This window comes from Arthrobacter sp. 754 (genome assembly GCF_040548695.1).
Taxonomy (GTDB): domain Bacteria; phylum Actinomycetota; class Actinomycetes; order Actinomycetales; family Micrococcaceae; genus Arthrobacter.
This window is the reverse complement of the sequence record NZ_JBEPSC010000002.1, coordinates 57277-286287: the sequence shown is the minus strand read 5'-3', so window position 1 is coordinate 286287 and position 229011 is coordinate 57277. Positions and strand designations below refer to the sequence as shown.

General features: G+C 65.8%; 214 protein-coding genes, 1 tRNA gene, 3 pseudogenes and 2 riboswitches (2 of these 220 cut by a window edge). Of the genes and pseudogenes, 94 read left to right on the top strand and 124 right to left on the bottom strand.

Going from position 1 to position 229011, the window contains the following annotated elements:
- Positions 1-414, top strand: the 3' portion of a protein-coding gene (locus ABIA70_RS06895) for a thiamine pyrophosphate-binding protein (RefSeq protein ID WP_354146850.1). 1257 nt of this gene lie to the left of the window's left edge; only the last 414 of its 1671 coding nucleotides appear in the window; the start codon falls outside the window, past its left edge; it ends in the stop codon at positions 412-414.
- Positions 415-437: 23 nt separating this feature from the next.
- Here ABIA70_RS06895 and ABIA70_RS06890 read toward each other — a convergent pair whose 3' ends face one another.
- Positions 438-1181: a hypothetical protein gene (locus ABIA70_RS06890; protein ID WP_354146849.1), complete on the bottom strand. Its 744-nt coding sequence runs from the start codon at positions 1179-1181 to the stop codon at positions 438-440.
- A gap of 211 nt (positions 1182-1392) precedes the next feature.
- Between ABIA70_RS06890 and ABIA70_RS06885 the strand changes: the two genes are divergently transcribed.
- The 5 genes from ABIA70_RS06885 to ABIA70_RS06865 all read left to right on the top strand — a co-directional run bounded on the left by ABIA70_RS06885 (position 1393) and on the right by ABIA70_RS06865 (position 5924).
- The gene (locus ABIA70_RS06885; RefSeq protein ID WP_354146848.1) at positions 1393-2520 is read left to right on the top strand and encodes an NAD(+)--rifampin ADP-ribosyltransferase; all 1128 of its coding nucleotides are present in this window, start codon (positions 1393-1395) and stop codon (positions 2518-2520) included.
- Between the two features lie 235 nt (positions 2521-2755).
- On the top strand, positions 2756-3442 hold the full coding sequence (locus ABIA70_RS06880; protein WP_354146847.1) for a helix-turn-helix domain-containing protein: 687 nt from the start codon (positions 2756-2758) through the stop codon (positions 3440-3442).
- The gene (locus ABIA70_RS06875) at positions 3432-4154 is read left to right on the top strand and encodes a hypothetical protein (protein ID WP_354146846.1); all 723 of its coding nucleotides are present in this window, start codon (positions 3432-3434) and stop codon (positions 4152-4154) included. Before ABIA70_RS06880 ends, ABIA70_RS06875 begins: the two co-directional genes overlap by 11 nt.
- A gap of 258 nt (positions 4155-4412) precedes the next feature.
- Complete coding sequence (locus ABIA70_RS06870; RefSeq protein ID WP_354146845.1) at positions 4413-4949, top strand: DM13 domain-containing protein; 537 nt, start codon at positions 4413-4415, stop codon at positions 4947-4949.
- Positions 4950-5027: 78 nt separating this feature from the next.
- A complete protein-coding gene (locus ABIA70_RS06865) occupies positions 5028-5924 on the top strand; it encodes a ketopantoate reductase family protein (protein WP_354146844.1) in 897 nt (298 codons plus the stop codon).
- 57 nt (positions 5925-5981) lie between these two features.
- Here the strand turns inward: ABIA70_RS06865 and ABIA70_RS06860 are convergent, their stop codons facing one another.
- The 3 genes from ABIA70_RS06860 to ABIA70_RS06850 form a co-directional block, all read right to left on the bottom strand.
- On the bottom strand, positions 5982-7496 hold the full coding sequence (locus ABIA70_RS06860) for an MFS transporter (protein WP_354146843.1): 1515 nt from the start codon (positions 7494-7496) through the stop codon (positions 5982-5984).
- Positions 7497-7663: 167 nt separating this feature from the next.
- Positions 7664-8095, bottom strand: a complete 432-nt coding sequence (locus tag ABIA70_RS06855; RefSeq protein ID WP_354146842.1) for a hypothetical protein — start codon at positions 8093-8095, stop codon at positions 7664-7666.
- 121 nt (positions 8096-8216) lie between these two features.
- Complete coding sequence (locus tag ABIA70_RS06850; RefSeq protein WP_354146841.1) at positions 8217-8900, bottom strand: hypothetical protein; 684 nt, start codon at positions 8898-8900, stop codon at positions 8217-8219.
- Positions 8901-9474: 574 nt separating this feature from the next.
- On the opposite strand from ABIA70_RS06850, the gene ABIA70_RS06845 reads away from it, so the two are divergent.
- The 5 genes from ABIA70_RS06845 to ABIA70_RS06825 all read left to right on the top strand — a co-directional run bounded on the left by ABIA70_RS06845 (position 9475) and on the right by ABIA70_RS06825 (position 13486).
- Positions 9475-10227 carry a response regulator transcription factor gene (locus ABIA70_RS06845; protein WP_354146840.1) on the top strand — a complete coding sequence of 251 codons (753 nt, stop codon included), beginning with the start codon at positions 9475-9477 and terminating at the stop codon, positions 10225-10227.
- A 199-nt stretch (positions 10228-10426) separates the two neighbouring features.
- Positions 10427-11596 (top strand): sensor histidine kinase, encoded by a 1170-nt coding sequence (locus tag ABIA70_RS06840; protein ID WP_354146839.1) that lies wholly within the window; start codon positions 10427-10429, stop codon positions 11594-11596.
- A gap of 262 nt (positions 11597-11858) precedes the next feature.
- Complete coding sequence (locus ABIA70_RS06835) at positions 11859-12275, top strand: hypothetical protein (protein ID WP_354146838.1); 417 nt, start codon at positions 11859-11861, stop codon at positions 12273-12275.
- Between the two features lie 81 nt (positions 12276-12356).
- On the top strand, positions 12357-12923 hold the full coding sequence (locus ABIA70_RS06830; protein ID WP_354146837.1) for a hypothetical protein: 567 nt from the start codon (positions 12357-12359) through the stop codon (positions 12921-12923).
- Entirely contained in the window at positions 12920-13486 is a 567-nt protein-coding gene (locus tag ABIA70_RS06825; RefSeq protein ID WP_354146836.1) for a hypothetical protein, read from the top strand. The genes ABIA70_RS06830 and ABIA70_RS06825 overlap by 4 nt, the downstream gene beginning before the upstream one ends.
- Before the next feature lie 68 nt (positions 13487-13554).
- Here ABIA70_RS06825 and ABIA70_RS06820 read toward each other — a convergent pair whose 3' ends face one another.
- Positions 13555-13986 (bottom strand): ester cyclase, encoded by a 432-nt coding sequence (locus ABIA70_RS06820; RefSeq protein WP_354146835.1) that lies wholly within the window; start codon positions 13984-13986, stop codon positions 13555-13557.
- A 132-nt stretch (positions 13987-14118) separates the two neighbouring features.
- A pseudogene (locus ABIA70_RS06815) lies at positions 14119-15153 on the bottom strand (endonuclease/exonuclease/phosphatase family protein); the annotation flags it as partial.
- 308 nt (positions 15154-15461) lie between these two features.
- On the opposite strand from ABIA70_RS06815, the gene ABIA70_RS06810 reads away from it, so the two are divergent.
- The 5 genes from ABIA70_RS06810 to ABIA70_RS06790 all read left to right on the top strand — a co-directional run bounded on the left by ABIA70_RS06810 (position 15462) and on the right by ABIA70_RS06790 (position 20747).
- Positions 15462-16418 (top strand): lipid kinase, encoded by a 957-nt coding sequence (locus ABIA70_RS06810; protein WP_354146834.1) that lies wholly within the window; start codon positions 15462-15464, stop codon positions 16416-16418.
- Positions 16419-16647: 229 nt separating this feature from the next.
- Positions 16648-17751, top strand: a complete 1104-nt coding sequence (locus ABIA70_RS06805) for a TerC family protein (RefSeq protein ID WP_354146833.1) — start codon at positions 16648-16650, stop codon at positions 17749-17751.
- A gap of 165 nt (positions 17752-17916) precedes the next feature.
- Entirely contained in the window at positions 17917-18255 is a 339-nt protein-coding gene (locus ABIA70_RS06800; protein WP_354147328.1) for a helix-turn-helix domain-containing protein, read from the top strand.
- A gap of 121 nt (positions 18256-18376) precedes the next feature.
- A complete protein-coding gene (locus tag ABIA70_RS06795) occupies positions 18377-19132 on the top strand; it encodes a hypothetical protein (RefSeq protein WP_354146832.1) in 756 nt (251 codons plus the stop codon).
- Positions 19133-19184: 52 nt separating this feature from the next.
- On the top strand, positions 19185-20747 hold the full coding sequence (locus ABIA70_RS06790; protein ID WP_354146831.1) for an HD domain-containing phosphohydrolase: 1563 nt from the start codon (positions 19185-19187) through the stop codon (positions 20745-20747).
- Between the two features lie 54 nt (positions 20748-20801).
- On the opposite strand, the gene ABIA70_RS06785 is transcribed toward ABIA70_RS06790, so the two are convergent.
- Positions 20802-21902: a methyltransferase gene (locus tag ABIA70_RS06785; RefSeq protein ID WP_354146830.1), complete on the bottom strand. Its 1101-nt coding sequence runs from the start codon at positions 21900-21902 to the stop codon at positions 20802-20804.
- 203 nt (positions 21903-22105) lie between these two features.
- Between ABIA70_RS06785 and ABIA70_RS06780 the strand changes: the two genes are divergently transcribed.
- Positions 22106-22942, top strand: coding sequence for a class I SAM-dependent methyltransferase (locus ABIA70_RS06780; protein ID WP_354146829.1), 837 nt, complete (start codon positions 22106-22108; stop codon positions 22940-22942).
- A 57-nt stretch (positions 22943-22999) separates the two neighbouring features.
- Here the strand turns inward: ABIA70_RS06780 and ppsA are convergent, their stop codons facing one another.
- Positions 23000-25411 (bottom strand): phosphoenolpyruvate synthase, encoded by a 2412-nt coding sequence (ppsA, locus tag ABIA70_RS06775; RefSeq protein WP_354146828.1) that lies wholly within the window; start codon positions 25409-25411, stop codon positions 23000-23002.
- A 144-nt stretch (positions 25412-25555) separates the two neighbouring features.
- On the bottom strand, positions 25556-26374 hold the full coding sequence (locus tag ABIA70_RS06770; RefSeq protein ID WP_354146827.1) for a pyruvate, water dikinase regulatory protein: 819 nt from the start codon (positions 26372-26374) through the stop codon (positions 25556-25558).
- A gap of 109 nt (positions 26375-26483) precedes the next feature.
- Between ABIA70_RS06770 and ABIA70_RS06765 the strand changes: the two genes are divergently transcribed.
- Positions 26484-27518 (top strand): AAA family ATPase, encoded by a 1035-nt coding sequence (locus ABIA70_RS06765; protein WP_354146826.1) that lies wholly within the window; start codon positions 26484-26486, stop codon positions 27516-27518.
- A gap of 113 nt (positions 27519-27631) precedes the next feature.
- On the opposite strand, the gene ABIA70_RS06760 is transcribed toward ABIA70_RS06765, so the two are convergent.
- Entirely contained in the window at positions 27632-27775 is a 144-nt protein-coding gene (locus ABIA70_RS06760) for an MFS transporter small subunit (protein ID WP_354146825.1), read from the bottom strand.
- A gap of 1 nt (position 27776) precedes the next feature.
- Positions 27777-29168, bottom strand: coding sequence for an OFA family MFS transporter (locus ABIA70_RS06755; RefSeq protein WP_354146824.1), 1392 nt, complete (start codon positions 29166-29168; stop codon positions 27777-27779).
- Between the two features lie 294 nt (positions 29169-29462).
- Here ABIA70_RS06755 and ABIA70_RS06750 point away from each other — a divergent pair, with 294 nt between their 5' ends.
- A complete protein-coding gene (locus ABIA70_RS06750; RefSeq protein ID WP_354146823.1) occupies positions 29463-30701 on the top strand; it encodes an MFS transporter in 1239 nt (412 codons plus the stop codon).
- A 28-nt stretch (positions 30702-30729) separates the two neighbouring features.
- Here ABIA70_RS06750 and ABIA70_RS06745 read toward each other — a convergent pair whose 3' ends face one another.
- The 3 genes from ABIA70_RS06745 to ABIA70_RS06735 all read right to left on the bottom strand — a co-directional run bounded on the left by ABIA70_RS06745 (position 30730) and on the right by ABIA70_RS06735 (position 32860).
- Positions 30730-31728 (bottom strand): prenyltransferase/squalene oxidase repeat-containing protein, encoded by a 999-nt coding sequence (locus ABIA70_RS06745; RefSeq protein ID WP_354146822.1) that lies wholly within the window; start codon positions 31726-31728, stop codon positions 30730-30732.
- 105 nt (positions 31729-31833) lie between these two features.
- Positions 31834-32421, bottom strand: coding sequence for an SOUL family heme-binding protein (locus tag ABIA70_RS06740; protein ID WP_354146821.1), 588 nt, complete (start codon positions 32419-32421; stop codon positions 31834-31836).
- A gap of 118 nt (positions 32422-32539) precedes the next feature.
- Positions 32540-32860, bottom strand: coding sequence for a GYD domain-containing protein (locus tag ABIA70_RS06735; RefSeq protein WP_354146820.1), 321 nt, complete (start codon positions 32858-32860; stop codon positions 32540-32542).
- Between the two features lie 205 nt (positions 32861-33065).
- Here ABIA70_RS06735 and ABIA70_RS06730 point away from each other — a divergent pair, with 205 nt between their 5' ends.
- The gene (locus tag ABIA70_RS06730; RefSeq protein WP_354146819.1) at positions 33066-33818 is read left to right on the top strand and encodes an ArsR/SmtB family transcription factor; all 753 of its coding nucleotides are present in this window, start codon (positions 33066-33068) and stop codon (positions 33816-33818) included.
- A 16-nt stretch (positions 33819-33834) separates the two neighbouring features.
- Here the strand turns inward: ABIA70_RS06730 and ABIA70_RS06725 are convergent, their stop codons facing one another.
- On the bottom strand, positions 33835-34506 hold the full coding sequence (locus ABIA70_RS06725; RefSeq protein WP_354146818.1) for a hypothetical protein: 672 nt from the start codon (positions 34504-34506) through the stop codon (positions 33835-33837).
- Positions 34507-34709: 203 nt separating this feature from the next.
- Between ABIA70_RS06725 and ABIA70_RS06720 the strand changes: the two genes are divergently transcribed.
- Positions 34710-35390, top strand: a complete 681-nt coding sequence (locus ABIA70_RS06720) for a DUF998 domain-containing protein (protein WP_354146817.1) — start codon at positions 34710-34712, stop codon at positions 35388-35390.
- Here ABIA70_RS06720 and ABIA70_RS06715 read toward each other — a convergent pair.
- Entirely contained in the window at positions 35387-36751 is a 1365-nt protein-coding gene (locus ABIA70_RS06715) for an aminotransferase class I/II-fold pyridoxal phosphate-dependent enzyme (RefSeq protein WP_354146816.1), read from the bottom strand. The two genes, ABIA70_RS06720 and ABIA70_RS06715, sit on opposite strands and share 4 nt — an antisense overlap.
- Positions 36752-36881: 130 nt before the next feature.
- Here ABIA70_RS06715 and ABIA70_RS06710 point away from each other — a divergent pair, with 130 nt between their 5' ends.
- The 6 genes from ABIA70_RS06710 (at position 36882) to ABIA70_RS06685 (ending at position 43664) form a co-directional block, all read left to right on the top strand.
- Positions 36882-37841 (top strand): substrate-binding domain-containing protein, encoded by a 960-nt coding sequence (locus ABIA70_RS06710; protein ID WP_354146815.1) that lies wholly within the window; start codon positions 36882-36884, stop codon positions 37839-37841.
- A 69-nt stretch (positions 37842-37910) separates the two neighbouring features.
- Positions 37911-38846, top strand: coding sequence for an ABC transporter substrate-binding protein (locus ABIA70_RS06705; RefSeq protein WP_354146814.1), 936 nt, complete (start codon positions 37911-37913; stop codon positions 38844-38846).
- Positions 38847-38872: 26 nt separating this feature from the next.
- A complete protein-coding gene (locus ABIA70_RS06700; RefSeq protein WP_354146813.1) occupies positions 38873-39835 on the top strand; it encodes an amino acid ABC transporter permease in 963 nt (320 codons plus the stop codon).
- The gene (locus ABIA70_RS06695) at positions 39832-40638 is read left to right on the top strand and encodes an amino acid ABC transporter ATP-binding protein (protein ID WP_354146812.1); all 807 of its coding nucleotides are present in this window, start codon (positions 39832-39834) and stop codon (positions 40636-40638) included. The genes ABIA70_RS06700 and ABIA70_RS06695 overlap by 4 nt, the downstream gene beginning before the upstream one ends.
- Before the next feature lie 37 nt (positions 40639-40675).
- Positions 40676-41926 carry a M20 metallopeptidase family protein gene (locus tag ABIA70_RS06690; RefSeq protein WP_354146811.1) on the top strand — a complete coding sequence of 417 codons (1251 nt, stop codon included), beginning with the start codon at positions 40676-40678 and terminating at the stop codon, positions 41924-41926.
- Positions 41927-42020: 94 nt separating this feature from the next.
- Positions 42021-43664, top strand: a complete 1644-nt coding sequence (locus ABIA70_RS06685) for a serine hydrolase domain-containing protein (protein ID WP_354146810.1) — start codon at positions 42021-42023, stop codon at positions 43662-43664.
- On the opposite strand, the gene ABIA70_RS06680 is transcribed toward ABIA70_RS06685, so the two are convergent.
- The 3 genes from ABIA70_RS06680 to ABIA70_RS06670 all read right to left on the bottom strand — a co-directional run bounded on the left by ABIA70_RS06680 (position 43665) and on the right by ABIA70_RS06670 (position 46019).
- Complete coding sequence (locus tag ABIA70_RS06680; protein WP_354146809.1) at positions 43665-44330, bottom strand: excalibur calcium-binding domain-containing protein; 666 nt, start codon at positions 44328-44330, stop codon at positions 43665-43667.
- Positions 44331-44375: 45 nt separating this feature from the next.
- Positions 44376-45476 carry a GmrSD restriction endonuclease domain-containing protein gene (locus ABIA70_RS06675; RefSeq protein WP_354146808.1) on the bottom strand — a complete coding sequence of 367 codons (1101 nt, stop codon included), beginning with the start codon at positions 45474-45476 and terminating at the stop codon, positions 44376-44378.
- A gap of 399 nt (positions 45477-45875) precedes the next feature.
- Entirely contained in the window at positions 45876-46019 is a 144-nt protein-coding gene (locus ABIA70_RS06670) for a hypothetical protein (RefSeq protein ID WP_354146807.1), read from the bottom strand.
- Positions 46020-46157: 138 nt separating this feature from the next.
- On the opposite strand from ABIA70_RS06670, the gene ABIA70_RS06665 reads away from it, so the two are divergent.
- The 3 genes from ABIA70_RS06665 (at position 46158) to ABIA70_RS06655 (ending at position 50240) form a co-directional block, all read left to right on the top strand.
- Positions 46158-48836: a PEP/pyruvate-binding domain-containing protein gene (locus tag ABIA70_RS06665; RefSeq protein WP_354146806.1), complete on the top strand. Its 2679-nt coding sequence runs from the start codon at positions 46158-46160 to the stop codon at positions 48834-48836.
- A gap of 7 nt (positions 48837-48843) precedes the next feature.
- Complete coding sequence (locus ABIA70_RS06660; RefSeq protein WP_354146805.1) at positions 48844-49440, top strand: dihydrofolate reductase family protein; 597 nt, start codon at positions 48844-48846, stop codon at positions 49438-49440.
- Positions 49441-49586: 146 nt separating this feature from the next.
- Entirely contained in the window at positions 49587-50240 is a 654-nt protein-coding gene (locus tag ABIA70_RS06655) for an alpha/beta fold hydrolase (RefSeq protein ID WP_354147327.1), read from the top strand.
- A 4-nt stretch (positions 50241-50244) separates the two neighbouring features.
- Here the strand turns inward: ABIA70_RS06655 and ABIA70_RS06650 are convergent, their stop codons facing one another.
- Positions 50245-51192, bottom strand: coding sequence for a 2-hydroxyacid dehydrogenase (locus tag ABIA70_RS06650; protein ID WP_354146804.1), 948 nt, complete (start codon positions 51190-51192; stop codon positions 50245-50247).
- Positions 51193-51276: 84 nt separating this feature from the next.
- Between ABIA70_RS06650 and ABIA70_RS06645 the strand changes: the two genes are divergently transcribed.
- Complete coding sequence (locus ABIA70_RS06645) at positions 51277-51726, top strand: SRPBCC family protein (protein WP_354146803.1); 450 nt, start codon at positions 51277-51279, stop codon at positions 51724-51726.
- Here the strand turns inward: ABIA70_RS06645 and ABIA70_RS06640 are convergent.
- Together ABIA70_RS06640 and ABIA70_RS06635 are read right to left on the bottom strand one after the other, a co-directional pair.
- Positions 51710-52963, bottom strand: a complete 1254-nt coding sequence (locus ABIA70_RS06640) for a Vgb family protein (protein WP_354146802.1) — start codon at positions 52961-52963, stop codon at positions 51710-51712. The genes ABIA70_RS06645 and ABIA70_RS06640 overlap by 17 nt on opposite strands.
- A 46-nt stretch (positions 52964-53009) precedes the next feature.
- Complete coding sequence (locus ABIA70_RS06635) at positions 53010-53513, bottom strand: GNAT family N-acetyltransferase (protein WP_354146801.1); 504 nt, start codon at positions 53511-53513, stop codon at positions 53010-53012.
- A 245-nt stretch (positions 53514-53758) separates the two neighbouring features.
- Between ABIA70_RS06635 and ABIA70_RS06630 the strand changes: the two genes are divergently transcribed.
- Positions 53759-54208 carry an ester cyclase gene (locus ABIA70_RS06630; RefSeq protein ID WP_354146800.1) on the top strand — a complete coding sequence of 150 codons (450 nt, stop codon included), beginning with the start codon at positions 53759-53761 and terminating at the stop codon, positions 54206-54208.
- A 66-nt stretch (positions 54209-54274) separates the two neighbouring features.
- Here ABIA70_RS06630 and ABIA70_RS06625 read toward each other — a convergent pair whose 3' ends face one another.
- The gene (locus ABIA70_RS06625; protein ID WP_354146799.1) at positions 54275-54943 is read right to left on the bottom strand and encodes a hypothetical protein; all 669 of its coding nucleotides are present in this window, start codon (positions 54941-54943) and stop codon (positions 54275-54277) included.
- A gap of 247 nt (positions 54944-55190) precedes the next feature.
- Between ABIA70_RS06625 and ABIA70_RS06620 the strand changes: the two genes are divergently transcribed.
- On the top strand, positions 55191-56078 hold the full coding sequence (locus tag ABIA70_RS06620; RefSeq protein WP_354146798.1) for a potassium channel family protein: 888 nt from the start codon (positions 55191-55193) through the stop codon (positions 56076-56078).
- A gap of 897 nt (positions 56079-56975) precedes the next feature.
- Here ABIA70_RS06620 and ABIA70_RS06615 read toward each other — a convergent pair.
- The 5 genes and pseudogenes from ABIA70_RS06615 to ABIA70_RS06595 form a co-directional block, all read right to left on the bottom strand.
- A pseudogene (locus tag ABIA70_RS06615) lies at positions 56976-57470 on the bottom strand (mycothiol transferase); the annotation flags it as partial.
- Positions 57471-57562: 92 nt separating this feature from the next.
- Positions 57563-58024, bottom strand: a complete 462-nt coding sequence (locus tag ABIA70_RS06610; RefSeq protein WP_354146797.1) for an SRPBCC family protein — start codon at positions 58022-58024, stop codon at positions 57563-57565.
- A 64-nt stretch (positions 58025-58088) separates the two neighbouring features.
- A complete protein-coding gene (locus tag ABIA70_RS06605; protein ID WP_354146796.1) occupies positions 58089-58466 on the bottom strand; it encodes a VOC family protein in 378 nt (125 codons plus the stop codon).
- A 253-nt stretch (positions 58467-58719) separates the two neighbouring features.
- A complete protein-coding gene (locus ABIA70_RS06600) occupies positions 58720-59064 on the bottom strand; it encodes an iron chaperone (RefSeq protein WP_354146795.1) in 345 nt (114 codons plus the stop codon).
- 86 nt (positions 59065-59150) lie between these two features.
- On the bottom strand, positions 59151-59486 hold the full coding sequence (locus tag ABIA70_RS06595) for a cupin domain-containing protein (RefSeq protein ID WP_354146794.1): 336 nt from the start codon (positions 59484-59486) through the stop codon (positions 59151-59153).
- Between the two features lie 105 nt (positions 59487-59591).
- On the opposite strand from ABIA70_RS06595, the gene ABIA70_RS06590 reads away from it, so the two are divergent.
- A complete protein-coding gene (locus ABIA70_RS06590; RefSeq protein WP_354147326.1) occupies positions 59592-61268 on the top strand; it encodes an FAD-binding dehydrogenase in 1677 nt (558 codons plus the stop codon).
- Between the two features lie 48 nt (positions 61269-61316).
- Here ABIA70_RS06590 and ABIA70_RS06585 read toward each other — a convergent pair whose 3' ends face one another.
- A complete protein-coding gene (locus tag ABIA70_RS06585; RefSeq protein ID WP_354146793.1) occupies positions 61317-61733 on the bottom strand; it encodes an SRPBCC family protein in 417 nt (138 codons plus the stop codon).
- A gap of 115 nt (positions 61734-61848) precedes the next feature.
- Between ABIA70_RS06585 and ABIA70_RS06580 the strand changes: the two genes are divergently transcribed.
- The gene (locus ABIA70_RS06580) at positions 61849-62172 is read left to right on the top strand and encodes a hypothetical protein (protein ID WP_354146792.1); all 324 of its coding nucleotides are present in this window, start codon (positions 61849-61851) and stop codon (positions 62170-62172) included.
- 42 nt (positions 62173-62214) lie between these two features.
- Here ABIA70_RS06580 and ABIA70_RS06575 read toward each other — a convergent pair whose 3' ends face one another.
- Positions 62215-62838, bottom strand: a complete 624-nt coding sequence (locus tag ABIA70_RS06575; RefSeq protein ID WP_354146791.1) for a dihydrofolate reductase family protein — start codon at positions 62836-62838, stop codon at positions 62215-62217.
- A 25-nt stretch (positions 62839-62863) separates the two neighbouring features.
- The gene (locus ABIA70_RS06570; RefSeq protein ID WP_354146790.1) at positions 62864-63187 is read right to left on the bottom strand and encodes a hypothetical protein; all 324 of its coding nucleotides are present in this window, start codon (positions 63185-63187) and stop codon (positions 62864-62866) included.
- A gap of 50 nt (positions 63188-63237) precedes the next feature.
- Between ABIA70_RS06570 and ABIA70_RS06565 the strand changes: the two genes are divergently transcribed.
- Complete coding sequence (locus tag ABIA70_RS06565; RefSeq protein ID WP_354146789.1) at positions 63238-63735, top strand: DinB family protein; 498 nt, start codon at positions 63238-63240, stop codon at positions 63733-63735.
- 30 nt (positions 63736-63765) lie between these two features.
- On the opposite strand, the gene ABIA70_RS06560 is transcribed toward ABIA70_RS06565, so the two are convergent.
- Positions 63766-64233: an SRPBCC family protein gene (locus tag ABIA70_RS06560; RefSeq protein ID WP_354146788.1), complete on the bottom strand. Its 468-nt coding sequence runs from the start codon at positions 64231-64233 to the stop codon at positions 63766-63768.
- A 144-nt stretch (positions 64234-64377) separates the two neighbouring features.
- Between ABIA70_RS06560 and ABIA70_RS06555 the strand changes: the two genes are divergently transcribed.
- The gene (locus ABIA70_RS06555) at positions 64378-64968 is read left to right on the top strand and encodes a metallophosphoesterase (RefSeq protein WP_354146787.1); all 591 of its coding nucleotides are present in this window, start codon (positions 64378-64380) and stop codon (positions 64966-64968) included.
- Positions 64953-65414, top strand: a complete 462-nt coding sequence (locus tag ABIA70_RS06550) for a metallophosphoesterase family protein (RefSeq protein ID WP_354146786.1) — start codon at positions 64953-64955, stop codon at positions 65412-65414. Before ABIA70_RS06555 ends, ABIA70_RS06550 begins: the two co-directional genes overlap by 16 nt.
- Positions 65415-65453: 39 nt before the next feature.
- Here ABIA70_RS06550 and ABIA70_RS06545 read toward each other — a convergent pair whose 3' ends face one another.
- The 6 genes from ABIA70_RS06545 to ABIA70_RS06520 are packed head-to-tail and all read right to left on the bottom strand — an operon-like array spanning position 65454 to position 72396.
- Entirely contained in the window at positions 65454-66815 is a 1362-nt protein-coding gene (locus ABIA70_RS06545; protein WP_354146785.1) for an MFS transporter, read from the bottom strand.
- Positions 66816-66872: 57 nt separating this feature from the next.
- Positions 66873-67229, bottom strand: coding sequence for a GNAT family N-acetyltransferase (locus ABIA70_RS06540; protein ID WP_354146784.1), 357 nt, complete (start codon positions 67227-67229; stop codon positions 66873-66875).
- 43 nt (positions 67230-67272) lie between these two features.
- On the bottom strand, positions 67273-69189 hold the full coding sequence (locus ABIA70_RS06535) for a glycogen debranching N-terminal domain-containing protein (protein WP_354146783.1): 1917 nt from the start codon (positions 69187-69189) through the stop codon (positions 67273-67275).
- The gene (locus tag ABIA70_RS06530) at positions 69186-70514 is read right to left on the bottom strand and encodes an MGH1-like glycoside hydrolase domain-containing protein (protein WP_354146782.1); all 1329 of its coding nucleotides are present in this window, start codon (positions 70512-70514) and stop codon (positions 69186-69188) included. The genes ABIA70_RS06535 and ABIA70_RS06530 overlap by 4 nt, the downstream gene beginning before the upstream one ends.
- Positions 70511-71308 carry a sugar phosphate isomerase/epimerase family protein gene (locus ABIA70_RS06525; protein ID WP_354146781.1) on the bottom strand — a complete coding sequence of 266 codons (798 nt, stop codon included), beginning with the start codon at positions 71306-71308 and terminating at the stop codon, positions 70511-70513. Before ABIA70_RS06525 ends, ABIA70_RS06530 begins: the two co-directional genes overlap by 4 nt.
- Positions 71305-72396 carry a zinc-dependent alcohol dehydrogenase gene (locus ABIA70_RS06520; RefSeq protein WP_354146780.1) on the bottom strand — a complete coding sequence of 364 codons (1092 nt, stop codon included), beginning with the start codon at positions 72394-72396 and terminating at the stop codon, positions 71305-71307. Before ABIA70_RS06520 ends, ABIA70_RS06525 begins: the two co-directional genes overlap by 4 nt.
- Before the next feature lie 127 nt (positions 72397-72523).
- Between ABIA70_RS06520 and ABIA70_RS06515 the strand changes: the two genes are divergently transcribed.
- Positions 72524-73561 (top strand): Gfo/Idh/MocA family protein, encoded by a 1038-nt coding sequence (locus ABIA70_RS06515; RefSeq protein ID WP_354146779.1) that lies wholly within the window; start codon positions 72524-72526, stop codon positions 73559-73561.
- Between the two features lie 2 nt (positions 73562-73563).
- On the top strand, positions 73564-74604 hold the full coding sequence (locus tag ABIA70_RS06510) for an ROK family protein (protein ID WP_354146778.1): 1041 nt from the start codon (positions 73564-73566) through the stop codon (positions 74602-74604).
- On the opposite strand, the gene ABIA70_RS06505 is transcribed toward ABIA70_RS06510, so the two are convergent.
- Positions 74601-76409: a class I mannose-6-phosphate isomerase gene (locus ABIA70_RS06505; RefSeq protein ID WP_354146777.1), complete on the bottom strand. Its 1809-nt coding sequence runs from the start codon at positions 76407-76409 to the stop codon at positions 74601-74603. The two genes, ABIA70_RS06510 and ABIA70_RS06505, sit on opposite strands and share 4 nt — an antisense overlap.
- Before the next feature lie 113 nt (positions 76410-76522).
- Between ABIA70_RS06505 and ABIA70_RS06500 the strand changes: the two genes are divergently transcribed.
- Positions 76523-77086: an SGNH/GDSL hydrolase family protein gene (locus ABIA70_RS06500; RefSeq protein ID WP_354146776.1), complete on the top strand. Its 564-nt coding sequence runs from the start codon at positions 76523-76525 to the stop codon at positions 77084-77086.
- On the opposite strand, the gene ABIA70_RS06495 is transcribed toward ABIA70_RS06500, so the two are convergent.
- The 4 genes from ABIA70_RS06495 to ABIA70_RS06480 are packed head-to-tail and all read right to left on the bottom strand — an operon-like array spanning position 77067 to position 81584.
- Positions 77067-78242 (bottom strand): MGH1-like glycoside hydrolase domain-containing protein, encoded by a 1176-nt coding sequence (locus ABIA70_RS06495; RefSeq protein ID WP_354146775.1) that lies wholly within the window; start codon positions 78240-78242, stop codon positions 77067-77069. The genes ABIA70_RS06500 and ABIA70_RS06495 overlap by 20 nt on opposite strands.
- Positions 78242-79171: a carbohydrate ABC transporter permease gene (locus ABIA70_RS06490; protein WP_354146774.1), complete on the bottom strand. Its 930-nt coding sequence runs from the start codon at positions 79169-79171 to the stop codon at positions 78242-78244. The genes ABIA70_RS06495 and ABIA70_RS06490 overlap by 1 nt, the downstream gene beginning before the upstream one ends.
- Positions 79171-80172 (bottom strand): carbohydrate ABC transporter permease, encoded by a 1002-nt coding sequence (locus ABIA70_RS06485; RefSeq protein ID WP_354146773.1) that lies wholly within the window; start codon positions 80170-80172, stop codon positions 79171-79173. Before ABIA70_RS06485 ends, ABIA70_RS06490 begins: the two co-directional genes overlap by 1 nt.
- Positions 80169-81584 (bottom strand): ABC transporter substrate-binding protein, encoded by a 1416-nt coding sequence (locus ABIA70_RS06480; protein WP_354146772.1) that lies wholly within the window; start codon positions 81582-81584, stop codon positions 80169-80171. The genes ABIA70_RS06485 and ABIA70_RS06480 overlap by 4 nt, the downstream gene beginning before the upstream one ends.
- Before the next feature lie 297 nt (positions 81585-81881).
- On the opposite strand from ABIA70_RS06480, the gene ABIA70_RS06475 reads away from it, so the two are divergent.
- The gene (locus ABIA70_RS06475) at positions 81882-83030 is read left to right on the top strand and encodes an ROK family protein (RefSeq protein ID WP_354146771.1); all 1149 of its coding nucleotides are present in this window, start codon (positions 81882-81884) and stop codon (positions 83028-83030) included.
- Between the two features lie 101 nt (positions 83031-83131).
- The gene (locus ABIA70_RS06470; protein WP_354146770.1) at positions 83132-83461 is read left to right on the top strand and encodes a DUF6457 domain-containing protein; all 330 of its coding nucleotides are present in this window, start codon (positions 83132-83134) and stop codon (positions 83459-83461) included.
- 14 nt (positions 83462-83475) lie between these two features.
- Here the strand turns inward: ABIA70_RS06470 and ABIA70_RS06465 are convergent, their stop codons facing one another.
- Both ABIA70_RS06465 and ABIA70_RS06460 read right to left on the bottom strand, forming a co-directional pair.
- The gene (locus tag ABIA70_RS06465; RefSeq protein WP_354146769.1) at positions 83476-83871 is read right to left on the bottom strand and encodes a hypothetical protein; all 396 of its coding nucleotides are present in this window, start codon (positions 83869-83871) and stop codon (positions 83476-83478) included.
- Positions 83872-83944: 73 nt separating this feature from the next.
- Positions 83945-86245 carry an FdhF/YdeP family oxidoreductase gene (locus ABIA70_RS06460; protein WP_354146768.1) on the bottom strand — a complete coding sequence of 767 codons (2301 nt, stop codon included), beginning with the start codon at positions 86243-86245 and terminating at the stop codon, positions 83945-83947.
- A 230-nt stretch (positions 86246-86475) separates the two neighbouring features.
- On the opposite strand from ABIA70_RS06460, the gene ABIA70_RS06455 reads away from it, so the two are divergent.
- From ABIA70_RS06455 to ABIA70_RS06440, 4 genes are all read left to right on the top strand, one after another.
- Entirely contained in the window at positions 86476-88167 is a 1692-nt protein-coding gene (locus tag ABIA70_RS06455; protein WP_354146767.1) for a RecQ family ATP-dependent DNA helicase, read from the top strand.
- Positions 88164-89195: an NAD(P)H-dependent flavin oxidoreductase gene (locus tag ABIA70_RS06450; protein WP_354146766.1), complete on the top strand. Its 1032-nt coding sequence runs from the start codon at positions 88164-88166 to the stop codon at positions 89193-89195. The genes ABIA70_RS06455 and ABIA70_RS06450 overlap by 4 nt, the downstream gene beginning before the upstream one ends.
- A gap of 71 nt (positions 89196-89266) precedes the next feature.
- Positions 89267-90463 (top strand): TerC family protein, encoded by a 1197-nt coding sequence (locus ABIA70_RS06445; protein ID WP_354146765.1) that lies wholly within the window; start codon positions 89267-89269, stop codon positions 90461-90463.
- Positions 90464-90634: 171 nt separating this feature from the next.
- Positions 90635-94321, top strand: coding sequence for a TM0106 family RecB-like putative nuclease (locus ABIA70_RS06440; RefSeq protein WP_354146764.1), 3687 nt, complete (start codon positions 90635-90637; stop codon positions 94319-94321).
- On the opposite strand, the gene ABIA70_RS06435 is transcribed toward ABIA70_RS06440, so the two are convergent.
- From ABIA70_RS06435 to ABIA70_RS06420, 4 genes are all read right to left on the bottom strand, one after another.
- Positions 94308-94604, bottom strand: a complete 297-nt coding sequence (locus ABIA70_RS06435) for an acylphosphatase (RefSeq protein WP_354146763.1) — start codon at positions 94602-94604, stop codon at positions 94308-94310. The genes ABIA70_RS06440 and ABIA70_RS06435 overlap by 14 nt on opposite strands.
- A 14-nt stretch (positions 94605-94618) precedes the next feature.
- A complete protein-coding gene (locus tag ABIA70_RS06430) occupies positions 94619-95164 on the bottom strand; it encodes a YceI family protein (RefSeq protein WP_354146762.1) in 546 nt (181 codons plus the stop codon).
- Positions 95165-95252: 88 nt separating this feature from the next.
- Positions 95253-96311: a pullulanase X25 domain-containing protein gene (locus ABIA70_RS06425; protein ID WP_354146761.1), complete on the bottom strand. Its 1059-nt coding sequence runs from the start codon at positions 96309-96311 to the stop codon at positions 95253-95255.
- A gap of 240 nt (positions 96312-96551) precedes the next feature.
- The gene (locus tag ABIA70_RS06420; protein WP_354146760.1) at positions 96552-97661 is read right to left on the bottom strand and encodes an adenosine deaminase; all 1110 of its coding nucleotides are present in this window, start codon (positions 97659-97661) and stop codon (positions 96552-96554) included.
- A gap of 48 nt (positions 97662-97709) precedes the next feature.
- Between ABIA70_RS06420 and ABIA70_RS06415 the strand changes: the two genes are divergently transcribed.
- Complete coding sequence (locus ABIA70_RS06415; RefSeq protein WP_354146759.1) at positions 97710-100358, top strand: excinuclease ABC subunit UvrA; 2649 nt, start codon at positions 97710-97712, stop codon at positions 100356-100358.
- A 189-nt stretch (positions 100359-100547) separates the two neighbouring features.
- Complete coding sequence (locus ABIA70_RS06410) at positions 100548-101195, top strand: transglycosylase family protein (RefSeq protein ID WP_354146758.1); 648 nt, start codon at positions 100548-100550, stop codon at positions 101193-101195.
- 147 nt (positions 101196-101342) lie between these two features.
- On the opposite strand, the gene ABIA70_RS06405 is transcribed toward ABIA70_RS06410, so the two are convergent.
- Positions 101343-101933, bottom strand: a complete 591-nt coding sequence (locus ABIA70_RS06405) for a hypothetical protein (protein ID WP_354146757.1) — start codon at positions 101931-101933, stop codon at positions 101343-101345.
- A 167-nt stretch (positions 101934-102100) separates the two neighbouring features.
- Between ABIA70_RS06405 and ABIA70_RS06400 the strand changes: the two genes are divergently transcribed.
- The 5 genes from ABIA70_RS06400 to ABIA70_RS06380 all read left to right on the top strand — a co-directional run bounded on the left by ABIA70_RS06400 (position 102101) and on the right by ABIA70_RS06380 (position 106887).
- Complete coding sequence (locus tag ABIA70_RS06400) at positions 102101-103015, top strand: MSMEG_6728 family protein (protein ID WP_354146756.1); 915 nt, start codon at positions 102101-102103, stop codon at positions 103013-103015.
- A 4-nt stretch (positions 103016-103019) separates the two neighbouring features.
- Entirely contained in the window at positions 103020-103880 is an 861-nt protein-coding gene (locus tag ABIA70_RS06395) for an SDR family oxidoreductase (RefSeq protein ID WP_354146755.1), read from the top strand.
- 44 nt (positions 103881-103924) lie between these two features.
- Positions 103925-104308 carry a DUF1622 domain-containing protein gene (locus ABIA70_RS06390; RefSeq protein WP_354146754.1) on the top strand — a complete coding sequence of 128 codons (384 nt, stop codon included), beginning with the start codon at positions 103925-103927 and terminating at the stop codon, positions 104306-104308.
- 85 nt (positions 104309-104393) lie between these two features.
- A complete protein-coding gene (locus tag ABIA70_RS06385; protein ID WP_354146753.1) occupies positions 104394-106166 on the top strand; it encodes an HNH endonuclease signature motif containing protein in 1773 nt (590 codons plus the stop codon).
- Positions 106147-106887 carry a YqjF family protein gene (locus ABIA70_RS06380; protein WP_354146752.1) on the top strand — a complete coding sequence of 247 codons (741 nt, stop codon included), beginning with the start codon at positions 106147-106149 and terminating at the stop codon, positions 106885-106887. Before ABIA70_RS06385 ends, ABIA70_RS06380 begins: the two co-directional genes overlap by 20 nt.
- A gap of 58 nt (positions 106888-106945) precedes the next feature.
- Here the strand turns inward: ABIA70_RS06380 and ABIA70_RS06375 are convergent, their stop codons facing one another.
- The gene (locus ABIA70_RS06375; protein WP_354146751.1) at positions 106946-107266 is read right to left on the bottom strand and encodes a hypothetical protein; all 321 of its coding nucleotides are present in this window, start codon (positions 107264-107266) and stop codon (positions 106946-106948) included.
- 101 nt (positions 107267-107367) lie between these two features.
- Here ABIA70_RS06375 and ABIA70_RS06370 point away from each other — a divergent pair, with 101 nt between their 5' ends.
- The gene (locus tag ABIA70_RS06370) at positions 107368-108159 is read left to right on the top strand and encodes a ZIP family metal transporter (protein WP_354146750.1); all 792 of its coding nucleotides are present in this window, start codon (positions 107368-107370) and stop codon (positions 108157-108159) included.
- Between the two features lie 47 nt (positions 108160-108206).
- Here ABIA70_RS06370 and ABIA70_RS06365 read toward each other — a convergent pair whose 3' ends face one another.
- On the bottom strand, positions 108207-110744 hold the full coding sequence (locus ABIA70_RS06365; RefSeq protein ID WP_354146749.1) for a Tex-like N-terminal domain-containing protein: 2538 nt from the start codon (positions 110742-110744) through the stop codon (positions 108207-108209).
- A 241-nt stretch (positions 110745-110985) separates the two neighbouring features.
- On the opposite strand from ABIA70_RS06365, the gene ABIA70_RS06360 reads away from it, so the two are divergent.
- Entirely contained in the window at positions 110986-111282 is a 297-nt protein-coding gene (locus tag ABIA70_RS06360; protein WP_354146748.1) for a hypothetical protein, read from the top strand.
- A 243-nt stretch (positions 111283-111525) separates the two neighbouring features.
- Here ABIA70_RS06360 and ABIA70_RS06355 read toward each other — a convergent pair whose 3' ends face one another.
- The gene (locus tag ABIA70_RS06355; protein WP_354146747.1) at positions 111526-112596 is read right to left on the bottom strand and encodes an alkene reductase; all 1071 of its coding nucleotides are present in this window, start codon (positions 112594-112596) and stop codon (positions 111526-111528) included.
- A 181-nt stretch (positions 112597-112777) separates the two neighbouring features.
- Between ABIA70_RS06355 and ABIA70_RS06350 the strand changes: the two genes are divergently transcribed.
- The 3 genes from ABIA70_RS06350 (at position 112778) to ABIA70_RS06340 (ending at position 114336) form a co-directional block, all read left to right on the top strand.
- Positions 112778-113212 (top strand): pyridoxamine 5'-phosphate oxidase family protein, encoded by a 435-nt coding sequence (locus tag ABIA70_RS06350; protein WP_354146746.1) that lies wholly within the window; start codon positions 112778-112780, stop codon positions 113210-113212.
- Positions 113213-113247: 35 nt separating this feature from the next.
- Positions 113248-113715: a very short patch repair endonuclease gene (locus tag ABIA70_RS06345; RefSeq protein WP_354146745.1), complete on the top strand. Its 468-nt coding sequence runs from the start codon at positions 113248-113250 to the stop codon at positions 113713-113715.
- Between the two features lie 210 nt (positions 113716-113925).
- On the top strand, positions 113926-114336 hold the full coding sequence (locus ABIA70_RS06340) for an Hpt domain-containing protein (RefSeq protein ID WP_354146744.1): 411 nt from the start codon (positions 113926-113928) through the stop codon (positions 114334-114336).
- On the opposite strand, the gene ABIA70_RS06335 is transcribed toward ABIA70_RS06340, so the two are convergent.
- The gene (locus ABIA70_RS06335) at positions 114309-115076 is read right to left on the bottom strand and encodes a response regulator transcription factor (protein WP_354146743.1); all 768 of its coding nucleotides are present in this window, start codon (positions 115074-115076) and stop codon (positions 114309-114311) included. The two genes, ABIA70_RS06340 and ABIA70_RS06335, sit on opposite strands and share 28 nt — an antisense overlap.
- Before the next feature lie 100 nt (positions 115077-115176).
- Between ABIA70_RS06335 and ABIA70_RS06330 the strand changes: the two genes are divergently transcribed.
- Positions 115177-116835: a sensor histidine kinase gene (locus tag ABIA70_RS06330; protein ID WP_354146742.1), complete on the top strand. Its 1659-nt coding sequence runs from the start codon at positions 115177-115179 to the stop codon at positions 116833-116835.
- A gap of 11 nt (positions 116836-116846) precedes the next feature.
- On the opposite strand, the gene ABIA70_RS06325 is transcribed toward ABIA70_RS06330, so the two are convergent.
- The 4 genes from ABIA70_RS06325 to ABIA70_RS06310 all read right to left on the bottom strand — a co-directional run bounded on the left by ABIA70_RS06325 (position 116847) and on the right by ABIA70_RS06310 (position 122007).
- Positions 116847-118043: an McrC family protein gene (locus tag ABIA70_RS06325; RefSeq protein ID WP_354147325.1), complete on the bottom strand. Its 1197-nt coding sequence runs from the start codon at positions 118041-118043 to the stop codon at positions 116847-116849.
- Positions 118044-118242: 199 nt separating this feature from the next.
- Positions 118243-120474 carry an McrB family protein gene (locus tag ABIA70_RS06320; RefSeq protein WP_354146741.1) on the bottom strand — a complete coding sequence of 744 codons (2232 nt, stop codon included), beginning with the start codon at positions 120472-120474 and terminating at the stop codon, positions 118243-118245.
- Positions 120475-120547: 73 nt separating this feature from the next.
- Positions 120548-120814 (bottom strand): PLDc N-terminal domain-containing protein, encoded by a 267-nt coding sequence (locus ABIA70_RS06315; protein ID WP_354146740.1) that lies wholly within the window; start codon positions 120812-120814, stop codon positions 120548-120550.
- A 326-nt stretch (positions 120815-121140) separates the two neighbouring features.
- Positions 121141-122007: a GntR family transcriptional regulator gene (locus ABIA70_RS06310; protein ID WP_354146739.1), complete on the bottom strand. Its 867-nt coding sequence runs from the start codon at positions 122005-122007 to the stop codon at positions 121141-121143.
- A 268-nt stretch (positions 122008-122275) separates the two neighbouring features.
- Between ABIA70_RS06310 and ABIA70_RS06305 the strand changes: the two genes are divergently transcribed.
- The 5 genes from ABIA70_RS06305 to ABIA70_RS06285 all read left to right on the top strand — a co-directional run bounded on the left by ABIA70_RS06305 (position 122276) and on the right by ABIA70_RS06285 (position 128175).
- Complete coding sequence (locus ABIA70_RS06305) at positions 122276-123541, top strand: RuBisCO large subunit C-terminal-like domain-containing protein (RefSeq protein WP_354146738.1); 1266 nt, start codon at positions 122276-122278, stop codon at positions 123539-123541.
- Position 123542: 1 nt separating this feature from the next.
- Positions 123543-124841 carry a four-carbon acid sugar kinase family protein gene (locus ABIA70_RS06300; protein ID WP_354146737.1) on the top strand — a complete coding sequence of 433 codons (1299 nt, stop codon included), beginning with the start codon at positions 123543-123545 and terminating at the stop codon, positions 124839-124841.
- 54 nt (positions 124842-124895) lie between these two features.
- Complete coding sequence (locus ABIA70_RS06295; protein ID WP_354146736.1) at positions 124896-125939, top strand: zinc-dependent alcohol dehydrogenase; 1044 nt, start codon at positions 124896-124898, stop codon at positions 125937-125939.
- Between the two features lie 74 nt (positions 125940-126013).
- A complete protein-coding gene (locus tag ABIA70_RS06290) occupies positions 126014-127051 on the top strand; it encodes a 2-keto-3-deoxygluconate permease (protein WP_354146735.1) in 1038 nt (345 codons plus the stop codon).
- A gap of 545 nt (positions 127052-127596) precedes the next feature.
- Positions 127597-128175, top strand: a complete 579-nt coding sequence (locus tag ABIA70_RS06285; protein WP_354146734.1) for a recombinase family protein — start codon at positions 127597-127599, stop codon at positions 128173-128175.
- 153 nt (positions 128176-128328) lie between these two features.
- Here the strand turns inward: ABIA70_RS06285 and ABIA70_RS06280 are convergent, their stop codons facing one another.
- From ABIA70_RS06280 to ABIA70_RS06245, 8 genes are all read right to left on the bottom strand, one after another.
- A complete protein-coding gene (locus ABIA70_RS06280) occupies positions 128329-128745 on the bottom strand; it encodes an acyl-CoA thioesterase (RefSeq protein WP_354147324.1) in 417 nt (138 codons plus the stop codon).
- 110 nt (positions 128746-128855) lie between these two features.
- Complete coding sequence (locus tag ABIA70_RS06275) at positions 128856-130925, bottom strand: ABC transporter ATP-binding protein (protein ID WP_502917179.1); 2070 nt, start codon at positions 130923-130925, stop codon at positions 128856-128858.
- Positions 130922-132655, bottom strand: coding sequence for an ABC transporter ATP-binding protein (locus tag ABIA70_RS06270; RefSeq protein WP_354146733.1), 1734 nt, complete (start codon positions 132653-132655; stop codon positions 130922-130924). The genes ABIA70_RS06275 and ABIA70_RS06270 overlap by 4 nt, the downstream gene beginning before the upstream one ends.
- Before the next feature lie 222 nt (positions 132656-132877).
- Positions 132878-134524: an MDR family MFS transporter gene (locus ABIA70_RS06265; RefSeq protein ID WP_354146732.1), complete on the bottom strand. Its 1647-nt coding sequence runs from the start codon at positions 134522-134524 to the stop codon at positions 132878-132880.
- Position 134525: 1 nt separating this feature from the next.
- A complete protein-coding gene (locus ABIA70_RS06260; protein WP_354146731.1) occupies positions 134526-135014 on the bottom strand; it encodes a MarR family winged helix-turn-helix transcriptional regulator in 489 nt (162 codons plus the stop codon).
- 181 nt (positions 135015-135195) lie between these two features.
- Complete coding sequence (locus tag ABIA70_RS06255) at positions 135196-136890, bottom strand: thiamine pyrophosphate-binding protein (protein WP_354146730.1); 1695 nt, start codon at positions 136888-136890, stop codon at positions 135196-135198.
- A 5-nt stretch (positions 136891-136895) separates the two neighbouring features.
- Positions 136896-137960 (bottom strand): agmatinase, encoded by a 1065-nt coding sequence (gene speB / locus ABIA70_RS06250; RefSeq protein WP_354146729.1) that lies wholly within the window; start codon positions 137958-137960, stop codon positions 136896-136898.
- A gap of 143 nt (positions 137961-138103) precedes the next feature.
- Positions 138104-138679 (bottom strand): helix-turn-helix domain-containing protein, encoded by a 576-nt coding sequence (locus ABIA70_RS06245; protein ID WP_354146728.1) that lies wholly within the window; start codon positions 138677-138679, stop codon positions 138104-138106.
- 283 nt (positions 138680-138962) lie between these two features.
- Between ABIA70_RS06245 and ABIA70_RS06240 the strand changes: the two genes are divergently transcribed.
- On the top strand, positions 138963-140486 hold the full coding sequence (locus ABIA70_RS06240; protein ID WP_354146727.1) for a sodium:solute symporter family protein: 1524 nt from the start codon (positions 138963-138965) through the stop codon (positions 140484-140486).
- A gap of 112 nt (positions 140487-140598) precedes the next feature.
- Here the strand turns inward: ABIA70_RS06240 and ABIA70_RS06235 are convergent, their stop codons facing one another.
- On the bottom strand, positions 140599-140823 hold the full coding sequence (locus ABIA70_RS06235) for a hypothetical protein (RefSeq protein WP_354146726.1): 225 nt from the start codon (positions 140821-140823) through the stop codon (positions 140599-140601).
- Between the two features lie 259 nt (positions 140824-141082).
- On the opposite strand from ABIA70_RS06235, the gene ABIA70_RS06230 reads away from it, so the two are divergent.
- Together ABIA70_RS06230 and ABIA70_RS06225 are read left to right on the top strand one after the other, a co-directional pair.
- On the top strand, positions 141083-142225 hold the full coding sequence (locus ABIA70_RS06230; RefSeq protein ID WP_354146725.1) for a VIT1/CCC1 transporter family protein: 1143 nt from the start codon (positions 141083-141085) through the stop codon (positions 142223-142225).
- Complete coding sequence (locus ABIA70_RS06225; protein WP_502917178.1) at positions 142225-143148, top strand: matrixin family metalloprotease; 924 nt, start codon at positions 142225-142227, stop codon at positions 143146-143148. Before ABIA70_RS06230 ends, ABIA70_RS06225 begins: the two co-directional genes overlap by 1 nt.
- A gap of 58 nt (positions 143149-143206) precedes the next feature.
- Here the strand turns inward: ABIA70_RS06225 and ABIA70_RS06220 are convergent, their stop codons facing one another.
- Together ABIA70_RS06220 and ABIA70_RS06215 are read right to left on the bottom strand one after the other, a co-directional pair.
- Positions 143207-144343 carry an LOG family protein gene (locus tag ABIA70_RS06220; RefSeq protein ID WP_354146724.1) on the bottom strand — a complete coding sequence of 379 codons (1137 nt, stop codon included), beginning with the start codon at positions 144341-144343 and terminating at the stop codon, positions 143207-143209.
- Between the two features lie 6 nt (positions 144344-144349).
- On the bottom strand, positions 144350-144820 hold the full coding sequence (locus tag ABIA70_RS06215; RefSeq protein ID WP_354146723.1) for an SRPBCC family protein: 471 nt from the start codon (positions 144818-144820) through the stop codon (positions 144350-144352).
- Between the two features lie 241 nt (positions 144821-145061).
- On the opposite strand from ABIA70_RS06215, the gene ABIA70_RS06210 reads away from it, so the two are divergent.
- Positions 145062-145802, top strand: coding sequence for a GntR family transcriptional regulator (locus ABIA70_RS06210; RefSeq protein WP_354146722.1), 741 nt, complete (start codon positions 145062-145064; stop codon positions 145800-145802).
- A 16-nt stretch (positions 145803-145818) separates the two neighbouring features.
- Complete coding sequence (iolB, locus tag ABIA70_RS06205) at positions 145819-146712, top strand: 5-deoxy-glucuronate isomerase (protein ID WP_354146721.1); 894 nt, start codon at positions 145819-145821, stop codon at positions 146710-146712.
- Positions 146713-146797: 85 nt separating this feature from the next.
- On the opposite strand, the gene ABIA70_RS06200 is transcribed toward iolB, so the two are convergent.
- The 10 genes from ABIA70_RS06200 to ABIA70_RS06155 form a co-directional block, all read right to left on the bottom strand.
- Entirely contained in the window at positions 146798-147838 is a 1041-nt protein-coding gene (locus ABIA70_RS06200; RefSeq protein WP_354146720.1) for a Gfo/Idh/MocA family oxidoreductase, read from the bottom strand.
- Entirely contained in the window at positions 147835-148620 is a 786-nt protein-coding gene (locus ABIA70_RS06195; protein ID WP_354146719.1) for a TIM barrel protein, read from the bottom strand. Before ABIA70_RS06195 ends, ABIA70_RS06200 begins: the two co-directional genes overlap by 4 nt.
- A complete protein-coding gene (locus ABIA70_RS06190) occupies positions 148620-149708 on the bottom strand; it encodes a Gfo/Idh/MocA family oxidoreductase (RefSeq protein WP_354146718.1) in 1089 nt (362 codons plus the stop codon). Before ABIA70_RS06190 ends, ABIA70_RS06195 begins: the two co-directional genes overlap by 1 nt.
- 35 nt (positions 149709-149743) lie before the next feature.
- Positions 149744-150343, bottom strand: a complete 600-nt coding sequence (locus tag ABIA70_RS06185; protein ID WP_354146717.1) for a Gfo/Idh/MocA family protein — start codon at positions 150341-150343, stop codon at positions 149744-149746.
- The gene (locus tag ABIA70_RS06180) at positions 150340-150774 is read right to left on the bottom strand and encodes a Gfo/Idh/MocA family protein (protein WP_354146716.1); all 435 of its coding nucleotides are present in this window, start codon (positions 150772-150774) and stop codon (positions 150340-150342) included. The genes ABIA70_RS06185 and ABIA70_RS06180 overlap by 4 nt, the downstream gene beginning before the upstream one ends.
- On the bottom strand, positions 150774-151769 hold the full coding sequence (locus tag ABIA70_RS06175; protein WP_354146715.1) for a Gfo/Idh/MocA family oxidoreductase: 996 nt from the start codon (positions 151767-151769) through the stop codon (positions 150774-150776). The genes ABIA70_RS06180 and ABIA70_RS06175 overlap by 1 nt, the downstream gene beginning before the upstream one ends.
- Before the next feature lie 109 nt (positions 151770-151878).
- Positions 151879-152814: an ATP-binding cassette domain-containing protein gene (locus tag ABIA70_RS06170; protein WP_354146714.1), complete on the bottom strand. Its 936-nt coding sequence runs from the start codon at positions 152812-152814 to the stop codon at positions 151879-151881.
- A gap of 12 nt (positions 152815-152826) precedes the next feature.
- Positions 152827-153882 (bottom strand): ABC transporter permease, encoded by a 1056-nt coding sequence (locus ABIA70_RS06165; RefSeq protein ID WP_354146713.1) that lies wholly within the window; start codon positions 153880-153882, stop codon positions 152827-152829.
- 52 nt (positions 153883-153934) lie between these two features.
- Complete coding sequence (locus ABIA70_RS06160) at positions 153935-154930, bottom strand: substrate-binding domain-containing protein (protein ID WP_354146712.1); 996 nt, start codon at positions 154928-154930, stop codon at positions 153935-153937.
- 149 nt (positions 154931-155079) lie between these two features.
- Positions 155080-156093 (bottom strand): LacI family DNA-binding transcriptional regulator, encoded by a 1014-nt coding sequence (locus ABIA70_RS06155; protein WP_354146711.1) that lies wholly within the window; start codon positions 156091-156093, stop codon positions 155080-155082.
- 153 nt (positions 156094-156246) lie between these two features.
- Here ABIA70_RS06155 and ABIA70_RS06150 point away from each other — a divergent pair, with 153 nt between their 5' ends.
- The 3 genes from ABIA70_RS06150 (at position 156247) to ABIA70_RS06140 (ending at position 158791) form a co-directional block, all read left to right on the top strand.
- Positions 156247-157425 (top strand): Gfo/Idh/MocA family protein, encoded by a 1179-nt coding sequence (locus ABIA70_RS06150; protein WP_354146710.1) that lies wholly within the window; start codon positions 156247-156249, stop codon positions 157423-157425.
- Positions 157422-158441 carry a sugar phosphate isomerase/epimerase family protein gene (locus ABIA70_RS06145; protein ID WP_354146709.1) on the top strand — a complete coding sequence of 340 codons (1020 nt, stop codon included), beginning with the start codon at positions 157422-157424 and terminating at the stop codon, positions 158439-158441. Before ABIA70_RS06150 ends, ABIA70_RS06145 begins: the two co-directional genes overlap by 4 nt.
- Positions 158442-158542: 101 nt before the next feature.
- Positions 158543-158791 carry a hypothetical protein gene (locus tag ABIA70_RS06140; RefSeq protein WP_354146708.1) on the top strand — a complete coding sequence of 83 codons (249 nt, stop codon included), beginning with the start codon at positions 158543-158545 and terminating at the stop codon, positions 158789-158791.
- 67 nt (positions 158792-158858) lie between these two features.
- Here ABIA70_RS06140 and ABIA70_RS06135 read toward each other — a convergent pair whose 3' ends face one another.
- The 10 genes and pseudogenes from ABIA70_RS06135 to ABIA70_RS06090 all read right to left on the bottom strand — a co-directional run bounded on the left by ABIA70_RS06135 (position 158859) and on the right by ABIA70_RS06090 (position 170932).
- Positions 158859-160307, bottom strand: coding sequence for a sugar porter family MFS transporter (locus ABIA70_RS06135; RefSeq protein WP_502917177.1), 1449 nt, complete (start codon positions 160305-160307; stop codon positions 158859-158861).
- Positions 160304-161179: a sugar phosphate isomerase/epimerase family protein gene (locus ABIA70_RS06130; RefSeq protein ID WP_354146707.1), complete on the bottom strand. Its 876-nt coding sequence runs from the start codon at positions 161177-161179 to the stop codon at positions 160304-160306. The genes ABIA70_RS06135 and ABIA70_RS06130 overlap by 4 nt, the downstream gene beginning before the upstream one ends.
- Positions 161180-161231: 52 nt before the next feature.
- Positions 161232-162245 carry a Gfo/Idh/MocA family protein gene (locus ABIA70_RS06125; protein ID WP_354146706.1) on the bottom strand — a complete coding sequence of 338 codons (1014 nt, stop codon included), beginning with the start codon at positions 162243-162245 and terminating at the stop codon, positions 161232-161234.
- Positions 162246-162290: 45 nt separating this feature from the next.
- Positions 162291-163202, bottom strand: a complete 912-nt coding sequence (locus ABIA70_RS06120; RefSeq protein WP_354146705.1) for a sugar phosphate isomerase/epimerase family protein — start codon at positions 163200-163202, stop codon at positions 162291-162293.
- Between the two features lie 184 nt (positions 163203-163386).
- Positions 163387-164898 (bottom strand): annotated as a pseudogene (locus ABIA70_RS06115) (CoA-acylating methylmalonate-semialdehyde dehydrogenase); the annotation flags it as partial.
- Positions 164899-164945: 47 nt separating this feature from the next.
- On the bottom strand, positions 164946-166874 hold the full coding sequence (iolD, locus tag ABIA70_RS06110; RefSeq protein WP_354147320.1) for a 3D-(3,5/4)-trihydroxycyclohexane-1,2-dione acylhydrolase (decyclizing): 1929 nt from the start codon (positions 166872-166874) through the stop codon (positions 164946-164948).
- Positions 166875-166913: 39 nt separating this feature from the next.
- A complete protein-coding gene (locus tag ABIA70_RS06105; RefSeq protein WP_502917176.1) occupies positions 166914-167894 on the bottom strand; it encodes a Cgl0159 family (beta/alpha)8-fold protein in 981 nt (326 codons plus the stop codon).
- Entirely contained in the window at positions 167891-168907 is a 1017-nt protein-coding gene (gene iolC, locus ABIA70_RS06100; protein WP_354146704.1) for a 5-dehydro-2-deoxygluconokinase, read from the bottom strand. Before iolC ends, ABIA70_RS06105 begins: the two co-directional genes overlap by 4 nt.
- A 200-nt stretch (positions 168908-169107) precedes the next feature.
- Entirely contained in the window at positions 169108-169512 is a 405-nt protein-coding gene (locus ABIA70_RS06095) for a tautomerase family protein (protein WP_354146703.1), read from the bottom strand.
- 187 nt (positions 169513-169699) lie between these two features.
- Positions 169700-170932 carry an MFS transporter gene (locus ABIA70_RS06090; protein ID WP_354146702.1) on the bottom strand — a complete coding sequence of 411 codons (1233 nt, stop codon included), beginning with the start codon at positions 170930-170932 and terminating at the stop codon, positions 169700-169702.
- Between the two features lie 170 nt (positions 170933-171102).
- Here ABIA70_RS06090 and ABIA70_RS06085 point away from each other — a divergent pair, with 170 nt between their 5' ends.
- From ABIA70_RS06085 to ABIA70_RS06075, 3 genes are all read left to right on the top strand, one after another.
- The gene (locus tag ABIA70_RS06085) at positions 171103-171552 is read left to right on the top strand and encodes a MarR family winged helix-turn-helix transcriptional regulator (RefSeq protein WP_354146701.1); all 450 of its coding nucleotides are present in this window, start codon (positions 171103-171105) and stop codon (positions 171550-171552) included.
- Between the two features lie 118 nt (positions 171553-171670).
- Positions 171671-172030 (top strand): ArsR/SmtB family transcription factor, encoded by a 360-nt coding sequence (locus ABIA70_RS06080; protein ID WP_354146700.1) that lies wholly within the window; start codon positions 171671-171673, stop codon positions 172028-172030.
- Entirely contained in the window at positions 172027-172509 is a 483-nt protein-coding gene (locus ABIA70_RS06075; RefSeq protein WP_354146699.1) for an SRPBCC family protein, read from the top strand. The genes ABIA70_RS06080 and ABIA70_RS06075 overlap by 4 nt, the downstream gene beginning before the upstream one ends.
- Before the next feature lie 94 nt (positions 172510-172603).
- On the opposite strand, the gene ABIA70_RS06070 is transcribed toward ABIA70_RS06075, so the two are convergent.
- The 12 genes from ABIA70_RS06070 to ABIA70_RS06015 form a co-directional block, all read right to left on the bottom strand.
- Positions 172604-173395 (bottom strand): triose-phosphate isomerase family protein, encoded by a 792-nt coding sequence (locus ABIA70_RS06070; RefSeq protein ID WP_354146698.1) that lies wholly within the window; start codon positions 173393-173395, stop codon positions 172604-172606.
- Between the two features lie 11 nt (positions 173396-173406).
- Complete coding sequence (locus tag ABIA70_RS06065) at positions 173407-174360, bottom strand: 3-hydroxyacyl-CoA dehydrogenase family protein (RefSeq protein ID WP_354146697.1); 954 nt, start codon at positions 174358-174360, stop codon at positions 173407-173409.
- Positions 174357-174851, bottom strand: coding sequence for a ribose-5-phosphate isomerase (locus ABIA70_RS06060; RefSeq protein WP_354146696.1), 495 nt, complete (start codon positions 174849-174851; stop codon positions 174357-174359). Before ABIA70_RS06060 ends, ABIA70_RS06065 begins: the two co-directional genes overlap by 4 nt.
- Positions 174852-174861: 10 nt before the next feature.
- Positions 174862-176586, bottom strand: a complete 1725-nt coding sequence (locus ABIA70_RS06055; RefSeq protein WP_354146695.1) for a dihydroxyacetone kinase family protein — start codon at positions 176584-176586, stop codon at positions 174862-174864.
- 49 nt (positions 176587-176635) lie between these two features.
- Positions 176636-177634: a sugar phosphate isomerase/epimerase family protein gene (locus ABIA70_RS06050; RefSeq protein ID WP_354146694.1), complete on the bottom strand. Its 999-nt coding sequence runs from the start codon at positions 177632-177634 to the stop codon at positions 176636-176638.
- Positions 177635-177763: 129 nt separating this feature from the next.
- On the bottom strand, positions 177764-178453 hold the full coding sequence (locus ABIA70_RS06045; RefSeq protein ID WP_354146693.1) for a GntR family transcriptional regulator: 690 nt from the start codon (positions 178451-178453) through the stop codon (positions 177764-177766).
- Between the two features lie 102 nt (positions 178454-178555).
- Positions 178556-179332 carry an SDR family NAD(P)-dependent oxidoreductase gene (locus ABIA70_RS06040; RefSeq protein WP_354146692.1) on the bottom strand — a complete coding sequence of 259 codons (777 nt, stop codon included), beginning with the start codon at positions 179330-179332 and terminating at the stop codon, positions 178556-178558.
- A gap of 9 nt (positions 179333-179341) precedes the next feature.
- On the bottom strand, positions 179342-180691 hold the full coding sequence (locus tag ABIA70_RS06035) for an MFS transporter (RefSeq protein ID WP_354146691.1): 1350 nt from the start codon (positions 180689-180691) through the stop codon (positions 179342-179344).
- A gap of 241 nt (positions 180692-180932) precedes the next feature.
- Positions 180933-181688 (bottom strand): FadR/GntR family transcriptional regulator, encoded by a 756-nt coding sequence (locus ABIA70_RS06030; RefSeq protein ID WP_354146690.1) that lies wholly within the window; start codon positions 181686-181688, stop codon positions 180933-180935.
- Between the two features lie 173 nt (positions 181689-181861).
- Positions 181862-182764 (bottom strand): succinate--CoA ligase subunit alpha, encoded by a 903-nt coding sequence (gene sucD, locus ABIA70_RS06025; RefSeq protein ID WP_354146689.1) that lies wholly within the window; start codon positions 182762-182764, stop codon positions 181862-181864.
- A gap of 11 nt (positions 182765-182775) precedes the next feature.
- A complete protein-coding gene (sucC, locus tag ABIA70_RS06020) occupies positions 182776-183945 on the bottom strand; it encodes an ADP-forming succinate--CoA ligase subunit beta (protein WP_354146688.1) in 1170 nt (389 codons plus the stop codon).
- Between the two features lie 221 nt (positions 183946-184166).
- Positions 184167-184874 carry a hypothetical protein gene (locus tag ABIA70_RS06015; RefSeq protein WP_354146687.1) on the bottom strand — a complete coding sequence of 236 codons (708 nt, stop codon included), beginning with the start codon at positions 184872-184874 and terminating at the stop codon, positions 184167-184169.
- Positions 184875-185077: 203 nt separating this feature from the next.
- On the opposite strand from ABIA70_RS06015, the gene ABIA70_RS06010 reads away from it, so the two are divergent.
- The 3 genes from ABIA70_RS06010 (at position 185078) to ABIA70_RS06000 (ending at position 188343) form a co-directional block, all read left to right on the top strand.
- A complete protein-coding gene (locus ABIA70_RS06010) occupies positions 185078-186463 on the top strand; it encodes an MBL fold metallo-hydrolase RNA specificity domain-containing protein (protein ID WP_354146686.1) in 1386 nt (461 codons plus the stop codon).
- 150 nt (positions 186464-186613) lie between these two features.
- Positions 186614-186946 carry a CU044_2847 family protein gene (locus ABIA70_RS06005; protein ID WP_354146685.1) on the top strand — a complete coding sequence of 111 codons (333 nt, stop codon included), beginning with the start codon at positions 186614-186616 and terminating at the stop codon, positions 186944-186946.
- 47 nt (positions 186947-186993) lie between these two features.
- Positions 186994-188343 carry a phosphoribosyltransferase family protein gene (locus ABIA70_RS06000; RefSeq protein ID WP_354146684.1) on the top strand — a complete coding sequence of 450 codons (1350 nt, stop codon included), beginning with the start codon at positions 186994-186996 and terminating at the stop codon, positions 188341-188343.
- A 67-nt stretch (positions 188344-188410) separates the two neighbouring features.
- Here ABIA70_RS06000 and pcrA read toward each other — a convergent pair whose 3' ends face one another.
- Positions 188411-191020, bottom strand: coding sequence for a DNA helicase PcrA (pcrA, locus tag ABIA70_RS05995; protein ID WP_502917175.1), 2610 nt, complete (start codon positions 191018-191020; stop codon positions 188411-188413).
- Between the two features lie 101 nt (positions 191021-191121).
- Positions 191122-191952: an inositol monophosphatase family protein gene (locus tag ABIA70_RS05990; RefSeq protein ID WP_354146683.1), complete on the bottom strand. Its 831-nt coding sequence runs from the start codon at positions 191950-191952 to the stop codon at positions 191122-191124.
- A gap of 32 nt (positions 191953-191984) precedes the next feature.
- Between ABIA70_RS05990 and ABIA70_RS05985 the strand changes: the two genes are divergently transcribed.
- A complete protein-coding gene (locus ABIA70_RS05985; RefSeq protein ID WP_354146682.1) occupies positions 191985-192629 on the top strand; it encodes a hypothetical protein in 645 nt (214 codons plus the stop codon).
- On the opposite strand, the gene ABIA70_RS05980 is transcribed toward ABIA70_RS05985, so the two are convergent.
- Positions 192550-193368, bottom strand: coding sequence for a DUF998 domain-containing protein (locus tag ABIA70_RS05980; protein WP_354146681.1), 819 nt, complete (start codon positions 193366-193368; stop codon positions 192550-192552). The genes ABIA70_RS05985 and ABIA70_RS05980 overlap by 80 nt on opposite strands.
- 84 nt (positions 193369-193452) lie before the next feature.
- On the opposite strand from ABIA70_RS05980, the gene ABIA70_RS05975 reads away from it, so the two are divergent.
- From ABIA70_RS05975 to ABIA70_RS05965, 3 genes are all read left to right on the top strand, one after another.
- Positions 193453-193525: transfer RNA gene (locus tag ABIA70_RS05975), tRNA-Arg, on the top strand.
- A 1-nt stretch (position 193526) separates the two neighbouring features.
- Positions 193527-194021, top strand: a complete 495-nt coding sequence (locus ABIA70_RS05970) for a DUF6314 family protein (protein WP_354146680.1) — start codon at positions 193527-193529, stop codon at positions 194019-194021.
- Positions 194018-194470, top strand: coding sequence for an NUDIX hydrolase (locus ABIA70_RS05965; RefSeq protein ID WP_354146679.1), 453 nt, complete (start codon positions 194018-194020; stop codon positions 194468-194470). The genes ABIA70_RS05970 and ABIA70_RS05965 overlap by 4 nt, the downstream gene beginning before the upstream one ends.
- Positions 194471-194498: 28 nt before the next feature.
- On the opposite strand, the gene ABIA70_RS05960 is transcribed toward ABIA70_RS05965, so the two are convergent.
- Both ABIA70_RS05960 and ABIA70_RS05955 read right to left on the bottom strand, forming a co-directional pair.
- Positions 194499-196412 carry an ABC transporter ATP-binding protein gene (locus ABIA70_RS05960; protein ID WP_354146678.1) on the bottom strand — a complete coding sequence of 638 codons (1914 nt, stop codon included), beginning with the start codon at positions 196410-196412 and terminating at the stop codon, positions 194499-194501.
- Positions 196409-198073 carry an ABC-F family ATP-binding cassette domain-containing protein gene (locus ABIA70_RS05955; protein ID WP_354146677.1) on the bottom strand — a complete coding sequence of 555 codons (1665 nt, stop codon included), beginning with the start codon at positions 198071-198073 and terminating at the stop codon, positions 196409-196411. The genes ABIA70_RS05960 and ABIA70_RS05955 overlap by 4 nt, the downstream gene beginning before the upstream one ends.
- A gap of 250 nt (positions 198074-198323) precedes the next feature.
- Between ABIA70_RS05955 and ABIA70_RS05950 the strand changes: the two genes are divergently transcribed.
- Positions 198324-199091, top strand: a complete 768-nt coding sequence (locus ABIA70_RS05950; protein ID WP_354146676.1) for a CsbD family protein — start codon at positions 198324-198326, stop codon at positions 199089-199091.
- The gene (locus tag ABIA70_RS05945; RefSeq protein ID WP_354146675.1) at positions 199088-199825 is read left to right on the top strand and encodes a hypothetical protein; all 738 of its coding nucleotides are present in this window, start codon (positions 199088-199090) and stop codon (positions 199823-199825) included. The genes ABIA70_RS05950 and ABIA70_RS05945 overlap by 4 nt, the downstream gene beginning before the upstream one ends.
- Positions 199826-200027: 202 nt before the next feature.
- Here ABIA70_RS05945 and ABIA70_RS05940 read toward each other — a convergent pair whose 3' ends face one another.
- From ABIA70_RS05940 to ABIA70_RS05895, 10 genes are all read right to left on the bottom strand, one after another.
- Positions 200028-203075 (bottom strand): alpha-mannosidase, encoded by a 3048-nt coding sequence (locus ABIA70_RS05940; protein WP_354146674.1) that lies wholly within the window; start codon positions 203073-203075, stop codon positions 200028-200030.
- Positions 203076-203208: 133 nt separating this feature from the next.
- Positions 203209-204096: a formate dehydrogenase accessory sulfurtransferase FdhD gene (gene fdhD / locus ABIA70_RS05935; protein WP_354146673.1), complete on the bottom strand. Its 888-nt coding sequence runs from the start codon at positions 204094-204096 to the stop codon at positions 203209-203211.
- Between the two features lie 129 nt (positions 204097-204225).
- Positions 204226-205698: a molybdopterin molybdotransferase MoeA gene (locus ABIA70_RS05930; RefSeq protein WP_354146672.1), complete on the bottom strand. Its 1473-nt coding sequence runs from the start codon at positions 205696-205698 to the stop codon at positions 204226-204228.
- A gap of 10 nt (positions 205699-205708) precedes the next feature.
- On the bottom strand, positions 205709-206002 hold the full coding sequence (locus tag ABIA70_RS05925) for a DUF6457 domain-containing protein (RefSeq protein ID WP_354146671.1): 294 nt from the start codon (positions 206000-206002) through the stop codon (positions 205709-205711).
- Complete coding sequence (mobA, locus tag ABIA70_RS05920; RefSeq protein WP_354146670.1) at positions 205999-206676, bottom strand: molybdenum cofactor guanylyltransferase; 678 nt, start codon at positions 206674-206676, stop codon at positions 205999-206001. The genes ABIA70_RS05925 and mobA overlap by 4 nt, the downstream gene beginning before the upstream one ends.
- A 53-nt stretch (positions 206677-206729) precedes the next feature.
- Positions 206730-207230 (bottom strand): HNH endonuclease, encoded by a 501-nt coding sequence (locus ABIA70_RS05915; protein WP_354146669.1) that lies wholly within the window; start codon positions 207228-207230, stop codon positions 206730-206732.
- Positions 207231-207477: 247 nt separating this feature from the next.
- Positions 207478-208260 carry an NlpC/P60 family protein gene (locus ABIA70_RS05910; RefSeq protein WP_354146668.1) on the bottom strand — a complete coding sequence of 261 codons (783 nt, stop codon included), beginning with the start codon at positions 208258-208260 and terminating at the stop codon, positions 207478-207480.
- A 186-nt stretch (positions 208261-208446) separates the two neighbouring features.
- Complete coding sequence (locus ABIA70_RS05905; RefSeq protein ID WP_354147317.1) at positions 208447-209127, bottom strand: C40 family peptidase; 681 nt, start codon at positions 209125-209127, stop codon at positions 208447-208449.
- Between the two features lie 70 nt (positions 209128-209197).
- Positions 209198-209363: riboswitch (cyclic di-AMP (ydaO/yuaA leader) on the bottom strand.
- A 144-nt stretch (positions 209364-209507) separates the two neighbouring features.
- Entirely contained in the window at positions 209508-210332 is an 825-nt protein-coding gene (locus ABIA70_RS05900) for a M23 family metallopeptidase (RefSeq protein ID WP_354146667.1), read from the bottom strand.
- A 3-nt stretch (positions 210333-210335) separates the two neighbouring features.
- Positions 210336-210555, bottom strand: a riboswitch (cyclic di-AMP (ydaO/yuaA leader).
- Between the two features lie 194 nt (positions 210556-210749).
- Positions 210750-211445, bottom strand: coding sequence for an iron-dependent transcriptional repressor DtxR (locus ABIA70_RS05895; RefSeq protein ID WP_354146666.1), 696 nt, complete (start codon positions 211443-211445; stop codon positions 210750-210752).
- Positions 211446-211729: 284 nt separating this feature from the next.
- Between ABIA70_RS05895 and serC the strand changes: the two genes are divergently transcribed.
- On the top strand, positions 211730-212860 hold the full coding sequence (gene serC / locus ABIA70_RS05890) for a phosphoserine transaminase (protein ID WP_354146665.1): 1131 nt from the start codon (positions 211730-211732) through the stop codon (positions 212858-212860).
- Positions 212861-212923: 63 nt separating this feature from the next.
- On the opposite strand, the gene ABIA70_RS05885 is transcribed toward serC, so the two are convergent.
- Together ABIA70_RS05885 and ABIA70_RS05880 are read right to left on the bottom strand one after the other, a co-directional pair.
- Positions 212924-213466 (bottom strand): DUF3027 domain-containing protein, encoded by a 543-nt coding sequence (locus ABIA70_RS05885; protein ID WP_354146664.1) that lies wholly within the window; start codon positions 213464-213466, stop codon positions 212924-212926.
- Between the two features lie 9 nt (positions 213467-213475).
- Positions 213476-213859 carry a cold-shock protein gene (locus tag ABIA70_RS05880; RefSeq protein ID WP_108597270.1) on the bottom strand — a complete coding sequence of 128 codons (384 nt, stop codon included), beginning with the start codon at positions 213857-213859 and terminating at the stop codon, positions 213476-213478.
- A 243-nt stretch (positions 213860-214102) separates the two neighbouring features.
- On the opposite strand from ABIA70_RS05880, the gene ABIA70_RS05875 reads away from it, so the two are divergent.
- The 6 genes from ABIA70_RS05875 to ABIA70_RS05850 all read left to right on the top strand — a co-directional run bounded on the left by ABIA70_RS05875 (position 214103) and on the right by ABIA70_RS05850 (position 221231).
- Positions 214103-214336, top strand: coding sequence for a hypothetical protein (locus tag ABIA70_RS05875; RefSeq protein WP_354146663.1), 234 nt, complete (start codon positions 214103-214105; stop codon positions 214334-214336).
- Positions 214337-214346: 10 nt separating this feature from the next.
- Entirely contained in the window at positions 214347-216833 is a 2487-nt protein-coding gene (locus ABIA70_RS05870) for a helicase-associated domain-containing protein (RefSeq protein WP_354146662.1), read from the top strand.
- Between the two features lie 13 nt (positions 216834-216846).
- Positions 216847-218493: a DNA repair helicase XPB gene (locus tag ABIA70_RS05865; protein ID WP_354146661.1), complete on the top strand. Its 1647-nt coding sequence runs from the start codon at positions 216847-216849 to the stop codon at positions 218491-218493.
- A 117-nt stretch (positions 218494-218610) separates the two neighbouring features.
- Positions 218611-219321, top strand: a complete 711-nt coding sequence (locus tag ABIA70_RS05860) for a response regulator transcription factor (protein WP_354146660.1) — start codon at positions 218611-218613, stop codon at positions 219319-219321.
- A gap of 2 nt (positions 219322-219323) precedes the next feature.
- The gene (locus ABIA70_RS05855) at positions 219324-220835 is read left to right on the top strand and encodes a sensor histidine kinase (RefSeq protein WP_354146659.1); all 1512 of its coding nucleotides are present in this window, start codon (positions 219324-219326) and stop codon (positions 220833-220835) included.
- Positions 220836-220943: 108 nt separating this feature from the next.
- Positions 220944-221231 (top strand): WXG100 family type VII secretion target, encoded by a 288-nt coding sequence (locus ABIA70_RS05850; RefSeq protein ID WP_354146658.1) that lies wholly within the window; start codon positions 220944-220946, stop codon positions 221229-221231.
- 100 nt (positions 221232-221331) lie between these two features.
- On the opposite strand, the gene ABIA70_RS05845 is transcribed toward ABIA70_RS05850, so the two are convergent.
- Positions 221332-222390, bottom strand: coding sequence for an RNase H family protein (locus tag ABIA70_RS05845; protein ID WP_354146657.1), 1059 nt, complete (start codon positions 222388-222390; stop codon positions 221332-221334).
- Positions 222391-222620: 230 nt separating this feature from the next.
- Here ABIA70_RS05845 and ABIA70_RS05840 point away from each other — a divergent pair, with 230 nt between their 5' ends.
- Positions 222621-223943 carry an ABC transporter substrate-binding protein gene (locus tag ABIA70_RS05840; protein ID WP_354146656.1) on the top strand — a complete coding sequence of 441 codons (1323 nt, stop codon included), beginning with the start codon at positions 222621-222623 and terminating at the stop codon, positions 223941-223943.
- A 116-nt stretch (positions 223944-224059) separates the two neighbouring features.
- On the opposite strand, the gene groL is transcribed toward ABIA70_RS05840, so the two are convergent.
- The 5 genes from groL to ABIA70_RS05815 all read right to left on the bottom strand — a co-directional run bounded on the left by groL (position 224060) and on the right by ABIA70_RS05815 (position 228609).
- Positions 224060-225688: a chaperonin GroEL gene (groL, locus tag ABIA70_RS05835; protein WP_108600340.1), complete on the bottom strand. Its 1629-nt coding sequence runs from the start codon at positions 225686-225688 to the stop codon at positions 224060-224062.
- Between the two features lie 292 nt (positions 225689-225980).
- The gene (locus ABIA70_RS05830) at positions 225981-227264 is read right to left on the bottom strand and encodes an ABC transporter substrate-binding protein (RefSeq protein ID WP_354146655.1); all 1284 of its coding nucleotides are present in this window, start codon (positions 227262-227264) and stop codon (positions 225981-225983) included.
- Positions 227261-227467 carry a cold-shock protein gene (locus ABIA70_RS05825; RefSeq protein ID WP_354146654.1) on the bottom strand — a complete coding sequence of 69 codons (207 nt, stop codon included), beginning with the start codon at positions 227465-227467 and terminating at the stop codon, positions 227261-227263. The genes ABIA70_RS05830 and ABIA70_RS05825 overlap by 4 nt, the downstream gene beginning before the upstream one ends.
- 95 nt (positions 227468-227562) lie before the next feature.
- Positions 227563-228228, bottom strand: coding sequence for a LytR C-terminal domain-containing protein (locus ABIA70_RS05820; protein WP_354146653.1), 666 nt, complete (start codon positions 228226-228228; stop codon positions 227563-227565).
- A gap of 51 nt (positions 228229-228279) precedes the next feature.
- Positions 228280-228609, bottom strand: coding sequence for a DUF3263 domain-containing protein (locus tag ABIA70_RS05815; protein ID WP_354146652.1), 330 nt, complete (start codon positions 228607-228609; stop codon positions 228280-228282).
- 114 nt (positions 228610-228723) lie between these two features.
- Between ABIA70_RS05815 and ABIA70_RS05810 the strand changes: the two genes are divergently transcribed.
- Positions 228724-229011: the beginning of a uracil-DNA glycosylase gene (locus ABIA70_RS05810; RefSeq protein ID WP_354146651.1), read on the top strand. Its footprint extends 483 nt past the window's final position; only the first 288 of its 771 coding nucleotides appear in the window; its start codon is at positions 228724-228726; its stop codon lies beyond the right edge, outside the window.

The window sequence follows — 229011 nt, the reverse complement described above, 5'->3', positions numbered from 1 at the left end:
GTGGCCCGCGCCGTGGAGGACGGCCGCACCCTGGTGCTGGCCTCCGGCGACGGCGGTTTCCTGATGGGCCTGTCAGACCTCGAATCGCTGATCGGGGCGGCGAGCAGCGCCATCGTGGTGATTTACAACGATGCCGCCTATGGAGCCGAAATCCACCAGTACGGCTCCCAGGGCCTGACCGAAAAGCCCATGCTGATACCGGAGGTGGACTTCAGCGGCGTGGCCCGCGCGCTTGGTGCCGAGTCGGCGATCATCCGCTCACTGGCAGACCTTTCCGCGCTCACGGACTGGATCGACGCCGGAGCCAAGGGAACCTTCGTGGCCGACTGCCGCATCACCTCGAGCGTCCGGGCCCCGTGGCTGAGCGAGTGGATGGCGGCCTCGCGGGCGGCGAAGGCAGCGGTGGCGGGGTAACTACTCCGGCGAGCCGGAAGGAATCAGGCATGCCAGGCGACCGCGTTCTGGATAAAGGAAGAAATGCGCCGGACGGAAGCATCTCCAGAATCATGGCCACTGACGTACGTGTTGGCTGCTTCGCGGACACATTGGTCCAAGTCCGGCCAAGACAGCCAGCAGAAGACTTCCGGGATGCGTTCCATAAGCTCGGACTCAGATGGAAAAGTTTGGTCGCCCACCCGATCCAAAACCGGGCCGAGGAAACGTCCCACAGCTTCCGCAATTCCCAGTTGGCCGTTGCCTTTGACCCGAACGGGCGGGGTAACACCCAAGAGGAAGAGAATTGGCGTGGCCGTACCGGCTTTGGACATAAGGGTGACGTATTCCCGGGCCAGTTGCTCGGGCTGAAAACTGCCATATCTTATGCGTTTGGCCTCAACCAGCGTGTAGGTCCTGGGGGTCTCAAGGATGGCGTCGGGCTGGACCACCAATTTGGCCTTGTGACCTTCTGGCCCGGGGCTGAAATCCCCCGGTAGAAAGTTCATCCGCAATTCTTCGGCCTCTGAAGCAAGTATTTTCCGGGCGTCATCGGCACCCTGTGCCGCTTCGATGACAGCTCCGAGGAAGTGGGTCCGGGGCAGGAAGTCCAGACCGACAAGTACCTCCGCGGTTAGGACATTTTCGCGCCCCTGCCCGCCGGCCCTGTAGTCCCTGGCCTTCTCCCACGAGATTTCCTCAAGGAGCTTTCCAACAATTGAACTGGACGCGGTGATTGACGGTTCCAAGTGAGTTCCCCTCATCAGGACATGGCTAGCTTGCCGCGACACTAACCCAATTACCGGGCGATAACTACAACTGGACGGGGTGTACTTCCGGATCTTCGCATTGACGGGGGTACCGGAATAAAGATCAGCGCAAAATTGCCTCAAGAACGAATCATTGCAACGTTTGGAGAACTAGCATCACGGCAATAGCCGCACAATGAATGGGGAAAAGATGAATGCAATTGGTCTCACGGAGGCAACCCACGGTCCCGCCGATTCAGGGCCGTTCTACCACGGCACCAGGGCGAACCTGCGGGCCGGAAACCTGTTGGTCCCCGGCGACGGCTCAGGCTTCGAGGCACGGGAAGCGGCCACCCAAATCTTCGTCACAGCTTCCCTCGATGCGGCCAGGCGGCATGCTGAATTCTGCGCAGGCGAGGGACGAGGCAGGATCTACCGGGTGGAACCCACCGGCCCCTTCGAGAACCATCCCCACCTGAGCGACGAGGGGCTTTCGGGAAATCATGCCCGGTCCTATCGCACGCACGAACCCATCCGGGTGCTGGACGAAGTCCGGGGCTGGCAGACTCACTGCACCGAGGTGCGGGGCTTCGATCCATCCTTCGACTTCATGACCGACCAGCCAGCGAGGCGCAGCCAAGACCCGGACAGTGTCAGTCCGAAGCTCCGGTCGCTCCATCAGGTCCTGTGGACAAAGCGGCTGAACTCAGGTGTGCTTTTCGCCCCCACCATGCCGCCGAATCGGGGCGACGGCTACCTGATCTTCACCGACGCTTCCGGGGCCAGGCATTGGTACGGCAGCGACGCCATCACGAACTCCTACACCCGCTGGTTGCGCCCGAAGGCTCTCGTCGGCGCTATCGCCGGTCTCAACCAGGAGCAACGGGCCCGTTACCTTAACCCGCCGTACACCATCGGCAGTGCGATGATCTGGCCCGTCAGGGCGAAGGACCGGCCCACCATAAACCAGGCACGTGGGATCAGGCCGCTGATCGCCGACCGGATGGACTTCACCCTGGAATGCATCCGGCGCCACTACGCAGGAGAGCCAGAAAGCCCCCTCGCCGATGTCCTCACCGCCTACGCGGACTTCTTCGCGCTCTTCGACGGATTCAAGGAGTTCGTGGACTTTTTCCACTTCCAAGACCTCGTGACGCCCGACTACAGCGAGGTTCTGTTCTTCCTGCCGTTCGACAACTTCAAGCATCGCGGGACACCGGCCACAACCGATGAATACGTGATGTATCGCGAGGCCACGCTGGAGTTCATCGCGAAACGGGGGCAGCGGATAGCAAGGTGGCTTGAGGACAACGACAACAACACCGACGACGGCGAGTAGCGCCGACGAGAACGGCGACGGCGGCGCTCACGCAAGTGCCGCCGTCGTCCGTCCATGCGTCGCATCACCGTCGGCTTCCCGGGCCGTCCCTTGTGCTCCGCCCGTGCGCCCGTGGCAGAGCGAGTGGATGGAGGCCTCCCACGGCGCGAAGGCGGCGGTGGCAGGCTAGATACCTCCCGGCCCCCGCGACCCCACGCACATTTCATATTCATAGCGATACCGCTACAATTTTGATATGCCGCTGAGTATCCCCGAATTGGCGAAACGCCTCAATCTGAACGACAGCCGCGCCCGGCACCTTGTCCAAACCGGCCGCATCCGGGGGCAGAGAATCGGCGGACGATGGCTGGTTGATGAAGCGGACGTATCCCAATATCGGCCCGGGGCACCTGCTGGGCGGCCCCTTTCGCAGCGTAACGCGTGGCTGTTCGCCATGGCCGCCGGCAATCCCCGGGAAGGCGCGGAGTCCGACTTCCTTTTGCCCGTTTCGCCCGTTGAGAGGTACCGCCTCAGACAGCGGTTGCAGCGGTGGGAGGACGCAGCCTTCTCTTTCCCACTCCTCCTGTCCCTGCTCGCCAACCGGGCCGACAGACTTGAGTTCTCCGCCGGCCCGGGCGACATCCCAGAGTTGAAGCAGGATCCTCGTCTACGGCCATCCGGGGTTTCCCATCCCGAATCGGGCCTGCTCGCAAACTCCGAGCTCGAGGCCTATGTCAGCCGGCGTGACGTGGATGCGCTGGTGAGGGATTGGTTCCTGGTCGAGGCCAAGCCCGGGCAGCGGGCCAACGTTGTTCTGCACGCGGCTGATGACGTCCCCGAGGAGCTTCCGCTACTGGTGGTAGCTGCGGATCTGGCTGAACGCCCAGGCGCCCGGGAACAGGAAGCCGCTCGAGAACTTGTCAGGAGCATCCGTGCCGATTGAATTCCCGGCAATGCCTGCCGAGCAGCAGGAAGCCCGGCAGGCGGTGCTCGAAATCCATTCGCGCATGTCACAAGGCTGGGTCCTGGTGGGCGGACAGGCCGTCTACCTGCACGCAGTTGAACGAAGTGCGCCGATTGTCAGGGCAACAACTGATGCCGATTTTGCCCTCGACATCCGCGCCTACCCTAGGATGCTCCACGATTTCACCTCGCTCTTGAAAAAGCTTGACTTCGAATCGGCGGGCGAGTCTCTGGAAGGCCACCAGCACCGATGGCTCCGGGGAAATGCCGTTGTGGATGTCCTCATCCCACGTCATCTGGGGGAACGTGCAGCCGGCCGCATTGGCGTGACAGGCGGGACTACGATCGCGGCTCCTGCCACCCAGCATGCCCTGGACAGGGCGGAAACGGTCGATGTCATAGCAGGGGCGGTCACAGGTCAGGTGAACCGCCCGTCACTACTCGGCAGCCTGATCGGAAAAGCCGCCGCCCTGAAGATTGTGAATGATGAATTCCGAGAACGGCACATCACTGATTTCCTGACGCTGGCCGCCGTCGTGGGTGCGGGTGACCTGCGGGGCGTCACCTATCAGCCTGCAGAACGCGATCACCTCGCACACATGCTCGGCTACCTGAAAAACACCCCCGAGCATATGGACCTTGTGCCCGAAGGTGCAGACGGCGTGCAGCGCCTCCGGATGTCCCTGGGCTGATTCCGGCATACCCTCTCGAGTCGGCGATCATCCGCACACTGTCGGACCTTTCCGCGCTCACGGATTGGATCGATGCCGGCGCCAAGGGAACCTTCGTGGCCGACTGCCGGATCACGTCGAGCGTCCGGGCCCCGTGGCTGAGCGAGTGGATGGCGGCCTCGCGGGCGGCGAAGGCGGCGGTGGCGGGGTAGATAACCGGTGGCAGGGTAGCTTAGCGCCGGCGCGGAACATCAGCGCCGGTCCTCGCGTTGAGGTGGTATGAACAAACGCGTCCTCATGCCGGCCGTGCTGCTTGTGGCCGCCATGGTGGTGGCCGTGGGACTCTACCTGTTCCAGCCGTGGCGGATCTTCACGAGTTCCACTGTGACCGAGGACGTTCCGGCCGCTGCGCAGTCCACCACCCCGTCGCCGGGATCCTCGGCTGAGCCTTCCACTGTGGCTGTTCCCCGCGAGGTGGCAACAGGCCTACTCATCAGCCATGAACATGCAAGCAAGGGAAGTGTGAAGATCATCGAACTCGCCGACGGGACCCACATCCTCCGGTTCGAAGGCCTTGATACCTCCGATGGCCCGGACCTGCGGGTATGGCTCACCGATGCCCCGGTGATTGAGGGAATAGCAGGCTGGCACGTCTTCGACGACGGTGGACACCTGGATCTGGGCGCACTCAAAGCCAACAAGGGCGATCAGAACTACGCGATCCCTGCCGGTACGAATCTTGCTGACTATACGTCGGTCAGTATCTGGTGCGCGCGCTTCGCAGTATCGTTTGCCGCAGCAGAGCTAACTGCCTGAGTAGTACTGTCAAGGAACTTGGACCAGTACGGCTCCCCGGTCAACATCTTGAGCACCACCCCTGAAAGGTATGCACCCATGCGGATCCTCGTCGTCGGAGCCGGAGCCACAGGCGGGGCGTTCGGTACTCTCCTGCAGGAAGCCGGACGGGATGTCACGTATCTTGTGCGGCCGCGCAAGCAGGCGGTCCTCCGCCGCGACGGATTGCGCTTCATCTCCCCCACCGCTGACCGGACGCACGCGGTGCAAACCATTACCGCCTCGGATGGGTCGGAGCCCTTCGATCTGATCCTCGTCACGGTCAAAGCCACCGCGTTCGAGGGCGTACTCGGCGAGCTGGGCGCTTTCGTCGGACCTGGAACCAGCATCGTTCCCATCCTCAACGGCATGGCCCATGTGGACCGGCTTGAGCAGTTGTACCCGGGCCAGGTGATCGGCGGCCTGGCCCGGATCGTGGCCACACTCGACGGCGATGTGGTCCGCCAGCAGGTTCCCCTCACTTCGCTCATGGTTGGCGGACTGAATGGAAACCCTGTCCCCACGGATGTCTCCACGGCCCTGAACGTGCCCGGCGTCGATTTCTCGGTAGTCGACGACGTGTTGGGCGCTCTGTGGGATAAATGGGCATTCATCGCTGCCGCGGGGATCGTCAATTGTTTGTTCCGGGCGCCGGTGGGACCGATCATCGAGGCCGGCGGTGAGTCCAGGATTCTGGAGGCCATCAGTGAAACCGAAGCGGTTGCGGCTGCGGCAGGACATCCCGTTTCCGACGCCGCTCATGCGCAAGCCATCGGCATACTCACCGAGCGGGGGTCGGCCTTCACGTCCTCCCTGTACCGGGACTTAAGCGCGGGACTGCCGTCGGAAGCTGAGCACATCCTTGGCGACCTCGCGCGCAGGGCCCGGGAGCTCAACGTTCCCACACCGCTGCTGGACCTCACCCTCGTCCAGATCAGGGCAGGCCTGCCGCACTAACCCCCACCAACGTTTACGGCGGCACTCCCCCAAGTGCCGCCGTCGTACGTCCCCGCTTCACATCACCGTCGGCTTCCCGGGCCGTCCCTTGTGCTCCGCCCGAGCGATCTCGAAGCTGCTTTCGAACGGCAGCGAGTCCAGGTCCAGCAGCGGGTTCGTATCCTGGGTCTCCACCAGCTTGCGGGCGGCTTCCTCCGAGTCCACGCTGGGCATGGACCCGGGGAGGTGCCGCCGAGCTGATTCGGGCAGGAACCAGATAGCCGCGGCGGCAACCGCGGCCACGGCCATGAGGTAGTACGCAATCGCCATGTCGTCGCCGGTCAGTTCGATGAGGGACGCAATGATGAACGGGGCCGTCCCGCCGAAGATGGCCACCGCCAGGTTGTAGGCGATCCCCATGGCCGAATAGCGGTGCTCGGTGGGGAACAGCGCCGGCAGCGCCGAGGCCAGGTTCGGCACCGAGAACGCCACCGGGAAGGCAATCAGGGCCAGGCCCAGCAATGTCATCGGGACGCTGCCCGCCGCTATCGCCAGGAACGCCGGAACCGCGAGCACCAACGTGCTGGCGGCCCCGATCCACAGCACGGGACGGCGGCCGATCCGGTCCGAGAGCAGCCCCGTGAACGGGATGCACAACGCCATGGCCACCAGGACCGGGATGGTCAGCAGCGTCCCCTCCACCTCGCTGTACCCCTTGTTGCTGGTCAGGTACGTGGGCATGTAGGACGTGAGGGCGTAGGCCACCGTGTTGGCGGCCGCCGCCAGGATCATGGCCAGCAGGATCGGCCGCCAGTGCGCCTTCAGGATCCCGACCGGTCCCACCGGCCGGAGCTCCTCCCCGGTTTCGGGGTGCTTGGCCGCCACGGCTTCGGCTTCCAGCGTGGCCTTGAAAGCGGCCGACTCCTCGATCTTCATCCGGAAGTACACGGCAACGGCGCCCAGCGGGCCGGCCACCAGGAACGGGATCCGCCAGCCCCACGCCTCCATCTGCTCCTGGCCCAGGGTCAGCTGAAGCACGGACACCACGGCCGCGCCCGCCGCAAAGCCGAGGTAGCTTCCCATGTCCAGGAAACTGACGTAGAAGCCCCGGCGGCGGTCCGGCGAATGCTCGCACACGAACGTGGTGGCACCCGAGTATTCGCCGCCGGTCGAAAAGCCCTGTACCAGCTTCAGGACCACCAGCAGCACCGCCGCCCAGATGCCCAGCACCGCGTACCCCGGAAGCAGGCCGACGGCGAACGTTGCCACGGCCATGAGCATCAGCGTCATGGCCAGCACCTTCTGTCGGCCGATCTTGTCGCCGAGCCAACCGAAGAAGACACCACCCAGCGGCCGGGCGATGAACGTGGCGCCGAAGGTTCCCAAGAGGAACAGGTTCTGCACGGCCCGGTCCGCTTCGGGCAGGAACACCGGCCCCATCGTGGTGATGAGGTAACCAAACACGCCGACGTCGTACCACTCCATCGTGTTGCCCACGATGGTCCCGCCCAGCGCCTTCCGCAGCGTGCGCTTGTTCACGACGTTGATGTCCGATACCCGCAGCCGCCGCTGCTGCCGGTTGTGCTCTGTCATGGCCCGCTCACCGCCGCCTCAGTCCTTGGCTGGGCACTCGCCGTCGTTCCTCCGGCCCGCCTGACCGGCAGCAGCCCAACACTCCGATCATCCTGCCGCTGCCGCACGGTGGCAACAGTGGAATCAGGAGTGGCCACCGGAGCCTCCCCCATGTGCGTTCACATGGGTCAGAGACGCGCATCCAGTAGGCGGATCTGTTCGCGCAGCTTGCGCTCCACGGCGTCAATGTTCGTCAGCCGGACCGCTGAGATTGCAAACACCGCAACACCCAATATTGCGGTGGCCACGGCGCAGCAGAGGAAAAAGAGGGACCCAGCGGGATCACGGAGGATCCCGTAGCCATCGATGACGATGACCAGCGCTGTCCCGGCCGGCAGGGCCCGGATGGCCAGCGAGTACGCCCTCCGGCGTTGTGCGAGTTCATCGCGCCAGTCACTGAACAGACTGGCCAGTGGCAGGACTCCCGAGCGGAGCGCATACTTCACATGCTCTCGGTGTTCCTCCGGCAGGGTGGAGGGCAGCGCCCGGGCAGGTAATGGTTTCAAAACCAGAAGGGTTCCCGCAGCGAAAAGGCCGACGGCCGAGGACACGTGATCCATGCAGGTGGTGCCTGGATAAAGATCCAGGCACAGCACCATGCAGCAAGGCAGAAGACTGACGAAACATGCTGCGGGAGGCCATGGCAGCCCGCTGCTGGCTCCCTTGGACATGTCACTGGTCCTAGTTGGTGACGGGGTTTGCCGGGCTGAGTGCGGCGGCCCGCACCCTTGGGTGGTTGCGGGCGAAGCCCCAGCGCAGGCTGATCACAGCCATCCACAGCACCACGAGCAGGAAGGGCCAGACGAAGAAATCCTCGTTGGCGGGAAGGCCGGTTGCGGCGAGCACGGCAATGCTCGTCGTGCCGATCGCCATGCCGGCCCAACTCAGCACCCGTCCGAGCGCGCCGGTCACCAGAGCCGCGGCGGAAGCGAACAGCGCAAATACACCCAAGGGCAGAAGTTGCACCAGGTGCCCGGCTCCATCAACGTCCATCAGGGCTCTGGCCAGCTCTGGTGACATGTCTTCCCGGAGGACGAACACGGCAATCACCATCGTTAGGGAGACGAGATACGCCATGATCGCGGCGATCCCTCCAACGAGCGCAGTGGCCGCAAGCCAGCCGGCGTTCCGCAGCCGCGTGTACAGGTAGCCAACGAACATTATCAAGGCCAGCTGAGCCAGGATCAACATGGCAAACGCCACGCGAGCCCACGGGTTCTCGGCGATTCTCTGTTGCTCATCCAGTATCAGCTGTCCGGGCGATTCCCCACGGGCAGAACCCTCACCCACCAGCGCGCTTCCGATGTTAGCCAGCAGCACGTAGGCTGCTCCGCTGAAGGCTCCGACCCGGTCCACGGCGGTCATGGCCCGTCGCGGCCCCGGCTGCACCGAGCCTCCGTGGCCCCCGGATTGGATTCCATTTGCTGGGTCTGGACGGTTCTTCATGATGGTTCCTTTCTTTTGGTGTGGATGGGCCGGACCTATGCCGGCTCACCTGTCGATGATGAAACGGAACTTCCAGAGTTCCGGTGAGCCTTTCAGCGGTATGACCGCAGCATTCTGTTGACCTGGGTGGTTCCGCCAGCACGTTGACGTTGGAGGTACTGCGCTTTCCCGTGCGCTCCCGGAGGACGCCGTCCCCATGAGGCCAAGGCTGAAGATGATGGTGATGGTCAGCCATGCTGTTCGTTGTCTGGATTTCCGGGCCATCGGTGGCTCCTTGGTTTTTCTCGTCCATGACCTGCTTTTTCATGGAGTTGATAGCCATCAGTGTTGATCCCGGAACGTATGTGGCGCGTCGGCCCCCGGTAGCCATTCCCGTGTACATCGGCAGGGGGTTCTGCGCGCTCACCAGCTACATCCCACGACGTAGCACGCCCGGTCCCCCGGGCTCATTTTGGCCGTGGCTTTTCAGCGCGGGGATGGATATTGTCCACTCATGGATGGCACACGAAGCGGTGAGCCCGGGGCGGCAGGCGTGCCGGCTGTGACGGCCGGTGAGACCGACGGCCGCGTCCGTGTGGTCCTTGTCGATGACGAAGCGCTGATCAGGGCAGGCCTGGCTCTGCTGCTGGAGTCCGAGCCGGACATGGTGGTCGTCGGGGAGGCCGGTGACGGCCGCGCCGGCGTTGAAGTGGTCGCCGGGCTGCAGCCCGACGTCGTGGTGATGGATATCCGGATGCCAGTCATGGACGGCGTCGCGGCCACCCGCATCCTGACGTCCGAAGACTTCAACGCCGGCCGCAGGGAAGCGATACCGGTGCTCATCCTGACTACCTTCAACGAAGACGAGGCTGTCCACGCCGCCCTGCGTGCCGGCGCCTCCGGCTTCATCCTCAAGAACTCGGCGCCACGCATCCTGGCATCCGCCATCCGCGCCCTAGCCGAGGGAGCGGGCTGGCTTGACCCGAATGTCACCCGCAAGCTCCTCGAGGAATTTTCCAACAGACCGGAGCCTTTTCTCCCCACCCCTGCAGAGTTGGATGAGCTGACACGCCGTGAACGTGAAGTGCTCGCCTCGATTGCCCGCGGAATGAGTAACTCCGATGTCGCCGCAGCCCTTTTTCTCAGTGAGGCGACCGTGAAAACGCACGTGCACCGGATCCTCATGAAACTTGGGGTGGCGGACCGGGCGCAGGCTGTGGCGGCGGCCTACCGTCTGGGCCTCGTCAGGCCGGACGGGCGTGGCTGAGCATTCCGGCCTGGGACCCCCGCCTACCGCAATAGTCCACCCGGGGATGTATGCCATCACTCAAACGAAGGATGGATGACGGTAGCCGTGCCCGGGCGCACACTAGGGACATAGGCACAGCCTTTGACTGGTAACCCGTGTGAGGTGCGCAGTGGTCCAAAAATATTCCATGATCAAGGTGCCACACTCTGGGCCTGAGGTGAAAAGGTCACACCGCTTCACCAGGGCAGATTTCACCGTCGTGCTGCTGGCATTTGCCCTCGAGCTCGCCAGCTTCTTTCCGGCTACCTCCGGCTCGCTCTCGGGAGTCCTGGCCGTGGCGGCTATTGTTTACGTGGCGGCGGGGTTTGTTCCACTGCTGTGGAGGCACCGCGCCCCCATGATGGTTTTCGCCGGACTCTTGCTGCATCAGGCGATCTTCGTAGTCTTCCTCACTCCGAACTACTTCACCTTCTCGGAGGTTTACCGCGTCCCTTACATGCCAATAACGGCTGTCCTGGTGGCGCTGGCGGCGGTGGCATCCGATCAGCCGCTGCGGCAGTCCCTGACAGCCTGCATCACCGCCATCGCCCTTCCTGTCCTGGTTACTTCGCCCGGCAGGCCCTTGGATGAGGATCTGTGGTTCATCGGGACCGGAGCCGTGTGGCTGGGCGGGGCCTGGGCATTCGGCCGCTTTGTGGCACGAAACCGTCTTCGCATCAGCTCGCTGGAAGAGGAGCGGCGCAAAGCTGAAGCGGCCGTGGCCCGGGAACGCGCCCACATCGCCGCCGAACTGCACGACATCGTCTCCCACGCCGTCACCGTGATGACGCTGCACGCCGCCGGTGGACGCAAAGTGATAGATTCCGATCCCCGGCGGGCCGCCCAGGCTCTGGAGGTCATCGAGTCCGTTGGCACTGAGGCGGCGCAGGAACTTGCCCGCCTTCTGGGCCTGCTGAAGCCTCACGGTGGAACGGCGGACGAAGAACAGCAAAGCCCGCTGCCGACGCTGGGCGACATTCATGGGCTGATCGAGCCTGTCCGTTCAGCGGGAGTGCAGGTGGACGTGAGGGCATCCGGGCAGGCTGGAAAGCTTGACCCCAGCGTAGGCCACGCTGCGTACCGCGTTGTGCAGGAGTCCCTGACCAACATCTCCAAGCACGCCGGATCCGGAACGAACGCGCTCATCGATCTTCGTTGGGAACCCCGTACGCTGACCCTCAACATTTCCGACGACGGCGGCGGCAGGCCCGAGAACCATCTTGACGGTACGTCGGGCTACGGGCTCCTGGGGCTCAAGGAGAGGGTGGAAGTCGCCGGGGGAAGCATCGAATGGGGGCCCAGGAACCGGGGGTTCTTCCTAAGCGCCCGGCTCCCTTCGTCGCCATAGTGCCGCCGTTCCTGACGCACCTGAGCGCGGTGAGGCCGCGTGATCGTCCCCCTTACCGTTGGTAATTATGATGCTGCGGCGGTACTGCGGAATATAGCCGTCTCGCAGATCTAATCAAGACCTGCTCAAGGTCGACGCAAATTTCACCGAGCATTCGGAAAATGCACTTGTACGCACGTTGTCCACGTGAAGAATTGGTTCATCAGGCAGGCTCGATAAAGCATTCAGCCTTGCTGACGTGAATTCACCGGGGGGAAATAGCTTGAAGCTCACAACAACTCTTATCAGCGGCGCACTCGTGTGTCTGACCCTTTCGAGCTGTGCTGCAGGATCGCCGCAATCAGTTCCGGCTGTTACACAGACCGTCACGCAGACAGCCACCGCCACCGTGACGGCCATCGCGACAGTCACAGCAGAGCCTATTGCGCCCGTTGTGGTGGCAGCCCCGACGCCAGTTGCTGCTGTTCCAACGACGGCGGTGATTCCCGGCAACGTTGTCGGAATGAACGCCGAGGCACTCGACGACGACCTCTCGGCTCTAGGCTTCAAGAAAGTCGTCTACAACTCCGACACCGGCAAGACCGTTCTGCTGCTCAGCAACTGGACGGTCACCGGGATAGACAATGCCGGGGTGGAGCAGGCCGTCGACAAGGCGGTAGTAGTTCACGTAACGAAGTAGTTGCCGCCCTCACCAAGGTAGAGACCGCGCAGTACTTTGATGACCAATGCTCTGGATGCACGGAAAGGAGGCTTTCGCCTCATGAAACGGAGCAATCAAGCACCGGAACTCACGGACAATTATGTGCAATTTATCAGGCAACTCAGTGCCGCCTCGACCAATCTGCAGGCCCGCCGCGACGTACTGAACCGAACACTTGAATTAGTCACCGTGCTGTTCAACCAGAACGTGCACGGCCTGAAACTCTGGGAAGAACGACGCATCAAACTTAGCGGGTTAGTTGCAAGCGAAACGATTTCTCCGGACAAGGCAAACTCGCTGCGGGAGCTCCATGAAATTGCCCTCGAGATGAAATCCATGTTCCTGCTCCGCAGTCAACGCGTCGAAGAGAAAAAATCTACCGTCAATGGTCACATAGCTGAAATCAACAAGTCGCTTCTCGATTTGGACAGAAGCAAGATCAAACTCCATTCGTCCCGCATGATGATGCGTGATCGCGAGAATCTCGGCAAGGCAATGGCAGGTGTTACCGGGACACCCCAAGGAGCGAGCGCCGCATCATCCGACCCGGGCCTTCGCGATGACCTCAACGAAGCCCGTCGGGCCATTGTCCTGGCCGAAGCGCTCCTTGAGCTGAAGGGGAAATGACGGTGACACAGACCCATTCCAACAAGGTCGTCATCAGGAGTTTCACTTCTGCCCAATGGGATGGGAGAAGCAATCCCAAACCCGTGAACGCCTTTGCCCCATTCCGTGGGAAGCGGCTGTGGGCTGCCATTATCGCCTTCGTCCTCCTCTGCTTCCTCGGATTTTTCCTGAGGGTGGTGATGGTACTGGCGTTTATCGGCTTAGTCATAGTGCTGATCAGGTTTGCGCGACGGCCTCGGCCCCAACACGCGTTTGTGAGTGACCTCATGGCAGATGTGAACGACGTGATGAGTGAGCTCACGGACAACTCGAATACAGGGCTGTCGGTGAAAGATCTGGCGGCTCTGCGGGATAACGAAGTGGAAATTCCATTGCCCGTCAACGGCGTATCAGGCCTAAATTTAGGCGTAGTCAGCGACAGCCGGGGTGGGGAGCGCATAGCAGCGATCGCTCGAACGGATGACAGGGTCGGGACAACAAGAATCATTGTCACGGCCACTGCACCCGATTATGGAACCGCCAGTTTCGACCGGCTTCTTCAGGCCACACTCAACGCAGAGTGACGGGGCCCCGCGTCTGCCAGCATCGACTAATCTGCAAGATACTCTGGCTTGGGCGTGCTGAGGCCGCGTCACATCCCGGGCATCAGCCCCAGCTGTCCCATCAGCGCGGCGGCGTCCGGATGGGCGCGGAACGAGGTGATCTTCCCGTCGCTGATGGACGCGAAATAGGTCCCTGTTCCCACCACGGATTTGCCCGTGGCCGGAATTTCCTGGTCCCCCATCCTCATCGGCCCCGTGTTGGTGCCGGTGAACTCCACTTCCGCAGCCACCTCATCATCACTGACCACCCGTCGAGTGGCCTTGATGCGCATGTCCGGAAAGGCCATGAACCAGGTGTCCATGTAGGCCTGGACCTGTTCCCGGGTGCGGAACGGTTCGGGGGCCATCACATCGGTAAAGGTGAAATCATCGGCCAGCAGGTCGGCGAAAGCCGCCGTATCATGCTGGTCCCAGGCCGCCATCCCACGGTCATCAAGCTGCTCTACTTCGGCACGTGACATCACACATCTCCTCCTTGAAATGTCCTGATGCGCATCATGCTAGACCCATGGAATCGACAGTCAATGGTTCGCTGCCACCTGGGGATGAAGGCCCGCACCCCACATCTGAACTGGTCCAAACACAGGGGTTGGTCAGCCGCGTACCTGCATGTCCACCCAGACGAGACGGTGGTCGCTGCTGGGGAACGGATAGACGCCCGTCAGCCGGGAGAGAGTGTCAGCCTGGGTCGGCCAGAACACCCCGGAACCGAGCACCGGAGTCCCGCGGGAGGGCAACACGTAGTCAGCCCTCAGGTTTCCCGGCGCGGTGTCGCCGAAGTCGGCGGTGTCGTACCGGGGATCACCTTCATGGGTGGCGTTGGCTCCGCCCTGCAGGGCAGCCGCTTCCACGGCACCCTCGGAGGCCGGCAATGGGTCGGTAATCCGCTTAGAGTCCAGGAGCTGGTTGACCGCGGCCTCCACGGAGTCGCCGTCGAACGGATCGGCGTTCTGGTCACCGACGATGACGAACGGTTCGCTCGGCCGGAGCCCGCGCTCCGTGCCCTCATCGTCCACGATGTACGTAGATTTATCCGGGGTGACGTAGTCGGCCCAGAACCGGATCTCATCGTGGTTGCGGCGTCCATTCCGGTCCTCAGGGCCATCAAAGGTTGGCGGCGTGGGGTGCGAGGCGAGCACGTGCAACGTTTCGCCGCCCACCTTCACCGGCACATCCCAGTGCGACTTGCTCGACAGGCGCACCACCTCGAGCTCCTCCGGGGAAAACCAGTCGGCCGGTTCGGGCGTCGCCGGGTTGTCCGGCAGAAGCGCCCCTGGCATGTCTTTCCACAGGAAGTTCTGGAACGTCCTCACGTTCTCCGTGTCGATGGGGTACTTCGACAGGATGGCCATGCCGTATTGGCCCTCGAATGCGCCGAAGCCGAAGGCATCGTCGCCGCCGGCGACGATGCCGTTGTTGTTGAGGTCGAATCCGCTGGGGATCCCGGTATTCGACGGCGCTACGTAGGCGTAGGGGTAGTCAACGGGCTCAGCCCCGCCCTGCCCGATCGCCAGGTAGTTCTCGCGGAACAGGTCAGCGGCACGCATGTTCGGCACATAGTCGAACTCATTGAGCAGGATGACGTCGGGGTCCGCGCGCTGGATGACCTCGGCAACGGTCCGCGCCTCCTGGCGACCCGCAGGTCAACAGTGTGGTCCTTTCGGGGCTCGGCGGCTGCCGGAGCCCCGCCGAAACCAATGGCGAGGCTGCCGAGAACGGCAGCAGTGGCAGCAGCGGTGAATGGGCGTCTCGTAAACATGTGACTCCTTGGCAGCAAAAATATGGCGTACTGCCGACGGTGCGTTCAACCTATGCCGCCAAGGTGACCAACAGACATACCTCAGACGAACGACGATGGCACGGAGCAGGACGAACGGAACGGATCTTGAGCCGGCGCCATAGGTAACCCACAGGTCCGCCGCCTAACATGGCCCACATGAAAGCTGCCCGCGACGCCCGCTCCGCCGCCGTTGTGATCAACGCCGGATCACGCCGAGGCGCGGCGCACCAACTTGCGGTAGACACCCTGCGAAAGGCGGGCGTGCCTATCGCCGCCGTGCACCACGTGTTGTCAGGGGCAGACTTGGCCGGGACGCTGGATCGGGTGATTGCAGACGGGCACGACCTCGTGGTTGTCGGCGGTGGCGACGGGACGGTGTCCTACGCCGCCGGCCGGGTAGCCGGCACCGACGTCGTTCTCGGCGTTCTTCCGCTGGGCACCGCCAACGACTTCGCCCGCACGCTGGAGATCCCGAGCGATCTTGCCGAAGCGTGCGCAGCGATCTCAGACGGGAAGGTGGTGGACATCGACCTCGGCCGGGCCAACGGTCAGCCCTTCCTCAACGTTGCGTCCGTGGGCCTCTCGGTGGCTGTGACGGAGGCCCTGAGCCCCCGCCTGAAGCGGTACATCGGCCCATTGGCGTACAGCCTTGCTACAGTGCGCGCTTATGCCCGGCACAAGCCGTTCCGGGCCCGTCTCGAGTTCCCGGACGGCGACCACGAGGCACTGGAGCTTGAGGACCTGCTTCAGGTGGCCGTCGGCAATGGCCGGCACTACGGCGGCGGCAACACGGTCTCCCCCACAGCAGGGATCGACGATCACACTCTCGACATCTATGCCATTGTGGCGGGGCCGCTCCGGGAGCACGTGAGTATCGCACGGCTGCTCAAGGACGGAAGCTTCATCAAACACGATCGGGTCTACCACCTGACCAGCCGAAGCGTCCGGGTAGTTACCGAGCCACCGCTGCCGGTGAACCTCGACGGCGAGATCGCCACCACCACCCCGACCGATTTCACCATCCAGCGCAACGCCGTCCACGTGGTGGTGCCCCAGAGCAGCACCAGCGCATTGTTCGACGGACCGGGCGCCGCGAACTGGCCGGCCGTTTGAAAGCTGTTTAGCTCACCGGCCCGGTGTCTCAATGATGTTGTCACCCACCAGTCGGAAGCACCCGTTGCCACAATAGGTGAAGTATGTTTCACTAATTGTGCGGAGGGGAGTATCCCCTGAATGTCCCGTCGTCACTACGGCCGACCCTGTGCGGCCCGGCGGGACAGGTCCTTCGGGACCGGGAAAGACCTCCAGTTGGTTTGAACTGACTGGAAGCGGGTGCTCCCTGATGAATGTTCCTTTCTGGGCCTGGTTGGCCGTTCTAGCCGTCATTGTCCTGATGCTGGCTGTTGACCTTTTTGCCCACCGCAAGGCCCACGTGATCGGTGTGCGGGAAGCGGCACTGTGGTCTGCAGTCTGGCTCGCCTTCGGTGTCGGCTTCGGCGTCCTGATATGGCAGGTCTATGGAGCGGAGTTTGGCCAGCAATACTTCGCTGGCTACCTGATCGAGAAATCCCTGGCCGTGGACAACGTGTTCATCTGGGCGATCATCTTCACGTACTTCGCCGTCCCCCGCGAATACCAGCACCGGGTGCTGTTCTTCGGGGTCTTGGGCGCCCTGATCTTCCGAGGCGTCTTTATCGCTGCGGGCTCCGCCATCATCGCCGGCGCCGGGTGGGTGCTGTACATCTTCGCGGCGTTCCTGCTCATCACCGGCTACCGGATGATCCGCCACCGAAACGACATGCTTGACCCGGAAAAGTCCCGGGCGCTGAAACTCTTCCGCCAACGCGTGCCCATGACGGACGACTTCCACGGCCAGCATTTCCTGATCCGCAAAAACGGTGTCTTGCTTGCCACCCCGTTGCTCGCGGTACTGGTCCTCATCGAGGTCACGGACATCATCTTCGCCGTGGACTCCATCCCGGCGATCTTCGCCGTCACCGACGAAGTGTTCCTGGTCTTCACCGCCAACGCCTTCGCCATCCTGGGCCTGCGGGCGATGTACTTCCTGCTCGCTGACATGATCCACCGCTTCATTTACCTCAAGATCGGACTGGCGCTCGTGCTGATCTGGGTCGGCATCAAAATGCTCCTCAAAATCGATATCTACTACATCCCCACCCCACTGTCTCTGGCCGTCATCGCCACCATCCTCGGGGCGTCCATCGGCCTCAGCCTCTGGGCCACCCGCGGCCAAGAACGCAGGGCTCCCGAGGGCCCGGCGCACTCCCCCTTCGGAACCGCAACACCTGCGGAAATCGCGGCCCTGGAACCACTATGGTGCAGACGCCGTGGGACGAAAGCCACCTCAACACCCCAACAGGGCGATGCCGGGAAATCAGACGCGGATCCGCACTCACCTACAAAGAGTGACGCACGTGAAAGATGAAGCGGTCCGCCCGGTGGCGGCACTGATACTTGACGGGGCGGGGGCGCCTGCTCCCGTCAGGAATGATGCCGCTACCATCGCAGCCATCAGCAAGGAGAAACCATGACAATCCCACCACCCGGTTCGGCAGAGGGACCGAGGCCACCGCATCCTCCAGCACCGCCAATACCTTCACGCCCAACCTGGACGTTTCTCACGAATCACGGGCATGTCCTGCTGGCGGTGGCAGCAGACCCTGACGCCCGCGTGAACGACATCGCCGCGAAGGTCGGGATCACTCCACGCGCAACCCTGCAGATTCTCAAGGATCTCGATGACGGCGGATATGTGCACCGCAGCCGGGACGGACGACGGACCCGCTATGCCATTGAACCCCACCAGCATTTCCGGCACCCGGCCGCAGCAACGAGGGAAGTGGACGGACTGATCGGCCTCTTCGCAGACCCCCGGCCCTCAACCGCGGAGGAGCCACCCCCGGACATTCGTTCATCCCCGACCGCATGACCGCACCGGAAACGGGCCTGCACCAGCTGCCGCCCGGCCAGCCGAGAAAAATGGGGCAGTTGCCTCATGCCCTTGCTGCGGCCCGGTCATAGGCTCGGGTCATCGAGAAAAGGAGGCGGCCATGACCATCTACCAGCCGCAGTCATCAGCAGAGGCAACACCGAAACTTGCCGACCTTCCCGAGGACGCTGCCGAGCATTTCGCCGGCTACGCCGTCTTGGGCCTGCCTTTTACCAGCGGCCATTACCTGGCCTTCCGGGATTTCCCGGTGAACTCCGTTGGCCCCGGCTACCGCTCCGTCTGGCACCGCACGCCCGGCGGCGAGTGGACCATCTATGCCAACGCTGCGCCCGAGTTCAGCTGCGCCCGCTACTTCGGGACAGCCGTCCACCACACGGTAGAGACCGACGTCGACATCCAGTGGAGCGGGCCGTTCACCGCCGTGATCACGGTTCCGGGCGTTGTGGACTGGCGTCTGCAGCTGGGCGCATCCGCGGCCACAACGATGCTGACCGCGATGGCAGTGCGGATGCCGGAGAGCCTGTGGCGAAACGAGCTGGTGCTCCGGGCCATGGGAGCATTCGCCGGTCCGCTGCTCGGCGCGGGCAGGATGAAGGTCTCGGGTGTGGTGCCCAACGGCCAGACGTTCCAGGCCCAGCCGCGGCAGTTGTGGCTCGTGACCGATTCCCAGGCCACCATCAGGGGTGAGGACGCGGGGGTTCCGGGTGCACTGCCGGTACAGGACCACCTGGCGGACTTCTGGCTTCCGCAACGTGGACTGTTCGGAGCGCAGGTGGGCGTCAGGTTCCCGTCCACGGCCCATGCCGCCGGGCCAGATCTTGTCCAGGCACGGACCGGGAAGAACCAGGCGGCATAACGGCCGGCGCGGTCCCTACTGCCTTGGCTGGCGGCTTCCTAGAATGGCAGGTGTGAAGCAGTCATCGGCTGACCCCCGCCGCAGCGAAGTCCTGGCCGCAATCTCGCTCGCCATTGACCTGGGACTGGGGCAGCCGATGGAGCACATGCTGCGTGCGTCCCTGCTGGCGTTACGGATCGCCGGGGCCGCGGGCGTTGACGCCGCCGGCCAGGGCAGGATCTACTACGCCAACCAGCTGGCCTGGATCGGCTGCCACGCGGATTCCTTTGAACTCGCCGCGCTGTTCACGGACGATATCGCCTTCCGCGCCGACTACTACAACCGCGACCAGCACGGCCTGCCCATGTACGCCGGCATGTTCAGCCACGCCGGCGCCGGCCTCCCGCCGCTGGCCCGTGTTGCCCAGTGGACGCGTTTCGCGGCGACGGGCAGCGGGGCGGTGCGGACCATGATTGCCTCGCACTGCGTCTCCGCCGGGGTCCTGGCCAGCAGTGTAGGGCTCGACGACGGCGTGGCAGGACTGCTCACCCACACCTTCGAGCGGTGGGACGGCAAGGGCCTGCCGGAGGGTGTGGCGGGGCCGGAAATTCCGCTGGAGATGCGGATCATGCATCTCGCGGACACGGCGGAGGTCTTCCTGCGGAGGGAAGGCGTGGCCGGTGCGGTGGCCATGGTGCGGGCGCGCCGCGGCAGCCAGTTCGATCCGGCACTGGCCGGGCTGTTCATCGACCAGGCCGAGGCACTCACCGAGGGCCTCCTCGACGTTGACTGCTGGCAGGCGGCCCTTGACCTGGCCCCCACTGACGCTCCCCTGACAGGCGGCCAGCTGGATGCGGTGCTGCGCGCGATCGGCGACTTCGCAGACCTGAAGTCTCCCTACACGGCAGGACACTCCCGCGCAGTAGCGGCCCTTGCAGCCGCCGCGGGCGAGGAGCATGGGCTGCCGGCCGACGACGTCACGGAGCTCCGCCGCGCAGGCTGGGTTCACGATCTGGGCCGGCTGGGCGTGTCCAACCAGGTGTGGGACAAGAAGGAACCCCTCTCCGGGCTGGAGCTGGAACGTATCCGCATGCATCCGTTCCTGGGAGAGCGGATCCTCAGCCGCGTTCCCGGACTCAAGGGCGAGGCCGCCCTCGCCGGCTCACACCACGAGCGGCTCGACGGGTCCGGCTACCCACGAGGGATCGGCGGAACGGAGCTGGGGATAAAGCAGCGGATCCTGGCGGCCGCGGACTCCTACCATGTCTCCCTGGAGCCGCGCCCGCACCGGCCAGCGCTCACCCCGGCTGATGCGGCCGCCAGGCTCCGGCAGGAGGTTTCGGCCGGGAGGCTCGGCACCGAAGCCGTGGAGGCCGTGCTCGTGGCCGCCGGCCAGCAGCCCCGCCGTCCGCATGCTGCCGCGGCGGGACTCACCCCGCGGGAAGTGGAAATCCTCGGCATGCTGTGCCGCGGAATGACTCCGGCCGAGATCGCCGCCAGTCTGTTTCTTGCCCGGAAGACCGTCCGCAACCACGTGGAGCACATCTACACCAAGATCGGTGCAACCAACCGCGTGGGTGCCACCTTGTTCGCGATCAGGAACGGCCTGACCGAGTACGGGGTCGCCCCCAAGTAGCGGTCCCGTCCCTGGCCCCGCAGCCGGGCCTGGTGTGGCACATCTCTCTTGTGTCTATCGGGGCACAAGCCGCCACAACGACGTGACCTCGGCCGTGCGCGCCGCGAACAGAGGATCCTCTCGGTCCGATGCCTTCGGATGCGTTGGCTTGGTGTCGAGCCGTTCCACCACCTTCAGCCCGGCCGCCTCAATGGCGGCCAGCAGGTCCTCACGCGACCGCAGGCCAAGGTGCTCGGCGAGGTCCGAAAGGACAAGCCAGCCCTCACCGCCAGGCTCCAGATGGTCTGGGAGTTCGTTCAGGAAGCGGAACAGCATCCTGCTCCCGGGGTCGTAGACGGCGTTGTCCAGGCTGGAATGGGGCGTGGCCGGAATCCAGGGCGGGTTGCACACGATCAGCGGCGCCCGTCCGGGCGGGAACATGTCGGTCAGGACAGCCTCAGCACGGTCCTGGACACCGAGGTTCCGGAAATTTTCAGCGGCGCAGGCGATGGCACGCGGTTCATTGTCAGTCGCGATCACGCGGCGGACGCCACGGCGGGCGAGGACGGCAGCGAGCACCCCGGTGCCGGTTCCGACGTCGAACGCCAGCGTGTCAGAGGGCAGCGCAGCGGCCGCCACGAGATCCACATACTCGCTCCTGGTGGGGAAGAACGTGCCGTAATGCGGATGGATGCGGCCCTGGAGGGCATCGACGTAGACGCCGTTCCGCCGCCACTCGTGGGCCCCGATTGCCCCGACAAGCTCAAGCAGGGACACCACGGAGGATTCGCCGATGTCACCGTACGCTTCGGCGGCGGCTTCCCGGATATCCGGTGCGCGGCGCAGTGGCACCACCGGTCCCGGATCAAGCGGAATCAGCAGCAGGCCGAGAATACGTGCACGGTGCGAGCGCGACTGGCGGTGCCGGTAAAACTTCTCGGCCGGAGTTCCTGCAATCTTCTTTCCGGCGCCCACCCGGCGGTCCAGCGCGTTGAGGATCTGCCGCGCGTTGTGGAAGTCACCGTGCCAGAGCATCGCGATCCCCTGTGACGCCATCCGGTACGCTTCATCGGCCGTGAGGGAGTCGGAGACCACTTCGACGCGTGTCGGGGCAGGCCTGCCGTTCGCCGAACGCCACCGCGCGGCCCGGCTCTCGCCACCCTCGATCCAGGTCACGACGGCGGGCCCGTCCACCGCAGCGGTGCTCGGGGCCTTGGGGTCCGGCGTCGGGATTCCCGCGGGGGCTGGTGATTCGCTGCTGATAGAGGTTCCGTTCCAAGATATTGGGGCTCGGATACGGGCCGCTGGAGCCCTTGAACCTACCTTGTCAGGATACAGGGGTGCTTCCGATGGCATGGATCGGCGTATAACGTGATGGCGTGATCGTCCCCAACATTTCCCAGAACGCCGTAGCGGTTGCGGATCACTACGACGAGCTCGATCCGATTTACCGGCGGGTGTGGGGCGAGCATGTCCATCACGGGCTATGGACGACGGGCCGCGAGACGCCCGCCGAAGCCGTCGAGGCGCTGGTGGACACGGTCGACGACCGGCTTCGCCTGATGCCCGGCGAGGCGTGCGTGGACATCGGCTGCGGCTATGGCTCCACCGCAAGGCAGCTCGCACTGACACGCGGGGTCAGCGTCACCGGCTTCACGCTTTCCGCTGAGCAGGCCCGCTACGCCGCAGCGCACCCCGCACCCGGCGTGGACATCCATCTCCGCGACTGGCTCGTCAACGGGCTGCCCGACGCCTCGGCCAGTGCTGCATGGGCGATCGAGTCCAGCGAGCACATGGTGGACAAGCCCAGGTTCTTCGCCGAGGCGCATCGAGTCCTCGCGCCCGGCGGCCGCTTCGTGGTCTGCGCGTGGCTGGCCGAGACTGATGCCAGCGGCTGGAAGGTCCGCCACCTGCTCGAGCCGATCTGCCGCGAAGGGCGCCTGCCCTCGATGGGCACGCGCGAGGAGTATGAGGCGATGGCCAGGGCGGCGGGCTTTACGGTCAATGGCTATGAGGATGTCAGCCACCGCGTCGCGCGGACATGGACCATCTGCGCCCGTCTGCTGGTGAAGGCCCTGCTCGCCGACCGGCAGACCCGCCGCCTCGCCCTTGGCGCACGCAACCGCATCTTCGTTCTGAGCATTCCCCGCCTGATCCTGGCCTACCGCACCGGTGCGATGCGCTACGGGATATTGACGCTGTCGAAGGCGCAGTAAAGCGTGCCGCCGTCGGGATTCCCGACGGCGGCACGCAGCTCAGCGGGTCAAAGGCGCTTAGTGCGCCACAGCAGCGGCCTGGCCTTCAGCCTCAGCCGCAACACCCGCGAGCCGCAGCCAGGTGTCCACCACGGTGTCCGGGTTCAGGGAGACCGACTCGATGCCTTCCTCCACCAGCCACTCGGCGAGGTCCGGGTGGTCGCTGGGGCCCTGGCCGCAGATGCCCACGTACTTGCCGCGCGCCTTGCAGGCCTTGATGGCCATGCTGAGGAGTTTCTTGACCGCGGGGTCGCGCTCATCGAACCCTGCGGACACGATCGCCGAGTCCCGATCCAGGCCGAGCGCCAGCTGGGTCATGTCGTTGGAGCCGATGGAGAACCCGTCAAAGTGGTCCAGGAACTCGTTGGCCAGCAGCGCGTTGGACGGCAGCTCGCACATCATGATCACTTCCAGGCCGTTCTCGCCGCGCCGAAGCCCGTTCTCGGCCAGCAGCTCGATGACGCCGCGGGCCTCGTCCAGGGTCCGCACGAACGGGATCATCAGCTTGACGTTGGTCAGGCCCATCTCGTTGCGGACGAAGGACAGGGCCTCGCACTCAAGGTCGAAGCAGTCCCGGAAGGACGGCTCCAGGTAGCGTGACGCGCCGCGGAAGCCCAGCATCGGGTTCTCCTCGTGCGGCTCGTACGCCGGTCCGCCCAGGAGGTTGGCGTACTCGTTGGACTTGAAGTCGGACATGCGCACAATCACCGGCTCGGGCGCGAACGCGGCGGCGATGGTGGACACCCCTTCGGCCAGGCGCTTGATGTAGTAGTCCCGCGGGCTGGCGTAGGCGGCGATCCGCTCCCGGATCTGCGCCTGGACGTTCGCGGGTTCGGTGTCCAGGTTCAGCAGGGCCTTGGGGTGGATGCCGATCTGCCGGTTGATGATGAACTCGAGCCGGGCCAGCCCCACACCGTGGTTGGGCAGCTGGGCGAACGTGAACGCCTGCTCCGGGGTGCCCACGTTCATCATCACTTTGACCGGCGCATCGGGCATCTTGGTGATCCCGGTTTCCTCCACGGTGAAGTCCAGCAGGCCCGCGTAAATGGTTCCTGTCTCGCCGTCGGCGCAGGAGACGGTGACCTCAACTCCGTCGGACAGTGAGTCCGTGGCGGAACCGGTACCGACGACGGCGGGGATCCCCAGTTCGCGGGCGATGATGGCCGCGTGGCAGGTCCGGCCGCCGCGGTTGGTGACGATGGCGGAGGCGCGCTTCATGATCGGTTCCCAGTCCGGGTCCGTCATGTCGGCCACCAGGACGTCGCCGGTCTGGAACGCGGCCATCTGGTCGATGGCGGTGAGGATGCGGACGCTGCCGGCGCCGATGCGCTGGCCGATCGCGCGGCCCTCGGCCAGGACCGGGCCGGTCTCGTTGAGGCGGAAGCGGCTCTGGCTGCCGGGAGCGCGGCGGGACTGCACCGTCTCCGGGCGTGCCTGCAGGATGTACAGGCCGCCGTCGATCCCGTCCTTGCCCCATTCGATGTCCATGGGACGGCCGTAATGGTTCTCGATGGCCACGGCGTGCCGGGCCAGCTGCTCCACGTCCTCGTCGCTGAGGCTGAAGCGGTTCCGCAGGGACGCCTCCACCGGGACGAAGTCGATCGTGCGGCCGATCTCCTGGTTGTCCGTGTAGGTCATCTGCAGGGCCTTCTCCCCCAGGCCCCGCTTGAGGATGGCGGGGCGGCCGGCCTGCAGCGCCGGCTTGTAGACATAGAACTCATCCGGGTTCACGGCGCCCTGGACCACGGCCTCGCCGAGGCCGTAGGAGGAGGTGACGAACACGGCGTCCTGGAACCCCGATTCGGTGTCCATGGTGAACATGACACCGGAGGCCCCGACGTCGGAGCGCACCATCCGCTGGATGCCGGCGGAGAGTGCCACGTCGGCGTGCTCGAACTTGTGGTGGACCCGGTAGGCGATGGCGCGGTCGTTGTAGAGCGACGCGAACACATCCTTGATGGCGGCCAGGATGTTCTCGATCCCGCGGACGTTCAGGAAGGTTTCCTGCTGCCCGGCGAAGGAGGCGTCCGGGAGGTCTTCCGCCGTCGCGCTCGAGCGCACGGCCCAGGAGAGGTCGTCGGTGCCGCCGTGCTTTTCCACCAGTTCCCGGTAGGCGTCCCGGAGCTGCGCTTCGAAGTCCGGCAGGAAGGGCGTCTCGCGGATCAGGGTCCGGATCTCCTGGCCGGCAGCGGCCAGGGCCGTCACGTCGTCGGTGTCCAGGCCCACCAGCCTGTCGACGATCCGCTGGTCCAGGCCGGAATCGGCCAGGAAGCTGCGGTAGGCATCCGCGGTGGTGGCGAACCCGTCCGGCACCTGGACGCCGGCGGAGGTCAGGTTCTGCACCATCTCCCCGAGCGAGGCGTTCTTGCCGCCCACGCGGTCCAGGTCCTTGAGTCCGAGTTCCGAGAACCACAGGATGTCTGTTGCCATAGTTACTGCTCCTTTGCAGAGGGTGCGTGCAGGGGCCCTGCTCACGGCGGTGACCGCGTGAGGACACAAATCCCCTCCACATTGACAGGCCGGGGGGAGGCGCGCCACATGAGATGCGCCACACCCAGTTTGTGAAAGTTTTCCCTAATGCTTGAGGTTCATCCTCTGCAGGATGGTGGCCGCCATCTCCTCAACGGACACGCTGGCCGAGTTCAGGTAGGGAATCCCGTGTAATTCGTAGAGCCGCTCCGCGCTGCGCAGCTCGAATCCGCACTGCCGCAGCGAGGCGTAGGGTGAGCCCCGGCGCCGCTCGGTCCGGACCTGGCTCAGCCGCAGCGGGTTGGTGGTCAGGCCGAAACATTTCGACACGAACGGCTTCAGCGACTTGGGCAGCCCTTCCCGTTCGAAGTCCTCCTCCACCAGCGGGAAGTTCGCGGCGAAGATCCCGTGCTGCAGCGCCAGGTACATGGTGGTTGGGGTCTTCCCGCAGCGGGACGGGGCCACCAGGATGACCTGCGCCTTCTCCAGGGCACGCAGGCTCTGGCCGTCGTCGTGCTCCATGGCATACTCGACGGCGGCCATCCGGGACTGGTAGCGCTCGGCGTTCCCCAGGCCGTGCGCCCGCCCGGGTTCCCCGCTGGCGTGGCTGCCCAGCGCCTGCTCCAGCTGGTCCACGTACGTCCCGATGAGGTCAACGATGATCCCCTGGCAGGCCGAGAGGGTCTGCCGGATCTCGCTGCTGACCGCCGTCGAAAAGACAAGCGGCGTGGGGCCGGTGGCTGCGACGCCGTCGATGATCCCCACAACGGACCGGGCCTGCTCAACGGTGGTGATGAACGGGATGGTGATGCGGTCGAAATTGTTCCCGGGGAACTGCGTCAGCAACGTGTTGCCCAGCGTTTCCGCCGTGATGCCGGTGCTGTCCGAGAGGAAATAGACAGGCCGAAGAGCGTCAGTGGTCATTTCATGACTTTAGCGGGCGGTTGCCAGATGCCGCCGCCTGAGGGCCTGTACCGCGGAAATGGTGAGGCCAGCCCCATCCCGGTCGGGAATCGAGTACTACAGTGGATGCATGGCTGCCAGCCGCAATCCGCTCGAGGAGCTGCGCGAAACCATCGGCCGTCTGGCCGATCAGATCAAGCTGCCCGGTTCGGAGCGCGTGGACGACCTGGTGGGCGATCTCGTTGCTGCGAGGCCCGGGCCGGCCCGGCCGCTATCCGAGGTGCAGGCCGAGCTCGACGCGCTGGTCGGACTGGAGACAGTAAAGGAACAGGTGCGGGCGCTCGTCGCACTGCTCCAGGTCCAGGCCCGCCGTAAGGCGCACGGCCTGCCGGAGGTGGCCACATCACAGCATCTGGTGTTCCTCGGAAACCCGGGCACGGGCAAGACCACCGTGGCGCGGCTCCTGGCCGAGATGTACCGCGCGGTCGGTCTGCTGCAAAAAGGCCACCTGGTGGAGGTGGACCGTTCGGGCCTGGTGGGGCAGTACGTCGGCACGACCGCCATCAAGACGGACAGGGTGATCCGGCGTGCGCTGGACGGCGTCCTGTTCATCGACGAGGCCTACGCGCTGGCCCCGGAGGACGGCCGGATGGACTTCGGCCCCGAGGCGATCGAGGTCCTGCTCAAGCGGATGGAGGACCACCGCCACCGCCTGGTGGTGATCGTGGCCGGGTACCCGCGGCTGATGGAGTCCTTCTTGCTCTCGAACCCCGGGCTGCGCTCCCGGTTCGCCCGCGAGATCACGTTCCCGGACTACTCCGTCGACGCACTCCAGATGATCTTCCACCGGATGCTGGCCCAGCACGAGTACATTCTGGAGCCGGGTGCGGACCAGATGCTGCGCCGCATCTTCACCGGGCTCCACGCGGGCGAGGACTCCGGCAACGCGCGGTTCGCCCGCACGCTGTTCGAGCAGGCGCTCAACCGTCAGGCGCTGCGGCTGTCGCGCGACGAGGAACAAAGCCTCGACGCGCTCGATCGTGAGGCCGTCATGACGCTCACCGGGGACGACATCGTCGAGGCCGCGCTGGCCCTGGGCGAGGAGCCTGAGCCTGAACCGACGCCGGAACCGGAGCGGCCACGCTGGTGGCGCTGGATGGTCTGACCGGATCAGCCGCGGTTGTCGGGCGACTGCCCCGTCCCGGCCCGGAGCGGGAAAAGTGCGTGCCGCCGTCGTGAATTCACGACGGCGGCACGCGGCCGTTCGGGCGTATTGGCTCAGCCGAACAGCGCCGCCACCCGGGTCAGGGTTTCGTAGACGCCGTAGGCCAGCGGCACTCCTACGAGGGCCCAGGCCACGCCGAGCCTGCCGGTGGACGGTTTCACCGGCGTATGCGCGCCGGGGGTGTGTGCTGTGCTCATCTCAGGCCTCCATGGCTGGTTCGTACCGACCACGGTCGGTACGGGGTTCGTGGAATCGTGCGTCGACGGGCTTGACCAGCAGGTTGGCTACGAAGCCGATTACCAGCAGCCCCACCATGGTCAGCAGTGCCGGCTGGTAGGACGCGGCGTCCAGCTGTCCGGGTTTGCCCTGGGCGTCCAGGAAGGCGTTGACGATCAGCGGTCCGGCGATGCCGGCGGCGGACCAGGCGGTCAGGAGCCGGCCGTGGATAGCGCCCACCTGGAACGTGCCGAAGAGGTCGCGCAGGTAGGCCGGGACGGTCGAGAAGCCGCCGCCGTAGAAGGAGATGATAACGAAGGCAAGCGCCACGTAGAGGACCGTGCTGGTGGAACCGGCCAGGGCCAGCACGGTGTAGAGCACGGCGCCGACACCGAGGTACACCATGTAGATACGCTTGCGGCCGGTGACGTCGGAGGTGGCGGACCAGGCGAACCGCCCGGACATATTGCCGATCGAAAGCAGTCCCACGAAGCCGGAGGCCACCGCGGCACTGACGAGGGAAACGCCGTCGGACTGGCGGAAGAAGTCCTGGATCATCGGCGCGGCCTGTTCCAGGATGCCGATGCCCGCGGTGACGTTGCAGAACAGGGCGATCCAGACAAGCCAGAACTGTTTGGTTTTGATGGCGTTCTTGGCGGAGACGTTCTCCGTGGTGACGAGGGTGGCGGCCTTGACCTTGGACTGGTCAAACCCGGCCGGCTTCCAGCCCTCGGCGGGAACCCTGATGGTGAAGGCGCCGAAGAGCATGTATGCGAGGTAGACGGCGGCGAGGGTCAGGAAGAGCTTGCCCACGGAGTCCCCGCTGGCCACCCAGCCCTTGGCACCGGAGTTGGGATCGTACATCTTCAGCAGTGCGGTGGAGACGGGGCTGGCGATCAGGGCGCCGCCGCCGAAGCCCATGATGGCCATGCCGGTGGCCAGGCCCGGCCGGTCCGGGAACCACTTGATCAGGGTGGAAACCGGTGAGATGTAGCCGATGCCCAGGCCGATGCCGCCCACAAACCCGTAGCCAAGGTAGACGAGCCACAGCTGGTTGGTGAAGATGCCGAGCGAGCCGATCAGGAAGCCGCTGGCCCAGAACACGGCCGAGGTGAACATCGCCTTGCGCGGCCCGTTCTTGTCCACCCAGGTGCCCATGATCGCGGCCGAAAGGCCGAGCATCACGATGGCGATGGAGAAGATGACGCCGATCTCGGTCAGGCTGGCCCCGAAGTGCTTGACCAGTGCCGTCTTGTACACGCTCGTGGCGTAGGCCTGGCCGATGCAGAGGTGGACGGCGAGCGCCGCGGGCGGCACCAGCCAGCGGTTGAATCCCGGCGGGGCAACAGTTCGTTCACGGTCCAGCCAGCCCATATTTGCTCCTCTTGCCTGTCAAAGACGTCGGTGTCCAGCGATCTGGAGGCGAAAGACCCTGTAATGGACCAATGCCTCCGGCAATCATGGTGCAGATACTAAGCAAACGTACGGTTAATGCGTTGAACGGTAGGAGATTCACGGCGAACGGTTGAGGGCGGGCCGCTGCCGCCCGGTTGTCGCAAAGCACGCCCCGCACGTTAACAATTCGTTTATCGGGTAAATTTAAGGGAGGAATCGACGGGCGAGCGGCCCCGGTTCCATCCCCCTCCTCCTTGAATGGACCCCTTCCCCATGTCCTCCGCGACGCCCATGCCCGCGCCCCAGCGATTCCCGGTGGCAGCCATGATGGTCCTGGCCACCATCGCCTTCACCGCCATTACCACTGAACTGCTCCCCTCCGGCCTGCTCCCCCAGATCAGCACCGGCCTGAACGTCTCCGAACCGGTGGCCGGCTACCTGGCGGCCGCGTACGCCGCCGTCATCGTCGTCACCGTGGTGCCCGCCGCCCGGCTGCTCGGCAAAGTCCCCCGGCGGCCACTGCTCGTGGCGCTCGTCCTGACGTTCACCATCAGCAACGCCCTGGTGGGCCTGGCCCCCGACTTCACCGCCGCGATGATCGCGCGGCTGGTGGGCGGCCTGGCGCACGGCCTGCTCTGGACCACCATGGCACCGTACGTCGCACGTGTGGTCCCGGCCGACAAGGTGGGCAAGGCCCTGGCCATCGTCTTCAGCGGCAACAGCCTGGGCCTGGCCATCGGCGCACCCATCGGCACCGCCCTGGGCAGCTTCCTCGGCTGGCGCGCGGCATTCCTCTCACTCGCCGGCTTCGGGCTGCTCCTGGCCGTACTAGGGTTCTTCCTCCTGCCGTCGGTCCGGCGCGTCGCCGGCGAGGCCCGGCCTTCACTCCGCGCGGCCATCGCCCAGCCCGGCGTCAAACCCGTTGCCATCGCCTGGCCGCTGCTGGTCCTGGCCCACTTCGCGCTCTTCACCTACATCGCCCCGTACATCCGCGAGGCCGGCCTCCCCGACTACGCCATCACCCTCTCCCTCACCGTGCTGGGCGTCTCCGGCCTGCTCGGCATCTGGATCGCCGGACTCACCGTCGACTCCCACCCCCGCCGCTCGCTCCTGATCACGACGGCGGCAATTGCCGCCTCGATGCTCGCGTTGCCGTTCGTGGGCGGCAGCCTCGCCTTCGCCCTGGTGCTGATGACGGTCTGGGGCGCCGGACTGGGAGCGATCGGCATCTACAACCAGTCAGCCATCCTCCGTGCCGGCCGTGAAAACAAGGACGCCGCCAACGGCCTCACCGTCCTGACCATCCAGCTGGGCATCACCATCGGGGCCCTCTACGGCTCCGCCGCCCTGGTGGTGGCAGGTCCGCTGCTGGTCCCGGCCGCCGCGGCCCTCCCGGTCATTGCCGCCCTGGTGATCGCCTACGCGGGAAAGACGGCCGCCTACCCGCCCGGCCCCCGCGAGTCCGTCTGGAAGCAGCCGAGGCCGATCAAGGAACGCGAAGGCACACGCTAAAGGTGCGGCCGGGGTGGCGGTCGCCGCCTCAGTCACCCCACCGGGCTGAGGAGGGAACAGCGCTGTCCCACCACTCCAGCACGCGTGTCCCGTGGAAGGTGAGCCATTTGGACGGTTCGCCGGGGGCCGCGTCCACCTCGAACCAGACCCGCCCGGGATGGCGCCGCTCCTGCAGCCACGTCCCGTCCGCCTCCCGGCCGGACCGCACCACCTCGATGGCCGCGGCCAGCCGCGGGTCCGGCCCGCCGCCGTCGTGCAGGGCCGCTGCCCGGAAGTAGTCCGCCGCATTGAGCGCGCTGTAGAACCAGCGGAACGGGTACACGAACCGGGTCACCCACGGGCCCACGAACTCCCCCGTGGACCGGGTGTAAAGCAGCTGGCGTTTCAGCAGGTACTCCTCGCCGATGCGCCGGGCGGCATGGAGCTCACTGCTGCCACCGGTCACGGCCTCGTAGTAGAGCAGCCCCTTCAGCGCATTAATTGTGGAATGGAATGAGGACCGCCTGGACCCCTCCACCCACTCGCAGTTCCAGCCGCCGTCGGCCATCTGATGGTCCAGGAACCACCGGGCTATGCCGGTTACATCCGCGCCCAGCCATACGCCGTTGGCCAGCGTGAAGGCGTTGATGCAGCAGTCCACCTCGCCGCCCCAGTAGGGCAGGTCCTCATACTCCCAGCGGCTGTTGGCGTCGAGGAGTTCGGCGGTACCGGTGAGGGCTGCGGCGTCCAGGCCCCAGTCGCGGAGAGCGTTCAGGGACCAGGTGGTGGCGGTGTAGGGCTGCCCGGCGTCGTCCGCAGCTTCCGGGCCGTTGAAGTCGAAGTCCTTGGGGAAATAAGCCCCGCCGGCCCACTGACCGTCGGGTTCCTGCAGCGCGAGCAGCCTCGCGCCGAACCCTTCGATCGCAACGCGGGCCCGCGTGGCTTCCCACACCTCCGGGGGCTCGCCGGCGACATCGCGTTCGACCTGCCAGCGCAGCGCGGGGTCGGAGTCAAGCATCCAGTCAAGAAGGGCGGGATCCACGGCCATAGCGGGGAGATTAGCACGCCCCGCGAGACAATGCCCGCCCTAGTCGGTGCTGCAGAGGGGGCACCCCGACCGCGTTGCACGCTTGGACGGTGAATCACCTGCCGTTCAGGACTCGGAAGGTTCCTGCACGTCCTGGACTACCTCGTTGTGCCGCAGGAACCACGGCTTGAACGGCGGATCGAAGCGGGCAAACCGCGGCGGCCCTACGGCGGTCAGTCCGGCGAGGGTCAGCGCGACCTGCAGCCCCGTATTATGCCGGGCGAACGCCTTCTCCGAGCCAGTGCCGGAGAAGCGGACAGCTGCTGCGAGGGAGCCGGGTACGTCCCGGATTTTGACGTCGGGGTTGATCGGGGCCGGCGCCGTTTCGGCGGTCAGGCCGGCGGGGAGCACAAAGGCGACCACAAAATCAGCCGGCCCGTCGCTTCCTGCCAGCGGACCGCTCTGGATCACCGGGGCGGTCATCGCCAGCTTCCGCGACTGTGCCGCCTCCTGGACAACCGGGGCCGTCATGGCCAGCTTCTGCCGGGCGGTATTGCTGCCGCTGATGTAATTGAAAAGGTGCCGGAACGCAGCGTTGCCGGCACGGTCAAAGGTCGCGTTGACGTGGACCTCCGCGACAACATGCGCGGGATAGCGCCGCAGCTCGAAGTGCGGGTAGCTGCGCACCAGTTCGTACGGTTGCTGCTCAGTCATGGTCCTGTTGACCCTACGCCGCTCCGGAGGGAGAGGCCAGACCCAACCTGCGGCACCCGGGCCGCGCGCCGCCGTCGTACTTCCCGACGGCGGCCGCTGGCCAGGTGCCGCAGCCGGCCTACTGTCCCGGCGCCCGATAGGACGGTGTCTTCTTGGCTGCCTCGTCGATGTCCTCGACGGTCATGAGCGGCTTCAGGCGGACGTCGACGTTGCCTGTGGAGTTGATCATCAGGGAAAGGGCGGCGGCGTCCGCGGCGGTGGGAATATCAAAGACTCCGAGGACGTCGATGTCCCCGAAGGCATAGTAGAAACTGTCCAGCGTTCCCCCGACGGACTTGAGGGCCTCGACAACCGCGTCGCGGCGCCTGGTGCCGCCTTCCTGCATGAGTCCCTTGATTCCGTCACCCACATAGTTGGCTTCGAACAGATACTTGGTCATGGTTTTTCCTGTCCCGTGTTGTCCAGGACACGGGCATCCCAGCTTGCCTGGCGACCGGTGAGGGAGGGTCCTGGCCGGTCCCAAAGCGGGGCCGTGGCCATAGCCTAGGCCCCTGTCCTGTGCACTGACAACAGCTTCCGCAAAGTCCCGGACGGCCTGCCGGAAACGCTGGACATGTGACCAATCAGTCACCTATTCTGAAGGTGTGGACGCCGTATTCAAGGCCCTCGCCGACCCCACCCGCAGGGAGCTCCTCGATGAGCTTTTCCGGGAAGACGGGCAGACCCTCCATGCACTCGAGGTGCGCTTCGAGATGACCCGCTACGGGGTCATGAAGCACCTCAGGCAGCTGGAGGACGCCGGCCTGGTGGTCACCCGCCGCCGGGGCCGGGAGAAACTCCACTTCCTGAATCCGGTGCCCATCCGGCTCGTCCACGACCGCTGGGTGAGCAAATACGCCGAACCATGGGCCGCTGGCCTCAGCGACCTCAAAACCAGATTGGAAAGTCCCATGGAAAAGATCTTCGAAATCTATATCAAGACCACTCCGGAGCGGCTCTGGGAAGCCATCACGGACAGCGAGATCCGCAGCAAATACCACTTTGGCAACTCCATCAATTCCGAATGGAAGCCGGGCGGAAGGTTCGAGATGGGCAACCCCAAAGCCGGCGCGCTGCTGGGCGAGGGCGAGAACATCGAAGTCGACCCGCCGCGGAAGCTCGTCCAGACCATGACCGCGCTCTGGGGCGAGGACGTCAAAGCCGAAGGCACCTCACGCATCACCTGGGAAATCGAGCCGGTGGGCGACTCCTGCCACCTCACCGTCACCCACGACCAGCTCCGCGAAGGCGCCAACGACCAGCTCTACGGCGGCTGGCCGATGATCCTCTCCGGCCTGAAGACCTGGCTGGAAACCGGCGAACTGCTCACCACCCCGGGGTCCCTGATGTACACCTGAGCCGGAAGCGCTGCGGTCAGTCCGTGGCGTGCGGTGCGTTCAGTTCGCCTGCAATCTTCGCTTCCAGCGCCGCCACCGTGGCTTCGGGCAGGACGATGAGACCGTCCAGTTCCCGCCGGGCGCGCTTGTACGCGGTTTGCCGTTCGGCAGGTGTGGCCGCGTTGTCGGAGGCGATGTTGAGCAGCTTCCTGGCCCTCGCCAGGCGCTGGCGTTCCGGCTCAGTGAAGTTGTGGTCCTTGATGCGTTTGGCTTCGCGCTCCGCAACGTCGAAGGCCAGCTCAAAGCCGTGAACGGCAGTCCGGTACTCCGCCAGCCGGGCCGGCGTCGTCATGTCGGCCGGGGCGGCCGGGCGCAAACCGTCCGCGGCTTTCTTGGCCCGGAGGAAGGCGACAGTCAGGGGTTCGCGTACATCCGTCATAACCGGGAAATCGATGAGTTTCCCGACGTCGAGCTCGTAGTCCAGCCACCGCCGGTTCACGGCGTCGTGCGATGCCATCAGGGCGGCAACCTCGGCCTGGCTGGCCCGTTCCGCCTGCACCGTCTGGTTCTTAAGTTTGTAGAGCTCCACGCGGCGGCGGTGCCGGCGTTCGCTGGCTCTGGACCACTGCCGTGCCCACCCGCCGGCCAGTCCGCTGAGGGGGAAGGCGAGCCACCAGTAGTGGCGAAGGAAGTCGAAGAACTGGTCCACGGATTCATCCTCCCACCGCCCCGCCGCACCCGAAAGCTTCCCCAAAGACAACTCTGGGGCCGGCAGGCCAAGGCCGTTTGCCCCTAGCGGCACCCGGCGACGCGGGGCAGGTTGAACGGGTAGGACGCACACGCGTGGGGCGGACGCCCGCGGGCCCCGGCGCCAATCTCCTGTCAGGCCGCGGGCTCTGAGGACATCCGGAAATGTCAATCGATAAGCACCGGCTTCCGCAGCTCAGGCGGGCAGCCCAGCCCGGAAGCCGACGTCAGGACGTGCTCCGCAAGGGGCTGCTGGCCGCGGGGGCGCTGTCCTCCCTGTCCTACGTGGTTGCCACGGACGTACTGGCGGCATCCCGGTGGGAGGGTTACCGCGGCACCGAACAGATGGTGAGCGAACTGTTCGCCGTCGGCTCCCCCGGCCGCGACGTCCTGGTCCCGTTCACATGGCTGTACACGCTGCTGTTCACAGTTTTCGGCGTCGGCGTCTGGATTTCCGCGCGCGGCAACCGCGCCCTGCGGACCGGCGGCGGCCTGCTCATCGCCTACGGGCTGTGGAACATCGTGGGGGGCTTCTATCCGCTGACGCTCGGTGAGGAAGCTTCCGTTCCCATGCATATCGTGGCCACCAACGTGCAGCTTGCCCTCATGGTCGCGGCAATGTCCTTTGTGGCTGCCGGGTTCCACGGCCGGATGCGTTGGTACTCGATCGCCTCGCTGGCCGTTTCCGCGGTGATGGGCATGGTCGCGTTCATGGCGGCCCCGGGACCTAACCTCGTCCTGGGCATCGGCGAGAGAATCAGCATCGGCGTGTTTCTGCTCTGGGTCGCGGTCCTCGCCGTGGCGCTGTGGAAGCGGCCTGCAACGGGCGGGGAAGCGAACGCCTAAAGCGCCCGGGACGCCATGGCGTACAGGTCGGCAACCTCGTCCGGCCGTTCCAGCTGCCTGCCGATCGCCAGGCGGATGCTTTGCCGGTGGCCGCCGCGGATCGCCCCGCCCGAGGCACCGCCGGCCGCGACACCGTGCGATGCGAGCACCAACAGTGCCTGCTGCTCGTTGAGCACCGGCACCCACAGCCCCAGCCCGTCGTCGTGGCTTTCGACCATCACCCCGCGGTCGGCGAGAAGTTTCGCCATCTGGGTCCGGCGCTTGGCGTATTCCGTGCGCGCATGTTGTACCTGCGCCTTGACGGCGTCGTCGGTCAGCATCCATGCCAGCGCATTCTGCAGCGTCCGGCTGGTCCAGCCTGCCCCAAACTGCCTGTAGAGCCTGGCCCTTTCCATCGGCTCGGCCGGACCGCCCACGACAGCAAGCCGGAGGTCCGGGCCGTGGGATTTGGAGTAGCTGCGGACCAGCACGGTCTGTGATGGAAGGAGCGCGCCCAGGCCCGCATACGGACCGAGCGCGAGGTCCCCCAGACCGTCATCCTCAATGATCAGAACCCGCGTGTCCCGCAGGACGTCAGCAATCAGATCACGACGCGCGGGCGTCATGTTGGTCCCCGACCGGGAGTTTGCGCACGGTTCGTAGATGAATGCGACGGGCTGCTTGGTGAGCGCCTGCTTCAGGGAGTCAGGGACAGGACCGTCCGCGTCGGTGGCGACCGGAACAACCACGACGCCGGCCAGCTCAAGGATGTCCAGCAGCCGCGGGGTTGCCGGGTCCGCCACCGCAACATGCTGCCCCGGCAGGATGCTCGACGACACAAGCAGCAGGATGCCTTCATACCCGCCGTTCACTGCGAGCCAGCTGTCCGGTTCCCATCCCCACGTGGGCGCCACGGCTTTCATCAGGGCAGGCGTGATTCCCGGCCGGCGGTAGGAATTCTGGTCAGGATCCGGGGCCGCGTTGGCAACAGCATGCGCCAGATCTGGCAACAGCAGCGGATCGGGCGCGGCCAGCGTCAGGTCCAGCACGTCGCCCTGCCAGTACCTGGAGACATTTTCAAACCTCTGCGGGGCCAGCAGGGCTGGACGCTCGAGGACGCGGATCCCCTGCCGTCCTGACCCTTCGATCACCCGCTGTTTCCGCAGAATGTTCCACGCCGCAGAGACCGTTCCGGGGCTCACGGCCAGCCGGGCGGCAAGGGCCCTGACCGTGGGCAGCTGGACTCCGGCTGCTACCTCGCCCGCCCGGATCAGCTGCGTGACGGTGCTGGCAATTCCCGTGGCCGACGCCTCCGAAATTTGGGCGCTGAGCCACGCCGCCGACAGGTGTGTTCCTTCGGCGGTCACCTCTACAGATTCCATTCAAACCCCTTTAGTTATGTTCAGTAACATATACCCTCTTGTGCCAGTTGCGCAACTGAACATACGGTGTTGTCCATAACCCACATCGCATCGGTCTGGTGGCAACAGAGATCGCAGTTAGGAAACTCCAGTGAAACGAATTCAGTTGGCCACCCGGAATTGGGACCACATGATCCCATTGGCCTTGGGCGACGTGCCCCAGGAACGTTACGCATTTGAGCGCCGGGAGATCACCCCGGACCTCTGGTCCGAGCCGGGGCTCGACGGCGGCGAGACCTCGTTCAGCCGCTACATCAGGGCCCGCGCTGCCGGCGATTACTCGGTCACCGCGCTGCCCGTCTTCATCATGCGGGGCTTCCGGCACCGGTGCATCATCACCCGAACCGAATCGCCGTTCGAGACGGCCGCGGACCTCCGCGGCGCACTGATAGGGCTCACCGGATGGGTGGACACCGGCAACACGTGGACCCGCGCCGTCCTCCGCAGGGCCGGCGTGGGCATCGCGGACGCCGAATGGCGCGTTGGCCGGCTCACCGCCGGTCACCCGATCCAGGACAGGATCGGCACCGCGGTGCCGGACAACGTGCAGCCGTGTGAAAACGAAGAGCCCATGGTGGACATGCTCCTCCGCGGGGCACTGGACGCCGTGATGACGCCATTCATGCCGGCAGGATTCTACGAACCGGGCTCTCCCTTGCGAACGCTCTTCCGGGACTCCCGCGCCGCCGAAGAGGACTACTACCGGTCAACGGGCTACGTGCCCGGGATCCACTTGCTGGCAGTACAGACCCGGGTGCTCGAGGAAAACCCGTTGGCCGCCCAGGAGCTGGTGGACCTTTTTGAGTCCTCCCGGATCCTGAGCGACAGCCGCCGCGGGAAACTCCAGGACATCACGCCGTGGCAGAACGAGGCCCTTGCCGAGACCACCCGGGTGTTTGGTTCTAACTGGATGGCAACCGGTTGGAAACACAACGAATCTATGATCAATGACCTCCAGACCGAGATGATCGCCCAGGGTCTGCTGGCAAGCCCCTTGGCCGACGACGCCCTCTTCCCCTTCAAGCCCGAACCGTCCGAAGTTTTGTCCTGACTCACCCCGGCGGCGACCCCCCACGCCGCCTCTTCGCCCATGAATCCCCAAGGCAGACAGGTATTGAAAATGAAAACCGTGAACATGATGACATCAAGCAAACTCGGTGCCGCAGCGGCCGTCATCGCCCTTGCCCTGACAGGATGTGCGGTCGACGCCAGCCCCGCAGGCTCCACCACCGGAACCGCCGCAAGCTCGGCCGCACCCCAGGCCTTCAGCCAGGAACTGCATGATGCCCTGCCCGACAAGATCAAAACGGCCAAGAAGATTGTGGCCGTCAACAACGGCTCCTTCCCCCCGTACACAATCGTCGGTGCCAACGGCGAAATGGACGGCGCAACAGCGGACATTTCCAACGCCATGGGAGAACTCCTGGGCGTCGAGATCGAACACGTCACCGTCGATGGGCTGGCCAGCGTCCTCGGCGGCATGGCGGCCAACCGGTATGACGTGGACCTCGGCCCAGTCGGCGATTTCAAAGAGCGCCAGAAACAGGGAACGTTCGTCGACTGGGTCCAGGAATTCGTGGTCTTCGCCGTCCGGAAGGGAAACCCCGCCGGCATCTCGAATCTCGAATCGACGTGTGGAAAGAAAGTCTCCGTCATGGCCAGCGGCTCCGCCGAAAAGGTCATCAAGGCCCAGTCGGAGAAATGCACGGCGGCCGGCAACCCCGCCATTGATGTGCAGTCCTACAAGGACCAGCCGACGGCGATCCTCTCCGTCCAGTCAAGCCGCGCTGATGCCTTCTTCTCTTCACAGGCACCCCTGACGTACTTCGTGGAACAGTCCAACGGCGCTCTGGAACTGACAGGCACCGGCGAGAAGAACGGCTTCGACGACCTCTTCCAGGGCGCCGTGGTCCCCGTTGACTCGCCGATGGCGGACGTCCTGCTCAAGGCGTTCAACATTCTGTACGAAAACGGAACCTACGAAAAGATCATGAAAGACCACAAGCTTGACGGCAACATGATTGACGAACCCGGACTGAATCTGGGTGTCTCCTGATGGCAACACTGACAGGAACGACCCCCGTGACTGAATCCCAGCTCGACGTCTCCAACGCCTCCCGCCGCAAGCACCCCTGGCGACTCGTTGCCGTCGGCGTCATAGCAGTACTCGCGGCGCAACTGCTCCAGCTCTTCATCACCAACGAGCGGTTCGCGTGGGGAACAGTCGCCAAGTACCTCTTTTCCGACGTCATCTTCAAGGGCCTGCTGATGACCCTTGGACTCACCGTAGTGGCGATGCTCCTGGGCACCGTCCTGGGCGTCCTGCTGGCCATCTGCCGCATTTCCAAGAACCCGGTCCTGAGCGGCTTCGCGGCAGGGTACATCTGGTTCTTCCGCGGAACACCGCTCCTGGTCCAGCTCATCTTCTTCTACAACCTTTCGGCCCTGGTTCCCCAGCTCTCCTTCGGCATCCCGTTCGCACCGCCGATGTGGTCCACGGAAACAAACTCCGTGGTCACTCCGATGCTTGTGGCCATCCTGGGCCTGGGACTCCACGAGGCCGCCTACATGGCGGAGATTGTGCGCGGCGGGCTGCTCTCGGTCGACCCGGGCCAGCGCGAAGCCGGCTATTCGGTGGGAATGACGAACTACCGCGTCATGCGGCGCGTGATCCTCCCCCAGGCAATGCGGTTCATCATTCCGCCCACGGGCAACCAGGTCATCAGCATGCTGAAGGCAACCTCCCTGGTGAGCGTGATCGCCATGGCGGACCTCTTCTACACCGCGCAGTCCATCTACAACCGGACCTTCGAAACCATTCCGTTGCTGCTCGTGTCCGTGATCTGGTACCTCGTCCTGACCACACTGCTCAACATCGGCCAGTCCTTTATTGAACGGCACTATTCCCGCAGTTCCAAGCGGGACGAACCTGGATTCTTCCAGTTCCTGACCGGCGGGTTCAAGCGTCCCGCAAAGCCTGCAGCCGCACCCGCCGCGTCCCAAAGCGCGCAGGTTCCCGCCAAAGACAACGGAGAAATACTGTGAGCCAGACAGTGACAGCGCCCAGCCAAACACCAGCCCTGACCAACCCTCCCGTCCTCGTGGCGAAAGCAGTACGGAAGAGCTTCGGCCACACCGAGGTCCTGTCCGGCATCGATCTGGAAGTCACCCAGGGTGAAACCGTGGTCATCCTTGGGCCCTCAGGGTCCGGCAAGTCCACCTTCCTGCGGTGCATCAACCTCCTGGAGGACCTGAACGGCGGCCGGATCCTGGTCGACGGGAAAGACGTGGGCTTCGAGGAGAAGCACGGCCGGCTCCATGAACTGGCCCCGAGCCAGGTGGCCCGCCGGCGCCAGGACATCGGAATGGTGTTCCAGCAGTTCAACCTCTTCGCCCACATGACCGTCCTGCAGAACATCATTGAAGCCCCTGTGGGCATCAAGAGGGAATCCCGGGCCGAGGCGACACTTCGGGCCAGGAAACTGCTGGCCCAGGTCAACCTTGAGGGGAAAGAAGACGCCTATCCCCGCCAGCTCTCCGGCGGACAGCAGCAGCGTGTGGCCATCGCCCGCGCTCTGGCCATGCGCCCCAAGCTCATGCTGTTCGATGAGCCAACCTCGGCCCTGGACCCGGAGCTTGTTGGCGAGGTCCTGGCAACCATGCGCGAGCTGTCAGCCACCGGCCTGACCATGGTGGTGGTCACCCACGAGATCAGCTTTGCCCGCGAGGCAGCCGACCGCGTGGTCTTCATGGACGGCGGCGTTGTGGTAGAGCAGGGCACGCCTGAGCAGGTCATCGGCAACCCGCAGCACGAACGGACGCGCAGCTTCCTGGCGCGCTTCCTCTAGATCGACAAGCGTCAACATCAGACCGGAGAAATTCCCCATGACCAGCACGATTACTGCAAGCACGCCCACAGACGTCATCGGAGAGGCATTAGGGAAAGACACATCGCTGGCCGGCGACTTGGTTGCGTTCCGGCGGGAAATGCACGCCGATCCAGAACTGGGTTTGGAACTGCCCCGCACCCAGGGCCGCGTGCTGGAAGCCCTGCGCGGCCTGGACCTGGAGATCACCCTCGGCACGAACTCCACCTCGGTAGTGGCGGTACTGCGCGGCGGCCTGCCGTCCGCACCCAGCGTCGGGCGTTCCTCTGTTCTCCTGCGGGCCGACATGGACGGCCTTCCCATCACGGAGAAAACCGGTGTGTCCTTCGCCTCCGCCAACGGGGCCATGCACGCCTGCGGGCACGACCTCCATACCGCCGGACTCATCGGGGCCGCCAAACTGCTGCATTCCGTCCGTGACCAGCTCCCCGGCGACGTCATCTTCATGTTCCAGCCGGGCGAGGAAGGGCACGGCGGCGCCGAGATCATGATCGCCGAAGGTGTCCTCGACGCTGCGGGGCCGCATCCCATCGCGGCCTACGGAGTCCACATGGCCTCCGACGCCCCGGCCGGCCTGTTCACCACACGCCCGGGTCCGTACATGGCAGCCATGGGCGAACTGCAGGTGGAGGTCCTGGGACGGGGCGGACACGGATCTCGTCCCTTCCAGACGCTGGATCCCGTGCAGGTTGCCGCCGAGATGGTGGGTGCCCTGCAGACGTTCGTGACGCGCCGGTTCAACGTTTTCGATCCAGTCATCCTCACGGTGGGAAAGTTCAACGGTGGAACTGCGGCCAACATCATTCCGGATACAGCTGCCTTCACGGCAGGGGTGCGGTCCTTCAGCCCGGGGGTGGGAGCGCGCCTGCATAAGGAACTTCCGGATATGCTGCGCGGGCTGGCCGAGGCACACCAGCTCACGGCGAATGTCTCCTTCACGCCGAAGCTGCCCGCCACCATCAACAACAACGACGAAGCCCTGTTCTGGGAGCAGACGGCCACCGCGCTTTACGGGCAGGACCGATTTGAACTCCTCGCCCACCCGAAGGCAGGCTCCGAGGACTTCTCCTGCGTCCTCCTTCAGGTCCCGGGGGCCTTCGGCCACCTTGGGGCAGGCTCACCCGACATGGACCCGAAGGACTGGGCACCGATCCATTCGGCACGGGCAGTATTTGACGACAGTGTGCTGCCGGACCAGGCACGGTTCCTGGCAACCCTGGCGCTGAACAGGCTTCGCGCCGAGGTGTGAGGGAGGCGGGCTCGTCCCAGGGCCTGAACGCATTGTGTTCCACCTGCCGAGGCCCTACCGTGTAGGGACGGTCGGCTGAAGTGCAGGTGCGGGCATGCGAGCGAATTCCTGGTCATCGCGCTGCTTCCTGATGTGCCTCATGGCTGTGGGAATTCTTGGTGGCTCCGCCATCCCGACGTCGGCACCGGCTACTGGTGTTCCGCCGTCGACGGAAGCCGCGGACCCGGAGCAGACCTATCCTGCAGTGGACGCGTTCCTGCGGGAGCAGCTGGAGGTGCTCGGGGTCCCGGGCGCCGCTGTCGCCGTCGTCCGGGATGGGGTCCAGGTGCACTCCGCGGCGTTCGGCCGCGCCGATGACGCCGGGCGGCCGATGACAGCGCAGACGCCGGTGCTGCTGGCCTCCACCAGCAAATCCCTGACGTCGATCGCCGTGATGCAGCAGGTGGAGGCCGGCAGGCTGCGGCTGGATGAGCCGGTGCAGACCTACCTGCCCTGGTTCACGTTGGACGACAAGCGCTCGTGGGCGATCACGGTGCGCCACCTGCTCCACCAGGCCAGCGGCATGTCGTCCCGCGACACGGCCTTCGAAGCTTCCCTCGCCCAGGATCCGGAGGCACTCGAAGAAGGGGTCCGCGCCCTGTCAGATTCGCCTCTGGCCGGAGCACCGGGCCAGGGTTTCCGCTACGCGAGCGCCAACTTCAACGTCCTGGGGCTCCTGGTGCAGACCGTCTCCGGCCAGCCCTTCGCGGAGTACATGGAGCAGAACGTCCTCGGGCCGCTGCAGATGTCCCACAGCCACCCGGCGCGGGTTGACGCACGGGCGGACGGCGCGGCCGCCGGTTACTCCCGCTGGTTCGGCTCGTTCTGGCAGCAGACGGAGGTTCCGGCGCCCACCACGGGTATGCCGTCCAGCACCATGTACGCCTCGGCCGAGGACCTGGGCCATGTGCTGATGGCACTGCTCGACGGCGGCCGGTACGGTGACGAGCGAATCCTCCAGGCCGAGAGCGTTGCGGCGATGTTCGAGCCCCGGGTGCGGGTAGAGGGCACCAAGCAGTATGCCATGGGCTGGTTCACGCGGCCGCTGGTGGAGTCGGTGGATCCTGCAGCGGCGTCCGATTCCGCTGCACTGCCGCTGCTGCTTGAGCACCAGGGCGAATGGGGCAACAGCCACACGTATCTGGGCCTGGTTCCATCCTCAGGTTTAGGCATCGCCCTGGTCATCAACGGCAACGACGCTGCCGCCCCATCACGGCTAAAGGCCATCGACACCAACCTGCTGCGGATCCTCCACGGGCACTCCCCCATACCGGCTGTGGTGCACGAGGACTGGCTGCAGCAGTACAGCTGGGCTGTGTCGCTGGCCCTGCTGCTCGCGGAACTGCTGAGCCTGTGGTTGGCGCTGCGGTTCCTGCTGCGCGAACCTTCTGCTGCGGGGCGTCTTGGGGCTCCCCTCGCATTCGGAGCCGCGGCCCTCGCCCTCGACGCGTTCGCCCTGTGGCTGTGCCTCATCTACGCCCCGGCACGTTTCGACACCCACCTGACCGTGATCATCCGCCAGTTTCCCGACGTCGGCGTTTCGATAGTGCCGGTTCTCGCGCTCGCCATCATCTGGCCGGTTCCGCGGACGGTGTGGATGCTTACCGAAATGTGTTCAGGCCCGCGGAGGCCTGCCATCCCGAACTTTCAGCGGCAGGGCTGGTTTCGCCCAGCCCTGCCGCTGAAAGTCACGTCGTGACTACTTATCGCAGCCGATGCCGTCGCGGTCCCGGTCGAGGTGCGTCCCGTAGCCGGGCGTACCTGCGTAAACCGGAGCTGCGCCGGCAGCCTTGGCCGCAGTGCAGTTCGCGTAGTAAACCTCGGCCGGTGCTTGGACTACGGGTGCCGGCTTCACAGCAGCTTGCTGGGCAGCCTGCTGTGCGGCCGCTTCGGCGGCCTTCTGGGCGGCCATCTGCTGCGCGGCTGCCTGATCTGCCGCGGCCTTGGCGACCGACGCCTTTGCTGCAGCAGCAGCCTCAGCTGCCACCTTGTCTGCGGCGGCCTTATCCGCCGCAGCCTTTTCCGCAGCGGCCTTGTCATCAAGGTTCGTCACGCCGAGGTGCACGGCGGAACGCTTCGCCACCTGCGCGCCTGCAGCGCCGTCTTGGGAGGTCACCTGCCAATTTTTCTTGATGATGATGGACTTGCCTTTGGCGGTGTCCACGGCTTTTACCTCGAACCCGAGATCTTCCAGCTGATCCGTCGCTTTATCCAGCGTCAGGCCCATCACGTCTGGAACCGTGACCGTCTCTGCAACAGCTGCAACAGCAGTTGGGGTGGCTGTTGGCTGCGTTGCCGACTGCTTGCCACCGCATCCCGTCAGCATGAGGCCGGTCAGCACAAGCACTGTGAGAGTCTTCTTCATTTTTCCCCCTTGGAAAGTTTGGAACATTGGAGTGATGGAATTGGTCTAGCTCTCGCAGGCCACGCCGTCGGCGTCGCGGTCCAGCGCAGTCCGGTAGCCGGCCTGCCCGGCAAAGATCGGCGCCGCGCCTGCGGCCTTGGCCGCCGTGCAGTTGGCGTAGTAGACGGCGGCGGGCGCTGCCGGAGCAGGTGCCGGCACAACCGGCGCCGGAGCAACAGGTGCGGGTGCCACAGCCGCCGGCGCGGGAACTGCCGGGGCCGCCGCCACGAACGGCGCCTTCTCAGTCGCGGGTGCCGGCGACGGAGCAGCCGGTGCCTGCCCGTTTGTGGGTGCGAGCTGGCCGGAACAGTCGGCCAGGATCCTGGCCATCGCGTCATGCTCCGCCTGCGTGACCCACAGGCTGTACGTTGCCTTCACCGAGATCTGCCGCGCCACGTATTCGCACCGGAAGCCCTTGTTCGGCGGCAACCAGGTGGCTGCATCGCCGTCGCCCTTTTTCATGTTGGTGGGGCCGTCCGTCGCCTGCAGGTTCAGCGGGTCATTGGCGAACGCGGTCCGCTGCTCCGTGGTCAGCTGCTGCGCGCCTTTCTGCCAGGCGTCGCTGAGGGCAACAACGTGGTCGATCTGGACGGCGCTGCTGGTTGCGTTGCCCCGCAGGAAGCTGATGGTGGCGCCCGTGTAGGGGTCCGCCAGCGTCCCGGACTGCACTTTGCAGGGGACGCTGTTGGTGTAAGTAATCCCGGTCAGGTCGCGCTTGAGGGTGTCATTCCGGGTGTCGCAGCCGTTGCGGTCAACGTCCGCCCAGGCCTGCCCAAAGAGCGAGCGGTCATATCCGGTCTTCGGTGCCCGGCCCTTGATGGGAAGGGCAACCAGCAGGTCGATCGCTGTGGTGACAAAGGCGGGCTGCGACTTCGGAGCCGCTGCGCCGTTCCCAACCAGGGAAGGGTTCTCCGGGTCGAGCGGGGCGCCCGTCGCCTGGCCCGTTGGAGCGGACGACGGCGAGGCCGTCACCTCCGCGGAAACCGCTGCGCTGTCCGGCGAGCCTGTCTGGAAAGTTCCCGTAGTGGCCTCCGGCTGCGCGAGGCAGCCAGCTAACGGGAGGGCAAGGGACAGAGCAAGGGCAATGGTCCCTGCTGCGCGCTTCACCGGGAACCACGCTGTGGAAACATGCGGCCTGCCTGGTGGCACTGGCCTGGAACCGGCAAGTCCCAGAGCACTTGGAACCTCATTGTTCGACATTATTTTCCCCAATAATAAAGCCCGACAATTTGCCGGGCTCTATTACCCTGTCGAAAGCTGCGTCAAAAAGGATCCTATTTCTCCCGCGGCGGGGAACAGCGGTTCTTGGCTGATCCTGGCACAACATTGATTGAGACTTGAGCTGATCTTGAGGTAATAAGTCATCCAGGAATTCACGGCTTTAATTATTGGAAAATAGTTGCCAGAAAGCGCTAAGGCGACCGGCGCTGCCACCCGTGCGCCGCCGTCGTAATTCCGACGGCGGCTGTTGCCTGCGTGCCCCGACCCGCCAGACGCTCCGAGGCGTCAGGAGACGCGGCGGAATTCGCCCGGCCGGAGCTGGACGTGGAGGGGCAGCACCAGCTGGATATGGGTGTCGCCGATGGGCTTGTCGAGCAGCTCGTTGATGGAGGTCTGCCCTTCCAACTCGCTGCACTGTTCCTTGCCCATGGATTGACCCTATGCGCCACGGCGGGACTGAATCCTCAGACACGCTGGGCTATGGCCTCCTTCAGGCGGCAGTGCCAGTATGTGGAGAATCAGGTTCGCTCAAACGCCCCAAAGGCGGGGCAGTGAGGACGCGGAATCATGACCTACGTCAACAACCTGGGCGAAGTAGGACCTGGCGACATCGCCGCGGCAGGCGGCAAGGCCGTGGGGCTCGGCGGCCTCATCCGGGCCGGGCTGCCGGTGCCCCCGGGGTTTGTGCTGAACACCGACGCCTATTCGGCTTTCGTGGAGGAAAACCACCTCGAATCCGGCATCCAGGAGTTCGCCGCGCTCCCAAAGGATGCGGCGCCGCAGGACTACGCGGACGCCTCGGAGCGGATCCGGAATCTGTTCGAAGGCGGCACCATGCCGGCCGACATGGCAGCGCAACTCGGCGCCGCCTACGAGGCTCTCGACGGCGGGGACACGGCCGTTGCGGTGCGCTCCTCCGCCACGGCCGAGGACCTCGCCGCGGCCAGCTTCGCCGGGCAGCAGGAGACCTACCTGAACGTCCGCGGGGCCGGGGCATTGTCCACGGCCGTCATCGGCTGCTGGGCTTCCTTGTGGACGGCGCGGGCCATGGCCTACCGCGCCCGGGAAGGCATCGCGCCGGACACGGTGCGCCTCGCCGCCGTGGTCCAGCAGATGATAGATGCCGAAGCCGCCGGGGTGATGTTCACGGCCAATCCGGCCAACGGGCGCCGCGACCAGATTTCGATCAGCGCCGCCTGGGGCCTCGGCGAGTCCGTGGTCAGCGGAACTGTCACCACCGATGACCTGGTTGTCGAAGCCGGGACCGGCAATGTGCTGTCGCGGCAAACGGCGGACAAGGCAATCATGACTGTCCCTTCAGAGCACGGCACCCGGGAGCAGCCCGTGCCGGCGGACCGCCGTCGTTCGCCTGTCCTTGATGACCGCGCCGCCGCCGAACTGGCCGGCTATGGACAACGGATTGGAGATCATTTCGGGGCGCCGCAGGACATCGAGTGGGCGCGGGCAGGCGGCAGGTTCTTTATACTGCAGTCCCGGCCCATCACCGCGCTCCCGGAGCCGGCGCCCGAGACTCCGGACACCTGGCCCGTGCCCTATCCGAAGGGTCTCTACTTCCGGGCGAGCATCGTCGAACAGCTGCCCGACCCGCTCTCGCCGCTCTTTGCGGACCTCATTGCCGGCTCGGTGCCCCGCTCACTGCGAGCCCTGCTGGCCGGCGCCCTGGGCAAGAACATCATCCGCGAGGACGACGTCAAAATGCCCACCATCAATGGGTACGCCTATTACTACTACCGCACCGCGGGAATGTTCCGCATGCTGGGCATGACGCCGACGGCGGTCCGCGCGCTTGCCCGCGGCCAGGCACACATGGGCGTGGCTGGCTGGCGCGAATACTCGCACCCCAAGTACGAACGGGAGATTACGGACTGGCAGGCGAAGCCCGTCGCGGAGCTCTCCGGTGAGGAGCTGCTCGAGGGGGTGCAGGCGCTGCTGGATGCCGGCACCGTTTACTACACGGCCGTGCAGTCGGTCATTCCGCTCGCCGCCAGCAGCGAACTGTCCTTCCGGGCGTTCTATGACAGGTTCGTCCGGCGCGATGGGGACCCCCCGGCCCTGACGTTCATCCTCGGTTACGACAGCGAACCCATCCGGGCGGAAAAGTCGCTGTACGACCTCGCAAGCTGGGCCCGCGGCGTTCCCGGGCTGGCGGCGTCGCTCCTCGATGAACCAACGACGGCGCTGGCCGGGTCCCAGCGCACCGGCGCCCCGCCTGCGGGGTTCGATCCGGCGTTGTGGCAGCAGTGGCATCCCCGCTTCCAGGACCATCCGGACCGGTTCGGCCATGCCGTCTACAACCTGGACTTCGCCACCCCGGTGCCGGCCGACGATCCGTCGGCGCTGCTGGGGACGGTGAAGTTCTATCTGCGCGGGCAGGGCACTGACCCCTACGAGCGGCAGCGGCGCTCCGCCGAACGCAGGGAGAACCAAACCCGGCTGGTCAGCACCCGCCTCGGGCCCCGCCGCCGGGCCGCGTTCCTCCGGCTGCTCCATTGGGCGCAGACCACCGCCCCGATCCGAGAGGATGCACTGGCCGACGTCGGGCTGGCGTGGCCGCTGCTGCGGCGCATGCTGCTCGAACTCGGCCGGCGGCTGGCGGACTCCGCTGTCATCGCCGAGCCCGCGGACGTGTTCTGGCTGCGGCACCATGAGCTGCGCAGCGCCGTCGAGTTCGGCCTGGCCGCACCGGGGGCAACTGCAGCCGTGGCGATTACCGGAGCGGACCGGCCCGTCCGCGCCGCCGCCGTCGAGGACCGCAAAATGCTCTGGCGGGGCCAGCTGAAGGCCGCTGCCCCCCAGATGCTCCCCGAGAACCGGTGGATGGACAAGGCGTTCGGATCGATGATGCCTGCGGGCCCGCAGCAGAAGCCGGGCGACGTGATCAAAGGCACGGGCGCGAGCTCAGGCCGGGTGACTGCTCCGGCCCGCGTCCTGAGGGGGCCGGAAGATTTCGCCCTGATGCTGCCCGGTGAGGTCCTGGTGGCCCGCATCACCACCCCCGCGTGGACCTCGCTGTTCGCGATGGCCTCCGCTGTGGTGACCGATGTGGGCGGGCCGTTGAGCCACAGCTCCATCGTGGCCCGCGAGTACGGCATCCCCGCGGTGCTCGGCACCGGCGTGGCCACCCAGCGTCTCACCAGCGGCCGGCAGATCCGCGTGGACGGCGACGCCGGCACCGTCACGATCGAGCATCCGGGCCCTACTCAGGGCCATGAACGGGTGGCATGATGAGCCCATGAGCCGAGTCACGTGCGATCTGACCATCTCCCTCGACGGCTTCCTCGCCGGCCCGAACCAAAGCATGGCCGAACCGCTGGGCGAGGGCGGAGAGCGCCTGCACAGGTGGCAGTTCGAAGAAGCCGAGGCCAACGCGGCCGCACGCGCAGGCATCCTCGAGGCGGGCGCCTTCATCATGGGCCGGAACATGTACGCCGGGCCGGGACCCGGACCGTGGGCTGAAGACTGGCGGGGATGGTGGGGCGAGGAGCCGCCCTATCACGCACCCGTGTTCGTCCTCACCCATCATGCGCGGGCGCCCCTGGAGATGGAGGGCGGCACTACGTTCAACTTCGTGACGGACGGGATTGATTCGGCGCTTGCCCAGGCCCGGGACGCGGCTGGCGGCAAGGACGTGGCGGTTGCCGGCGGGGCGCAGACCGCCCGGCAATTCCTTTCGGCCGGGCTGATCGACGAGCTGCGGCTCCACATCGCGCCCATGCTCCTGGGGGCAGGCGAGCGGCTGCTCGACGGCGTCGGGAACCTCACGCTTGAGCCGACGGAAGTGAGCGGCACCGGCCTGGTCACCCACATCCGCTATCAGATCACCCGCTGAGCGGCCATGGAGTCCGAGGTCCGTGGCCTCACGCTCCGCACCGGCATCTCCGTGCCCTGCCGCACCGACGGCGATGCCGGCGCGGAACCGGTGCTGCTGCTTCACGCGTGGGGCGAATCCCGCGGCAGCTTTGACCGCCTGATCCCCTGCTGACCGGCTTCAGGGTCTACGCGCCGGATCTCCGCGGGCAGGGCGACGCGGACAAACCGGAGGGCGGCTATTCCCTGGCTGAACAGGCCGAGGACGCCGCCGCGGTCCTGGACGCCCTCCACGTGCCGCGGGCCGCCGTCGTCGGCTCCTCCAGCGGAGGCTACGTCGCCCAGCAGCTGGCCGTTACTCATCCCGGAAAGGTAACGGCAATGGTGCTGGTCGGCTGTCCGCTGAGCCTCCAGGGGCGGCCCGGTTTCGCCGACGAAGTGGACCGCCTGACGGACCCGCTGGACGAGGACTGGGTACGGGATTCCCTGTCCTGGTTTCCCATGCACCACGAGGTCCCGGCGTGGTACATCCAGGACCGCGTGCGCGACGGCCTCAGGATGCCCGCCCACGCCTGGAAGGGCATCCTGAACGGACTGTGCAACGCAGCGCCGCCAACGGAAGCGGGAACCATCAGTGCGCCAACGCTGATTCTCTGGGGCGCCCGGGACACCCTGCTGCCACTGAGCGGCCAGGAAACCCTTGCCGCTCGGATCCCCAGCTCAGTGCTGAAGGTTTATCCCGATGTGGGGCACCTGATGCTGTGGGAGTGCCCGGAGCAGGTGGCAGCGGATACGACGGCGTTCCTTGCGTCCCTCGGCTGATCAACTACCGCCCGGCAGCCCCGCCCAGCACCACGTTCACCGGTTCCTGTCCGGACTGCAGCAGCCCGATCTGCTTCCGGATCAGCCGTGCCACCCGCGGCAGCATGGCCGAACTCGCACCGCCGACGTGCGGGGTGATCAGCACGCCCGGCACGTTCCACAGCGGGTGGTCCTGCGGCAGCGGCTCCGGATCCGTCACGTCCAAAGCCGCACGGAGCCTGCCGGAAGAAGTCTCCCGCAGCAGGGCTTCGGTGTCCGCCACGGGCCCGCGGGCCACGTTCACCAGCAACGCGCCGTCAGCCATCGCCGCCAGGAACCGGCCATCTACCAGATGCCGGGTCTGCTCGCTCAGGGGAACGCTGACCACCACAATCTCGTGCAGCGGCAACTGCTCGTACAGGGACTCAAGACCGTAGATCCTGCCGCGCTCATCGTCGCGGCCGCGGCTGGCCAGCCGGGTCACCTCGGTCTCGAACGGCAGCAGCCTGGCCTCAATCGCCTTCCCCACTCCCCCGTAACCCACCAGCAGCACGCGCCTGTCGGCCAGGCTGGGCCGCATGCGGTTGTCCCACGTCCCGGCGGCCTGGTTGCGCGCAAACTCGGCCATGCCGCGCTGGCTGGCGATCATCATGCCCACGGCGAGTTCCGCCGTCGACGTCTCATGCACTCCGGCCGCGTTCGCGAAAACGCACCCTTCGGGCAGGACGTCCGCCACGCCGTCGTACCCAATGGACTGGCTCTGCACCAGCCCCACATCGACGCCCTTCAGCGCGGCCAGCCCGTCCGGCTTGCCCATGTACGGCGGCACCAGCAGATCGATCCTGCCCTCCGGGGCGGGACCGCTGAGGTCCCACAGGAAAAGTTCGACGCCGGACGGCGGCTCGAGTGCCGCCAGCAGGTTCTGATCGGGCAGGCTGACCCGCAGTTTCCGTGACTTGGCCAGATCGGGCATGGGTGGCTCCTTCTCTCAGTTCACCTGACAGTTAACCAGCCTTGCGGCCTTCCGTCCCTGTCCGGCGGATGCCACAGTTGGACAATGACTGAGCAAACCGGCGGGCTGGTCCTTAATCTGGAGTACATGCTCGCCGCTCCCCCGGACCGCACCTTCAGGATGCTCACGGAATCAGCCGAACTGGTGAAGTGGTGGGGGCCGCACGGCTTCATCATCCCCGCAGCCGATGTGAACCTCGTGGTGGGCGGCCGCTACCGGTTCCGGATGACGCCGCCGGACGGCGAGCCCTTCCACTTGTCCGGCGAGTACCTGGAGATCGACCCGCCCTGGCGCCTCGTCTACACGTTCAACTGGGAGGAGCCCACTCCGGACGACGCCGAAACCGTGGTGGACCTCTCGCTCGGGAGCGCCGGAACCGGCACCCGGCTGGTGCTCTCGCAGGGGCCGTTCCGGACCGAGGAGCGGCTTGCGCTGCACCGGGACGGCTGGACAGAATCCTTCGAGAAGCTGCGTTCGGTCACGGACCCTGGCTGAGAGTCCACGCCGGAACCTCCGGCCGGTCCTTCCGCCGGCGCCGTGCCACCGCTACCAGGGCAGCGGCACCGCCGAGGAACACCACCGCTGCCGCGGCGGCAACTGCCGGAAGTCCCGGTGAGGCGACGGCGCCCGAAGCACCAACGTCGCCCGAGGCACCAACGTCAGCCGCAACGCCGCCGGCCGGCACCCCTGCGGTAGCCGGGGCGGACCCGTCCGGCGTCGGGCCAATCACGGTCAGGGACCTGCCGCCCCTGTTGACCACCACCACTGATCCGTCGGCCCGGACTGCCATCCGCCCCGGGTCCTCCCCGGTGGGGATGGTTTCCGCGGCGGCCGCAGCGCCGGCCGGGATGACCGAGACCGTGTTGTCCGTGCTGTTTGACACGTAGACCGTGCCGTCCGGGGCGGCAACCACCTCCTGCGGTGCGCCGCCCACGGGGATCCGCCGGGCCACTGCAGTGCCGCCGGGTTCGATGACCGCGACGTCGTTCGTCAGGATGTTTGCCACATAGACGGTTCCGTCCGGCGCGGCCGCGATGCCGTGCGGGTGCGCTTTCGCCCCCACGCTGATGGTGTGGGACGGGCTGGGCGATCCCGCGGGGATTACCGTGACTGTGCCCTCATACTCGTTGGCGGTGTAGAGTGTCCCGTCTTTGGCCACCGTCACCTGGACCGGGTACGGCCCCGCCTGGATGGTGCGCTCTGTCCAGGACGCACCCGGCGGGACCACGGAGACGCTCCCCTCCGCCGGATTGGCCACATACAGTGATCCGTCGGGTCCCGCCGTGAGCCAGTGCATGCCCGCGCTCACGGCGATGGCAAAGTCCGTTGTGGCTGCTCCGGCAGGAACCACGCCGATCTCCGCCTGTCCCGAGTCGGTTGTCTGCCGCACGTACAGCGTCCCGTCCGGCGTCACCGCCAGCGACGACGGGAAGCGCCCCACGGTGACGGTGCGCAATGCCCGGGTCTCGCCGGGTTTGAACACGGCGACGCCGCCCGCCCAGTGGTAGTCGCTGACGTACAGCGTGCCGTCGGGCGCGGACACCACCCCCAGGGGCTGGAGTCCGGCGTCGACCAGAGTTGATTCGGTGGCCGTTGATTCGGTGGCCGTGGCGTCGTCGGCCGACGCTGGTAGTGCGACGACGGCGGGAGCCAGCAGGAGCCCCGCGGCGACCAGCAGCGCGGTCCCGGCGCGCAAGGTGCGGAGCGCACGGTGCAGCAGCAAATTGTTCATCAGTTTCCCCCAAAACCGCTGCCGACCTGCGGCAACGCTTCCGATCCTACCTGTCGGCCGCGGGCCGGACCATCCGCAATTCGGACAGTTCCTCCCATTCGGGCGGCAGCAGCCCGCGCTTCCCGTCGGGGCGGAAGCCGTGCTTGCGGTAGAAGGCGAGCGCCCGCGGATTGTCCTCCAGCACCCAGAGATAGGCCGGGCTGTCGCCGATGGCGGCACGCAGCAAGGCGGCACCCAGCCCGCTGCCGTGCGTCCGCCGAAGGGTGTACAGCGAGTACAGCTCCAGCGCCTCGGGTCCGTCCTCATCCCGTCCCGGCCCGGCGTCGGCGAACCCCACCAGTTCACCGTCCGCGTCGAAGGCGATGATCCTTGGGTCGGAGCCTGCCAGGGAGGGCCGACGGCGTTCCACCCGTTCGGGAATGCTGGCACGCCGGCTGCGGAAGAACTCCGCCGACAACATGTCTCCGTAGCACTCCTCGTGAACCAGGGTGTGCATGAGCACCAAAGCCTCTGCGTCCTCGGGAGTGGCTTGCCGGATGCGATAGTCCATCAGCCCAGCCTAGCCAGCATCTTCACCCGGCCCGGGCAGGGCATTCAGGCCCCCAGACACCCTCGGCGCGGGGGTCCCTGCCCTGCCGGCCCTGATCGCCCTGCCGTTCTGAGGGAGGGTAGCCCGGTTCGTTGACACCCCGGGGCGGCGGGCATGTACTTAAATTGGCTCGCCAAGTAGAGCCAAAAAACCACGAAGCGGCCCACGCTTCCGTGCGGCCGCCTTTAACCACATGGAGGTCGAAAATGGGACAGGCACGCGAGGTCATGGACCGGTTTACCGCGTCCATGGACACTCAGGACAGGGATGCGTTGGCTCGAACCTACGCCGATGAGGCCGTGCTCTTCACCCCGGATGAAGGGCAGATCACCGGGCGTGACAAGATCACCAGCTACCTTGACCACTTCTGGGAGGCATTCCCGGACATCAAGTATGAGTACACGGCCAAGTACGATGCCGGGGACGTGGCAATCGATGAGGGCTACGTTGTGGCAACGAACACCGGCCCCATCAGGTTGCCGTCCGGAGAGACCCTGCCGCCTACCGGCAAGAAGGTCAGGGTCCGGAGCTGCGACATCGCCCAGGTGGAAGCGGGACAGATCAAATCGCACCACTTCTACTTTGACCAGCTGGATTACATGGCACAGCTCGGACTCCTTCCTGAGTCCCTGACCAGGCAACTGTCCAGCCACTAAGAAGTGCTCTGTTGGCGGCTGGCGGGCAACGAGGCGTTGTCCGCCGGCCGCCGCTTCACCGGGGTGCTAGCCGTGGGTGATTGCCGCCCCCAGGAGCCCGAACAGCGTCCCGGCCGCTACAGCAATCAGGGCCCGTGTCCGGGCGGGATACAGCCAGCGCACGGCGAACACAGCCACCGCGAGGATGAAGCCGTTCACCACGCTCAGGAGGATCGCCACCCATTCGCTTCCGGTGGAGACCCCGAAACCTCCGCCGCTGCACCCGCTGATCCCGCACCAGGAAAAGCGCGCCACGAGCCACTGCGGAAGGCTGAGCCCCACAGCCAGGGGCACCGCCCACAGAAGGTTTTTCGTGTTTTGGTTGACCCCGCGGGGCCTAGCCACCTGATCGGCGGCTGATTCTGGCGGCGTGGCCGGAGCAGCGGTGACGGCGGCCCTGGCGCGAGCAGGCGCGCGCTTCCGGGTACTGAGGACCACCCACCGGAACACCGCTGCGTTGACCGCCGCAAGGGCAAGGTATCCCAGATAGTAGAGCAGCGCCGTCGGGGTTAACCCGCCGAAGCTGAACTCGCGGGGCCACGGCGGACGCAGGAGATCCAGCAGGATGCCGACCACCAGGTATGCGGCCGAAACGGGCAGCGTCAGCAGCATCAGCGCCCGCAGCAGCCACAGCTGGTCCAGCCCCAGGATGAACGCGCTGTTCAGGAGCGCAACGGCACCAACGGCAGCTGTCACTGACAAATAAGTTACGACGGCGGTGTTCGCCCAGCGGGGCATTGATCTTTTGTCCGGCCGAGATTCCCTGCGCACAACGTTCCCCCTGATCGCCGTTGCCGGCTGGTGCAAACTGCGCCGGCACTCTGATGGTCGCACGCTGGGCGCCATGAGTCCCGCAAGCCGGGCTCCGCCGATGGACTACCGGACCAGCACTGTGGGCTTTTACTTGGTCCTGGTGGCCCCGCCGCCGCCCTTAAGATGAGGCATGGACTTCGTGGGTACGCTCTGGACGATTGTGGGGGCGGCGCTGATTCTGCTGATGATCGCCGACGTCTTCCAAACCCTCCTGTATCCGCACGGCTCCGGCCCGGTGGGACGGGCGATCATGCGCGGGTTCTGGCTGCTGTCCCGGGAACTGCGCGGCCGCGGACCCTTCATCGCAGCCCCTTTGGCCATGGCCGCCGTGATCGCCGCATGGGCCGCCCTGGCAGCCATCGGTTGGGCCCTGCTGTACCTGCCCCACCTGCCGGACGGTTTTGTTTTCGGGGCCGGCGTTCCGCAACGGGGCGACTTTGCCGAAGCCCTCTACATTTCCCTGGTGACCCTGTCCACCGTGGGCTTCGGGGAGATTGTCCCGGCACATCCGCTGCTCAGGCTGGTCGCCGCCCTGCAGGCGGTAACAGGATTCGGGCTGCTGACCGCAACAGTCACCTGGATCCTGCAGACCTACCCGGCCCTGAACCGCCGCCGTGCCCTGGCCCACCAGCTGAACCTGTTCAAGGAGGCGGCAGGGCCCGACGGCCTGGCTTCGCTGGAACCCCGGCATGCCGCCGGGCTGCTGGAGTCGATGGCCGGAAGCGTGGCGGCGGTGAGCATCGACCTGCTCGCGTTCCACGAAAGCTATTACTTCCGCGAAGTGGAGCAGCGGGGTTCCCTGCCGGCAACCATTGCCTACGCCCAGCAACTCTCATCCCAGGCCCAGCACAGCGAAAACCCCGAACTCCAGTTCGCCGGGCGGATGCTGCACGCAGCGCTGGAAGGGCTCGCGGACGTCCTCCGCGGCAGGTTCGGCCATGCCGGAACAACGTCCGCCGACGTGTTCGACAGCTACGAACTCCACCACCGGCACCGCAAGTCCGGGCCCGCGGAATAGTCAGGTTAAGTACAGCTACTTCACCCAGCCCGCCTTCTGCAGCCAATCCCTGAGGATGGGCAGGACGACGGCGCTGTGCATCGCACCCAGATGGTCCAGGCCGGGGAGGACACGGACGTCCCACCCTGCTTTGGTCAGCGTGCCCCGGTGCCGTGCCAGCGGCTCTCCGATTTTCACCTGGACTCCGCCCCAGACGGGTTTGTAGTCAATGCTGTCCTCGGCGCCGGCGAAAGCGAGCCGCGGCAGGTCAGCGGGAAGCACTGCGGCAATGTCATCAAAGTCCTGCAGCGCCTCGTACAGGGTGACGAACTGCTGCGTCTGGTCCTCGGTGGTCTGAACGGACACCGAGTCCCAGTCCCCCGGCTCGGGTTTAGGGACCTGCGCGGCAGGTTCGCCGGCGGCCTGGACCGACATCACATGCGCTGCCCGGGTGACCGTCAGCATGGTCTGGTACGGGCCGTCAAGCGGCGGGAAGCCGCCCATGGCGAGCGCCCGTAGACGGTCTGTGCGGAGTGCAAGCTGCAGGCCGCTCAGTGCCAGCCAGGAGTAGCCGTAGTAGGCGAAGGTTTCGGCACCGGCGGCGTCGGCAATGGCCAGCAGGTCAGCTGCGATGTTTTCAGGGGTGAGCGTATCCGGCGCCGGGTGCGCCATCCGGTGGGCTTCGTAGTCGGCCGCGATCACCAGGTTCGTCCCGGCCAATCCCTCGATGAGGTTGGGCCCCAGGTCGGGGTCCCCGCCCCACTGGCGCAGCGTCTCCGCCTCCGCCGCGGTGTGCGGGGCGAGGCTGACCGGCAGGAGGATGGCCGGGCCGTCTCCTCTGATGGTGAGCGGAATGGTGGTCCCGTCATGCAGGACCGCCTCGGCCTTGCCGGTCAAAGGTTTGCCGCTTCTTTCCGGCTTCAGGCCCTTGGCATACGCGGCCTGCCCCACGTGCTGGAGGCAGTCAGCAAGAGTGCTGACCAGGCGCACACCGAGGGTCACCGGCGGGTCCCAGCTTTCGTCAACGACGCGGTCCAGATCAGCGTCCGCAACAGTCTCCAGAAAGCCGGCGGTCTGCCGGTGGACGGCATTGTAGTACTCCACCAGCAGCTCCGGACGGGCCCGGACCGAGTCCACCTGGTCCGCCGTGTGGCCGTAGCCGGTGTCACGCCTGGACAGCGGCAGGTCGAACCGCCCCACAAAGTCCTGGGCGGTCCACACCTGTTCCAGGCCGGCGGCGGAGGCCACCTGCGCGTCCTCTACCCGGCTGAGATGCCAGACCAGCCACGTGATCGAATTTCCGGTGCCGCCCGGCCGGCGGACCATCGCGTCGTCGTCGACCCCTTCCAGCACGGCTTCCACGGTCTCGCGGATCCGGCCGAAGGCATCCAGCAGCAGTTCGTTGGATTTCATCGGGTCCCCTCGCTGTGCGGTGCTAGGCGTTGTCGGTGAGCCCCATGCTAGCCCCGGCCCGCATGTATTGCGCCTGCTGCTGCACAACCTTGTCAGTGCAAAGGGTGGACGGGAGGCTCCCCGGCCTCCCGCTCCACGAGGGCTTTGAAGTTGGCGAGTTCCTTCCGGGCCTCCGATCCGCTGAGGATGGCGCGCTCCACCAGCCTGCCCACCAGGCCGAGCCCGCGGGGCCAGTGCGTCTCGGCCCGGACGCGCAGCAAAGTGCCGTCCTGTTCGGGCTGAAGCCTGCTGTCGACGTCGAACTTCAGCCCAAAGTAGGCCACGGTACTGGTGACAATCCGGTGCGGAGGATCTGCCGACAGCACCGTGGTGCGGGCGGTCCCGGGCTTGCGGGTCGAGGTGTAGGTGGAGCCCGGCCGGTCTGCGGGACCCTGAATATCTGCGATGACAGGCGAGCCGGTCTGCCACTCGGGCAGGCGGGACGGGTCGACGTAGGCCCGCCAGACATCCTCCGGCGGGGCCTTGATCCACTCTGAATATTCAAAGGCGCCCATGCGTCCCCTACCCCGGGTTAACCCCGTGCGGGCACGTTGCCCGCACGGGCGTATCGGCCGGAGGCTAGGTCCGCTGCGAGAGGCTGAGGATGTTCCCCTCGCTGTCCAGGAACCAGGCTCCCTTGCCCCAGGTGTTGTCGACGACGCCGTTCTCCGTCTTCAGGCCGGGCAGGTCGTACTCCTCAAAAGTGACTCCTTTTGCCCTCAATTCCTCCATCTCGCGTTCAAGGTTGTCGGTGAGCCAGCCCATCTGGGTGTTCTTGGCGGTCCCTGCATTCTCTGTCTCGTAAATCAGGAAGCCCGTTCCGTCGCTGCCGCGGTAGAGGAGGCCGTCCTCCATGGATTCGGAGGGTTCCAGGCCCAGCTTGTCCCGGTAGAAATCCTTTGCCCTGTTGATGTCCTTCGCGGGAAGGACAGCCATAAGCGCTGAATCCTTGAGCATGTTGATTTCCTTCTGTGCATTGCTTTCGCATTGATGGCGGTGCTCTCCCCCTGGTGCGGTCCGGAACTTCCCTGCGCGGCCCGCGTGGCCGTCCCATGCGCCAAGTGCCGGGGCGGCTACCTGGGACTCTGCGACGCCCCGCCAGCCATCATTGGCGCGAGGGTCCCCGAAGCTTATGTGGCCATTATGGAACGATCCGGGGCAGACCGAAATAGGGGATTCCTTGCGCCGTCCAGCGGGCATTCCGGGAGCCCTACTTCAGGATCTCGGCCCGGCGCAGCCTGACTATTTCTTCGAGCACGTCCTCGGGCAGGGGATGCTCCGGGGTGAAGCGGATGGTCCCCTTGGACAGCGAATACCCCTCCAGCCGGTCCGCGACGGCGTCAATCACCGCGGGCGAAAACGGAAAGACCGAGAGGTGCTTGGCTGCTGCCGTGACGCCGAGCAGGGGCTTGCCCTCAAACCTCAGGGCAGGCATCCCGTAGCTCATGCCCTCCTCAGCCTCAGGCACCACCGTCCGGGCGATCTGGATCACCCGTTGCAGGCAGCCGCGGTTCGGTTCAGGCAGTCCGGCCAGGGAATCGTCAACGGCACCCATGCAGCGATTGTATTCCTGCAGGTCCCGCCGGGGTAGGCGCACAGTCCGGTCGGAAATCACGACGGCGGCATCCGGCAGAGTGACCGCTACCGGTCGGTCTTGACCACAGTGAAAAGGACAGCAGAATCCTCGTCAGCTTTGAGGCTGTGCAGCCCGTTCGGCACGATCAGCAGATCCCCCGCCTTGCCCTGCCAGGCTTCGGTGCCGGCCTTCAGCCAGACGGTGCCCTTCAGTACCAGGACCGTGGCTTCGCCGGGGTTCTGGTGTTCGCTCAGCTGCGTCCCTGCCCGGAAGGCCATCACAGTCTGGCGGAGCTTCTTTTCGTGCCCGCCGAAGGCTGTGTCTGCGGCGCGTCCGCTGGGCGCGGCCACAGCGGCCGCGATCTGCTGGCGGGCGAGGGCTTCGATCGATATTTTCTGCATGTGGCTACCGTACCCACGATTGCCCGCGGTGCCGAGGGCCATTCGCCCCGAGCCATGTTTATGTTGATACTTCACCGGGGGCACAAACTGACTGGCAGGTACGGGATGGACGCGGACGTCATCATCATCGGCGGCGGGCTGGCCGGGCTGGTGGCATGCAACGAGCTGGTCCGGGCCGGCAAGCGGGTGGCCGTCATTGACCAAGAGAACCCGGCCAACCTGGGCGGCCAGGCGTTCTGGTCCCTCGGCGGCATGTTCCTGGTCAACAGCCCCATGCAGCGCAGGCTGGGGGTCCGTGATTCGTTTGACCTTGCCTGGCAGGACTGGCAGGGCTCCGCGCAATGGGACCGGCTCACGGGTGAGCATCCGGAGGACGAGTGGGCCCGCCAGTGGGGCCGGGCCTATGTCGAGTTCGCGGCGGGCGAGAAACGCTCCTGGCTGCAGGAACAGGGCATCAGATTCACCCCGCTGGTGGGCTGGGCGGAACGCGGCGACGGCAGGGCGGGCGGTCACGGCAACTCCGTGCCCCGGTTCCACGTCCCGTGGGGCACCGGCACCGGGATCTCCGAACCGTTCGCCAACAAGGCCCGTGCGGCGGCTGAAACCGGCCAGGTCCGGTTCTACTTCCGCCACCAGGCGGACGGATTAACGGTCGACGGCGGCACCGTCACCGGCGTGCGCGGCACGGTCCTCGCAGCGGATCCGTCGCCGCGCGGAGTGTCCTCGAACCGGGATGCTGTTGGGGAGTTTGAGCTGCGTGCCCAGGCTGTGATCATCGCCAGCGGCGGGATCGGCGGCAACCACGAACAGGTGCGCAGGTGGTGGCCGGAGCGTCTTGGCACAGCCCCGAACACCATGATCACGGGGGTCCCCCGGCACGTCGACGGCCGCATGCTGGACATAGCCGACGGTTCCGGCGTCCGGCTGGTGAACCGCGACCGCATGTGGCACTACACCGAGGGAATCAAGAACTGGAACCCCATCTGGCCGGACCACGCCATCCGGATCCTGCCCGGGCCGTCGTCGATGTGGTTCGACGCCCTGGGCCGCCGGCTTCCCACCCCAGCCCTGCCCGGTTACGACACCCTGGGCACCCTGAGTCTGCTGCGGAGCACGCGTGACCTCCAGCGCCATGACCACTCCTGGTTCATCCTCAACCAGAGGATCATCGAGAAGGAGTTCGCGCTCTCGGGCTCGGAGCAGAACCCCGACATCACCAACCGGGACATGAAACTGCTGCTCCGGACCCGGCTGGGCCGCGGTGCAGCGGCTCCCATCGAGGCGTTCAAGGAACACGGCGCCGACTTCGTTGTGGCAGACAACCTGGCGGATCTGGTGCGCGGGATGAACGGCCTCACCGCGGAACCGCTGCTCGACGTCGCGGAAATCCACCGGCAGGTCACCGAACGCGATGCGGAAATCAGGAACCCCTACACCAAAGACGTGCAGGTCATGGGCATCCGCAACAGCCGCCGCTTCCTCGGGGACAGGCTCTTCCGAACCGTGAAGCCGCACAGGATCCTGGACCCCGCTGCCGGACCGCTGATCGCCGTGAAACTGCACATCGTCACCCGCAAAACGCTGGGCGGCATCCAGACCGACCTCACGGGGCAGGCCTTCGCCAAGGACGGTTCCCGCATCCCCGGCCTCTACGCGGCCGGCGAGGCAGCAGGGTTCGGCGGAGGCGGGGCGCACGGCTACAACGCCCTCGAAGGCACCTTCCTGGGCGGCTGTATTTTCACCGGCCGGACCGCCGGGCGGTCCCTCGCACGCTTGCTCTAGCCTGCGAGGCGGCGGCCGCTCCTGCCTTAAGCAGCCTCGAGGACGGCCTTAAGCTTCGCGAGCTGCGCCACTTCGGCCTCCATGGTGCGGGAGATGAGGGGACCCACTATCTATCTTCATCAGGCCCTTGGGCTCAAGGTCCAGGCTGAAGCGGACCCTCGTCCCGCCGTCGACCTGGCTAAGGAAGTACTCACCCTTGGGCCGCGCCGGACCGGCCACCACCTGGAAGGCGAGCCGCCTGCCGGGCTCGGCTGCGGTGATCTCGTAGTCGCCCGCGAGTGGCCGGCCGCCCGGACCGGACAGGGTCTGGCTGTAGACGGCACCAAGGGCCCCTGCTGAACCGCTTTTCAGGGAGATGGCCTGCACCCCTGAACGCCATGCCGGGTTGTTCAAACCGTCCGCGAGGAAGGCGTAAACGTCCTCAGCCGTGCGGTTGATGGTTGTTTCATTTTCGGCGTGAGCCATGGCTGCCCCTTAGCAGGTCCTGTGTCCCGGCCGATTCTTCGCGACGGGTCATGCTGTCCACACTCTATGCGCCGGAACCATCAGTGGGGCGGCCCCACAGCGGGATAATGGAACCATGACCTATCAGGATCAGGACCGGGACCCGTGGGAGGAGTTCGACCGGCTCAAGCCCGCAGCTCCGGACCGTGTTGAGGGCTACCCGGGCGGGGAGCCAGTGGGCTTCGGCTTCCGGACCGGCGTGCGCAGCGCGAAAGTTGCCATCGGGTTCGCCGTCTACGCACTGGTCCTGGGAACAACGCTTGTCATCACCGGTGCCGTGGTGTTTATTGCCCAGGGCGAGTGGCTGCTCCTCGCCCTCATGGCCGTGATCGAGGCCATCTTCATCTTTGCGTTCATCCGGCTGGTGCGGCAGGCCCGCACCCGCCGCCACTCAAGCTAGGAACCGTTTCGAACAGGGCGGGCGCCGAGCGGTAAGGAAGCCCTAGCCCTGCTGGTCGACGGCTGACATGTCGCCGACGCCGGGCGTGCCCTCGGCGAGCGCATAGCGCTGCAGAACCGCTCCCTTCGGTGAGGCGATGACCGGCTCGATTAGCCTCAGGTTGGTCGGGACCACCCCTCCGGCGAAGACCTTCTTTCCGCTGCCGAGGAGGATCGGATGCACCCATAAGGTGAGCCGGTCGAAGAGCCGCTCCGCAAAGAGGGTCTGCACGAAGTCGAGGCTGCCGATGACATGGATGTTCTCGTGCCGTTCACGCAGTTCGCGGACGGAAGCGATGACATCAGGACCGAGCAGCGTGGACCCTGCCCACTCGAGGGTGGGCGTCCGGCGCGAGGCAACGTATTTCGGGAGCCGGTTGAACAGCTCTGCGATGTCCCCGCGGGCGTGCGGCCAGTATCCGGCAAAGATGTCGTAGGTCCGGCGGCCCAGCAGCAGCGCGTCCATCCCCGCCATCCCGGCGTCGATCTGCTCGCCCACCACCTCGTCTATGAGCGGCGCCTGCCAGCCGCCAAACGTGAACCCGCCTTCAGGATCCTCGTCCGGACCGCCGGGCGCCTGCGCGACGCCGTCGAGCGTGGTGAACAGGTCAATGTGGATCAGTCCCATGCCAGGTTCCTTCCTTTGAATGCCGCTAGGACCGGGCTGCACGGATTGAACGGCGGACAGCGGAGCCGATCACCGAGATGACCGGCACCAGGCACGCCAGCATGACGATGGTGTTGGGCCGGAACACCGCGTGCCCGCCGGCGTCGCGGTAGACACCCAGCGGCAGCACCATGCCGCCTCCCCCTCCGCCGGATGAACCGCCCTCGGCATCATTGCCGCCACCAAAACCGAAGGAAACGAGGGCAACCGGAATGACTTCTTCCCCGCCCACCTGCCGGGGTTGGCCGTAGGCCTTGGACACGCCGACGTTCTTCATTGCTTCCACCAGGAACGAAAAAGTATCAGCCATGGATCCACCATAGGCTCGGGCCGCGGCGATGGCCATGGAATACTTCGTCCATGCCTGCCCACCCCGCCCCGCTGGCCGAAACCGTCATCCATGAGCCTGCCCGCGCCCAGTTCGAGGCCTTCCTCGATGACCACCGGAACATGCTTAACGCCTGCCTGGACGGCCTGACCGAGGACCAGGCGCGGCGGCAGCTGGTGCCATCCCGGACCACGCTTCTGGGCCTGGTCAAACACGCCATTTTCGTGGAAAAGGTCTGGTTCAATGAGGCCATCACCTGCCGGTCCCGCGCCGAGATCGGCATCCCGGCCACCCCCGATGAGTCGTTCATCCTCACGGACGGTGACACCATCGCGACCGTCCAGGCGGCACACGAGCGGGCCTGCGACGCGTCCCGCAGGGCCACGTCCCAGCTGATGCTCGACGACGAGCTGCCCGGCAACCGCCGCGGCCCGCTTCCCCTGCGCTGGGTGTACCTTCACATGCTGCGCGAACTGGCCCAGCACTGCGGGCACGCGGACATCCTGCGCGAGCAGATCCTCAGCAGCTAAGCTCCGGACGCGCCGTCCCGCGCGGGGGGGTCAGGCTTTGTTCGCCTTCGCAGCGGATGACAGGGAGGCAAGCCCGCGCTCGAAGTCTGTTCCGACCATCTTGTCCATGTTCATGAACAGGGCGAAGACCTTCGCGAGTCCCTTATTTTCGCCGGTCATCCGCCACGTCACCCGTGTGCCGCCGTCGGCCGGTGTAAACGTGAATGTGGTGGGATTGACGGCTTTGAAGGGCTTGGTGAATTCGAGCCGCACACTGATGCTCCGCGGAAAATCAGACTCGACAATCTCCATGTTGCCGCTGCCTGCCTTGCGGTTGCCGCTCCAGGCGTACTTTGCCCCGATGCCGGCGTCGTTGCCGGAATAGGTGCGGTCCATGGTGGGGTCGACGGCCTCCCACGGGGACCACTTGGTCCACTCGTGAAAGCTGTTGACCAGCGGAAAGACTGCTTCCGCCGGTGCGGGAATGAGGGCGCTGCGCGTTACTTCGTAAGGTGACATGCGGCCATCATAGGCTCGCCCGGGTTCAAACAACATGTCCCGCATCCGCCGTTCACCGGCTGTTTCAAGGAGGGACGCTTCGCTCTTCTACGCTCGCCTGAGCGGCGGCCTGAACCACGGCCGCCAGAGCGACGAGAGGCAGCAATGACTACCGGAATCCACCAGACCAAACTGAGCAGGCGGGCGGCCCTCGCCGCGGCCGGAACCCTTGGAGCGCTCGGGCTCACCGTTGCCTCCGGCGTGGCGGGCAATGCAGCCCCGGGAACAAAGGTACCCAAGCCCACCCTCGCCTTTCGTCCGGACGGCGGATTCAAGGTGGTCCAGTTCAACGACACCCAGGACGACGAGCAGACCGATCGCCGCACCATCGAACTCATGGACAAGACCCTGGACGCGGAAAAGCCCGACTTCGTGGTGATCAACGGTGACGTGATCAACGGCGGCTGCGACTCAGAGCTGGAGGTCAAGCAGGCGCTGAACCACGTGGTCCAGCCGATGGAAAGCCGGAAGATCCCCTGGGCGGTCACGTTCGGCAACCACGACGAGGATTCGGTGGCCCGGACCGGCATGACCGAGGCCCGGATGCTCCGGACACCATCGACGGACAGGACTTCCAGGGCTACCCCGACTGGGACTGGGTACGCATGGACCAGGTCACCTGGTACCGCAACACGTCCATTGCTACGGAGCAGAAGTACGGCAAGAAGATCCCGTCCCTCATGTGGGGCCATATAGCGCTCCACGAGCACCGCAACATGTGGTTCGCCAGCCTCGACTCTCGGACGGATGCCGACCACGCCCGTGCCCTCACGAAGCACAGCATCGTGGGCGAACGGAACGAGGACGAGTGCCCCGGCCCCATCAACTCAGGCCTGTTCAGCGCCTTCCTTGAGCGGGGCGACGTCCGCGGCTACTTCGTGGGCCACGACCACGTGAACACCTATGTGGGCAACTACTACGGCGTGCAGCTCGGCTACGCACCCGGCACCGGATTCGGCGCCTACGGGCTGTCCGGTCCTGAGCGCAACCGCCTTCGCGGTGCGCGTGTCTTTGAACTGGATGAGAACCGCCCCGGCATCTACAAGGACACACGGCTCGTCTTCGCCAAGGACCTGGGCATCGACCTGACGGCCAACGACCAGCCGATTGTTCCCCGGCCGCTAAACCCCGCGCAGCTGTAGCTTTCAGCACGCGCGGGAGGCGGGGGAGGCGGAGGAACGCTAGTCCGCCCGCTCCCGCCACAGCAAGGTCACGCCGAACACCACCGCGCTGAGCACCAGCATGGCCAGCACCATCAGCCCCCAGCTCTCCTGGTCCACGCCGCTGCCGGCGAACACGCCGATCAGGACGGTGGCGGTGATCGCACCCACATAGCGGCAGGTCTGGAAGATGCCCGCGGCCACGCCGCGTTCCTGAGGCAGCGTGGAGACGTACATGCCCTGGTTCGACGCGATGCTCACCACCCCGTACGGGATGCCGATCAGCGCCGTAAGGGCCAGGACCAGCGGGATGGCCAGTGAGGCGGTGAGGAGCCACATGAGGGCGGCCGCCCCCGTGAGAAGTACGACGCCGGCAATCATCACCCGCCGCACGCCGAACCGGCCCATGGCCCGGACAGCCCACGGCGTCGCCAGAACGGACAGGGTCGCCATGGGCAGCATCAGCAGGCCCACCAGGCCGGGATCGTAGCCGCCGGCTTCCTGCAGCAGCTGCGGCAGGCCAAAGAACACGAAGTAGTAGACGCCGTTGAACACGGCGAATCCCACGTACACGAGCATGAGCGGCCGGTTGCGGCCCAGGAGGCGCAGGTCCAGGAACGGCGGGCTGAAGCGGAGCTCCCGCCAGGCGAACAGCGCGGCCACCACGGTTCCTGCCCCCAGCAGGTACCAGCGGTAGCCCGGCGCGACGTCCAGCAGGGCCATCATCACCAGCAGCAGGGAACTGACGAAAGCCAGGATGCCGGGGATGTCCGAGTCGCGCAGCAGCTCGGCGAAACGTCCGCGTTCCCTGGCCTCATCCGCGGGCGCTGTCTGCCTGACGATCAGCAGCGCCGCCAGGGACAGCGGGACGTTGACCAGGAACAGCGCCTCCCAGCCCACGAAACCCACCAGCAGCCCGCCGAGCACCGGCCCCACCGCTGCCGCGGAGGTGTTGGCCATCTGGATCCTGCCCAGCGGCCGGGCCGACTCCAGCCTGGACCGGTGAACTATGGCACCCACCATCACCACCGCACTGGGGTAGGCCGTGGCAGTGCCAAGCGCCATCACGGCACGAGCCACGCACAGCAACGCGAAGTTCGGCGAAAACGGCGCCAGCGCACAGGTCACGGCCACCAGCGCCATCCCGAGCATGAACATCCGCCGCGGCCCGAACCGGTCAGCGAGCCGGCCCATCAGCGGCTGGCCGGCGGCGGAGCTCAGATAGAAGGACGTGACCACCCAGGTGACCGTGGCGACGTCGAGCCCGAAATCCGCGCGCAGCACCACCAGCGCCACGGCGATCATGGACGAATTCAGCGGGTTCAGTGCCGTGCCCAGGCTGAGGCCGGCCACTGCCAGGCCGGTCCGTGGATTGTTGCTCACGGAAACAGTCTGGTGCACACGGCCGCCCGACTGCGACTTCGTGAACCCCCGAGGCCCTTAGGCTTTGGAAGCCCGGGCAGCCAACGCGTCCTCCAGGAACTGCAGATGCGCCGGAGTGACGGCCGCTGTGCTGGCCGCGTACTCCGGGTGCTTGGCCAGGTACTTCTTGATGTACGGGCACACCGGCACAATCCCCAGGCCTGCTGCCACGGTGTCGTCCAAGGCCGCCGCGGCGAGCTTCCCGGCAAGGCCCTGGCCGCCGTATTCCTCGTTGATCACCGTGTGGTAGAAAATCCGCTGGGGTGAGCCGCCGCCGTCGTACGACTTGTACGCCGCCTTGCCAATTGCGTTTCCGGCCACGAGCACGTCGAAGCGCTCGCGCGCCGGGTTGTGGCGGACTGTGATTTCAGTCATCGGGAATCTCCTGGGTAGCTGCTCATGCCAGCGTAACCCGGGACTACGAGAGGCGGCCGGCGGTCAGGCCGGCGGCAGCTGCCCACGCCTGCGGGGATCCCGCGTGGTGGTACCTGACCGGAACCGGGAAATCCGTCCGGGAGAATCCGCCGAACAGCTCCGGCAGGGTGTTGCCGAAGTGGGCGGCGGCGTCGCGGATGGCCTCGGCAACGGTCCGGGCCTGGTCCGTCAGCCCGTACGCTGCCATTCCTTCGGCGGCGAGCATGGTGTCATGCGGCCACACCGAGCCGTTGTGATAGGACATCGGGTGGTAATAGTGCTGGCCTTCGGCGAGGGTGCGGATCCCCCAGCCGGTGAAAAAGTCGTCCTGGAGCAGCCGGGTGGCCACTGCACGGGCGTCGGCCGGGTCGAGGATCCCGGCCCACAGCAGGTGCCCGGCATTGGAGGCGAGCGCTTCAACCTGGCGTCCTGCGCCATCCACAGCAAGGGCGGGGAAGTTCCGGTCCGCCATCCAGAAAGCATCCCGGAAGCGGGTTTTCAGTCCGTCCGCAAGCCCGTAAAGCGTGTCGGCCCAGGCCTGGTCGCCCCAATGCTCCTCTGCCAGGCGGGCACATTCCCGCAGGCCGCGCCAAGCGTAGCCCTGCACTTCCGCGAGGGCAATTGCACCCTCCGGCTGGCTTCCGTCGGCCCCCGCCACGGCATCGAACGAATCCTTCCAGCCCTGGTGGAGGAGCCCGGCGGGATCCGGTGTGTAGCGCAGGAAACCGGTGTCCCGCAGGCCGCCGTCGCCGAGAATCCACCCGACGGCGGCGCGGGCCGGCTGCTCCATATCCTTGATGAGCGTGGCGTCCTCCACGTGTCCCAGCGCCATCAGGAACAGCGGCGTGGAATCAACCGTGCCGTAGTAGCGTCCGTAGGGAACGGCGCCCAGCTGGGCGAGTTCGCTGATCCGCACCTCGTGGACGATCTTCCCGGGCTGCTCAACGCGGGCCGGGTCATCCACGGTGCCCTGGGTTGCGGCCAGTGCGCGGAGGACGTCGCCCAGCAGCTGCGGGCTCTCCTTCCGCGTCAGCATGCACGTCAGGAGGGAATCGCGGCCGAACAGCGTCAGGAACCAGGGCAGGCCCGCCGCGGGAATGATCAGCTCGGGCTTGACGGGGCAGGGCATCAGCAGCGAATCGAGGTCCTTGAGGCTCTGGCGCGCCAGGGCCGTCAGCCCGTCATCGGTCGAACCATTGCCTGAACGCACGACGGCGGCGGGAACCGGCTGCTGTGCCTGCGCACTGGTGGAAACGGCTGAGATGGTCAGGGCCTGCGTCTCCCCCGGCCTCACCGGCAGTTCCCAGGACAGCACGGCGCCGACGAAGCGCCCGTCGTCGGATTCGCGGTTGGCCGGTTCGCGGCGTACCACCGGCGGGATGCTCGCCGAAAGGCGGACGCCGGCCTCATAGGTGCGGCCCCGGAAAGTGTGCGTGTAGTGGAACGCCTGCGAGCCGTCGTCGAGCACGTCCAGGCTGCTGGCGGCGCCGCTGAGATCGAAGACCCGGCCGTCGGTGCGGACGGTGAACTGGTCCGCGAAGTCGGTGCCGGCACGCAGCACCAGCCGGGCGCTGATGGTCTCCAGCCCGAGGTTCCGGATGCGCAGGGTTTCGGTGAGGCCGGCGGCGTCGAGCTCCTGGGTACGGAACACGAACAGATCGTGCGTCTGGTTCCGCCGGGCGGCCGGGCTGAGGGCGGTGTTGCGGCGGCCCGGTTCGCGGACGCTGCCCACGTCCCAGAACGTGGAGTCGTTGATCTCCAGGATCCAGCGCGACAGGAGCCGGGTGTCCGCCACGTAAAGGCCTTCGGTGCCCTGGGCGGGTGCGTCGGTGCGGCCGACGCTGCCGTCGGCGGCACCGCGCATCATCGCCCCATGGGCCACCAGGACCGAGACTGCTGACGGGGGTGCGATCGCGGTCATGGTGTGCTCCGGTGGTAGGTGGTTTCGAGGGCGAGGGCGGCGGTCCAGCTGAAGCTGCGTGTGCCGTGCGCCGTTCCGGTCCAGGGGTCAACGTATTCGGGGAAGCCGTGCCGCGCCGCGAGCCTGCCGATGTTGCCGCGGAGGAACTCCGCCTGCGCAGTGCGGCCCAGCCGCTCCAGCGCCTCGGACACCATCCAGGACATGTTGAACCAGGCCGGGCCGCGCCAGTAGAGGGCCGGGTTGTGGTCCTCCGCCGTGGCGTCGTAACTGGGCACCATCAGGGCCCGGCCGTCCATGAAGCGGGGACCGTTGAGGGTTTCCAGCAGCTCGGCGGTGTGGGCCTGTTCCGGCAGCAGCAACGGGATAAGGCCGTTGATGGTTGCTTTCCGGACCACGGTTCCGTCGGTGACGTCCCGGGCCGAGTAGCAGCCCAGTTCCGGCACGTACAGGGCCTCCAAGGCTTTGGTGACCCGCGCCGCCCGCTCCCGGTGCGCTTCATGGGGCAGCCCCAGTTCGGCGGCAATCTCCGCCAGCGCCAGCTCGGAGACCGCGAGGAGGGTGTTGAACATGGGGTCTTCCAGCAGGAAGGGGTAATCGGGGTCGGAGTCGTCGCAGCCGTGGTCCCGGTAGCGTTCAGCCATCCAGAAGTACTTGCCATACTCCTTCTGGCTGGGCCGCTCCCCCGCGTCGGCATGCTGGAGGTCCGGGCGGTCCAGGACCGTCTTGCAGTCTGCCGGGATCCGCGTCATCACGGTGTCCCACAGCGGCGAATTGTCCGTGCCGGACTCCCACGGGTGCACGATGCAGGCCAGCCCGGAGCCGCCGCGGTCCCGGCGGCCGGAGAGGTATTCGTGCCAGTGCACGAGCTTGGGATAGTTCCGCTCCAGGAAGGACCGGCGACGGGATTCGGCGGGGTCGGCCTGGTGGATTTTCCAGACGGCCCAGGCGTGGTTGGGCGGCTGCACCAGGCCGGCGGTTTCCGCATGCTTCGGTGATCCGGGAATGCCCGGCGACTGCCAGAACGACGCTCCGGGTGAATAGTCCTGGTCCCGGTGCGGATCGAAGATGATCTGCGGCAGCCTGCCGTCATCCCACTGCCCGGCGAAGAGCGCGTCCATTTCCTGGCCGGCGCGGCGGGGCGAGATCCGGCGCAGCCCCATGGCGATGAAGGACGAATCCCAGCTCCACTGGTGCGGGTACAGGCCGGCAGCGGGGACAGTGTGGGTCTTGCGCCAGTTGGCCTCAAGAACCGCCGTGGAACGTGCGGCGATCTGCGCCGCCGTCACGGGAGTGCCGCCGTCCGGAGTGCCGCCGTCGGGAGTCACAGGTACCGCCCCAGGAGGGACGGCACCCGCGGAAGGACGTCCTCGGCCGGACCTGACAGCCGGGACTCGAGGGCGACGGTCCCCTGGTAGCCGATGGATTTCAGGGTGGCGCCGAACAGTGCCCAGTCGATGTTTCCGGCACCGGGTTCCAGGCGGTTCGAATCGCTGGCCTGGACGTGGCCGATGTAGCCGGCGGCGTCCTGGATGGCCGCGGCAGGATCACTTTCCTCGATGTTCATGTGATACGTGTCCGGCGCCAGGCGCACTGAATCCAGGCCCACAAGTTTGAGCAGCCGCACGCCGTCGGCGAGGGTGTTGATCATGTGGTCCTCGTACCGGTTCAGCGGCTCCAGGTAGATTTCCAGGCCTTCTGCGGCAGCGTGCTCGCCAAGTTCGGTGAACGCTTCAACCAGGACGGCGGTGTCCTCCTCACCGGTGCGGGGCGGGATGAAGGGCGGCAGCCGCTTGGAGAACATGCCGTAGGAGGCAGGTGTCATCACGCCACTGCCGTCGATTTCGGCCATTACGCTCAGCTGCGACTTCAGTTGGACGACGGCGTCCTTCCGCAGTGCGTCATCGAACGCACCGACGAAGTGCGGCATGTCCACGCACGCGGTGGGCATCACGACGCCGGCGTTCCGGGCCCGGCGGAGTTCGGGCAGGCGCGCCTTGAACTGCAGGTCGCCGGCGGAACGCAGTTCGATTCCGTCGAAGCCCCAGGCCAGGGCGTGTTCGAATTTTTCTTCCAGGCTGGTGCCCGGCAGGTGCTGCTCCTGGACGGTAATGAGGGTCATGGGAACTCCAATACAACCTGGAGCGCGGACTCCGGGTCCGTGTCCAGGAGTTCATAGGCTTTGGCAGCATCTGCCAGGGAAAAGGTGTGGGTCACCAGCGCGGGCGCGTTCACGCGTCCGTCGGCGAGGTGGTCGACGACGGTCTGCTGCAGCCGCGGCACGGTCCAGCGGGAGCGGAGCCGGTTGGGGACGGAACCGATCTGGGAGGCGAGGACCTGCACGCGGTTGTGGTGGAACTCCTCGCCGAACCGGACACCGGCTGCCTCGCCCTGGTAGAAGCCGGCGGCGATGACAGTCCCGTCGGCGCCCACCGCGCGGGTGGCTTCGTGGAGCGCCTTGTAGTTGCCGCTGAGTTCGATGGCCACGTCAACGCCGGCGCCGCCGGTGATCCGGCGGATGTCCCCGGCCAGTTGAGGAGCCGGAGTGAGGGCGTGGAGGGCGCCCCATTCGAGCGCACGACGGCGGCGGGACGGGATCCCGTCCACGGCGATCACCTTCGCACCGTTAAGCACCGCGAAGCGGGTGGCGAGCAGGCCGATGACGCCCTGGCCGAAGATGGCGACGGTGGAGCCGGGACCAAGGTCTGCGGCCAGCACGGCGCTGAGGGCGATCGCGCCGACACGGACGAAAGCCCCGGCCAGCGGATCCATTCCCTCCGGCAGCACGTGGCCGCGCAGGGATTCCGCGGCCAGGATGCCCTCGTCGCGGTGGCCCCAGATACCCCAGACGATGTCGCCCACCTGGACCGGAGCGCCAGCCGCGGGAGCGCCCGCCCCGGGGTTCGCTGTGCCTTGCCCGGCAGCCTGTCCGTTCGGCGGTGCCACCTCCACCACTTCGCCCACTTCCGAGTAGCCCCAGGCATCCAGGGGATAGCCGAGGGCTTCAGTCCCGGGCCCGAAAAGCCGTGACTCGGGATCCCAGATTGAGGTCAGGTACGGGTTGGTGCCGCGGTAGGCAGTGAGCTCGGTGCCCGCTGAAATGCCGGAATAGATGGTCCGTACCCGGGCCTGGCCGGCTTCGAGCGGAACGGACGGCTGGTCGATCACAGAGACGCTGCGCGGCGCCGCGATGCGGAGGAAACGGGACACTTTCGGACGGTCCTTTGGTGTATGCGAAGGGGGTGGGGCGGATCAGATAGTGATGTAACCGACATTAGCACAACCGCTAGCCCACTTGTGTATAGACGTTAGGCATAATCTGCAGTATCTTCATCACATGCTCTCCGACGCCTCCCCGAGGCAATCCCCTGCCGGATATCCGCCCGTGAAGGTGGGACTGGTGGGCGCAGGACAGTGGGCCGCCACCATGCACGCACCCCTGCACAGCGCAGGTGCCGAGACCCAGCTTGCCGGGATCTGGTCCGCCGGCGGCAGCAGCGCCGCGGCCCTGGCGGCTGAGCATGGGGTGCCAGCCTTCGGGTCGTTCGAGGAGCTCCTGGCGTCCTGCGAAGCAGTGGATTTCGCGGTGCCACCCCCGGTCCAGGCCGTTCTCGCTCCCCGGGCGGCCGACGCCGGGCTGGCCCTGCTGCTTGAGAAGCCGCTGGGCGCTTCCCTTCAGCAGGCAACCGCGGTAGCCGATGCTGTCCTCCGCAACGGTGTGGCAAACGCCGTCGTCCTGACCAAGCGCTACCACCAGCGGACCCGCAGCTTCCTCGCGGCCGCGGCGGAACTGTGCAGCCAGGGCGCCGTGCTGGGCGCGACCGGGACCTACCTGCACGGCGGGTTCCTGGCCGGCGGCTTTGTGGACAGCGCCCGCAGTGCCCAGGAGGCCGGCCAGTCCGGCCAGTCCGGCCAGTCCGGCCAAGGCGCTCTCGGGGCTCCAGGCTGGCGTGACGAGTTCGGCGCGCTGTACGATCTGGGCCCGCACCTGCTGGACCTGATGGACCTCGCCGCCGGGCCGGTCGAAGCCGTCCGCGCCGAGGGCAGCAAGGAGTATTCAGCCCTGACCACTTTCCACAGCGGCGGTGCCACCGGGCAGGCTTCCCTCTCCGGTTCTGTGCGGTTGCCGGCGGCCAGGACCACGCTCAGCCTGTATTCAGCGGCCGGCAGCCTGGACTACACCACCGAAGGGATGGACCACGCGGAATGCTGGCCGGTGCTCCGCCGCGAGTTTGCCGACGCCGTCCGGCTGGGCTCAGCCGTGACAGTGGACGTGGAGCGGGCCCTCTACGTGCAGGCCCTGGTTGAGGCCGCCGCCCTTTCATCCCGGGAACAACGTCGGGTGAACCTTGCCGGCCTTCTGTTGGGCGGCTGAAATTGAAAGACCATGGACTGCCCACGCCCGTGCTGGAGATCGGCGGCACGCACGTCACCGCTGCCTTGGTTCAGGGCGCTGGGGAAGGTGGCTGGCAGGTTGTGCCGGACAGCCTTGTCCGCCGCGACCTTGACGCGCATGCGTCCGCGGCTTCCCTGCTCGACGCCGTCGCCGCCGCCGCAAACTCTCTAGACGCCGTCGCCACCACCGCAAACCCGCCCGGCCAAGCCCACAACGGCCGGTGGGGCGTGGCACTGCCCGGTCCGTTCGACTACCTCACCGGGATAGCCCGGTACGAGCACGTCGGCAAGTTCGACCAGCTGCAGGGCGTGGATGTCCGCGCCGGCCTGGCGCAGAGGCTGAGCCGGGAGCCCCGCAGCATCACCTTCCTCAACGACGCCGACGCCTTCGGGATCGGCGAATACGTCCTGGGTGCCGCGGGCGGGAGCCGCCGGGCTGTGTGCATCACCCTCGGGACGGGCGTTGGCTCGGTCTTCCTGGCCGACGGCGTCCCCGTCAAGACCGGAGCCGACGTTCCGCCCGACGGGCACTGCTACCTCCTGCAATTCCGCGGCCGCCCGCTCGAGGACACCGTGTCGCGCCGGGCGATCCGCCGCGCCTACGCCGCAGCCACGGCCGCTGTCAGACAAGACGCCGCCGTCAGACGAGATGCCGCCGTCACTGACGACACGGCCGGCACCGATGCGGCAATGACAGATCACGACGCCGGCGCTCCGGACGTGCGCGAGATCGCCGAGGCCTGCCGGGCCGGTGATGCCCTGGCCGCCGCGGTGCTTGGCGACGCTTTCGCCGCAGCCGGCGAAGCCGCGGGGCCATACCTCGAGCGGTTCGGCGCGGAAGTCCTGATCGTCGGCGGCTCCATGGCGGAGTCATGGGACATCGTGGAACCGGCCATCCGGAAAGGCCTGGCAGCCGTGGCACCAGTGCTGGCAACGCTCCCTATCCGGAAGGCGGAGCGGACCGAGGAGGCAGGACTGGTCGGCGCCGCCTTCTGGGCACAGCGTGCCGCCAGCCACTCTTAACCACCGGCGAGCCGTGAACCCGCGGCCGCCGCCCCCGCCACCCTCGCCGGCAGCGCGGTTTCGGTCCCGCGCACGGAGGCTTTGACCGTCGCCAGCTTCTGGCCTGCCCCGGCGCCGTGCGGCCGGATCGTATAAGGGCCAACCGCAGCGGGAATGATGAACGTTTCGGCGTAGCTGACCACAAACGGGGCGAAACTGCCGGACGGGCTTTCCACCACCGCTTCGGCGCCCTCAACGAGGTTCAGGACGTTCACGGTGCCGTGGGTGTGGTGTTCCACCACGTCCGTGAACCAGTGCCGCCGGACCTCGATGAATTCCAGTTCGTGCAGCCCGGTGCGTTCCTCGGTCCAGCCCGGCCCGGAGCCCAGCTCCTCCACCTGGTCCAGCAGCTGCTCGTGGGCCCACTCCGTATTGCGGTCCCACTGGATGTTGCGGCTGGCGTGCTCCACGTGAATGGGACGCGGCCGGCCATCCAGGCCCACGCGGTCCCAGTCCCACATCTTGAAGGTGAAGATGTACGGCGTCGCCGAGATCTCCAGCACCATCGAGTTGGCACCGGAGGCATGGACCGTGCCGGCAGGGATGGAGAAATGGTCATGCTTCTTAGCCGGGAAGGCGTTAACGTAATCCTCTGCCGGGAAGTGCATTCCGCCGTCGGACGCTTCCCTCAACGCCCCCACCATGGCCTCAGGATCCGTACCCGATTTCAGTCCCAGATAGACCACGGCGTCCGGGCCGGCGTCAAGGATGTAGTAGCTCTCATCCTGGGTGTAGTGCATGCCGAAGCGGTCCTGGATGTAGTCGGTAAGCGGGTGGACCTGCAGGGACAGGTTGCCGCCGCCCATGGTGTCCAGGAAGTCGAAGCGGATGGGGAACTCGGCGCCGAACCGTGCATAAGTCTGCGGCCCCAAGAGCGCCGAGGGCTGTGTGAACACCACATCCACGGACGGCAGCTCCACGATGTCCCCGCCGACGTCGAGCAGGATGCTGTTTTCCTCCGGCACGCAGTCGAAGCACCAGGCGTAGTTGTCCGCCCCGGCGTCCAGGCCGATCACCTTTTTCATCCACTGCCCGCCCCACACGCCCGGGTCAAAGAACGGCACCACGCGGAACGGCGCGGCAGCGGCGGCCGCCATCCCCTGGTGGAACGTATCCCCGGTGATCAGCCTTGCCTCGGCGACGCTGCGGTTGGTGTCCAGAACATAGTCGACCGCGGGAAACAGTTGCCGCTTATGCCGGTCCGCCACGCGCCACTCCACAAAGAAACTCCGCTTGTACTTGCGCAGGTTGTCCTCGTTGGTGTTGTGGCAGCGCCAGTTCGGGGCACCCGCCCGCTGCCGCTGCTGCAGCTCCCAGCGCGCCATGTCCGCCAGGACCAGTGTCCGCTCCCGAAGCGGCACCAGTGCCGCTCCCCAGCCCACCAGGACAACGGGAGCGTCCGACGCCGCTACCTGGCGCCCGAGGTCGGCCAGCCTTTCGACGTCGTAAAAGTCGGTGAGGGTGTGGTGGCTGATGACGCCGAAGACGCGGTCGTCCGTGAGGTTGGCCGCGATCAGGGAGTCGATCTCTGCGATGGGGCGCGCTGCCAGTTCTTCAACATTCAGGACCCGGTGCGTTGGTATTGCTTCAGCGATGAATTCCAGGAGCTCGTCCAGCTTCACGCCCGGGTAGGTATCCACCACGATGGTGTCTTTTGCGTTGTCTGCGATTTCCCGCCAGACATCCTGCCCGGACCACGCCCTTGGACTGCCGGGAACAGCAACAGTAGGGAATTTGTCGTAGCGGCTGGGAGGAATGTGGCTCATGGTCTTCCGATCCGGGATTGTTTTGGTAGCGTGCAATGACTGCGTGGGCTGAACCCGGGTTGGGCTGCAGCAGTGCGGTCAACAGGAGAAAGGCAGGTGCCGGGGTGCGGCGGATGGTTGCGTACGGACACTCGTGGGTTGACGGCGACGGCGCCTCGGCTGCGACGTCCTGCCTGGCCGCGCTCGTGGCTGCCGGACTGGACCTGGAGCTGGACAACCGCGGCGTGGGCGGCAGCAGCAGCACCGGGACGGCGGCGCTGGTCCGGGCCTATCCTCCCCCGCCGGCCCGCCTCTACCTGCTCATGACGGGACTGAACGATCTCCGACTGGGCGGGGACGCGGCGTCGGCCCAACAGGGATACACCGACGCCCTGCGGACCATCTTCGCTGCCTTCCGCGAGGCGGCGCCCGATGCTCTGGTGGTTGCCCTCGCCCAGCCCCCGCTGCTGGATTTCAGCCTCCATGCCCCGCACAACCTTGGCTCCAACGTCCTGGTGGACAGCTACAACTCTGAGCTGCGCCGGGTGGCCGCAGGGTTCCCGCACGTGGTGGTCGTGGAGCCTGCCGGGTGGGACGCAGGCACCATGCTGGACGAGGACACCGTGCATCCGAACGATGCCGGCCACCGCTGCCTGGCGCGTGCCGCCGTCGGGGCTGCTACTGCTGCATGGCAATGACAAGTCCCGCCCACGTCTGGGGGACGGCGCCGAGGCCGCGCCCGTTTTCAGGGTTCCAGTATTCCGCCCAGCCGCTGGCCGCGGCACCCTTGGCCGTGAGCTCGGCGAGCGCAGCACTCTCCTGCTCCATGCCCAGCCGCCGGAAGGCCTGCTGGAAGAGGTAGTTCAGCGGCGGCCACGCCGGGCCGCGCCAGTACATGTCGGGATCGTAGGCGGGGTGTTCCCGGGCCACGTTGGCCGGGCCGAACTCAGCCCCGAACCGGGCCGGGTCCGCCAGCTGCCGCAGTGCAGCGCGCGCCTTGCCGTCGTCCGCCGTCACCAGGGCACCCATCACGCCGTCGCTGATGGGAATCCGGACCGACGGCCCGCCGCCCACCACTGCCCGGTCGGACCAGAGCTGCTCTTCGTTGTCCCACAGCTGATCATCCATGGCGGCCGCCAGCTCGGTGGCCCGCTCGTCGAGCGTGGCATCCCCGGTGACGGCGGCGAGCTCGCGGAGGTTGAACGCGGTGTAGGCATTGAAGGCCGCCGGGCAGGCTACGAAGCTGGTGGACCACTTTGCCGCGCCGTCGTCGTCGAAGAAGACTTCCTTCATGCGCTCCTTGTTCCAGGCGGTGCGGGCGGGGCGGCTGTAGCCCTCCTTGGTGCGCCCGGGCGCGCCCCAATCGTCCCAGCGCGGGGCGTGGTCGTTTCCGGCCTCCCACGGGTGGACCACGTAGATGAGTCCGTCCGGGGTACGGCGTTCGCGCCACAGCCAGTCCAGGCCGGCTTTCGCTTTGGCGAGGGTCCCCTCCGAAAGCGGAATGCCGGCGTCGGACAGTACGCGGGCAGCGTGGCCGAACATGGGCGGCTGCGTCAGTGAGGACGTCTGGCTCAGCGGGCCGAGCCAGGTGTCCGGGCCGGCGCCGCCGTAGCGCATGTGCGGCACCATCCCGTTGTCCAGCTGCCCGGCCAGGACCGCATCGAGCTCCTGCGCGGCACGCGCGTCACCGAGCCGGGCCCAGATGATGGCGTGGAAGCAGGAGTCCCACAGCCAGAGGTGCGGGTAGGTGCCCGGGTTGGGGACGGAGTAGCCGTGGTCCGGGCGCCAGTGGTCCTCCATCAGGCCGTGGACACTGCCGGTGAGTCCACCGGCAGTGTCCGTTGGGCTTGCCATCAGCCTTTCTCCGCGCCGGCCGTCAGGCCTTCGGTGAGGAGCCGTTCGGCTGCGAAGAAGATGATGATGATGGGCAGCGTCAGGATGACCGAGCCCGCCATCAGCACGGTGGTGGGCACTTCGATGCTGCCGGCCAGCTGCGACAGGCCCAGGGAGACGGTCCAGTTGGGCCGGGTATTGACCAGGAACAGCAAGGCGAACAGGAACTCGTTCCACGCGATCATGAATACGAACAGGGCGTTGGAAATGATGGCCGGCATGGCCAGCGGCAGGCTGATGCGGCGCAGCACACCAAGCCGGCTGCACCCGTCCAGGGCTGCGGCTTCCTCCAGGCTGGTGGGGATGGTGTCAAAGTAGTTCCGCAGCATGTAGATGGTGACCGGGATGACCTGGGCGACGTACACAATAAGCAGCGCCACCAGTTGGCCCCGCAGGCCCAGCCGGGTGAAGAAGGTGAACAGCGGGATGGCCAGCAGGATGCTCGGGAACAGGTAGACCGCCAGGAACAGGGCACTGACCTGGCGGCGGCCGAAGAAGTTCAGCCGGCTGATGGCGTAGGAGCCTGGAATGGCCACGAGCAGCGAGATCAGCACCGTACCCAATGCCACCAGTGCACTGTTGCCCATGAACTTCAGGAAGCCCTGTCCGCCGTTTTCCTGTGGCGTGAGGATGTTCTGGTAGGCACTCCAGTCCAGTTCGGCGAACGGGATAACCAGCGAGCCGGGATCCCGCAGGAGGGAGTCCAGGGGCCGGATGCTGAGGATGAACATGTAGTAGAACGGGAAGAGCGTGACCAGCACCAGGCCCACGATCACTACCCAGCGGAGTACACCGAAAACCCGGGTCTCGATGACGTCCCGCGTCCAGCGGGATCCTTCCGGCGGCCGTGCCGGGGAGGCCGGGCGTTTGGTTTCGACGGGAATCGCCATCAGGAGACCTCCTCTTTCTTGCCGAAGAACCGGATGTAGATGCCCACCAGCAGGCCGAGGATGACGGCCAGGACCAGCGCCTGGGCCGAGGCTGCGCCGATATCGCCGCGGGCGGTCAGGAAGTTGAAGACCGTCACGGCAACCACTTCGGTGCCGCCCCCGCCACCCGTGAGCAGGTAGATGTCATCGAAGCTGTTGAAGGTCCAGATGAACCTCAGGACGGACAGCATGGCGATGGTGGGCAGCAGCTGCGGCAGGATGATGTGGAAGAACCGCTGGATGGGCGTTGCGCCGTCCACCCGGGCGGCTTCCTCCAGGCTCTCCGGAATGGCGTTGATCCGCGCGGTGAGGAACAGGAAAGCAAACGGGAAGGACCGCCACATTTCGAACAGGATGACGGCGATCAACGCTGTGGGCACCTCGAAGTTCATCCCGAGGAAGGAGACCTCCCTGGCACGCTCACTCAGGAAGGGAACGGACTCTTCCCAGCCGAAAAACGTCTTGCCCCAGTGGTTGATCAGGCCGAACTGCGGGTCCAGCATGGTGGCCCAGGTGAACGTCACGGCCACGATGGGCGAGACGTACGGGATCAGCATGGACGCGCGGATCACGGTCCTGCCCTTGAACGGTTTCCGGAGCGCCAGGGCTGCGATGAGCCCCAGCACGATTGCGCCGGCCGTACCAAAGATGGAGTAAGCCAGCGTGGTGGTGAGCGAAGTGAAGAAGCTCGGTGAGAACACGTTGTCGAAGTTGTCCAGCGTGTACGGACCGAAGATCCCTGCCGTCCTGATGTTCAGGATCCTCACCCGCTGGAAGGCCAGCACCAGCGTCCACAGGATGGGCAGGACCACCATGACCAGGACCAGTATCAGGGTGGGCGAAAGCAGGGTGAAACCGGCCCGCTGTTCCTCCCTGGCCATCGGTGAAAGCTTGCGGCGCCCCCGCGGGCCGGCGGCTGATGCCGCCGGCCCGGCAGGAACGTCCTTTTTGACCGAACTCACTTCAGCGAACCCTTAATGGACTTCAGCGATTCCGCGGCCTGCTTTGCAGCTGTTGCGGGGTCTACGCCGCCGGAGGTGACGTCACTGACGGCCTTGGCGATGGGCAGCTCGCCCAGGGCCGCGCCCACCAGGTCGCCCTGGCCCTGGGTGATGCCCCACCGCTTCAGGTTATCCGGGCCCTTTTCCAGGATGGAGAGTACTTCCTTGGAGTAGAAGTTGCCCAGCGGTTCCTTCCGGTCCACACCGGCGGGCATGGTCTTCCACTTGTCCGCGTACTCGGTCGCGTTGGCCTTTGTGCCGGCGCGGACCGGAAGCCGGCCTTCCGGTGCGATGGACAGCCAGTCAACGTAGCCTTCGGTCATGAAGTACTCCACGAACTTCTTCGCTGATTCCGAGGCCGAGTCCTTGGTGACCGTCCAGGAGACGATCTCGCCGAACTGGGCGGGCTGGTCGCCGTCGGGCCCCTGGATGCCGGTGACGACGCCGGTGTTCTTGGCGAGGAACGCAGGATCGGCGGCGCACTCCGGGCAGGTGGGCTTGGCGTTGTTACGCAGGCCAGCCATCTCGTCCAGGATGAAGGTGGACCAGATGGCCATGGCAGCCTGGCCCGCGAAGTAGGAGGCGCGGACCGTGTCCACGTCCTGGGCGCCCGGGACGGAGTAGTTTGTCAGCATGTCGCGGTAGAAGGTCAGGGCTCCCACGCATTCGGGGCTGTCGAACGTGATGTCACCTTTATCGTTGACCATCTCGCAGCCGTTGCCCTGGGCGATGTGCTCGAAGGTCTGCTGGGTGAACGCCTCGCCGGGCTTGTTGGCTGCTGCCAGGCCTGCGAGCTGCGGGGTGTCCAGCTTCTGGGCGGCTGCCTTGATGTCATCGTAGGTCTTCGGCGCCGCGATGCCGGCCTTGTCGAAGAGGTCCTTGCGGTAGTAGAGGAGCTGCTGCCAGGACGAGTCAGGAACGGAGAGCTGCTTGTCGCCGTCGCGCGTCAGTTCCAGCGCCCGCTTGGTGAAGGTATTTTCGCCAAGGCTGTCGATGATTGCCTTGTTGGTGGCCGGGTCCACGAGGTCGTTGGCGCTCAGGGTACGGACCTGAGCCAGTGAGATTGAGCCGATGACGTCCGGGAGGTCCCCGGCTGCAGCGGATGAGGTCAGGACCTGATTGAACTGGTCCTCCGGCACACCTACCAGTTCGACTGCGACGCCGGTGGCGGCGGTGAACTTGCCAATAATTTCCTGCGTCTTGGCTACGCGGTCGGGCAGCGTGTCCGCGGTCCAGACCGTGATTTTCTTGGCGTCCCCGCTCTGGGTTGAACCGTCATTCGAGCCTTCGTTGGAGGTACAGCCCGCCAGCATTGTCATGGCCAGTGCAGCCGCGGCAATCACGGCGACGGTTGACCGGTCTCTGGTTCTCATCACTTCGGTGCTCCTGTCTCAGGCGGCCCCGGATCCGGCGCCACGTCATTCGTGCTCCGCCGCCGTTTCGGTCTGTCCGGACCACCTCGGCCGGACTGGCAGAACACGTGCAGGCGAACGTCCCGTACCGTGAGCGTAGTCACATAGCCGGGACTTATGCCTAAAGGCTATCCAAATGATGTCTAGCTGTCTAGCATTAGCTGAAGAGTCATTCGACACGAGCACGTGCAGGTTATGCCTGCGAGCCGGTGGAACACCTAGGATTGCAAAAGTGCCTTTCAACAGTAGGAGCCGCAGATGTACGTGGGACCAGGGGATGTCCTTCAGCTGATCCGCTCAGGCAAGGCCCGGACGCGCGGTGACATCCAAGAGGAAACAGGCATGTCCCGCATGACGGTGGCGCAGCGCGTCGACGCCCTGCTGAAGGCTGAGCTAATCCGGGAAGCGGGCACCGCGAGGCCATCCGGCGGACGGCGGCCAACGGACCTGGCCTTCAACCTCCAGCATTCGTACACCATCTCGGCTTCGGTTGAGACCACGTCCAGCCGGGTCGCGCTCACTGACCTGAGCGGCAGCATCATCGCCGACGAACACCTGGACATTGCGGTGGAGGACGGGCCGGAGAAGGTTCTGCACGCCATCACGGAGACGGGCCGGCAGCTGCTCACGCGGTCCAAAACGCCCATGGACAAGGTCTCCGGCGTTGGAATCTTCATTCCCGGGCCCGTGGACCCCCACACCCAGCGGCCCAGCCAGCCCCCCATCATGCCGGGCTGGGACGCCTACCCCATCGTCGATTTCCTCCAGGACACGTTTCCTGTTCCGGTCCTGGTGGAAAACGACGCGAATGCCATGGCTGTGGGCGAGTACAGCGCCGGGTTCACCGGCACCACGTCCCTCTGCCTGGTCAAGGTCTCCACCGGAATCGGCACCGGGCTGGTGATCAACGGCCAGGTCTACCAGGGGGTGGACGGCGGCGCGGGCGACATCGGGCACGTCCGGCATCCCGCCTTCACGGATCTGCGGTGCCAATGCGGGTCCTACGGCTGCCTCGCCGCGGGAGCAAGCGGCGGTGCCATCGCGCGGAAGCTGAAGCAGCAAGGCGTCGAGGCGTTTTCGGGGCGGGACGTGCACCGGCTCCTGCTGGCAGGGAACGTTGAGGCGATGCGGCTGACCCACGAAGCAGGCCAGCGGCTCGGCGAAGTGATGGCCACCGTGGTGTGCCTGCTCAACCCCGCAGTCCTGCTCATTGCCGGGGACCTGGCATCGTCGTCACTGATCGGCGGGATGCGCGAAACCCTGTACCCCATGTCCCTCCCCCGGGCCACCCGCCACCTGGACGTCCGGCTGGCGGCTCTGGGCGAGGATGCAGGAATCCGCGGAATGTCCTCCTTGCTGGTGAACCAGGTCTTTTCCGCCGCCGCGGTCAACGCCCGGCTGGGCTGAATGCCCCAAAGCCGGTGACTTACTCCGTCATGGCTTGTAGTGTCGGGGCAGTGGGCACGGAGTTTCCGCCACCCAAACGCACCAGAAACATAGGAGAAAACATGGCTGTCACCGACGACGAAGCGCAGGTCCTTGACCAGTGGACCCACCGGCTGGCCCAGGCGCTGCAGATCCTGGACCTTCAGGTGGACCAGGAAATGCTGCTGGACCTGGCCCGGAAGTCTTCCGAGTCCGTGATCCACGCGGCCGCCCCGGTCACCACCTTCCTGGTGGGGTACGCCGCCGGCCTCGAAGCCGGGACCGGGAGCGCCGGCTCCAAGGAGGCGTCGACGGCGTCAGTTGCCAAAGCGGCCGACGTCGCGTTCCAGCTGTGCGGCGACGGCCACGACGGCGGCCCTGCCGCCAAGGGCTGGGCGGACACTGCCCAGTAGTCCCGCACCGCTGCTCAGGCCGCGGGCACGGCGGGCACCCGCGCGAAGCCCGCATGGTGGTCGCGGATAATCACGCTGCCGCCCAGCAGTTGGGTTTTGCCCTCGAGCTGTCTGGCCAGCCCCTCGCTGACGGGCCCGAAGATTTCGATGGTCCGGAGCGTGACCAGGGGTGCGATCGGGGGGAACCGCGGGCCGGCGACCTTCAGGTGGAACTCCAGTGACGCGATGTCCGGGTGGATGTTGAGGACGCTCATACGGGTGCCGTCGCCTGAAAAGTAGACGTTGTAGGCGATGATCCGTGGCTCGTTGGCGTCCACAAAGCTGGCGAGCTCCGCCATGGCGGCCTTCAGTTCGGCCAGCTTCCCGGGCCGGACATCGGACGTATCAAGGTAGACAACGAATTCGCTCATGGTGCCCTCCGACGGCAGTCAGGCGTCCTGCCTTAATTCTTCGCCGGCACCATGACCTTGTCGAGGCCGCTGATCACCCCAGATGCGGCTCCAGGCGCACAATCACGGCTTTGGACACCGGGGTCTGGCTGCCCTCGGCAACACTTTCCAGCGGGACCAGCACGTTCGCTTCCGGGTAGTAGGCGGCCGCGCAACCGGCCGCCGTGGGGTAGGAGACCACCCGGAAGTTCCGGAGTACGCGCGCCACGTTGTCCTTGTAGACGCCGTGGATGTCCACGTGCTGGCCGTCGCTCAGGCCGAGTTCGGCAAGGTCTTCCGGGCTGACGAACACCACTTCGCGGCCCTTTTTGATGCCACGGTAGCGGTCGTTGTTTCCGTAGATGGTGGTGTTGAACTGGTCATGGGATCGCATGCTCTGCAGGATCAGTGTCCCTGCCGGCCGCTCCACGTGTTCCAGTTCGTTGACCGTGAGCATGGCCTTGCCCGTGGGCGTGTGGAACGTGCGGGAGTCCCGGGGCCCGTTGGGCAGCACGAAGCCGCCGTCCTGGCGGATCTTGCGGTTGTAGTCCTCGCAGCCGTTCACCACGTGGGAGATGTGGTCCCGGATAAGGTCGTAGTTCTTCTCGAACCCGGCCCAGTCGGCCTGGAACGTATCGCCCAGCACCTTGTGGGCAAGCCTGCTGACAATCGCCACCTCTGACAGCAGCCCGGGAGCCACGGCCTTGACGGTGCCATGGGAGGCGTGGACGGCGCAGACCGTGTCCTCCACCGAGACAAACTGCGGACCGGATTCCTGCATGTCGATTTCGGTTCGGCCCATGGTGGGCAGGATCAGGGCTTCGGCACCTGTGACGGTGTGCGAGCGGTTCAGCTTCGTGGAAATCTGGACCGACATTTCGGTGTTCTCCATGGCTGCGATGCCGGCGTCGGTGTCCGACATGGCTCCCACGAAGTTTCCGCCCATTCCGAGGAAGACCTTGATCCCGCCGTCGCGCATTTGCCGGATGGTTTCGACGGCGTCCACGCCGTGTTCGCGCGGCGGTTCGAAACTGAACTCCTTGCCCAGCGCGTCCATGAAAGCCGGCGGCATCTGCTCCCAGATGCCCATGGTCCTGTCGCCCTGGACATTGCTGTGGCCGCGGATGGGCGACGCGCCGGCACCGGGCTTGCCGATGTTCCCCCGGAGCAGCAGCAGGTTGATGATCTCCTTGATGGTGGCCACGCCCTTTTTGTGCTGCGTGATGCCCATGGCCCAGGTGATGATCACCTTGTCCGCCTTGAGGTAGCGGTGGGCCAGTTCGTCGATCTCCTCGACCTGCAGGCCGGTGGCTTCCAGAACGGCTGCCTCGTCCAAAAGGGCAAGGTGTGCACGCAGTTCCTCAAGCCCCTGGCAGTGCTCAGCCAGGAAGGCGTGGTCCAGCACGGATCCGGGGTTCGCGGCCTCGGCGTCCAGGACCCGCTTGGAGATTGCCTGCAGCAGCGCCATGTCGCCGCCGAGCCGGATCTGCAGGAACTGATCGGCAATCTGCGTGCCGTGGCCCACGATCCCCTTGACCTTCTGCGGATTCTTGTAGCGCCTCAGGCCGGCCTCGGGCAGCGGGTTGATGGCCACGATGCTGCCGCCGGCTTCCTTGGCTTCCTCCAGCGCGGTGAGCATCCGGGGGTGGTTGGTGCCCGGGTTTTGGCCCATGACGATGATCAGGTCCGCCTTGGCGAAGTCATCGTAGGAGATGGTGGCTTTGCCGATCCCGATGGTCTGTCCCATTGCCCAGCCGGAGGATTCGTGGCACATGTTGGAGCAGTCCGGCAGGTTGTTGGTTCCGTACGCCCGGACGAACAGCTGGTACAGGAACGCGGCCTCGTTGGAGGTCCGGCCGCTGGTGTAGAAGGTGGCCTGGTCCGGGCTGGGCAACGCCTTCAGTTTGTCCGCGATGAGGGTGAAAGCCTGTTCCCAGCTGACGGGCCGGTAGTGGTCCTCGCCCGCGGGCTTGTAGACGGGTTCGGTCAGGCGCCCCTGCATCCCCAACCAGTACTCGGACCGCTCACGCAGTGCGCTGACCGGGTGCGCGGCCCAGAACTCGGAGCCGATCACCACAGGGGTGGCTTCCCACGTGACTGCTTTGGCCCCGTTCTCGCAGAACTCGAAGGTCTTCCTGTGCCCGGGGTCCGGCCAGGCGCAGCTCATGCAGTCAAAGCCGTCTTTCTGGTTCAGCGCCAGGAGCGTCTTCGAGGCCCGGCCCGGCCCCATGTGCTTGATGGCAGGCTCCAGGGAATGGTAGACACCCGGTACGCCGGCGGCCCACGACTTCGGCTCGCCGCTGACCTCGATGTCAGCCTCGTTGACCTCTTCCACCTGCGGGTTCTTGCGCGTCACTATGAAATCTCCTTGGTTTTGCCAACACCGCAGGCGCACCGGCATCACCGGCGGAACGGTCAGTTTCCACAGTTGTTCAGGGGGCGCCGTAAGTCAAGGACAACGCCGCCAAGGCTGATGATGAGGCGGCGGCACTCCAACAACGTGCGACGGCGGCGGATCGCCACGCGATAGGCTGTTCCGGACGGCTCAAGCAAGCGGCCGTAGGAACCACTCCCCGGAGCCGTTATATGTCCGAGACTCCTGCGCTAAGCGCGCTTGCCTCCTCCACTTTCTCCTTCCCGCAACTGCGAGAGGGCCAGCTCGCCGGCATGACCGCCCTGGTCAGCGGCCGTGATGTCCTGGCTGTGATGCCCACCGGTTACGGCAAGTCCGCGATCTACCAGGTGGCGGCGCTGCAACTGCACCGGCAGACCGGACGCCCCGCCGTCGTGGTTTCACCCCTGATCGCCCTGCAGGAGGACCAGCTGGACGGGTTGAACGAACGGCTGGGCCCGGACACCGCCGTCGCCATTAATTCTTCCCGCAGCGACGCCGAGGTGGCGGAGGCCTGGCAGGCCGTCGAGGAGGGCCGCGCCGCGTTCCTGTTCCTTGCCCCGGAGCAGCTGGCCAAACCGGAGACGGTGGAGCGGATCGCCGGCCTGGGGGTTCCCCTGCTGGTGGTGGACGAAGCACACTGCGTCTCTTCCTGGGGGCACGACTTCCGCCCTGACTACCTGACGCTGGGCGCTGTCCGCGGGAGGCTGGGCAACCCCCCGGTGGCTGCGCTGACGGCCACCGCCTCTCCGCCGGTGCGCGAGGAAATCGCGGAATGGCTGGGAATGAAGGACCCGCTGGTGCTGGTCCGCGGCTTCGACCGGCCCAACATCAGCCTGGACGTGGTCCGCCACCACGAGGAAAAAGGCAAGGCTAAGGCCGTGCTGGAGCAGGCCACCGCGCTGGCTGCGGACGGGCCGGGGCTGCTGTACGCCGCCACGCGCAAGGACACGGAGAATTACGCGGCGAAGCTGGCGCAGGGCGGGCTCCGCGCGGAGGCCTATCACGCCGGCCGGTCGGCGGCGGACCGCGAGCGCATCCACGAGCAGTTCCTGGACGACCAGCTGGACGTGGTGGTTGCCACCACGGCCTTCGGCATGGGGATCGACAAGCCCAACGTCTGCTTCGTGATCCACGCGGATATTCCGGAGTCCCTGGACGCGTACTACCAGGAAATTGGCCGTTCCGGCCGAAACGGCAAGCCTGCCTCGGCTGTGCTCCACTACCGTTCCGAGGACCTTGGCCTGCGGAAGTTCTTCGGTACACACTCAGCTGACCCGGATTCGCTGCTGGCGGTGCTGAAGGTCCTCCGGGCCGCCGGCGCGCCCGCCCCCAAAACGGCCTTGGCCGAGCTCACGGGATTCCCGGCCCGCAGGGTCACTGCGCTGGTGAACCAACTCGAGGAGGTGGGCGCCGTGAGCACCGGCAAGCGCGGCATCCGGCTCGCCTCCAAAGCCAAGCTGCCCGCCCTGGTGCAGCTCGCCGTCGAACGTTCACAGGAGCGGCAGCGGGTGGACCAGTCCCGGCTGAACATGATGCGCGGCTACGCCGAGACGGACGGCTGCCGGCGGCAGTTCCTGCTGGGCTACTTCGGGGAGGACCTGCCGGAGCCCTGCGGCAATTGCGATGTGTGCGCCGAAGCCGCGTCCCGGCAGGGTGCCGCGCAGGAGTCCCGGGGGAACAACGACGGCGGGGCAGCCATCCAGCCGGATGACGGCGACATGCCGTTCCCGCTTCAGTCGACGGTAACCCATAAGGCGTGGGGGCCAGGTCTGGTGATGCGCTACGAGGACGACGTCATCACGGTCCTCTTCGAGCAGGAGGGCTACAAAACGCTCTCGCGCGCCGCCGTGATGGAAAGCGGTCTGCTGACCGCAGGCGCATGAACGGCCTCCTGGCTGGCCTGGGCGCCACCATACCCTTGGTCGCGGCGCCCATGGCCGGGGGTCCAAGCACGCCTGCGCTGGTGCTGGCGGCCGCCGACGCCGGGGGGCTTGGGTTCCTTGCCGGCGGCTACAAAACGCCGGACCAGCTCGCCGCCCAGATTGCCGAAGTGCGCGGCGGAGCCTCCCGATTCGGCGTCAATCTGTTCGCACCGAACCCGGTACCGGTAGATCCCGACGCCTTTTTCCGCTACGCCGACGCCCTCCGGGAACTGGCCGGGACCTACGACATCCCGCTGGACGGGGTGGCTCCCGTCGAGGACGACGACGGCTGGGAGGCCAAGGCAGACCTGCTGGTCAGTGACCCGGTCCCGGTGGTGAGCTTCACGTTCGGCCTTCCCCCCGCTGACCTTGTGCGCCGCCTGCAGGAGGCCGGGTCCCTGGTGTTCCAGACAGTGACAAGTCCCGGCGAAGCCGCACTGGCGGCCTCGCTCGGCGTCGACGGGCTGGTGGTCCAGTCGATCAAGGCCGGCGGCCACTCCGGAACCCTCACCCCGGCTGTCCCGGTGCAGGACATCCTGCTGGCGGAGCTGCTGGACCGAGTCCGGTCAACGGTCCGGTTGCCCGTATGGGCCGCAGGCGGCATCTCCACACCTGCCGGGGTCAGGGACGCCCTGGGACACGGCGCCGAGGCGGTGGTCGTGGGAACCGTCCTGCTGCGCAGTCCTGAGAGCGGAGCGTCCGCAGCCTATAAGGCCGGGCTGGCCGATCCGGCCCGGGACGGGACCGTGGTGACCACCGCTTTCTCCGGCCGTCCTGCCCGTGCCCTCCGCAACCGGTTCGTGGACCGGTTCCACCCGGTGGCGCCCGGCGGGTACCCGGCGATCCATCACCTGACCAGTCCCCTCCGTAAGGCCGCTGCGGCAGCCGGTGATTCGGAGTCCATCAATCTGTGGGCCGGGACCGGCTTCCGTGACGCAACCGAAGAACCAGCCGCGGACATCCTGCGGCGGCTGGCCGGATTGGATTGACTGCGGCATGACTGCGGCATGACTGCGGCACCCCGTAGGCTGGATGGAGACTCCGAGGAAAGGCCTGCCGCGTGCAAGTACCTGCTTATGTCTGGACCCTGACCCTTGTGGGAATCGTGGGCCTCCTGGCCTTCGATTTCTTCTTCCATGTGCGCAAGGCCCACACGCCTTCGCTGAAGGAATCCGCGACGTGGTCAGCGATCTACGTGAGCATCGCCCTGCTCTTCGGCCTCGGCGTGCTGTGGTTCGGCGGCCCCACCATGGGCACCGAATACTTCGCGGGTTACGTCACGGAGAAGGCCCTGTCAGTGGACAACCTCTTCGTCTTCCTGATCATCATGGCCAGCTTCAAGGTTCCCCGTGCCGACCAGCAGAAGGTGCTCCTGTTCGGCATCATCTTCTCCCTGATTGCCCGCACCGCCTTCATTTTCCTGGGCGCCGCGCTGATCAACAGCTTCGCGTGGATCTTCTACATCTTCGGGCTGATCCTGCTGATCACCGCCGGCAACCTGCTCAAGCCGGACAGCCACGAGGACGAATCCGAGGGCCTGGTGGTCCGGCTCGCCAAGAAGTACCTCCCGGCGTCGCAGCACTACGACGGAGACAAACTCTTCACCATGGAGGACGGCAAACGCGTGCTCACGCCGATGCTCCTGGTCATGGTGGCCATCGGCGGAACTGACATCCTCTTCGCCCTTGATTCCATTCCCGCGATCTTCGGGCTGACGCAGAACGTCTTCATCGTCTTCACCGCCACCGCCTTCTCGCTGATGGGCCTGCGCCAGCTGTTTTTCCTCATCGACGGGCTGCTGGACCGGCTGATCTTCCTCGCCTACGGGCTGGCAGCAATCCTGGGCTTCATCGGCGTCAAACTTATCCTGCACGCCCTCCACGAGAACACGCTGGCGTTCATCAACGACGGCAAGAAAGTCAACGTGGTGGAGGTCAGCACCGAAGTCTCCCTGAGCGTGATCCTCGGCGTCCTGGCGGTCACCGTCCTGGCCTCCATCTTCAGCCCCAAGGGCAAGGCCAAGAATGCGGTGTCCGGGGCAAAGCGGCACGCCACAGAATACCTGGACCTCAACTACGAAACGGACATGAACGAGCGGGACAAGATCTTCGCCAACATGGTCCGGGAAGAGGACCAGATCCGCAAACTGCCGGAGAAGTATAAGCGGCTCATCCGAAACGAGACCGAGTTCATGGACCTGCTGCGCAGCGCCCACATCGAGCACGACAAAGCCCAGGTGCGGGCGGCCCAGGACTAGAGCAACGCGCAGCCAAAGCAACGCCAAACTAAAGCAACGCGGGGTCACTAGATGCCCCTCCGGAGGCCTCGGAAGGGCATCTAGTGACCCCGCGTTGTCGGTGGCTGTTGCTAGATTCAGACCAAGGCCAGGGGAACCGTTCCCGGCCGGGCACGTCAATGGGGAGGACCCATGTTTCTGCTCGAACCCGCCAGCGCTGATCCAGGCCGCGCCGAACCGGACCTGGTGTTTTCCGCGACCGACCTCGTGGCGGCCAGCGAATGCGAGTACCGCACGCTCCGCATCCTGGATGAGAAACTGGGCCGCTCCCCCAAGGCGGAGTTTCCCGACGACGAGATGCAGCGCCGTGCCGGGGCGCTCGGTGACCGGCACGAGGCCAAGGTCCTGGCCGGCCTGGTTGCGCGGTACGGGCCATGGGACGCCGGCCGCGGCGCCGGGGTGTACTCCATCGAGCGGGGAGAGAACACCCGCAGCGGATTGCTGGCCAAGCAGGCCGAAACCGAGCTTGCGCTCCGCGCCGGGGCCGACGTCGTCTTCCAGGCCACCTTCTTTGACGGCGAGTTCCTGGGCTACGCCGACTTCATCGTCAACGAGGCCGCCGGCACCGGGATCCCCGGCCGGTACGAGGTCTGGGACACCAAGCTGGCCCGGCATGCCAAGGTGGGAGCCCTCCTGCAGCTTGCCGCCTACGGCGATCAGCTGATCCGGATGGGCCTGGAGCCATCACCGAAGCTCACCCTGGTGCTCGGCGCCATGGTGGACGGCGAGTACGTCCGCAGCGTCCACTCCCTCACGGACCTGCTGCCCGTCTTCCGCGAGCGCCGCGACCGTTTCCGCGCCCTGACCGCAGGCCACCGGGAGCGTCAGCCGGCGGTCCAGTGGCAGCAGCCCGGCGTGATGTACTGCGGCCGGTGCAACTATTGCGCCGAGCAGGTGCAGTCCCACCGCGACCTCCTGATGGTGGGCGGCATGACATCAGTGCGGCGGAAGAAGCTCCTCGCGGCAGGCATCAGCACCATTGATGCGCTCGCCGACCTTCCTGCGGCCCGCGCCACGGGTTCGGTGGTGCGCCTCCGCGACCAGGCCAGGATGCAGCTGGGCCGTGACCAGCCTGACGGTTCCCGCACCTTCACCAAGGACGGCGAGGCCCACACAGTCGCCTACAAGGTGCTTCCGGAGAATGCCCTGGCCACCATTCCGGCACCCAGCCCCGGGGACATCTTCTTTGACTTCGAGGGCGATCCCCTGTGGCAGGATCCCGCCACAGGCAAGTGGGGCCTGGAGTATCTTTTCGGCGTGATCGAGGCGCCGGCAACTGACACCAGCACCACTGACAAGCCCGTGTTCCGGCCCTTCTGGGCGCATTCCCGCCATGAGGAGCGGCAGGCTTTCCTGGACTTCCTCGCCTATGTGGAGGAACGCCGCGCCAGGTACCCGGACATGCACGTCTACCACTACGCCGCCTACGAAAAATCGGCGCTCCGGAACCTGTCAGTGACGCACCTGGCCGGGGAGGACATCGTGGACAACTGGCTGCGTGACGGCGTCCTGGTTGACCTTTATGCCACGGCCCGCCTTTCGCTGCGGATCTCCGAGCCGTCATACTCCATCAAGAAGCTCGAACCCCTCTACATGGGAGACAACCTCCGGTCGGGCGACGTCAAGGATGCCGGCGCCTCCGTGGTGGCGTATGCCGCCTATTGCGCTGCCCGTGACGGCGGTGATTCAGCGGAGGCCGCTGAGATCCTCGCCTCGATCTCCGACTACAACGAGTACGACTGCCTCTCCACCCTCCGCCTTCGCGACTGGCTGCTGGAGTTGCGCGGCACGGGCGCCGCCAGCGCCGCCTCCACCCCGGGGTCAGCTGGAACGTCCGACGACGGCGGGAGGCTGGCGCTGCAGGTTAGAGTGCCGGATGTGGGGGCCGCAGTCCCCGAACTCGAGGCCTCGCCTGAGGAACGGCGCCTGCAGGAGTACCTTGTGGTCCTGCCGGACCACCGGCCCTGGACTGACGATGAACGCGCCATCGCGATGGTGGCTGCAGCAGTTGGCTACCACCGGCGCGAACGGAAGCAGTTCTGGTGGGAGCATTTCGACCGGACAGAAGCCGAGATCGACACCTGGTCAGACCACCGCAACGTCTTTGTGGTGGACACCGCCGAGATACTGACGGACTGGGTCCTTGCCAAGCCCCGGGAGCGGATGCGCACGCGTACGCTCAGGCTCGCCGGGACCATGAGCGAGGGCTCGGACTTCAAACCCGGAAGCACCTGGTGCCGGCTTTACGACGCACCGGTCCCGGACGGACTGGAAAATCCCAACGGCGGCACCAGGGGCCGCGGCTTTACCTTCGGAACCGTGGTAACAGCCGTGGAGGACCACCCCGGTATGCCCGGCCGGACGTTCATCACCATCGAGGAACGGGAAACCGGCAAGGTTCCGGCCTACCCGCACCTTCCCGTAGCCCTCACCGAAGACCAGCCCGTCGCTACCGCCAGCATCGAAGCGGCCCTTGCCGAGCTAGCCCAGGCGGTCGGCGCTGCTGTGCCGTACCTTCCGGCCCACCCCGGCATCGATATCCTCCGCAAGGTCCCGCCGAGGTTCCGGTCCCTGCCCGCTCCCTCCGCCGTCGGTCCCGACAGCTCTGGAGCGGCTGACTATGTCACGGCGATCACCACCTCGCTGCTGGATCTGGACCGCTCCTACCTGGCCGTGCAGGGCCCTCCCGGAACGGGCAAGACCTACGTCGGCTCCCACGTCATCTCCAGGCTGGTGGCGGCGGGCTGGAAGGTCGGCGTGGTGGGGCAGTCCCATGCCGTGGTGGAGAACATGCTGTGCACTGCGATCGAGACCGCAGGAGTGAACCCGGCACGGGTGGCCAAGAAGCTCGTCAACGAACACGACGTACCGTGGCCCCGTACCAAGGAGGCCGACGTCGCCGCGCTGCTGGCCTCACCGGGCGGTTGCCTGGTGGGCGGCACCGCCTGGACCATGACCGGGAAGTCCGTGCCCGCCGGGTCCCTGGACCTGCTGGTGATCGACGAGGCCGGCCAGTTCTCCCTGGCCAACACCCTGGCGGTGGCCCGGTCCGCCAAGCGGCTCCTGCTCCTGGGCGACCCGCAGCAGCTGCCGCAGGTCACCCAGGGTTCACACCCCGAGCCCGTGGACGAATCGGCCCTGGGCTGGCTAGCGGCCGGCCACGCCACGCTGCCGGAAAGCCTCGGCTATTTCCTCGCGGACAGCTGGCGGATGCACCCTGACCTGTGCCGGGCCGTGTCCGTCCTCAGCTACGAAGGCAAGCTTGAGGCGGCTCCGGCGGCCTCCCTCCGCAGCCTGGCGGATCTGCCGGCCGGGGTGGAGACCGTTTTCGTTCACCACAGTGGGAACACCACGTCCTCGGCGGAGGAAGCGAAGGAAGTGGTCCGGCAAGCCCAGCGGCACATCGGGTTGAAATGGATTCCTGGCGGTGACAGACCGGCCCGGGCACTGAAGCCAGAGGACATCCTGGTGGTGGCACCCTACAATGCCCAGGTCCAGCTCATCCGGCTGGCGCTGCAGGAGGCCGGGCTGGCAGGCATGCGGGTGGGCACCGTGGACAAGTTCCAGGGCCAGGAGGCACCGGTGGTGCTGGTTTCCATGGCCTGCTCCGCCGTAGCCGAGGCGCCCCGTGGTGCGGAGTTCCTGCTGAACCGGAACCGGATCAACGTGGCCGTGTCCCGGGGCCAGTGGCGTGCCGTGGTGGTCCGCTCGCCCGAGCTGACCAACTACATGCCCACCAGACCGGCGGTCCTTGAGGAGCTCGGAGCGTTCATCGGACTCAGCCCCGGCGAGCGGGCTGGCAACCTCAGCGGGCCCTGAAATCCCGGAACGAGTTCTCGGCCGCGGAGAGGGACTCCTCCACCCGCTCCACCCGGCCCGGAGCTTTCTCTGACCTCAGCCAGTCCAGGAGCTTTTGAACCTGTTGCCGGGAGCCTTCGGCAACGATGGAAACTGAGCCGTCGTCGAGGTTTTTCACCACGCCCTTGAGACCCAGTTCGTCAGCCTTGCCCATTGTCCAGAAGCGGAATCCAACCCCCTGCACCACGCCGAAGACGCGGGCAGAGAGCCGGACATCGTCTGCTTGCGGGCGTTCTGGGTCCATGGTGGGGTCCCGGGTCAGGCCTGTTTGACCAGCGCAGCGTCTACGTTGATCTTCACCTTGTCGGAGACCAGCAGGCCACCGGCCTCCAGGGCTGCGTTCCAGGTCAGGCCGAATTCCTTGCGGCTGATGTCGGTTTCGGCCGAGAAACCGGCGCGGGTGGCACCGAACGGATCCACAGCCACCCCCGTAAATTCGACTTCGAGCTCAACGGGCTTGGTGATTCCACGGATGGTGAGGTCACCGGTCAGCGTGTAGTCCTCGCCGTCGCCCTCAACGCCCGTGGCGCGGAACTTCATCTCCGGGAACTCTTCCACATCGAAAAAATCCGGCCCCTTGACGTGCGCGTCCCGGTTTGCGTCTCCGGACTCAAAGCTGGCCGTCTTCACGGTGGCGTGCAGCGAGGCATCGGCCAGCGATTCGCCCACGCGCGCCTCGGCCGAGGCATCGGTGAAGCGTCCGCGGACCTTGCTGATGCCGGCATGCCGGACCGTGAAACCGATCTCACTGTGCGACATATCCAGCGTCCAAACGCCCGGGGTAAGGCCAGAAGGAAGGGTCATTTCAGCATCTCCTTAAACAAGTGGAAACCGGTCAGGATGACCGGTTTCCACACTGCTTCACCATGGAGTTTTTGTCCAGAGACTGTTGTCAGTCGATGGTGATGTCCCGGGTGCGGTGGTCGTAGCTGATGGTGACCGTGCCGCCGTCGTGGTGCAGTTCGTGGTTGGGGCCATCGAACGTGCCGAACGCACCGTAGTTCTCTTCCCACGAGCGGTTGAGGGCGATCTTGAAGGTGTAGTAGCCGGCCGGCAGTGCGGCGCTGATCTTCCACAGCTGGTCCAGGGTGTCCAGCGTCAGCTGGGCCTCGTCGTACTGGGGAGCCCAGTTTTCCGGCGCGCCCAGGATGGTGTTGAAGTCACCGGCAACAGCCACAGCTTCTGGCTGGGGGAAGGTCTCGGCGGTGTTGGCCGGCGCCGTGCCGTTGGACGACGTGCCGTTAGCCGACGACGTGCCGTTGGCCGACGCTGCGCCTGCTGCCGTGTCTTCCTTCGGCGTTGCCTTGCGGGACCGGACGGCCTTGACCACAGGCTCCACTGCGTCCTCGATGATCTTTGCTGCCTTGCCCACGGCGTCCGCTGCCTTCTTGGCAGGTGTCCGCTTCGCCGGTGCTTTCTTCGCTGGAGTCTTCGTCACGGTGTCCTCCTGGGCTGCCGCGGCTTCGGCTGCTGCGGTTTCCTGAACAGACGGCTTTCCCGCTGTGCGGGCCGCTGCGGTCCGCGCCGTGCCTGCCTTGGCTGCTCCGGATTTCGCCGCACCTGCACGGGCCGGCTTGACGGCCGGTGCCGGCGGGACGGCGACATCGGCCGGGACGGGAGTGCCGGCGTCGAGCGCTGCGGCAAAGGACGCCGCATCGGGGAACGCGACAGTGGCGCGCATGCCGTCCTCGGTGATGGTCCAGCCGGAACGGCCCTTGACCAGCCAGCCGGCCTTGACCAGCTTGGCCGTGGCGGACGTGAGCGCTTTGTGGCCGCGCGGGATGCCGCCGGTGAGCAACGCCGCCTCGTGGTCACTGAACGGCACGCGGGCGGTGGCTTCCGCCAGGACCTCCCCGGCGTTCAACGTGTCGCCGGACCACACGCCTTCGGTCAGGACGCTCAGTACGGTCTTGAGTCGGAGGTCGGTGTTATCTGCGGTGGACTTGGCCATGATTCCCCTTGAGTAATGCGATCGGTCTCTAGGCATCCTGCCAACAGCTTGTTAATCGCGCGACTTGAAATGGTTAACTCTGCGTGTCGTGACCATCTATGACGCGGATTACGCCGGAACTGAGGCAGGGGTCTCGGTAAGGGGCTGTTTGCTCAACCCTTCGCGCGCTGGTAACTGGGTACCGCCGGACTCTTCCCGGACACGCCTGCGCACAAGTGTAAGCGAGCAGGCGGCCAGGAGCTACATGCCGTTCAGCTCGTTCAGGAGTTCGGTCTGGCGCTCCTCCGAGGCGAACGACGAATGGATGGAATTGGCGGCGAGCCGCACCACGTCAAACTCGGACAGTTCGAACACGGCCCTGAGCTGGGCAAAGTTGTCGTCCACGTACCCGCCGAAATAGGCCGGATCGTCGGAGTTCACCGAGACGTTGAGGCCGGCGGCCAGCATGGCAGGCAAGGGGTGGTCGGCCAGGGTGTCCACGGCGCGGAGCCGGACGTTGGAGAGCGGGCACACGGTCAGCGGAGTCCGCGCCTCTACCAGCCTTTCCACCAGATCGGGATCGTCCATGCACCGGATGCCGTGGTCGATCCGTTCCACGCCCAGGATGTCCAAGGCTTCGATGATGTACGACGGCGGCGCCTCCTCGCCCGCGTGCGCGGTGAGGCGCAGGCCCGCTTCCCGGGCCTTGGCGAACAGCCGTTCAAATTTCGACGGCGGGTTGCCCACCTCCGCCGAGTCAAGGCCGACGGCTGCAATCGGTGCATTCATGGCCAGAAGCGCGTCCAAGACCTCCAACGCGGAGTCTTCGGACAGGTCCCGCAGGAAGGCCGCAATCAGCAAGGTGGAAATGCCGAAGTCTTCCACGGAGGTGGCAAGGGCAGAGGCCACGCCGTTGACGCAGGTTTCCAGCGGGATACCGCGGGACAGGTGCGCCTGCGGATCCATCATGATTTCGGCGTGCCGGACTCCGGCGGCTGCGGCCCGGGACAGGTACGCGCGGGTCATATCGGCGAAGTCCTGTTCGGTCTGCAGCACCGCCATGTTGGCGTAGTACAGGTTCAGGAAGGACTGCAGGTCGGTGAACTCGTACAGTGCGCGGAGCTCGTCCAGCCCGGAATACGGGAGGGTGATGCCGTTGCGGGCGGCCAGTTCAAAGATCAGCTCCGGCTCCAGGGTGCCCTCGATGTGCAGGTGCAGTTCCGCGATGGTCAGGGGCCGCAGCACCTCGGCAGGCTGTTCGCCGCCCAGCTCCGACTCTGGAAGCGGCTCTGTCCCTGGAAGCGGCTCTGTCCCCGGGAGCGGCTCCGTCTCTGAAAGCGGCCCGGCAGCTGTGTCCCTGTAATTGTCCATCGGGTCAGGATATCGCCCGCCGGCCGGTTCGCAGCTAGAGTCGGATCAATGCGGAACCCTCAGCAGGCTGACGATTTTTCCCTTCCCACTCCCGACCATCTTTCGGACGGCTTTGTCCGCGTCCGGGGCGCGCGGGAAAACAACCTGCGGAACGTTGACGTGGATGTGCCGCGCGATTCCATCGTGGCGTTCACCGGGGTCTCCGGCTCGGGGAAGTCCTCGCTCGCGTTCGGCACCATCTACGCCGAAGCCCAGCGCCGCTACTTCGAATCCGTTGCCCCCTACGCACGCCGCCTCATCCAGCAGGGCCACAATCCCAAGGTGGAGATGATCTCCGGGCTGCCTCCCGCCGTCGCGCTTCAACAGCGCCGGGGCGCACCGAGCAGCCGCTCCACCGTGGGCACGGTGACCACGCTCTCCAACTCGCTCCGCATGCTGTTTTCACGGGCCGGGACGTACCCGGCCGGTGCCGGGCAGCTGGACTCCGACGCGTTTTCGCCGAACACTGCGGCCGGTGCCTGCCGGGAATGCCACGGGCTGGGAGTCGCGCACACCGTCACCGAAGAATCCCTGGTCCCGGACCCGGCCCTGACCATCCGCGACGGTGCCATCGCCGCGTGGCCGGGCGCCTGGCAGGGCAAGAACCTCCGCGACATCCTCACCCACCTGGGCTACGACGTCGACGTGCCCTGGCGGAAACTGCCGAAGAAGCAGCGCGACTGGATCCTGTTCACCGAGGAACAGCCGGTGGTGGAGGTCACCCCCGAGCGGGACCGTGTGGCCAAGCCGTACAAGGGCCGCTTCTGGAGCGCCAAGAGCTATGTCCTGCACACCCTGGCGGATTCCGGGAGCGCCGCCATGCGCGAGCGCGTCCTGGCGTTTATGGAGTCGGGGCCGTGCCCCCTCTGCGGCGGGACCGGGCTCAGGGCCGAAGCCCTCGCCGTGTCCTTCGCCGGCCGGACCATCGCCGAACTCAACGCAACCCCGATGGTGGAGCTGGCCGAGATCATCCGCCCCACTGCCGGGCTGAAGGAGGCCGGGACAGCGTCCCGCAAGCAGACCTCCGGGGAGGAAAACGAGGTGGCGGTGGCCATCACCACGGACCTCCTGCACCGCGTCACCGTGCTCCTGGATCTTGGCCTGGGATACCTGGCCCTGGGCCGCGCCACCCCCACCCTCTCCCCCGGCGAGATGCAGCGGCTGAGGATCGCCACGCAGCTCCGCTCCGGGCTTTTCGGCGTGATTTACGTGCTGGACGAACCGTCCGCCGGCCTCCACCCTGCCGACGCCGAGCCGCTCCTGGCGGTTCTGGACCAGCTGAAAGCCTCCGGCAACTCTGTTTTCGTGGTGGAACACAACATGGACGTGGTCCGCCGCGCGGACTGGCTGGTGGATGTGGGTCCGCGGGCGGGGGAAGGCGGCGGCGAGGTGCTCTACAGCGGGCCTGTGGCCGGCCTTGCGGCCATCGAAGAGTCCGTCACCCGCCCCTTCCTGTTCGCCGGCGGCGCGTCCGACGGCGGCGGCGGACCAGACAGAGGCAGTGCGGCTCGCAAGATCAGCACCCGGGAGCCGGACGGCTGGCTGGAGCTGGCCGGCATCAGCCGCCACAACCTCAAGGACGTTGATGCGCGGTTCCCGTTGGGCGTTTTGACGGCAGTGACCGGGGTATCCGGCTCAGGCAAGTCCACCCTGGTCAGCCACGTCCTCGGGGAAGTGGTGGGAGCCGGGCTGAAAAACCACCAACCTGCGGCAGCTGCACAGGCTGCACCCTCAGCAAAGTCCGCGCAGTCGGCAAAGGCGGCACAGCAGGCAGATCCGGACGAGACGGGCCCGGCCACGCCCTTGTCGGTGGGGCCGGTAAGCGGCGCTGAACGGATCGACAGGCTGGTGACCGTGGACCAGAAGCCCATCGGGCGCACACCCCGCTCCAACCTGGCCACCTACACCGGCCTGTTCGACGCGGTGCGCAAAGAATTTGCCGCCACGGAGCAGGCTCGCGCAAGGGGGTTCGGCGCAGGCAGGTTCTCGTTCAATGTGGCGGGCGGCCGTTGCGAAACCTGCCTGGGCGAGGGGTTTGTGGCCGTGGAGCTCCTGTTCCTCCCGGGCAGCTATGGCCCGTGCCCGGAGTGTGACGGTTCCCGCTACAACCCGGAAACCCTCGAGGTGACCTACCGGGGCAAAAACGTCGCGGAGGTGCTGCGGCTGACAGTGGATGCCGCCGCCGGGTTCCTGGCTGACATCCCGGCAGCAGCGCGGAGCCTGAAGAGCCTCGGGGACGTTGGCCTGGGTTACCTCCGCCTGGGACAGCCCGCCACAGAACTTTCCGGCGGCGAGGCACAGCGCATCAAGCTCGCCACCGAGCTGCAGCGCGCCCAGCGGGGCCACACGCTCTACCTCCTGGACGAACCCACCACCGGGCTCCACCCCGCCGACGTCGAACTGCTCATGGCCCAGCTCCACGGACTGGTGGACAGCGGCAACACCGTGGTGGTGGTCGAACATGAGATGGCAGTGGTTGCCGCCGCGGACTGGGTCATTGACCTGGGACCGTCGGGCGGCGACGCCGGCGGCCGGATCATCGCCGCCGGAACAGCGGCCGACGTCGCGCGTTCCCCGCACAGCCGCACCGCGCCGTACCTGGCGGCGGAACTCTCCCAGCCGGCCACCAGCCCGCACCCAGAAAATATCTCGGTTTGATAACGGACACGCGATGTTTTAGCGTGGAGGAGGCCCACCAGACGGGCCGATGAATGCCCGGTGCTGCCTCCACCAGAACTGCCCGGCCGGCAGACACCGAAAATGACCTCTATTCGTCAGGGGCGGGCAGTGGCGCGATAACCTCCGGGGACGGACCGAGCGCAGGTGGCCTTCAGGAGCATCAACACCATGAACAACACCACCATCCGTACTGCCGCGCGCCGCGGAGCAACCGTTGCCGCCATTTCCCTGGCAGGCGTTGCACTTTCCGCCACCGGAGCCAATGCGGCCAGCACCTCCACGTGGGACGCTTTGGCGCAATGTGAGAGCGGCGGCAACTGGGCCACCAACACCGGCAACGGCTACACCGGCGGCCTGCAGTTCAGCAGCACTACCTGGGCAGCGTACGGCGGCACCGGTTCCGCAGCCGACGCCAGCCGCGAACAGCAGATCGCCGTTGCAGAACAGGTCCAGGCCTCGCAGGGCTGGGGAGCGTGGCCGTCCTGCGCCGCGCAGCTCGGTTTGAGCGGCGGAGGGGGCGCGACGGCGCCAGCACCGGCGAGCGTTCCGGTTCAGGCTGCCCCGGTCCAGAACGTGCCCGTCGCCCAGGTACCGGCAGCCCCAGTCGTGGCGGCCCCTGTGACGGTGCCGCAGCACGCAGCACCGGTGGCGCTCAGCGGCGAGACCTACACGCTGGAAGCCGGCGACACCCTGAGCATCGTGGCAGGGAAACTTGGCATCGCGGGCGGCTGGCAGCAGCTGGCGGACGCCAACATGAGCACCATCGCGGACCCGAATCTGGTATTTGCCGGACAGGTCATCCAGCTTCCCGCCTAGGGGTTCATGCTCCCCGGTTCCTGATGTAGCCGGGAATGCACACCCTCACCAAACGAACGACGCCGGAGCCCCCTCACAAAGGGGAGCTCCGGCGTCGTTCGTTGCTGTGTTTGTCGTTGGTTGCTGTGCTTGTCGTTGTGCGCAGCGCTAGGCGGCAACCTTGATTTCGCGGATGATGCGCACCTTCCAAGCGGCGTCGTCGCTGGTGTCCAGGAGGGCCACCGTGCCGTGGGCGAGGTTCAGTGCCACGCGCTTGGCTGCCAGCAGTTCGAGGTAAAGGTGCTCGTTCATCCGGCTGGGGGTGTCGATCATGTACTTCACGGCGTCGCGGACCTTGCGGTAGTTGGGGCTGCGCTCGCGGTGCAGGTGCAGTTCGAGCATCTGGCGCTGGCGGACCTTGGGCTCGTGCCGGTTTAGCCAGGAGACGGCCAGGTGGACAGCCACCACCAGAGTCAGGGAAACTGCGTAGATCCACCAGCCGCTGGACAGCAAAAACAGGGGCAGGTTCCCGATCGCCACCAGGGCAATCACCACACGCAGCGCCACGATCCGGCGAAGGGTCAAAGCCACCGACGCCAACGCGGCCCGGAAGCCGTGCTGTTCCTTGCGCGCTGCCGCCGGATCAAGGGTAAATTCATCAAGGACCAGGATGCCCCTGGCTTCCGGACTGAGCATCTGCCCGAAGCGGGGCACAAAAGAACTCGTGTTTCCGGGGGTCAAATCAGCTGAAATTGTCATGAGGGGGCTTCCGGGACGGTGGGACGTTTCGGTGATCTTAGTGGATAGCGTTATCCGCTGTATGCATCTGTCCAGTATGTGAACATTTGCGCGATGGGGCGAGCGCCTCTCGTGTGGCGGCCGGCACTGCAATTGGCACATCCGCCCAGTGCCGTCAGACTGAAAGAATGCAAACTTTCCTCCCGTACCCCGATTTCCGGCAGAGCGCCGCAGCACTGGACACCGCCAGGCTTGGCAAACAGCGTGTCGAAGCGCTGCAGACCCTCCGTGCGCTGGTGATCCCCGAGTACGGCTGGCAGACGCACCCCGCCGTCCGCATGTGGATGGGCCACGTGCCGGCGCTGACGATGTACGGCCTGGCGATGGTGGAGGAATGGACCGCCCGCGGCCACGCCGACAACACGCGTGCCAACATCACCGAGTTTGCGCCCCAGGCAGCGCACCCGGACTACGCCGCCAAGATCCCCATGCCGGAATGGCTCGGTAATCCGGACTTCCACCTGAGCCACCGGGCCAAGCTGGTCCACAAGGAACCGAAGTTCTACAAGGAAGTGTTTCCCGACGCTGACGTGGACCTGGACTACATCTGGCCCGAGCCCAAGCACGAGTTCTATCCCACGGAACCCGAGGACGACATCCTCTGGATCCTCCGCGACCCGCACGCAGAGGTCGACCCGCAGACCCTGGACACGGTGGCCCTTCCCCCTGTCCGCGGTCACGCTGCAACTCCCGCCGTGGCCGATCCGGACGGCTACTCCCCGGTCTACGTCGACGATGGGTCGCGCCGCCCGTCCAAGCAGCCCCGCAAGCTTCCCCCGAAGCAGTTGGTGAAGAAGCCAACGCGGAAGCGCCAGGCCCAGGAGAACGCCTTCGCCACCCTGCCGGGCAAGACCGCAGTGGCGGTCATGTTCGAGGATGGCGCAAAGTTCGCTGTGGGCCAGGTGTTGGGCAGGCCCATCACGCTCGACGACGGCCGCTTCGGCCGCCACTTCACGGTCACCGAGGTGATCGACCGGTCAGCGTTCGACTACCCGGCACTCCTGCAGGATCCCCGCGTGTTCTTCCCGGTCCCGGCGCCCTGATCGCGTGACGGTACTTCTTGCCGGCTGCGGTGATCTAGGCACCGAAGCCGGCCTGCGCTTTGCCGCCCTCGGCCATCGTGTCGTCGGCTGGCGCCGCTCACCCGGAAAGCTGCCGGCCGGCATTGAAGCTGTTGCGGCTGACCTGAGTTCCGCCGATCTTCCGGCCATCCCTGCGGACACCACCGCCGTCGTCGTCGCCGTAGCGGCGGACTCCCCCACCGAAGCGGCCTACCGGGCCGCCTATGTGGGCGGGCTTGCGCACGTCCTTGACGCCCTGGAGCGCGACGGCGTGACGCCTCGCCGGGTGCTGTTTGTGTCCTCCACAGCGGTCTATGGAGATGCCGGCGGCGGCTGGGTTGATGAACGTACGACGCCGGAACCCGGCGGTTTCTCCGGGCGCATCATCGGTGAGGCGGAGGACCTTTTGCTGGCGCGGTTGCGCGGCACCGGATCGGTGCCGGTTGTGCTGCGGCTTGGCGGAATCTATGGCCCCGGACGGACCAGGCTTATCGACCAGGTCCGCACCGGGACCGCCGTGATTCCCGACGAACCGCGTTACACCAACCGGATCCACCGGGACGACGCCGCGGCTGCCATTGTTCATCTGGCGACCATGGACTCCGTCCCCGCACCGGTTTACGTCGGAGTGGATAACGATCCCGCCGAACTGGGCGAAGTTCTGCGTTTCCTGGCAGCCGAGATGGGTTATCCGGAACCTCCGGTTGGTCCGGCCGGCGAGGCCCGTGGCGGAAACAAGAGGGTCAGCAATGCGCTGCTCCGAGGGACCGGCTTCGAGTTCGCCTACCCCTCGTTCCGTGAAGGCTACCGGGAAGTCCTGGCCGGCACGGGAGTCCGCCACCCGTAGGCTTGGGCCAGACAAACGACTGACCCCTGCAGACGAGGAGCACGGTGGATTTCCAGCACATCATTGAGGCCGTGGGCAAATACATGGACTTCGCCGGGGTGGCAGTGATGGTCATCGGCGCCCTTGTGTCGATTCCCATGGCCTTACGCGGCTACCAGCCAAGAAAGCTTCCCGCCGGGTCTGAGAAGCTTTCGGTTTACCGTGCATACCGGCAGCTGCTGGGGAGGTCCATCCTGTTGGGCCTAGAGCTCCTGGTGGCGGCCGACATCATCCGCACGGTAGCGGTGACACCCACGTTCGAGAGTGTGGGCGTACTGGCGATTATCGTGCTGATCCGGACCTTCCTGAGCTTCTCGCTCGAGCTGGAAATCACCGGCCGCTGGCCGTGGCAGAAAGAGTCTGCGAAGCCGGCGCCGGCAGGTGCATAAGGCCTCAATTCGCGGGGCCGCAGAGTTGTCCACATAGGCCTGATGCTTCGCGGTTTTTGTCGGTGCCCCGCGGGATGATGTGGGTATGGGAAACAGGGCAGCGGTTGAGGCGGCGGAGGCTGTTTGTGCCTCCGCCGCGGCGCTGCTCGCTGTCGTTAAGGGCGGTACGGACTCGGCCGGTGTCGCCGGGCATACCGGGTTCACCGGGCCCGCGGACTCTGCCCGGCTGGCTGGGTGCGCTGCTGATGATCCGTTGCGCCGGGAAGCCGATGGCTGGTTGGACACGCTGGCCCTGACCGCCAGGCTCAATGCGCAGGTCGCCGCCGTGGCGGTCCACGCGGCAGCCGGGTATGCCGGCACGGCCCAGGCCTTGGCGTCCCCCGACACCTCTGATCGGGCGCAGGAGATGGCCGTCGTGGCCGAGGTCGCGTGTGCCCTGACCGTCAGCGAGCGGACCGCCGGGGCCCTGCTGGCCGAATCCCAGGCCCTGACCACAGCGTTGCCGCTGACCCTGTCCGCGCTGACGGACGGCTCGGTCTCCTGGCAGCACGCCCGGGTCATGGTGGACGAGACCATCAACCTGGAGGCTTCTGCTGCTCAGGCTCTGGAGGCGCACTTCCTGGACCCCAAGGCGGAGAACCCCAACCGGGGCTGCCCGGCCGGGGAACTCGTTGCCTCCAGGTTCCGGCACAAGGCCAGGATCTGGCGCGAACGCCACCACCCGGTGAGCATCGAAAAACGCCACACCAGAAGTGTTGCGGACCGTCGGCTGGAATACCGCCCGGACCGGGACGGCATGGCCTGGCTCTCGGCCTACCTGCCCGCCGACCAGGCCGCCGGGATCTGGAACCGGACCACCGCCGACGCCCGCGCCTTGCAGGGCCCGGACGAGGACCGCACCATGACCCAGAGGCGTGCCGACATCGCCGCCACCCTGCTCCTCTGTGGGGACGCGGAGGGAACTGCCGCGGGGCGGGTGCCGTCACCACGGGCGCTGGTCCTGGTCACCGTGCCCATCATGTCCCTGCTCGGCGCCACGGATGAATCGGCGATGCTGGACGGGTTCGGGCCGATCCCGGTCACCATGGCACGCAGGCTCATCGCGGACGGCGCCACCTCCTTCCACCGCGTCCTCATCGACCCCAGGGACGGTGCACCGCTGGAGATCGGACAGACCAGCTACCCCGTCACCAAAGCCCAACGCCAATGGCTGCGCATGCGGGACGGGAAATGCCCGTTCCCCGGCTGCCACAACCAATCCCTGGACAACGAAGCAGACCACCTCCTCGCCTGGGCACACGGCGGCACCACCGGCATCACCAACCTCGCCCAGCCCTGCCCAAAACACCACAAGCTCCGGCACACCGGCGGCTGGAACCCCGGCCCGGCCACCCAACACGCACCACCAGGCTGGATCTCACCCACCGGCAGACGCTACGCCAGTGAACAACCCGACTGGGAACCACCACAACTACCGGAAGTTGTCCGCCAGATCCTTCAGGGACCCCCGAACGAACGGGAGTCGCTGGTACAGCCCGGGGACGATAAGCGCAGGCGCGAACTGAGACAACCCGGGGAACCAAAGCGATCCAGAGCTGGTTCGAAAGAACCCAGGGCTAAGGAAACCAAGCGCAAGGAAGCCAAGCGAAGGGATCACTGCTGGATGAAAGCCGACCGAGACCGGAACGTTGGTCCTGATAGAGGCGTCGAGCCCGTGGCTCTCGACCCCGGCCCGGATCCTGATCTGCCACGTCCACCCGATCCGGATCCAGATTGGGACCGACCGAATCTCCCGCATCCGCATCTCCTGACAGAGGTACACATGAATACAGGTACACATGAATACCCAGTCCTATAGCTCCGACCCGTGGCCGGAGGCACCGGCGCTGGCGGGTCCCGTCATCATGGACCAGCGCTGGACAGATGCCTTGTTCCTGCACTGGCGCCTGCCCGAGGCGACCGCAGCCGCCTTCATGCCTCCCGGGGTGGTGCCCGACGTTTACGACGGTTCGTCCTGGGTGGGCCTGATAGGTTTTCGGATGCGCCAGGCAGGGCTCGGCCGCGGACCAGCGGTGCCATTCTTCGGGGATTTCAACGAGGTCAACGTCCGCCTCTACTCCCGGGAACCCGACGGCACACGCGGCGTGGTGTTCCTGAGCCTCGACGCCAATCGGCTGGCGGTAGTCCTGGCAGCCAGGGCAGCAGGAATACCTTACGTCTGGTCCCGTACGGCCTACGCTGCATCGACGGCAGACCAATCGATGGGGTACTCCGTCCGCCGGTTCCGGGGCGGAGCACGTAGCAGGTTCGCCGCTGTCCCTGAGTTGGAAAGCGTCGCCGCCGATCCGCTGGCCGTCCACCTCACCGCGAGGTTTGGCCTTCACACCAGATTCCGGGGCCGCACGCTATACGTCCCCAACACGCATTCGGCATGGCCCCTTCACCAGGCCGCATTGACCCGGCTCGACGACGGACTCGTCCACGCGGCCGGAATCAAGGTGGCAGGTCCCCCGGAATCGGTCCTTTTCTCCCCAGGAGTTCGGACTCAGTTCGGCAGGCCGAGGGTTCTGGATGCTTAGGCCTTCCTTCGCTTATCCACCCCGTGTACGTCTTAACCGTGGATGACCTGCCGCAGGCTTATGCGTCCCGCCAGCCGCTGCCCTCTACAAACTTGGCCACAAGGGTTCCGACACCGGCCTGGAGGGAGTTGGAGGGGTCGAAATACAGTTCTCCCTCAGTTGCCCGGCTGTGCGTGATGAGCTGTTCCGCTTCAAGTTTGGCCTCGGCCGGAGTGGCCCCGACGATTGCGGTCCGCGCCGGCAGTTCGGGAGTGTGAATGATTTCGGCGTCGGTTTCCGACAGCGGAACCGTGGTTCCCGGGTTGATCTCGTCGTGGGGAAACTCAAACTCTGCATCATCAGGAGCAGCAGGGATGGTGTATTCCAGGAAGTAGGTCATGGTTCCAGCCTCGCAGAAAGTCCCCTGCCCCGAAAGTCGCTTCCAGCGCTGACCTGCAAATACAGGTTCCTCCTGCCACCTCCCGCTCCTATACTGTCCGGATGATGATGTCGCTGGTTTTCGGCGCCATAGCATCCAGTGCACTGATTCTGGGTGCCTTCATCGGTGTCAGGTTCGAACTCCCCAAACGCCTTCTTGCAATGCTCCTTGCATTCGCTGCCGGAGCCCTCATCACTGCCCTGACGTTCGAGTTATTCGAGGACGCCTACGAGCGTGGAGGCATCCTCATGGCGGCCATTGGACTGATGGTGGGGGCCATCGTGTTCACTGGCCTCAGCGCCCTGCTGGACCGTTGGGCCCAGCCCGGTTCCAAAGCCACGCCAGCGGACGAGTTCCAGGGCAGCGCGAAGCTCGACACAGACGCAGCTGCTGCCGACAAACCCGCAACCGCTGAGTCGACCCGCGGTGCAGCCGGGCTTGCCCTCCTGGCTGCCGTGACGCTGGACGGGGTGCCCGAAAACGTCGCCTTAGGCGTTTCCCTCGGTGAAGGAACCGGCGGCCTGGCGCTGCTGGCCGCCATCTTTGTGTCCAACTTCCCGGAGGCGCTGGTGGGGGCCGCCTCCATGCGGACCCAAGGCCACTCGGCCGGAAGCATCATCGGGCTGTGGGGCGCCTGCGCGGTGCTGCTTGTCGTTGCGGTAGTGGTCGGCGCCGGGCCGCTTTCCGGCACCGATCCTGCGGCGATCTCGCTGCCCTTGGCCTTCGCGGCCGGCGCAGTCATCGCCTCGTTGGCCGACACGTTGATGCCGGAGGCCTTCGAGCACGGCGGACCCACAGTAGCCCTGAGCACGGCCGCCGGGTTTGTCCTGGCGTTCGTCCTCTCGCTCGCCTAGAGACAGTTCCTGCCAAGAACCTCGGGCTTCTGGCTGCAGCCACGGAGCTACTTGCCGAGGCCAGCCTTGCGAAGCGCCTCGGCCATGGCGGTATTGACGGGAGCAGGTTTGGGCGCGGGTGGCCGGCCGCCCGGAAGCTTGCCCGCCGAGCCCCTGCCCGGTTCCGCTTTCTGGCCGCGTCCACCCTGGCTGTCCCGGACTGGACCGCTTCCACCACGCCCGCCGGCGTCCCGCGTGCCGGAGTCACGCGTGCCGGAGTCACGCGTGCCGGAGTCACGCGTGCCGGAGTCACGACCGCCGGAGTCCCGCGTGCCGGAGTACCGCGTGCCGCCCGGGGTTCCCGCGCCCCCGGAAAGCGACGGCTCGTCGTCGAGCCTCAGAGTCAGGGAAATCCGTTTCCGCTCCGGATCGGCTTCCAGCACTTTTACGCGGACCACCTGCCCGGATTTCACCACTTCGCGGGGGTCCGAGACAAAGCGGTTCGCCAGCGCCGAAACGTGGACCAGCCCGTCCTGGTGAACGCCCACGTCAACAAAAGCGCCGAAAGCAGCCACGTTGGTTACGGTCCCCTCCAGGACCATGCCCGGCCTGAGGTCCGAAATCTTCTCGATGCCTTCGGCGAATGCTGCCGCGGCGAAGGCGGGGCGGGGATCACGGCCGGGCTTGTCCAGCTCGGCAAGGATGTCCTGCACGGTGGGCAGTCCAAAGGTCCCGTCCACGAAGGTCCGCGGATCCAGGGACGACGCCGGCGCAGAGCCCGCAGCCACCAGGATCTTGCGTGCCACCGTGTAGGCCTCCGGGTGGACGCTCGAGGCGTCCAGTGGTTCGGCTCCCCCGGCGATCCGCAGGAATCCCGCGCATTGCTCGAAGGCTTTGGCGCCGAGCCGCGGCACTTTCTTGAGTTCGCTGCGCTTGGCGAACGGACCATGTTCGTTCCGGTACGCCACAATGTTTTCACTCAGCAGCGGCCCGACGCCGGCCACCCGGCTCAGCAGCGCGGGTGATGCCGTGTTCACGTCGACCCCCACCGCATTCACGCAGTCCTCCACCACCGCGTCCAGGCTGCGGTCCAGCTTCGCCGCGGTGACGTCGTGCTGATACTGCCCCACTCCGATGGATTTGGGATCGATCTTCACCAGTTCCGCCAGCGGATCCTGCAGCCGCCGCGCGATGGACACGGCTCCGCGCAGGGACACATCCATCCCGGGCAGCTCGGCGGCAGCCAACGCCGATGCCGAATACACCGACGCCCCGGCCTCTGAGACCACGAGCTTCTGTGGCTTTTGTTCAGCAGCGGGCAGCAGCTTGATGAGCTCAGCGGCGAGCTTGTCCGTCTCGCGGGACGCCGTGCCGTTGCCGATCGCCACCAGTTCGACGTGGTGCTTTTGGGCCAGACGGACCAGCGTGGCCAGGGCTTCGTCCCACTTCCGGGCGGGAGCGTGCGGGTAGATCGTGTCGGTCGCCACCACTTTGCCGGTTCCGTCCACCACGGCTACCTTCACACCGGTCCGAAGCCCGGGATCCAGTCCCAGGGTGGCGCGGTTGCCGGCAGGCGCTGCAAGCAGGACGTCGCGCAGGTTCGCGGCGAACACCCTGACGGCCTCATCCTCGGCAGCGGCGAACATCCGGCTGCGAAGGTCTGCGGTCAGCCGCGCCAGCACCCGCGAGCGCCAGGCAACCTGCGCGGTTTGCAGCAGCCAGGCATCGGCCGGACGTCCGCGGTCTGCGACCCCGAGGCACCTGGCCACCGCTGCCTCGTAGCGGGCACGCGCGGCGGTGAGGGCGTCGTCGTTCTTCGGGTCCGCTTCGGCGAGATCCAACTCCAGCACGCCGTCCTTCTCGCCGCGCAGCAGCGCAAGGACGCGGTGCGAGGGCATCCCCGAGGGCGCCTGGGCGAAGTCAAAGTAGTCGGCGAACTTCTGCCCCTCGGATTCCTTCCCCTTCTTCACCTTCGCCACCATCCGGCCCTGGGTCCAGAGCCGCTCGCGCAGGGTGGCGGCAAGGTCAGGGTCCTGCGCAACGCGTTCCACCAGAATGGAGCGGGCGCCGGCCAGCGCCGCGGCGGCATCGTCCACGGAATGCTCAGCATTGAGGTACTTGGCTGCCTCACGTTCCGGGTCCAGGTCCGGCCGCTTCAGCAGCGCCTCGGCAAGCGGTTCCAGCCCGGCCTCGCGGGCGATCTGGGCCTTGGTGCGCCGCTTGGACTTGAACGGAAGGTAGATGTCCTCCAGCCGCGACTTGGTGTCGGCGGCGAGGATCGCCGTCTGGAGTTCGTTGGTCAGCTGGCCCTGGGCGGCAATCGCCTCGAGGACGGTACGACGGCGGTCCTCCAGTTCGCGGAGGTAGCGCAGGCGTTCGTCGAGCTCACGGAGCTGCGTGTCATCCAGCGTCCCCGTGGCTTCCTTGCGGTACCGGGCGATAAACGGGACGGTGGATCCGCCGTCGAGCAGCTCCACTGCAGCCTTCACCTGCCAGGCCTTAACGCCGAGCTCAGCGGCAATCTGAACGTAAATTGCGTCGTCCGGCGGCTGCGGGCCGGCCTTGACAGAGGCGGGAGCGGAGGGGCGCTGCGGGAGTTGGGTCACCAGAACATTTTGCCCTACTGCCCCACCCGTCTCCACCAGTGGCCTGGCCGGCGGCCTGTGCACTGTCGGGTCTGCTGCCCGATCTGGTGCCCGGTCCTGCCCGGTCTGCTGCCGCTCGTATGGGCCAGCCCTGCTGGCTGCTACCCGGCGCAGGCCGCGCAAACGGGTATTCCACTACGGGCTGTGAAGTGCTGTAGTTGAGTTGCCGTCATCGGTAATTATTTTCGAGGAAGAGGCCACCATGCGGGAACTGCTCATCGTCTTTCAGGAAGGATTCGACGAGGCCAACATCACCGTATTGGTCAACGGCAAGGAGGTCCGCCGCGACGTCGGGGTGTCCACCAACGCCCTGCTTGGCGAAGCGTTCGAAACCACAGTCGAGTTGCCCGCGAAAGGCGCACAGGTTGGCGTGGAAGTGACCAACCGGGGACTCAAGGGCATCCTCAAAGTCAGCGGAAAGCCCAAAAGCCTGCTCGTCTCCATCCAGGACGGCAAACTGGTCATGCGCGAAGGCACCGGCCGGGAGGCATTCCTCTAAAAATCCCCCTAGCGATACTCCATTCGCTGGAGTATCCTGTCATCACCGCCCGGTTTTATGCGAACCTGGGCGGGCCAACTTATAGCTCAGCCAAAAAGCCGTCGGATGGCTCATTGGCACGCGCTGCCCGGAACAGCACACCGAGCAGCCGACGACGGCGGCACCCAAGCCCGGGTGCCGCCGTCGCCGTCTGTTGCAGGTCGCCGTCTGTAGCAGTCTGGACAGCCGCCGCAGTTTGCTCGGTTAGCCCGGGTATGCGGGGTAGTCGGTGTAGCCCTTGGCACCCTCTGTGTAGAACGTGGCCGGGTCGAAATCGTTCAGCGGGAGGCTTTCCTTCCAGCGCCGGGCCAGATCAGGATTGGCCAGAGCAGGACGCCCCACCACAACAGCGTCCGCGTGGCCGTCGGCTACCAGAGCCAGGGCCTCCTCGCGGGTGGTGACAACGCCGAAGCCGGTGTTCACCAGGAAGGGGCCGTCGAAGCGCTCACGGAGACCCTGGACCAGTTCTCCGGCCGGTTCGTGGTGCAGGATGCTCAGGTAGGCCAGATTCAGCGAAGCGATGCTGTCCACCAGGACCTCGTAGGTGGCGCGGACATCGGCTGCGTCCGTTTCTGCGATGCCCTGGACATTGTGCTCAGGCGAGATGCGGATGCCGACGCGGTTTGAACCAAGGGCAGCCACCACGGCGTTGACGGTCTCGATCACGAAGCGTGCGCGGTTCTCGGGCGAACCGCCGTAGCTGTCGGAGCGGACGTTGGAATTCGGGGCCAGGAACTCGTGCAGGAGGTAACCGTTGGCCGAGTGCAGTTCCACGCCGTCGAACCCGGCTTCAATCGCGTTGACGGCGCCGGTGACGATTTCCTGCATCACCACGGACAGTTCGTCGGTGGTCAGCGCGTGCGGCACGGGGTATGGCTGCTTGCCGGACGGCGTCCGGACTTCCCCGTCGATGGCCACGGCACTCGGGCCCACGATGGTCCGGCCGCCCGTGATGTCCTCGTGTGACACCCGGCCACCGTGCATGACCTGCGCAAACATCCGGCCGCCCTCCGCGTGAACGGCGTCGGTGACCTTTTTCCAGCCGGCGATCTGCTCGGCATTGACGAGTCCCGGCTGGCCTGGGTAGGAACGGCCGGCGGAGCTCGGGTAGATGCCCTCGCTGACGATGAGTCCCAGGGATGCACGCTGGCGGTAGTGCTCCACCACCAGCGGGCCCGGAACACCTTCTTCGCCGGTACGGATGCGGGTCAGGGGGGCCATCACGAGACGATTGGGCAGTTCAAGCTCGCCGAGGGTCAACGGGGAAAACAGCATGCGCGGTTCCTTTCGAATATGAATTGGTACTGCTTGGCCCAACTGACCGGCGCCTGCAACTATTCCGGGTGAGACGCGGATCATGGCTTCGCCGCCAACCAACCAGCCACGGGCGCCGTTGTGGAATGTCCGCTTCACTTGGGGGCTAGTAATCTTCTACCGATCGTAGAAGAATGGCCCCATGATGTTCTCCCACCCAGATGGAAACCCTGTCCTCGAACTCGACGACGCGCAGTCCTGGCAACTCCTCGAAGCTACCAAGCATGGCCGCCTGGTGGTTTCGGTCGCAGGCGAACCCGATATTTTTCCCGTCAATTACCTTGCCTCGGGTCGAAAGCTTTACCTGCGCACGGCACCGGGAAACAAACTCGCCCAGCTGACCATCAATTCCACAGTGCTCCTGGAGACTGACGGCATCCTCGAGGACGAGGCATGGTCGGTGGTGGTCCGCGGCACGGCCCGGGTCCTGAGCAACTCAGCGGAACTGGCCGAGGTGGAGGCGCTTGGCCTCAAGACCTGGGTACCTACGCTGAAGGACTTTTACGTGGAGATCGAGCCGCGGTCCGTCAGCGGCCGCCACTTTGAGTTTGGCGAGCAGCCCGAACGCGAGATCTAGGAGCTCCAAGGTTGGGCGGCTCCTAGACTGGAAGCATGGCAGACAGGCTGACCCCCGAGCAGCGCAGCTGGAACATGTCCCGGATCCGGGGCAAGAACACCAAGCCTGAACTGCTGGTGCGCCGCCTCCTCCATGCCAAGGGCTACCGCTACCGCCTGCACGGAAAAGCCGGCCAGGCGCGGCTGCCAGGCCGTCCTGACCTTGTCTTCGCAGGGCGGCGAAAAGTCATCTTCGTCAACGGCTGCTTCTGGCACTTCCATGACTGCCGGGTGGGCCAGCACGCCCCGAAAGCCAACGCCGCCTTTTGGGAGGCCAAGCGCACCCGCACCATGCACCGTGACGCCCAGCAGCGCCTAGAACTCGAAGAGGCAGGCTGGGAAGTGCTCACCGTATGGGAGTGCGAGTTGAAACACGGATCGTCCCTGGAGGCCCAGCTGGTGCGCTTCCTCGGCTCTCCGGCTGTGGCCGCCGCTGAACTGCCGCAGCCGGCCAAAGTAACTTGAGTCAATCTTGACCGTTTGCTGCCTCGGGTATTGATGGGCGGCGGGGAGGATTGAGCCCCTGAAGGAAAACCCGCAGTCTCCTCAGAAAAGCCACATTCGTTGGCTGAGGCGCTGCCCGGGATACGGAACAGTCTTAGTCTGAAAGCGGACGAAATGCCCAACGGCGACGCCCCCTTTCCCGGGTGGCAACCCCCTGCGGAAAGGACAGCAATGGCTCCCTCCGATGACGCCGGGCGGCCGCTTGTGGACCAGTCTGTCCTTGACCGCCTCCGCGTTGAGTTGGACGGGGACGAGGGCTACAGCGCCGTCTTTGTGGGCAATTTCATCGGTTACCTGCCGGTCAGGATCGACCGGCTGCGGCTGGCGTTGACCACGGGGGATCTGGACGGATCCGTGGACGCGATCCTCAGCCTCAAGACGTCCAGCCAGATGGTGGGTGCCGAACGGCTGGCGGGTTTGGCCATAACCCTGGAACGTTGCATCCGCGAAGAGTCCCGCGGCGTGGACCCCTCAGTGGCGCTGCCCCGCCTGGCCGCGGAGTACTTGAAGCCGATCAGCTATTGCAGCCGCCAAACGGTCCACCGGCTGCAGGCTCAGCGTTCCACCGGTGCCAGGCGGTAGCCGACGCCGCGGACCGTCTGCAGCCACCGGGGACGCTGCGGTGAATCGCCCAGCTTCTTCCGCAGGTTTCCCATGTGGACTTCGACGGAACGCTCGTCTGCCTCGCTGATGTAACTGCCGACGTCGTAATCTTCGTCCCGGAGCCGGCGCACCAGGTCCGATTTGGTCCGGACCGTCCGCCCCGCCTCGAGCAGGGCGTAGAGGAGCTCGAACTCCGTACGCGTCAGGTTCAGTTCCTCCCCATCCACGCTGACGGACCTCGAGGCGTAGCTCAGGTCCAGGCCGTTGTGGCTGTAAGTTCCGTCGCCGGTGCCGGTTTCGGCGTCAACGGGCTGCTCCGCGCCGGGACTTTCGGCCGGATCAGGCAGCGACCGGGGCCGGCGCATCATGGCAGCGATCCGGGCCCGCAGCTCCCGCGGCCTGAAAGGCTTGGTGAGGTAGTCATCAGCTCCGGACTCCAGGCCGATCAGCGTGTCCAGTTCATCCGCCCGCGCCGTGAGCATCACGATGTAGGCATCTGAGAACTCGCGGATCTGGCGGGAGACCTCAAAGCCGTCGATATCCGGCAGCCCCAGGTCAAGCGTGATGACGTCCGGATTCAACGTCTTTGCAGCCAGGACACCTTCGTGGCCGCTGCTGGACACCGTCACCTCGAAACCTGCCTGGGTCAGGACCGTGCGTACAAGTTCGCGGATATCCTGGTCATCCTCGATGACCAGCCCCACTCGTGCTTCACTCATCCCAGCCCCCTCAGCCAGCTTGACAACGTCAGAAGTATAGCCCGTGCCCGATATCCTGCTGGTATGCGTCTGTCTATCGTCCCATCCCGGCTCCAAATCCATGCGTGATTCCGCGGGCCCGCGTGGCTTGGGCTGGCTGGGGTTTTTCGGACGGCCCTTCCACGAAAACTCCCTGACCGGCAGGGTGGTCCTGAGCCAGACACCGCTGTCGGTCACCACCCTCTTTACGGCGTTCCTGGTTCTGGCCTTTTTCCCCGGCGCCTTCGACAGTCCGCTGTTCGTGGCCTTCCTCGCCTCCCAGCTCGTGATCATGCCGCTGTGTTTCCTGGTTCCCTGGGACAGGCTGCCGTTTACGAGCTTCCTGGTGATTCCGCTGCTGGACTTCGTCTCGATCGGGTTGGGGCGCGAGGGCGGCCAGGACAGCCTCACCGGCCTCAGCCTGCTCGCCGCGTTCCCGGTGATCTGGCTCTGCGCCTCCGGCTATTACCCGCGCACTTCCCGCTGGCTGTCCTTCGTGGGGCCGCTTGCCATCATCTGGGTTCCCCTTTTCGTTCGCGGGGACGTGTCCGGACCGAGCCTTGCCCGCGCCATGCTCATTCCACTGATGCTGCTGGGCATTGGAATATCCGTCAGTGTCCTGACGCAGAGCATGATGCGCCAGCAGCGGACCCTGGAGGAGAAGGACCTCCAGCTTCAGGCCGGCCTCGAAAAATCCATGCAGCAAGAGGCACTCCTGAACACCATTCTGGACACGGTGCACACGGGCGTCCTCGCCGTGGACGCCGACGGCCATGACATCCTGATGAACCGGAAACAGCGGGCCAACCATACGCTGGCCACACCTCCGGACATCGAGGATCCGAACGAGTCGCAGCTGCTGGTCTTCGCAGCGGACCGCACCACCCTGGTCCCGGTCGAGGACCGTCCGGTGCGCCGGGCCGTGCTCGGCCAGACTTTCACTGACAGGCTGGTCTGGCTGGGCGCCGGGACGGAACAGCGCGCCATCAGCACGTCCGCCCGCGCCATGAAGGATCCTGACGGGAAGTTCTCAGGGTCCGTGATTGTCTTCAGCGATGTGACTGACCTGGTGGATGCCCTGGCGGCCAAGGACGACTTCATCTCCAGTGTGTCGCACGAATTCAGGACGCCCCTGACCTCAATCCTTGGCTACGTGGAACTCATGCTCGCCGACGGGCCAGACGAGGAGCAGCGGCAGCCCCTGGAGATAGTCCAGCGGAACTCGGAGCGACTGCTCACCTTGGTTTCGGACCTTCTCGCCAGCAGGAACGGCCAGCTGCTCGTGAAGCCGGATGCCGTTGACGTTGCTGACCTGGTGCGTGCCAGCATATCGGCCGCCCAGCCCCGGGCCGACGCGTCGGGGGTGGTTTTGGAGACGGACGTCCCCGCGCGGTTGGATGCCCGCGTTGACGGACCCCGCATTTCCCAGGTGCTGGACAATCTTGTGTCCAACGCCATCAAATACTCACCCGACGGCGGCAACGTGACGGTTTCCCTGATGCAGGAGGACGGTTTCCTCAAGTGCCAGGTCAGCGATACCGGCATGGGAATGATCCCTGCAGACCAGGCGGAGATCTTCACCAAGTTCTTCCGGACATCCAACGTCCGCCGCACGGCAATTCCCGGTGTGGGCCTGGGGTTGCCCATCAGCAAGGCGATCGTGGAGGCCCACGGCGGGAGCATCGATGTGGAAAGCAAGCTGGGCCAGGGCACCACCTTTACGTTCCGCGTGCCGGTGTAGGGCGGGCGGGGCTATACGCCTGTGCGGGCAGTCCGGACCACTTCGCCCCACGACTGCCGCGCCACTTCGCTGATGGCAGCGAGGATTTCCGACGGCGGACGCGACAGGTCCAGCGGAAACTCGACGACGTCGATGTCCGTGTTCAGGATGCGCCGCAGTTTAACCTCGCCCGCACCGGCGTAAACCAGCCAGGCGGTGGGCACCCTCAGGGCGGTGCAGTATGCGAGCATCTGGTAGTGGTCCGCGCTCAGGGACGCCCCCAGGTCGGAAGCTGCCTTGTACTTGGCGTCATAAACCACCACCGGGCGGCCGCCCAGCATGTGCACGGCGTCCGGCCGCACGGAGAGCCGGTCTGAGTCCCGGACGGCCTCGCTCAGCAACGCGTTGTACTGCAGGCGCATTTCCCCCGGGTACGCGGCCATGGCTTCGCGGAGCGCGGTCCCCACGAAGTCCTCGAACACCTGCTCCATGTCCACCACAAACGCCGCGGTCTGCTGTTTGCCTTCGCCGGCCTCGGCGGAGGCGTTGCGCAGGATCAGTTCAGCCAGGCGCAGGACTGCGTGATAGCGGACGTTCATCCGGCTCGGGGTCCACGGCGGCAGCGGAGCTCCGGCCGGGAGGCGCGTGACGGCGTCGAGCTTTCCCTTGAGTTGCCGGAGGCGGCTCAGGACCTCAGGCCTGACCCGCGGGACCTTGCCCATCCGCTCGAGCGCGGCCCGCAGGATCCGGTTTTCCGCGATGTCCTCGGTGAACTCGTCGTACGAGACTTCCAGCGGCACCAGCATGCCGGGGCGGCGGGAAATCTGGTCCGAAATCCGGATACGGCCCTTGACCGTTCGCAGCGATTCGTCCACGGTGAGGTAGCCCTGCAGCACCCCGCGGCCCAGGGCACGCTCCGCCAGCTGGGCCAGGGATTCGGCCAGCGCGCTCCAGAGTTCCCGGTCCTCGCCGGCGGCCACGGAATCGGGCCGGAAGCCCTGCTCGCCGGTGAAACTGAGCAGGAACAGCAGCCGGCTCAGGCCCAGCCGGTCCTTGGGGCGCACATCCAGCTGCACGGTTGAGGTTCGGACTGAACCCACTTTTCCGACGGGCTCGATCCGGTACAGGCCCATTCCCATCGGCGAGGCCTTTGCCAGGCCGCTCGAATTAAGGACGGCGGCACTGGCGGCGTCCAGCCGCTCAACGATCCCACCGGACAGCTCATCCAGCACCAGGTGCCGGGCCGCTTGGCCTGTGCCCCGCGCCGCCGCACTGGCCGCCGCTGCCCGCGCTGCGACTGCCAGCCCTGCGCCGCCGTGCACCGGGTCATGGGCGGGCTTGGCCGGCAGCCGCTTGCCTGGCAGCGGCTTATCGGCAGGCAGCTTGGCTGGCAACGGCTTATCTGTCAGCGGCCTATCTGTGAGCGGCTTATCTGTCAGCAAGGCGTCCCAGCAGCTGGTCCAGGCCGAACCGCTCCTCAAGCTGCGCCCGGTTCAGCTGGCCGTGGTAATGCTCCTCCAGCAAAGGCATCAGCTCGTATTTCCAGATCCGGCGCAGCCCGGCCGGTGTCTGCGCGGCGGGCTTCATGAAGTAGGACGGGCCGATCATCAGGTCCCGGTCCCACTCATCGATGGCGGCGTTCAGCGCATCCAGCAACAGCGCCGGCGTGGTGTCCAGTTCCCTGGCTTGCAGGAACCGCAGCAGCGAACCCTTCACCGGTTCCGTCTGGGGATGCAGCTCGATGAACGCAAAGCGGCGGCGGATCGCGGCATCCATCATGGCGATGGAGCGGTCCGCCGTGTTCATGGTCCCGATAATGTACAGGTTGTCCGGCAGCGTGAACGGCTCGTTGGGGCTGTACTGCAGGTAGATCCGGTCATCGCGGTATTCGAGCAGGAAGTACAGCTCGCCAAACACCTTGGCCAGGTTGGCACGGTTCATCTCGTCGATGATCAGGAAGTAGGGCTTGCTTTCATTCCCGGGCTTGGCAGCTTCCTCGGCCAACCGGCGCAGCGGACCCGCCACGAGCTTGAAGGACACCTGGCCTTCGTCCGTCTTGTCCGGCCGGTAGCCTTCGAAAAAGTCCTCGTACGCATACGACGGGTGGAACTGGACAAGCTTCACCCGTTCGTCCGTGCTGTCATCGGCAAGTTCCGCGGCGAGGTGCTTGGCGAGGTAGGTCTTGCCGGTCCCGGGCGGACCGTACAGGACAAGCTGGCGGTTTTCCTCCAGCAGCTCGGCGATTTCCTGCAGCGGTTCCAGGTCCATGTGGAGCGAATCCGCGAAATCGCGGCTCAGCGGGCGGAAGCCCTCCTGCACGGGGACCACTTCGACGGCGGCTGTGGCGGGGTCGTCGTCGTCCGGTTCCGCCTCGGCTGGAACGAGCGACTGAAGTGCCTGCACCACTTTGGTGACGTCAACGATGATTCCCGGCGTGGCCAGCTGCCGCTGAACGTGCCGCGGCAGGTCTGCGGTGGTGTGGGCGTCCTCAAACCAGCGGACCTTGCGGCGCATTTGGCGGTTGTCCTCATTGTGCTCGGGCTCGCCCAGCACCACGCCGAGCCGCACGGCACCGGCGTGCTGGCACAGGACAAGGTCCCCGGGCTTCATCACCGTGAGGAAGGCGAAGACGGCCGTTTTGGTGTCCTCCCGCTCCACGTAGCCCAGATGCTTGTAGTCCTCATCCACGGCATGCTGGACCAGCCCCGCAGTCACGCCCGGGTCCAGGAGGCGAAGATGTTCGACGTCGAGCGTTACCTTCTCCTCCGCCTGCCACGCCGCGAGGAGTTCGGTGTTGTCGCTATGGGTACGGAGCAGCCACGCACGGCGGCCGGGATCCCCCACCTTGCGCCACTGGCTGACCAGCTGCCGGGCGTACCAGTCGATCCGCTGCCCGGCCTGCTCGTCAAGATGCAGGCGGATGCGGTGGATGTCCGCGGTGACGTCTTCGTCGGTGTCACCCTTGGCCCCGCCCACCAGGGAGGCGAAAGCATCCCGGATCTCCTGGCGTTCGACGTCGGCCACCACCGGCTCAAAAAAGCTGGGCCAGGCGAGGTACTCAATGCTGCGCCGGATGGCAGGCTGGTCCCCCGGGGTGCCCGCGGCAAGCTGGTGGAACTTCTGCGGATCCTTCAGCGCCTTGGCGATGGTGGAAGGTGATTGCTGGTCCACGTGCTGGACAAAGCGGCACAGCCACTTGAGGTGGTCCCAGATGGTCCAGTTGAACTCTGCCGTGCGGTCCCGGATCACGCCGTGGTCCGTCATGCCTTTGTAGAGTTCCTCGGGCAGCTCCAGCGGAGGCTCCAGCCAGGACGCGGCCTCAGCGACGCGGGCGCGCTTAACCTTCAGCGACTTGACCTCGTGGGCCAGCGGCAGTGACTGCAGGAAGAGCAGCTCAACGGCAAGCTGCTTGGCTTCCCGGGAGGCCTCTTCAAGGTTCTGCCGGAGGTTGGTCATCATGGGGGCCTTGGCATCCGGGACCCCCTTCTCGAGGCGTTCCAGCAGCTCCGCGGCCGCCTCCGACGTCCATGTCGGGGTCTTGCCGTCCAGGGCGGACTGCTTGCCCTGTAGCCCCGGTCCGAGCACAAACCAGGCAGCATCCTCGATCTCCTGCGAGATGCCCGGGGCGCGGGGCATGACAGGTTTGGGGCTTGGAGTCATGGCTTCAAATTTACAGGCTCAAGCTGGGTGCCTGCTCCATAGCCATCGCCTGTGTGGGCTTCGGAGTGAAAGCCTATGTGGCTGCTCCGGGCCTCTTCCGTCCCAGCACGAAGTAGCCTATGGGCCCGATGAAATTGATCAGGGACGCAGCCCGCCAGGCCGCCTTTGGACCGTTGATCTGCGCAGCAGGGCGGCGTGAAATATCGCGCTGGGCGGCCAGCATCAACGTCATCTGCACGATCCCTATCCCCACAAATGAGGCCCGGGCAGCCGGGGACATCTCTTTCCAGGTCTTCTTGCGCTGCTTGGGGACCTTGTGTTGCTGGCGGTTCTTGGCCATGATCAACGCTCCTTTGATAGACATTCAGTTTCCAGTGTGCGCCAAGGCCGGCGCAACGGGCTAAAGACCCACCTGCAGCGGCCCCCGGGCTGTGGAGTTTTCCGCTAAATGGCGGCGTTCTGTGATCGCTATATGTCGCACGACTCCCCCGGACTGTCTTGTATCCCTAGGTTTTCGAGGCACGAGGGTTTTGAGACAAGCCAGGCCCAAACAGGAGAATGCGCTGGTGGCCCGCAAGGGTGCGCGGGCGTCTTGCCGGTGTCGACTCCCAACATCTTGAGATGTCCCGATGGATGTCAGGGGTCGGTTGGCCGTGGGCGCACGCTTTAGCGTGCTCCTCGTTCGAGGTCAGCTAGTTCTGATTCAAGTTGCTGGGTCAGGTTCCGTAGGCGGCGGAGGTGCTCTTGGGAGACGTGGCCGGGCTGGCTGGTGACTTGTGCATCAACGTCGAAGACGGTGTTGGGGCTGTGCCAGACATTGAACCATTCGAGACCATGGCCGAGGGCGTCCCGGGTCACGCCTTGGAGCAGGAGCAGTGGTTCGCGAGTGTTGATGTTCAGTTTCCGCGCCAGGTCAGGATCTGAGGACACGGCCTGGACCTGACGGGGACCGCCAGCGGGGTGATACCCGTGGTCGCGCATGAGGCTGAGAAGCGATGCGTTTTCGAGCAGTTCTACGGTGAAGTGCGGGAAGAAGTCGCGCGGTACCCAGGTACGCATGAACGCAACGGGAAGATCGTCGAGGTAGCGGACCCGCTCGATTTTCCAGGTGTTGGTGGTGTTGAGGGCCTCGACGCCTGCCTGGGGCGGCTCGGATGGTTCTACGGTGAGGACATGGGTGCGCAGGCGCTGGCCGTGCGCGGCAGCCTGTTCATCCAGGCCTCCCGCACGCTGGACGTGCCGGCGGAGGACGGGCGTTGCGGCTACTACGCTGCCACGGCCGCGCTGGCGTCGGATCAGGCCGAGGTCAGCAAGGCCTGACAGGGCCTGGCGCACGACGCTGCGTGATACACCGAACTGCCTTTGCAGTTCCTCTTCAGTGGGCAGGGAGGAGCCTGGGGGCAGCGCAAGGTCGATGATCTGCCGGTGCAGGATGTCCCGAATTTGTGCATGGAGCGGGCCTCCGGCTTCTCGGTTCAAACCGCCACTTCGTCCCGTCGGCTCCGCCTCGGGTTCTGCTGGTACCAAACTCACGCTAACTCCTCTGCCGCTGTGCAAATCTTAGCCCTCCCGCTGCTCCTCAACGCTGAGCAGTGACATCGCCCAGTCTTGACGTGACCTACACCACCCATTATTGTACGTATCAAAGGTACGTACAACTTCGAGCTTGGGATCACAGGAGATGCCATAGTCCCGAAGTGCGAGTCACCCGCTTGAGCCCGCATCGGCGCGTGAGCGAAGTAAAAGTACCTGCAGGTGACAGTCGGATACGTGAGTTTCAAAACCCCGAATTGGAGAATCCATGCGCGACCCGCGCTCGGTGCGTTGCACCTACTACCTAGAGTCCGAGATCGATCCCGGGAAGGCCGCAGCCATCATGGCGGGCGAGCAGTCCAGCGGCACCTTCCTGCCGGTCCCCGGCGAATCAGCCCGCATCCGGGAGCGGCATGCCGCCCGGATATCCGATGTCCAGGAGCTTGGTTTTTGCCGCCCGTCCCTGCCGTCACGGGCCAACCCGGAAAAAGTCCGCGCTGCCTTGGTGACCGTCGATTTTCCGATGGAGAACGTCGGCACGGACCTGGCGACCTTGCAGACTGTCATTGCAGGCAATCTCTTCGAGTTGGGCGATCTGTATGCCTGCCGGCTCCAGAACATTGAGCTGCCGGAGGACTTCGTCGCAGCCCACCCCGGCCCGGCCTTCGGCATCGAGGGCACGCGCAAGCTCATCAGTGACGTTCAGGGCGTCATGGTCGGCACCATCGTCAAACCCAACGTCGGGCTCTCGGAAGAGGAATTCCGTCTGGTGGTCCGGGATCTTGCGATGGCCTCCATCGACCTGATCAAGGACGACGAGCTCATGACTGATCCGGCATACCTGCCGCTGGAACGCCGGGTCGCCGTTGCCACCGAGGAAATCCGCGCCGCTGAGCAGGTCTCCGGCCACTCCACCATGTATGCCTTCAACATCACCGGTGACCTTGCCGGACTGCAGAAACGCCACGACCTGGTCGTGGAAGCCGGCGGCACGTGCGTGATGCTGAACATCCCGGTCATGGGTTTACCCGCCCTGGCCCTGCTGCGCAGCTTCGCCGAGGTACCGATCCACGGCCACCGCGCCGGCCTCGCGGCCTCGATGCGGTCCAAGGCCCTGGGCATGGACTACCGGGTCTGGCAGCAGATGGCCCGCCTCGCCGGCGCCGACCACCTGCACGCCAGCGGGCTCGGCAGCAAGTTCTACGAACTCGATGAAGAAGTCGCGGCCAACATCCGCAGCCTCTTCGAACCCCTCGGGCAGACCATTGCACCGCTGCCTGTCCTGTCCTCAGGGCAGAATGTCACCACCCCCGGCCCCACCTTCGACGCGGTCGGTTCCACAGACCTGATGATGTTGGCCGGCGGCGGGGTCGCCGCCCACCCGGACGGCCCCGGCGCCGGAGTGCGAAGCCTGCGCCAGGCGTGGGAAGCAGCAGTGAATGGGGAGCCGCTGCAGAACGCAGCGGACAAACTCGCTCAAACGGGGGACGATGCTCTCCTGCACGCTGTCCAGACTTTCGGGAAAGGTGCCTGAGATGCCAGCTTTCGGTTTCGTCGCGGACGACCTCACCGGAGCCGCCGACGTCCTGGCCCAGTCCCACCGCTACGGCCTGGAAGCTGCTTTGGTCATCGGGGACGCGCCGCTGCCCAAGGACACCGACGTCGTCGGGTTCGCAGGACCGGCCCGCTCCCTGTCCGGAACAGCGTTCGACAACATGGTCATCAGGGACCTCGCCGGGATTGCGGCCCTGAACCTGGACGTGCTGCTGTACAAGGTCTGCTCCACGTTCGACAGCTCCACCACTGTCGGAAGCATCGGGCGCGGGATCAAGCTGCTCCATCAGCAATTCCCCCTGCACGGGCCCATTCCCGTGGCGCCGGCCCAGCCTGGCTTCGGACGGTACACCGCCTTCAGCAACCACTACGCCAACTACGCCGGCAAAACCTACCGGCTGGACCGCCACCCGGTCATGTCACGGCACCCGTCCACCCCCATGGCCGAGGCGGACCTGCGCCAGGTCCTGGCCGAACAGTTCGGCGACACCCAAGTGCCTGAGGCGATCCACCTGCCCGCCTACCAAGACGGCACCTTCAAGGACGCCTGGGCGGAACGACGCCGGGATCCCGGGGCACAGGCCTTTGTCGTCGACGCCGTGGACGAACATCAGATGGACGCCATCGCAGAAGCCCTCACGCGGGAAGAACACGGTCACGGTCCATCGATCGTCGTCGGATCCGGCGGCATCATGGCGGCACTGGCACGGTCCATCTCGGACCAGGCTCCGCGCGTCCCCGGCCCCCAGAAGCCGTCGGGACCAGTGCTGGCCGTCAGCGCCTCGGCCTCCAGCACCACGGCCGAGCAAATCAACGATGCCATCTCCAATGGCTGGGAAGACGTCCCGGTGCCTGCCGAACTGCTCCAGCGCGATGACCCAGCACTGGTTGCCGCCCTCGATGAACGCGTGTCCAATGCTCTTCAGGCAGGCAGGAACGTCGTCGTGCACACAACCCGTGGCGCGGCGGACCCGCGCTACGGGGCCAGCACACCAGTGGACGCCGGCTACGTCGGCACCCTGATCGGCGGCATCGCCGCCAGAATGGCCACAACCGGCCTCACCCGTGACATCGCCGTCTGCGGCGGTGACACCTCCAGCCATGCACTCATCGCCATGGGCGTGCGCCAACTCCGGGTGTCGGACCAGTTCGTCACAGCCGGCCCAATCCTGAAAGCCGACGGCGCCTCCGCTGTCGGAGGGTGCAGGCTCCTGCTCAAGGGCGGACAGGTCGGCCCGACCGACATCCTGCGCCGCTTCGCCGGCCAACTCTCCAGCTGACACCCCCAACACAAATCCCCCACGCATCACCAGAACCAACGAAAGGCGGCCCCCATGCGGGCAGTAGTTAAGAACGCAGCAGAGCGAGGCGTCACCTACGTCACCGACGCCGGCGACCCCAAGGCAACAGAAGGCTCCGTCGTCATCGAAGTCGGCGCCGCCTCCCTGTGCGGCACCGACCGCGAACTCTACGAATGGACCCCATCAGCCCAGGCATTCAACCTCAACCTCCCGGTCATCCTGGGCCATGAAGGCGCCGGTACCATCGTCGAGGTCGGTCCCGGTGTCACCGGGCTGCAGGTCGGCGACCAGGTTGCCCTCGAAAGCCACCTGACCTGCGGACAGTGCTTCCCCTGCCGCACCGGAGACGCGCACACCTGTGAACGCACCGGGATCCTGGGCATGCACATCGACGGAGTCTTCGCAGAGTACGCAGCCGTCCCCCAGGACATCTGCGTCAAGCTCCCCGCCGGCCTGTCCCTGGAATCCGGCGCACTGCTCGAGGCCGCCGGCGTCGCCGTCCACGCCATCCAGCGCGCCAACTACTCCGTCGCTGGCCGGGCCGTGCTCGTCAGCGGGGCAGGCCCGGTCGGCCTCGTCGTCGTGAACCTGGCATTGCTCATGGGCGCCTCGCACGTCATCGCAGTCGACCCCAACCCCTACCGCCGCGCCCAAGCTGAAAAGCTCGGCGCGACCGCCATGCACCCCAACGACGGCATCGTCGAACGCTGCCGCGAGCTCACCGGCCGCCGCGGCGGATTCGACGTCGCCTTCGAATGCTCCGGAGCCCCCGGCACCCTCGCCACACTCTTCGAAGCCGTCCGCCGCGAAGCCACCGTCATCACCGTCGGACACCCCAGCCGCCCCGCAGAAGTCGACATCGCCGCCTACATCAACAAAAAAGGCATCACCCTTCGCGGCATTTTCGGCCGCCGGCTCTGGGAAACCTGGGAACAAAGCCTGCTGCTCCTCGATTCCGGGAAGCTGGAACTGGACTGGCTCATCACCCACCGCAAAAAACTCAGCGATATCGACGAAGCCGTCGAACTGCTCACCGGAGACGCCTGCAAGGTCCTGCTCATCCCAGGGCTCGGCTAACCCACCCCAAACGGCGGAACTGACGGTCCGACCCGCGCAGCCCCCAACCACCCAACTATTCACAGGAGAAATCAATGTCGATTCCCATCAAGAAAGCCCTGGAAAAAGTCCCCGGCGGCATGATGCTGGTGCCCCTCTTCATCGGCGCCATCATCCACACCCTCGCCCCGGACGCCGGTAAGTTTTTCGGTTCCTTCACCGGAGCCTTCTTCACCGGCCTTCCGCCCCTCCTGGCCGTGTTCTTCGTATGCCTCGGCGCAACACTCGAAGTGAAATCAACGCCCTACATCCTCAAAAAAGGCGGGGTGCTCCTCGGCTCAAAGATTGCCTTCGCCATCCTCATAGGCGTCATCGCCGGACGCTTCCTCGGCGAAGCGCCCATCGAAACCGGAATCCTTGCCGGTCTCTCAACCCTCGCCCTCGTCGCCGCCCTGAACGACACCAACGGCGGCCTCTACATCTCCCTGATGGGACAGTTCGGCCGCAAACGCGATGCTGGAGCTTACTCCATCCTCTCGCTCGAATCCGGCCCCTTCCTGACCATGGTCACCCTCGGCATCGCCGGCCTCGCTGCCTTCCCCTGGCAGGCACTCGTCGGCGCGATCCTCCCGCTGGCACTGGGCATGCTCCTCGGAAACCTGGACAAGAACATGCGGCATCTCCTGGCCCCGCTGGTACCGGCAATGATTCCGTTCCTGGGCCTGTCCCTCGGACTGACCATCAACCTCAACGCCGTCGTCGAAGCAGGACTGCTCGGCATCGCCCTCGGACTGTTCGTGGTCTTCGTCGGCGGCGCAGTGCTGCTGCTCGCCGACAAACTCACAGGTGGTGACGGCGTAGCAGGCCTCGCCGCAGCAACCACAGCCGGAAACGCGGCCCTCGTCCCCGCTATCGTCGCCACGGCCAACCCCGTCTACGCGCCGGCCGCGGAACACGCCACCGTGCTCGTGGCAGCCTCGGTCGTCGTCTCCGCAGTGCTCTGCCCAATCGTCACCTCAGCATGGGCCCGCCGGGTGCAGAAAAAGGAAGGCCTGACGGACGCAGAAGACAACTCGGTCGAGCAGGAGGCGCTAGCCCCCAAGCATGCAGGTAGTACCCCAGAACTGACCTAGCAGCACTACAGGAAGAGGGCGGGGCGTGCACACGGGTGCCCGCCCCGCCCATCCTTATACACCCGGACCTGGTGGACGGAAACGCCACCGGAAGGAACACCATGAATGCAGACACTCAGCTAGTGAAAGTCCCATCCCCCAGCCCGCAAAGTCGCCTACTCAGCTATCACAACTGGATTCACCTGAACCCGGGCGACAGAGTGATCGTCAAACGAACCGGATGTGCACCCGAACATGGCACGGTGGATGACGTCGGCGAAGACGCCTCATACTTTTGGGTCTGGATCGACGGGCAAAGCAGAACTCTGATCTTCCGTGGAGACGGATCGGTCATTCACAAACTCCGCCACTAGCCTCAGCCGACATAACTAATCAGAGACGTAGGCGTCTTGAAACCCTTGAGATAGGAGACGTCTCACTGGCTTTGTCCGTAAGATCCTGATTCCTGTGAAATCACGGACCTTCTCTGGGTCCGGCGATTCTTATAACTATGTCTCGAAACTTCCCGCTTGAAGGGGCGTACTAATCATTAGTTATGAGACACATTGGAGGCAGGCGTATCGAAACTTATTGGCCATGCCCGGGTTTCTACGCGGCAGCAGTCCACGGACCGGCAGCCGGCGGATCTACTTGCCGCCGGCGTTCGACGCGATGACCTCTATGTTGACCACGGCGTATCCGGAGCACGCGCTTCACGGCCAAAATTCGATGAAGCAGTTGACGCGCTCATGGATGGCGACACCCTCGTCATCACAACCTTGGACAGGCTCGGGCGGTCCACCCAAAACATGCTTGCCTTAACTGACGAACTCCGCAGCCGCGGCGCGGGTCTGCGCGTCCTGAACCTGGGCGGAGGCGACGTCGACACAGCAACACCGATGGGCTCCATGTTGTTCACAATCATGGCCACCCTCGCGCAGATGGAACACAAGATCAAGCGCGAACGCGTCAATGATTCCATAATCAAGCGAAGAGAAGCTGGCAAGGACCTTGGCGGCCGACCCCGCCGGGTCACTGAGAGTCAGATCAGAAGCGCTGTTCGCCTGGTCAAAGGTGGCGAGCCCGCGGCGCAGGTTGCACGGGATCTCGGTATGTCGCGAGCGACGTTCTACAGGCGGTCATGAGCGCTTGCCGACTAGCAGGGCGACATTTAGCGCCGCAAAAAGACCGCCAACAGTCACACCCCCGGGCGGACTTAGAAGCTGATGCTGGCAGGCCTTACTTGCAGTGTTAGAAAAGGTTGAAACAGGGTTTGCTGCAAAAGGTTTACGGAGGGTTCAAACAGCAAACGGCGCCATCCGCTCCTTCTGTTCCGGGGTCAGGCGCAGGACCCGGCCGGTGCCTTCATCGACAAAGGCGAGGTGGCTGCTGGCCCGGACGCAGTCCTCCCGGGTGACGGGATCCTGGATTACGTAGTGGATATCGAAGCTGGCGCCCTTCACGGCGCCTATCCACACCTGCACCACGGCAGGGATGTTGCGGTATTCAAGGGTTTTCACGTAGCGGATCCGGTGGTCCACCACCAACGCCAAAACACCCTCCGGAACATCGTTGAAGAGCGACACCTCCGGCTCGATGCCGGGCAGGCCGGAACCGCGTGGCGGGCCGAAGGCAGCAATCCGGGCTTCCTCGAGGATCCGGACGATCTGGACGTTGTTGATATGCCCGTATGCGTCCATGTCCCCCCAGCGCATGGGGACAAGGACCTCGATGCGCCGGGGACCGGTGAGGCTGGGATCAGGGAGACTGGGATCAGGGAGGCTGGGACCCGTGCGCTGGGAATCGGACGGGTCCGTGTGCACGCTCAGCTGTGCACCGCCGTCGAATCATCAACCACGGTTTCTTCCATGTTGGAACCGGCAAACTGGGACATGTACAACCGGTAGTAGGCGCCCTCGGCGGCCAGCAGTGTCTTGTGGTTGCCCTGCTCCACGATCCTGCCGTTCTCCATCACCAGGATGGTGTCAGCGTCCCGGATAGTGGAGAGCCGGTGCGCGATCACAAAGCTTGTACGGTCCGTCCGCAGCGCAGCCATGGCCTTCTGGACCAGCAGCTCCGTCCGGGTGTCAACGGAGCTGGTTGCCTCATCCAGGATCAGCAGCGACGGGTTGGCCACAAACGCGCGGGCAATGGTGATCAGCTGCTTTTCACCGGCGCTGACGTTGTTGCCTTCCTCGTCGATCACGGTGTTGTAGCCATCGGGCAGGGCACGGACGAAGCGGTCAACGAACGTGGCCTTGGCGGCTGACATGACCTGTTCTTCGCTGGCGTCCAGGTTGCCGTACCGGATGTTGTCGTAGATGGAGCCGCCGAACAGCCAGGCATCCTGCAGCACCATGCCCACCTTGGAGCGGAGCTCGGCCCGGCTCAGGTGCGTCACGTCCACGCCGTCCAGGGTGATGGAACCGGAGTTGAGCTCGTAGAAGCGCATCACCAGGTTCACCAGGGTGGTCTTGCCCGCGCCCGTGGGGCCGACGATTGCCACCGTGTGCCCTGGCTCAGCGGTGAAGGACAGGTTTTCGATCAGCGGCTTGTCCTCGCTGTAGCTGAACGAGACATCCTTGAATTCGACATGCCCGTCCGTCTTGGCAGGCAGGTGCTCGGTGGCCGTCTCTGAATCCTCCTCATCGGCGTCAAGGAACTCGAAAACGCGCTCAGAGGACGCCACGCCGGACTGCAGCATGTTGGCCATGCCGGCCATCTGGCCCAACGGCTGGGTGAACTCGCGTGAGTACTGGATGAACGCAGTAGCGTCGCCCAGGGACATGGAGCCGGAGGCAACGCGCAGGCCGCCCACCACGGCGATCCCCACGTAGCTGAGGTAGGAGACGAACTGCATCACCGGGAAGATGATGCCCGAGACGAACTGCGCCCCAAAGCTTGCCTTGTACAGTTCCTCGTTGCGCTCTTCGAACCGGGCCAGCATGTCAGCGTCGCGGCCGAACACCCGCACGAGGTCGTGCCCGGAGAACGATTCCTCGATCTGGCCGTTCAGGGCACCGGTGTTCTTCCACTGGGCTGCGAAGAGCTTTTGGCTGCGGGCGCCGATCATGCCCGCGGCCACCCCGGCAAGCGGCAGCGCAATCAGGGCAATGAGCGCCAGCTGCCAGGACACGATGAACATCATGACCACGATGCCGATGACGGTCAGGACCGAGCTGATCAGCTGGGCAAAGGCCTGCTGGAGGGCTTGCTGGACGTTGTCGACGTCGTTCGTCACCCGGGAGAGGACGTCGCCGCGCTGGCGGGTGTCGAAGTAGTTCAGCGGAAGCCTGTTCAGCTTCTTTTCCGTATCGTCGCGAAGCTTACGGATGACCTTCATGACGATGCGGTTCAGGACGTAGCCCTGCAGCCACAGGAAGATGTTGGCCACAAAGTACATGAGCAGGACAATCGCGATCAGGACCGAGAGTTTCTGGAAGTCGATCCCTGTTCCCGGAATAAGCTCCATCCGGGAAACCATGTCAGCGAAGTTGTCCTGCCCCTGCCGGCGCAGGCCCTCAACGAAGTCATCCTTGCTGACTCCGGCGGGCAGCTGCTTGCCCACCACGCCGCCGAAGATCACGTCCATGGCCTGGCCCAGGATTTTGGGCGCGATGACGTTCAGGACCACGGAAACGATCACCAGGGCAACCACGGCGAAGATGCCCACGGCTTCGGGTTTCAGCAGGCCCATCAAGCGCTTCGCCGAAGGCCAGAAGTGTTGTGCTTTCTTAGCGGGCACTCCACCGAACATGTCGCCGTCGGCCTCGGAGGGCTTGAATTCCTCCTCGACGAAGTCGTCGTCCAAGAGGTCCGGCGTGCCCTCGGCGTCCGGGGCTACTTCCGTGCCCTGGGCCCCGGCCGGTGTTGCGTCCTTCTTGGGGGCGCTCATGCCATTTCCTCCACGCTCAGCTGGGATTCAACAATTTCCTGGTAGGTGGGTGAGGTTTCCAGGAGTTCCTCGTGGGTTCCGCGGTCCACGATCCGGCCGTTGTCCAGCACCAGGATCTGGTCCGCCTCGATGATGGTGGAGATCCGCTGCGCCACGATGATCACAGTGGCCTCGGCGGTGGTCTTCTTCAGCGCCTCACGAAGGCGGGCGTCGGTGGCAACGTCCAGTGCCGAGAACGAGTCGTCGAAGAGGTACACCTTGGGCTTGGTGACCAGCGCACGGGCGATGCAGAGCCGTTGCCGCTGACCTCCGGAAACGTTGGTGCCGCCCTGGGCGATCCGGGCGTTCAGGCCGTTCTTCTTTGCGCGGACAAAGTCCTCGCCCTGGGCCACGTGCAGCGCGTCCCACAGTTCCTGGTCCGTGGCTTCGGTCTTGCCGAAGCGCAGGTTGTGCTCGATGGTGCCGGAGAACAGGTAAGGCCGCTGCGGCACCAGTGCCACGCGTTTGGTGATCTCGGACCGGTCCAGATTGGCGACGGACACGCCGTCCAGGAGTACCTCGCCGTCGGCGATGTCGTAGAGGCGCGGCAGCAGGGACAACAGGGAGGTTTTGCCGGCACCGGTGGAACCGATGATGGCTACGGTCTCCCCCGGCTTCGCTGTGAAACTGATGTTGCTCAGCACCGGCGCTTCTGCACCCGGGTAAGCGAAGGTGACGTTCCGATATTCCACGACGCCGGCAAGGGCGACGGGAGCTTCGGGACGTTCGGGGTCATGGATGGAGGGTTCGACGTCGAGCACTTCACCAATGCGGTCCGCGCACACCGAGGCGCGCGGGATCATCATGGCCATAAACGTGCCCATCATGACGGCGATGAGGATCTGGAGCAGGTACTGCAGGAAAGCCGTCAGCGCGCCCACCTGCATGTCACCGGAATCAACGCGCTGGCCGCCGAACCACAGCACTGCGGCCGTGGACAGGTGCAAAATCATGCCGATGACGGGGAACATCAGGACGAACAGGGAGCCGATCTTCAGCGACACGTCCGTCAGTTCCTTGTTGGCAAAACCGAAACGTTCGGTTTCGAAGGGTTCGCGGACAAATGCCCGGACCACCCTGATGCCGATGATCTGTTCACGCAGGACGGCGTTGATGCGGTCGATCTTCTTCTGCATGGTGCGGAAGAGCGGGATCAGCCGGACCACCAGGTAACCCACCACCACAATCAGCACCGGAACCGACACCCAAACCAGCCAGGACAGGCTGATGTCCTCGCGCAGGGCCATGATGATGCCGCCGATGCACATGATCGGAGTGGCCACCATGAAATTCAGGCCCATCAGCACCAGCATCTGGACCTGCTGGACGTCGTTGGTGCCGCGGGTGATCAGGGTTGGCGCTCCGAACGTGTTCACGTCCTTGGCTGAGAAGCTGGTGACCTTGCGGAAGACTCCGCGGCGGAGGTCCCGGCCCACAGCCATGGCCGTCCTGGAGCCGTAGTACACGCCCGCGATGGCTGTGCCCACCTGGGCAAAGGCCACCAGGAGCATCACGCCACCGGTCCGCCAGATGAAATCCGTGTCCCCGCGGGAAACGCCTTCATCGATGATCTGGGCGTTGAGGCTGGGAAGGTAGAGCGCGGCAATGGTGGACGCCAGTTGGAAGACGACGACGGCGACGATGTATGGCAAATACGGCCTGGAGTACCGCCGTATGAGGGTGAGGAGCATGCCCACGGGTCCTTAGGGAGAAAACGCGAATTGGTGAGTTCAAGTAGTAACAGCCAGGGCTGACATTCCTGCGGTTCCCACTCTACGAAATCAGTTGGCCAGGCGTAACATCTGCGGCCGAAAGTTCATCCGAAAGCCCCGGCGGGCGGACAGGTGGGGCCCGGACTCCCCAGGAAAGGAACCGGGCCCCCGTGTGGTTGCACGGCACTGTTCGCGAAGAGGTCAGCTGTTCGCGGACGTGAGTACCGGCGTCGGCCGTTCAGCGTCTGCCGTCAGTTGGCTGTCCGGCCGGACGCCTGGCTGAACGACTGGCTGAACGACTGGGCGGGTGTCCGGCTGGACGTCAACGGTGCGCCGCAGCGGGCGTTCCTTGATGAACAGCACGGAGACCAGGGCGACGACGGCGACGACGGCGGAGATGAGGAACACCTCGGCGGTGGCATCACCATAGGCGGCGCGCATGATTTCGCGGACGGGTGCGGGCATGTCCACCAGGTCCATGCTGGCTCCGGCCGAGCCTCCGGCCACGGGGATGCCGGCAGCGGCCAGGCCCTCGGTGGCGAGTTGGCTGACCCTGCTGCTCAGGACCGCACCCAGGACTGCCACGCCGATCGCGCCACCCACTGAGCGGAAGAAGGCCACGGATGCACTGGCCGTTCCGATGTCGGACGCCCGCACGGTGTTCTGCACGGCCAGCACCAGGTTCTGCATCAGCATGCCGAGGCCAATACCCAGGACTGCCGTGAAGATACCGGCCTGCCACAGCTCGGTGGTGTGGTCCATGGTGCCGGCCAGGCCCAGTCCGCCGATCAGCAGAACCGATCCGCCGATCAGATACCTCTTCCACTTTCCGGTGCGGCTGATCAGCAGGCCGGAGACCACGGAGCCGGTCAGGTTTCCGGCGATCATGGGAAGCGTCAGCAGACCCGCCTCGGTGGGCGACGCGCCACGGGCCACCTGGAAGTACTGGCCAAGGAACGTGGTGGAACCGAACATCGCGACGCCCACTGCGACGGAGGCCAGGATGGCCAGGGCGGTGGTGCGCTCGGAGATGATCCTGAGCGGGATGATGGGCTGCTCCACTTTGGATTCGACCAGCACCAGCAGGGCCAGGAGCACCACGCCGCCGCCCACCATGGCCGCCGACTGCCACGAAACCCAGTCGTAGTATGCCGGGTTGCCGGCGAAGGAAACCCAGATCAGCAGGAGGCTGACGCCTGAGGTCAAGAGGATGGAGCCCAGCCAGTCGATCTTGGCCGGACGTTTGATGTGCTGGATCTTCAGGGTGACCTGGAGCAGGATGAGTGCAACCACGGCCAGCGGCACGCAGACGAAGAACGTCCACCGCCAGCCCAGCGGGCTGTCCACGATGAAACCGCCCAGCAGGGGGCCGCCGGCGGTGCCCACCGCCATCACGCCGCCCATGTAACCGGAGTATTTGCCGCGGTCCCGCGGCGGGATCATGGTGCCGATGATGGCCTGTGACAACGCAGTGAGCCCGCCCATGGCAACGCCCTGGATCACGCGGGCGGTGAGCAGCAGCGGGATGGTCTCGGAAAGTCCGGCCATCACCGAGCCGGCCACGAAGACAACAATGCTCAGCTGGACCAGGACCTTTTTGTTGAAGAGGTCGGCCAGCTTGCCCCAGATCGGGGTGGTGACGGCGTTGGCCAGCAGCGCAGCCGTGATCACCCAGGCGAAGTCCGTCTGGGTCCCGTGGAGATCGGACATGATGGTGGGCAGCGCGTTGGCCACGATGGTGCTGCTCAGGATGGCTGTGAAGAAGGCCGCCAGGATCCCGGTAAGGGCCTCCATGATCTGGCGGTGGGTCATCGCCACGGGCGGCGCTGCGGCGGGTGGATTCGGCATATCAGTGCTCCTTGGGGGTCTGGGTCATGGTGATGGGACCGGTCGCCGTTGCCCGGGCTGAGTGTTTGAGGGATTCCGTGAGCCTGGCCAGGGTGCGGGCCGTGTCTTCGGCGTCGCCCTGGCTCCAGTTGCTGAGGTAGTCCTGCAGGGTGGCCGTGCGGTGCTGCTCGATCTGCCGGAGCTTGTCCACCCCGGCGGGCGACAAGGCCACCAGCTGGGCCCGGCCGTCGTCGGGGTCCTGCCGCCTGATGACATACCCCTGCATTTCGAGGTCCGCGATATGGCGGCTGAGGACCGGGGCGCTGACGCCGAGGCGCTCGGCCAGGTGGGTTGCACGGGCCTCGCCCTCCCCCACGAACCTGAGCACGCCCTGCAGCGCCACTCCGGTGTCCATGCCGCGGAAACTTGCATTTGCCACGCATCGGACCACGCGCTGGAGGTCGAAAATGCGGGAGACGAGATCCGCCGCGGTATCTGGCGCAACTGCCATGGTTGGGTTCCCCTCATTTTGCTTGCCTTGGGCAACTATATCTCAAATTGGTTGCTTTGGGAAACTAACGAGCGGAGGGGTCCTTAAACGCCGAGCGCGGACCGGCGGCCAGTGCCCTTGCTTCCAAGGGTTTGTGGCTGCCGGTCCGCGCTGTTTTCCGGAGCGGGCAGGAGCGGGTTTTTCAGTCGTCCAAGTGGGTGGGACCGAACATCCTGAGCAGGGTTTCGACGACGACGACGTTGGGGCCGTCCGCGGCGAAGGCCGCTTTGAGCGCGTCCCCCACGTCCTCGGGGGCCGCCTTGGTGGCCGGCACGCCGAACGCCTCGGCGAGTTTGACGAAGTCCGGGCGGGCGAGCTCGGTGGCCGTGGCCTTGCCGAACGCGCCCACCATGTATTCGCGCAGGATGCCGTAGCCGCCGTCGTCCACGATCAGCCAGGTGACCGGCACGTTGTGCTGCTTCGCTGTGGCAAGTTCGGAGATGGAGTACATGGACGAACCGTCACCGGAAACCGCGAGCACCCGGCCTGGCTTGCCCAGCGTTTCCAGGCCGACCGCTCCGCCGATGGCGGCCGGGAAGCCGTAGCCCAGGCCACCGGCACCCTGGGCCGAGTGGAACTGGCCGTCCTTGGCGTCCCAGCAGCTCCAGCCCCAGTACGCGGCGATGGTCATGTCCCAGAAGGTCTGCATGTCCGCGGGGACTGCCTCCCGGATGTCGGCCATGAACTTCAGTTCCTTGCCCAGGTCCTGGGATTCCAGCCTGTGGCGAACCTTGGCCAACGACTCCTTCACCAAGGTTTCGGGGGTGGTCCCGTGCCAGTTGGGTTCGGTGTCAGGTGCGGCCTGAAGCGCCATGTCCAGGGCGGCGAGCGCCTGGCCGGCGTCCGCGCGGATGCCCAGGCCGGGGCTGTTGGACTCGAGTACCCGTGGTTCGGCGTCGATCTGGATGATCCGGCCGCGGGGTTCGAAAGTGAAGTAGTTGGACGTGACCTCGCCCAAAGAGGAGCCGATCACAATCAGGACGTCGGCGTCTTCCAGGAGGTCCGTCATGTAGCGGTCCTCGATCCAGGACTGCAGGGAAAGCTCGTGGTTCCACGGAAATGCCCCGTTGCCGCCCGGCGTACAGATCACGGGAGCGCGAAGCTTCTCGGCGATGGCGAGCAGGGACTTCTCGGCCCGGCCGCGGCGCGTACCTCCGCCGGCGATGATGGCCGGACGTTCCGCCGTCGAAAGCCACTTCACGGCCTCGCGGATCAGCTCCACGCGGGGCGGATTGTCCGCCGCTTCGGCGAGCGCGTCCTCAACCGGCGGAACCATGATGGGATCCAGGAGCACGTTCTGCGGAATTTCCAGCCAGACAGGCCCCTGCGGGGAGGAGATCGCTTCGGTCCACGCATCCTGGATGGCCGACGGGATGCCGGACGCGTGCTGGATCAGGCGCTGGCTCTTGGTGACGTTGGCGGCCGAGGCCTTCTGGTCATCCAACTGGTGGAGCATTCCCTTGCGGCGGGCCCCCAACCCGTCGAGCGGGATCTGGCTGGCCACCACCACCATGGGCACGCCCGTTGCGTAGGCCTCCTGCAGGCCGGCCAGGGACGTCAGGGCACCGGGACCGGTGGAGAGGAACAGGACGCCCACCTCCCCCGTGGCCCGGGAGTAACCGTCAGCGGCGAAGGCTGAATTGTTCTCCACCCGGGAGGAGACGAAGTGCAGGTTTCCGCGGCCCATGGCGTCGAACAGACCCAGCGCGTGCTGGCCGGGAATGCCGAAGACCGTCTTGGCGCCCAGCGCTTCGAGGGTCTCGACGACGAGGTCCCCGCCGTTGCGGACGCTCGTTCCCTTGGTTGGCGCTGCTGTCCCGGGGTCGAAATCGATCATTGGGGCTACTCCTTACCGGCAGCGGCGAAGCCGGCCGGACGGCGGACTTCCTGGCCGAGGGCCTGGGCGGCGTAGCCGTTGGCTGCCCCGAAGCGGTCCCCTGCAACCGCATTGTCCGCCATCAGGGTGACCAGTTCATAGGCGACGTGGCTTGCTGCAACGCCGGTGATTTCGGCGTGGTCGTACGCGGGGGCCACCTCGACGACGTCGGCGCCCACCAGGTTCATGCCGCGGAAGCCGCGGATGATCTCCAGGAGTTCGCGGCTCGTGATGCCGCCGGCCTCGGGGGTTCCGGTTCCCGGGGCGTGGGCCGGGTCCAGGACATCGATGTCCACGGAGATGTAGAGCGGGCGGTTGCCGATCCGGTCGCGGACCTTGGCCACCGTTTCCATGACGCCCTGGTAATAGACGTCGGCAGAGGTGACGATGCCGAACCCGAAGCGGTGGTCGTCGTCGAGGTCCTTCTTGCCATAGAGCGGGCCGCGGGTGCCGATGTGGCTGATGGCCTCCGCATCCAGGATGCCCTCTTCCACCGCCCGGCGGAACGGCGTCCCGTGCGTGTACTCGGCGCCGAAGTAGGTGTCCCACGTGTCCAGGTGGGCGTCGAAGTGGAGCATGGCGATGGGGCCGCCTGCACGTTCCGCGGCTGCGCGCAGCAGGGGCAGTGCGATGGTGTGGTCCCCGCCGAGTGTCACCAGCTTGCTGCCGGTGGCCGTGAGGTCCAGGGCGTTCTGCTGGATGGTTTCGATGGCCTCGTTGATGTTGAACGGGTTGACGGCCATGTCGCCGGCGTCCGCCACCTGGATGTTCTCGAAGGGGCTGACATCCCAGGCCGGGTTGTACGGGCGAAGCAGGCGGCTCGCCTCCCGGACATGGTTGGCGCCGAACCGCGCGCCGGGGCGGTAGGAAACTCCGGAGTCGAAGGGCACGCCAACCACCGTGACGTCGGCCTTCGCCACCTGGTCCAGCCGGGGCAGGCGTGCGTACGTGGCAGCACCGGCGTAACGCGGGATGCGGGATGAGTCGATCGGGCCAAGATTGCCGTTGGCTTCGATGCGCAGCTCTTTCACAGTGAGCCCCTCCTTCGAGGATTGTTCTGCGGATGTGATAGCCATCATACGCAGAAGTTTCGCAATGTGCACCAAATGTTTACATCGAATGCCTGCCCGGACACAAACCGGGCAGGAGCGCACCCGGCAAGGAACGGGGCAAGCTACCTGCTGGCGGCGGGCACCAGGACCCAGAGGACCTCAACGGGCTCGTCGGTGGGGTTGGCCCATGTGTGCGGTTCGCGGCCGGGGAATGTCACGGTGTCGCCGGTGTCGAGTTCATACTCCTCATTGGTGAGGATCAGGCGGATGCGGCCCTTGATCACGTGAAGGACATCAACATCGCAGTCCACGGCGTAGAGTTCCGATTCCCCACGGCCACGTGGTTCGATGACCGCCTGGATGATCTGGACGCGGCGTTCGGAACGCGCCGTCAGCAGCCGTTCCACAATTCCTTCGCCGCCCAGGCTGATCCTGGGACCGGCGCCATTTTTGGTCAGATGTGTCTCCGGGGCCATAAACAGGTCACCGATGGAGATGGAGAGGACCTGGCAAAGTGTCACCAGGGAGGCGACCGACGGCGAGGTCAGGTCCCGCTCGACACGGCTCAGGAAGCCCTTGGTCAGGCCGGTGGCATCGGCCACCTGCTCGATGGTCAGCCGCTGGGACTGCCGGGCCGCGCGGATCCGGGAACCGATGGCAACCGGTGTATTGCTCGGCTCAACTGGCAGTGCCTTCATGTGCGAACCTTTCGTGACCGGGGGTCCGGCCCCATCTCTGGAGCAATCCTAATGGCCAGCAGCCCCCGCAAGGCGGCCCGGTACGTCGCAGAACAGCTTGTGGCGTAGCAACGTTGACTGTTACGCGGGTCACAGAATACGCTGACCGACAACAAATGTTGCCTATCAGGCAATTCACCCTTTGCCCTCGCCCTTTCCACGCCACAAGAGCAGCGGAAAATACCGGCCCCAACAGCACCGCCGGTCTCGACGCGCTGCACCTTAGCTCCCAAGGAACCCCGACATGGACCCTAACTTCATCAATATCGCCATCGTGGTGGTGTATCTCATTGCAATGCTGGCCTTCGGCTGGTGGGGCAAATCCCGGACCAGAAACAACAGCGACTTCCTCGTGGCCGGCCGCCGTCTGGGTCCTTTCCTGTACACAGGCACCATGGCAGCCGTGGTCCTCGGCGGGGCCTCCACGGTCGGCGGCGTCGGGCTCGGCTACAAGTTCGGCATCTCGGGCATGTGGCTTGTGGTTGCCATCGGCGCCGGCGTGCTGCTCCTGAGCCTTCTCTTCGCGGGCACCATCCAGCGGCTGAAGATCTACACCGTTTCCCAGATGCTCACCCTCCGCTACGGCAGCAAGGCGACACAAACCTCCGGAATCGTCATGCTGGCCTACACCCTGATGCTGTGCGCGACCTCGACAAGCGCCTACGCAACCATCTTCGTGGTGCTCTTCGGCTGGGAGCGCTGGCTCGCCATCGCCGTTGGCGGAGCCATCGTCCTGGTCTACTCCACCATCGGCGGCATGTGGTCCATCACCCTGGCAGACCAGGTGCAGTTCGTCATCAAAACCGTGGGCATTTTCCTGCTGATGCTCCCCTTCACCCTCAACGCAGCCGGCGGGCTCGACGGTATCCGCAGCCGCGTGGATGAAAGCTTCTTCCACATGGACGGCATCGGCGTGCAGACCATCATCACCTACTTCGTGGTCTACACCCTTGGCCTCCTGATCGGGCAGGACATCTGGCAGCGCGTCTTCACGGCAAAGAATCCGGAGGTGGCGCGCTGGGGCGGCGCCACTGCCGGCATCTACTGCATCCTTTACGGTGTGGCCGGCGCGTTGATCGGCCTGGGCGCCAAAGTTGCCCTGCCTGAGATCGACGTTGCCACTGGGGGCAAGGACATCGTTTATGCCGAAGTGGCGCAGAACCTGCTCCCTGTCGGCATCGGCGGACTCGTCCTCGCAGCAGCCGTCGCCGCCATGATGTCCACCGCTTCGGGCGCCCTGATCGCCGCGGCCACCGTTGCCCGCGCCGACGTCCTGCCGTTCGTAGCCAGCTGGTTCGGCAAGGACATCAACACCGAGGACACCGACAACCCCGAGCACGACGTCAAAGCCAACCGCATGTGGGTCCTGGGACTCGGGATCGTGGCCATCCTGATTGCCATCATCACCAAGGACGTCGTGGCGGCCCTGACCATCGCCTACGACATCCTGGTGGGCGGGCTGCTCGTGGCCATCCTGGGCGGCCTGGTGTGGAAGCGCGGAACCGGCCTGGCCGCTGCGGCCTCGATGGCGGTGGGTTCAATCATCACGCTCGGCACCATGATTGCGCTGGAGATCAGCGCGGAGGTCCCGCTGGACGGTGTCTTCGCCAACGAACCGATCTACTTCGGCCTGATCGCATCGGCCCTGGTCTACGTTGCGGTCTCGCTGCTGACCCGGCCCACGGATCCCCAGGTCATGCGCAACTGGGTACGGCGCGTTGCGGGCAAGGACAATGAGGAAGTGCCCGTGGCGGTTCCGGCACGCTAGAGGCTCCCGCACTTAGGAGTGAAGTACGACGGCGGCACCCCCGTTCGCATTCCAGCGAACCGGGGGTGCCGCCGTCGGCCGTTGTCATCCACATCAGGTGGATCGGCTTTGACTACTCAATCCCGCGGAACTCCTCCTCATCCAGCGGAACCACGCGTTCCTCGGCGTCGACTTTGACCGGAGGCGTGGGAACGATGACTTCTTCTGCGTCCAGGAACTCGTCCTCCGCATCCCAGTCGTCCTCGTCAACCGGAATGTCTTCGGCATAGTCGTACGCGGGATCCGCCTCAACAGACTCAAGGTGCGGCAGGTCCGGGTGCTCTCCGGTGGTGTTCATTAGTCCAACCTCCGTTTCTTCGCCTGTGACGTGCTCTCTCAGCCGGGCGGTGGCGGGCGCCCACACCTTCATAACAGCACCGCGGGATTGTGGGGTCAAGGGCCGGACGACCTGCGTTGACCGACCCGGAGGAGCGGGCTATTTTACGGGCAGCCGAAACTTGCGAGTGAGGTCTGCCAGCCGAAAATCCGCGGATTTCCGCGGTAGGCTGGGCTTTGCAATGGGGCAGAACCATGCCCTATCCAGCACAGGAGCCTCCGTGACTCAGCACGCCAAACCCAACCGCGCCCATCCCTCCGCGGAAGCCGGCACCACAGCACCACAGCCCACGGCAGGAGACATCCGCCGGTGGCGACAGTACCTCGCGGACGAGCGCGCCGAAGCCGCCGTCTACCGCGACCTGGCCCAGAACCGCGTCGGCGAAGAGCGCGACATCCTGCTGGCCCTCGCCGAAGCCGAAGGCCGCCACGAAGCCCATTGGCTGCGGCTCCTGGGTGACAACGCCCAGAAATCCCGGCCCGCGTCGCTGCGGAGCCAACTGCTGGGCTTCCTGGCCCGCCACTTCGGTTCGGTGTTCGTCCTTGCCCTGGCCCAGCGCGCGGAGGGCCGCTCCCCCTACGCCCGGGACCCCAGCGCCACCGATGCGATGGCGGCAGATGAGCAGATCCATGAAGAAGTGGTCCGCGGCCTGGCCACCCGTGGCCGGAACCGGCTTGCCGGCACTTTCCGCGCTGCAGTGTTCGGTGCCAATGACGGCCTGGTCAGCAACCTGTCGCTGGTGATGGGCATGGCTGCCTCAGGAGTTGCCAGCGGAGTGGTGCTGCTCAGCGGCATCGCCGGGCTCCTGGCCGGCGCCATGTCCATGGGAGCCGGCGAATTTGTTTCGGTGCGTTCCCAGCGCGAACTCCTCGCCGCCACCAGGCCAACCCAGATCACGCTGGCGGCGGCCCCGAAGCTCGACCTTGAACACAATGAACTGCTGCTGGTGTACCTGGCCCGGGGCATGTCCCGCGAGGCCGCCGAACACCGCGTGGCGGAACGCACAGGGCTGCTGGGCTGCGACTGCGACCCCAGCCTGTCCCTGCAGCCTGAACTGCCCGAAGCCGCAGACCAGCATGAGGCGATCGGGACCGCTTGGGGTGCTGCATTTTCCAGCTTCTGTTTCTTCGCCTCCGGCGCCATCGTGCCCATCCTCCCGTTCCTGTTTGGCATGACGGGAGTGGCCGCGCTCGTTGTGGCCGGCGTACTGGTCGGCCTGGCGTTGCTGGTGACCGGTGGAATCGTGGGCCTGCTGTCCGGCACGTCGCCGCTGACGCGCGGGCTGCGCCAGCTGGCCATCGGCCTGGGCGCTGCCGGAGTCACGTATCTGCTCGGACTGGCCTTCGGCACCGTGGTGGGTTAGTGGACGCCGGTCCCCCGCGCCACTCGGATGGACGCCACCGGTGGCGCGGCGGTATTGTCCGGAATTTCCTACTGGTAACGGCGATCGGTGCTGCGGCTTTCCTGCTCGCGGGGTTTGTGTACGGGGATCCGCGCCTTCTCGGACTGCTGGACCTCCGGATCGGCCCGGGCGGCCTGCAACCCGGCGCAGGCCAGACCGGAACGCCGCAGCCCGGAACGGCCGGGCGGGCCGGACCGCTGACCGGAGAGGGCGCCGAAGCGCCGCCGCCCGGGCTGGAGGAGGCGGAAGCTCCTCTGGGCGTCCCCGAGGCGCCGGGAGTGGGAAGCGATTCGTACGGTTTCCTCGCGGTCAACGGCGACGGCACCCCGGTGGGATACTCCCCGTGCCGGCCGCTGCATTACGTCGTCAATGCCGAGCTGATTCCGGCCGGTGCCCAGCAGCTTGTTCCGGATGCCATCGCCAAAATTTCCCGGGCCACCGGCATCCGGTTCATCTATGACGGAGCCACCACGGAGCAGCCGTCCGGGCAGCGGGCTCCCTATCAGCCTGCCGCCTACGGTGACCGGTGGGCGCCCCTGCTCATCTCCTGGACAACCCCTGAAGCAGCCCCGCAACTCAAGGGCAAGGTCATTGGCACCGGCGGCAGTACGCACTTCAGCTTCGACGACGGGCCGAAGACTTTTGTCACGGGCAGCCTGGAACTGGACGCACCGCAGATCAGGGAAGACCTGCGGCAGCCCGACGGGAAGCTGTACGCCACGGCGGTCATCCTGCACGAGCTCAGCCACGTGATGGGCCTGGAACACGTGGACGATCCGAGGCAGCTGATGTACCCCGAAATCGGCACACCCGAAGGGCTCGCAGCCGGTGACCTCAACGGCCTGTACGAACTCAGCAAAGCCCAGTGCCGCAAGGATCTGTAGCTCCGGGGATCGGTCCTCACCCCCGTTGCCTCATCCCCGTCGAGACACCCGGTAAGCCCTACCCGCCCATGACGGCGAGGGCCTCCTCGACGCTGTCAACCAGGAAGATCCGGTCCTCCATTGCCCGTCCTGCAGCCAGTTTCTGGAGGATGGGCCACGCCGGATACTCCTCCTCCCAATGCCGTTTGCCCACCAGCACCATGGGCGTGACGGCTTCGCGGGCGCTGTAGTAGTTCTCGCACGCGTCCTGGAAGATTTCCTGCACGGTGCCCGCCGCTCCCGGCAGGAAGATGATCCCGCCGTCGCACACCTCCAAGAGGATCGCCTCCCGCACGGCGTTGGCGAAGTACTTGGCGATGTGCGTTGCGAAGTAGTTTGGCGGCTCGTGCCCGTAGAACCAGGTGGGGATCCCCAACGACGGCGTCCCGTCCGGGAAGCGTTCGACGACGGCGGCAGCCGCCCGTGCCCACGCGGACACGGAGGGGCGGAACCCCGGGACGGAACCAAGCCCTGCGAGCGCCGGCTCCACCTCGGATTCAGGGAAGCCGCTGAGGTAGGCGCCCAGGTTGGCTGCCTCCATGGCGCCGGGCCCGCCACCGGTTGCGACAACCCGCCCGCTGAGGGCGAGCAGTCTCCCCAACCCCGCGGCCTGGCCGAATCCTTCGCTGCCGCGCTGCGCCGCGTGGCCGCCCATCACTCCCACCACGGTCCGGCCGGCCAAAACATCCGAACGGAGGAACTCCTCCAAGGCATCTCCGATCGCATGATCGTGTAACGCCGAGGCCAGGGTGGACTCCAGCCGGTGGCGCTGCCCGGGCTGGATGCTCCACTGATACACCAGTGCGTCCGGCAGCTCCTCGTAGGGTGAACTCTCCAGGCCCGTATACAGCTCCTGCGGCGTGTAAAGCCGCGCCCGGTAGGGATCGAACGGAACACCTTCGAGGCGTGGGAATATCAGGGCGCCGCGCCGTCGGATCCGGTCCTCGACCCCCGGATCGAAGGTGCAGCCCAGGAAAATGGCGCCTTCCACGTCCAGGGTGTCCAGCGCAGCCTGCCGGCCCCGGAGGTCCAGGGACTGGGCATGCCAGCCGTGCATGGCCACTGCCCCGGCGCCCACCAGCCGGTCGAAGCTGTCAAGGCTCTCAACCTCGAGGGTGCGTGGGCTGTGGCCGCGGCTGGCGGTAAGGTCCACCATGGCTGTTTAGCCTGCCACTTCGGCGTTGCCCGTCAGGTGGTGATCCAACCGGGCAAGGGTTTCCTCGATGCTGACCGGATGGCGGCGCAGGTACCCGGCAAGCCGCAGGAAGAATTTGCCGCGGACTGCCCGGGCATCCCACTGTTCGGTAACTTTGGTCCCGGCGGTTCCATCGGCGGCGGTGGCTGGTTCCAGGATGTAGCGCCAAATGTGGCCATAGAAGTGGCGCCAGGCGATCCGCCGGCCTTCCTCAAATTCGCAGACTGTATTCAGGATTTTGTAGTCCACCTTCACGTTCATCTCCATGCCGAACTTCGCTCCGGCCGACAACCGCTCCGGGCCCCGCGGCTGGGCGCCTTTGACTGTGCCGGAGCCGTCGATAATGCTGTGCATCGCCGGGGTGGCGAGGATTTCAAAGATCGCTTCGGGGGTGGCTGCGATGAAGCGCTCACGGGAGATGAGGTATCGGTTAGTCATTCCCCCAGCCTAAAGGCAGCCAGTCCCGGCCGTCGGGACGGATACCGTCAAAAAAGAGCCCTTCGTGCGCATGTCCGGACATGTTTCTCCGATGCCACAGGCACAGGCCCACGGCTCCTTGACGGCCGCGCGCCTGCTGATATCATCGATTCAGAAGTATGTCCTATCAAGCGAACATATGCAGACCAGTGCCCCACAAGAGGTGCCGGCGGGCAACGCGCGGAACCTGAGGAAAGATTCAGTGACGAACCAACTCGGCCTCATCATCGACCGGTCCTCCCCTGTCCCCCTGTACCACCAGGTGGTCCAGGGGATTGAAGCTGCCATCCACAGCGGCGTCCTGGAACCTGGCAGCAGGCTGGACAATGAGATCGACCTCGCCGCCCAGCTCAACCTGTCCCGGCCCACCATGCGCAAGGCCATGGATGAGCTGGTCCGCTCCGGGCTACTGGTGCGCAAGCGCGGCGTGGGGACTCAAGTGGTCTCCAGCCAGGTCCGGCGGCCTTTGGAGCTGTCCAGCCTGTTCGACGATCTCACCAACAACGGCAAAAAACCCACCACCGAGGTGCTGAGCTTCTCGCACGGGGAGGCAGACGCAGCCACGTTGGCCACCCTCCAGATCCCCGCCGGCTCCACGGTCTACCACTTCACCCGCCTGCGCAAGGTCGGCGGGAAACCGCTGGCACTGATGGAGAACTGGGTCCGGGATGACATCGTCTCCATCGACGAAGCAACCCTCGCAGCCGAGGGCCTTTATGCCATCCTGCGCCGGGGGGGCGTCAACTTCCGCCTCGCCACCCAGCGGATCGGGGCAGTGATCGCCAACGACTACCAGGCGGGCCTCCTGGACACCCCGGTGAACTCAGCACTTGTCACGATGGAGCGAACCGCCACCGATGACACCGGACGGCGCGTGGAAACAGGCAACCACGTTTACCGCGCCGATTCCTACAGCTTTGAAATGACACTCGTACAGCGCTAACGCAAGGAAAAACTCTATGGCCAACTGGGTCTATCCCCTGGGCACCGCCGCTGAAGGCGACTGGGACATCTCACTCGGAACCTCTGATTCCGTACTGGCCGTGGACGGCTGGGCCCACACGGGCCTGAAGGTGGCCACATTGGCGGCCGGCGCCGCCGTCGTCCTTCCGGCAGCAGGCGAGGAAAGAATCATCGTTCCCCTCAGTGGCTCGTTCACCGCAACGGTCGACGGCGTCGAGCACCGGTTGGGCGGGCGGGCTTCGGTTTTCCACGGCCCCAGCGATGTGCTCTACACGGGCACGGGAAAGTCCGTCACTATCAGCTCGGCCGACGGCGGCAGGGTGGCGGTCGCCACCGCTCCCGCCAGCTCGTCCTACCCCACCCGGCTGGTCACCGCCGCCGAAACCCCCGTGGAACTCCGCGGCGCCGGAAACTGCTCACGCCAGGTCCACAACTTCGGGACGCCTGCAGCACTGGAAGCTGACCGGTTCATTGTGTGCGAGGTGATCACGCCCGCCGGCAACTGGTCCTCCTATCCCCCGCACAAGCACGATGAGGAAAAGGACGGGGAGACCCAGCTCGAGGAGATCTATTACTTCGAGACCCGGGTGGCCGACGGCTCCGGGGCTCCGGCCGACGCCGATGCGATCGGGTACCAGCGTGTGTACGCCTCGGACGAGCGTCCCATTGATGTCGCCGCCGAGGTCCGCACCGGCGATGTTGTGCTGGTTCCGTACGGCTGGCACGGCCCTGCCATGGCCGCCCCCGGCTATGACATGTACTACCTCAACGTGATGGCGGGCCCAGGCCCGGTCCGCGAATGGCTGATCAGCGATGACCCCCACCACGGCTGGGTGCGGCAGAGCTGGGACGGCCAGGACGTGGACCCCCGTTTGCCGTTCGGCGCCTGAGGCAGCCACAGAACTCAAAAGCTCCCCTCCGGGAAAGTATCTTCCGGAGGGGAGCTTTTGAGTGGGGCCTGACGGTTCAGACGGCTCAGACCGGGTGGTTGGCGGCAAGCGTCACCCTGACCGGAACCCCGCTCGCCAGCGACTCCTGCGCGGCGTCGGCCACCCGTGAAGCGGCGACGGCGTCCTCCGGCGTGCAGGGGTTCGCCCGCCGGCCGAGGACCAGCTCAACAAAGGCTGCCATTTCCGAGCGGTAGGCCGCATCGAATCGTTCGGCGAAGGTTTTGTGGGACTCGCCCGTGGGGAACCTGACCCCCTGCTCGGCTGATCTCAGGGCGGACTTCTCGTCGAGGCCGACCATCACGGAACCCTTGGAGCCCTGGATCTCGAGGCGGACGTCGTGCCCGGCCCCGTTGTAGCGGCTGGCGGAGACGGTGCCCACGGTGCCGTCGTCGAACGTGATCACAGCCAGCGCCGTGTCCACATCCCCCACCCCGCCGATGGCTGGATCTCCGTTGTTGGAGCCACGGGCGTAGACCTCCACGATTTCGCGCCCGACCAGCCATCGCAGGATGTCGAAATCGTGGACCGAGCAGTCGCGGAACAGCCCGCCGGAGGTCGCCAGGAATTCAACGGGCGGGGGCGTCATGTCACAGGTGACGGCCCGCAGCGAGTGGATCCAGCCGAGCTCCCCGGCCTCGTAGGCACGCTTCGCTTCGAGGTACCCGGCGTCAAAGCGGCGCTGGTGGCCGATTTGGACCACGCCGGCCTTGGCGCGGATGTGCTCCAGGACGGGCAGGGAATCGGCCACATTCATGGCCAAGGGCTTTTCGCAGAAAACGGGAATCCCTGCGTCCACTCCCGCGCGGATCAGTTCCGGGTGGGTGCCTGTTCCGGTGGCAATGACCAGGCCCTGGATGCCGGAAGCGATCAGGGCATCCACCGTCGGCAGGAATTCCGCGCCGAGGCCCGCTGCTACGGTGCGGGCGTGGTCTTCGGCGACGTCGGTCAGCCGCAGTTGGACGCTGATGCCCTGGCCCGCGAATTCCGCGTTGAGCGCTGCGATGTTGTTGGCGTGCATCACGCCGATCCGGCCCACGCCAACCAGTCCGAGAATGGTATTTTTCACAGTTTGTCCTCTGCATAGACGGTAAAGGCGGTTCGGAAGGCGTCGAGTGCAGCCAGGTCGTCTCCGCTCGCCCAGGCCTCCATGCCGACGGTGCCCTCATAGCCGGCGGCTGCGAGCGCCCGGGCCACGGCCGCGTAGTTGATTTCGCCGGTGCCGGGTTCGCAGCGGCCGGGAACGTCGGCCACCTGGATTTCGCCGATGTGCGGCAGGGCCGTGCGTATGAGCTCGATCAGGTTCCCCTCCCCCAGCTGTGCGTGATAAAGGTCCAGCATGAGTTTCACGTTGGGGTGGGCCACTGCTTCCACGAGTGCCAGCGTGTCCTTGGCACGGGCCAGGGGAATGCCCGGATGATCCAGCACCGTGTTGAGGTTTTCGAGGCAGAACGTCAGGCCGTGCTTCTCGCCGAGCGCACCAAGGCGTTCGAGGGTACGTGCGCCGGTGATCCACATCCTGCCGGTGGAGCGGAAGGCGGGACGGGCCGCTTTACCGTCGATAAGCTCCGCTGAGTGGACCACCATACGGCTGACGCCAAGTTCCAGGGCGGTGGGGACCAGTGTTTCGGCGGTCCGCACCACGTCATCTGCGGTGTCGGGGTCCACCAGGCTGCCGGAGGTGTATCCGGTCATGGAGGAGAAGACGGCGCCGGTGGCCTTGAGTGCTGCGATGTCCTTGTTCCTCGAGTCCCACAGTTCGACGTCGAATCCTGCCTGGTGGATCTGCCGCACCCGCTCGGTGAACGGCAGGCCCGTAAAGACCATTTCGGCGCACACGGCCAGGCGCATCAGACGGCTGCCTTCTGGGCCACAGCAACGGGACCGCCGTGCTGAACGGATTCGATGCACGCCAACGCCATGGCGAGGGCTCGCCGCGCGTCGGCGGCTCCAGGGGTGAGGGTGTACGCGCCCGACGGCGGCTGGTTGCCGTCGCGGTGCGCGCGGACGGCCGCGGTGAAGTCCACGAGTTCGTCGGTGTAGGCATCCCGGAAAAGCTCAACGTTGAGCCGTGGCGTATCGGCGGACAGGCCTTCGGCGGTGTACCTCACCGCTGCCGTTTCAGTAGGGCGTCCCGCCTGGACCATACCCTTGGAGCCGAACACCTCTCCCCGGACGTCGTAGCCGTAGAGTGCGCTGAAATTCGCCTCGGCCACTGCCAGGGCTCCGTTGCTGTAGCGGACGGTGACCACGGCTGTGTCCAGGAATCCCTGGACACGAAGGGCTGGTTCAACGAGGGCGTCCGCGGCGGCGTAGACCTCCACCGGCTCTGCGCCTTCGTTGAACCAGTTCAGGGTGTCGAAGTCGTGGATCAGCGTTTCCAGGAAGATGGTCCAGGCCGGGATCCTGGCTGCATGCCCGATGCTCCCGGTGCCCGGGTCCCTGGTCAGCGAGCGCAGGAGCTGCGGCGTCCCGACGACCCCCTTGGCCAGGTCCTTCTTGGCAGCCTGGAAGTCAGCAGCGTAGCGCCGGTTGAAACCGATCTGGAAGTGAATCCCTGCCGATTCCACCCCGCGGAGGGCAGCGTCGAGTTCGTCGAGGTTCTGCGCCCCGGGTTTCTCGCAGAAGACGTGCTTGGCCGCCGCGGCGGCCTGGGTGATCAGGGAAGCGTGGAACCGCGCTGGGCTGGCGATGATCACGGCGTCGATGTCCGGATCGGCCAGGATGTCTGCGGCGTCGGCCGTGACCTTCGCTGCACCGAGTCCGGCTGCCACAGAGGCGGCGGAGTCCAGGTTGGGATCGGCGACGGCGGCCAGGACGGCACCGGGAACCCTGCGGGCGATGCTTTCGCCGTGGAATGCTCCCATCCAGCCGGAGCCGATAAGACCAAGCCGCACCGGGGCGGGCATTTCAGTGGAGTGCTGTTCGATGTAGGCCATGGGCCTGTCCTTTCGATAGTCAGTACAACAATTGATCAGGCGGAACCGCTGTGTTCGCCCGGGAACTCAATGCCGAGCTGCCGCCGGATTTCATCGGCAGCTTCCAAGGTCCTGATGGAGGAAGCGAGGGGCCGCTGCGTGGTTTCCGTTTGACCGGCGGCGATGGCGCGGGCCACCGCCGCTGCTTCGTAGTGCAGGCCTTCGAAGTGGCCGCCGGCTGGTTCGTCGTGCCGGAGCCGGCTCCCGTCGGGGAACCGGACCTCAAAGCCGCCGGGCATATTGAACGGCCCGTCGATGGTCAATGTGGCAGCGGATCCCACAATCGTTGCCGCGGTGGGCGTGAAATTGTGGAGCTGGGTGTTCATCACGGCCTGGCTGCCGCCGGGGAACTCCATGATGGCGGAGAGCTGGGCGTTGACCCCGGATTCGTGCTGCCGGCCTACGGCGTGGAGCCGGTCGGGCGGGCCCAGGACCTCGGTGATAAGAGCCAGCGGGTAGGTTCCCAAATCCAGCAGCGGTCCGCCGGCCAGGGCCGGATCAAAGATACGGTGGCGGCGGTCGAAGTACTCGCCGTATTCGGCGAGGACAGTGGTCACGGTTCCCAGCACGCCGTCGTCGAGCACTTGCCTGATCACGTCGAATTTCGGCAGGAAGAGGCTCCACATTGCCTCGGCGGCGAAAACCCCGGCAGCTGTGGCCCGGGCGGTGATATCCCGCGCAGGCCGATGGGTTTCTCGATGAGGACGTGTTTGCCGGCGTCAATGGCGAGGAGGGCGGCGCTGCGGTGGAAGTTGTGTGGCGTGCAGACGTACACGATGTCGACGTCGGGAGATTCAGCCAGTTCTTCGTAGCTCCCGTAGGCTGCGGGCACACCGAAGGTTTCGGCGAACGCCTTGGAGCGTGCCAGGGAGCGGGAGCCGACCGCGGCGATCACCTGGTCCGCGTGGGCCTGCACCGATTCCGTGAAGCGTTCGGCAATCCATCCGGGGCCCAGGATCCCCCACCGCAGGCAGGGCGCGTCCCTTGAGTCCCGCACGCGTGATGCCGGCAGGGTGCGGAGCGGCATCAGTAGGTCACCTTCGTGAAGGCTCCATCACTGTGGAGCGAACGGATCATGGCCTGGGCAACCTGCGATGCCCGCAGGCCGTCTTCCCCGGTGGCGAGCGGCGCGGGTTCACCACGGCGGAGCGCGGAAATCCAGGCCTGGAGCTGCAGGCGGTAGGCGTCGGCGAAGCGCGGGCGCCAGTCAGCGGGGACATCGGAACGCCGCTGACCCTCCTGATGGATGGCCAGGGCGGCGGGTTCCGGCAGGGCGGCGGTACCGTTTTCCGACACGACCTCGCATGCGGTGGTGTAGCCGTACCGGGCGTTGAGGAAGAGTTCCAGGGTGGCAAGGGTGCCGTCTGCCGAACGCAGGAGCATGAAGGAAGGGTCCCGCAGATCTCCGGTGCTGTGCCGGGAACTGCGTCCCGCCTGCCAGGAGACCTCGGTAACCGGCGAGCCCAGCAACCAGGGGATGATGTCGAACTCGTGGATGGCCGAATTGGTGATGGCGGATTCGGAGCTTGCGCCCGGCCCTGAGGCTGCCGTCCGGCTGATGCAGTGCACCTGCAGGGGCTCGCCCTGGCTACGTGCCTGGGTGGCTACCCGCAGCGCGGCGTACCCGGGATCGAAGCGCCTCATGAATCCCATGGAGAGCAGCCGGGCCCCGGTTGCGGCAAAGATATCCGCCTCGGCTTCCACCACTTCGCGGCTTTCCAGGAGCGTCGGGGCCAATGGCTTCTCACACAGCACAGGGGTCATCGCTTCAAAGCACTCCAGGACGAGCCCGGCGTGGGTGTCGTCATGCGAGGCAATGACGACCGCGTCAACCTCGCTGGAGTCGATGAGCTCGGAAGGGTCTGTGGTGATGCGGGCCGACTGCGGCGCAGCTGCCGCCGCACGTCCGGCGTCGAGGTCTGCCACGAAGGTGACTTCGGCGCCGCTGATGGTGGTGGAGAGGTTCCTGATATGGTCCGCGCCCATGACACCGGCGCCAATGACGCCAACCCGGATCGGCATGCTGTGTTCCGTTCTGTTTCTATGGATGCTTCGCGCTGCGGTGTCTGCGCCATGGCGCAGCAGGAGGGGGCCCGGTCCTGTCGTTAAGGCGGGCCCCCATCCCGGCTGCCTAGACGTGCCGGGGGCTGCTTTCCCTTGCTGCTTCGGTTACGCCGGCAACGTCCGCCACCTCGGCCTGGACTTCCTTCACTACGTCGCCGTGTCCACCGAGCTGCTCGAGTTCGTGGGCGAGTTCGGCGAGTTCGGCACCGCCTGCCATCTGGGCCGTGAGCTCGTCCAGGGTGATGTCCTTCTTGTCGTAGTAGCCGATCGACTTGCCGCGCTTGAGCAGCAGGAACCGGTCACCGACGGGGAAGGCGTGGTGCGGGTTGTGGGTGATGAAGATGACGCCCAGCCCGCGGTCACGGGCCTGGAGGATGTAGCGGAGCACCACGCCGGACTGCTTGACGCCGAGCGCCGCCGTCGGTTCATCCAGGATGAGGACCTTCGCGCCGAAGTACACCGCACGGGCGATCGCCACACATTGGCGCTCGCCGCCCGAGAGTTGGCCGATGGGCTGCTCCACATCACGGAGGTCGATGCCCATCTCGGCAAGTTCGTGCTTGGTGATGTCCTTCATTTTCTCGACGTCCATGCTCTTGAACGGGCCGAAGCCGGACGTCATTTCGGAGCCGAGGAAGAAGTTGCGCCAGATCGGCATCAGCGGCACCACGGCCAGGTCCTGGTAGACGGTGGCAATGCCGGCGTCGAGGGCGTCACGGGGTGAGCTGAACTTCCGTTCCTCGCCCATGATGTTCAGGATGCCTTCGTCGTGCTGGTGCAGGCCGGCGATGATCTTGATCAGCGTGGACTTGCCGGCGCCGTTGTCGCCCAGGACGCAGGTGACGCGGCCGTTGTCCACGGCCATCGTGACATCGGACAGGGCGATGATGTTGCCGTAGTGCTTTCCTACGCCGTCGAGGGAGAGCAGGTGCACGGGGGTGTGGGTGAGCGGGTCCCTTTCGTTCTGCAGGAGGGTCTGCTGGTCGATCTGTTTGGCATTCATTCTCCGGGCCCCTTACTTGAGTTCCGCGCGGCGTTTGACGATGAGGTTGACGATGGTGGCCAGCAGCAGCATCAGGCCCAGGAAGAACTTGAACCAGTCCGGGTTCCACTGGGCGTAGACGATGCCCTTGTTGGCCATGCCGAAGATGAACGCACCGATCGCGCCGCCGATGGCCGAACCGTAGCCGCCGGTGAGGAGGCACCCGCCAATCACCGCGGCGATGATGTAGAGGAACTCGTTGCCCACGCCTTCACCGGACTGCACGGTGTCAAACGCGAAAAGGTTGTGCATGCCCAGCACCCAGCCGCAGAAACCAACCGCCATGAACAGGCCGATCTTGGTGGCCTTGACCGGGACACCGACGGCGCGGGCGGCGTTTTCGTCCCCGCCCACGGCGAAGATCCAGTTCCCCACCCGGGTCCGCATCAGCACCCAGGTGGCCACTGCAACGAGGGCGATCCAGATGAACACCGTGATTTTGACGTCGATGCCACCGATGGTGACTGAGGAGGCGAACACTGCGCGGGCGGAAGCGAAGCCGTCCATGTTCGAGATGGACGGGGAGGACACGGATCCGCCGACCAAACGGGTCAGGCCCAGGTTCAGGCCGGTCAGCATCAGGAACGTAGCCAGGGTGACGATGAAGCTGGGCAGTTTGGTCTTCATCAGGATCCAGCCGTTGATGAAGCCGATGGCCAGGGAGACCACCAGGGCCAATCCGACACCGACCCAGACGTTGGTGCTGAAGTACCAGCTGAACATCGATGCCGTCAGGGCAGAGGAGATCACGGCGACGCCGGTAGACAGATCGAACTCCCCGCCGATCATCAGCAGGGACACCCCCACCGCCATGATCCCGATCGTGGAACTGCCATACAGAATTGTCGCCAGGGCGTTGGGCTGGGTAAACGTTGAGGAAACCAACGCGAAAAAGATGAAGAGGACGATGGCGCCCACGAGGGCACCGACCTCGGGCCGGCCGAGGAGCTTCTGGAACGGGCTGCGCTTGGCGACGCGCTCATCGGACGCCGCTGTCTTGGTGCTTGTCTTTGTCTGGGTGATGGTCATGATGACTCTCCTTGCTGCCGGGCCGGCCGTGGCCGGCCCGGCCAGCGGGCTGTTAGCGGATACCCTGCTCGGCGAACTTCAGGACATCCGCCGCGTTTGACTGGTCGATGATTGCCGGTCCGGTCAGGACCGACTGTCCGCCACCGAGCCTGAATCCGCCGCGCTTGTTCTGCCACAGCGCATCGACCGATTCGTAGCCCTGCAGCCACGGCTGCTGGTCCACCGTGAACAGCACGCTGCCGTCGGAGACTTTCTGGGCCAGTTCCTTGTTCAGATCGAAGCTGGCAACTTTGGCCGGGCTTCCGGCGGTGGACACGGACTTGAGGAGCGTCAGGGTGATGGGAGCGCCCAGCCCAATGATGACGTCGGCGTCTTTGGATGCCTGGAGCTTCGCGGTGGCCGTCGATTCGACGGACGTCATGTCCGCTCCGTTCACGTACAGAATTTCTGTCCCCGGCACCTTGGCCTTCACGCCGGCACAGCGGGCTTCCAGGCCCACGTGGCCCTGCGCCTGGATCACGCAGACCGGGTGCTTGAAACCACCCGCTGCCAGCTTTGATCCCACCGCCTGTCCGGCGAGCTGCTCGTTTGAACCGAAGTGGGTAAACGCTCCCACCTGCGCAGAGGCCGCTTCCCCGGCGTTGAAGCTGACGATCGGAATGCCGGCATCAGAGGCCTTCTTCAGCGCATCCTTCAGCGCGTCAGGCGTGGCCAGAGTCACGGCGATACCGTCCACCTTCTGATCCACGGCCTGCTCGATCAGCTGTGCCTGCCGGCCAGCCTCCGGATCCGACGTGTACAACAGCTCGACGTTGTCCTTTGCGGCCGCCTCCTCGGCGCCCTTGCGGACGGTGTCCCAGAAAGTGTCACCGGCGGGGGCGTGGGCGATCAATGCGATCTTCATCCGATCGGTCGTTGCCACCTGGCCGCCGCCGGCGGCGTTGCCGCTGTCCACCGGCCTGCCGCCCGTGGTGGAACAGGCGCTGAGGGCCAGCATCGGAACGACGGCCGACACGAGTGCCGCCTTCCGCCAAGAAATGTTCTTCACGATTTATCTCCTTTGATTGGGGTTGCGGCCCTGCCACTCTGCAGAAGCTCAAAGCCCCCTACACAGATCATGGTGACTCGGCTCACAGATGTCAAGACTTTGTCCTGACATTAGGATGTTTTTACTTCAGATAAGCAAGCTGCCCATTCTCAGGGCGCCGCAGGGGCGGTCGTAGAGCGGACCACCAGGACGGGTTCGATCAGCGTGCGCCGGGCCTTGAGGGCGGGGTCCTCAAGCCTGGCCAGGAGCCTGCTTGCGACGTCACTCCCGACAAGGTCGCTGCGGTTGTCGACGGAGGTGATGTCCAGGTACCGCGATTTCGCCAGTGGGGAGTTGTCGTATCCGATCACGGAGATGTCACCCGGCACGCGAAGGCCCCGCGCTTTGAGTGCGGCGAAGGCACCCACGGCCATCGTGTCATTGGCGGCGAAGATCGCCGTCGTGTCGGGATACTGCTCCAGCATCCGGCATGCAGCGGCATAGCCATCCTCCTCTGAAGTCCCGCCCGCCTCGCCGGCGATGCGCACCTCCAGACCTGCCTCCACGATGCTGCCCTGAAAGCCCTTCCGCCGATGTTCCGCGGCGCCTCCCGTTCCGGACAGGTGGCCTATTCTCCTATGCCCGAGCATGAGAAGGTGCTCCACCGCGGCGCGGCCGCCGCCGTCGTCGTCGCCCGTGATCAGATCCGCACCCTCCGGCACCCCGTTACGCCAGCCGGCTACCACCGTTGGCACCCAGCTCCTGTTTGGCATGGACCCGCCGGGTTCGGCTGCAATCACCAAGCCGTCCACATGCATGGCAAGCAGCCCGTCGATTGCTTCGTGGATGCGGTTTTCCCCTGGTTGCGAATCGGCAACAGTCACGTGATAGCCGTGGCTGGACAGGGCTGCCTGCATACTCCGCAACAGGTCAACGAACCACAGGTTGCGGTAGTCGTCGATCACCAGGCCGATGCTCTTGGTCCGGCTGCTCGCAAGCGTTGTTGCCGCCCGGCTGGGACGGTAGCCCAGGTCCGACATCGCCACCCGCACCGCTTCCCGCCGCTTGTCACTGACCCGGGCGGGCGACCGGAGGACCAGGGACACCAGCGATGGCGAGACGCCGGCGCGCTTGGCGACATCGTAGATGGTGGGACGGCCTGTGCCGGGGCTTGTAGCTGTCATATCCTGACCCTTTTTCTCATCTGCATTCGACGTCCGGAGACATTGACAGGACATACTCACATGAATAAGCTTTGAGTCCAGTGCTAAATTGTAGCGCTCTAAAAAGCCATAAGGGGTGTTCGGCACCCAGGCTGAATTTCGAAGGAGAAATCAATGGCTGAGAGCCTAGGGGTCGCCGTTATCGGCGCAGGAATGGCCGGCAAGGCGCATGCGGCGGCCTACCGCACAGCGTCTTCCCTTTACAGCCCGGTGCTTCCGCCGGTGCGCCTCGTATCGATCGGAGATGTCAACGCAGAGTTTGGGTCCCTCGCGGCCCGGCGGTTTGGCTACGAACGCAATGACACCTCGTGGCAGGCAATTGCAGAAGCGGATGACATCGACGTTGTCAGCGTCGTCATCGCGAATTCCCTTCACCGCGAGGTAGTGGAAGGCCTGCTCGCCGCGGGAAAGCACGTGTTGTGCGAGAAGCCGCTGAGCGACTCCCTTGAGGACGCCCGCGCGATGGCGGAAGCGGCCCGCAGCGCCTCCAGCATCGCCCGCATCGGCTTCACGTTCCGGCGGACGCCCGGCATCGCCTATATCCGGGACCTCATCCAGAACGGAGTGTTGGGCAACGTCCTGCACTTCAGCGGCCGCTACTGGACCGATTACGGCTTCAGCCCCTCGGCTCCCATGAGCTGGCGTTATAAAGGCGGCCCAGGGTCGGGCGCGCTGGCCGACGTCGGAAGCCACCTGACGTACGTCTCCGAATTCCTCTGCGGCGACATCAAGTCGATCACCGGCGGCAGCCTCAGCACCGTGATCAACAAGCGGCCCCTGCCGCTCGCGGCTGTGATGGGCCACGACCACGCAGCGGTCAGCGACACTTTCGAAGCCGTCGAGAACGACGACTACGCAGCATTCAACGCAGAGTTCGGCACCGGCGCCGGCAGCTTCGAAGTCTCCCGCGTTGCGGCTGGCCACGCCAACAGCCTCCAGTTTGAGGTGTTCTGCGAGAACGGTGCCGCCAAGTTTGACCAGCGCCGCCCGGCCGAAATCCAGCTGTTCCTCAACGACGGCTCCGGCCACGAGAACGGCTACCGCCAGGTCATCCTCGGCCCGGGACACCCCTATATTGCTGGCGGCCTGGCCATGGACGCCCCCGAGGTCGGCTTCGGACAGAACGACGCCTTCGGCTACCAGGCCCGGGCCTTCCTCGAAGAGGTTGCCGGTCTCAGCGAAGCAGAGTCCCTGCCCCGCTGCGCCACGTTCGACGAGGGCGTGCGCAACATGGAACTGCTCGGTGCCGTGACGGAATCCGCGCTCAACAACGGAAAGAAGGTCACCCTGTGAAGCTCGGCGTCTACAACGCAATCCTGCATGACAGGCCACTCCCCGAGGCACTGAAGGTCATCGCAGACCTGGGCCTGACGGGCATCGAGATCAACACGGGCGGATTTCTTCCCGCCGTGCACGTTCCCACGATGGACCAGATCCTGGAAAGCGACACCGCCCGCGATGACTACCTCGGGATCTTCGAGGGCACCGGCGTGGCCATCGCAGGCCTGAACTGCAACGGCAACCCGCTGCATCCCAAGCGCGAAATCGGCGAGAAGCATGCTGAGGACATCCGCCGCTCCATCCGGCTCGCTGCGCGTCTGGGCCAGAACCGGGTGGTCACCATGTCCGGCCTGCCAGGTGGTGAACCGGGGGCAACAGTGACGAACTGGATCGTCAACGCGTGGAACTCCGCGGCACTTGACGTCCTCGATTACCAGTGGGGCGTCGCAGCCGATTTCTGGAAGGAAACCGACCGGCTCGCTGCAGACCACGGCGTCAAGGTGGCCCTGGAACTGCATCCGCAAAACATCGTCTTCAATACCGCTGACGTCTACAAACTCATCGAACTCACCGGCGCCACCCATGTGGGTGTTGAGTTGGACGCCTCGCACCTGTTCTGGCAGCAGATGGATCCGGTAGCTGTGGTCCGCGAACTCGGACCGCTCGTCTTCCAGGCGGCCGCAAAGGACGTCCGCGTCAACACCGAGAATGCTGCCCTCTACGGCGTGCTCGACAACAGCTTCCGGCGGCTCTCGCCGGAGGAAAACCGGACCAACCTTGGTGGCGACGAGTGGGCCAACGAATGGCCCAAGAACTCCGCCTGGGACTTCGTGGCACTTGGCCGCGGACACGACACCGCGTTCTGGACCGAGTTCCTCCGCGCGCTGCACGAAGTAGACCCGGAGATGCTCGTCAACATCGAGCACGAGGACACCTCCCTGGGCCGGATCGAAGGGCTGCAAGTTGCAGCCGAGGTGCTGCGTGACGCTGATGCGGCCCTCTCTGCGTCGCTGAACCCGACGGCCTGACAACTCAGGGCCCGCGGGCTGAAAGCAGGGGCGTCGCTTTCGCGGCGCCCCTGCTCTTGTGTCTGCGGAGCACTCCCCCAACCGAGGACGAACAGAAATTGATGGAAGCCATCGAAGCAGGCGTGCATGTGGTGGCCGACAAGCCTTTCGCCCCGAATGCTCAGGCGGCAAGGACGGCCGCCGGGATTATTGCCTCGGCGCAGGGAAACTACGCCGGCTTCTATACCGGTTTCGCCCGCGCAGTCCGTGGTGCGGGCCCCGGACCGGTGCCGGCCGCGGACGGAATCCGGACGCTGGTGCTGGATGCGGCCCGCCGCAGTGCGGTGGAAAATGCGGTGATCGCACTCTGATAAGTTCCCCAAAAGGGGAACGCAGAAGCGCCCGACGCCGGCCGGCGTCGGGCGCTTCTGCGATGACTTAGGCGGATACGCCGGAGCCCTGCTTGAACAGGTGCTCCAGCTCCTCCAGGGACTTGTCCTTGGTTTCCGGGACGACGCGCTTGACCCAGACGATGGCACCCAGCTGCAGTGCCACAAAAATGAAGAACGTCGCCGAGACACCGATCCACGAGACCATCTGCGGGAAGAAGAAGCCGATCAGGAAGTTGATCATCCACAGGACGAAGACGCAGATGCCCATAGCGATACCGCGGACGTGCATGGGGAAGATCTCGGACATGGTCAGCCACGTGACCGTGCCGATGCAGCCCTGCATGGAAGCCAGGAACGTCACCATAAACAGGAGCACCAGGTAGCCGCGCAGTGTGCTCTGCGGCAGTGCCATGGAGATGACAGCGATGGCAGTCAGGGACGACGCCGTGCCGCACAGTCCCACAATCAGCATGGGTTTGCGGGGCACCCTCGTCATCAGATACATGCCGATGACGACGGCTGCCACCGACGTTATGCCGTTGAGGACGTTGGCAATCAGGGCGCCCTGGTCGCCGAAACCGGACGAAGACAGGATGGACGTCCCGTAGTACATGATGGCGTTAACGCCGCTGATCTGGTTGATGATGGCCATGCCGAGGCCCACCACGAAGATTCTTCGGATCCACGGAACAGTGAGGTCCTTGAACGTGCCCATCCTGGCCTGGTAGTCCTCGCGGGCTGCTTGCCGGACCTCGTCGAACTCGGCTGAGACATCGCCGGCTGCGCGGGTGCTTCGCAGGACTTCCAGGACTGCTCCGAAGCGTCCGGCCGAGGCGAGCCAGCGTGGGCTCTCCGGCAGGACGAGCATTCCGAACCAAAGGATGACGGCGGGCAGGGTGGCGATGACCAGCATCCAGCGCCAGACGTGGTCTGTTCCCGGGAAGAGGTTGCCCAGCACAGCGTTGAACGTAAAGGCCAGGAACTGGCCGGTGACAATCATGAGTTCGTTCTGCGTGACGATCCGGCCGCGCTGGGCGGCCGGCGACATCTCCGCCAGGTACACCGGGACAATGACGGAAGCGCCGCCAACAGCCAGGCCCAGCAGGGTCCGGGCCGCGATGAGCAGTTCTATGCTGGGCGCGATGGTGCAGGCGATGGTGGCCACGGCGAAGACCAGGGCGAGCGCCATGATGGTCTTGCGCCGGCCGAAGCGGTCCGAAAGCCTCCCGGCACTGATGGCTCCGAATGCCGCACCGAAGAGCAGCGTTGAGGTTACCAGCCCTTCGGTGAGCGGCGTCAGCCCCAGGTCCCGTTGTATGAAGGGCAGGGCACCGTTGATGACACCGGTGTCGTAGCCGAACAGCAGGCCGCCAAAGGTGGAGAACAGCGCCACCTTCCGCATGAACTTCTTCGGGTTGGCCGGTTTGACGGTCCCGGGGATCGCCGTTCGGACTGTGTCCGGATCTGTGGTGGTTTGCGCGGACGACCCCGTCATACGCTGACTTTCCGGACGTACTGCTTCATTGTCTCCAGCTGGTGGCGGGAAACTTCCTCGGCGTTATCGTCCTCAGCGAAAACGCTGGAGACCATCACGGAGTTATCCCGGTCCAGGAAGCCGATCTCCTGCAGGCCGCCGAAGAATTCATCCCAGTTGACGTCGCCGTCGCCGATCTTGAGGTGCTGGTGCACCCGGACCGGGTTGCCGGGCGGGTTGGTGATGTAGCGCAGCCCGTGCGAGGCGTGATGGTCCATGGTGTCGGCCACGTGGACGAGGCGGAGCTTGTCCCCCGCCGCCCGCATGATGTCCAGCGGTGCGTTCTTCATGTGGAAGCTGTGCGAGGCGACGTAGACCAGGCCGACGTTTTTGGAGTTCAGCCCGCGGATAACCCGGATGGCGGCAAGGCCTTCCTCAACGAAGTCGTCCGGGTGCGGGTCGATCAGGAGATCGATCCCCTCCCGCTCGATGATGGGAAGCAGTTCTTCCATGGAGCGGTAGAAGGCCCGCTCCGACTCCTCGGCTTTCTCCGGCCGGCCGGAGAACTCGGTGTTCATGGTGCTGACGCCGAGGTCCACCGTGATCTGGATGGCACGCTTCCAGTAACGGACCGCGGCCTCGCGGGCGTCCTCGTCGGGACCGGACCAGCGGAGCACCGGCAGGACGGAGGCGATTTCGATGCCCGCATCCTTGCAGGCCTTATTGAGCTGTCCCACCAGTTCGTCGTCGGCTTTGGGGTGGTTGTAGAACGGGATCAAGTCGGCATGCGGGGTCATCTGCATGTACTTGTAGCCCAGCTCGGCTACCACCCGCGGGAGTTCCAGCAGGCTGTGCGAGTGGTGGAACGGGGTGGGGTCAAGTGCGATTTTCACGAAGGACACTCCATTGTGGTTCAGGGGTCGTAAGGACTTCGGCGGGCATGCCCTAGCTGTACAGGGCGGGCTTGGGGTTCAGCTTCACGGCAACCTTTTCGCCGTTCTTCTGCGCCTCAACGCCGGCTTCGCAGCAGGCAGCGGTGGCATAACCGTCCCAGGCGGTGGGACCGCCGATTTCTCCGCGAAGGGCGGCGTCCACCCATGACTGGATTTCGACGTCGTACGCGGCACCGAAGCGCTCCTCGAAACCGGGCGTGACGTTGCCGCCCCAGTGGCCGGCACTGCGTGTGTAGGGGCCTTTGTCCCCGCCGATGCTGACGATGCCCTCCTCGAAGGACGCCTGGGTGGCAACTTCGTAGCCGAACTTGGCATTGACAAAGATTTCGACGTCGGCCAGGACGCCCGACTCGGTTTCGAGCAGGACATGCTGGGGGTCGTGCTGCCCGGCGGGGGCGCTTTTTGTGGCCTTGCCGAGCCGCACCTGGACGCTGGTGATTTCCTCGCCGGTGAAGAAGCGGATCGCATCGAATTCATGGACCACGGAGTCGTTGATCAGCATTTCGTTGGTGAACCCTGGCGGAGTGGTGGGGTTGCGGTGCTGGTGGTGCAGCATCAGCAGTTCGCCCAGTTCGTTATTGCGGATGATCTGGCCGAGGGCGGCGTATTCGACGTCGAAGCGGCGCATGAACCCCACCTGGATCCGCTTATGGCCCAGCTTCTCCTCCGCCTGGACAATCTTCCAGGAGGACTCGGCGTCAGGTGTGAGCGGCTTTTCGCAGAGGATGGGTATGTCCTTGGCGATCGCCTTGAGCAGGATGTCCTCGTGCAGGAAGCCGGGGGTGGCGATGAGGACGGCGTTGACGTCCCCGTTGTTGAGGGCCTCCTCGGCGTCGGCAAGGGCTACCGCACCCGGGATTCCTTCGACGGCCGCCTGGGCCCTGGCCAGATCGACGTCGACGACGGCGGCAACTTCAGCTCCGTTGATCCGCTTGGTGAGTCGCTGGATGTGGTCTGCGCCCATGCGGCCGGCGCCGATGACAGCGACGCGGAGGGTTTCAGTCATTGTGGTGTCCTTTGAGGTGAGGCTTGGGCATCGGGTGGGTGTCCGTCAGTTGACGGTGGTTCGGGAACCGCAGGAGAGCAGGTAGTTGCGGGTTCGCTTAGCGATCGGCATGGGGACATCGAAGGCCACCGGGTACATGTCCTGCTCCACGATGCCGAAGATCGGCCGGTTCAGTGCTTCAACTGCTTCGATGACGGCGCGCAGGTCCGGCAGGCCGTTCGGCGGCTCGGTCATGACGCCGGCCAGATTTGCCGCTGCCCAGGTCATGTTTTCCTCGTTGACTCGTCTGAGGATCTCCGGGTTGATCTGCTTCAGGTGCAGGTAGCCGATCCGGTCCGGGTAGTTCTTGATCAGTTCCAGGCTGGAAGCTCCGCAGTACTCGGCGTGGCCCGTGTCCAGGCACAGGTTCAGGTACTGCGGGTCCGTTGCGGCCAACAGCGTCTCGATGTCCGCCTGGGCGCCCACGTGGGAATCTGCGTGGGAGTGGAACTGCTGCTTCAGGCCGAAGTCCTCCAGCAGGGTCTTGCCGAGGCGGTTGTGGCCTGCGAACAGGTCGGCCCAAGCCTCCCCGGAGAGTTCGCCGCTCTCGACGGCTTCGCCGGTGACGTCGTCGCGCCACATGGCCGGGATCACCACCATGTGTTCGCCGCCCATGGCAGCGGTGAGCTCGGCGACTTTGCGGGCCGGTTCCCAAGCGGTTTCCCACTGGTCCAGGCCGCGGTGGAATGCCGTGAACACTGTGCCGGCGCTGATCTTGAGGTCACGCTGCTTCAGCTCCTCGGCCAGGCGGGAAGGATCGGTGGGGAGGTACCCGTAGGGTCCCAGCTCGATCCACTTGTAGCCGGACTCGGCTACCTCGTCGAGGAACCGTTCCCATGGCGTCTGCTGGGGGTCATCCGCAAACCAGACGCCCCAGGAATCCGGCGCGGTGCCGATGATCAGTTTGTTCTCAGTCATGACAGCGTTGTCTTTCTCTTGTCGGGTCAGGCCGGGAGCGTCCGTGGGAAGCGCGTCAGTCGCGGCGTCCGCGGCCTTCGGAGTCATCGTCAGCGCGGCCGGGAACTGCATCTTCGCCGGACGGCAGTTGGTCCGGCAGCCCTTCGGCGATTCCGTCGTGGCGCACCGTGTGGCTGTCATCTGCGTGTGAGGGGAAGTTGTAGGAGGCGTCGGAGGCGTGGTGGGTTTCGGGCCAGCGGGAGGTGATGACTTTGCCGCGGGTGTAGAAGGAGACGCCTTCGGGGCCGTAGATGTGCTTGTCGCCGAACAGGGAGGCCTTCCAGCCGCCGAAGGAGTGGTAGGCCACCGGGACGGGCAGGGGCACGTTGATGCCGATCATGCCGACGGTGACGGAGCGCTGGAACTTGCGGGCTGCGGCGCCGGAGGAGGTGAAGATCGCCGTGCCGTTGCCGTAGGGGTTGGCGTTGATCAGCGTGATGCCGTCTTCGAGGGTGTCGACGCGGACAACGACAAGGACGGGACCGAAGATTTCCTCGGTGTAGGCGGTCATTCCGGTCTTGACGTGGTCCAGGACGGTGGGGCCCACCCAGAAGCCTTCCTCGTGGCCCGGGACCACCAGGCCGCGGCCGTCCACCACCATCGCCGCTCCCGCGGCTTCGGCTTCGGTGACGATCCGGACGATGCGTTCCTTGGAGGCGGGCGTGATGACCGGGCCCATTTCGGCGTCGGGAGCGGTGCCGTTATTGACCTTCACGGCCAAGGCGCGCTCTTCGACCTTCTTCACGATCAGGTCCGCTGCGTCCCCCACGGCAACGGCGACGGAAATGGCCATGCAGCGTTCCCCGGCGGAGCCGAACGCGGCGGCGGCGAGGTGGTCAGCTGCGTTGTCCAGGTCGGCGTCGGGCATCACGATGGCGTGGTTCTTCGCCCCGCCCAGGGCCTGGACGCGCTTGCCGTGCTTGGTGGCGGTCTCGTGGACGTACTGGGCGATCGGGGTGGAACCGACGAAGGAGATGCCGTCCACGTCCGGGTGCGTCAGCAGGGCCTCGACGGTTTCCTTGTCGCCGTGCAGGACCTGGAAGACGCCGTCCGGGAGGCCGGCCTGCTTCCACAGCTTGGCCAGCAGCATGGAGGCGGAGGGGTCGCGTTCGGAAGGCTTGAGGATGAAGGCGTTGCCGGTGGCGATCGCCATCGGTGCCATCCACAGCGGCACCATCACGGGGAAGTTGAACGGCGTGATGCCGGCGACCACACCGAGCGGCTCGCGGAAGGAGAAGACGTCGATGCCGGTGGAGACCTGGTCCGAGTAGTCTCCCTTGACCAGGGACGGGATGCCGCAGGCGTATTCGATGACTTCCAGGCCACGGCCGATCTCGCCCTTCGCATCGGAAAGGACCTTGCCGTGCTCGGCCGTGATCAGGGCCGCGAGGTCATCCACGTGGGCTGCGACCAGTTCGCGGAACTTGAACAGGACGGCGGTGCGCTTGGCCAGGGAGATGTCACCCCAGGAGTCCGCAGCCTTGCGGGCAGCGGCGACCGTGGCGTCCAGGTCGGCCCGGTTGGCCAGGCGCAGCTCACCGCTGACCTTGCCGGTGGCCGGGTTGTAGACGGGCTGGGTGCGGGTGCCCTCGCCGACGGTTTCGGCGCCGTTGATGAAGTGGTTGATGGTGGTGGTCTCAGTGCTGGTGGCAGTCATGGGGACTCTTCCTTGAGTAGGCGGAACGACGTGTCGGTTGGAGGGCTTCAGCCGAGCAGTTTACGCTGGCGGTTCTTGTGTTCAACGTAGGTCTGGAAGGCCTGCTTGGTGGACTCAAGTTCGGAGACCTGGGAGACGGGAACATCCCACCATGATTCGGAGCTCGGGGCGTCCAGCAGCGGGTCCGATTCGACGTGGATCAGGATGGGGCCGCCGCGCTCCGGGGCTGCCTTGGCGTCGCGGATGGCCTGTTCTAGTTCGGCGATGACCTTCTCCCCGGGCTCGATCCGGATGACCTTCACGCCCAGGCTCTCGGCGTTCAAGGCCAGGTCCACCGGAAGGGTCTCGCCTTCGTCGAAGCTGTGCTGTTCCTCATTCAGGGCCCGGTACTGGGTGCCGAACCTTTGGGAACCGAGCATCTCCGAGAGCGAGCCGATGGAGGCGTAGCCGTGGTTCTGGATCAGGACCACGATCAGTTTGATGCGTTCGGCGACGGCGGTGACCAGTTCGGTGTGCATCATCAGGTAGGAGCCGTCCCCCACCATCACGACGACGTCGCGCTGGGTTCCGCCCGCTGCCGCCTCGGCCAGTGCCGCGCGCTTGACGCCGAGACCGCCCGGGATTTCATAGCCCATGCAGGAGTAGGCATATTCCACGTGGTAGCCGAACGGGTCCCGGACCCGCCACATCTTGTGCAGGTCCCCCGGCAGGGAGCCCGCGGCGCAGATCACAACGTCGGCCGCGTCCATGGCGCGGGAGGTGGCGCCGATGATTTCGTTCTGCGCCGGCAGCGGGGTGTACCGGGTGTCGAACGCTTCGTCCACGGTGGAGTCCCAGCGCTTCTTCTCCGCCGCGACCTGCTGCTCCAGGTCAGCGCCCACGCGGTATCCGCCGAGGGCTGCGTTGAGCTTGACCAGGGCCTTGCGGGCGTCGGCCACGATCGGCAGCGAGGTGCCGTGCTTGTACGCATCGATGGCGGCGACGTTGATGTTGATGAACTTCACGTCCGGGTTCTGGAACGCTGTCCGGGAGGCGGTGGTGAAGTCCTCGTAGCGGGTGCCGATCCCGATGATCAGGTCAGCCTCCGCGGCGATGGCGTTCGCCGCCGTCGTGCCCGTGGACCCGATCGCGCCGAGGCTGAACCGGTGGTCCCAGGGCAGGACGCCGACGCCGGCCTGCGTGTTGCCCACCGGGATCCCGGTCAGTTCGGCAAACGCGGCGAGTTCCTCGTTCGCGAAGGCGTAGAGGACACCGCCGCCGGCGATGATCAGCGGGCGCTTGGCCGCGCGGATGGCAGCGGCTGCGCGGGCGATATCGTCGTCGTCGGCGTCCGGGCGGCGGATCCGCCATTCACGTTCGGTCAGGAACTCCTCCGGGACGTCAAAGGCCTCGGCCTGGACATCCTGGGGCAGCGAGATGGTCACCGCGCCGGTTTCGGCCGGGTCGGTCAGGACGCGCAGGCCGTGGTGGAACGCGGAGAACAGCTGCTCCGGCCGGTTAACCCGGTCGAAGAACTTGGACAGCGGCCGGAACGCGTCATTGACCGTGATGTCGTAGGCGTAGGGCTGCTCGAGCTGCTGCAGCACCGGGTCCGCGGCGCGGGTGGCGAACGTGTCACTCGGCAGCAGCAGGACCGGCAGCCGGTTGGTGGTGGCCAGTGCCGCACCGGTCAGCAGGTTGGAGGAGCCGGGACCGATCGAGGTGCTGATCGCGAAGGTCTGCCGGCGGCGGGTGTGCCGGGCGTAGCCCACGGCCTGGTGCGACTGCGCCTGCTCATTGCGGCCCTGGTAGTAGGGCATGATGGCCGGATCCAGCTGCTGGTACTGCTTCAACGCCTGGCCCACACCGGCAACGTTGCCGTGGCCGAAGATCCCGAAGGTGCCCGGGATCAGCCGTTCGCGGTAGTCCACTCCCCCGACCGTGTCCACGGTGTACTGCTTCGAAAGGTATTCCACGACGGCCTGGGCCACCGTCATCCTGCGTGTTCCCGATGAATTCTTCATTCCCATGGGAGGTTACTCCGTTACTTCTGCGGTGTTGGGTGACGCGACGCTGGCTGACGCGGCGTCGGCGGATGCTGTGTGGTGAAGGAGGGAGGCAGCGGAAGCGACCGCACCGGCAACGTCCCCGTCGGCCGGGTAGAGGAGGGTCCGCCCAACGGTGAGGCCCTGCACTCCGGGCAGTGACAGGGCAGCTTCCCAGGTGGAGAAGACTTCCTCCTGGGTGCCGTCCGGGTCTCCGCCGAGCAGCACGGTGGGCATGGTGGTGGCAGCCATGACGCGCTCCATTTCCGCCACCACGGGCAGCTTCATCCAGGTGTAGGCACTGGTTGAACCCAGGCCCTCGGCGATAGCGACGGACTTGATCACGGCGTCAGTGGAGAGGTCGTTGCGGACCTTGCCCTTCTCCCAGACGGACAGGAACGGCTCCACCATGGCGATCAGCTTGCGTTCCGCGAGGGAGTCGATGGCCTTCGCCGTCGCTTCGAGCAATGCCACAGTGTCCGGATCGCCGAGGCAGATGCGGGTCAGCATCTTCCCGCCGTCGGCCCCCAGCGCTTCCAGCGCCGCGGCCGTGTGGCCGGTGAAACGGTCATCAAATTCATTCACCAGGCCCGTGAGTCCGCCGCGGTTCATGGAACCAAACACCAGCTTGCCCTCCAGGGCGCCGAGCAGGAGCAGGTCGTCCATGATGTCCGGCGAGGCAAGGATGCCGTCCACGGCCGGGTTGGCCAGGGCAATCTGCAGGCGGTCCAAAAGCTGCCTGCGGTCAGCCATGGCCACCGGGTCACTGCCTACGGACAGGGCGCCGCGCGCCGGATGGTCGGCGGCGACGATGAAGTTCTGCCGGCCGGATTTGAGGCCAGGGTGGCGGCGGCGCGCCTTGGCGGCCCGGGCGATCGCATCCGGATCTTCCAGGCGGATGGTGCTCAGGTGGGCGTAGCGGCGGGGATCGTCATCGACCGCGATGGGGGCGGTGCCAAGATTGGTGCTCACAGGGCTGCTCCTTCGGTGGCAAGTCCTTCGGTGGCAAACTGCCCCGGAACGAGGCGGCCGCGCTCGGCCAGCAGCGAGGTGACCTCGTCCGGCGTCGGCATCGCGTCCGCACAGGACAGGCGGGACGCCACAATGGCGCCGGCAGCGTTGGCGTAGTCCAGGACCTGGGCCAGCGGCCAGCCGGACAGCAGCCCGTGGCAGAAAGCCCCGCCAAAGGAGTCACCTGCGCCCAGGCCATTGAGTGTTTCGACCGGAACGGGGGCGGAGACAACCCGTTCGGTGCGGGTCTTCGCCATCACACCTTCCGGACCAAGCTTGACGACGGCGATTTCAACGCCGGCGGCGAGGAGCCGGTCGGCCTGCTCGTCAGGGGTTCCCTCCCCCACCGCTACCGCGCACTCCTTGTCGTTGCCGATCGCCACGGTCACGTGAGGCAGGATTTTGGCGACCTCGGCGCGGGCTTCCTCTTCGGACGCCCAGAACATGGGGCGGTAGTCAAGGTCCAGGATGGTGAACTGACCGTCTTTAAGGTCCGGGCGGGACCGGGCTTCGTGGGCAGCCAGGTGGGCTGAACGGCTGGGTTCCTGGCACAGGCCGGTGACCGTGGACCAGAAGATCCGGGCATCCCGGATGGCGCCCAGATCAAGTTCCTCCGCCTTGATCTGCAGGTCAGGAGCGGTGGGAAAGCGGCCATAAAAGTAGAGGGGGAAATCATCCGGGGGCGTGATGGCGCAGAAGGTCACCGCCGTAGGCCACTCCTTCACGGGCTTGACAAAGGAGTCGTCCACGTTGAACTTCTGAAGCTCGCGGTGAAGGTAGGTGCCGAAGGCATCGTCGCCGGTGCGGGTGATGACAGCAGCACGGCGTCCGTGCCGGGCTGCTGCCACTGCCACATTGGACGGGGAACCACCGAGGTACTTGCCAAAGGACGTGACGTCCTCCAGGCCCACCCCGATGTCGTTCGGGTAAATATCAACGCTGATGCGCCCGATCGTAAGAAGTTCGTGGGTCACGGTTATCGCGGACCTTTCCTGATTGAACTCGGTACCTGTGACAGTTGGAGCTCCGTTGCCTGGCCATTCCCGTGAGCGGGAACACACCACTACTTTGCCCTAGAATCAATGTCCTGTCAAAGGTTTGTACTGACATAACTACAACTTGCATTTCGGGCCGGAAACCAACAAATAGAGCCCGGTCCTCACGGCACGGGAGCCTATTTACGCGGCACGGCCAGTTCGCCGGTGAGATACTGGGCGCGCCCGAACCCGAAAGACCAGTCCCCGGGAGTGTTCTCTACATAGCCAATGAACACGTCTTCTCCGGCTACGCCGATCTCCGCAAGACTGGCCGCAATTGCCGCAAAAAGGGACCGCTTGGCTTCCCGCGTGCGGCCTCCCTGGGTGAAGATCTGGATCATCACCACGCCGGGCGTGCGCTCAAACCCCAGGCCGGCATCCTGGGCGACTATCTGCCCGCGCGGATGCTCGGTCAGGACATGGAAGTAGTCGCGCTCCGGAATTTCATACTCGGCGAGAATCGCATCATGGATTCCCCGGCTCAGCCGGCGCAGGCCTTCGGCACTGCGCCCCTCATTGACATCGATTCGTACCAGTGGCATTTCCATCTCCTCAACTTTGTCCTGACATACTAACAAACATGAGAACGGTGAAGCAATGCCCCGCGGCTACTGCGAGTCTTCGGAGGCCCAAAGGCTCTTAACCAGCACGACGACGGATGGTCACCATCGTGGCGATGGTGACCATCCGTCGTCGGGAGTCAAGGGTTATCCGTTTGGGGATGGATGGTCAGAGAAGGACACCCGAGGGCTCAGGGGCTGCAGGCTCAGCGGCATCGTTCTCGCGGCGGGCAAGGGAGGCTTGTTGCGCAGCCGGACGCCGGGCACCGGCAGCGGCGATCAGCATGACGGCGAGCCCCAGGAGGGTGATGCCCGCACCGGCCCAGATGGGCGATGTGTAGCCGAGTCCCGCAGTGATGGTCACCCCGCCAAGCCAGGCGCCGAGCGCGTTGCCCACGTTGAAGGCACCGATATTGGCGCCCGACGCGAGGGTGGGTGCGCCGGCGGCGTACTTCATCACGCGCATCTGCAGCCCGGGGACAGTGGCGAAGCCGAAGCCACCCATCAGGACCAGGGATGCCACGGTGAGCACCTGGTTGCTTGCCGTCAGGGCGAAGGCTGCGAGGATCACCACCAGCACGGCGAGCACCACGATGAGTGTCCGGTCAACATTGCGGTCTGCCGCTTTGCCGCCGATGGTGTTGCCGACGAAGAGGCCCACACCAAAGACAATCAACAGCCACGGCACGGTGGACGCCGAAAAGCCGGTGACCTCTGTGAGCGTGAAGGCGATATAGGTGAAGGCGCCAAACATACCGCCGTAGCCAAGAACCGTGACCAGGATGGAGAGCCACACCTGGCCGGAGCGGAAGGCCCGCAGTTCGCTCCGCAGGGTTCCTGGCGCGGTGTCCCCGTGGCCGGTTTTCGGCACCAGGGCCAGTATTCCAGCCAGGGCGATGACGCCGATGACGGTGATGGCCCAGAACGTGGAGCGCCAGCCCGCGGCCTGTCCCAGCATGGTGCCGAACGGCACGCCCAGGACGTTGGCCGCTGTCAGGCCGGTGAACATGATGGCGATGGCGCCGGCTTTTTTGGTGGGCGCCACCATGTCGGCGGCCACTACTGCCCCGATGCCAAAGAATGCGCCGTGGGCGAGGGCTGCGAGAATGCGGCCGGCCATCATCATGCCGTAGCCGGGAGCCAGTGCCGAGATCAGGTTGCCCGCGATGAAGAGCACCAGCAGGACAGCCAGGACGGGCTTGCGCTCAAAGCGGGTCACGGCTGCCGTAAGCACCAGGGCGCCGGCCACCACCGCCAGGGCGTAGCCGGAGATCAGCCAGCCTGCCGTTGCTTCGCTGATCCGGAAGTCCGCCGCAACTTCGGGCAGGAGGCCCATGATGACGAACTCGGTGAGTCCGATGCCGAACCCGCCGAGGGCGAGGGCTATCAGGCCTATGGGCATGGGAGTGCTCCTTTGAAACTGTACGGAATGAGGTAGTGCGCGTAAGCTAGTAGTTGCAGACGCGTTGTTTATTGTTGCACAAGCAGATACCCCGCGCAAGCAACTATTAGTGGTTGTGTCTGTCCTCACGCCCCGCGGCGTGGGGCGGCGCACCGGATAAGGAACAGAGAATGGGCATCAAGGACGACGCCGTGGAGGTCCGCGCACAGGGATGGCGCACACTCGCGGCCCTGCACGGACTGATCGAGGGCGAGCTGGAACGCTCCCTGCAGGCCGGGTCAAAACTGTCCGTGGTGGAGTACACCGTGCTGGACGCCCTGAGCCGGCAGGACGGTTGGCACATGCGCATGCAGCAGCTGGCCCGCGCCACCGCGCTGAGTGCCAGTGCCACCACCCGCCTGGTCAACCGGCTCGAGGACCGCGGCCTCCTGACCAGGATCCTCTGCGCGGACGACCGCCGCGGGATCTACACCGAACTCACGGCAAGCGGGGTCGCTCTGCTGGAAGAGGCCCGGCCGGTCCACGACGCCACCCTGGAGCGCGCCCTCGACGAAGCGCGCGGGATTCCCGAGCTGGCCGCACTGATCCACGCCCTCCCGGGGCTCCACGCCACCGTCTGATACCCCACTCCAGGCCTTGACCGCCGTCACTCTCGGATCTATTCTTAAACAACCAGATGGTTGATCAACCTATTAGTTGATCAGCGACGGACTGTCACTGCGTAAGACGGAGCCACCGATGGATGCGGACAACGGATCGCTGGACCTGGCCTTTATGGCCCTGTCTGATCCCGTGCGCCGCGGCATCATCGCCCGGCTCAGCAGGGGCCCGGCCACAGTGAATGAATTGGCAGAACCCTTCGCGATCACCAAGCAGGCGGTCTCGAAGCACATCCAGGTCCTCGAGCAGGCAGGGCTGGTCACCCGTACGCGGGATGCCCAGCGGCGGCCCGTCCACCTGAATCCCGCACGGCTCGAGGCACTGACGTCGTGGATCGACCAGTACCGGCTGGTCCACGAAGGACGGTTCAGGCGCCTCGATGCCGTCCTTCAATCACACGCCGCAGCCAGCGGCGAGCTACCCAAGGAGTCATCATGAGCAATTCCCTGCACCTCTCCGTTCCGGAAGGCCTTCCGTTCATCGACTATGAGCGCGAGTTCGACTTCCCGGTCGCGGATGTCTTCCGCGCCCATAAGGAGCCCGACCTGATCGTCCAGTGGCTGGGCCCCCGTGGCATGAAGATGGACATCGACCATTACGATTTCCGCACGGGCGGCAGCTACAGCTACCTGCACACAGGGCCGGACGGCGTCGCCTACGAGTTCAAGGGCATCTTCCACACCGTCCGCGAGAACGAGTTCGCCATCCAAACGTTCGAGTTCGGCGGCTACCCTGACGTAGTCAGCCTCGAATTCATGACCTTCGAGGACCTTGGAAACGGACGCACGCGCCTGCGCGGCCACTCCGTCTACCCCACCCAGGAATCGCGGGACGGCATGGCGCAGTCCGGGATGGAAGGCGGCATGAGCGAAGGCTATGAGCGCCTGGACGAACTGCTGTCCGGCGCCAAAGTCTGATACGAACCAAGGACTGATCCGAACAAGGGCAACACGGAAGTACGACGGCGGGACGGTCACCTCCGCGGCGAAGGCAACCGTCCCGCCGTCGTACTCAGGCGTTGCCGGCCTCTGCCCGCCTGAGGGCGTCGTCCAGCACCAGGCCCAGGTTGGCGGCGTCGTGGGCAAAGCGTCCCAGGAACAGACCGTCCACTCCGGGCAGCGCCGGCAACAGCCCCGGACCGGCGCTGCCGCCGTAAAGGATGGGGCAGGCTGCGCCCACCGCTTCGCGGAGGAGCCGGGCCACAGCATTGACATGCCCTGCCGCGGCGGGCCGTTCAGCCCCGATAGCCCAGACGGGTTCGTAGGCAAGAGCCAGTTCCGGCAGCAGCGAGTCATTATCCCCAATGGCCTGCCGGACCTGGCGCAGGCAGAACTCTGCCGCTGCTTCGTGGCCCAGCACGTCCGGTTCGCCGATACACAGCAGCGGCGTCAGGCCGGCATCGAGGGCGGCGCCCACCTTGCGTGCAACTACCGCATCAGTTTCGGCGAAGAGACGCCGACGCTCCGCATGGCCCACCTCCACCAGCGAGACGCCCAGCTCGGCCAGCATGCCCGGGCTGACCTCGCCCGTCAGGGGTCCGTCCCCCCACGAACAGTTCTGCGCCCCCAGCAGCACGGGCGAACCGTCAAAGATCCGCCCGGCATGCTCCAGGAGAGGGAAGGACGGCATCACAAAAACCCGGACCTCGCTGTCCGCGCCGAGAAGGGGGCGGGCGTCCACCACGGAGCGCACCTCCGCCAGCCAGCGCAGGCTGGCCTGGTAGCCGAGGTACATCTTGGTGCTGACACCCACGGAAATGGCCGCGCCGGCCGGTCCGAGCGGATTTCCGGAACTCGACGTCATGGAGCCTGCCCCTACTGGACCGGCGCCGGACCGAGGTCCTCCATAAGCTGCTGCATGGCCACGTAGGCCTTGTTCCGGTAGGCCACCAGCTCCGCCGTCCGTTCAGCCGGGACGTTGAGGAATCCGGCCCCCGTCTTGGTCCCGAGCTGCCCTGCGTCAACCTTTTCCTGGAGTATTTTCGGGGTGGCAAACCGTTCCGGGAAGCCGGTTTGAAGTGACTTGTAGCAGAAAGCGTAGACGTCAAGGCCGGCCATGTCGGCAATCGCGAACGGGCCGAAGAAGGGAAGGCGGAACCCGAAGGTGGTGCGCACCAGGGTGTCCACATCCTCGGCGGTGGCTATGCCCTCCTCCACCACCTGGGCAGCCTCATGGAACAGCGCATACTGCAGCCGGTTGAGGACAAAACCTGTGACGTCCTTCACGGTGGCGGTCTGCTTGCCGGTCTCAGCCACGATGGCGCGGACCTCAGCGACGGTGGCTTCCGCTGTGCCCGCATGCGGGATCAGCTCCACACCCGGGATGAACGGTGCCGGGTTGGAGAAATGCACGCCAAGGAAGCGCTCCGGCCGGTCCACCACCTCAGCCAGCTTTGCGATGGGGATGGTGGAGGTGTTTGAGCCGATGATCGCGTCCGGGCGCGCTGCGGCGCTGATGCGGGCGAGGGTGCCGTGCTTGATCTCGAGGACCTCCGGCACGGCTTCTTCGATGAATTCGGCGCCGGCGACGGCTTCCTCAATGTCCTGGGCGGCCCAGAGGTTCTCCTTCAGCCGGTCCGTGGCGTCGGCTGGGAACAGGCCCGCCGCCACGAACTCCTCGGATTCCCTGAGCAGCCGCTCGTAGTTGCTTTGTGCGATCTCGGCCGAGACGTCGGCGAGTGCCACCCGGGCACCAGCCAGGGCCAGGACCTGGGCGATGCCGCCGCCCATGTAACCGGACCCGACGACGGCGATGTTGCGGACGCTCATTTCATATCCCCTTCTGCGGAAGTTCCTTCATAGGAGTGGATGGCTTCCACCTTGGCCGCCGACGCGGAAGTGGGATCGAAGCGGTGGCCGAGCCATTCCGCCACCAGCTTCTTGGCCAGCTCCAGGCCGATCACCCGCTGGCCCATGGTCAGAACCTGGGCGTTGTTGCTCAGGACGGAACGCTCCACGGAGTAGCTGTCGTGCGCGGTGACGGCCCGGATGCCAGGGACCTTGTTGGCCGAGATGGCCACGCCCAGTCCGGTGCCGCAGATGAGCAGGGCGCGGTCGGCGTCGCCGGCGGCCACTTTCCGGGCCGCGGCGACGGCGAGGTGCGGGTAGGCGGTGGTGTCGTCTGCGCCGACGCCGATGTCCTCCACCGACGCGACGCGCGGATCCGCCTCCAGCAGTTCACGCAGGGCGTTCTTGTATTCGACGCCGGCTTCGTCGTTTCCGACGACGATCCGCCAGCCCGGCTGGGATTTTTCAGTCATGGTTTGTCCTTCAGATGCGTTCGATGGAGGCGGCGTGGTCGGCCAACCTGTTGGCAATGAGTGCGAATGACACGGCGCCCGGGTCCGGGTGCCCGAGGCTCTTCGCGGCGAGCGGCCGGGCGCGTCCCTTTTTCGGGCTGAGTCCGGCGGTGGCGTCGGCGGCTTTGGCGGCCGCGTCGGCGGCGGAGCGCAGGCTCCTTGCCAGGCCGTCGCCGTCGCGGATTGAGCGGTTGAAGACTTCGGCGAAGGGAAGCAGGGCGTCGACCATTGTCTTGTCGCCTGCCTCGGCTTTGCCAAGGGTGATGATGGAGTCGCGCAGGGCGTCGACGGCGGCTGCGGCGTCCGCGCGGGTGTAGGCCTCCTTGCTGCCGAGGGTCCGTCCGACGGCGGCGACCGCCGCTCCCCAGAGGGCGCCGGAGGTGCCGCCGGCTCGTTCAGCCCACTGCTCGCCGGCGGCGGCAAGCAGCTCCTCCAGCCCGGCGCCGGCCGCGTGCGCCTTCTCCGCCGCGGCGACCGCAGCGTCCACGCCGCGGCGCATCCCGATGCCGTGGTCGCCGTCGCCCGCGATGGCGTCCAGCTTCCCCAGCGCGTCCTCGTGCTCGACGACGACGGACCGGGCAACCTTCAGCGCCTCGACAGCGGTGGCGGCCAGCGAGATGGAAGCAGCGGTGGCCGCCTGTGCCGGGGCCTGCGCGGCGGCTGCCGCCGTAGAGGTCACGGCCCGGGCGCGCCGGGGCGCAAGGTTACCCTTGCGGAAAGCGGGCGTATCCGCGGGCGCGGCCCAGAACATCTCCAGTTCCGGATCCAGCCAGAAGAGCGTCAGGGACACTCCGGACATGTCCAGGCTGGTGACGAGCTCGCCGCACTCCGGCTCCACGATTTCCAGCCCTGCGCCGACCAGGAGTTTCTCGATCTTGCCGTACAGGAGGAACAGCTCGTCGTATTTGACCGTGCCGAGGCCGTTAAGGATGGGCACCACGCGGGTGCCGGCGGCTTCGGGCCTGTCCTTGAGGAGCCCGTCCACCAGCAGCTGCGCCAGTTCGCTGGCTGTCGGGAGCGGCTGCTCGGAGATACCGGGTTCACCATGTATGCCGAGGCCGACTGACATCATGCCGGCGGGCACCGTGAAGAGCGGCTCCGGTGCGCCGGGAAGGGTACAGCCGGCGAAGGCGACGCCGAGCGAGCGGGTGTGATCGTTTGCTTTCAGGGCAAGCCGCTCCACCTCATCCAGGTTCCGGCCGGCCTCGGCTGCCGCCCCGGCGATCTTGAAGACAGTGAGGTCACCGGCAATGCCGCGGCGTTTGCCGATCTCGCCGGGCGGGGCGCTGGCAATGTCATCCGTTACCAGCACGGTCCGGGTCTGGATGCCCTCGGCGTTGAGCTTTTCCTGCGCCTGGCCGAAATGGAGGACGTCCCCGGCGTAGTTGCCGAAGCTGAGCAGGACCCCGCCCCCGGCGTCGGACGCCTTGGCAACCCGGTAAACCTGCCCGGCGGACGGCGAGGCGAACATGTTTCCGCAGGCGCTGCCCGCGGCCAGGCCGGCGCCTACCAGGCCCGCGAAGGCCGGGTAGTGCCCCGAACCGCCGCCGATCACCACGGCGACCTGGCCTGCTGGAGTTTCCGTGGACCGGACAACGCCGCCGTCCACCCGTGCCACATACCCCCGGTTGGCGGCCACGAAACCATCGAGGGCGTCATCGGCGAAGCGTGCAGGATCGTCAAATAGTTTGGTCATGATTCCTCGTTGAACCGGTTGGGCCTGCAGTCCAGGCTACAAGTGCAGGCTACAGTGACGGGACGGCTGCCGGGAGCTGGCGTCCCTGGGCCACGAGGCTGGTGCCGAGGCGGTAACCGTCGCGCTTGGGCAGGATCCGGCCGCGCAGGTATTCCTGGTTGGCGGCGGTAACGCTCAGGCCGTCCCCACCATAGTGCTCTGTGCAGACGATGCCCTGGAAACCGACGGAAAGCGCGAACTGGAACGCCTCGCGGTAGTTGATGAGGCCGCTTTCCATCGGAGCCGGCATGGCGACGAACTGGTTGCGGGCCTGGTCTTCGTCGCGGATGTAGTTCTTCACATGCCAGTAGTTGGCGTACGGGAGGGTCTTGTGGAGCGCCTCCCGCCAGTCTTCGATTGGCCGGTGAAGGCGGATCAGGTTGCCGATATCCGGGTTGAGGCCCACGTTGGCCAGGCCGATGTCCTGGACCAGCTGCACCGAGGAGTCGGCAGTTCCGAGGAGGGTATCCTCGTACATTTCGAGGGAGACCAGCAGCCCCAGCTCGGCGGCGTGCCTGCCGACTTCACGGATGCGGGTGACGGCGTTGTTCCACACGTCCTTGTCCCCCACCGGGTCCTTGTGGCCTTCAACGGTCCAGAACCAGAGCTGCTTGCGCTGGGCCGCGGTAATGGCCTGGTGGAGGCCGATCGACACCACTTCGCAGCCGAGTTGCGCGGCCGCTTCCAGGGTGCGGTGGGTGTAGGCGAGGTTCTCCTGCCAGGCGCCTTCCTCGATGACGCTCCTGCGGATGGCCGAAATGGCGGGCAGCCCGATGCCTGCGCTGTGCGCCGCGGCTGTGAGCTCCTTAAGCCTCGCCGGGGAAAGATCGCCCGGGCGGACCCAGCTGTCCGTCAGGTCAGCGTTGACAAAACCCGCATCCCTGACTTCCTCGAAGACGAGCTGCCACTCCTCGGCAGGAGCTTCCTGAACGGGCGATCCGTCGGGCCGGACGCCGGGAAAAGGCAGAAGGGCCGCAGTAATGGGCCAGTTGTCAGCGGTGTACACCATTGTCACTCCAAGTTGTGGGATCACATTTCCTATAGGATCTATGAACTAGCTCCGGCTGTCAAGGGCTGCAGGGGCCACGAGCGGGCGGGGCGGCTATGGCAGGCGGCCGTGACCTCCCATGGGGCAGCGCTAGCTGCGCATTTCACTTTCGTGCTGTGAGCGCTCTTTTACGCCCCGGATGTGGGCGATCATCGCATCCCGGGCAAGTTGGGGGTCGCCGGTTTCGAAGGCCTTAAGGATCTGCGTGTGTTCCGCGATGGCAAACTCCGCATCCGTGATGCCTAACCCGCCAAAAAAGCGGAAGCGCTGCACCTGGCCGCCCAGGGCGTCGTAGGCCGACAGGAGGAACTGGTTGTCGGCGTACAGTGCGACGAGCCGGTGAAACCGCTCGTCCGCTTCCCAGTACGCCCGGAACTCGGCGAACGACGGGCCACGCGGCGCGGATTTGAGGTCATCAATGGCTTGAGCCAGCTCCCCGATCAGGCCATCTGCGGCATGGCGGCATGCCATGAAGGCGTTTGCCGGTTCAATCACAAGGCGGGCATCCATCAGGTCCGCCAGCTCATCCGGTGTCAGGAGGGGAGCCACCCGGTATCCACGCAAGGCAGTGCGGCGCACCATTCCGGTTGCTTCCAGCCGGGCAAGAGCCTCCCGGACCGGCGTCGGCGAAACGTCCAGCTCCCTCGCCATACCGTCGATGCTCACCGGCGATCCGGCTTCGAGCCGGCCGTCCATCAGGGCGCTGAGCAGCGCTTCGTATACGTGGTCGGCCAGGACCTGCCTGCTTACGCCTCCGGCGGCCTGGTCCTTGATTCGCATAGTGAAATCCTATAGCCGGAGCGGGCTGCCAATGACGGCGGACGCCCCCTGCGTGCCCGGCCGTGGACCGGGTACGCAGGGGGCGTCCATAAAGCCTTCCGGTCAGGAGACCTGCAGGCCGCCGTTGATGTCGTAGGTTGCCGCCGTAATGTAGCCGGCGTCCTCGCTGAGGAGGAATCCGATCAGGGCTGCGACCTCCTCGCGGGTTCCCACCCTGCCCATCATGATGCCCTCTGACATGGCCGCCTTGCGCTCGTCAGTGAGGGTACCGCCCATGATGTCGGTGTCGATCGGGCCCGGGGCCACGGCGTTGACCGTAACGCCGAACTCGCCCACTTCGCGGGCAAGGGCCCGGGTGAACCCCAGGATTCCGGCCTTCGAAGCACTGTAGGCAACCTTGGAAAAGGTACCCCCGCCCCGCTGGGCGGAGATGGAGGAGACGCTGACGATGCGTCCCATCCGGCGCTCGATCATGCCCTTGAGCACACGCTGCGAGACAATGAAGGTGCCGCGCATGTTGATCGCGAAGACCTTGTCCCATTCCTCAACGGACGTTTCCATAAACGTCGTCGGCGAACTGATGCCGGCCAGGTTGGCCAGACCGACGATCGGCGGAAGGGTTTCCTCTACCTCGGAGATGGCCCGGTCCACGGATGCGGCGTCGCTGACGTCGGCTCCCACGCCGATCGCCTTGACCGCACGGTTGGAGCCGATTTCCGCGGCCGCGGCCTTGGCGTCCTCGGCGTTAATGTCCAGGATGGCGATGGACCAGCCGTCCCGGGCCAGGCGGTCGGCCGTGGCGCGGCCAATGCCGCGGGCGGAGGCTGCGCCGGTCAGGACGACCGTGCGCTCGGGGGGAAAAGTGGTGAGTTCAGTCATGGAGTTGTCCTACAGGCTTTCAGAGACGGGGGCGGTGGCTGCTGGTGCAGAGACGCCTTCGGGACGCTTGCGTGCGTAGAGATAGGTGGCAACACTGGTGATCGCCAGGCAGGCGGCCAGGAAAGTAAGGCCGCTCTGGCTGTTGCCGGTTGCGTCCTTGAGGAGGCCCACGACGTATGGAGCCACGAAGCCGCCGAGGTTGCCGAGTGAGTTCACCATTGCCAGGCCCGCGGCAGCAGCCGCGCCGGTCAGCGCTGCGGCAGGCATCGCCAGGAACGGCGCGATGGCGGAGTAGATGCCCATGGCAGCGATGGTCAGGAAGACCATTGCGAGCACGGCATTCACCGGCAGCAGGTAGCCGGCGCCAAGCAGGCCCACTGCGGCCATCGCCATGGAGAAGCAGGCGTGCCATACGCGGTTGCCGGTGCGGTCCGAGCGCTTGCTCCAGAAGTACACAAACACGGCAGCGATGGCGTATGGGATGAAGACGATGAAGCCCACCTGCGTGGAGTCGAACTTGCCCAGCGCCTTGACGATGGTCGGCATCCAGAGACCCAGGCCATAAATTCCGCAGACCAGGCCGAAGTACAGGGCCGAGTAGGCAATGGTCCGGGGATCCTTGAGGCCGGCCAGGAAGTTGTGGTTGCCGGACTTCTGTTTGTCGGCGAGTTCCTTGTTCATGGTGCTGGTGAGCCACTCACGCTCTTCGGGCTTCAGCCACTTGGCGTGCTCGGGACGGTCCGTCATGACGAACGGGGTGATGATGCCCAGCAGGATGGCCGGAATGCCTTCGATGATGTAGACCCACTGCCAGCCGTGCAGGCCGAGCACACCTTCCATGTTCAGGAGCATGCCGGAGACCGGTGCGCCGAGCGCGTTGGAGATCGGCTGGGCAAGGATGAACAGGCCCAACACGGTTACCCGCTGGGCTGCGGGGAACCAGAGCGTGAGGTAGAAGAGAATGGCGGGGAAGAATCCGGCCTCTGCGGCACCGAGCAGGAACCGGATGACGTAGAACATGGCCTCACCGTTGACCATGAACATGGCGGTGGCGAAGATGCCCCAGGTGATGAGGATCCGGGCGAGCCACTTGCGGGCACCGAAGCGGTACATGCCCGCGTTGCTCGGGATCTCCAGCAATGCGTAGCCGATGAAGAAGATACCGGCGCCCAGGCCGTACGCAGCCTCGGTCAGGCCGATATCGCTCTGCATGCCGAGCTTGGCGAAGCCGACGTTGTTGCGGTCGAGATAGGCGATGAAGTACAGGAGGATGACCAGCGGCATGATCCGCCGGCGGACCTTGCGAAGCGTTGTCTGGCCGAGCTCACTTAACGGCGGGGCTGCAGTGAGGGAAGTCATTGAAGACCTCCGCCGGTGGTGTTCTGGACGTGGACGTGCGCGCGCATAAAGACTCCTTTGGCTGGCGGCAAATGACTCGATTGATATCAGATGTCTGATGTCTGATTGAGATTCTAATCACAGGGCGCCCCAGGCGTCAACCTCCGTGCGTATGGAGGCGCGACGAAGGGGGTCAGGGGGAAACGGTAAACGTGGAAGGCTGGGCCGCGGTCGGGCCCGTTGCAGTATTGCTGTGCCGCTGTCAGCGGGCGGCAGCGCCATCCGGGTCGGAGACCAGTCCGTCTTTCAGCTTGGACGCCGCGAGGAAATGCCGGTAGTCCTCAAAGGTCTGGGTGATGTGTTCGTCCATGGCGGAGCGGGCGGCGGAAGGGACACCCGAGGCGATGGCAGCCAGCACCTGCTTGTGGTGATAGATGGCATGTCGCTGCACATCCGGAAAAGCGGATGTTTCCCGCCGCATGGCGTAGAGGAGTGTGGTCAACTGGCCCAGCAGTGCGGGCACGAAGGGGTTGCCGGAGGCGCGCAGTACCGTGTCATGGAAGGTGATGTCCGCAATGGTGAGCGCATCGACGTCGCCCGCGTGGTGGGCTGACTCCATCTCCGCGATGCTTTTCTTCATCGCGGCGAGGTCGTCCTCGTCATGGCGGAAAGCGGCAAGCTCGGCAGCGCCGGTTTCGACCATCCGCCGCACTTCCAGGAGCCGCAGCGCCACCTGGTCCGAGGCCACTCCCCGGGAGGCCGCGCGCATGATGGCGTCCAGGCCGGTCCAGCGTTCGGGCGGGTTGACGAACGTGCCGAGCCCGCGTTTCACGTAAACGATGTTTTGCGCCTTCAGCACTTTCATCGCCTCGCGGGCCGTCAGGCGGCTGACGCCGGATTCCTTGGCGATGTCGGCCTCGGGCGGCAGGGCGTCGTCGGCCTTAATCTCCCCGCTGAGGATGTGTTCAAGGACTTTATCGACAACGACATCGACGAGGGTCCGCCGCGTCTCTGCCATTGCCGTCCCTCCCCTGTCCACCGTTTTGCCTTTTCTAAACACTACTAGACCTTGGGGCAGCCGCCGCCCCACCCGGCTCCCGGGGACGTTAAACGTCAACGCGGGGTCACTCCGCGCCCATCCCAGCGTCTGGAATGGGCGGTAAGTGACCCCGCGTTGTTTGTAGCTAAGAGCTAGAGCGCTGCGTAGACTTCGCGCAGCAGCTTGGCGGTCTCGGACGGCGTCTTGCCGACCTTCACGCCTGCAGCCTCAAGGGCTTCCTTCTTGGCCTGGGCGGTTCCGGCGGAACCGGAGACGATGGCGCCGGCGTGGCCCATGGTCTTGCCTTCGGGAGCGGTGAAGCCGGCCACGTAGCCCACAACGGGCTTGGTGACGTTGGCCTTGATGAACTCGGCCGCGCGCTCTTCAGCGTCGCCACCGATTTCGCCGATCATGACGATCGCCTTGGTCTCGGGGTCAGCCTCGAACGCAGCCAGGGCGTCGATGTGCGTGGTGCCGATGACGGGGTCGCCACCGATTCCGATGGCGGTGGAGAAGCCGAGGTCGCGCAGCTCGTACATCATCTGGTAGGTCAAGGTACCGGACTTGGAAACCAGTCCGATGGGGCCCTTGCCCGTGATGTTGTTCGGCGTGATGCCCACAAGTGCCTCGCCCGGAGTGATGATGCCGGGGCAGTTCGGGCCGATGATGCGGGTGACCTGGTTGCCGTCGGCGTCAACCTTGGACTGGGCCAGTGCCCAGAACTCGGCGGAATCCTGGACCGGCACGCCTTCGGTGATGACTACCACCAGGCCGATGCCGGCCTCGATGGCTTCAACGACGGCGTTCTTGGTGAATGCCGGCGGCACGAAGACGATGGAGACGTCGGCGCCGGTTTCAGCCATGGCTTCCTTGACGGTGCCGAAGACGTTGATTTCACTGTCGCCGTGCAGGACGGTGGTGCCTGCCTTGCGGGCGTTGACGCCGCCCACAATGTTGGTGCCTGCCTTGAGCATCAGGGCGGTGTGCTTGGTGCCTTCGCCGCCGGTGATGCCCTGGACGATGACCTTGGAGTCCTTGTTCAGATAAATAGACATGGTTCGTCCCTTTACTTAGCTGCGTTGGCGAGCTCGGCGGCCTTGTCGGCGCCCTCGTCCATGGTGGCGGCCAGGGTAACCAGCGGGTGGTTGGCCTCGGCCAGGATGCGGCGGCCTTCCTCAACGTTGTTGCCGTCGAGGCGGACTACCAGCGGCTTGTTCGCGGAGTGGCCCAGCTCGGCCAGTGCACCGACGATGCCCTTGGCGACGGCGTCACATGCGGTGATGCCGCCGAAGACGTTCACGAACACGGACTTGACCTGCTCGTCGCCCAGGATGACGTCGAGGCCGGCAGCCATGACCTCGGCGGAAGCTCCACCGCCGATGTCCAGGAAGTTGGCAGGCTTGACGTTGCCGTGGTTCTCACCGGCGTAAGCAACGACGTCCAGTGTGGACATGACCAGGCCGGCACCGTTGCCGATGATGCCAACGGAGCCGTCCAGCTTGACGTAGTTCAGGTCCTGCGCCTTGGCCTTGGCCTCGAGCGGATCCGTTTCGTCCTTGTCGGCAAGGAGGGCGTGCTTGGCGTGGCGGAACTCGGCGTTCTCGTCCAGGGAGACCTTGCCGTCCAGTGCCACGATGTCGCCTGCGCCGGTCTTGACCAGCGGGTTGACCTCCACCAGGGTGGCGTCTTCCTTCTTGAAGACGTCCCAGAGCTTGAGTATTACCGCGGCGACCTTGCCGCGCAGTTCCTCAGCAAAGCCAGCGGCTGCAACGATCTCGTCAGCCTTGGCCTGGTCGATGCCCACAGCGGGATCGATGGCGATTTTTGCGAGCGCCTCGGGGCGTTCGACGGCGAGCTGCTCGATTTCCATGCCGCCTTCAACCGAGCACATGGCCAGGTAGTTGCGGTTGGCCCGGTCCAGCAGCACGGAGAAGTAGTACTCCTCGGCGATGTCAGCACCCTGGGCGATCATCACCTTGTTAACGGTGTGGCCCTTGATGTCCATGCCCAGGATGTTGGTGGCGTGCTCAAGTGCCTCATCCGCGGTCTTGGCAACCTTGACGCCGCCGGCCTTACCGCGGCCACCGGCCTTGACCTGGGCCTTAACGACAGTTACGCCGCCGATCTTCTCGGCAGCTGCCTTAGCTTCTTCTGGGGTATACGCCACGATGCCGGCAAGCACGGGTACACCGTGCGCCTCGAACATATCGCGCGCCTGGTATTCAAACAGGTCCACGGTTTAGTGTCCTTCTACGTCGAAGTAGTTTCTGTACAGTCGGGCACCATCGAAGACGATGACCGGGCTGCGGATTGCGAGCGCCTTCGGCCCGTTGGAAACGGGCCACCCAGCGCAATGCTCCATTCGGAACTCTAGTCCTTCTCAAGGACGGGCCCGTTCCACAGTACCGCTAATGTGAGTAAGGACACTATTCTATGGAGCGTAGAAAAAGCCCTAGATTACGGGGATTTTGAGGCCATGGCGGGCGCCGGCGAGGCCGTTTCGGCAGGCTTGGAAATAAGTTCGTAGCGGTCGCGGCTAACAAAGAATCCGACGCCGGCAGAGACATTTCCGCACGCCACCCCGCCGTTGTAGGCCGAGCAGCGCAGCCCGTTCCGCTCAAGGTTCTGGCCGTCGGCGAGGACTGCGAGCCGGGTCAGCGGACCGGATTTGTTTCCTTTGGGGCCGTAGGTTGCCTCCATTTGTGTGACGCCGGAGCGGCACTCCCCATAGGTGGCCCTGGCCGGGGTGAGCAGCACCGTTCCGCCCAGATAGCCCAGGCCGGTGCCGGCGCAGTCGTCCTTGATGTCGCCGGCCGCCGGTTTCGGATAGTGGGCGAGCTCGCAGTGCGCCACCGGGACTATGGCGAGCCTGTTGTTGCCCTGGTCGCTGAAGCTGTTCATTTCGTAGGGCAGGTTCAGGTGTTCACCACGGGCGTCTGTAAGCGAGCAGACAACGGTCCGGTCTTCGGTGATGAAGGAGGTGGTGTTATCTCCGGCCTGAAACGAAGCGGGGTCAACCAGGGCTGCCTGTTCCAACTGCTCCAACGCCGGCAGCGGAGGCGGCGGAACATAGCCGGGATCTTCGGTGGTGATGGTGCACGCCGCGGCCGCCAGCAGTGTGAAGGCGGCGAAGATCCCCAGAGCAGTCCGTCGCATGGTCCCCATTATGCTTCATCGCCTGCGGCCGCTGGCCGACGTACAGGCCCGACAGGCCAGCCGGCGGCCGGCAGCTTCGGATAGCATTCGGGAATCCGCGCCTCCAGGGCATTTAGCCCATGGCGGTCATAAATTCTTTGGGCGTAGGCTGGCCCCACCGGGGCGCGCGGGGGCCCGAGCCCGTCCGCGGTTGCCGAACCTAAGGAGCCCTCATGGAGGAGCACCATCCGCCGAAGCTTCGGTTTCTCGGCGCAACGGACACCGTCACTGGATCCAGGTACCTGATCCAGTCAGGGGGACGGCGGATCCTGGTCGATTGCGGTCTGTTCCAGGGATACAAAGTACTCAGGGACCGCAACCGGGTCCCGTTTCCCGTCAGTCCGGCAAGCATTGATGCCGTCATCCTCACCCACGCCCACCTGGACCACACTGGTTATGTTCCGGCGCTGGTACGGGACGGCTTCCGCGGCCCGGTGTATGCGACCCAGGGAACCACCGAGCTCTGCACGCTGCTCCTGCCCGACAGCGGCTACCTGCAGGAGGAGGAAGCCCGCTACGCGGATCATCGGGGTTCTTCCCAGCATCATCCCCCGATGCCCCTGTACACCGCGGAGGATGCGGTTCGTTCCCTCAACAGCTTCAAAACCCGTGAGTTCGACGCCCCGTTCCCGGTGGGCGATGGAATCGAGGCAACGTTCCTGCCCGCCGGCCACATCCTCGGCGCTGCGCAGATCCATCTCAACCTGGGCGGCCGCTCCGTACATTTCACCGGTGATCTCGGCCGGGCAAACGACCCCCTCATGTACCCGCCCAGGGACCTGGAAGCCGTCGACGTGCTGGTCACCGAATCCACCTACGGGAACCGCGCACACCCGAGCGGGAGCCCGGAGGAAGAGCTGGGCGGGATCATCACGCGGGTGGCGAAAAGAAATGGCGTGATCATGATCGCTGCCTTCGCCGTGGGACTGGCCGAAACGGTGCTGCTGCACCTGTCCCGCCTGATGCGCAAGGATGCGATCCCGCATATCCCTGTCTACCTGAACAGTCCGATGGCTATCGATGCCTCCGGCATGTACCAGCGCCACCGCGAAGAGCACAGGCTCGAACGGCACGAATTTGAGGCGATGTACAAACTGGCCACGCCGGTCCGCAGCGCCGATGATTCCAAGCTGCTCAACCTCCGGGGCGGTCCCATGATCATTCTCTCAGCCAGCGGCATGCTCACCGGGGGAAGGATCCTGCATCACCTGGAAAACTACGGGCCGGATCCACGGAACGCGATCATCCTCAGTGGATACCAGGCCCCCGGAACCCGGGGAGCTTCCCTCGCGGCGGGTGCCCGGCAGCTGCGCATCTACGGGCGGGACATCCGGATCGGCGCGGAAGTCATCCAGATGGAAGGCCTGTCCGCCCACGCGGATGCTGACGAGCTGATCCGATGGATGCACGCTGCCCCCACTGCACCGGCCATGACCTACATCACGCACGGGGAAGCAGACTCATCCGACACCATCCGAACCCGGATTAAACGTGAACTGGGCTGGAAGGCCCGCGTGCCCGAGTACCTTGAATCCGTGTCCCTGGACCATCCCTCATAGCCAGGAAATCTCCCCCACCGCACCGCCCGGTCAGCAGGCCGGTCCGGTCGGGCCTTTCGTCCCTTTTACGGGTTCTCCCGGAGGTATCTACTGGAGGGACACCGGCCCCCGCTTCGGGCCTTCCCAGCCAAGATTGGAGCGGACCTGGCAATGACAGAGGTATTGCGATACGAAGTCGGCTCCGGAACAGTTCTGGTTGAAGTGGATGACAACAGCTATGGAGTGAACCACCCTGCCCGGAACGAGCAAGGAATCCTCGATGTGGGCCGGCGCCTGGAAGATGCGCTGGCCAGCGTGCGTCCGGCCGCGGCCGCCGTAGTGGAGGCCATGAGGGAACTGGCTCCCGAGCAAATGCAAATCGAATTCGGCGTCAAACTTGCCGGGGAGGCAGGGGCCGTCATCGCCAGGAGCAGCGCGGAAGGCCACTTCATCCTGCGAATGTCATGGCCCGCCGCTGCGGATATCCCGCTGGAGGAAGAATAGAGCCCCAACCAATGCATGGCTGGGTGCCCCTCAGGGAGGGTGGCGTGATGTTTGAATTCCAGGACAGGGCCGACGCCGGCCGGAGACTTGGACAAAAGCTGATTGAGTTGCGGGGGCAGGACGTGGTGGTGCTGGGGCTGCCCCGCGGAGGGGTTCCGGTGGCGTTCGAGGTTGCGAAGGTCCTTCAAGCGCCGCTGGATGTCATCGTGGTGCGCAAGCTGGGCTTGCCGTACCAGCCGGAAGTAGCAATGGGCGCCATTGGGGAAGGCAACGCACGGGTGGTGGACCCGCACGTCGCCTCCTTGGCAGGGGTTGGAAAATATGCCTTTCGGGCAGTGGAACGCAGTGAACGCGAACTGCTGGAATCCCGGGTGGTGCGGTACCGGCAGGGGCGGCCCCGGGCGGACCTCAAGGGCCGTCCGGCCCTGATCGTCGACGACGGCATCGCCACCGGATCCACCGCCCGTGTCGCCTGCATGGTCGCCCGGCAACTGGGAGCGGAGAAGGTGGTTTTGGCTGTGCCCGTGGCCCCAAGCAGGGCGCTGGCCTCGCTGACCGAAGCGGACGACGTCGTCTGCCTCGTTCCGGCCCGCAACTTCCATGCGGTGGGCAACTACTACCGCAACTTCTCCCCCACCGGGGATGAGGAGGTCCTGCAGCTGCTCGAGGCCGCCCGACGCCACCACCCTGTCGGGGGCAGCACGCCCGCCGCCGCCAGGGAGGAAGCCATCGACGAGGACGTGGAAATCCCCTCGGACAATGTCGAGCTCCGCGGAAACCTGAACCTGCCCGCCCGCTGCGAGGCCATCGTGGTTTTTGCGCACGGCAGCGGCAGCGGCCGTCACAGCCCCCGCAACCGGCTTGTTGCCTCGGTCCTGCAAAACGCCGGCCTGGGCACCCTGCTGCTTGACCTGCTGACCCCCGCTGAGGAAATCGTCCGGGAGAAGGTGTTCGATATCGGCCTGCTCGCACGGCGGCTCACGGCAGCGACCCAATGGCTCAGCACGAGGGATGACACCGCGTCCAGCCGTGTCGGATACTTCGGCGCAAGTACAGGTGCCGGTGCCGCGCTTTGGGCCGCGGCAGAGCCTGGCGCGAAGGTGGGAGCCGTTGTCTCAAGGGGCGGGCGCCCGGATCTGGCCGGCGCACGTCTGGCCGCTGTCCGCGCCCCCACTCTCCTGATCGTCGGCGGCGCCGACACACATGTCCTTGCCCTGAACCGTGAGGCCATGGCTCAGATGCGGGCGCCCACCCGGCTGGAAGTCATCCGCGGAGCCACCCACCTCTTCGAAGAACCCGGAACCCTGTCTCAAGCGGCCGCACTGGCAACCGGGTGGTTCGTCCGCTACCTGCTGCCAGCCGGAAGGCATGAAGCTGAAGGGGAGGTCCCGCGATGAACCCCGGCGCCTGCAAACCTTGCCGTTTACGCAGCGGACCGGTTAGCAGCGGACGGGGCAGGCACCGTCAGGCGTCGAGTTTCGTCAGCGGCGCATAGCGGAGCAGGAGGCGCTTCTCCCCGACGTCGAACTTCACCTTGGCGACCGTCTTGTCCCCGGCTCCTTCGAGGGCAAGCACGGTTCCGTTGCCGAAGCTGGTGTGGTTGACCTTGTCGCCGACGCTGACTGCCACGATTTCTTTCTGCGGCTGGACCCGGTTCTTGGCAATGATGGCGGGAACCTCGGCGTTGAACCCGGCCGAGGAATCAGCCGCGCCGCCGCGGGCGGTACCGGCACCCCAGAACGAGCCGCCGTACCGGCTGGAGCCGATGGACCCGCCACTCCCCCAACCGCCGGTTTGCCGGCTGGTGCCTTCCCGCTTCCACTCCACCAGCTCCAACGGAATCTCTTCGAGGAACTGGCTGGCGGGGTTGTACTGGCTCTGGCCCCACATGCTGCGGACTTCGGAGCGCGTGACATACAGCCGTTTGCGTGCGCGCGTCAGTCCCACGTAAGCGAGCCGGCGTTCCTCGGCGAGCTCCTTGGGATCCGTGGCGGAGCGCTGGTGGGGGAACAGCCCGTGCTCCATGCCGGTCAGGAACACCACGGGGAATTCGAGGCCTTTGGCGGTATGGAGGGTCATCAGCGTGACCACTCCCAGCCGCTTGGCTTCGGCCACGGCGGCGTCGATGTCCGCTCCCGGCGCGTCCGGGATCTGATCGGCATCCGCCACCAGGGAGACCTGTTCCAGGAAGGCGCCCAGCGAACCCTCCGGGTTCTCCTGTTCGTATTCACGCACGACGGCGACCAGTTCGGCCAGGTTCTCCACGCGGGACTCATCCTGCGGGTCAGTGCTGGAACGCAGCCCGGCCAGGTAGCCGGTCTGTTCCAGGACGGCCTCGAGCGCCGCGGCAGCGCCGGAGCCGGTGGCAACCTCGGCGAGGTCGTCGAGCAGTTTCACGAAGCCCAGGACAGCGTTGACGGAGCGGGTGGCCATGCCGGGGGCTTCCTCGGCGCGGCGGGCGGCGGCCATAAAGGACATCCGTTCCCGCTGGGCCAGGGCAGCCACGGCGCCTTCGGCGCGGTCGCCGATCCCGCGCTTGGGTTCGTTGAGCACCCGGCGCAGGTTGACGTCGTCGTCCGGGTTCACCAGGACGCGGAGATAGGCAAGGGCGTCCTTGATCTCCTTGCGCTCGTAGAACCTGGTGCCGCCCACCACCTTGTACGGCAGGCCCACGCGGACCAGCACATCCTCAATGGAGCGGGACTGCGCGTTGGTGCGGTAGAAAATGGCGACGTCCCCGGGACGGAGGTTGTCCTCGTCCTGCAGCCGGTCGATCTCCTTGGCGATGAACTGGGCTTCGTCGTGCTCGTTCTCGCCCACATAGCCGATGATCTTGTGGCCCTCACCCTCCGCGGTCCACAACCGCTTTTCGGGGCGGTTGGGGTTGCGCGAGATCACCGAGTTCGCGGCGCTGAGGATGTTCTGGGTGGAACGGTAGTTCTGCTCCAGCTTGATAGTGCGGGCATCGGGGTAATCGTTCTCGAACTCAACGATGTTGCGGATGTCAGCACCGCGGAAGGCATAGATGGACTGATCGGAGTCGCCCACCACCGTCAGCTCGGAAGCCCCAGGGCCCTCGCCCACAATCTCCCGCACCAGGGCGTACTGGGCGTGGTTGGTGTCCTGGTATTCGTCCACGAGGACGTGCCGGAACCGCCGCCGGTAGGAGTCTGCGAGCGCAGGGAAGGCGCGGAACATGTAGACGGTCTCGGCGATGAGGTCGTCGAAGTCCATGGCGTTGGCCTGGCGGAGCCGCTGGGTGTAGCCCTTGAAGACATCAGCCACAGCTGATTCGAAGGGGTCGTTGTGGTTGGCGGACAAGGCGTAGGAGTCGGCGTCGATCAGCTCGTTCTTGAGCGCCGAGATCTTGTGTTGGATGGCTTTGGGCGCGAATTTCTTGGGATCGAGGTCCAGGCTCTTGGACACCTGGGTGACCAGGCGCAGGGAATCGGCGGAGTCGTAAATGGAGAAGTTCGACTTTAATCCGACGTTCGCCGCCTCCTGCCGCAGGATCCGCACACAGGATGAGTGGAACGTGGAGATCCACATGATCTTGGCGCGGCCGCCCACCAGCGCCGAGATGCGCTCCCGCATCTCTGCGGCGGCCTTGTTGGTGAAGGTGATGGCCAGGATCTCGCCGTGATGGGCGCGCCGGGTGGCAATCAGGTAGGCGATCCTGTTGCTGAGCACTCGGGTCTTGCCGGAGCCGGCACCTGCCACGATCAGCAAGGCACTCCCCGCATGCTTGACCGCTTCCTCCTGCTGGGGATTCAGTCCTTCCAGGAGTTCTGCGGCGTTGGGCCGGTGATGCGTTTCATGGTGTCCCTGGCCGCCGCTGCCCTCGCCTGAAGGCTGCTGAGTGGCCCATCCCGCGTTCCGGGTGCTGCGTTCCGGGCTTCTTTCCGGAGTGTGTTCGGCGTTGCTGTCGGCGCCGTTGCCGGTCCCCCCGGCAGGCCCGCCGCCACCGAAATCCGGGAACGCGGGAAAGCCTTCCGGGCGCGACTTGGTGATGGCGGCAGCTTTGGAAGCGGCCTTGAACGGTCCGTCAGAGTACGGGTCAAACAACATATCCATGGTGCCTACAAGTCTAGGCGGTAGGGCTGACAGTCACTTCAGCCTGTGGACAACGTCTCACCCTGCGTGACCCAGAAACCACTGGGGCTCAGGCACCGGGCTCAGGTAACCGAGCCCGCCTCAAGGGCCGTTCGCAACTCCCGGACCGCCGTCGTGCCGCCTGCCATGAACCAGTCCAGGCCGTTGATGCGGACTGTATCCGTGGCGCCGCCGGCGGCACGGACAATCGCTTTGCCGGGCAGCCAGTCCCATTCCGGGCAGCTGTGCTGGAACCAGCAGCCCAGCTGCCCGTCCGCCACCCGGCCCAGATCGCAGGATCCGGAGCCGAACATCCGCAGGGCGGCCGCCGAGGTGGCCGCCGAATGCCAGGGCATGGCACACAGCGGATCCAACAGCCAGGTGGGGTGGATGTAGGTGGCGGCGCCGAATTCGGCCAGGGGGGTTGAGTTGCGCGCGCCGCCGTCGTTCTGGAAAGCGGTGACCGTCCCGCCGTTCAGGGTGGCGGGTTGAGCAGTGCCGCCGAGCCAGAGTTTGTCCTCTTCCGGCTGGAAGATCGCTCCCAGCAGCACGTCCGATGTGTCCTTGAGCGCAAGCGCGGAGCACCAGTAGGTGGACCCGTGCAGGAAATTGTAGGTGCCGTCCACCGGATCGATGACCCAGGTGCGGCCGCTGGTGCCGGCCACCGAGGCGCCCTCCTCGCCGAGGATCCCGTCTTCAGGGCGGCAGCGCCTCAGTTGCTCGAGGACGTAGGCTTCAGCAGCGTGGTCTGCGGCCGTCACCACGTCCGAGACCGACGTCTTTTGCTGCGACTGCAGCCCGGCCATGCGCATCAGGAGCGCGAGCTGGCCGGCTTCCCGGACCAGCGCGGCCGCCAGTTGGTAGTCGTCCAGGGTGGGATCAAGTTCAAGGGCGCTGTGCCGGCCAGTGGTCATTGACCCAGTTTATGGGGCGGGATAATGGTGCCATGGCAAAGACCCCAGCGCAGCGGATCAGGAAGCACGGCTCGAAGGCTGTTGTTCCGGAGCACAACCTTCCGTCTGTCATCAACCCCACCACGGCACGGTCGCCTCAGAAGGCCCAGAGCAACAGCAGCCTCATCCTGATCGCCGGCGTGGTGGTGAGCCTGTTCCTGTTCTGGTACCTCCACCTGCTGACGCTGAACCAGCTGACCCAGCTCTCCGGCGGACTTGCCATGCCGGATTCGCTGGTGGGTGGCTTTGACCCGGACTACGTGGGCCAGTTGCGCGATGCCATGGACGGCGACGCCCGCGGACAGCTCAACTACGTCCACAAAACGGCGGGCACCCTGTTCCCGCTCATCTTCGGTTTCACATGGCTCCTGCTGATCGGGACCAACGTGGCCAGGACATCCATCCGCTGGGCGCTCTGGGCCCTCCCCCTGCTGTTTGTGGTCGCCCGGCTGTGGGGCAACGTCGCCGTCGATGCCCTGTTTGGATCGGAAACGCCCGACGCCGGCCAGGTGGCCCTGGCTTCCGGCCTCACCGTTGCCGGCTGGGCCCTGCTGGTCCTCAGCCTGCTGGCTGGCGCGGCGGCAGTGTTCCTGGCAAGCCGGAAGCGCCGGTCCCCCGCCCCGGAACGCACGCCATAGCCCGCAGCTCCTTGCGGTGCCGGTGCACCCGCTGGGCGATCACCAGCCCTGCGGTGGCCATGCCCACCGTTACCGGATAACCCATCAGCCGCTCCAGCGTGCCCGGTTCCGGAACGTCCAGCCGCGTCAGCCCGGCGGTGACAAGGGCCGCAGCCGACACCAGGCCGCAGGCAAGGATGAACCACGCCATGGGGGTTTTGTGCAGCCACAGCAGGCCCAAGACCAGGAGGGCCAGCGCGCCGGCGATGAAGTACATCACGGCTCCCACGAAATGCCAGACCGAGCCCACGTCCTCGGGCACCAGGCCCACCAGCACTGTGCCCGCCCCCGCGGTTCCGGTGAGGATTCGCACCGCTGCGGCGGCCACCCATGGCCTCCTGCGGCGAGGCTGGACAGCGGCGCCCGGCCGGGCGGCCACGCGGAGCAGCGCGGTGCTGAGCAGCAGCGCCCCCAGGAACATTCCGAGCCCCTGGACCACAAAAGAGGCATTCATCAGCCAGTTCAAGGGCGAGCACACCTCCCGGCCATCGTAGATCCCGCAGTGGATGGCGCCCAGGTCACTGATGTAGCCGGTGCGGAGGTCATAGGGACGCGGGCCGGCCCACGCGCCTATCACTGCCGCCTCGGCCGCGAAATACTGCAGAACGCTCAGGACGGACCACGCGCCGATGTACTGCCGGGTGGATGTTGTGTCGGGGATATAGGCCACCGCGGAAGCAGCGGACGGGGCTGATCTCATGCCAAGAGCGTAGTACGGGCGCGCACCTTGTATGCTGGTATCCGTGTCCGGACGGACCGGCCCTGCCGGATCGTCGGGAAACATGCCCTCGTAGCTCAGTGGATAGAGCACGGCTCTCCTAAAGCCGGTGTCGTTGGTTCGATTCCAATCGAGGGCACTTGAACTTGTCCGTCCAGGAGTTTGACCTCCGCGCGTACCTGCTGGGGGCAGGCACAGGTCCCGGGCAGCCCGGAACCTGGTCTGTTGAGCGTCAGCTGCTTGACCGCGCAACAGGCACCTGCGGCACCTTTTCCGGCGTCGTGCGTTTCTCCCCCACGGACGACGGCGGCCTGGCCTTCCACGAGGAAGGCACCATGCGCTGGCCCACCTTCACCGGTCCCGCCTCACGCGATTACACCCTCAAACCCGGCGGCCAACCCGATGCCCTTGACGTGTTCTTTGCCGACGGCCGGCCGTTCCACCGGATGAGCTTCTCCCCTGTTGCCAGCCAGGACAACCACTGGTGCGATCCCGATACCTACCGTGTGAGCTACACCTTCGAGGGGCCGGACATGTTCGGGTACACGTGGGATGTCACCGGTCCGCACAAGGACCTGCTGCTCACCTCACGGCTGCAGAGGAAGCCGGCCGGGCAGCTAGGCTCGGAACCGTGAAAGCCCGCATTGTTGTCTCCGCCGTCTGTGTGTTCGACGCCGCCGGCCGGCTCCTGACCGTCCGCAAGCGCGGCACCGTGATGTTTATGCACCCCGGCGGCAAGCCCGAGGCAGGCGAATCCGCTGTGCAGGCAGCAGCCCGGGAGCTCAGGGAAGAAGTGGGGATCGTGGTGCAGCCCGGAGAGCTTGAGCTGATGGGCGTCTGGATCGCCGACGCCGCCAACGAGGCCGCCACGGACATCGAGGCCACCGTCTTCAGGGCGCCGGGGACCTGGACCGCGCACCCGTCAGCCGAAATCGACGAAATCCGTTGGCTGGACCTGGCTGCACTCGATGGCGGCGCTGTGCTCCCCGGTGACCTCGCACCGCTCCTGACGGACCACATCCTGCCGGAACTCGCGTCACCCGCCATCCAAAGGCGGGATCCCGGCGCTAAGAAGGGTCTTTAGCGCCGGGATCCCGCCACTCGATCAGGGGTCAGTACTCCGGAACGGCTTCCACCGCCACCGCCGTGGCCTCAGCGAACTGGGTGCGGTACAGCTCGGCGTAGCGGCCGTCGGCTGCGAGCAGCTCGGTGTGCGAGCCGCGCTCCACGATCTGCCCGTCCTCCACCACCAGGATCATGTCGGCGGCCCGGATGGTGGACAGCCGGTGGGCAATCACGACGGCGGTGCGCCCCTCGAGCGCTGCGCCCAGGGCTGCCTGGACGGCTGCTTCGTTCGTGGAATCGAGCGCGGCCGTCGCCTCGTCCAGGATCACGACGCGGGGCTGGGAGATCAGCAGCCGGGCGATGGTGAGCCGCTGGCGTTCGCCGCCGGAGAGCCGGTAGCCGCGCTCCCCCACCACGGTGTCCAGGCCGTCCGGCAGGGACCGGATCATGGTTTCCAGGCGGGCCTGCCTGATGGCGTCCCACATGTCTTCCTCGGTGGCGTCCGGCCGGGCGAGCCGGAGGTTGGAGGCGATGGACTCGTGGAACAGATGGCCGTCCTGGGTGACCATGCCGAGAGTGGCGCGCATCGAATCGAAAGTGAGGTCACGGACATCCACGCCCACGCCGCCGTCCACGCCGCCGAAGCGCACGGCGCCGGAGTCGACGTCGTATAGCCGCGAGAGCAGCTGGGCGATGGTGGACTTGCCGGCACCGGAGGAGCCCACCAGGGCCACTGTCTGTCCAGGTTCCACCCGGAAGCTGATCCCGTGCAGCACTTCCTCGCCGCCCCGGGTGTCCAGCGTGGAGACATCTTCGAGGGATGCCAGCGAGACCTTGTCGGCAGAGGGGTAGGAGAAGCGGACGTTGTCGAACTCCACGGACAGCGGGCCGCCCGGCGATTCGACAGCATCCGGCTTCTGCTTGATCAGCGGCTTGAGGTCCAGGATTTCAAAGACACGCTCGAAGCTGACCAGGGCGCTCATGATTTCCACCCGGGCGTTGGAGAGCGCCGTGAGCGGCGCGTAGAGCCGGGTGAGGAGCAGGGCCAGGACCACCACGTCGCCGGCGGCCAGCTGACCGCCAAGGGCGAGCCAGCCGCCAAGTCCGTACACCAGCGCGAGGGCAAGCGCGGAGACCAGCGTGAGCGCGGTGACGAAGGTGAACTGCAGCATGGCCGTACGGACGCCGATGTCACGCACCCGGCCGGCGCGGACCGCAAACTCGCGGGACTCCTCGTCCGGCCGGCCGAAGAGCTTCACCAGGGTGGCGCCGGGCGCTGAGAAGCGCTCCGTCATCTGGGTGCCCATGGCGGCGTTGTGTTCCGCGGCCTCCCGCCGCAAATCCGCCAGCCTGGAGCCCATCCGACGCGCCGGGATCAGGAAGATGGGCAGCAGGATCATGGCCAGGACGGTGACCAGCCAGGACTTGTTCAGCATCACCACGAGCGTCAGGGCAAGCGCCACAACGTTGCTGACCACCCCGGAAAGGGTGCCGGCGAAGGCGGACTGCGCACCGATAACGTCATTGTTGAGCCGGCTGACCAGCGCCCCGGTACGGGTGCGCGTGAAGAAGGCGATCGGCATTTTCTGGACGTGGTCGAAGACTTTCGTGCGCAGGTCCACGATCACGCCTTCGCCGATCGTTGACGACAGCCATCTGGTTACCAGGCCGATCCCGGCTTCGGCCACGGCCACCAGTGCGATCAGCACCGCGAGCCAGATCACGGTTCCGGCCTCAGCTCGGGCGATGATCGCGTCCACCACCTGCCCGGCGAGCACCGGCGTCGCGACCGCCAGGACCGCCATCACAATGGACAGCAGCACAAAGGCAATCAATCTGCCGCGGTGCGGCCTCGCGAAACCGAAGACACGCTTCAGGGTCTCCTTGGAGAACGGCTTGGAACCGCTCGAGGCCCGGGTGATGTTGTAGAGGGAGCTCCACGCTACGCGATCCATGCTCATCGCAGTTGCTCCGTTGCGCCGGTCATCAATTCAGTCACCATTCCGTTGTCAACATTCCACCGGACGTCCAGCTGGACATTTTCCAGCAGCCTCCGGTCATGGGTTACTAACAGCAACGCGCCGTCATAACTTCCCAAAGCCTCTTCCAGCTGCTCAATGGCGGGCAGGTCAAGGTGGTTGGTGGGCTCATCCAGGACCAGCAGGTTGACCCCGCGTGCCTGCAGCAGAGCCAAAGCCGCCCGGGTGCGCTCGCCCGGCGACAGGGAATCGACGGAACGGGACGTATGGTCGGCCTTCAGGCCGAACTTGGCCAGCAGGGTGCGGACCTCAGCCGCCGTCAGGTCAGTAAGGACGGCTTCGACGGCGTCACCGAGGCTCAGGTGCCCGGCCAGCAGCCCGCGGGCCTGGTCGATTTCCCCGATGGCCACGGAGGCGCCCATGGCGGCATTTCCGGAGTCGGGCTCCTGGACACCCAGCAGCAGGCGCAGCAACGTCGATTTACCGGCGCCGTTGGGCCCCGTGATGCCGATCCGCTCGCCAGCGTTGAGCTGGAGATTGACCGGGCCAAGCGTGAAGCTTCCCTGCTTCACGACGGCGTCACGCAGGGTTGCCACCACGGCGCTGGACCGCGGGGCCTGGCCGATGGTGAATTGCAGCTGCCATTCCTTCCGCGGTTCCTCCACAACATCCAGCCGGGCGATCCGGGATTCCATCTGCCGGACCTTCTGCGCCTGCTTCTCCGAGGACTCGGTGCTGGCGGCCCGGCGGATCTTGTCATTGTCCGGGCTCTTCTTCATCGCATTCCGCACGCCCTGGGAGCTCCATTCGCGCTGGGTGCGTGCCCGGGAGACGAGGTCCGCCTTGGTGGAGGCGAACTCCTCGAACTTTTCCCGTGCGTGGCGCCGGGCGACGGCGCGCTCCTCCAGGAACGCCTCGTAGCCGCCGTCGTAGACAGCCACGGAGTTCTGGGCGAGGTCCAGTTCGACGATGGTGGTGACGCAGCGGGCCAGGAACTCGCGGTCGTGGGAGACCAGTACAACACCGCCGCGCAGGCCCTGGACAAAAGCCTCCAGCTTGGCCAGGCCGGCGAGGTCCAGATCGTTGGTGGGCTCATCCAGCAGGACAATATCGAAGCGGCTGAGCAGCAGCGCAGCCAGGGCCACACGGGCGGCCTGCCCGCCGGAAAGTCCCGTCATGGGGGCATCGGCGCCGGTCTCGAGTCCCAGATCGGCAAGGACGGCGGGAATGCGTTCGTCGAGGTCGGCCGCCCCGGAAGCCATCCAGCGGTCAAAGGCCAGGGAGTAGGCATCATCGGCGCCGGGAGCTCCCGAGCCCAGGGCCTCGGCGGTGGACTCCATCTCGGCTGTCGCCTGCGCGCATCCGGTCCGGCGTGCGATGTACGCGGCGACGGTCTCCCCTGCCACGCGTTCGTGTTCCTGGGGCAGCCACCCCACAAAAGCGTCGGCGGGGGCCAGGTTCACGGTGCCGTCCTGGGGCTCGTCCACCCCCGCAAGCAACCGCAGGAGGGTGGACTTGCCTGCTCCGTTGGCGCCCACCACGCCCACTACGTCACCGGGCGCCACTGTCAGGGACAGCTTTGAGAAGAGTGTGCGGTGGTCGTGGCCACCGGAAAGGTCTTTGGCAACAAGGGTTGCAGTCATGTGTGGGTCTTTCCTCTCACTGCGGCCGGGCCGGAGGAGCCGCGTGAATCCGCCGGAAAGTGCAGGGAAATCCGCAGCTCGGCGCTCCGCAAAGTGCCGGGGCACTAAAGAGCCCGCCGGTCCGGACTTGGGGGGTGTACGGACCAACGGGCTCGACCATCAAGCATAGTCGACTCCGCAAGCCGGACCAAATTGCGCATCAGCGTCAGGCTAAAATCATTGCAATCATCCGTTCTGCAGAGAGCCCTTAATGCCCATTCATGCCAAAGCGTTCCAACGCTGGCTGCAAGGCATCGCCCCGGACACGAGCACGTCAGACATTTGCCGGCTGTCCGGTATCAAGCGGACCACTCTGGCGCAACAGCTGGTCCGCGGCAAAGTGGCAGAGACGACCGTGGTGAGCATCAGCCGCGCCTACAACATCAATCCGCTCTCTGCGCTGGCAGCCTTTGACAGCTACAATTCCCTGGCGGAGCCGGCCCCCCAGCCCACCAGGTCCGAACTGGTCAGCCAGATCGCCACAGCGGACCTCCTGCGGGCCATACTGGCACGCTCAGTCGGCGTGCCGGCGGGCACGACCCCGGCCGGGGCAGCACCGGCGGGGTCACCCGTAGCGGACGCGCCTGGACTGGAGCCGCCCCCGCATGCCACTTCAGTGAAGAACTGGGTGGAGGCAATCGACGACGGCGAGCTGCGGCACCGGGTTTCGGAGGCCACCGGAATTGCCCCGCAGAACTATTCGGCCCAGCTGACCGCAAACCGGCTTGCCCCCGAACTGGCCATTGCCACCTCCGTGGCCGCCGGCGTCGGACCGGCCAATGGCCTGGTGGCCACCGGCCTGGTGACGGAGGCGGAAGCAGGCTGGGCACAGGGAGCCCGCCAGGGCGCCCTGGCCAGCCTCTCCGACGGAGAGCTGACCATCCTGGCCGGTGAACGGCTGCAGGCCCTCGGCCGGGCGCTCCGCCGGCAGGAACATGACCACGAACAAGCCGAAAAGATCTGGGAGAACCTGGGATGATCGAAATCCTGCAGTGGTCCACGCTGGCCATCTGCGTTGTCGTGGCAGCAGCCCGCATCCCCAATGCACTTCGAGGGGAAAACCGGTCCCTGTTCTACCTCTTCGCACTGATGGCCCTGGCCATCCTCCTCAGCATCGAGGCACCCTACGTTGCCATCGACCGCGTCCTTGGCGGCGTCAACGCAGCGAACCTCATTCTCCGCTTTGTCATCTTCGCCGCCATCTTCTTTGTGGGCATCCGGGTCACCAAGGGGTTCGGCGCCCCGGACGGCTACCGTCTTATTACCGGGCCGATCGGGATGGCGGCCCTCGGGCTTGTCTCGGTCACGGTGGTGGCTGTCTTCCTGATGATGGACACGGCCGGGTCCTCCGCTGGCCTGGGCGCAGTGGCGGCCAAAAGTGGCCGCAACGCGGTGCTCGCGGAGTACTACGGCGCTGCAGGCCGGGCCTACCCCGCCTATGTCGCCCTGGTCCTGCTGCCGACCATGTGCCGGGCATGCCGAAGCACCCTTCCGCCGCTGGTGCGGTTGGCTGCTTTGCTCCTGGCTATCGGTTCGGTTGCCGTCGGCCTGACCCTGCTGTTCCCGCTGATCCCGCCGGAACTGGGCTATGCGCAGTTCGTGATCAACTACACAGCGGTGCTCTGCTTTGTGGTCGGCCTGGCGCTGATCTGGGTCGCCAGGGTCCGCTACGGCGGGAAAGTTGCCCGGCGGCAGACTTCTACTGAAAAGTAACTTCGATCGCGTTTCACAAAATCATTATTTATGGCACAATCATGAATGTGTGAAGGTCGGTGCCGGTGTTTGCGAACGGGGATAACTTCTTGGACGCCGGGACATTCAGTCTTTTACGCACATTGGGGGGATGAGTGGTGGCGGCCTTTGGGGACCGCCCCCACTCAGCCTGTTTAAGGCCCCTGGTACGAATGCCCTGCAGCTAACGCAGAAACCTCAACGTCACCAGCTGGAACGGGCGCAGCGAAAGCTCCGCGCTCTGGCCCGTGCCGGATTTTCCCCTGCCGGGCCTCACGCCGGGAGCGTCGGTGGGACGCTCAAGCAGATCCGTCGCCTGGACCTTCCTGGCCGGGAAGTTCGCCGTCAGCACCCCGGCGGACCGCTCCCCCAGGGACTCGTAGAGGCGCACCACAATATCGCCCGAACCGTCTTCGGCCAGCTTGACGGCCTCGATGACAAGGGCGGGGTTGTCCAACGTGAACAGCGGCTCCACATCGCGGGCGCCCTGCACCATCCGCGGCACGAGGTTGGTGCGGTATCCCTCCTCCACAGCTTCCGCGATCCCGGCACCGGGCCGGACCGTCACGGTCAGTTCATGGTGGCCACGGTCCGCCGCCGGGTCCGGGAACTTAGGCGCCCGCAAGAGCGAGAGCCGCACGTTCGTGGTGGTGCCGCCGTCGGCCTCCCTGATGCTCCTGGTGACGTCGTGGCCGTAGGTGGACGTGTTGGAAATGGCGACGCCGTACCCCGGCTCGGCGACGTGGATCCAGCGGTGCGCGCAGATCTCGAACTTCGCAGCCTCCCATGAAGTGTTGACGTGGGTTGGCCGGAAGACGTGGCCGAACTGCGTTTCCGACGCCGAGCGGTCCGCCTTGACGTCCAGCGGGAAGCCGAGCTTGAGCAGTTTCTCGTGCTCCTGCCAGTCAATGGCTGTGGCGATGCCCAGGGAGTCGCTGCCGGCCTCCAGCGTGATCCGCTGGGTCACCGGCGACGAGCCGGCAACGCGTTCCACCACCACAACGGCGCTGGTGCCCGGGCGTTCAAGGGTGACAGCCTGTGCCTCCGTCAGGACCGTGACGTTGCGGCGGTAGAACTCATCGATGTCCCATGCATCCCATTCGTTCGGGGTGTCCCGGTGCAGCTCGAGCAGGTTGCCGCGGGTACCGGGAGCGATGGCTTCCCGGCCGGTTGCGTAGTCGGTGAGGGAGGCAAGCAGCCCATCAGAATCCACCACAGCCCTGATCACCCCGTTGTCCAGCACATAGCGGCCGTCGGCAGCGGTGGCCTGGACCGGTCCGCCGGCGACCAGGGGCTCTGCCACGCCGATGGCCGGAACCCCGTTCCGCGCATGGGGCGCTGCGTTGAGCAGGAATGTCTTTGAGCCTTGACCCACCAAGGCCGCTGCCGCCTGGCCGATCAGGGCTTCGAGTCCTTCGCTGATGGCGGTGTAGTTCCGCTCGGCGTCCTGGTGGACCCAGGCAATGGAACTGCCAGGCAGGATGTCGTGGAACTGGTGCAGGAGTACCAGCCGCCAGAGCCGCTTCAGTTCAGCGGCCGGATAGTCGTAGGCACCGGCGCTGCGGACCGCCGCGGTGGCGCACCAGAGTTCGGCCTCGCGGAGGAGGTGTTCGCTGCGCCGGTTGCCGCGTTTGGTCTGGGCCTGGCTCGTGTACGTTCCACGGTGGAGCTCCAGGTACATCTCGCCGGCCCACACGGGGAGGGCGGTGTACTCTTCTTCCGCCTCGGTGAAGAAACTTTCGGCGGAGCCCACCCGGACTTTGGGTGAGCCTTCGAGGTCTGCGGCCCGGTGGGCTGCTGCCAGCATTTCACGGGTGGGCCCGCCGCCGCCGTCGCCGTAGCCGAACGGCACCAGGGACGTGGTGCCCCGCCCGTGGTCGCGGTAGTTCCGCTCGGCGTGGGCGAGGTCGCGCGCGCTCAGCTCCGAGTTGTAGGTGTCCACCGGCGGGAAGTGGGTGAAGAGCCGGGTGCCGTCAATGCCTTCCCAATTGAAGGTGTGGTGCGGCATCCGGTTGATCTGGTTCCAGGAAATCTTCTGGGTAAGGAACCAGCGGCTGCCGGCTGACTTGACGATCTGGGGCAGGGCCGCCGAATAGCCGAAGGAGTCCGGAAGCCACGCCTCGCGGCATTCGACGCCGAACTCGTCCAGGAAGAAGTTCTTGCCCTCGATGAACTGCCGGGCCATGGCTTCACCGCCGGGCATGTTGGTGTCTGATTCGACCCACATGCCGCCGACAGGAACAAACTGGCCTGCTTTGACCTTCTCGCGGATCCGTCCGAAGAGCTCAGGGTAGAACTCCTTCATCCACGCAAACTGCTGGGCCGACGAGCAGGAGAACACAAAACCGGGGTCCTCATCCATCAGGGCCACCACGTTGGAGAATGTCCTGGCGCACTTGCGGATCGTTTCGCGCACGGGCCAGAGCCAAGCGGAGTCGATATGCGCATGGCCCGTAGCCACCAGCCGGTGGGCGGACGCATAAGCGGGCCGGGACAGGACTTCCGCCAGGGCCGCGCGTCCGGCGGCCGCAGTACCGGCGACGTCGTCGGGATCCATCAGATCCATCATCCGCTCCAGCGCGCGAAGGATTTCGTGCCGGCGGGGCAGCTCGGTGGGGAGCTCATGCATCAGCCCGGCGATGGTCCGGATGTCCTGCTGGAGCTCCCAGACGTTCTGGTTGAGTTCGGCGATGGCGATGGTGCCCAGCCTGTACTGAGGTGCCGTGCCCGCCGTTGCCTTGTCCCCGTACGGCGTGGCGGTGAAGGTCCAGCCCTGGGCAACATCCGGGTTGGCCGCGGCCTCGACATAGAAGTCAACGGCCATGCCGCTGCCCAGCAGTTTCAGCGGGATGTACTGGTTCCGCGGCGAAATGGCTTTGATAATGGTGCCGTCAGGGCGCCAGGCGATCCCTTCACACTGGAAACCCGGCGCCTCTGTGGTGAATCCGATATCGGCAACGATCTCCACATCGGTATCCGGGCCGGTACCCCAGCCCTCCGGCACGTCCCCCTGCAGGCGAAGCCATTTGGTACCCCAGGGCTTGCCCCAGGCGGCACCGTGTTCCTGCGGCAGGAAGTCGTGGCGCAGGGCCTCCATCACGGAGACAGGCTCGTCCGGCGCATCCCAGCTGCTCAGCTTCAGGGGAACGCTGCGGGTGTATACGGCGGGATTGATCCGCTCCCGGACAAACCGGTCCAGGCGGACCTCGGTGATCCGGCGGTTGTCATGCAATGTAAGCCCTCTTTAATGCTGGAACTGGAGTACTCAAATCCGGACAAACCCGTCCAAACGATGGATAAAATCTACTGGCAAGTAGCCAATTAGCCAAGCGTCAACCGCTACTCCGGGTCCTTCCCCGCCGAATTTATCCCGGGAGCTCTGCGGGAACCCGGACGTCCGGCAGCGTAATCCGGCCCTGCCCCGCGTAAATGTTCAGGCTTACCCCGCGGCTGAACCCGGCCAGGGTAATCCCGCTCGCTTCCGCCAGCTCAACGGCCAGGCTGGAAGGCGCACTCACGGCTGCCAGGACCGGGATCCCGGCCATGGCTGCTTTTTGGACGAGCTCAAAGGACGCCCGGCCCGACACCTGCAGGACGAGCCCCGAAAGAGGAAGGAGCCGTTCCCGCAGCGCCCAGCCCACCACCTTGTCGACCGCATTGTGCCGGCCCACGTCCTCGCGGAGGCACAGGAGCTGCACACCGCCGTCGTCGTCCACGCGGAAGAGGCCGGCCGCATGCACGCCGCCCGTTACGTCGAAAACTGCCTGGGCCTCACGGAGCCGCTCCGGAAGCGAAGCAAGGACGTCCGCCTGGACTGTCAACGGATCCGTGGCCGGGCTGAAATGGGAGGACTTCCGCACGGCATCGATCGAATCCGTGCCGCAGATCCCGCAGGAACTGGACGTGAAGACGTTCCGGCCCCTTTCCGGGAGCTGGACATCGGGGCGAAGCTGGGCCTCCACGACGTTGAAGGTCTGGACACCGTCCTCGTCCTCCCCCGCACAGAAACGCAGGGACACAAGCTGCTCGGCACTCCAGATGATCCCCTCGGATACAAGGAATCCGGCCACCAGGTCGAAGTCGTCCCCGGGCGTCCGCATGGTCACCGAAAACGACAGGCTGCCGAGCCTGATCTCGAGCGGTTCTTCGACGGCGAGCACATCTTCGCGGTGCCGGACCGGGAATTCAAGGGCATTTGGCGAGCCGTCAAGGACGTATTTGTGCACCTTGCGGCGTTGGGTCACTCGTCCCATCAGCTGACGGCCATCCTGCCTGCGGGAATCGGGCTGACGTTCCGGGGGTACCGGCTGGGGGTGTTCATAAATCAATCATCGCACCACCGGCCGGGACACAGCGCGGCGGGGCCTGCCCGGCGGGGCAGCTCAATCCAGCAAGGCACTCCAGTCCACCGGGCCGGCAGGCTTCGCGGGTTTCCTGCCCGTCGCACCGTTCTTGCCCGTCGCACCGTTCTGGGCGGCCGAAGTGTCCTCACCGGCCGCCTGCCCGGCAGTCCTGGCAGCCCTGGCCCGTGTTTTGGTGCCCGGCTGTTCGGGGGCGGGCACCGGCGGCCCCCAGGGCAGGGCGAATGCCGGTACCGGTTCGCCGAGCTGGACCCCGTGCGGCGGCACCACCATGACGCCGTGGGCCGAAGCAAGGCCGCGCATCATCCCCGGACCGGTATGCCCGACCGGTGAGGCCATGCCGTAGAGGAGCCGGAAGGGCATCAGCCTGGTGCGTCCGGGTTCCGGCTCAAGGGTGGTTCCGCAGGGCACCTCCTGGACCGGTGGCAGTGAGCCGTGGCCCAGCGCAGCCAGCAGCGGTCCGCCCACCGTGGACAATGCCATCATGGCCGCCAGGGGATTGCCGGGAAGCCCCAGGACAAACCGCCCGTCCGGGAGTTCTGCCAGGACGGCGGGGTGGCCGGGGCGCATGGCTATGCCGTCGATGATCAGCCGTCCGCCCAGTTCCGCCACCGCCCGGCGGAGATGGTCCGCGTCGGAGAGGCCCGTACCGCCGGTGGTGATGACGACATCGGCCGGCACGAAATCGTCACGGACGACGTCGGCAGCCGGCGACGCGGGGTCCGGCACCTCCGGTGCACGGTCCTCCAGACCTGCCAGCCAGTCAGTGTAGGAGTCGCCGATCCGTTCCTGCCCGCCGTAGATGCCGCCAAGCATTCCTACAACGGCGGAGAGCTGCGGGCCGAAGGTATCCCGCACCTGGCCGGGAGCGGGCAGCCCCTGCGCCACCACCTCCGACCCGGTCAGAAGCAGCTTCACCACGGGTTTGCCCTGGACCAGGAGGTCGTCGTGCCCGGCCAGGGCGGCGACAGCCAGATGGGCCGGGTTCAGCACCGCACCGGCTTTGACCAGCACCTCCCCCGCCGCCGCTTCTTCGCCTGCCCTGCGGATGTGCTGGCCGTTCCTCGGCTCCCCGGGGCGGGCGGTTCCGCCTGTCAGCAGGAGCGGCAGGCCGTCCTCGTCAGTGCCCAGCACGGCGCTCTCGCTCCGCAGGACCGCTTTGGCTCCCGGCGGAATCAGTCCGCCAGTGACGATGGGGCTGGCCTGATGGGGTGCCAGCCGCTGGCCGGGCTCCGCTACGATCCAGGGACCGCTGCCGTTGACCGCCCAACCGTCCATGGCCGACGACGCGTAGTGCGGCATGTCGTGAAGGGCAGTGATGTCCTCGGCCAGGACCCGGCCCAGAGCCTGCGTGAGGGGAACACGGCCCGGCGGGATGGGCGTCGCGGCGTCGAAGGCTGCTTTCCGTGCCTCCTCCCACGTATGGTCCAGGTGCTTTGCCGGGGTCTGGTGCGGGTCCGGATTTTCGGGTGCGTCGCCGGGGGCGGCGGTCATTCGGCAGGAATCATTCGACGGGCGTCCCTGCGGATTCGCCGTCATAGTCTTTAGCCAGCGAACGGGCAAGGTCCATGGCAGAGGCCATGGACACGGCGTCCGTCGCCTGTCCCGATCCCGCCGCCAGGCCGGCTGCAAAACCTGCGATAAAGGTAGTCAGCGGCGCGGCGGGGCGGACCACTGAGTGCGCTGCCACCCCGGCCAGCGACAGAATCGCATTGACGTCAATCTGGACGTCCTCAAGTTCGTAGGCCTGGAGCAGTGCCCGGCACCACTCTTCCAGTGTCTCGTCCTGGCTTTTCACGCCCTGCCTCCCAAATCATCTGCGGCCGCGGTTCCCCGCGAACCATCCAGGGCTTCCTCACCGGCCACTCCAAGTGCGGCGGCATCGTCCCAGGTGTCCACGTCAGCTGTGGAGCCCGCCGGGACAGCAACAAGCTGCACGTCCAGACTAGCAAGGAGTGCGGTGACTGAGACGTTGGTCAGGCCTCCGGCCGCTTTACGCTCTGCCACGGCACGTTGTAGCGCAGTCGTGCTATAAAACGCGACCAGAGGCTGGCGCCGGCCGTCCTCGGAGACAGCAACCACCCCGTCCGGCCGTGGGGCCTGTCCCGTGGCGGCCAGCGCATCCTTGAGCGCGGCCACCGCCAGCCCCACCTTGGGCATGTCGCATGCCAGGACCAGAGTGAAGGGGGGACGTTTGCCGCCCACGGCGGCCAGCCCCGCGAGCCCGGCACCGATGGCGGCCGCAGGACCGCCGAAGGGCGGCTCCTCACGGCAGCTGAGCAAGCCGGCAGGGACTGTCCCGGTGTCCGGACCAACCACGACGGCGGCCCGGGCGCCCCCGGCAGCGGCGGCCGAACGGCGGAGGAGGGAGTCGCCGTCGTACGTCAGACTCTGCTTGGGCACGCCTCCCAGCCGCGAAGAACGGCCTCCGGCAAGGATGACGGCATCAAAGTCCACGGGGTCAGGATCCACAGCTCCAGCCTAACCGTGCTGCTGACTCCACGGCAGCCCATCGGAAGCCGCGCTCAGGCAGCCCGTTCGGGCAGCAGGAAGGGGTCCCAGGCGGGCGTGGGCTTTTCGAGTTCCTTGATCTGCCAGATGGTGCCGTGCGGCGGCTCGGGGACGAACCTCAGCTTCCACCCCATTTCCGAGGGGGTGTGGTCTCCTTTGGTGTTGTTGCACCGGAGGCACGCAGCCACGAGGTTTTCCCAGGAGTCCGCACCGCCACGTGACTTGGGCTGGACATGGTCGATGGTGTGGGCTGCCTTGCCGCAATAGGCGCACCGGTGGCCGTCCCGCCGCAGTACCCCGCGGCGGCTCACGGCAGTGCTGTGGTTGTATCTCGGGCGGATGTAGCGGTTGAGGAGAATCACGGACGGGCGGCCCAGAATCTCCTGCGGCCCCACCACGGGGTCTTCGCCTTCCGCAACAACACTCGCCTTGCCCGTGAGCACAAGAACCAGCGCCCGGCGGAAGGTGATCACCGCCAGCGGTTCATATCCAGCATTCAGAACGAGAGTGCGCATGCACTTACCTCTTTGTGGCCGCACCCGTCAGGGGCACGAGGGCCGGCTGCCCCCGGCATATCCGGGCTATGGATCGACACCACAAGAGTAAACAAAGAAACCCTGGATCAACTAATCGTCGCCCGCAGGCACACTGCCGTGTCGGGTCCCGGCCCCTCAGCCACATCCCTGGACCGCTGTCCGGGGGCCCGAAAACAGCAAAGGACCCCCGCCAGGTGGCAGGGGTCCTGTGAAGCTGAATCAGCTGCTAGGAAACACGGATGAAAACCGGTCCTGAGCCAACGTTGGCGCTGAAGACAACGGTCTGGTTGCCGTTGTAGCCGCCATGCACTGCCTGGCCGTTGCCGGCGTAGACAGCAATGTGGGCAACGCCCGCGCCGCCGTCGGCGTAGTAGATGAGGTCGCCCGGCTGTGCTTCGGCGGCACTCACGGTGCGGCCCAGGCCCAGGTAGCCGGCGGGCCAGTCGTGGAAGTTGATTCCCACGGCTGCCAGCGAGTTGGTCACCAGCATGGTGCAGTCCTGCATGACACCCAGCTGGGCGTAGGCAGCGGAGAGGATCGCCGCACCCTTGCCGCTGGCGGCAACCGGCGCCGGGGCGGCCGGGGCTGCAGCGGTGGTCACCTTCACAGCAGCGGCGCGAGCCGGGGCCGGAGCGGCAGCCGGGGCCGCAACCGGAGCTGCCTGCACCTCGGCTTCCGGCTCAGGTGCCTCAACCACGGGAGCCGGCGTTGTGGTGACTGCAGGCTTTTCGTAGGAAATGGCGATGGTCGACTCAGCCGAAATGACAGCGGGGGCGGAAACTTCAACCTCAAGGTTGGAAGCCGAGACCCCTTCATGCTGGACGTTGGTGTCAGCAGCGTTGGCTGCGATACCGCTGGTCAGGACCAGGCCGGAAGCAGCAGCGATAACCGCTGCCTGACGGCCCATGCCGCCGGCGTTGTCGCCGACAGCCTTGGCAATGACAGCCAGCGAGTTGGTCTTGGTGGTGACCTCGGCGCGGTGCCGTGCAGCAGTTGCACGAGTAGTCATTAATTTTCTCTCTTTCGATTTCCTCAGGACCGCGTGGGCAGGCCAGGGGCTTTGGACGCGCCGGCATCTTGGGGGTACGCCGGCACGTCCCGAACGGGGACTTAGCGAACAGGCTCAGCGGGCACAGTTCCTGCAGCGTGAAGCTGCAGGAACTGCTGCCCGGCAGGAACCGGGGGCGGTGGTTGGTTATCCGCCCATGGTGAAGAAGGAGGAGGTGCCCGTGGAGGCCGCTGAGTGAAGCAGCGTGCCCTGTGAGGGGTTCAGCGCGCTGATCATCATGCCGTTGCCGACGTAGATGCCAACGTGAGCGCCGCCGTTCTGCATCACCAGGTCACCGGGGACCGGTGTGGAGGTGGGCTTCATAGCCGTCCAGGCGTTCACCCGGGGAATGCTGATGCCGGCCTGGGCGTAGACCCACTGAGTGAAGCCGGAGCAGTCCCAGCCACTGGGAGTGGTGCCGCCCCAGACGTAGGGGTGGCCGATGCCGGTGTAGGCAATGGCAGCCAGACCGGATGCGGCCGCAGAGGAAACGGCGCCAGCGAGCTTGCCCGCAGCCTTCTCCGTTGCCTCAGCACCCGGCGCAGCGGCAGCCGTTTCGGTGGCGGTTGACAGCGCACGGACTCTTTCAATCTTCGGTGCCGCGGTGGTCTTGACCACCGGGCGCTCGAAGGAAACAGTGGCTGTGGGAGCGGCGGTGACGGCCAGTGCAGCCTGCGCTGATCCGGACTCGGTGGATGCGGACACGCCGGCGGATGAATCCGCAGCGTTGGCCGGAAGTCCCATGGTCAGGATCAGACCTGACGCGGCTGCGATGACAGCAGCCTGGCGACCTACGGTCCCGGCATTGGCACTGACAGCCTTGGACACTGAGCCCAAGGGGTTGGTGCGAACCGTTTGCGCGCGGTGACGCGCAGAATTATGGCGTGAAGACACGAAGGTAGCCTCTCCCAATGCCTGCGAGGTGAGCTGTCGGATTCGGATGGGAGTGCACCCGGCCGCGCTGCTTCCTGGGAAGCTTTGCGACTTAACCCCAAGGCCTTCAGAATCAAAGGCCAAAATTGGTTCCCCCGCCCCTGCCAGACGAATTCATGCGAACGGACCTTGAGCGGTGGCAGAGCTAGGCAATCCACTCAAGAACGTCAGCTTCGGAAAAGCTGGCGCGCTTTAGACGGTACAGGAGTTCTCAATCAATGTCACATTCAGGTCACGGCATGTCGCCTGAATCTGATAGTTGGCCATCATTTGAGTCAGAGCCAGCCGGTGGGGTCGACGACTTCGCCGTTGACCTGGACCTCGAAGTGGAGGTGGCAGCCGGTGGAGGCGCCGGTGGTGCCACTGAGGGCCACGACGTCGCCGCGGCTGACCGTCTGGCCCATGGTGACACTGGCGGACGAGAGGTGGTTGTACGTGGTTTCAAGGCCGTTGCCGTGATCCACTACGACGCGGTTGCCGCCGCCGTACTGGTGCCAGCCCACGAAAGTCACAGTGCCGCTGGCGGCGGCCAGGACAGCAGTTCCGCACTGGGCAACGAAGTCCTGGCCCCGGTGGAAGTCGCCGGAACCGCCGGTGATGGGGCTGACGCGGAAGCCGAACGGTGAGGCCGTGCTCAGCTGGGCCAGGGGCGCACCCAGGCTTCCCGCTGAGGCTGCGCGGGTGATGGATCCGGCGGACTGGGCGCTCAGCAGCTGCTTCAGCTTGCCGTCGGGATCGCCCTTCGTGACCACCGAGGAGCGGCTGAAATCAATCTGGGCACCGGCCGCGGCAGAGATTTCGGGCTGCGGAGCTGCGGAAACAGCTGACGCCTGCTGCCCCGGCTCCTGCTGGGCCATGACCGGGCTGGTGGCCGGGACGGTCACGGTGAGAACCAGTCCTGTCGCGGCAAGGGCGATGCCGGCCTTTTGGCCGATGCCGCTGGCCGCGGCGAATTCCGTAATTTGCCGGAACGGTCCACGGCGGCGGCGCGCTTCGCGCTGCGAGTCGCGCGGCCTGGCGGCGGTAAAAACTTCGGCCGTACGCGGCGCCGAAGCGGGGCCCGCAGCGCGACGGCGGCCCCTGGAGTATTCCGTGGTCAAAAATGTTCCTCTCTGGATAGCCTGCGAAGTTAGCTGTCGGATTCGGGTCAGAGAGATCAAAGACCCGGTCCGCCGTGACAAGCACTTTGGCGCAGAAATATCCCGTGAGGATGCTTCATTGGAAGAGGCTTGCTGCTGACGGACTTCACCCCAAGGCAGTCTTGCAACTGCCGGTTGTGGTTCCCCCGCCTCTGCCAGTTAGTGACTCGTGCACCTGATCCGCTGGCAGAGCTCGGCTCCGGATCAGGTAACGCTTTTGTATCGACGTTCCGTAAGAACTATAAATGATTAAGTTGGACAGTAACAATTCCGTTATCTTTGCAGAACGGCGCTCACTGCGCTATGAGGGCACGCAGAGGCCTGCACGGCTTGCCCGTTTGCCGGCGCCGGGAAGCCGGAGCCCCAAAGCCGGAGCGGTCAGCCGACCGAAACGAAGACGTGCGCGGCGACTTCAGGGGGCAGCTCAAGCGCCCCCTCGATACCGGGCACGCGCACGGAAATGTAGTCCCCTACGCGCTCCAGCGTGACCGAGGCCCCGGGCCGGATCCCGCCTTCATCCAACTGGATCAGCAGTTCCGGTTCCACCTGGATGGGCTCCGCAAGGCGGCTCACCAACACGTTTGAATCCGGGCCGTAGCCCTGCATTGCTTCAAGGAGATTAATCACACCGTCGTCAAGAAGTGAGGCCGGCGCTCCGCCCAGGGCGGCCAGCCCCGGGATGGGGTTGCCGTAAGGCGACTGCGTGGGGTGGTTCAGCAGTTCATAGATGCGGCGTTCAACCCGCTCACTCATCACATGCTCCCACCGGCACGCTTCATCGTGGACGTAGGCCCAGTCGAGGCCGATCACATCGGCGAGCAGGCGTTCTGCGAGGCGGTGCTTGCGCATGACTTCGGTGGCCCGCTTGCGCCCGGTCTCCGTCAGCTCCAGGTGACGGTCCCCCGAGACCACCACCAGCCCGTCACGTTCCATCCGGCCGATGGTCTGGGACACCGTGGGCCCCGAGTGGCGCAGCCGTTCGGCAATGCGGGCGCGAAGAGCAACGATGTTCTCTTCCTCAAGCTCCAAAATGGTCCGAAGATACATCTCCGTGGTATCAATCAGATCCGTCATCCAGCTCAGCTCCTCGAGCGCAGTACCTTGCGTTGTCCCACCGTATCGCGTCCGGCGCAGCGGCGAGGTCCGGTGAAAAGCTTAGCCTATTTTGAATTTGTCCGGATAATTCCGGGGCATCGTGCGGCACCGCCTTCCTGTCTCATTGACTGGACTATGACAGTGCCGGTTCGGCGCCAATTAGCCGGTTCAGGCAGAATATAGGTGGCCCTCGGTGCACTCACTGCCGGCCACCCACCGTCCTTCGGACATGAGTCATGTCAACGCCGAAATTTGGAGCCACTGTGAGCGAAACCAGCATCACTATTCCTGCCGACCTTCTGCCCAAGGACGGACGGTTCGGCGCAGGCCCCTCCAAGGTCAGGCCAGAACAGATCGAAGCGCTGTCGGCGGCATCGAAGACCATCCTGGGCACCTCACACCGCCAGCCGCCGGTCAAGAACCTCGTGGGGTCAGTCCGCGAGGGGCTGAGCCGCTTCTTCCGGGCTCCCGAGGGCTATGAGGTCGTCCTGGGCGTCGGTGGCTCCACCGCTTTCTGGGACATTGCCAGCTTCGGCCTGGTGGAGAAGAAGGCCCAGCACCTGTCCTTCGGCGAGTTCGGCTCCAAGTTCGCCTCCGCCACCAACAAGGCCCCTTTCCTGGAGGCCTCCTCCATCATCAAGTCCGACCCCGGAACCCGCCCGGCAGCACAGGCTGAAGCCGGCGTGGATGTCTACGCTTGGCCGCAGAACGAGACCTCCACGGGTGTGGCGGCTCCGGTCAAACGCGTCGAAGGCGCCGACGCCGGCTCGCTGGTCCTCGTTGACGCCACCTCTGCCGCCGGTGGCCTGGATGTAGACGTTGCAGAGGCCGATGTGTACTACTTCGCGCCGCAGAAGAACTTCGCTTCCGACGGCGGCCTGTGGCTGGGCCTGTTCTCCCCCGCTGCCCTGGAACGTGCAGCCAGGATCAAGGCCACGGACCGCTGGATCCCGGACTTCCTGGACCTGCAGACGGCCATCGACAACTCACGGCTGAACCAGACCTACAACACACCGTCCTTGTCCACGCTGGTGACCCTCGACTCGCAGGTGCAGTGGCTGAACGCCAACGGCGGCCTGGACTTCGCAGCGGCGCGCACCGCTGACTCGGCCGGCCGGATCTACAGCTGGGCCGAAGCGTCGGACTTCGCCACGCCCTTTGTGGCCAAGGCCGAGGAACGCTCCAACGTCATCGCCACCATCGACTTTGACGATTCCATCGATGCCGCAGCGATCGCCAAGGTGCTGCGCGCGAACGGTGTGGTGGACACAGAGCCCTACCGCAAGCTGGGCCGCAACCAGCTCCGGATTGCCACGTTCGTTGCCATCGAACCCGATGACGTTTCCGCGCTGCTGGCCAGCATCGACTTCGTGGTGGGCGAACTCCGCAAGTAGCGTAGGCGCCAGTTTCCGACGGCGTCGCCCGGGTTATGTTCCCGGTCGGCGCCGTCTGTCTGCTTAGTCAGCCTCACCGGCGGGGTCGTGGCTATCCGGCTCTTCGTTCTCCGGCTCGTCATCCCCGGCTTCTTCGTCCGGGTCAGCGGCGGGGGTGTGGTCAGCCTCCACAGCGGGAGACTCGCTCTCCTCCGCTTCCCGGGAATCCTCCGGACGGACACGCTCTGCCCACGGGACCCACTCCGGGGACAGGATGGAGTCCTCGGACGGCAGCAGGCCAAGCTCGCTGACCGTGACTACCTTGGACCGGGAGTTCCTGGTCAGCACCGCATACCACTGCCAGCCCTGGTAACCGGGCAGCTTTGATTCGAACAGGTGCGTGACCAGGCGGTCGCCTTCGCTCTTGGCTGCAATGTGCGCACCGATGTCCGACGGTGCCGTGATGCCTTCGATGGCGGAGCGCGCTACATCGACGGCGGCGGCGAGGAAGACGTCCGGTTTGCCGGTGCGCCACACGGGGACGCCGGCGCGGCGTTTGGCACCTGCCTGCTCAACGCGCGGGGAATCGGCTGCGGCCTGGTCCGGCTGTTCAGCTTCCGGGATCATCAACAGGGCCTAAACGTCCAGCTCGTCGGCAACCTTGCGAAGGGCAGCCGCGATGGCCTTGCCCTTGTTGCCTTCCGGGTACTTCCCGGCCGACAGCGTGCCGGAGAGGTTGTCGAGCACACTTACCAGGTCCTGGACCAAGGGGGCAAGATCCTTCGCGCTGGGCCGCTTGGCCTTGGCAATGGAGGGCGTCTTGTCCAGGACCCTCAGGCCCAGTGCCTGGGCGCCCTTACGGCCGTCGGCAACACCGAACTCAACCCGGGTGCCGGCTTTCAGCTCGGTGACACCTTCAGGCAGCGATGATTTGGGCAGGAATACTTCCTGGCCGTCCTCGCCCGCGAGGAATCCGAACCCTTTTTCCTTGTCATACCACTTGACCTTGCCGGTAGGCACGTAATCAACCTTCTTCGTTCTGCTTCTGACACGGCCGGAAGCCACCGCGTCCGCACTGATATGCGGGTTCAGGGTGTGACTGCCAGGGACCGTGTTGGTCTGTTCCTTCAAGGTTAGCCTGCCGGGCCCGGAATCCCGCTCTTGCGGTCCCCGTATCCTCCGAAGGCGCCAGGAGTGTCCGGCGGCGCCTCTGGCCTGCGGCTGCACCTGTCCGGGGTTGCCCGGCCTGTTAGCGTTACGTGCATGACTCCCTCCCGTTACCGGCGGCCCCTGATGATCTGCGCAGCGGTTGTTGCCATGATTTCCCTCGTGGCAGTGGGAGCGGTGATGGCGCTGGCCTTCGCGGGCGCGGCTGCACCGGTCTGGGTCACGTCCATCGCGCTCTACGGTTTGCCGGTGGCCTTCCTGCTGATGCTTTTCCTCGTGCTGGACAGCGTGGCCGGCAGGCGCCGGGCAGGAAAGTCCGGCGGGCGGTAACGTTGGACTGATGTCCCTTATTCGCGCGCTCAGCGAGGAACTGCAGGCACGCAGCGACGAATCGTTGCGGGCCCTCTTTGCAGCGCGGCCGGATCTTTTGTCGCCCCCGGTGCCGGATTTTCCCGCACTGGCGGCGCGGGCCAGTGCCCGGGCCAGCGTCCAGCGTGCTTTGGAACGCCTGAACCGGCCCCAGATGCAGGTTCTGGAAACGCTGCACCTGTGCACGAACACGGACACCGAACACAGCGCGAGCGCCGCGACGGTCCGGAAACTCATTGCCGGGTCCACCCTCGCCGCGGTGGAACGCATACTGGCATCACTGCAGGAGCTCGCCCTGGTCCACCGCTCCGCCCCTCCCCACGGAACGGTTGCGGGAAACCGGCAGCGCTTCTACCTCCCGGTGGGATGCCTCAAAGACGTCGTGGGCATCTATCCTGCGGGGCTGGGGCGCAGCTATACCGAACTGGTCCGGCTCCAACCTGCGTTTGCGCAGCGGGCAGTCCAGATTGTCGGCGAGCTTCACCGCAGCGGGGTCGCCATCCAGGAGGCCACCACACCGATGGAGGCAGCCCTTTCCCTGCAGCACTGGACGTCCTCGCCCGAGGCCTTCAGGGAGTCTTTGGCCGGAGCCCCGGAGCGCACGACGGCGCTGCTCGCCAAATTCGGCAACTGGGCCATGGGTGCCGTCCCCCAGGCGCAACGGAAAGCATCAGTCGCCAAACAGGGCCACGACGTCGGGCCTGTGGACTGGCTCCTGGCCAGGGGGCTTCTGGTCCCGCTGGACGCCGCGCACGTGGAACTGCCGCACAGCGTGGGCCTGTCCCTGCGTGGCGGCGCGGTGATCACCGATTTCAGCCTGTCGCCGCCGGTTCCGAAGCTTGGCAGCACCACGGCCGCGTTGCGGCGGAATGCAGCCTTGGGCGCCATCGCCGAAACCCTGCGCCTGGTGGGCGAACTCCTATACGCCGTCAAGGAACAGCCGCTGGCCACCCTGCGAAGCGGCGGAGTTGGAGTCCGCGAAATGAGGCGCCTGGCCGAGGCACTCCGCATCGACCAGCACCTCGCAGGTTTGCTGCTGGAGCTCAGTGCCCTCTCCGGCCTGGTGCGGCTGGATGTGGACTCCTCGGCCTGGGTGCAGCCCCCGCAGCTGGAATGGCTGCCCCTCCCCCGGCAGGAGCAATGGCTGTGGCTCGTCAACGCCTGGCTCGCGAGCGAGCGGGTGCCCTCGCTGGTGGGTCAGCCGGTCAACGGGCCAGGTGCCGGATCCACACATCGGCCCATGGCCGGGAACACCGTCAATGCCCTCTCTGCCGAGGCGCAGCGGCCGGACGCCCCGCTGGTGCGCAAGCGGATCCTGGAAATCCTGAACGAGCTGACGGAGGAAGCAGCTGCCGCGGACGGCACTGCGCCGGTCCTGGACGCCGCGGCGGTGCTGCAGCGGGCCGAATGGGCGCAGCCGCGGATGTCCCGTCGGTTCAGCTCCATGATCAGGGGGGTACTGGCCGAAGCGGAGTTGCTGGGCCTCATCGGTTCCGGTGCACTGAGCCAACTCGGCAGCGCCATCGCGGTGGACAGCCCGGACGATGCCCTCGCCATCCTGGGTGAGCACCTCCCCGCCGCCCTGAACCATGTCCTGCTCCAGGCGGACCTTACCGCGGTAGCACCCGGCTATCTGGCGCCGGAACTGAGCGAGAAACTCCTGCTGATGGCCGACGCGGAAGGGCAGGGGCCTGCCACTATCTACCGGTTCTCCGCGACCTCGATCCGGCGGGCCCTGGACGCCGGCCATGACGCTTCCTCCTTGCTGGATTTCCTGAGTGAACACTCAGCCACCGCTGTGCCGCAGCCGCTCGCTTACCTGGTGGAGGACACGGCATCCCGGCACGGCCGGCTCCGGGTGGGAGCCGCCGCCAGTTTCATCCAGAGCGACGACGAAGCCACCGTTCTGGAGCTGGCGGCCGAATCAAAGGCTGCCGGGCTATCCCTCTCGCGGATCGCGCCCACCGTGCTCATCTCCGCTGCCCCGCCGCGGCAGACTGCCCAGGTCCTCCGCGGGCTTGGCCTCTCACCCTCGGTGGAGGAATCCGAGCCTTCAGTGATCCGGCTGCGCCGCGGTAACGGCACCGCCCCCGGCAGCGTCCGCCCCGTCTACACGGCGCCGCGGACCGCCCCGGCCGAGGCCGACGTCGACGCGCAGCTGGCGGTCCTGCGGCAAATACGGCCCGGCACAGCCGGAGGCCCGAACGGTACCGGGCCGGGCTCAGGCGAGGCCGCTACCCAGCTGGGGCTGGAGACCCTCCAACGGGCCATCCGGCTCAGGCAGCCGGTCAGCATGAACGTAGTGGACAGCACCGGGAATGCCAGCCTTGAGACCGTTGTTCCGCTTTCTGTAAGCGGCGGACGGGTCAGGGTATTCGATCCCGCCAAGGACACCGAGCGGGTACTCTCGATCCACCGCATCATCGATATCGAGGGCGCAGAGGACCTGCGCCCGTGAAGGAATGCCCCGCGTGAACGACGGCCCGTTGATCGTCCAAAGTGACAAAACCATCCTGCTCGAAGTGGACCACGAACTCGCCACCGAGGCACGCCACGCCATTGCCCCTTTCGCGGAGCTTGAACGCGCCCCGGAGCACATGCACAGTTACCGGCTGACTCCCCTGGGCCTGTGGAACGCGCGCGCCGCCGGCCTGGACGCCGAGAGAGTCCTGGACACGCTGCTCAAATACTCCCGGTTCCCGGTGCCGCATTCGCTGCTGATCGACGTCGAAGAAACCATGTCCAGGTACGGCCGGCTGCGGCTTGAACAGGACGCCCAGCACGGCCTGGTCATGCGCACGGACGATTACCCGGTGCTGGAAGAAGTCATCCGTGCCAAGAAGATCCAGCCGCTGCTTGGCCCCCGGATCAATGGCGAAACGGTTGTGGTCCATTCCTCCCAGCGCGGCCAGCTCAAACAGCAGCTCCTGAAGATCGGCTGGCCCGCCGAGGACCTGGCCGGCTATGTCGACGGCACCCCGCACCTGATCGCCCTGCAGGAGGAGGGCTGGAAGCTTCGGCCCTACCAGCAGCTTGCGGCCGACAACTTCCGCGCGGGCGGCAGCGGTGTGGTGGTGCTGCCCTGCGGCGCGGGAAAAACCATCGTCGGCGCGGCGGCCATGGCTGCCAGTTCCACCACCACCCTGATCCTGGTCACCAACACCGTGGCGGCCCGGCAGTGGAAGGATGAGCTGCTCAAGCGCACCTCCCTCACTGAGGATGAAATCGGCGAGTATTCCGGCTCCGTCAAGGAGGTGCGGCCGGTGACCATCGCCACCTACCAGGTCCTCACCACCAGGCGCGGCGGACTGTACACGCACCTGGAACTAGTGGACGGCCACGACTGGGGCCTGATCATCTACGACGAGGTCCACCTCCTGCCGGCGCCGATCTTCCGGATGACCGCCGACCTCCAGGCCCGCCGCCGCCTGGGCCTCACGGCAACCCTGGTCCGTGAGGACGGCCGCGAGGGCGAGGTCTTCAGCCTCATCGGGCCCAAACGCTACGATGCACCCTGGAAGGACATCGAATCCCAGGGCTACATTGCCCCGGCGGACTGCGTTGAGGTCCGCATCGACCTTCCGCGGGACGAGCGTGTTGCCTACGCCATGGCCGAGGACGCGGACAAGTACCGCCTCTGCTCCACGTCGGAGTCCAAGACGCTGATCGTTGAACAGCTCGTGGCCGAGCACCAGGGCGAGCAGCTGCTGGTGATCGGACAGTACATCGACCAGCTGGATGAAATCGGTGAGCGCCTCAATGCCCCCGTCATCAAGGGCGATACCCCGGTCAAGGAACGCCAGAGGCTGTTCGACGCCTTCCGCGCCGGCGAGGTCCAGACCCTGGTGGTGTCCAAGGTGGCCAACTTCTCCATCGACCTGCCCGAAGCCTCGGTGGCCATCCAGGTGTCCGGCTCGTTCGGGTCCCGGCAGGAGGAGGCCCAGCGGTTGGGCAGGCTGCTGCGCCCGAAAAAGGACGGCCGCTCGGCCCGGTTCTACTCACTGGTGGCCCGGGACACCCTGGACCAGGATTTCGCGGCCAAGCGGCAGCGTTTCCTGGCCGAACAGGGGTACGCCTACCGGATCATGGATGCCAAGGACGTCGGCCAGCCGGGCTAAGCCTGCACGCGGCGCTGCCGGCCGTCCCCGCAGCAGCCGGTGACGGCAATCCCAATCCTCATGGAACACCCACCATCCATCCAGAAAACTCACAGATTCTGGGAGCATGATGGGAACATGAAGAAGAACGGGCCCGAAGCCAAGCTGCTGGTTGTTGATGACGAACCGAACATCCGCGAACTGCTGTCAACATCGCTGCGCTTCGCCGGCTTCGAGGTGGTATCTGCCGGGAACGGCCGTGACGCCCTGGCCGCTGCCGAGCTCCACGCGCCCGATCTCGCGGTGCTGGACGTCATGCTGCCGGACATGGACGGCTTCACCGTCACCCGCAAGCTCCGGGCCTCGGGCAAGCATTTCCCGGTGCTGTTCCTGACGGCCAAGGACGATACCGAGGACAAGGTCACGGGCCTGACCGTGGGCGGGGATGACTACGTCACCAAGCCCTTCAGCCTGGACGAGGTGGTGGCCCGGATCCGCGCAGTCCTGCGCCGTACCCAGCCGCTCCTTGACGACGACGCCGTCATCCGTGTGGATGACCTCGAGCTCGACGACGACGCCCACGAAGTGCGCCGCGGCGGCACGGTGATCGAACTGTCGCCGACAGAATTCAAGCTGCTCCGGTACCTGATGCTGAACCCCAACCGGGTGCTCTCCAAGTCTCAGATCCTGGACCACGTCTGGGAGTACAACTTCAATGGCGACGCCTCGATTGTGGAGTCCTACATCTCCTACCTCCGGCGCAAGGTGGACATCGATCCTGATGCCCCGGCCCTGATCCAGACCAAACGCGGCGTGGGCTACGTACTCCGGACGGCAGAGAAGCGCTGACCTTGCTGCAGCGGTGGAAATCGGCCTCCCTGAGGTCCCAACTGGTGGCCATGATCATGGCCTTGCTCATTGTCGCCCTGACCGTCACCGGAGCGGGCACCCTGACTCTGCTGCACAGTTACCTCCAGGGCCAGGTGGACGACAAACTCAACGCCGCCGTCGACCTCGCCAGCAAGCAGCGGTCGTTTACGCCGCTGCAGGGCAACCCGATGGTCCCCACCGACTACTCCCTGATCCTCTACACGCCCGGTGAGGACCCGCAGCTGTTCGGCGGTGACCCGGACTACCACCCGGACATCAGCACCATCTCCGTCGAGGAAGCGCAGCAGCGGGAGGCCCGCCCGTACCAGGTGAGGGGCAATGACGGCCAGAACTGGCGGGTGGTTGCCGTGACCGTCCTGAACGGCGGACGTCCCGCCGTCGTGGTAATCGGGTTGCCATTGCAAAGCGTGGACGATGTCCTCAAGCACGCCACCCTGGTGGTCTGCGGCGTTGGCCTGATCACGCTCCTGCTGGCCTCCCTGATCGCCAGCTGGACCGTGTCCCGGGCCTTCCGGCCGCTGGCCCGGGTGGAGAAGACCGCGGCGGCCATCGCGGCCGGGGACCTCTCCCGGCGTGTGGACGTCGACAATCCCGGCACGGAGCTGGGCCGGCTCGGCAGCTCGCTGAACGCCATGCTGGCGCACATCGAGACTGCCTTTGCGGCCCGGACCGCCTCCGAGGGCAGGATGCGCCGGTTCGCTGCCGACGCTTCGCACGAACTCCGGACACCGCTGGTGACCATCAGGGGGTTCTCCGAGCTCTACCGCCACGGTGCACTGACCACCGACGACGACGTTGCCACCGCGATGGGCCGGATCGAGAGCGAAGCCAAGCGCATGGGTTCCATGGTGGAAGACCTGCTGCTGCTGGCACGGTTGGACGAGCAGCGCCCCCTGCAGCAAAAGCCGATCGACCTGCAGCTGATTGCCCACGACGCCCTGGTGGACACCCAGGCCAGTGACCGCGACCGTCCCGTTGCCTTGGTAGGGCTCGACGGCGGCCCGGCCGCTCCGGCGCCGGTGCTGGGTGACGAGGCAAAACTGCGCCAGGTGGTAGGGAACCTGGTGGGTAACGCCCTGCGCTATACGCCGGAAGGTAGCCCGATCGAACTTGCCGTCGGCGTCCGGGCGTCCGCCAGCGGACAGCCGCAGTCCGTCATTGAAGTCCGGGACCACGGACCTGGCATCTCCGAGGAGGATGCGGCCAAAGTCTTCGAGCGCTTTTACCGGGCGGACACCTCCCGGACCCGTGAAACCGGCGGCAGCGGCCTCGGGCTCGCTATTGTCGCTGCGATCGTGGGATCCCACGGCGGTTCGGTCAGGGTGGAACAGACCGACGGCGGCGGAGCCACCCTGGTGGTCAGCCTGCCTGTCCGGGACGAAGCCCCGGCGGACGACGGCGGAACGGCCAACGGCAGAGCGGGGCACGGCGGTGCGGGTGAGGCCAGCGACGGCAGGGTTATCCACATATAGCGATGCAGCGTGGCAGGCCTGCAGTTCCCCTCCGTAGGCTCGTTGACGAGGCCCGGAGCAGCCGGGCCGGGCAGCGGATGCTGTCCACTACTTCGAGAGGCCCCTGCCATGAGCATCATTTCCGTAGACACCGAACTGCTCCAACTCAAATCAGCCAACGTCCGGGCCACCGTGGACCGGATCAGCGCAGACGTGCAGACCATGAAGCGGGGCCTGGACGAACTCCAGGCCACCTGGCGCGGGTCGGCGGCCAACAACTTCCAGGCCCTGGTTACTGAGTGGACCCTCACCCAGGGCAAGGTCGAGGCTTCGCTGGCGTCCATCAACATGGCGCTGGCTTCTGCGGCGGCCAGCTATGCCCAGACCGAACAGGGCAACACGCAGCGTTTCAGCTGAGCCCGCGGGACCATGAGCGGCTGGGCCCCGGAACCATGAGGAGCCGCGCCCGCGTCCTGATCAGCGACGGTTTCACCGCCGGCACCCGGGGCAGGGACCGCTAGGCTTCGGGCGTCTCCTGGTGGAACCGGAGCCGCCATCTGTTGCCGTCGAGGACCCACAGCGAACTGCGGAGAGTCGTGCCGGAGCGCGAGTAGCTTCGGTATGTCAGCAGGACCGCGCTCGTGCCAATGCGGTCCGCGCCCAGGATCTCCAGCTCAGCAGGGTGTCCCGGGTCTTCCTCGAGGGCCATCATCATGGCGTCCCGGGTCCACACCCTGCCGGCCGCACCGATCTGCATGAAGTCAGGATGGAGAAGGACGCCGGTGCGGCCGATGTCGCCCCGGACTTCCGAACTTGCCAGCTCGCGCTCGAGCGCCTCAACGGTTTCTTCCGGGCCCTGCTCTGCGCCGTTAGCCTGCGGAGCGCCAAAGGAATCGGCCTCAAGTTCGCTGAAGAGGTCAGGCTCGTCGTACCTCCCGGGCAGGAAAGAGCCCGATCCGCCGTTGGCAGCCGTTGGAGCCGATGCCCCTGAAGCCCCGGCCACGGGGGCCAGCGTCCCCCGGACCGGGGCAGACGCGGCAGTGCCAGTGCCAGTGCCAGTGCCAGTGCCAGTGGCGCGGGCCGCAGGAGCCTGTGCAGCCCCAACGGGGGCACCCGCAAAGCCGGGGCCCGAGCGCGCCGCCACGCCCTGCTGGTACGCCGTGGCGGCGGCACGCGCCCGCTCATCTGCCGCTTCGTTGAGGTCGTGGCCGGCGTGGCCCTTGACCCACTCGAAGGTGTATTTCCTGCCTGCGAGTTCCCGGTCCAGTTCTTTGAGGAGCTCAACGTTCAGGACGGGTTTGCCGTCGGCTTTCCGCCAGCCTTTGCGTTTCCAGCCCGGCATCCACTTGGTGATGGAGTTGATCACGTACTGGCTGTCGCACAGGACCCTCAGGTCTTCACCGGGAACGTGGGCGGTAGCCCGCAACAGATCAAGGACTGCCATCAGCTCGCCCTGGTTGTTGGTGCCATGGGGCCACCCCCCGGCCCGCCAGCAGTCATCGTTCACATACCAGGCCCAGCCTGCGGGTCCCGGGTTTCCTAGGGCCGAACCGTCGGCCGCCGCAGTAATCGTCACTGGACTATCCTGCCAGACGGCCCACCCCAACACTGCCTTGGCGGCATCAGCACAGGGCAATCCACGCGCTCAGGAAAACGCTTACCGAAACTCTTGACGCCGGTGGCGGGTCTCCTGCAGAATCGATCCTGTTGAGAAAGCGCTTTCTCACGTGAGGAACTCCCCCTGGCAGTGGCGCCAATGCGGGACACCCGGAGCCTCGCTCCATGAGCATGAGGAAAGGCAGATCAATGAAGATGCAGAATCAGGGCCGGAATCTGAGCCGGAGAAGGTTCCAGTTCGGCGCCGTCGCGGTGGCAGTATCGCTGCTCGCCACCGGGTGTGGCGCATCCACCGGCTCCGGAGGCGATAAGGAGGTCACCCTGCGGTTCGCCTGGTGGGGAAACGAGTACCTCAACGCGCAGACCGAAAAAGTCATCTCCGCCTTCGAGGCCGAGCACCCGAACATCAAGGTCGAGTCCGAGCCAGGCGAATGGGCCAGCTACTGGGACAAGCTGGCAACGAAAACGGCGGCCAATGACGCCCCTGACGTCATTCAGATGGATCAGAAATACATCGCAGAGTACGGCGGACGTGGAGCACTGCTGGACCTTTCCAAGCAGCGCGGGATCGACACAGCCAAACTGGACAAGGAATCCCTGGCCTCGGGCCAGTATGACGGCGCACAGTACGGTTTGAGCACCGGCAAGAACGCCTACGTCATCATGGCAAACACCAAGGTATTCGAAACAGCCAAGGTCCCGGTACCGGACGACACCACGTGGACGTGGGACGACTTCATGGACACGGCAAGCAAGCTCAGCGCGGCCGGGGACGGCAAGAGCTACGGCGCAGCGTACGGCAGCAACGAGGCTGACCTCATTATCTGGCTCAGGCAGCACGGCGAGAACCTGTACTCACAGGACGGGAAGCTCGGCTTCGACACCGCTACGGCCGCCTCTTTCTGGGAGCGGCTGAAGGAACAGCGCGATTCCAAGGCCAGCCCGCCGGCCACTGTTGCCACGGAGGACTCGGGAGCCGGACTTGAGGAAAGCCTGTTCGGCACCAACCGTGTCGGCATGGCCTGGTGGTGGACCAATCAGCTCGGCTCGCTGGAAACCACCACCGGCAGCGGCATCAAGATGCTCCGCGCACCCAGCATTGACGGCAAGTCCTCGGACAACGGAATGTACTACAAGCCCACCATGTTCTGGTCGGCATCCTCACGGTCCAAGCACCCCGAGGCGGCCGCCACGTTCATCAACTACCTGGCCAACAGCCCGGCAGCGGGCGCCATCCTCATGACAGACCGGGGCGTGCCCGGCAACCCGGAAATCGTCGAGAAAATCACGCCTGACCTTAAGGCCGCCGATACCACCGTGGTGGCATTCCTCAAGGACATCGCCCCGGACATCGCAGACGCACCGCCGGTTCCGCCGGTAGGGGCAGGAAGCGTCCAGAACGTCATCAAGCGCTTCACCGACGAGGTCCTCTACGACCGCCTCACTCCCCAGGCCGCCGCAGAGGCTTTCAAAAAGGAAGTCGAGGGAATGCTCGCCACGGCCCGCAAGTAACCGCGGCCGGCAGGTAACACTGGCAATCCCCGGAACAAAAACGGACACAAAAAACGCGGCCCCCTCAGCGAGGGGGCCGCGTTTCCGTGTGCGGAAGGGATTCCGGCTGATGGGGGCTAGAAGCCGCCCATGCCGCCCATCTCGTCGCCGCCACCCATGGCCGGAGCGTTCTTCTCCGGCTTGTCGGCCACGACGGCCTCGGTGGTGAGGAACAGTCCGGCAATGGAAGCCGCGTTCTGCAGGGCAGAGCGGGTCACCTTGACGGGGTCGTTGATGCCGGCGGCCAACAGGTCGACGTACTCGCCCGTTGCTGCGTTCAGGCCGTGACCTGCAGGCAGGCCGCGGACCTTGTCGACGACAACGCCCGGCTCGAGGCCGGCGTTGAACGCGATCTGCTTCAGCGGAGCATCGATGGCAACGCGGACGATGTTCGCGCCGGTTGCCTCGTCACCGGTGAGGTTCAGGTTGGCGAACGCCTTGGCGCCGGCCTGGATGAGTGCAACGCCGCCACCGGCAACGATGCCCTCTTCAACGGCAGCCTTCGCGTTGCGGACAGCGTCCTCAATGCGGTGCTTGCGTTCCTTGAGCTCAACTTCGGTTGCGGCACCGGCCTTGATGACTGCAACGCCGCCGGCCAGCTTGGCCAGGCGCTCCTGCAGCTTCTCGCGGTCGTAGTCTGAATCGGAGTTCTCGATCTCGGCACGGATCTGGGAAACGCGGCCGGCGATCTGGTCGGCGTCGCCGGCACCTTCAACGATGGTGGTCTCGTCCTTGGTGACAACAACCTTGCGGGCGCGGCCCAGGAGTTCGAGTCCGGCGGTCTCCAGCTTGAGGCCGACTTCCTCGGCGATGACCTGGCCACCGGTGAGGACTGCGATGTCGGCCAGCTGGGCCTTGCGGCGGTCGCCGAAGCCCGGAGCCTTGACGGCGACGGACTTGAAGGTGCCACGGATCTTGTTGACGATCAGGGTGGCCAGGGCCTCGCCCTCGATGTCCTCGGCAATGATCAGCAGCGGCTTGGACGACTGCATGACCTTTTCCAGGACAGCAACCAGTTCCTTGACGTTGGAGATCTTGGAGTTGACGATCAGGATGTACGGGTCCTCAAGGACCGTTTCCTGGCGCTCGGCGTCGGTGACGAAGTAAGCGGAGATGTAACCCTTGTCGAAGCGCATGCCCTCGGTGAGCTCAAGCTCCAGGCCGAAGGTGTTGGACTCCTCGACGGTGATGACGCCTTCCTTGCCCACCTTGTCCAGGGCTTCAGCGATCAGGGCGCCGATCTCATCGTCACCGGCGGAGATGGAAGCCGTAGCCGCGATCTCTTCCTTGGTTTCGATTTCCTTGGCGGAAGCCAGCAGCTCAACCGTGACGGCCTCTACAGCCTTCTCGATGCCGCGCTTGAGGGACAGCGGGTCAGCACCTGCGGCAACGTTGCGCAGGCCTTCCTTGACGAGGGCCTGTGCCAGCACGGTGGCCGTGGTGGTACCGTCGCCGGCGACGTCGTCGGTCTTCTTGGCAACTTCCTTGACCAGCTCGGCGCCGATCTTTTCGTAAGGGTCGTCCAGCTCGATCTCCTTGGCGATGGATACACCATCGTTGGTGATCGTGGGGGCGCCCCACTTCTTCTCGAGGACGACGTTGCGTCCACGCGGGCCGAGGGTAACCTTGACGGCGTCGGCGAGGATGTTCAGGCCCCGCTCAAGACCGCGGCGTGCCTCTTCATCAAATGCAATGATCTTGGCCATAACGGCAGTAGTCCTTTCGGGACAGTCGTTAAGAATGAACCTCACTGCAGTGCCCGCGACGGACGATCCTTGACCGGCGGCCTCTGTATGCCGCGGCTGGGGATCTCACTCCAGCTTGGTATTTCTTTCGCTCCACGACCTTCGCGAAGCTTCGTTTTCGGCGTTAAACCGGACGATGCTTTAGCAGTCGGTACGTAAGAGTGCTAACACAATAATTAGCACTCCATAGGTAAGAGTGCAAGCGAACATCGTGGTATTGCCCTCACGGGGCGGCCGGTTTCGCCGCGGGCGATCAGCCCGCGGCCCGCCCTGCCGCTTCACGTCCGCTGAGCGCGGCCCTGTTATCTGCGCCGTAGGTGAACACCATGAAGTTGGCCGTGGTGATGTCACCATTGGCATCGAAGGCAACCGGACCCGATTCGCCGTCGTAATTTATCGGGGCGCCGGTCTTCAGAACCCCAAGGCAGTCAGCGAAGGACAGGCACGGCGTGATAGAGCGGCCGGCGGTCTGGCCGCCTGCGGTGCCGCCGGACACGGCAATCAGGTTGGCCGCGATGGAGCGTCCGGCATCGTCTTCCGCGGCGGCGGCGGCGAGGACGGCCAGGTTTACGGCGTCGTAGGTCTCCGCGGTGAAGGAGAGGTCCTTCACCGCCGGATTGACTGCCACCAGCCGCGCCTGGAAACCCGCCGAGGGGAACACCCCGGGCACCACCGCCCGGGCGCCGTCGAGCGCCTTTGAGCCCAGCCCGGAACCGTACTGGGCGAAGGCGCCGTCGCTGAGGATGAGTTTCTTACCCGACAGCCCTGCATTGTTGAGCTCGGCGAGGGCGCCCTGGGCGTCGTCCCGGGCGATCAGCACCACGGAGTCGGGCTTGGCTGCCTGCGCCGCAGAGGCTGCTTTGCGGGCGTCGCCGGGCTTGAATTCCGCTGTGGCTACGGTGTCCAGGCCGGCGTTCTTTGCGGCAGTTGCCACCGCCGCAGCGACGTCTTTGCCGTATGCGCTGTCCTGGTGGACCACGGCCAGGCTCTTGGCACCGCCGTCCTTGGCGAGCTTCACCAGCACGGAAGCCTGGGCAACATCGGCAGCGGCAGTCCGGAAGTAGTAGCCGCCGCTCTTGTAGCCGGTCAGGCCCGCCGCGGAGTTTGCCGGAGAGATCAGCGTGACCCGCGCTTTGGCCAGGACGTCGATGGCTGCGGGTGCGTGGCTTGAGTCCGCCGGTCCGATCACCACGTCAGCCTTTGCACTCACCAGCTCCGCGGCCTGGGCCGCGGAATCAGTGCCTGCCGGCCTGGGAAGGAGCTCAACCGGCCGGCCTTTGTGGCCGCCGGCAGCGTTGATTTCCTTCACGGCCAGAGTCGCGGCGGCGAGCTGGGAATCATTGAGGAAGGCCTGGTTCCCCGTGCTGTCCAGGATCAGCCCGATGCGCAGGGTCCCGTCACCCGACGCTTCGGCGGCATCCAGCCGGGCATTGCCCGGCCCGCCGGAACAGCCGGCCAGAACCAGCAGGGCTGCGGCTCCGGCCAAGGCGCGGAACGCGGAAACAGCGGACGATGACGCAACAATGGTGGGCTTCACTCTACGGGCCGGACGTTTTCTGCCTGGGGGCCCTTCTCGCCTTCGCCGATTTCGAGCTTGACACGCTGTCCCTCATCGAGCGCGCGGTAACCCTCACCCTCGATGGCAGACCAGTGCACAAAGACGTCGTCACCGGATCCGTCCACGGTTATGAAGCCGTAGCCTTTTTCGGAGTTGAACCACTTGACGGTTCCCAATGCCATGCTGTCCACTCTTTCCGTAGTGCCGACGGTCCACCCGCTGCGTGCTGCTCGTTACGACCAGGGCCTGAAATCACTCTAGCGAGGTCCAGCGGGATCTACCGGTAGTCGGGTCCGAGGACAACCACCAGCGGCACCTGGAAGTCGGGGCTTTGGACAACGGTGGGGATTCTCAGGAGGGCGGAGATCGCCTCGGCGTTGGCCTTCTGGGCAGCACCTGAATAGAAGACCGCAGAAGTCCGCTGCGGCGCGCCTCCCCAGTTGCCCACCTGTCCGAGAGTCCAGCCGTCGGCCTGGACCATTGAGCTGATACGCCCAGCGAGCCCGGCGGTTCCGGCGGCGTTATAAACCGCAACGCCCTGGGTTTTGTCCAGGAGGGCGGCCGACGGCGTGGCGCTGGTTGCAGCGCCCGGCTCGGCGTTCTTGGTTTCAGCCTGCGCGGTTTGTGAGGACTGCGTGCCGGCTGAGGGCTGCGCACTCAGGGACGCGCCGGAAGTGGCCAGCGGGGCGGCGGTCGCTTCCGGTATCGCAGTGGATTCGAGGCTGGTGGACGTCTGGCTGGTGGACGTCTGGCTGCCGGCCTGGGTGATTCCGAGTTTGGGAAGGATCAGAAAAGCAACAAGACCGATGGCCAAGGCCACGACGCCCACCGCAAGGACGGGCCAGAGTCTGCGTCGGGCCGGCGCCGCGGCCGCACGGTGGACACCCTGGCGCGTAGCGGTCTCCGGGACCTTGTCGAATTCATCCCGAGCGTATTTGGTCATGGTGGTGAGATATCCTTGTTGATTGCTGCTGATGGCTCAGCACCTACGTGGTCAGGCGTCGGAACCCAGGCGGCGTGCAGTGCGTGCCCGCTGACGCGACGTACGTAGTCTACGCAATCTCTTGACCAGCATGGGGTCGTGGGCCAGCGCAGCCTCGGTATCGATGAGGGCATTGAGCAGCTGGTAGTAGTGTGTCGCGGACAGGTCAAACAGCTCCCTGATGGCTTGTTCCTTAGCGCCGGCGTACTTCCACCACTGGCGTTCCAGGGCGAGCATCTGCTGGTCACGCTCGCTCAGGGAGGAGTCACGCAGCGTAAAATCCGCCAGCAGCGAGGCCCGCTCCTCCGGCTCCGGCAGGTGCTCCCGAGCAGGTTCCGCCACGGCACTCCCCTTCGCTGGTTCCGTAAAATGTCTGACCCCCATGCTACGGCGGGAATAACACCGTTGTCATTTCCCCCGCCGTTCCGTGGGCCGCGTCCCTGCGAGAATGGGAGCGTGTTTGATTCCGATGCCTTATTTGAGCTTGAGACTGACCCGGCGGACGCCCTCGGCTTTGCGGAAATGGCCGCACTGCCGCTTCCGGAACTGATGGCCGGGGACTGGGCGGAAGCGCTGGCTGACGTTGAGCCCCAGCTCCGCGGCGTCCTCACCTTCCTCGCAGCGGAGGTTGCCGCCGGGCACCGCGTGCTCCCCTCGCCGTCGAACGTTCTGCGCGCCTTTCGGCAACCCTTGGCCGGCGTTAAGGTCCTGGTGGTGGGTCAGGACCCCTACCCCACGCCGGGC

Coding starts and splice junctions, on each gene's coding strand:
- iolD (WP_354147320.1), bottom strand. CDS start 166,874: ATGACGGTGGCCCAGGCCGTCGTGGAATACCTTTCGAAGCAGTACACC.
- sucD (WP_354146689.1), bottom strand. CDS start 182,764: ATGTCTATTTATCTGAACAAGGACTCCAAGGTCATCGTCCAGGGCATC.
- ABIA70_RS06005 (WP_354146685.1), top strand. CDS start 186,614: ATGACAGAGGTATTGCGATACGAAGTCGGCTCCGGAACAGTTCTGGTT.
- ABIA70_RS06265 (WP_354146732.1), bottom strand. CDS start 134,524: ATGCCGAATCCACCCGCCGCAGCGCCGCCCGTGGCGATGACCCACCGC.
- ABIA70_RS06770 (WP_354146827.1), bottom strand. CDS start 26,374: ATGACCACTGACGCTCTTCGGCCTGTCTATTTCCTCTCGGACAGCACC.
- ABIA70_RS06375 (WP_354146751.1), bottom strand. CDS start 107,266: ATGACCTACTTCCTGGAATACACCATCCCTGCTGCTCCTGATGATGCA.
- ABIA70_RS06075 (WP_354146699.1), top strand. CDS start 172,027: ATGAGCAATTCCCTGCACCTCTCCGTTCCGGAAGGCCTTCCGTTCATC.
- ABIA70_RS06045 (WP_354146693.1), bottom strand. CDS start 178,453: ATGCGAATCAAGGACCAGGCCGCCGGAGGCGTAAGCAGGCAGGTCCTG.
- ABIA70_RS06420 (WP_354146760.1), bottom strand. CDS start 97,661: ATGGACAATTACAGGGACACAGCTGCCGGGCCGCTTTCAGAGACGGAG.
- ABIA70_RS05910 (WP_354146668.1), bottom strand. CDS start 208,260: ATGACTACTCGTGCAACTGCTGCACGGCACCGCGCCGAGGTCACCACC.
- ABIA70_RS06055 (WP_354146695.1), bottom strand. CDS start 176,586: ATGACCAAACTATTTGACGATCCTGCACGCTTCGCCGATGACGCCCTC.
- ABIA70_RS06425 (WP_354146761.1), bottom strand. CDS start 96,311: ATGGCCAAGTCCACCGCAGATAACACCGACCTCCGACTCAAGACCGTA.
- ABIA70_RS06385 (WP_354146753.1), top strand. CDS start 104,394: ATGGGAAACAGGGCAGCGGTTGAGGCGGCGGAGGCTGTTTGTGCCTCC.
- ABIA70_RS06165 (WP_354146713.1), bottom strand. CDS start 153,882: ATGACCATCACCCAGACAAAGACAAGCACCAAGACAGCGGCGTCCGAT.
- ABIA70_RS06610 (WP_354146797.1), bottom strand. CDS start 58,024: ATGGGCGCCTTTGAATATTCAGAGTGGATCAAGGCCCCGCCGGAGGAT.
- ABIA70_RS06090 (WP_354146702.1), bottom strand. CDS start 170,932: ATGCCCATAGGCCTGATAGCCCTCGCCCTCGGCGGGTTCGGCATCGGA.
- ABIA70_RS06335 (WP_354146743.1), bottom strand. CDS start 115,076: ATGAGTGAAGCACGAGTGGGGCTGGTCATCGAGGATGACCAGGATATC.
- ABIA70_RS06680 (WP_354146809.1), bottom strand. CDS start 44,330: ATGAAGAAGACTCTCACAGTGCTTGTGCTGACCGGCCTCATGCTGACG.
- ABIA70_RS06685 (WP_354146810.1), top strand. CDS start 42,021: ATGCGAGCGAATTCCTGGTCATCGCGCTGCTTCCTGATGTGCCTCATG.
- ABIA70_RS06300 (WP_354146737.1), top strand. CDS start 123,543: ATGCCAGCTTTCGGTTTCGTCGCGGACGACCTCACCGGAGCCGCCGAC.
- ABIA70_RS06435 (WP_354146763.1), bottom strand. CDS start 94,604: ATGGACCCAGAACGCCCGCAAGCAGACGATGTCCGGCTCTCTGCCCGC.
- ABIA70_RS06415 (WP_354146759.1), top strand. CDS start 97,710: ATGCGGAACCCTCAGCAGGCTGACGATTTTTCCCTTCCCACTCCCGAC.
- ABIA70_RS06755 (WP_354146824.1), bottom strand. CDS start 29,168: ATGGGCTGGCTGGACCGTGAACGAACTGTTGCCCCGCCGGGATTCAAC.
- ABIA70_RS06605 (WP_354146796.1), bottom strand. CDS start 58,466: ATGCTCAAGGATTCAGCGCTTATGGCTGTCCTTCCCGCGAAGGACATC.
- ABIA70_RS06295 (WP_354146736.1), top strand. CDS start 124,896: ATGCGGGCAGTAGTTAAGAACGCAGCAGAGCGAGGCGTCACCTACGTC.
- ABIA70_RS06820 (WP_354146835.1), bottom strand. CDS start 13,986: ATGTCACGTGCCGAAGTAGAGCAGCTTGATGACCGTGGGATGGCGGCC.
- ABIA70_RS06455 (WP_354146767.1), top strand. CDS start 86,476: ATGTCCGAGACTCCTGCGCTAAGCGCGCTTGCCTCCTCCACTTTCTCC.
- ABIA70_RS06825 (WP_354146836.1), top strand. CDS start 12,920: ATGACGGTGACACAGACCCATTCCAACAAGGTCGTCATCAGGAGTTTC.
- ABIA70_RS06600 (WP_354146795.1), bottom strand. CDS start 59,064: ATGGGTGCCGTTGACGATTCCCTGGCCGGACTGCCTGAACCGAACCGC.
- ABIA70_RS06340 (WP_354146744.1), top strand. CDS start 113,926: ATGGCTCCCTCCGATGACGCCGGGCGGCCGCTTGTGGACCAGTCTGTC.
- ABIA70_RS05850 (WP_354146658.1), top strand. CDS start 220,944: ATGAGCATCATTTCCGTAGACACCGAACTGCTCCAACTCAAATCAGCC.
- ABIA70_RS06215 (WP_354146723.1), bottom strand. CDS start 144,820: ATGACTAACCGATACCTCATCTCCCGTGAGCGCTTCATCGCAGCCACC.
- ABIA70_RS06720 (WP_354146817.1), top strand. CDS start 34,710: ATGTCAATCGATAAGCACCGGCTTCCGCAGCTCAGGCGGGCAGCCCAG.
- ABIA70_RS06745 (WP_354146822.1), bottom strand. CDS start 31,728: ATGGCCGTGGATCCCGCCCTTCTTGACTGGATGCTTGACTCCGACCCC.
- ABIA70_RS06440 (WP_354146764.1), top strand. CDS start 90,635: ATGTTTCTGCTCGAACCCGCCAGCGCTGATCCAGGCCGCGCCGAACCG.
- ABIA70_RS06590 (WP_354147326.1), top strand. CDS start 59,592: ATGGACGCGGACGTCATCATCATCGGCGGCGGGCTGGCCGGGCTGGTG.
- ABIA70_RS06565 (WP_354146789.1), top strand. CDS start 63,238: ATGCCTGCCCACCCCGCCCCGCTGGCCGAAACCGTCATCCATGAGCCT.
- ABIA70_RS06515 (WP_354146779.1), top strand. CDS start 72,524: ATGCTCTCCGACGCCTCCCCGAGGCAATCCCCTGCCGGATATCCGCCC.
- ABIA70_RS06370 (WP_354146750.1), top strand. CDS start 107,368: ATGATGATGTCGCTGGTTTTCGGCGCCATAGCATCCAGTGCACTGATT.
- ABIA70_RS06430 (WP_354146762.1), bottom strand. CDS start 95,164: ATGACCCTTCCTTCTGGCCTTACCCCGGGCGTTTGGACGCTGGATATG.
- ABIA70_RS06870 (WP_354146845.1), top strand. CDS start 4,413: ATGAACAAACGCGTCCTCATGCCGGCCGTGCTGCTTGTGGCCGCCATG.
- ABIA70_RS06830 (WP_354146837.1), top strand. CDS start 12,357: ATGAAACGGAGCAATCAAGCACCGGAACTCACGGACAATTATGTGCAA.
- ABIA70_RS06085 (WP_354146701.1), top strand. CDS start 171,103: ATGGGCATCAAGGACGACGCCGTGGAGGTCCGCGCACAGGGATGGCGC.
- ABIA70_RS06350 (WP_354146746.1), top strand. CDS start 112,778: ATGATGTTCTCCCACCCAGATGGAAACCCTGTCCTCGAACTCGACGAC.
- ABIA70_RS05860 (WP_354146660.1), top strand. CDS start 218,611: ATGAAGAAGAACGGGCCCGAAGCCAAGCTGCTGGTTGTTGATGACGAA.
- ABIA70_RS06065 (WP_354146697.1), bottom strand. CDS start 174,360: ATGAGCGTCCGCAACATCGCCGTCGTCGGGTCCGGTTACATGGGCGGC.
- ABIA70_RS05930 (WP_354146672.1), bottom strand. CDS start 205,698: ATGACCGCCGCCCCCGGCGACGCACCCGAAAATCCGGACCCGCACCAG.
- ABIA70_RS06880 (WP_354146847.1), top strand. CDS start 2,756: ATGCCGCTGAGTATCCCCGAATTGGCGAAACGCCTCAATCTGAACGAC.
- ABIA70_RS06060 (WP_354146696.1), bottom strand. CDS start 174,851: ATGACTGAAAAATCCCAGCCGGGCTGGCGGATCGTCGTCGGAAACGAC.
- ABIA70_RS06495 (WP_354146775.1), bottom strand. CDS start 78,242: ATGGCAAGCCCAACGGACACTGCCGGTGGACTCACCGGCAGTGTCCAC.
- ABIA70_RS05820 (WP_354146653.1), bottom strand. CDS start 228,228: ATGACCAAATACGCTCGGGATGAATTCGACAAGGTCCCGGAGACCGCT.
- ABIA70_RS06795 (WP_354146832.1), top strand. CDS start 18,377: ATGACCATCTACCAGCCGCAGTCATCAGCAGAGGCAACACCGAAACTT.
- ABIA70_RS06580 (WP_354146792.1), top strand. CDS start 61,849: ATGACCTATCAGGATCAGGACCGGGACCCGTGGGAGGAGTTCGACCGG.
- ABIA70_RS06240 (WP_354146727.1), top strand. CDS start 138,963: ATGGACCCTAACTTCATCAATATCGCCATCGTGGTGGTGTATCTCATT.
- ABIA70_RS06550 (WP_354146786.1), top strand. CDS start 64,953: ATGTGGGGCCATATAGCGCTCCACGAGCACCGCAACATGTGGTTCGCC.
- ABIA70_RS06630 (WP_354146800.1), top strand. CDS start 53,759: ATGGGACAGGCACGCGAGGTCATGGACCGGTTTACCGCGTCCATGGAC.
- ABIA70_RS06010 (WP_354146686.1), top strand. CDS start 185,078: ATGGAGGAGCACCATCCGCCGAAGCTTCGGTTTCTCGGCGCAACGGAC.
- ABIA70_RS05875 (WP_354146663.1), top strand. CDS start 214,103: ATGACTCCCTCCCGTTACCGGCGGCCCCTGATGATCTGCGCAGCGGTT.
- ABIA70_RS06040 (WP_354146692.1), bottom strand. CDS start 179,332: ATGACTGAACTCACCACTTTTCCCCCCGAGCGCACGGTCGTCCTGACC.
- pcrA (WP_502917175.1), bottom strand. CDS start 191,020: ATGGATATGTTGTTTGACCCGTACTCTGACGGACCGTTCAAGGCCGCT.
- ABIA70_RS05895 (WP_354146666.1), bottom strand. CDS start 211,445: ATGACGGATCTGATTGATACCACGGAGATGTATCTTCGGACCATTTTG.
- ABIA70_RS06320 (WP_354146741.1), bottom strand. CDS start 120,474: ATGACTCCAAGCCCCAAACCTGTCATGCCCCGCGCCCCGGGCATCTCG.
- ppsA (WP_354146828.1), bottom strand. CDS start 25,411: ATGGCAACAGACATCCTGTGGTTCTCGGAACTCGGACTCAAGGACCTG.
- ABIA70_RS06305 (WP_354146738.1), top strand. CDS start 122,276: ATGCGCGACCCGCGCTCGGTGCGTTGCACCTACTACCTAGAGTCCGAG.
- ABIA70_RS06760 (WP_354146825.1), bottom strand. CDS start 27,775: ATGAGCACAGCACACACCCCCGGCGCGCATACGCCGGTGAAACCGTCC.
- ABIA70_RS06290 (WP_354146735.1), top strand. CDS start 126,014: ATGTCGATTCCCATCAAGAAAGCCCTGGAAAAAGTCCCCGGCGGCATG.
- ABIA70_RS06750 (WP_354146823.1), top strand. CDS start 29,463: ATGTCCTCCGCGACGCCCATGCCCGCGCCCCAGCGATTCCCGGTGGCA.
- ABIA70_RS06035 (WP_354146691.1), bottom strand. CDS start 180,691: ATGACTTCCCTCACTGCAGCCCCGCCGTTAAGTGAGCTCGGCCAGACA.
- ABIA70_RS06735 (WP_354146820.1), bottom strand. CDS start 32,860: ATGACCAAGTATCTGTTCGAAGCCAACTATGTGGGTGACGGAATCAAG.
- ABIA70_RS05955 (WP_354146677.1), bottom strand. CDS start 198,073: ATGACTGCAACCCTTGTTGCCAAAGACCTTTCCGGTGGCCACGACCAC.
- ABIA70_RS06540 (WP_354146784.1), bottom strand. CDS start 67,229: ATGACTGAAATCACAGTCCGCCACAACCCGGCGCGCGAGCGCTTCGAC.
- ABIA70_RS06140 (WP_354146708.1), top strand. CDS start 158,543: ATGGAAGCCATCGAAGCAGGCGTGCATGTGGTGGCCGACAAGCCTTTC.
- ABIA70_RS06665 (WP_354146806.1), top strand. CDS start 46,158: ATGACCTACGTCAACAACCTGGGCGAAGTAGGACCTGGCGACATCGCC.
- ABIA70_RS06465 (WP_354146769.1), bottom strand. CDS start 83,871: ATGAGCGAATTCGTTGTCTACCTTGATACGTCCGATGTCCGGCCCGGG.
- ABIA70_RS05960 (WP_354146678.1), bottom strand. CDS start 196,412: ATGAGCATGGATCGCGTAGCGTGGAGCTCCCTCTACAACATCACCCGG.
- ABIA70_RS05885 (WP_354146664.1), bottom strand. CDS start 213,466: ATGATCCCGGAAGCTGAACAGCCGGACCAGGCCGCAGCCGATTCCCCG.
- ABIA70_RS06345 (WP_354146745.1), top strand. CDS start 113,248: ATGGCAGACAGGCTGACCCCCGAGCAGCGCAGCTGGAACATGTCCCGG.
- ABIA70_RS06575 (WP_354146791.1), bottom strand. CDS start 62,838: ATGGGACTGATCCACATTGACCTGTTCACCACGCTCGACGGCGTCGCG.
- ABIA70_RS06125 (WP_354146706.1), bottom strand. CDS start 162,245: ATGACTGAAACCCTCCGCGTCGCTGTCATCGGCGCCGGCCGCATGGGC.
- ABIA70_RS06315 (WP_354146740.1), bottom strand. CDS start 120,814: ATGGCCAAGAACCGCCAGCAACACAAGGTCCCCAAGCAGCGCAAGAAG.
- ABIA70_RS05985 (WP_354146682.1), top strand. CDS start 191,985: ATGGCAAAGACCCCAGCGCAGCGGATCAGGAAGCACGGCTCGAAGGCT.
- ABIA70_RS06525 (WP_354146781.1), bottom strand. CDS start 71,308: ATGACCCTCATTACCGTCCAGGAGCAGCACCTGCCGGGCACCAGCCTG.
- ABIA70_RS06560 (WP_354146788.1), bottom strand. CDS start 64,233: ATGTCACCTTACGAAGTAACGCGCAGCGCCCTCATTCCCGCACCGGCG.
- ABIA70_RS06805 (WP_354146833.1), top strand. CDS start 16,648: ATGAATGTTCCTTTCTGGGCCTGGTTGGCCGTTCTAGCCGTCATTGTC.
- ABIA70_RS06360 (WP_354146748.1), top strand. CDS start 110,986: ATGCGGGAACTGCTCATCGTCTTTCAGGAAGGATTCGACGAGGCCAAC.
- ABIA70_RS06260 (WP_354146731.1), bottom strand. CDS start 135,014: ATGGCAGTTGCGCCAGATACCGCGGCGGATCTCGTCTCCCGCATTTTC.
- ABIA70_RS06555 (WP_354146787.1), top strand. CDS start 64,378: ATGACTACCGGAATCCACCAGACCAAACTGAGCAGGCGGGCGGCCCTC.
- ABIA70_RS06740 (WP_354146821.1), bottom strand. CDS start 32,421: ATGACTGAGCAGCAACCGTACGAACTGGTGCGCAGCTACCCGCACTTC.
- ABIA70_RS06280 (WP_354147324.1), bottom strand. CDS start 128,745: ATGCGCTGGGGGGACATGGACGCATACGGGCATATCAACAACGTCCAG.
- ABIA70_RS06170 (WP_354146714.1), bottom strand. CDS start 152,814: ATGAATGCCAAACAGATCGACCAGCAGACCCTCCTGCAGAACGAAAGG.
- ABIA70_RS06650 (WP_354146804.1), bottom strand. CDS start 51,192: ATGCCCGATCTGGCCAAGTCACGGAAACTGCGGGTCAGCCTGCCCGAT.
- ABIA70_RS05870 (WP_354146662.1), top strand. CDS start 214,347: ATGTCCCTTATTCGCGCGCTCAGCGAGGAACTGCAGGCACGCAGCGAC.
- ABIA70_RS05980 (WP_354146681.1), bottom strand. CDS start 193,368: ATGAGATCAGCCCCGTCCGCTGCTTCCGCGGTGGCCTATATCCCCGAC.
- ABIA70_RS06810 (WP_354146834.1), top strand. CDS start 15,462: ATGAAAGCTGCCCGCGACGCCCGCTCCGCCGCCGTTGTGATCAACGCC.
- ABIA70_RS06480 (WP_354146772.1), bottom strand. CDS start 81,584: ATGAGAACCAGAGACCGGTCAACCGTCGCCGTGATTGCCGCGGCTGCA.
- ABIA70_RS06645 (WP_354146803.1), top strand. CDS start 51,277: ATGACTGAGCAAACCGGCGGGCTGGTCCTTAATCTGGAGTACATGCTC.
- ABIA70_RS06705 (WP_354146814.1), top strand. CDS start 37,911: ATGAAAACCGTGAACATGATGACATCAAGCAAACTCGGTGCCGCAGCG.
- ABIA70_RS06585 (WP_354146793.1), bottom strand. CDS start 61,733: ATGGCTCACGCCGAAAATGAAACAACCATCAACCGCACGGCTGAGGAC.
- ABIA70_RS06255 (WP_354146730.1), bottom strand. CDS start 136,890: ATGATCGATTTCGACCCCGGGACAGCAGCGCCAACCAAGGGAACGAGC.
- ABIA70_RS06850 (WP_354146841.1), bottom strand. CDS start 8,900: ATGACCGCCGTGGACCGGGTCGGAGCCTTCAGCGGAGCAGCCTACGTG.
- ABIA70_RS06450 (WP_354146766.1), top strand. CDS start 88,164: ATGAACGGCCTCCTGGCTGGCCTGGGCGCCACCATACCCTTGGTCGCG.
- ABIA70_RS06245 (WP_354146728.1), bottom strand. CDS start 138,679: ATGAAGGCACTGCCAGTTGAGCCGAGCAATACACCGGTTGCCATCGGT.
- ABIA70_RS06660 (WP_354146805.1), top strand. CDS start 48,844: ATGAGCCGAGTCACGTGCGATCTGACCATCTCCCTCGACGGCTTCCTC.
- ABIA70_RS06030 (WP_354146690.1), bottom strand. CDS start 181,688: ATGGCAGAGACGCGGCGGACCCTCGTCGATGTCGTTGTCGATAAAGTC.
- ABIA70_RS06410 (WP_354146758.1), top strand. CDS start 100,548: ATGAACAACACCACCATCCGTACTGCCGCGCGCCGCGGAGCAACCGTT.
- ABIA70_RS05950 (WP_354146676.1), top strand. CDS start 198,324: ATGCCCATTCATGCCAAAGCGTTCCAACGCTGGCTGCAAGGCATCGCC.
- ABIA70_RS06000 (WP_354146684.1), top strand. CDS start 186,994: ATGTTTGAATTCCAGGACAGGGCCGACGCCGGCCGGAGACTTGGACAA.
- ABIA70_RS05915 (WP_354146669.1), bottom strand. CDS start 207,230: ATGCGCACTCTCGTTCTGAATGCTGGATATGAACCGCTGGCGGTGATC.
- ABIA70_RS06570 (WP_354146790.1), bottom strand. CDS start 63,187: ATGGCTGATACTTTTTCGTTCCTGGTGGAAGCAATGAAGAACGTCGGC.
- ABIA70_RS06845 (WP_354146840.1), top strand. CDS start 9,475: ATGGATGGCACACGAAGCGGTGAGCCCGGGGCGGCAGGCGTGCCGGCT.
- ABIA70_RS06275 (WP_502917179.1), bottom strand. CDS start 130,925: ATGAGCGCCCCCAAGAAGGACGCAACACCGGCCGGGGCCCAGGGCACG.
- ABIA70_RS06635 (WP_354146801.1), bottom strand. CDS start 53,513: ATGGACTATCGCATCCGGCAAGCCACTCCCGAGGACGCAGAGGCTTTG.
- ABIA70_RS06670 (WP_354146807.1), bottom strand. CDS start 46,019: ATGGGCAAGGAACAGTGCAGCGAGTTGGAAGGGCAGACCTCCATCAAC.
- ABIA70_RS06070 (WP_354146698.1), bottom strand. CDS start 173,395: ATGACGTCGAGTTCCGGAAATCCGCTCGGACCGGCCGGCGCGGCCATT.
- ABIA70_RS06015 (WP_354146687.1), bottom strand. CDS start 184,874: ATGGGGACCATGCGACGGACTGCTCTGGGGATCTTCGCCGCCTTCACA.
- ABIA70_RS05990 (WP_354146683.1), bottom strand. CDS start 191,952: ATGACCACTGGCCGGCACAGCGCCCTTGAACTTGATCCCACCCTGGAC.
- ABIA70_RS06400 (WP_354146756.1), top strand. CDS start 102,101: ATGCAAACTTTCCTCCCGTACCCCGATTTCCGGCAGAGCGCCGCAGCA.
- ABIA70_RS06175 (WP_354146715.1), bottom strand. CDS start 151,769: ATGCCGATCCGGGTTGGCGTCATTGGCGCCGGTGTCATGGGCGCGGAC.
- ABIA70_RS06270 (WP_354146733.1), bottom strand. CDS start 132,655: ATGCTCCTCACCCTCATACGGCGGTACTCCAGGCCGTATTTGCCATAC.
- ABIA70_RS06330 (WP_354146742.1), top strand. CDS start 115,177: ATGCGTGATTCCGCGGGCCCGCGTGGCTTGGGCTGGCTGGGGTTTTTC.
- ABIA70_RS06595 (WP_354146794.1), bottom strand. CDS start 59,486: ATGCAGAAAATATCGATCGAAGCCCTCGCCCGCCAGCAGATCGCGGCC.
- ABIA70_RS06080 (WP_354146700.1), top strand. CDS start 171,671: ATGGATGCGGACAACGGATCGCTGGACCTGGCCTTTATGGCCCTGTCT.
- ABIA70_RS06120 (WP_354146705.1), bottom strand. CDS start 163,202: ATGACTGAGAACAAACTGATCATCGGCACCGCGCCGGATTCCTGGGGC.
- ABIA70_RS06050 (WP_354146694.1), bottom strand. CDS start 177,634: ATGGTGTACACCGCTGACAACTGGCCCATTACTGCGGCCCTTCTGCCT.
- ABIA70_RS06155 (WP_354146711.1), bottom strand. CDS start 156,093: ATGACAGCTACAAGCCCCGGCACAGGCCGTCCCACCATCTACGATGTC.
- ABIA70_RS06150 (WP_354146710.1), top strand. CDS start 156,247: ATGGCTGAGAGCCTAGGGGTCGCCGTTATCGGCGCAGGAATGGCCGGC.
- ABIA70_RS06640 (WP_354146802.1), bottom strand. CDS start 52,963: ATGAACAATTTGCTGCTGCACCGTGCGCTCCGCACCTTGCGCGCCGGG.
- ABIA70_RS06470 (WP_354146770.1), top strand. CDS start 83,132: ATGGCTGTCACCGACGACGAAGCGCAGGTCCTTGACCAGTGGACCCAC.
- ABIA70_RS06135 (WP_502917177.1), bottom strand. CDS start 160,307: ATGACGGGGTCGTCCGCGCAAACCACCACAGATCCGGACACAGTCCGA.
- groL (WP_108600340.1), bottom strand. CDS start 225,688: ATGGCCAAGATCATTGCATTTGATGAAGAGGCACGCCGCGGTCTTGAG.
- ABIA70_RS06195 (WP_354146719.1), bottom strand. CDS start 148,620: ATGCGCCTGGCCGTGTGCGCCGAAATGGTCTTTACGGGCCTGCCGTTC.
- ABIA70_RS06405 (WP_354146757.1), bottom strand. CDS start 101,933: ATGACAATTTCAGCTGATTTGACCCCCGGAAACACGAGTTCTTTTGTG.
- ABIA70_RS06505 (WP_354146777.1), bottom strand. CDS start 76,409: ATGAGCCACATTCCTCCCAGCCGCTACGACAAATTCCCTACTGTTGCT.
- ABIA70_RS06715 (WP_354146816.1), bottom strand. CDS start 36,751: ATGGAATCTGTAGAGGTGACCGCCGAAGGAACACACCTGTCGGCGGCG.
- ABIA70_RS06690 (WP_354146811.1), top strand. CDS start 40,676: ATGACCAGCACGATTACTGCAAGCACGCCCACAGACGTCATCGGAGAG.
- ABIA70_RS06190 (WP_354146718.1), bottom strand. CDS start 149,708: ATGGCCTACATCGAACAGCACTCCACTGAAATGCCCGCCCCGGTGCGG.
- iolB (WP_354146721.1), top strand. CDS start 145,819: ATGGCCAACTGGGTCTATCCCCTGGGCACCGCCGCTGAAGGCGACTGG.
- ABIA70_RS06235 (WP_354146726.1), bottom strand. CDS start 140,823: ATGAACACCACCGGAGAGCACCCGGACCTGCCGCACCTTGAGTCTGTT.
- ABIA70_RS06475 (WP_354146771.1), top strand. CDS start 81,882: ATGTACGTGGGACCAGGGGATGTCCTTCAGCTGATCCGCTCAGGCAAG.
- ABIA70_RS06855 (WP_354146842.1), bottom strand. CDS start 8,095: ATGGATCACGTGTCCTCGGCCGTCGGCCTTTTCGCTGCGGGAACCCTT.
- ABIA70_RS06490 (WP_354146774.1), bottom strand. CDS start 79,171: ATGGCGATTCCCGTCGAAACCAAACGCCCGGCCTCCCCGGCACGGCCG.
- ABIA70_RS06765 (WP_354146826.1), top strand. CDS start 26,484: ATGGCTGCCAGCCGCAATCCGCTCGAGGAGCTGCGCGAAACCATCGGC.
- ABIA70_RS05840 (WP_354146656.1), top strand. CDS start 222,621: ATGAAGATGCAGAATCAGGGCCGGAATCTGAGCCGGAGAAGGTTCCAG.
- ABIA70_RS06180 (WP_354146716.1), bottom strand. CDS start 150,774: ATGCCGCTCCGCACCCTGCCGGCATCACGCGTGCGGGACTCAAGGGAC.
- ABIA70_RS06355 (WP_354146747.1), bottom strand. CDS start 112,596: ATGCTGTTTTCCCCGTTGACCCTCGGCGAGCTTGAACTGCCCAATCGT.
- ABIA70_RS06885 (WP_354146848.1), top strand. CDS start 1,393: ATGAATGCAATTGGTCTCACGGAGGCAACCCACGGTCCCGCCGATTCA.
- ABIA70_RS05945 (WP_354146675.1), top strand. CDS start 199,088: ATGATCGAAATCCTGCAGTGGTCCACGCTGGCCATCTGCGTTGTCGTG.
- ABIA70_RS06865 (WP_354146844.1), top strand. CDS start 5,028: ATGCGGATCCTCGTCGTCGGAGCCGGAGCCACAGGCGGGGCGTTCGGT.
- ABIA70_RS06220 (WP_354146724.1), bottom strand. CDS start 144,343: ATGGTGGACCTTACCGCCAGCCGCGGCCACAGCCCACGCACCCTCGAG.
- ABIA70_RS06380 (WP_354146752.1), top strand. CDS start 106,147: ATGAATACCCAGTCCTATAGCTCCGACCCGTGGCCGGAGGCACCGGCG.
- ABIA70_RS06620 (WP_354146798.1), top strand. CDS start 55,191: ATGGACTTCGTGGGTACGCTCTGGACGATTGTGGGGGCGGCGCTGATT.
- fdhD (WP_354146673.1), bottom strand. CDS start 204,096: ATGGGACGAGTGACCCAACGCCGCAAGGTGCACAAATACGTCCTTGAC.
- ABIA70_RS06095 (WP_354146703.1), bottom strand. CDS start 169,512: ATGCCACTGGTACGAATCGATGTCAATGAGGGGCGCAGTGCCGAAGGC.
- ABIA70_RS06860 (WP_354146843.1), bottom strand. CDS start 7,496: ATGACAGAGCACAACCGGCAGCAGCGGCGGCTGCGGGTATCGGACATC.
- ABIA70_RS05825 (WP_354146654.1), bottom strand. CDS start 227,467: ATGGCATTGGGAACCGTCAAGTGGTTCAACTCCGAAAAAGGCTACGGC.
- ABIA70_RS06500 (WP_354146776.1), top strand. CDS start 76,523: ATGGTTGCGTACGGACACTCGTGGGTTGACGGCGACGGCGCCTCGGCT.
- ABIA70_RS06535 (WP_354146783.1), bottom strand. CDS start 69,189: ATGACCGCGATCGCACCCCCGTCAGCAGTCTCGGTCCTGGTGGCCCAT.